This is a genomic window from Acinetobacter calcoaceticus ANC 3811, from assembly GCF_000399665.1.
Lineage (GTDB): Bacteria > Pseudomonadota > Gammaproteobacteria > Pseudomonadales > Moraxellaceae > Acinetobacter > Acinetobacter calcoaceticus_B.
Genome location: NZ_KB976986.1, coordinates 288,358 through 519,043 on the forward strand (window position 1 = coordinate 288,358; position 230,686 = coordinate 519,043).

Below are 230,686 nucleotides of genomic sequence, written 5' to 3' on the forward strand. Positions count from 1 at the left end.
AATATCATGAAAGGTACTGTTAAGTGGTTTAACGAAGCTAAAGGTTTCGGTTTTATCCAACCAGAATCAGGACCAGACGTTTTTGCTCATTTTAGCGAAATCACTAGCTCAGGTTTCAAAACTCTTGCTGAAGGTCAACGTGTTGAATTCAGTGTTGCACAAGGCCAAAAAGGCCCAAATGCTGTAAATATTGTTGCTCTATAAATAATTATAAGCACTAATAAATAAAAGCACTAATGGGTGCTTTTATTTTGGTTTTAAAATAATTTTAAAGTTTTTTTAAGATTATAAGTAAATTTTAATTTAGGATATAAATTGTTAAAAATAAATGACTTAATTGCAAAATCTAAAAATGGTACAGAAATTCTAGTGTCTTTAATTCCTCTAAATAGAATACAAAATACACGTGATGGTTTTAAAACTGTTGAAGTTGGAAAAAGAGTTCTCCTTTCATCAGGAGTTGAAGTTGATTTAAATTTAGATGGGCGTACCTTTTATGCCTCTATAAATCAACTATTTAAATTAAATGATAGAGTTTGTTAAAAAACTCAACTTGTTATTGGATATTTAGGTAGATCCATTATTTCTGCCATAATTTTATAAGGATATCGTAATGCTTAAACAAAATATCAGTGTTAAAGACCAGTTTGGAAGTAAATACTTCATTCAGGCAACAGTAGATAGTAATTTCGCTAATACTCAATGTTTTTCTAATTTAAAATACATTACAGTTGAAGGCGAAGATATACGACCAAGTTTTGAAATGTTTTTTCAAAGCACCTTAAGTGGTAAAATTTTTAAAATTGATAAAATAAATTAATTTATCAAGGTAATACATTTAACGCGGTAGGATAGATTCTTTTCAAAAATAGAAAATCCTCATCGCGCTAGGGCACGTTGCAAACACTTAGTTAAACAATAACTTTAATAATAAAGCGTAGGTGGTGAAAGCCACACTAGCGTATTCCTACTTCACAAAACCCACATGTCTCTAAAATTCCAACCTTTATAAACCCCTCTTAAACAATCACTTATTGATTATTTAACCTTGCTTTTTAATGATCTAATTTAAAGCAAATGTCATTTTGTGTGCTTGACTGCAACAAATGCGAAGCTTATCCTTTGCCTGCTGGCTTACATTGCCAGCCGGCTTTGACAGGCTGAATATTATCTCCCGCATCAGAGCCTTTCCTTCTGAGGAATAGCCTTGTGTGGTGTACCACTCGTTCCCTCCCGTAGCGGTAGGACGGGAGAGGGACACCTTCGGGTGTGCTAGTTTGAGATAATACTAGTCTGTCAACCTTCTTCCGTTCTGCCACCATAATTCTAAATGTCTGGCAGAACTCCCAATAAAAAGGAGTTGGCTTTGCACATTCTTAATTTCTTGGCAGCCTTTGCCAAAAGCTATAACGACACAACTTAAATTTTTAAAGCAGTTTGATCATCTAAAGATTTTCAGGCTTTAAATCATTTCGTCTAAAAACTTAGTTCAACAATAAAACTTGAGATGTGCCACGCACAGTCTTTACGGCTTTGCTATGCCTTTTTTTCTCCCAAAAAGCATCTCACTTAGAAACAACAAGAATTTATAACGGTAAAACGATGCCAAATTTAGTTCTCGCAACGCGTGCTATAGAAGTTGTTAATACATCCATTTATTTGTTTCACCATCACGGATTTCATACCGTTGGAATCGACCGAATTGTGAAAGAGTCAAAAATTCCAAAAGCGACTTTTTATAACTACTTCCACTCTAAAGAGCGGTTTATTGAAATCTGTTTGATTGTGCAAAAAGAGCGTTTAAAAGAAAAAGTGATTTCAATTGCTAACGAAGCGAACCGCACCAACGTAACTGATCAATTAAAGAAACTTTATTTCTTACATACTGATTTAGAAGGGCCGTACTATTTATTATTTAAAGCAATTTTTGAAACGAAACTGACCTATCCGAAAGCCTATCAAGTCGCAGTGAGATATAGAACATGGCTAATTAATGAAATTTATAGCCAGCTTAGAACACTCAAAAACGATGTGACTTTTCAAGATGCTAAACTATTTTTATATATGATTGAGGGCGCAATTATTCAGTTTTTAAGCTCGGATGTGGCAATCGAGCGGGAAAGGGTATTGGACTGTTTCTTGAAAGGAGGGATTTAACGTTCATAAAACAATTTAATATTTTATCGTTCCGCTAATGTTTAAATGTTCAGTGATAAAACGAATTTAGTTCAGTTAAATCTGATAGTCACATAAAAAATTATAACTATCAGATTTAAACGAAAACACACAAGAAATGAAATCTATGCAGGCAATTCTTTTTTGCTATGAATTTATTAAACAATCGTAAGAACGTCTGTTACAGGCTTACGTATTTTTTGTGCCCAATTATTGATTGTTGAATAACCCACAGCAACAATCATGACAGGCAATTCATTCGCAGTAAGTTCAAAGTCTTGAGATACTTGTTTTGCATCAAATCCACCCATTGCACAAGTTCCTAAACCCATTTCTTGTGCAGCGAGTATTAAGGTCATGGCTGCTAAAGATGCAGAACGAATGGCTTCATCGCGTTGTAATATAGCGTTATCTTGATAAGCATTAGTCGCTTGTTTTACCCAGCTATCAATAACGTTATGTCCCATAATATTATTTTCTAGGGATGGCTGAAGTGCGTTATGCAGTTGATGATGTGCATCAAATGTCCCGCAGATTATGAAATTTACAGAAGCATCAGTAATTTTATCTTGTCCAAAAGCTGCTGCTTTCAATAATTGTTTTGATGCTTCAGAGCGTACCGCTATAAAACGCCAATTTTGTAAATTATAAGCCGAGGGAGCCTTGGTTGCTAATTCGACTAATAACTTGATGGTATCTTCATCTAACGAGCGATTTGGCTGAAAGTTATTAATTGATGTGCGAGTTTCAATAGCGTGTTGTATAGAGATATTCATATAAGCCTCAGAAAAGAAAAATAATTTTAAAGTTAATCATTAATTACGGCGTGCACTTGTCCATTGCACTACGAACACACTAATAAGCACGATAACTAATCCTAAAAGGGCAGTTCCTGAAATTGACTGTGATAATAAAGTCCAACCCAGTACCACCGCAGTAAGAGGACTAAGTAGCCCAAGAGATGCAACTGCCACACTTGGCAGACGAATTATGCCTCTAAACCAAAGTACATAAGCCACTAAAGCACCCGCTAAGCTCAAGTAAGCGTAAGAAATATATTGCACAGGTTTTAAAGTAGGGAGAGGCGCGTCTACCATCCAAGCAATAGGGAGAAGAATTAACCCCCCAATCACAAGCTGCCAGCCAGTAAGAGCAAGTAACGGCATATCTAATTTCCAGCGAGATGTGAGCCATACACCACACGCCATGCATATAGCACCTAATAAGGCAGTTAAGATTCCAATCGGTTCAAAAACGGTGTTAGGCGATAACAGCAAGAGTGCCATTCCAAACATCCCGATCACAGCTGACCAGAGTGTAGCTCTAAGTGGTGACCGACCATCTATTACCCAAGCTAATACCATTACCAATAAAGGCTGGATGGCACCAAGTACAGCAGCTAATCCACCTGGTAAACGATAGGCAGCGACAAATAAAAAAGCTTGAAAAAGCCCGATGTTGAGCACCCCCAATATGATTAAACGCCACCAATCATTTTTAGCAGGCATGCGGCGAGTAAATAACAATAAAAGTAAACCTGCTGGTAATACTCGTATCAGTGCTGAGGTAAAAGGGCGGTCTGATGGTAAAAGTTCTGATGTCACAATATAGGTGGAACCCCAAATAATAGGAGCTAATGCAGTGAGTACAATATCGAACCCACGTGAAGCTGGAATAGTCGTTGACATATATTTGCCATTTATCTTCAATTCAAGATATTATTATGTTGTCATGCCAATTAGCTTGAAGTCAAGATAAATGAAAAAACAGAACGATAGTCTGCAAAAAGATGAAGTTGATAAAATTTTAGAACAATGGGCGAAAGAGCGACCGGATCTTGATGCCAGTCCTATGGGGCCTATTGGTCGCATTAAACGATGCGCTACTCTCATAGAACGGCTGTTGGAATCTAACTTTTCAACCTTTGACCTGAGTCTTTGGGAGTTCGATATGTTGGCTACGCTTAGACGTTCGGGATCCCCATATAGACTAAGTCCAACTGAATTGTTTTCAGCATTAATGATTACTTCGGGAACAATGACACATCGTTTAAAGAAACTGGAGCAGAGGAACCTTATTGAACGTATAGATAACGAAGAAGATGCCCGCAGTATGCTTGTGCAACTTACAAGCCATGGATTGGAGTTAATCAATAAGGCAGTGGAAGCACATGTAGAGAATGAACGTCTTATACTTTCAGTACTGTCTAGTAATGAAATAGATAATATCAATGCCTCTTTGTCAGTACTGCTCCAATCTTTAGAAGCATCTACAAAAAAGGGTAGGTAAAATATTAAGAAAGAGATGCTTTTAATTTAACTGCATCAGCCTAACTGATGCAGTTAAATTAAAAAAAATTAAGAAATTTCTAAAATTTTTTGAGCGATATATAAATCTTGGATCGATAGCCCTGAACTATCATAAATTGTGATTTGTTCCAGAGACTGCCTACCTTGAGCGTTTGCTAAGAGCACATCACCTATATTTATTAAAGTTACAGACTCAGGAGCATGTTGAAATTCACCAATGAGTTTAGACTGAACATCAAGATCACAAAATAAACCACTATGTGAAAATAACTTTGGCGGAAGTTCTTGTTTGCCTTGTTTATCTGAACCCATAGATGAAATATGAGTACCAGCTTTAACCCATTCTGCTTTGAAAAGAGGAACGTGGGAGGACGTTGCTGTCACAATAATATCGGCTTGCTCACAGGCTTCTTTTGCACTCATAATTTGAAGCTTAACACCTACGTGTTTGAGGTCTTCTGCCATTTGTTCAGCTTTACTTTGGTCGCGTCCTACTATCAAAATCTGTTCGAAATTTCTAATTCTCGCTAAAGCCTCACATTCATATTTGGCCTGATTCCCTGTACCAAATATCGCTAATACTTTTGAATCTTTTCTTGCAAGTACATGGGTAGCAACTGCATTAGAAGCGGCTGTACGGAAAGCATTTACTTTGCCTGCTTCGATAGCTGCTGCCATTTTTCCATTGGCTTGATTAAATAATAAAATGAGCGCGTTATGTCGAGGCAAACCATTTTTAGGGTTGTCTTCCCAAAAAGAACCAACTTTAAGACCAGCTAAATGCTCAGTCGCCGATGACTTAATACTAAAGGTATTTCTGCTATCGGACCCTTGACCATGGACTACAGGAAAAGTTTGAGTGTCCGGTTGAGTTGCAGCAATTAAAGCTTGGTAAATGGCGTCATAAGCCAGTTCATGATTGATGAGAGCAGAAGATTCCGACTCAGAAATAAATCTCATCACCATCTCCAAAAGTTTATTTAAATTAAGACACGAATAAGTCGAGGGGCCTGCGTATGTGATGTCTATCTATGACGTTTTAGCTGACATCATAGATAGACATTGACTTTTATTAAGCTGATAAAAACTCTACATATTTAGCAATATCGACATTGCCGCCACTAATGATGATGCCTATACGTTTGCCTTTTAACTCACGTTTTAAATTACGTGCAGCGGCAAATCCGAGACATCCAGTCGGTTCAACCACCATTTTCATTCTTTCAGCAAAGAACTTCATACAACTAATGAGTTCTTCGTCTTCTACTGTCAAAATGTCATCTACATTCTTTTGAATAATAGGAAATGTTAATTTGCCTACACTTTGAAGTTGAGCACCATCGGCAATTGTTTTAGGTATATCAATCTGAACAATTTCTCCTTTTCTAAAAGACATTTGTCCATCATTTCCTAGAGCAGGTTCAACACCATATATTTTACAGTTCGGAGAGAGCTTGCGAGCAGATAAAGAAGAACCTGCCAATAAACCACCACCACCTAAACCTACAAATAGGTAATCTAATTCGCCAACCTCTTCAAATAGCTCTTTTGCAACCGTTCCTTGACCTGCAATTACATGTGGATGGTCATAAGATGGAATGAGTGTCAGGCCATTTTTTTCCGCAATTTCTTTACCACGTTGTTCGCGACTTTCTGTATAGCGGTCATATTCAACAATATTGCCGCCGTATTCTCGCGTTGCTGCCATTTTTGCAGCAGGCGCATCTTTAGGCATGATGATGGTTGCTGGAATACCAAGAATTTTTGATGCCAGCGCAATAGATTGAGCATGATTCCCCGAAGAGAAAGCAACCACACCAGCTTTTTTTTGAGCCTCATTGAATTGCAAAAGTGCATTCATAGCACCACGAAATTTGAAAGCACCAATACGCTGAAAATTCTCACATTTAAAGAGTAATTCTGCTTCAAATTCATTGTTAACCGTACGTGAAGTTAAAACAGGGGTTTTATTTGCAAAACCTTTTATACGTTTAGCAGCGGCTGCGATATCTTCATAAGTGGGAAGGGTTAAATTTTTCATAATTAAACCTAATTCTATTCAGTGTTTTCGGATGCAAGATTTCGTATTGCTCAAGGAACGCACAATATATTGACCTTGTTTAGATAAAATATATATATTTAGATAAAATGTCTAATTTTATTTTCTAATGTGATAACAATGAGATATAAGATTTTGATTTACATTAAGTTTAAAATTAGATAAAAAGTCTAAATTGCTGCTTGCATACTTGACGCTAGGGTTTGAAGTAGCCAGTAAGTCATTTGGAGAAAATAAATTGGGAAATCGCGATAAACATTTACTCACTCAACTAGATACAATCGCAAAGGGATTAAGTGAAACGTTATCTCCTTTTTGTGAAGTTGTGGTCCATGACTTAACAAATCCTGAACATGCCATACTCTCAATACACAATAATTTATCTGGTCGAAAAATTGGAGATCCAGCAACTGAGTTAGGGCTGGCTAGAATCATGTCACCAGAATTTCCAAATCTGATTTCAAATTATGCAAACCAGTTTGCTGATGGTCGTCCCGCAAAAAGCACATCTATTGGGATTAAAGATGAAGAGGGCCAATATGTGGCTGCTTTATGTATGAATATTGATTTAACCCTATTTAGAGGAATGCAAAGTGCTTTAGAACATTTCACTAAAATTGAAACGAATAACGTTATTGAAAATTTGGAACCGAATGGTGCTGAAGCTATTCGAAAATATATTGATCAATTTGCCTCAAAACATGCCACTACACCGCGTATGTTAAAACTCAATGAGCGAAAACAATTAATATATGAGTTAAAGAATAATGGGTTATTAGAAATTAAAAAGGCTGTCGAGACAGTTGCGCAGCATTTAGGTATATCAAGAGCAAGTGCTTATTTGTATGTAAAGGAAAATTAAAAGATTTTACATAATTTATGAGATTGAACATAGTGTTTTTTGAACTTGGTATTGCGTAACCTTTGTGCTTTTTTTAAAGGTTACTCTGCCAGTTTTTCTGTTTTATAAGTTGTATCTTATTTATCAAAAAACAACTTGTTTATTAAGCATGACTCATTTAAATAAATACATAGGAACACAACACATCTCTGTTGCTTTATGAGGAGGTCGTTATTTGAAGTTATTTATAATTATATTTATTGCAATTTTTTCTAGTATTGGACTGATTTGTTTAATTGCTCTACTCAAAAATCTAAAAAACTATTCGCCATCTCGCGAGCATGATCATTCATCTTCTTCAACACATCATTTTCACGATAATAGTCCTAGTCATCATCATAGCTCTAGTTATTCAAATGATTGTTCATCATCTTCAGATTCAGGTAGCTGTGATAGCGGCGGCGGTGGAGATTAAAAAAAGCCCTTTTATGCAAAGGGCTTTTAATGATTTAAGGTAAATCGAACCAGATAAATTGACTATCTTCAGTTGCCTGAATCGTCGCTTTACCTTCAAATACGAAAGCATCGCCTGCTTTGACTTCTTGATCACCAATGTGAACTACACCTGAAATCACGTGAACATAGTTCACTTTTTTAACTGGCTCAACATTTAACTCACGTCCTTTTTCCAATACAGCCGACTTTATTTCTGTATTTTGACGAATATGCATCGGTGCATTTGCATCAGGCCCTGCAATTAAATGCCATTTATTTGGATCATTACGTGGGTCAAGATTAATTTGCTGGTAATTTGGCTCTGCATCTCTTACGTTTGGAATAATCCAGATTTGTAATAAATGTACAGGCGTATCAGTGTTGTTGATTTCACTGTGGGCAACACCTGTGCCAGCGCTCATTAACTGCCATTCACCTGCTTTAATCTGGCCTTCATTTCCCATCGTGTCGCGGTGTGAAATTGCACCATCGAGCACACAGGTTAAGATTTCCATATTGTCATGCGAGTGCGTACCGAAACCATTATGCGCATCAATTCTGTCGTCATTAATGACTCGTAAAGCACTGACACCCATATATTTAGGGTTATACCAGCTACCAAATGAAAAGCTATGATAAGACTCTAACCAACCCGCTTTTACATGACCTCGATCTTTACCACGATGTAGATAAGCATTCATGATCTAATCTCCCAAATTTTTTATTTATCTCTTGAGAAATATATTAACGTTCTATAGAAGCCAGAAAAATAGGCTAACTGCAACATGTCGTTGCATAATTGATATGGTTGTAAAGTTTTTTATTGATCAATATTTTTAGGAATAAAAAAACCTGCCATGAAGGCAGGTCTTTTAAAGAATATATTAATTACTCAAGGAATTTAACAGTTACGCCAGAACGTACTTTATTTCCTAAATCATTAGCATCCCAGTTTGTTAAACGGATACAACCGTGTGATGCAGTTTTAGAAATTAAAGATGGATTTGGAGTTCCGTGAATACCAAAAGATTTTTTACTTAAACCAATCCAGATATTACCTACAGGAGCATTTGGGCCAGGTGGTAAAGAAAGAGGTTTTAAGTTTTTACCTTGTACGAAGTTCGAAGGTGAATAGCTGTACCAAGGGTTACGTGCCACACCAACTACCTTGTAAGTACCGGCCGGAGAAGGCGTATCAGTACTGCCAATTGTTGCAGGAAATGAGGCAATCATTTGGTTCCGACTATTGAAGAGATACAATTGTTTTGCACCTTTATGGGCAATAATCAAATGAATATCTTCTGGTAAATCATTGCGCACGTTAGGAACAATGATTTTTTCACCCACTTTTTTGAATGTCGCAGTTGGGTTTAATTTCTTTAAGAAACCTTCATCAATATGAAACTTCTCACCCAACATTTCGGTCACACGTGTGTAGTACAAACCTTTCATTTTAGCTTGTAATGCGTAGTCAGAAGGAATTGACTCAGCATATGGACCTTTTAAGTCAGCATCAGAAATCGTGTATTCAATAAATGCTGGCTTGTTTTGTTTCGCAACCAATGCATCCCAAGTTTCTTTGGTCAGATCACCAGTAGCTGATAAACCATTCATTTGTTGGAATGAAGAAATTGCTTTTAATGTATTTTTACCACTCATGCCGTCAATTGCACCTGGCGATGCATGTGCATTATTGAGCATTACATGGGCACGCGCATAAACTGGAAGTTGGCCTTTACTAATATTTTCAGACCATTCTGCCGAGTTTAAGCTATCTAAAGTCCATGATGCAGCGGTTGTCGCAGGAGCCGTAGACGCAGCAGTGCTTTTAGCAACAGCTGGAGTAGACGCCGCGATGCCTGATTCAGCATTTGGGTCTTCAGTTTTTTGCAAATTTTGTAATGTTGTTGACGCTCGATTTAAGTCATTTTGTTCTTGAGCGGTAATTTGTGTCGAAGCTTGAGCTTTTACAGTTGAAGCTGCATCTACTGCTAAAGGATCAATCGGATCTTCCACAGGAGCTGATACCTTTTTAGGGTTCAGGGGTTGCTCAGTTGTTGAAGCAGCAAAAGCAACATTAGCAATAATACAACTTAAACTCATAGCGAGTAATGAGCGAACAAACATGTAATTCAACCTTAAGAATTTTCATATAAGCAATAGGGGAATTGATCTAATCTCAAAGTGCAGAAAATTACCAATAACTCATTTCTATGAGCCCAAGATTGGCAATTTAGTGATTAAAAGAATATCCAATGACCCCAATGTAACATGTTGCAAGTATTGCAGAAAACCCCACGGCTTGCAGTAGACTTTTGTGTAAATATGCATTTTTTAGTAGATTGACGAGTTTTTTGTGTGAAATTGAAATTATAAAAATGTCTCTGTTTTTGATATGATGCTGCCACATAAAGAAGATAGAGATTGGTAATGACGACTTTGAAAAATGATCGTTTCCTCCGTGCTTTGTTACGCGAACCTGTAGATACCACCCCAGTGTGGATGATGCGTCAAGCAGGGCGTTATTTGCCTGAATATCGTGAAACACGTTCAAAAGCAGGCGATTTCCTATCTTTATGTAAAAATACAGATTTTGCCTGTGAAGTGACTTTACAACCTTTGCGTCGCTACGACTTAGATGCAGCAATTTTATTTTCAGATATTTTAACTATTCCAGATGCACTGGGTTTAGGGCTTTATTTTGAAACTGGAGAAGGTCCTAAGTTTCAAAAGACTGTACGTACTGAGCAAGATGTCGCAAATTTACCAAAGTTAAATGCAAAATCAGATCTTGATTATGTAATGAATGCGGTAAGCACGATTCGTTCTGCTTTAGGTGGCCAAGTTCCACTGATTGGTTTTTCTGGCAGCCCTTGGACCCTAGCAACTTACATGGTTGAAGGCGGTTCAAGTAAAGAATTCCGTTATACCAAGCAGATGATGTACGCTCAACCAGAAGTTTTACATGCTTTGCTTGATCATTTAGCAGACTCAGTCATTGACTATTTAAATGCTCAAATTGATGCAGGTGCCCAAGCCATCCAGATCTTTGATAGCTGGGGCGGGGCATTAGCACATCGTGAATATCTCGAATTCTCTTTAAACTACATGAATAAAATCATTGCAGGTTTACAACGTGAGAAAGATGGTCGACGTATTCCTATCATTGTGTTCACTAAAGGTGGCGGACAATGGTTAGAGCCAATGATGACTACAGGTGCAGATGCTTTAGGTTTAGATTGGACGACACCATTAAATACGGCTCGAACTACAGTGGCTGGACGTGTCGCTTTACAAGGGAATCTTGATCCGGCTGTTTTATACGGTTCGGCTGCTTCAATTGAAAAAGCAGTGAAAGCAATGTTGGACGATGCCTACGCAAATGGTGAAAAGACGGGTTACATTGCTAACTTGGGCCATGGGATTACTCAATGGGTAGACCCTGCGCAACCAAAAATCTTTGTAGATACAGTGCATGAGTATAGTGCTAAATATCTAGGATAGTTTTTGTGCAATATCTAATTTTACCGTTTCAATTTATCGGCAAGGCTGTCTCGGCAGCCTTGTTTGGTATTTTGCTTTTAATTGCTTTTGCTTTAACAGCACCGATGGGAAGCCATGAATATATGGGGTTCTATCGTTATGATTATTTACTGACATATGCACTTTTAATCCAGATTTGCTTACTCTATTTAAAACTGGAGTCATGGGCAGAAGCCAAGGTCATTGCTTTATTTCACGTCATGGCAATGTTCATGGAAATATTCCTAACACATCCTGCGATTGCATCGTGGCAATATCCACAGCCCGCCGTATTTAAAATTTTAACTGTGCCTCTATTTGCTGGCTTCATGTATTCGGCCGTAGGTAGTTTTTTTGCACGCTCAATACGACTGTTTCAAGTGTCTTTTGAAAAACTTCCAAGTTTTGCAACTATGCTATTACTGGCATTTTTCTCATATATAAATTTTATGAGTAAATTTTTTGTTCCCGATATTCGCTATATTTTATTTGCGATTAGTATTTTTATTTTCTGGAAAACAAAACTTTATTTTCAGTTAAATGAACATAAATTCAAAATCCCGATGTTACCTGTGCTGTTTACACTCGCGTTTCTGATCTGGATTGCTGAAAATATAAGTACATTTTATAAAATCTGGCTTTATCCAAGTCAGGTCGATGCTTGGCATATGGTCGGTTGGGGCAAGCTAGGGTCGTGGTATTTATTATTAATTTTAAGTCTGGTGCTTGTGCTTAAAATATTAGGCAACAGAGATGATCAAGGTAACTGGAATTTAAGATAATTTTTCTTTTGCACTTTTTATCATATTGTTTATTTTTTAATTGCTAAATCACAACCTTCTCGTTATCTTTAATATCGTGTAATAAGAATTACACATAACAATACAACACATAAGAAACAATCAATAATGATTTTTGGAGATTTACATCTATGTTAAAAAAATTAGCTTTAGCTGCTTTATTAGCAGCTGGTTCAAGTGTTGCAATGGCTGACAACGATGTGGGCTGTGGTGCAGGTACACAAATATGGGCTGGTAAAAAAGGAGTAGCGCCTAAAATTCTTGCTGCAACAACAAACGGTATTTTTACTAACCAATTATTAGGGATCACTTTCGGTACTTTAGGCTGCCGTCAAGGCGGGACAGTAACAGCGCAAGTTGTAACATTCACAAATGAAAATGCAGAAGCTTTAGCACGTGATATGGCAGTAGGCCAAGGTGAAAGCCTGAATGTACTTGCTGAGTTAATGCAAATTAAACCTCAAGATAAAGACCGTTTCTTTAAAGTTTCAAAAGCAAACTTTGGTGAAATCTACTCTGCAAATAACCAAAATACCCTTCAAGTTTTAGCGTCACTACAAACTGTAATGGCTAAAGACGACGTTTTAAAAGCTTACGTATAAGTTTGAAACTGAAAACCCTGTCGTATGGCAGGGTTTTTCTTATATTTAATGATAAAAATTGATGAGCTTAATGAAGTCAGTTGTTTTAGTTTTTGCCTCTTTGGCAGTGAATACTGCATATTCAGCAGATATAAATCCATTTATTCAAAAATATTGGTCAATTGCCGAACAGAAAAACTTAGATCAAGACATTACATGGCAAAGGCTCATGTATGCCAATAAAGACCATAAAAGTGATGTTACTTATTCTGGCTATTTCATGTCGGAAAATGGGAAAAATAATTTAAAAGAAGAACTAAAAGCTGACATCTCGGCATTATTTATGCCTGCTCAAGATAATCAGTCGATTCGCTGTAAATTTCCAGCACGCAGTCAATGGCTCATACAAAAAGTAGGCATTCAAGAAAGTGAATTGCCTCAAGTGAAGTGTTCAGAATTTGAAAACTGGATTGGACAGATTAAGCCTCATAAAGCGACATTAATTTATGCGACAGATTTTATGGGCAATCCGAGCTCCATGTTTGGGCATACTTTATTGCGTTTAGACCCCAAAGATCAGCAACAATTAAATTTAGTTTCCTATGCAGTAAATTATGCAGCAACTGTGGCTGGAAACGACAACTGGTCATATGCATGGAAAGGCTTAACAGGGCAATATCCGGGTGAATATTCACTTATGCCTTATTATCGTAAGGTAAAAGAGTATGGCGATTTTGAAAGCCGTGACTTATGGGAATACGAGCTAAATTTAACACCTGAAGAAACACGGTTTTTAGTAAGCCATATTTGGGAAATGCAGCATGTGAGCTTTCCTTATTACTTTGTGAGTGATAACTGTGCCTATCGATTGTTAGGGTTGGTTGATTTAGTAAAACCTGAGTCTCACCTGCAAGAGAAATTCACTCATGCTTCTATCCCGATGGAAACCATTAAATCGATACAGCAGCAAGGGTTAACCAAAGCTCCTGTATATCGACCTGCTCTAGAAACTCAGCTATTGGCCCAAGCTCATCAGCATGGCGCATCTTTGGCGAAGGTAGCTCATCAAATTGCGATGATGCCCACTCAACAGTCTTCTCAGATTTTAAAATCATTTAGTGAGCAAGATCAGGCTAAGATTTTAGAGATGGCTTATGATGATTTATATCTTCAATTTACGAGCCGTAAAATAGAAGAAAGCATTGCTCAGCTGCAGTTGCGTCAACTTTTAGCGCTAAGAAGTCAGATTGATTTAGACAAACAGCGTCAAGAACCTAAAAGACCAGCAAAAGAGCCGACTCAAGGTCACAATGCCCGTAATATTTCAGTCAAAGCAGGCGAGGTTCAAGGAGACAAGTTTATCGAACTTGGTCATCGTCAAGCCTATCATGACTTGATAGATCCTCAAGGAGGATACCGCGCAGGCACTCAATTACTCTTTTTAAATGGTAATGCACAGTGGCGAGATGACCATTTAAAGCTAGAACGTCTTGATCTGCTAGAAGTAAATTCTTATAACCCGATTCAACCTTTTAAAACACCGCTGAGTTGGGGATTTGATTTGGGTTGGCGTCAGGAAGCGATTCATGATGGTACTTTTAGTGAAGAAAAACAGCATGGCGTAGCGAATTTTAACGCTCAGGTCGGATATAGTTTTGCCGACTATGAGCGCAAACATATTTGCTATGGGCAACTACAAACCTACCTACAAGCAGGTTCAAATCTAGATAAAGGATGGCGCGTGGGAATGGGCCCGACTTTAGGTTGTATGAATCAGTGGTTTGAAAAATTTAACTCTGTCGTGCAAATTGAATTGCCCTATTGGGAAGACCAAAACCAATGGAATTTGAGAGTAAATACTCAGTGGCAATATGTGATTAATAGTAATAATACCGTTCGATTAAACTGGGATTATGAACAACAAAATCATCGAGACTGGATGAAATCAAGTCTAGGATATGTTTGGTTCTTTTAAATAGCATTACGAATAAAAAAAGGGAAAAATGAATGAAATCATTTCTCCCTTTTTTGTTTTAGCAAAAGATTATTTCTTTATTGCATTCAATACTGCATACGCTGCTTTAATGCGTTCTTCATTGGGAATACGTTTATTGGTTAACATGACTAAACCAATATTTTCTTTAGGAATAAAGACAACATATGTTCCAAAGCCGTTAGTTGAACCAGTTTTGTGGTAAATCTTGACTGAAGGTTCTTTTGAAAGGGCAGTCACTTTATTAGGCTTCATCACGATTTGTTCTGAATTACTGTCTAATAAAGTTTGTAAAGGTGCTGGATAAGAGAATTCTTCCCAACCCAATGCTTGATACATAGTACCTACTTGATAGAAACCTTTATGTGTTTCATTAATCGCGTGTTGAATATCTGCCGGATATTTTTGTGGATTTAGATTGGCCTTAACGAAACTCAGCATATCAGGTAAGGTCGATTTAACACCGTACGCAGGTGCATCTAGCGGGCCGGGGTTAACTCGAATCGGCTGATTTTCTTGGTTATAGCCAAAAGCATAGTTTTGCATTTGAGTTTTAGGCACATTTACATAGCTATGTTTTAAGCCAAGATCTGGAAAAATAGTTTTTTCTAAGACTTGGTCGAAAGGTTTATTCATAGACAAAGCAACAACTTTTCCAAATAAACCAATGCTTGGATTTGAATATTGTCGATATTCACCGATTGAGTTTTTAGGCTTCCAGTCTTTGAAAAAAGTTAAAACTTGCTGATCTGTTTGGACTTCATCTGGAAACTGTAAGCCAAGGTTGCCACTTGTATAAGTAGCAAGTTGAAGTAAATTAATTTGGTCAATCGGTGTGTTTTTTAATTCTTTCCAATATTTTCCAGGTGTGTCTTTAAAAGAAATTGTTCCTTTTGTTTTGGCATATCCACCTGCTGTAGCGGTAAATAATTTACTAACAGAACCTAGCTCAAAAATGGTACTGCTATTTACGGCTTTTTTATCTTGAACGGATTGTAGACCATAATACATTTCATAGTTTTTATTATTTTGAATGACGCCAACAGCCATTCCGGGCACATCATATTTTTCTAATAATGGTTTAAAGTTTTGATCAACCAGTTTTTTAATTTCTTGCTCTTTTGGTGAATTACCCGCATAAATTGAGGTATTAAAAATAAAAAGAGGGGGTAAAAGTAAGCAGGAAATTTTGTTAAATCGCATTATTCACTCATACATCATTTAAAATTAAAGATGCGTACTCTTATAACAAAAATCACATAATTTGATTGTTATGTTTTATAGAATAAAAGCGGTATATAGGTATAAAAAAAGCCCAACTGAGTCAGGCTTTTTTGCAGTAGCAACCAGATTAGTAGCTTTCTGGTACTGCACTTAAAAATTCACGGCGTGCTTCTTTGTCAGTTTTAAAATCTCCGACAAATGAAACTGTACGTGTGGTTGATTCTTGCTTACCTACACCACGCATCATCATACACATATGTGCTGAATCGATAACGACAGCGACACCACGTGCGCCAGTGACTTCAGCCACAGCTTCTGCGATTTGCTGAGTTAGGTTTTCCTGAATTTGCAAACGACGAGCAAACATCTCGGTAATACGCGCAAATTTAGATAAACCAAGAACTTTGCCTTCTGGTAAATAGGCAACATGAACACGGCCGTAGAATGGGAGGAGATGATGTTCGCAAAGCGAATAAAATTCAATATTCTTCACCAATACCATTTCATGGTTATCTGATGGGAAAACCGCATTATTGGTGACTTCTTCTAAAGTTTTACTATAGCCAGAAGTTAAATATGAAAAAGCTTTAGCCGCACGCACAGGCGTATCTTTAAGGCCGGGACGATCAAGATCTTCACCGACGGCAGTCAGAATATTTGCGTACGATTGCTGCATAGACATAAGAATGTTCACTTACACTGGTTGAACAAAACGGCATTCTATCAGAAAACTATAAAAAGTCTGAATTCTGTAGAAAATGCCGCTTTATTGTTGGTACTTGGGATTTTTTTCTGCGCGTTTAAGCAGTACGAGAACGGCGCCTGTGCCACCTTGGTTTTCTGGTGCACTTACAAAAGCTAAAACATCGCGGTGCTGACGTAACCATCCATTGACATAGGTTTTTAAGACCGCTTCAGGGCCTTTACCATGTACAATTTTGATCACATTTTGATTTTCATCTTTTGCCATCTGGATAATGTGTAAAACTGCGTCACGTGCTTGCTCAATCGTACAACCGTGTAAATCTACCGCTTCAAACCAACGTATTTTTCCAGCTTTTAAGTCTTCAAAAACTTTATGCTGAAGGGTAGCAATGCGATAGCTTAATGTGGCTTGGCTTGCGACAGGATTTAAAGCAGCTTGAGTATCAGATAGCTCGGCATGCTCAGTGTCACGACCACCTTCGGCAGCTGCACGTTTAGCTAATGTTTGAGCATCAACTTTTTTTGCACGCGGAGTTCTTATATCAGCAATATTACTATTGTTGATGGGTTTAACACCTGCTACAGCGCTTTGAAACAGATTTGCATTTTCCAATTCTTCAGACTCAGCCTGAGGTGGTTTGACCTCAGGCTGACTTGCGATTTTGCTTGAATGAGGATTGGAGATTTGCTTTTTAAATTGCTTCAATAACTTTTGTTGCTCTTTAGAAAGCGATGAATCTTTATTACTCATATATCTTCTATTAAACCGTTTGGGGTTGTCCAAAAAGGGCGTTAAAGGCTTGATCTGGTCTTGGTTGTTTCATAAAACTTTCACCAACCAAGAAAGTGTGAATATCATGTTCTTGCATCATACGAACATCTTCTGGAGTGGCAATGCCACTTTCAGTCACGAGTAAACGAGATGCAGGAAGCAAATTTTTCAAACGGATTGATGTCTTTAAATCAACATCAAAGGTTTTTAAATTGCGGTTATTTACACCTAACAAACATTGCTCAGACAACTTTAAAGCACGTTCCAGTTCTTCTTCGTCATGAACTTCAACTAATACATCAAGTTGATGTTCAAAAGCAGTTTTAGACATTTCTTCAAGTTGTTGATTTGATAAAGATGCAACAATCAATAAAATACAGTCAGCATGTAAAGCACGTGCTTCGACTACATTATATGGATCGATCAGAAAGTCTTTACGTAAAGCAGGTAATGCACAGTGGCTTCGTGCGATTGCAATATTTTCATCTGCACCCTGAAAAAAATCAACATCAGTCAAAACAGATAAACATGCTGCTCCAGCTTGTTCATATTGCTCGGCAATTTCAGCAGGATTAAAATCTGCACGAATAATGCCTTTTGATGGAGATGCTTTTTTAATTTCAGCAATCACGGCAGGGCGCTTATGCTGTAAAGCTTTTGCGAATCCTCGTACAGGAGTCGCAGCTTTCGCTAGTTCTTCAACATCTTGCAAATTACGTTGTTTTAAACGTGCAGCAAGTTCCTCATGTTTACGGTCAACAATTTTACCTAAAATGGTATTTTGAATATTAATCATGAGAAATCCTTAATCTGCCTGACATTGTTTTAATGTTTTAGTAAATTCAGCCAAAACACTCATTTTCTCTAAAGCTTGTCCGCCATAGATAATATCTTGCGCGAATGTAACAGCCTGAGCATAAGTCTTGGTAATGCCTGCTACATAGATGCCTGCGCCAGCATTAAGCGCAATCATATTTGCTGCTTTTTCGCCAATATCGGATTTATTTTTACCTAATGCATCTTTAATCAGCTTTAAGCTTGCCGCTGCATCTGAAACCACTAAGCCATTTAGGGTTTGTGATTCAATGCCGACATCTTCAGGGGTAAGTGTCCATTCAGTAATTTCGCCGTCTTTCAACTCTGCAATAGTAGTAGGAGCAGCAAGGCTGATTTCATCGAGTCCATCTCTTGAATGAACAACCATGACATGTTCAGCACCAAGTTGCTTCATTACCTCTGCGATAGGACCACAAAGCTCATCTGAAAATACGCCAATGACAAAGCGTTTTACACCAGCCGGATTCGTAAGCGGACCGAGTAAATTGAAAATGCTGCGAACACCAAGCTCACGACGTGGGCCTACAGCATATTTCATTGCTTTGTGGTGGTTTGGAGCGAATAAAAACCCTACACCCATCTCACGAATACAGCGCTCAGTTTGTTGCATGTCTAAATCAAGGTTAATACCGGCTTGTTCAAGTAGGTCAGATGAACCCGATTTACTTGAAACACCTCGGTTACCATGTTTTGCAATGGTCGCACCAGCTGCCGCAATCACAAAGCTTGAAGCAGTAGAGACATTAAATAAGTTTTGTCCATCACCACCAGTACCGACAATATCAACTAAATATTTGATATCACTGACATCAATTTTAATCGCGAATTCACGCATGACACGTGCGGCAGCAGTAATTTCATCAATACTTTCACCTTTCATGCGAAGGCCCATCATTAAAGCACCAATTTGTGCTTCGGTTGCCTCACCTTGCATGATGCTACGCATAATGTCTTCCATTTGCGGCTGAGTCAGGTGAATATTTTTTGTAATATGGTTAAGTGCTTGTTGAATATTCATAGTGATCACTTATGCATAAATATCTAAAAAGTTTTTAAAGATTTGATGGCCATGTTGACTCAAGATTGATTCTGGATGGAACTGCACACCTTCGACAGGTAATGTCTTATGTTTAACACCCATGATTTCTTCCATTGAGCCATCTGCTTCATTGGTCCAGCACGTTACTTCAAGGCAATCAGGCAGTGTTTGCTGATCAATCACCAAAGAGTGATAACGAGTTGCCGAGAATGGGCTAGGGAGGTTACTGAAAATACCTTTATTACTGTGGTACATATCAGATAAACGTCCGTGCATAACCGTTTTGGCTCTTACAATGTTTCCGCCAAAAGCTTGCCCAATACTTTGATGCCCTAAACACACGCCAAGCAAAGGAATTTTTCCGGCAAAGTGGTTAATTGCAGGAATTGAAATACCAGCTTCACTTGGAGAGCAAGGGCCAGGACCAATAACTAGATATTTAGGTTGCCATCGTTCAATATCCTCTAATGTGACTTGATCATTGCGAACAACTTTTACTTCCTGATCCAACTCGCCAAAATACTGGACGATGTTGTAGGTAAAAGAGTCGTAATTGTCGATCATTAGAAGCATGATGAACTTAACCTCATAATAATTAATATATATTTAATAAGTGACTAGAATAGTTACTCACATTAATACTCACTTTTTAGAAAGAACTTCTTGATTAAAAAAATAAAAAGCCACTTTCTAAGCGGCTAATATAACAAAAAATGAAGTGAGCAGTTTAACTATTTCATTCGTTAGAAATTTGCAGAAAAAATGACTTTGAGAAGTTAGCCTTTTTGAGATGATAGATAACTACAACTCAGGCAAAATAAACTTTTCATTAGAAATAGAAAATGATTCTGCCTGAGTTAAAAAAGAAGATTAAATCGCACGAGTGTTGTAAATCAACCAGCCTAAAACTTCTCCAGACAAAAGTTCAGCTAGTCTTTCTTGAACAGTTTGATGGTAACGATTTAACCAGTCTTTCTCTTCATTGGTTAGCATATCATTAACGATACAATCTAAATGAATCGGGCAAAGGGTCAGTGTTTCAAACTCCAAAAATTCACCGTAAGTTTTTTCAAATCCAGAGTGAAGTTTGTTAGCAACCAGATTTTCAATGCGAACTCCGTATTGTCCCTCATGGTATAAGCCCGGCTCGTTAGAAATAATCATTCCTTCACGCAACTTACTATAGGCATGTATAGGCGCGTAATAAGAAAGAACTTGCGGACCTTCATGAACGTTAAGCGCAAAGCCTACGCCGTGGCCTGTTCCATGTCGATAATCTAAACCATGTTGCCATAAAGTATTACGACAAATTGAATCGAGTAGCGGTGCAGCTAAACCTTCTGGATAAATCGTTTTTGCCAAAGCAATATGGCATTTTAAAACCAGAGTATAGTCACGTTTTTGTGGCCCTGTTGGCGTGCCTACAGGAACAACACGAGTAATATCCGTTGTTCCATCTACATATTGCCCACCTGAGTCAATCAGCAATAGACCATCGCCTTCGATAAATGAATAGTGTTCTTCAGTTGCACGGTAGTGGGGTAAAGCACCATTAGCATTAAAGCCTGCAATCGTTGAAAAACTTGGCCCTATAAATCCATCTTGCTGAGCACGGAAAGCTGTAATCTTTTCATCAATGGTTAGTTCTGAAATGCTTTCACCATGATGAAGTTCTTTCTCTAACCAGTGGAAAAAGTGGCAAAGCGCAACTCCATCTTTAACCATTGCATGACGGATATGAGCAATTTCGCTTTCATGTTTACGCGATTTAAAAAGCGTACTCGGGTTGATGTCATATACAACCCGAATATCTTTTGCGATAGCTTGTTCATGAAAAATCGACACTTTCGCTGGATCTAAAAGTACTGAGGCATCAGAAATATTCGCTAAAAACTTAGCTGTATCTTCGTAGTTACGAATTTCAATACCATCGGCTGCCAAAGCTTGCTGAATGCTTACATCAACTTTTTCAGCATCAATAAAAAGAATCGTTTGTTTTGCACTGACATATAAATGTGAAAGGAACACGGGGTTATATTCTACATCTTGCCCACGTGCATTTAAGATCCATGCAATATCGTCTAAAGATGAAATGAAATGACCCGCAATATTCTTGCTATGTAAAGTTTCACGAATAGCCTGAATTTTTTCTTTACGAGATAAGGCATTTAGCCCTTCAGGCATGAAATGAATTTTCTTTGATGGAAGTTCTGGGCGGTTTAACCAAATCTCTCCAACTAAATCTTGTTGGGTTTCGAGTTTATAATTATTAACTCGTGCAGTATGTTCAAGCGCCTTAAATTGCTGAATTGATAAAGTATGCCCATTTACTACAATGACTGATTCTGGTTGTAGATTTTTTTCAATCCAAGCGAGATGTGCTGAAGATTCATCACTTGTTAATTTTTGAAGTTCAAAGCCAGTTCCAACAAGTTGTTGCTCGGCTTGTACCCAATAGCGACCATCTGCCCAGAGGCCAGCAAAGTTTTGGGTCACGACGAGTGTACCAACCGAACCACTAAAACCACTGAGCCATTCTCTTGCTTTCCAGTAGTCCGGTAAATATTCTGACATGTGAGGATCGGCACTCATCACAATTAAAGCATCAACATGCTGATTGCGCATGAGTTCACGAAGTTTCTCAAGTTTTTCTGGAACAGTTAAAACGCTCATATAGTTTCCAACTCAGGTTGAACTTTACTGGTACTTTTGTTCATTAATCTATTGATAGGTTTCTTTAATAAAAATAACACGATTGCACCAATTACTAACGCCAAAACACATCGCATAAATAGGGTAGGTAAATGATTAATACCATCTGCTGATACGTGCCCGCCAATTAAACCAGCGATAAGGTTACCTAAAGCTGAACCCGTGAACCATAGACCCATAATTTGACCACGTATGACATCAGGTGCAAGTTTAGTCATGGTAGATAGACCAATCGGGCTTAAGCAAAGCTCTCCGATAGTAAGTAAAAATAAAGTAGCTACTAACCAAAATGGTGAAACTAAGCCACCATCAATTGCAAAACGGCTTGCAAATGACATAACTAGAAAGCCACCTGCTGCAAGTAAAAGCGCAATAATAAATTTACTGATATAACTTGGGTCTTTATTTGACTTACCAAGTTTAGCCCAAAGCCATGCTGCAATTGGGGCAAAAATAATAATAAAAAGCGCATTAATTGATTGAAACCATACTGCTGGAATCTCAAATCCGAAAACATTACGGTCTGTGTAATCTTGCGCAAATAAATTAAAAGACGTTGGTTTTTGCTCAAAGGCAGACCAAAAAAGAGCGGAGGTTGCTAATAAGACAAAGCAGATAATAATTTTAAATTTTTCATGTTTTTCTAAACCAAGGAAAAATAATAAATAGATAAAATAAGCGATAATTCCAATGCCTATTCCGACTGTTAAGTAAGTTGCGACCGCGACCGGATTGATATGAATAACGCCAAAGAAGGTAATAGTAGTAACGACTGCAACACTGAATAAAAATGAGAAAGCAATTTTTGGTGCATTTTTATTTTCTACGACAGGTTTATTCCAGTTGTCAGTTTGCTGACGCAGTTGATTGAAGGACTGTAGTTGAGGAATGGCTAATGCTCGGAAAATGAGTAATGCAACTAACATTCCAAGGCCGCCAATCCCAAAACCTAGATGCCAGCCATGATCGCGAGCTAATATACCTGTAATAAGCGGGGCGATAAACGACCCCATATTGATGCCCATATAAAAAATGGAGAAACCAGCATCACGTCTATTATCTTGTGCTTTATATAGGGTTCCGACAATCACTGAAATACAGGTTTTAAATAATCCTGAACCAATAACGATAAGGACTAGGCCGAAATAAAAAAAGAATTGATCAAAGATAGGCGTAAGCGCAATTGATAAATGACCTAATGCAATAATGAGGGAGCCATACCAGACGGATCGTGCTTGGCCTAACCAATTGTCGGCAATCCAACCACCTAAAACGGTCATTAAATACATAGAGCCTGCAAATAACCCAACAATTGCGGCGGCAGTAGGACGGTCAAGACCTAGACCCCCATCATTGACCATCGCAACCATATAAAGAACGAGTAAGGGACGAATTCCATAGTAAGAAAAGCGTTCCCACAGTTCTGTAAAAAATAAAGTTTTTAAGGGTTTTGGATGGCCGAAAAAAGCTGTGTCACATTGTTCGAGTTCATGCTTCATTTCAAATCCTTTGAACATATTTGTAGTTTAATAAGCCAAACTTTTAGTTTGTTTAGTTATAAAAAAAAGTTATGTTTTATTTTTTAGATTTTTTTAAATCGAAAAGCAAGTTGGTCATGTATAAAAAAGGTATATAACAAATGGTAAAAAACTTCCCTTTAGTTTCTTAACCTGCTACCGCACCAAAGCTGATCAAAACTTGATTCAAGGTAGGGAGAAATAAGTTGTTTTTAATTGGTGTAAAAATAGAAGGCGTTGTAAAAAGAAAAATAATTTCATCAATCTTCTGCATTTTAATAAGTGAAGGAGATGAGCCGATACCTAATTTTCTAATTTTTTAGAGGGCTATTCTTCAAAGCAATATTTGCATGAGAACCTTTTTGGTAAAGGCATGAGTAGATATAGCAGGCTCAGCTAAAGGTTACATTTTATAAGTCATCTTTTATTATTTTCATTTATTGCAATAAGAATGTCAGCTTTCTATATGAGAAAGTATTATGATCATGAATTACTGTTAGATATTGATGCGATGGTTCATATTGGCGCAACAATTTTGCACTAAATTAGGGCGATTGCGGGCTATTCTTGTATGCCATAATTTGAAAATGTCTGAATATGGTGCATTTAACGATGCAAACAGTATAATGGGTTCAAGACAAGGGACCTAAATCATAGATAGTTATAAGCAATTCAATGTTTTAGGTAAGTCTTATAAAGTTGGTATGAGAATTGCTATATACATACCAGCAATTAACACGCACTTAACAAGTGCAACAAAATTTCATTGGAGCAAAATGAGCATGGCGAACAAGGTCCTTCAACTCATACAAGAAAGTGGCGCAAAATGGGTCGATTTTCGCTTTACTGATACTAAGGGTAAAGAACAGCACGTAACTTACCCAGCTGATTCTATTGATGAAGATACTTTTGAAGACGGTAAAATGTTTGATGGTTCTTCAATCGCTGGTTGGAAAGGCATTGAAGCATCTGATATGATTTTACGTCCAGATGCAGAAACTGGTTTTGTTGACCCGTTCTTTGCTGAACCAACTGTAGTTGTGACTTGTGACGTTATTGAACCTTCAACTGGTCAAGGTTATGAGCGTGACCCACGTTCGATTGCTCGCCGTGCAGAAGAATACTTAAAATCTACAGGTATCGGTGATACTGCATTCTTTGGTCCAGAACCAGAATTCTTTGTATTTGACGAAGTGAAGTGGGACATCGATATGTCTGGCGCTCGTCATACATTGATCGCTGAAGAAGCTGCTTGGTCTACTGGTAAAGATTACGAGTCTGGTAACTCTGGTCACCGTCCACGTGTTAAAGGCGGTTACTTCCCAGTTCCTCCAGTTGATTCTTCACAAGATATGCGTGCAGAAATGTGTGCAAAAATTGAAGACATCATGGGCCCAGGTCGTGTAGAAGTACATCACCACGAAGTTGCTTCTTGCCAGTTAGAAATTGGTGTGAGCTTCAATACACTTGTACGTAAAGCTGACGAAGTTCAACAGTTCAAATATGCTGTTTGGAACGTTGCTCACCAATATGCAAAAACTGCAACCTTTATGCCTAAACCAATGGTAGGTGATAACGGTTCTGGTATGCACGTTCACATGTCTATCTCTAAAGATGGCAAGAACTTGTTTGCTGGTGATGAATATGCAGGTCTTTCAGAAATGGCATTGTATTTCATCGGTGGTGTAATCAAGCATGCTCGTGCATTGAACGCAATCACAAACCCATCTACAAACTCATACAAGCGTTTGGTTCCTCACTTCGAAGCGCCAATCATGCTTGCTTACTCAGCACGTAACCGTTCTGCGTCTATCCGTATTCCATACGTTTCTAGCCCTAAAGGTAAGCGTATCGAAGCTCGTTTCCCAGACCCAATGATGAACCCGTACTTAGGTTTCGCTGCATTGTTAATGGCTGGTATCGACGGTATTCAAAACAAGATCCATCCGGGCGAAGCTGCTGATAAGAACTTGTACGATCTTCCTCCTGAAGAAGAAGCAAAAATCCCAACAGTTGCTCATAGCTTAGATATGGCTCTTGAAGCACTTCAAGCAGATCACGAATTCTTGTTAAAAGGCGGCGTGTTCACTAAAGAAATGCTTGATGCATACATCGAACTTAAAACTGAAGATGTACGTCGTCTTAACACGACTACTCACCCAGTTGAATTCGATATGTACTACAGCTTGTAATACATATTTTCGTAAAAAAGCCTGCTTATGCAGGCTTTTTTATTGCTTGGAATGTTGATTGAATTCTCTACGTTTTTTATCAAAAAATTGGGGTAAACTAGGTGCGAGTTTTCATGTGAGCAGATTATGCGTAAACGACAACCAGTACTTAAACAGGAAAAGACTTTAAATCCTGAGTTGAAAACATGGTTGTATGCGTCTGGTTCTCTGACTCAACAATTGACTGAACTTGGTGGTGGCCAGTTTAGTGTGAAGCCTTTTCAAGAACATTTTCAGCGTTTAACTTTTGCAGATAGTCAGTGGATGAAGATGTCTCATGCTCACACTTCGTGGGTAAGGGAAACTTATTTATATGGCTGTGAAGCAGAGCCATGGGTGAAAGCAAAAAGTATTTTCCCAATTCAAAGTTTACAAAAAAAAGCCCGTATATTTCAGCACATTGGTTCTAAGCCAATTGGCTTTTTTCTATTTCAAAGAACAACTCCGCTTTGTGACCGCCGTGTCATTCGTTTGCCAGAAGGTTGGACAAGACAAAGTTGCTATACTTGGCATGGGTGTAAATTTATTGTTCAAGAAACCTTCTTACCGGCTTTTGAAGCTTTTTTAAATCAGCAGCACGACAAGGATTACTATGACGACTGCAACAAGCACAACATGGCGTCAGCGCTTAGAAGCTTATTATTATCTATGTCGATTTGATAAGCCAATTGGTACTGAACTGGTTTTTTGGCCAACCATGTGGGCGCTTTGGGTTGCATCAAAAGGAATACCTGATTTAGGTATTTTATTTGTCATGATTTTAGGCGTGATTTTTATGCGCGCTGCGGGATGTGCGATTAATGACTTTGCAGACCGTAAAGTAGATGCTCATGTTGAGCGTACTAAAACGCGTCCGCTCGCAACTGGAATTATTCGTGCAAGAGAAGCAGTATATGTGTTCTTGGTGCTAGTGTTAGCAAGTGCATGTCTATTGTTCTTTTTACCCATTGAAACCTTTTACTGGTCATTTGGTGCATTATTTTTAGCGTTCATTTATCCATTTATGAAGCGCTATACCAACTTACCTCAAGTCTTTTTAGGTGCGGCATTTTCATGGTCGATTCCAATGGCCTTTACTGCGGTAGGTAAAACCCCAGATTTGATCTGCTGGCTTCTCTACTTTGGTAATTTGGCTTGGACAGTGGCTTATGACACTCAATATGCAATTACAGACCGTGAATATGATTTAAAGATTGGCGTGAAATCTACAGCTATTCTTTTTGGTCGATATGACATCCAGATTATTGCACTTTTACAGGCAACCAGCCTTGTTTTGATTGGTGCCGCACTATATTTAGAAAATATCTTATTTCCATGGGCGATCATTGCTTTAATTATTGTTGCATTCGATTTTATATATCAAACAATTAAAACCAAAGACCGCAACCCTCAAGTATGTTTTTGGGCATTCCGTCACAATCGCTGGGTTGGATTAATTATTTTTCTAGGAATATTTTTAAATTTCATATAGTAAAAGTGACCGTAAGGTTGAAAAGTGTTCTATGCAGAGCACTTTTTTTATGTCTTAATATTCGTGCATAAAAAATATGCGGAATAAATAATACATAAAAAAGGATATTCTATGAAACGGTCAAAAATTGCTTTAGCTATAACATTATCGGTTTCAACATTATTTCTTGCAGCATGTAATGACAATGATGATGACTTTATTGGCATAAATCCTGATAAAACTTATGTTTCTGAAAAAGCCTATTCTAAGGATAGCTTAAGCGGTGCTTCATCTATAAAAGTCATGACTTATAACATGGTCAATGTACAAGGAAAAACAGCTGAAGCAACGGCGTTAGTGATGTTTCCTAAAGCAAGTCAGCCTAAAGATGGTTATCGCGTAGTGGTATGGGAGCATGGTACTGTAGGCGTAGGAGATAGTTGTGCTCCAAGCAATAATACGATTAATCCACGTTTCAAAATTCTAGCGGATACATTATTAGCAGCTGGCTATGTTGTGATTGCTCCAGACTATGAAGGTTTGGGTACTAGAGGGATGCATCCATACCTTAATTTAGGAAGTGAGGCTAAATCTGCAATTGCAGCAGTTAAAGCTGCGAAGGATCATTACGGTAGTCAGTTAAATAGTTCATGGATGTCAATTGGGCAGTCTCAAGGAGGCCATGCTTCATTAGGAACAGCTGAATTTGCTAATAACGACAGTAACTACAAAGGAGCGGTTGCAACAGCACCAGCTTCTAGCCTTGGCGATATTATTTCTAAAGTTGCTCCGCAAGCAATTAAAGGCATTCTTGAGAAAGAGCAGGCTGGTACTGCACCTGTTGGTACGGCTGTAGAAGTGTATGCTGAGCTACTCGCATATGCTGCATATACCACAGTGGGTATTACGGCTTATGAACCTAAATTTAATTATCGTGAAATTTTCCAACAACGTTCTCAGAGTGTAGCTGAGTTCGCAGAAGGGACTACTGGTGAAAATGGCGTATGTTTAACTGATTTGCATAATAAATTTGCAGATGACATTCGTGATTTTCTTGTGACTAATACTGGTAAAACAGTTTTAGATTATCCTGGTTTAGCTGGTAACTTCCAAGAAAATCCAACTGTGAAAAAGTTCTTAGACCATAATCAGCCAGCTACTAAAAAAATTAATTCACCGGTCATGATTGTTCAAGGTACTGCTGATATGGCTGTACCATATCCTATTACTAATGCCTTGCAAGAGGGGCTTAAAAAAATGGGAACTGATGTGACATTTGTGCCTGTTTTCGGGGCTGCCCATACTCAAGCGATTGTATGTAGAAATGCTGAAATTTATCAATTTGTACAATCTAAAATGCCAGCTAAAACAAATATCGTGCTTGATCCATCAGTAATAGATGCAAGTAAGAATGTTGAATGTACAGGAATAGCTCAATAATTTTTGTATTTAAAATATTCAAATTAAAAGGGTCCTAAAGAGGGCCCTTTTTGTTATATTGTTACGCATATTAAAATTGACACCATTTGAGTTTGAAGTAGTCATGAGCCAGCAACCAGTTGAAAAGAAATCTGTTCCTTGGTTATTAATGGGATTAGGCTTGTTTATTCCTTTTTTTATTATTGGAATACTTTTCTTGGCTGCAAAGAGTGATGCTAAGACTAAAAAACAATATGAACAGCAACGTTTAGAGATGGAAAAAAGAATAGCTGAAAAAGAAGCGGCAACTTCTGAAGTGAAATAACAGCAGTGCTTTTAATAAATATCCTTTTGTAGCTGACGTACACTTGGGATGTTTGTATAACGTCTTACTATATAACCTGCTTCGGTGAGCATTTGATCACGAACACGATCTTCTTCCGCTTTTTCAAGATGGGAAGGGTCATCTAGCTCAATAATGGCAATTACTTCCATCTTGTCATTAAGCACAACAAAGTCAGTAACTTTTCGGTTGAACTGACTACGAATTTTATAGTCCTTACTTGTAATTAAAGCGCTAAAAGCCACTTGTGCTAAAACATGATAACTTGGAAAACTTTGTTTTAAGCGGATAAACATTTGAGTTTCAAAGTTAGTAATAACAGGGCGAGCAAAGAATTTTTGTTTTGGAAATAAATAAGGGCGTAAACAAACAGCAAGAAAAATGCAGGTGCTTAAACAACCTAAAACAATAAAAAATAAGTGACTCGATTCGAACATGTGAAGGCATCATACAAATAAAAACCCACTCATGATGAGTGGGTTTTTAAGAATCTTGGCTCTCCAACCTGGGCTCGAACCAGGGACCTGCGGATTAACAGTCCGTCGCTCTACCGACTGAGCTATTGGAGAATCTGGAAAAGGATTTTAGGGAGGAAAGAGGGCTGGGTCAAGTCTTAATAACGGAATTAGTCAGAATATCTAATCGTTTGGTTTAAAAATATTCGAAACATTGATTTTATTAAAAATAATAGAAAATTATTAAATGATTGGATAAGAAAAAGCCCACAATAGATGCGGGCTTTTAGAATCTTGGCTCTCCCACCTGGGCTCGAACCAGGGACCTGCGGATTAACAGTCCGTCGCTCTACCGACTGAGCTATGGGAGATTAGTAGATGGCTCTCCAACCTGGGCTCGAACCAGGGACCTGCGGATTAACAGTCCGTCGCTCTACCGACTGAGCTATTGGAGAATCTGATGCGCATTTTATGGATGAAATCTAAAAGCGTCAATAAGAATATTAAAGAAAATGAATCGTTTGCTTGATTAATATGCTTTTGCGGTACTAAAAATAAAAAAACCACCCAAAAAAGGGTGGTTTTTTAGAAAGAAATAAAATTATTTCTCTACACCAGCTGGTTGACCTGCAAGTTTTGCATTTGCATAGTCCCAGTTCACTAGGCTTTCTAAGAAAGTTGCGATGTATTTAGGACGTAAGTTACGGAAATCGATGTAGTAAGCATGTTCCCATACGTCAATTGTTAATACAGCAATTTGACCATGTGCAAGTGGAGTGTCTGCATTAGAAGTTTTAGTGATAGATAATTTACCGTTTACTTCGTCAGCAACTAACCAAGCCCAACCTGAACCGAATTGAGTTGTTGCAGCAGCAGCAAATTCTTCTGCAAATTTTTCGTAGCTACCGAAAGCTTCTTCAATTTTAGCAGCGATTGCGCCAGTAGGCTTACCACCACCATTTGGCTTCATAGAATTCCAGTAGAATGTATGGTTCCAAACTTGAGCAGCGTTGTTGAAAATACCAGCTTTAGATGCATCACCAGCAGTTGCTTTGATGATTTCTTCTAAAGTTTTACCTTCAAGGTCAGTCCCTTTGATTAAGTTGTTTAAGTTAACAACATAGGTATTGTGGTGTTTATCGTGATGGTATTCTAAAGTTTCTTTACTGATATGTGGCGCTAAATCATCATAGCCATATGGAAGTGCAGGTAAAGTAATGGTTGTCATGTTCCTATTCCTTGCATTTGCTGGGTTATACAATATTAAGTGGCTCTATTGTAAATGATTCTGTTCACAATAGTGCATCGTTTTAAAGAACTATACACAATAAAGATCTAATTAATACGCATAACACAGATTGAAAAAAAGACTTAATTAAATCGGATTATTCAATTCAAAATATTCACTTTCAATTGCAAACTGCTTTGAAATTGCTTGTGCTAAACGTTGAACTCCATAACGTTCAGTTGCATGATGACCACACGCAAAATAGTGAACGCCTAATTCTTTTGCTTCATAGAAAGTTCGTTCACTGACTTCACCTGAAATATAAGCATCGCAGTTTTGCAAAGCCGCTTTAGCAATAAAATCTTGAGCACCACCCGTACAAAAGCCTACTTTTTGAATGCTTTGTTTTCCTGCTGGTAAATGAATTACCTTAAAATCAAAACTGTTTTGTAGTTTTGCTTTAAATTCGTCCACAGAAAGTGCTTGCTCTAAATAACCAATATTTCCAATTGGATGTTTCTCGGTTAAATCAAGTGGTTCTAAATTCTGTAAATTTAATTTCTCTGCAATGGCTACATTGTTGCCCAAAGTTGGGTGGGCATCTAAAGGCAGATGGTAAGCGACTAATGAAATATTATTTTGAATGAGTTTTTTAATGCGGTTGCCGCGCATTCCTGTAATTGGGTAGGGTTCGCCTTTCCAAAAATAACCATGATGTACAAGTAATAGATCCGCATTTTGAGCAATTGCTGCATCAATCGCATCTTCGGAAGCAGTAACCGCACAAACGATACGTTTTACTTCAGTTGAACCTTCAATTTGCAGGCCATTGGGTGCGTAATCTTTAAATTCTGCTGCTTTTAAGGTTTGGTCGCACCACTGAATAATTTCATGCAAATTCGCCATGATATTTCCTGAATTGAGTAGTAAATAATTGCTAAAGCTATAGAAACATATTTTGTTGTGTAACTAAAGCTAGACAAATCTTTTTTGAGTTTTTTATGTATATCGACATATTTAATTTAAAATGCTTAACTGAAAACTCTTTTTGTTCAATATATTAATTTAATTAAAAACTTTTTTGCGTAGAGGATATGAACGTGCGCCGCACCTTTACATGGTTACCTTGGGTGTTACTTATTATTGTAATTGCCAGTTTTATTGCATGGCAAAAATACCATCAGCCGAAACCAACTGTTGCAGTTGATGGGGTACAAATGCCTGCCGAGAAAGTTGAGCCACTGGTTGATACTTCACGAGCAGGCGGGGTGGTGTCTTATAGTGCTGCGGTAAAAGTTGCAGCGCCGGCAGTTGTTAATATTTTTACGACCCAGAAAGTTAAACAGAATCATCCATTGTTAAGTGATCCAGTATTCCGTGAATTTTTTGGAAATCAGGTTCCTGAACAGCAACAGCAAAATGAAAATAGTCTAGGCTCTGGGGTTATTGTACGTGCTGATGGCTATATTCTTACCAATAATCATGTGATTGCTCAGGCTGACCAAATTGTAGTGGCATTGCGTGACGGACGTCGTGCAGAAGCAACGATTGTTGGAACAGACCCTGACACAGATTTAGCAGTCATTAAAATCGATTTAGATAAATTACCTGTATTGCCATTTAAGTTAAGTGGTAATGAAGTAGGTGATGTTGTCTTGGCGATTGGTAACCCATTTGGTGTAGGGCAAACGGTCACTCAAGGTATTATTTCTGCCACTGAGCGCTCCGATTTAGGCATCAATACCTATGAAGACTTTATTCAAACAGATGCTGCAATTAACCCAGGTAACTCAGGTGGTGCATTAATTGATGTTGCTGGTAACTTAATTGGGGTGAACACTGCTATTTTCTCTCAGTCGGGTGGTTCTTTAGGTATTGGCTTCGCAATTCCAGCTAAAATTTGCCAACAAGTATTAAACTCGATTTTGAAAGATGGCCGCGTTGTACGTGGATGGTTAGGCATTAGTTTAGTACCGCCTACACAAGACGATGTATTGGCACCAAAACAACAAATTGGTGTCGTTGTTGCTGATGTTTTGAAAAGCGGGCCAGCGGCTTCAGCAGGTATAAAAGTTGGCGATAAGATTGTTCAAGTAAATAATGAACCAATCACTTCAGCATCTCATTTAATTAATTACGTTGCATTACAAGCGCCTAATAGCGAAATTAATGTAGTGGTTGAGCGAGCTGGGAAGCAAGAAAACTTTGTGGTAACAGTTGGCGAAAGAAAAAACCAAAATAGTCAATCTCAATATATACCGTTACCTAAACAGTAAAATAAAAAAAGCCTCGTAATGAGGCTTTTTTATTGGCTTAAATTAAGAATGTGTTGGTGTCTGATGTTGATGTTTGAACTCAGTTAAAGCATCAATGCGATATTGAATTAACATTTCGCCAATTTCAGCACCTTTAATGTTCTCTGGTAAATCCTGAACTTTAACAGAGCGAACCACTTGCATTGCATCTAACATGTACTGAGCTTGAGGATATGGGCGATCTTCTAGGCCTAATCTTCCTCTAGCATCGCACTCACATGCCTGTACAAAAGCTTCTACTCTCTCAGGACGGCGTAAAACATCAAGGCGTTGTAATAAACGCCATAAAGTGCCGGGTTTTAACGACATGATCTGATGACATTTTAGATGTTCTTTACACACCGATAATGCCAACTGCCGAGTTTGAGTCGGAACTTTTAAACGTTCACATAATTCAGTAACGGGTTTCACGCCACGCTCTTCATGCATGATATGGCGAGGAAGTTCGTTAACTGGCGTTAATGCTTTACCCAAATCATGTACTAAAACAGCAAACCGAACATCAAGCGAGTAGTTTGACTTACACGCTTGTTGTAAAGACATTAGGGTATGTATGCCACAGTCTACTTCAGGATGATATTCAGGACGTTGTGGTACACCAAACAATGCGTCAATTTCAGGGAAAAGATGTTTTAACGCACCGCAATCGCGTAATGTCTGAAAATAGATATCTGCATGATCTTCTAAAAGCGCACGCGAAGTTTCTTTCCATACACGTTCTGGCGTTAATGCATCAAGTTCACCTGATTCAGCCATCGTTTGCATGAGTTGTAAGGTTTCAGGTGCAATATGAAAACCATATGCAGAATATCGAGCTGCAAAGCGTGCGACACGTAAAACTCGTAAAGGATCTTCAGCAAAAGCTTCTGAAACATGTCGTAAGGTTTTATTTTCTAAATCAGTCTGACCGCCATAGGGGTCATATAATTTACCATCTTGATCCATAGCTATGGCATTGATGGTTAAATCACGGCGAATTAAATCTTCTTCTAAACTTACTGTGGTATCAGTAAAAAACTGAAAACCGTGATAGCCCTTACCGGACTTTCGCTCAGTACGTGCAAGTGCATATTCTTCTTTCGTTTCAGGATGAAGAAACACAGGAAAATCTTTGCCTACAGGTTGAAAACCTTGGGCGAGCATATGTTCAGGTGTTGCTCCGACCACAACATAGTCTTTTTCTTGATAGGGATGCCCAAGTAGAAAATCTCGGACGGCACCGCCTACTAAATACACTTGCATGAAAAAACCTCTATTCTTCAAGCAATCATGCTACAGAATAGAGGTTTTCTCAAGTCATTAGACAGGCTTTTCGTAAAAAGCTCTTTCTAAATTATTTTTCTAATTGCTGGATTTCAGCAACAGTTAAAGCAGTCATATTGATAAGACGACGAGTGGTTGCTGTCGGTGTCAAAATATGAACAGGTTTTGCTGCGCCAAGCAAAATTGGACCAATAGTAACGTTGTTACCAGAAGTTGCTTTTAACAAGTTAAATGAAATATTTGCTGCATCGAGGTTTGGCATAATGAGCAAGTTTGCAGAACCTTTAAAACGTGAACCAGGGAATGCAAATTGACGAATATTTTCGTCTAATGCCGCATCACCATGCATTTCACCTTCAACTTCAAGCTCAGGAGCTTGCTCAGATAAAATACGATAAACTTCACGCATTTTTTGAGCACTTGAATCAGTCTGGTCGCTACCAAAACTTGAATGAGAAAGTAGTGCTACACGTGGAGTAATACCAAAACGACGTACTTCTTCAGCTGCTAAAATAGTCATTTCAGCAAGTTGTTCAGCAGTCGGGTTAGTGTTTACGTATGTATCTGCAATAAACAAGTTACGATCTTCAAGCATTAATGCATTTAATGTGAAGAAGTTATTCATGCCTTCTTTAAGACCGATAACATTACGTACAAAGTCGAGGTGAATGTTATAGCTACTATAAGTACCACATAACATACCATCTGCTTTGCCAAACTTAACGAGAAGAGCAGCGATTAAAGTCGAACGACGACGAGCTTCACGTTTAGCATATTCAACCGTGATGCCTTTACGTTGCATTGTCTGATGGTAGTCTTTCCAGAACTCTTCATACAATGGATTTTGTTCTTGATCAACAATCTCAATATTTACGCCATGTTGTAAACGTAGGCCTAATTTTTTGATATTTGCTTCAATTACAGCAGTACGACCTACTAAAATTGGTTTAGCTAAATCTTCATCAACTGCAATTTGTACTGCACGTAATACGCGTTCGTCTTCACCTTCCGCATATGCAATACGCTTTGGATCAGCTTTTGCTTGAGCAAAAATTGGTTTCATCAAGAATGCAGAGTTATATACAAACTCAGACAATTTTTGACGATATACAGCGAAATCTTCGATAGGACGAGTTGCTACACCTGAGTCCATTGCAGCTTTAGCAACCGCTGGTGCGATTTCTAAAATTAAGCGTTGATCAAGTGGGCGTGGAATTAAATAGTCACGACCAAATGAAGCAGATTTTTCACCATATGTAGCTGCATCAGCTTCGATATGAGCCATACGCGCAATTGCATGTACACATGCAATTTTCATGTCTTCATTAATTGTAGTTGCACCAACGTCAAGTGCACCACGGAAAATGTATGGGAAACATAATGCGTTGTTTACTTGGTTTGGATAGTCAGAACGACCAGTTGCCATAATAACGTCAGAGCGTACTTCATGTGCATGTTCAGGTAAAATTTCTGGATCTGGGTTTGCCAAAGCAAAAATAATAGGGTTCTCAGCCATGTGTTTCACCATTTCTTTGGTGAGAATACCAGCAGCAGAAAGACCCAAGAACATATCTGCACCAGCCATTACTTCATGAAGCTGAGATGCTGTAATATCTTGAACATAACGTTTTTTAGATTCGTCTAAGCCTTCACGTGAAGTCGTTAATAGACCACGAGAATCGGCAACAATAATATTTTCTTTTTTAGCACCAAGCGCACAAAGCAAGTCTAAACATGAAAGTGCTGCTGCACCTGCACCTGAAGCTACGATTTTGATTTCATCAATTTTCTTATTTACAAGTTGCAATGCATTGAGCAAAGCTGAACCTACAATAATACTTGTACCGTGTTGATCGTCATGGAATACAGGAATTTTCATGCGTTCACGAAGTTTCTTTTCAATATAGAAACATTCTGGCGCTTTAATATCTTCGAGGTTGATACCACCGAAAGTTGGCTCAAGAGAGGCAACAATATCTACGATCTTATCTGGATCGTTTTCTGCAATTTCGATGTCAAATACGTCAACACCAGCAAACTTTTTGAAGAGAACGCCTTTACCTTCCATTACAGGTTTAGAAGCCAATGGGCCAATATTACCTAAACCAAGAACAGCGGTACCGTTAGTTACTACAGCAACCAAGTTTCCGCGTGCGGTATATTTAGCAGCAGTTGAAGGGTCACGTTCAATCTCTAAACATGGCGCAGCAACTCCGGGTGAGTAGGCTAAAGCCAAATCTCGTTGGTTGACAAGTTGCTTACTTGGGGTAACGCTGATTTTCCCTGGGTTTGGATATTCATGGTAATTTAAAGCGGCCTGTTTTAAAGATTGATCGTCCATCTGAGTCTCTATTTGATACAAAAAAGCAAACTAGTCAAATCACTCATTCAGGGGGAAGGCAATTCAGTTCTTTTACTATGCTTTAATTTTTATCAATTAAGAGAATAGTAGACGAATTGCCAATAGCCCTGTAGTGAGCTAAATGCTAAAGAATATAACACTACTTCTTTATTTCTCACAGTCAAAAACGCTCATTTTTGGAAAAAGCAGCGTATCTAAAAATCGAAGGTTTAAACAACTAAGAAATATGCGAATTTGTTTGTAGATAAGGAATAATCTGCTCAGCAGGGATAGGACGACTAAAGAAATAGCCTTGTAAAAAATCACATTGCTGTTTTTGTAGATAGGCTACTTGTTCTTCTGTTTCTACACCTTCGGCAACCAGTTTAAGCCCCATACTTTTACCCATTGCAATCATGGCATTTACAATAGCTTCTTGTTTGTGATCACCAATTTTAGAAATGAAAGCGCGGTCAATTTTTAGTACATCAATTGGATATTCTGTCAGGTACGCCAAAGAGGAATAACCCGTACCAAAGTCATCTAGAGCAATTGAAATATCTCGTTGTTTTATCGCATGTAATAGCGTTTTGACGTTATCAGTATTATCTAATAGAGCAGACTCAGTAATTTCAAGTTCAAGATCCGCACCTTGTATATTATATTTTTGCAAAACCTCATCTAGATCATTAAGTAATAAGCCACGATGTATTTGTTGAGCAACAATATTTACAGAGACTTGAATGTTTGCATAGCCTGCGTTTTTCCATTCTTGTAATTGTTTTCCAACTTTATCTAAAACGACTTTGCCAATATCTGAAATTAGGCTACTACGCTCAGCAAAAGGTATAAACATATTTGGCATGACTAATCCTTTTTCAGGATGTTGCCAACGAATTAATGCTTCAAAACCTATAATGGATTGATCATGTAGATTAATTTTGGGCTGGTAATAAATGACAAATTCATTATTTTGAATGGCTTTACGTAACTCTTGTTCTAAATCAGCAGTTTTATATGGATGCTCTGCTTTATTGCAATAGTAAGAAATGGTATTGCCTCCTAAGCGTTTTGCTTCTGAAAGTGCTTGTTCTGCATGGTTGTTAAGATGATCAATTTGTCGGCCATGCTCAGGAAAGCATGCAACACCGATAGATGCTGTAATAAAATATTCGTGATTATCAATATAAAAAGGTGCGTTGAGCGCTTGCAAGATGTTTTGGCAATATTGCTCAATATTTGGATGAATTGGAGAAATTTCATAAATAATTGCAAAATCGTCACTATTTAAATAGGCAACCAAAATTGCATTAATATTAATTAGGCGTAAGCGTTGTGCGAACTGTTTAAGAAGTTCATCACCACTATCATTATTTAAAAACTCATTAAAAGCGCGGAAACGGTCAATGTTTACTCGTATCAGTGCTAAATTTTTAATGTTATATGAAGGGTTTACCAGATATTGATGTAATTGATTGTAATAGTAAAGACGGTTCGGTAGGTGGGTGAGACTATCGTAATTTTTTAAATAAGATAGATGTTGTTCCTGACGTTTTTGCTCAGAGAGGTCACGTGCAAATCCAATATAATTGGTGATTTGATTGAACTCATCTTTGACTACATTGATGTGTAACCACAAATAGACACTTTTGCCAGAACTAAACTTTTCATCAAATTGGCCCATGTATTCTCCAGTTTCGAGGAGCTGTTGGGTAATTGATATGTGAAATTGTTGTTGTAGTTCTTTTTGATTAATTGCAATGCTAAATAATTCTTTATTGAGAAGTTCTGATTTAGAAAATCCAGTTAATTTTTCGTAGTAAGGGTTAATATCAATATAGTTCAGATGTTCATCTAAAATGAATATGCCTTCGGCTGCTTGTTCAAGCACAATTGCCGATAGTCTTAAGTGTTCTTGATCTTTTTTCTCTTGATGTATATCTCGGGTCATTCCTACCATACGAAGCGCTTTTTGTGTTTTTGGGTCTCTTGTAATGACACGACCTACATCATGAATCCATCGCCATGAACCATCTCGACGTAATATCCTGAAATTGATATTAAAATGATCTGTAGTTCCTTCCAGATGTTGCTTTAAGCGCTCGTTAAACAGTTTTTTATCACTTGGATGTAAACGATCTAAAATAGTATTGAGATGGATAACGGTCGTTTGTGTCTGCTTTTGTTGATCGAAAAACGTAATTTCTAATTTTTGATTTTCTATATCCCAATCCCAAGGTCGGATGCCTGCCGTTTCATGTGCAAAAGCTAAATTGTAGTGATGACTTTCGAGTTGCTCATTCATTTTTGTGAGATCGTAAGTGCGCTCTCGTACTTTTTGTTCAAGTAAATGATTATTAAATTGGAGCTGGGCTTCAATATCTTTCGATTTATTCACTTCTTGTTGAAGTTGTACGCATAACTCTTCAGCCCACTGAGTATGTTGTTCTGAAATTTGAATGAGCTGTTTATTTCTGAATAATAGTTGAGAAATCTTTTTATAGTTACGTTGAGTTGCGTATGCGCAGAGTATGGTAGCTACGAACGCGATGTTATAGGCGAAATAAAAAGGCAGCTGGGTAATGGGTGTATGTGTAAATTGAGCGATTAATAGGGGTAATGTACTTGGAATAAATAAGAGATAAAAGTATCGAGGCTGTTGGGTTAAAAAAGTCAGCCCAATGATATGGGCAGAGGTGATAAATAAAGCAATTAAAATATGAGCATCTGGTAGTGCAACTAACTCTTGAGGAAGATAAAAATGAATAACCGTAACGGTTGCCCCTAATAAAATTCCTGAAATAAAACAAATACTTTGTAAGATAAGATCAGCTTTTTTAATAAAATTAATAGTACGGTAGTGCGTTAAAATATTCGGAACAAATAATAGACAGGTAAGGGATGCAATGGTAAGGCCCATAGACCAGTTAAATATTGTTATTGAAGATGAAAAATAATAAGAAAATATAGCGTATGAGATCAGACATAGCAGTATTAAGCTAACCAAATACCAGCGTATATATTGAATTGAAAGTTTTAGCTGCTCAATTTTTGTTTGATGCTGTAAATATTCTTCCTGAAGCCCAGACATAAGATTTTTCTATCCTATTTTTTTACATATATACAGAAAGAATCTGATTTATCAGTGATAAAGAATTTAAAATTTTATTCATACAATAAAACTAAATTAACTTTAAATAGCGATTTAATCAATGTTCAATGAACTTAAGTGGATAAAAACCGATAATTTAAAATAGATAAGGCAACGACAGGCGCAGTTTCTGTACGTAAAACACGGTCACCAATACACCAGTTCATAAAACCAGCTTGATTGGCTTGAGTAATTTCATTTTCGCTTAAACCACCTTCTGGACCAATTAACAAGGCAAGTTCAGGTTGTATGCCCGCTAATACATCTTTTTGTTCTTTTTCTGGCGCTAAAACGAATTTTGAAGCGGGAAGTTCAGTAGAGCTTAACCATTCATTAAGAGAAATAGGCGCTAAAACTTCTGGAACTAGGTTTAATCCACATTGTTCACATGCTGCAATTGCAACAGCTTGCCAGTGATCTAATTTTTTTTGATCTCGGTCATACTTTAAGCGCATTTCACAACGGTCACTTGTAAGCAACTGAATTTGACTTACTCCAAGTTCAGTTGCTTTCTGAATGGCATAATCCATTCGGTCACCTTTACTCATGACCTGACCAAGAATGGCTTTAAATGGGGCGCTACGATTACTCGGGTTAAAATTTTCAATCGTGATAAATGCATTTTTTTTATTAATTTCGGTCAATGTCGCCAAATATTCGCCACCTTGACCATTAAAGAGAGTCGCTTGTTCTTGTAATTGTGCACGTAAAACACGCACCCAATGATGAAATACTGATTCAGTTAGTTGAATAGTTGAACCAACTGTAAGTTCAGTTTCGATAAAAAAACGATTCATTGGGTACGCCTTACAAAATTAATTTAAACCAAGATCAACGACGAGTTGACGAGTTGGTTCGACTTGATTCATTGAATAGAAATGTAAGCTTGGTGCACCACCTGCAATCAGGCGTTCACATAGTTTCACAATAACTTCATGACCAAAAGCTTTAATACTCTCACTGTCATCGCCATAGGCTTGTAATTGTTTACGGATCCAGCGAGGAATTTCTGCGCCAGTACCATCAGCAAAGCGAATTAAGTTGCTGGCATTGGTAATCGGCATGATGCCAGGAGCCACCGGAATATTAACTCCAGTTTTTTCGAGACGCTCAATAAAATAAAAGTATGCGTCTGGATTAAAGAAGAATTGGGTAATTCCAGCATTAGCACCAGCTTGTACTTTTTCAATAAAACGTTGGATATCTGAATCAAGGTTTTCAGCTTGAGGGTGCATTTCTGGATAAGCTGCAACTTCAATATGAAAATGATCACCTGAGTGCTCACGAATAAAACGTACTAAATCTTGAGCATACGGAAGCTCGCCAAGTCCGACTTGACCAGAAGGTAAGTCACCGCGTAAAGCAACAATACGGTTAATGCCTTGAGCTTTATATAAATCTAGTAACTCAGCAATACGCGCTTTATCATCACCAATACAAGAAAGGTGAGGTGCAACTGGTGTACCTTTACCATTGAAATCGTCAATAGCAGCAAGAGTACGTTCGCGAGTAGAACCACCAGCACCATAAGTAATCGAGAAGAAATCTGGATTTAATAGTTGTAATTCTTGATGAACAATACGAAGTTTTTCAGCACCGGCATCAGTTTTCGGTGGGAAAAACTCAAAAGAAATGGGTATACGTTTAGTCATGTCAAATCCTTGTAAACAGCGAAACAATATTTTTAGAAAAAAGGGCAGTCGGTTCACCGTCTGCCCTTAAGTTCTTAGTATTTGTAAGCGTCAGACTTGAATGGTCCCTCAACAGCAACACCTAAATAGCCAGCTTGCTCTTGAGTTAATTGAGTAAGTACACCACCAAAACCTGCAACCATTGCCGCAGCAACTTCTTCATCAAGTTTCTTAGGAAGAACTTCTACACGAATTTGTGCAGCTTTTTCGTTTGCAGGAAGGTCAGCAAATTTCTCTTGGAATAAGTGAATTTGACCTAACACTTGGTTAGCAAAAGAACCGTCCATCACGCGTGATGGGTGACCAGTTGCATTGCCTAGGTTTACAAGGCGACCTTCAGAAAGAAGAATGAGGTAGTTGTTTTCGTCTTCTGAACGGTAAACTTGGTGAACTTGTGGCTTAACTTCAACCCACTTGTAACCACGTAAATAGGCTGTGTCGATTTCTGTGTCAAAGTGACCGATGTTACATACAACTGCACCAGCTTTTAAGCTATCTAACATTGCAGCATCACATACGTGGTAGTTACCAGTAGTGGTTACAACAAGGTCAGTATTACCAAGTAAGTCTTGGTTAATATCTTCTTTTTTGCCTGTTTGTACGCCGTTTTTGTATGGAGATACAACTTCATAGCCGTCCATACATGCTTGCATTGCACAAATTGGGTCAACTTCAGTTACACGAACAATCATGCCTTCTTGACGTAAAGATTGAGCAGAACCTTTACCAACGTCACCATAACCGATCACAAGCGCACGACGGCCAGACAAAAGCATGTCAGTTGCACGTTTGATTGCGTCATTTAGTGAGTGACGGCAACCATATTTGTTGTCGTTTTTAGATTTAGTAACTGAGTCATTTACGTTAATCGCAGGTACTTTCAAAGAACCGTCTTTCCACATTTCGATAAGACGTTGAACACCTGTTGTCGTTTCTTCAGTAATACCGTGAATGCGTTCTAAAAGAGCTGGGTATTTGTCATGAACAAGAGCAGTTAAGTCACCGCCATCATCCAAGATCATGTTGGCATCCCAAGGCTGACCATTAACATTAACTTGTTGTTCAAGGCACCATACATATTCTTCTTCAGTTTCGCCTTTCCAAGCAAAAACAGGAATACCGCGAGCAGCAATTGCAGCAGCAGCATGGTCTTGAGTCGAAAAAATGTTACATGAAGTCCAACGAACTTCAGCACCTAATTCAATAAGCGTTTCAATAAGAACCGCTGTTTGAATGGTCATATGAATACAACCAAGGATTTTTGCACCAGCAAGTGGTTTAGATGCTGCATAACGTTTACGTAAACCAATTAAAGCTGGCATTTCTGCTTCAGCAAGTTTGATTTCTTTACGACCGTAGTCAGCAAGTGAGATGTCAGCAACTTTATAATCTGTAAATGAAGCATTAACCGCGTTCATCAGGATCTCCTAGGGAAAAAATAGTATGGATCGTTCTGTTCGCGGATGCCGTTGTTGGCTAAAACGAGTGTTTAACCGATTGTCGAGCCTGGCAAATTGATCTTTAGTGCCGATCATTTGTCGCAGCATCCCTCGACTAGCGCAACATTGTACTTCGAAAAGCTTTTAGTGCCAATCCAGTTTTGTTTATTATCTGCCTAATTATCTTTATAGATTCAAATTATGGCAGTCAATATTCCCCAAGCTCTAGCAAACCTCGAAGCAAACTGTGGTGTTTTTGCGGTTTGGATGGTGCTTCAACATCATGGAGTACAAATTAATATTAACGAGCTGATTCAAGTTTGCCGACACGATGACGGGGGTACCTATACTATTGCCTTAGCCGTTGCTTTAAAGAAACTAGGATTTGAAGTGTCATTTCATTCAGATGAAGATCCTAATATTAGCCCAAGCGAACGAATAAGCTATAAAGAAGCAAAGCTATTAAAAATACCGACAGGGCCTGCGTTGAGCTATCAAGATATTCAAGCTGAAATTCAAAACGGGAAAATGGTGATTGTCTATTACGATACTTTAGCTGGAGTGGGGAACCAGTCACTGGTGTATTCAATAGATGAAAAAAATATCCGTTTCTTTGATAGCTTTGAACCGATGTCAGCAGCAGTTTTTGAAAAGCAACGTCAAGTAGAAGGGATTTGTCGTCAGGCCATTGTGATTGATGACCGTAATTTTCAGATTCATTCGACTAAATTGAATTAGATTAAAAAGAGCCAGTAGGATGCTGGCTCATATTGAAATTATTTTTGTTGATATTCTTGAATCACTTCTAAAGCAGCGCGAAAAGCTTCTTGAGTAGCAGGCGCGCCACAATATGGCAGACTGTGCAATAAAGTTTCTTGAATTTCTTCAACTGTACAGCCATTGTTTAGCGCACCACGAACATGGCCTTTGAGTTCGGTCGGTGATTTGAGCGCAGTTAACATTGCCAAAGTAATTAATGAACGATATTTACGTGGTAGCACGCCTTCACGTTGCCAAGTCGATCCCCATGCATGTTCATTAATCCATTCTTGTAAAGGCTGGGTAAAGGGTACTGTGTTTTCTTGGGCGCGTTTTACAAAAGCCTCTCCCATCACTTCTGTGCGAACTTTTAATCCATTTTCGTAATCTTGCTTAGACATTAATTTCTCCTAAAAATAAAAGCGTCGATTGACGCTTTTATGGCTGTTTATTAATTAATGCGAATCAAGTGTGATTGCAATAGTGAATTAGTGGAGGCATCAGTCACTAAATTTGATGAGGGTTCGATAAAGGAAGATCCTTATTTAAATCTTCATCAAATACATCTGTGAGCATGCTATCGAATCGAATAGCGTTGTATTGCAATAATTGTTGAGCTTCACTTTCAGTAATAAAACCTTCTTTTATCGCTTGTTCAATATTCTCTTCGAAAGTCAGTCCTGTAAATTTGCCTTTAGATTCAGCTTTTTTAAACTTATCCCAAAGCGGTTCAAGGGTTCGTAAAATTTGAAATGCATGTTCCAAACGTCCAGTCACATCATCGGCTTTAGTTGAATAAAATACGTGATGTTTAAGCTGCTCTCTGAAAGGATGCTCTTGCATCATAAGTTCAGCGACTTGCTGTTTTAACTCATCGTCTGGTTTTGAAATGACACGACCAAAAGGGAAACAGATCCATTTTACAAAGGCTGCTGGAAGTTTGGCTGGAAAGTTATCAAATAGACCCCAAAATGCTTCCTGAATATTCAAGAAAGCTTTTTGTAGAGCTAATTTAGCATGAAGTTGTTCAGCTTCAGTTTTTTGGCCAGCTTCATAAAATTTTAAAATCGCAGTAGAAATAAAGAGGTTCGCGTGAATATCTGCCAAGCGTCCTGACAACATTTCTTTGCGTTTTAAGTCTCCTGCGAGTAAACCAAGTGACATATCCGAAACAAGCGCGAAGTTGGCGCTAAAACGGTTAATTGTCTTATAGTAACTGGCAGTAAATTGATCTACTGATTGAGGAGCATCGCTTGAGCCACCTGTCCAACCATAAGCAAATGATTTTGCCCCACGGTTAAAGGTATAGGCTAAATGTTTAAATAATAAATCATCGAATTTTTTAACTGAAGTGCTTTTATCTTCAGATTGAAGAAGTTGTAATTCTTCAAAAAGATAAGGGTGACAACGCATTGAACCTTGACCAAAAATCATCAATGAACGGGTCAAAATATTTGCGCCTTCTACCGTAATAGCAATTGGAATCGCTTGATAGGTAAGGGCAAGGAAATTACGTGGTCCAAGTTGAATTGCACGTCCTCCAGCAATATCCATTCCGTGATTGACGACTTTACGCATCGTTTCAGTTGCATAATATTTTGCCATGGCTGTCATCACGGCAGGTGTTCCACCTTGATTTAGGCCACATGTCACTAAATAACGGAATGCCTCAAGCATATAGGCATCGCTGGCAATTTCACTGATTGCCTCTTGTACGCCTTCAAATTTACCTACTGAAATATTGAACTGTTGACGAATTTTCGCAAAAGCACCAACGGTTAAATAGCTCATTTCACCTGCGGCTGTTGCTAAAGCAGGAAGGGAAATACCACGGCCAACGCCTAAGCACTCCATCAGCATTCGCCAACCTTTACCGGCATTTTCTTGTCCACCAATAATCCAGTCAATAGGAATGAAAACATCTTCTCCTTCTACGGTTCCGTTCATAAATGGAGAACCTGGAAAATGACGCGCTCCTATTTTTACGCCTGCATGACTGGCAGGAATGAGTGCACAGGTAATACCGTACTCAGTTTTACTTTTATCACCAAGTAACCCTTCAGGGTCATATAGTTTAAATGCAAGACCTACGACTGTGGCAATTGGCGCAAGGGTAATCCAGCGTTTAGAGAAATTCATGCGTAGACCAAGAACTTGAGCACCTTCATATTCCCCGTAGCAAACAACACCTGAATCTGGAATGGCGCCAGCGTCTGAACCTGCTTCTGGGCTCGTTAAACCAAAGCATGGAATTTCTTCACCTTTAGCAAGGCCCGGTAAATATTGTTGCTTTTGAGCATCGGTACCGTAGTGCATGAGTAGCTCACCTGGTCCCAACGAGTTTGGAACCATACAACTCACAGCAGTGGTAAGTGAACGTGAAGCAATTTTGCTCATAATTCGGCTTTGCGCAAATGAGCTAAATTCTTTGCCGCCAAAGGATTTTGGAATAATAAGGCCTAAAAAACCTTTGTCTTTAATAAATTGCCAAACTTCAGGTGGCAGATCTTTTAAATGATGATGAATTTCCCACTCATTGAGCATGCTACAAAGTAGCTCAACTTCATTATCAATGAAACTTTGTTCTTCTTCTGACAACGTTGGGTAGGGATACTTTTCAAATTGAGACCAATCAGGTGCTCCCATAAATAACTCTTTTTCCCACCAACTGGTACCGGCTTCTAAAGCCTCTTGTTCTGTGGTACTGATGCTCGGCATTGAGTTTGCTAAAGTCTTATAGGCTGGCTTGGTAATTAGGTTAAATCGTAATGGCTCAACTAAAATAATGATGCTAAGCGCAATAATTGGAATACCTAAAAGCAGTGACCATGGTGTTAGCAAGAATGCCGAAAGTAGGGCAACAATAATTGCCACACCGCTACCAAGAACTTTATTTAAGTTAAAATAGAAAATTGCCCATACTGCAATAAGCTGAATAATAATACTTAATATAAAGAGTAGGAAAATCATACTTGCTCCTTACTAGCTAAGCCCTCAGGTGGATGAAGTTACAAAAGAGAGGAGATATTTAAGGCTTAACTAGCTGTTTAGTTGCTGTTTAAATTTGAGTTTTTATGTCGCAAATATTGATGTATATGCTAGAGCAGGGATATATCGTACTTTTAGGTATAAGATATTTTTGAGTGAAAGTGTAATGGGTTGTTTTATCGATTTGTCAAGAAATGTTATTGATTTTCTTATACAAATAAAAAGCCCTCTGTGTTAGAGGGCTTTTTATAGATATTTAATTTATTAAGCTTCGACGGTTTGAACAGCGATTTTTTTTGCTGGATCTACTTTACGACGAACTTCTGGTACTGGTTCACCATGGTATTGACGATCAGCGAAGTAACTTGAACGAACCATTGGTGCAGACCAAATATTTCTAAAGCCAAGTTTGCGGCCATGCTCTGCATAACGTTCAAACTCTTCTGGCGTTACAAAGCGGTCAATTGGCGCATGTTGTTTAGAAGGCTGTAAATATTGACCAATAGTCACGTAGTCAACATCGTGAGCACGTAAGTCATCAAGTAATGCAATGACTTCTTCTTCAGTTTCACCAATACCCACCATCAAACCACATTTTGTTGGGATATCTGGGCAGTATTCTTTAAACATTTTTAATAAGGTTAAAGAATGTTGATAGTCTGAACCTGGACGCATTGCTTTATATAAGCGAGGCACAGTCTCAATGTTATGGTTAAATACGTCTGGCGGACATTCAGTCATAATGCGTAAAGCAATATCCATACGTCCACGGAAGTCAGGTACTAAAATCTCAAGCAATGTCGTCGGGCTAAGCGCGCGAGCTTCTTTAATACAGTCCACAAAGTGTTGTGCACCGCCGTCAAGCAAGTCATCACGGTCAACAGAAGTAATTACTGCGTACTTGAGTTTCAGATTAGAAATGGTTTCTGCCATGTGACGAGGTTCGTCAGCATCAAGTGCATTTGGACGACCATGTGCTACATCACAGAAAGGACAACGGCGTGTACAAATATCGCCCATAATCATGAATGTTGCCGTACCGCCACCAAAACATTCTGGTAGGTTAGGACAGGCAGCTTCTTCACAAACGGTATGGAGTTTTTGAGCACGTAAAGTCGTTTTAATACGCTGAACTTCTTCTGGTGCCGTCATCTTGACACGAATCCAGTCAGGTTTACGCGGCACTTCAACCGTAGGTACAACTTTTACAGGAATTCTTGCGACTTTTTCTGCGCCACGAAGTTTTACACCCTGTTCAGGTTTACGGTGTTCTGACATATCTAACTTTTCCACTCGTTTATAGAGACATTGACATTGTATTATAGCGAAGTTCTTCAGTTAATAGCGGAAAATAACTATTCATATAATAAATGTGGCTATTCAGAAATATAGGGTTGAGAAATACATAAATTCACCGCATATTAGTCATAATCTATTATAAAATATGGTCATTCAAGAGAGGAAGGAGCTTTCAATGCCACGTAAAAAAGAGGTCGTTAGTGGGAATTTCGTTAAATACGATGCGGTAGTTCTCGGTTCTGGACCTGCGGGTGAAGGCGCGGCAATGAAGCTTTCAAAAGCTGGTAAGCGTGTTGCAATTGTAGATGTGCGTGATCAACTTGGTGGTAACTGTGCACACGTAGGAACGATTCCAAGTAAAGCATTGCGTCAAACAGTTTCTAGTATTATTCGTTATCAGCGTGATCCAATGTTTCAAAAAGTAGGTGAGTGGAAACAGTTCACCATGAAACAGGTTTTGCGTAATGCACACAAAGTGATTCAACAACAGGTTGATACACATACACGTTTTTATGATCGTAACAAGATTGGTGTCTTCCACGGTCGTGCATATATTCAAGATAAAAATACAGTCTTAGTTTTTAGCCATGAAGGCATTAAAGAAACAATTATCTGTAAACAAGTTGTGATTGCGACAGGTAGCCGTCCTTATCATCCGCAAGGTCTCGACTTTGATCATCCTCGCGTATTCGATTCAGATAAGATTCTTGATCTTGATTACTCAATTCAAAAAATCATTATTTACGGCGCGGGCGTTATTGGCTGTGAATATGCTTCAATCTTTATTGGCCTAGACCATAAAGTTGACTTGATCAATACTCAGCAAAAACTTTTAAGTTATCTAGATGATGAAATTGCTGATGCTTTGTCTTATCACTTACGTGAACAAGGTGTATTGATTCGTCACAACGAACAAATGGATCATCTTGAAACGTTTGATGACCATGTTGTTTTACACTTACAAAGTGGTAAAAAGATTAAAGCTGATGCCATACTTTGGTGTAATGGTCGCTCAGGTAACACAGAAGGCTTAGGTCTTGAGAACGTTGGACTAGTTCCAAACAACCGCGGTCAGCTTTCAGTAAATGATCAATATCAAACTGAAGTTGAAAACATCTATGCTGCTGGTGATGTAATTGGTTGGCCATCACTTGCTTCTGCTGCTTATGACCAAGGGCGCTGTGCTGGCGCAAATATGAGTGGTGAAGATGCGAAGCCAGTACGTGACATTCCAACTGGTATCTATACCATTCCGGAAATCTCATCAATTGGTAAAAATGAACAGGAATTAACGGAAGAAAAAATTCCGTATGAAGTAGGTCAAGCTTCTTTCCGTCATTTAGCTCGTGCACAAATTACTGGTGATACAGTGGGTGAGTTAAAAATTCTTTTCCACCGTGACACTATGGAAATTTTAGGTATTCACTGTTTTGGTAATAACGCTGCCGAAATTATCCACATTGGGCAAGCAGTTATGCACAGCCCAAATAATACCTTGAAATATTTCGTTGAAACGACATTTAACTATCCAACAATGGCTGAAGCATATCGTGTAGCTGCACTTAATGGTATGAATCGTTTGTTTTGATTTTAAATAAGTTTTCAATAAAAAAGCCTGCAAATTTGCGGGCTTTTTTATTTTCATTAGAACATAGGTTTTTTATATTTTTATGACAGTCCAAAGTATGATTTTAGCTTTTCATCATACTAGTGTGGACAAAATGCTTGGTTGAAATATTCAAATAAATCCGGTGTTTGTTTCCATAAAATTATAGAAAGCACCAAAAGCGTGACTATGATAAAAGTCATAATTGTTTTCAAAAGTAAGGCATTATGCGTCATGAATAACAGCCTCCTCATTCACAAAGAAGTGTACGATCACTCCTACTATACTTAACGCTATAGAACATAGCCAAATTGCATTGTAATTACCTGTTAAGTCATGGTTAACACCACCAAGCCAACCGCCAAAGAAAGAACCGACTTGATGGGTGAAAAACACAATGCCACTCAGCATTGAAAGGTATTTAACACCAAACATATTTGCCACAATGCCGTTTGTGAGCGGAACAGTAGAGAGCCATAAAAGGCCCATAATGACTCCAAAAGCATATACCGTATAAGTGCTTAAAGGTAATAACAAAAAGGCAATGATCGCGATGCCACGGCTGCCGTAAAGCGCCATTAATAATTTAGGTTTTGAGAAGCGATCTCCTAACCAGCCAGCACCATAAGTCCCAACAATGTTAAATAGTCCTACGAGTGCCAGAAACACAGTACCTGTAGCTGCATCAAAGCCATGGTCGATTAAATAGCCGGGTAAATGTACACCTAAGAAAACAACTTGGAATCCACATACTAAAAAACCTAAAGCTAACCACCAAAAAGGTTTATGTTTTCTGGCAATATTCAGTACTTGTTTAAATGTGAGTTGAGGTTGTGCAATTGCTTTTGGAGTTTGATTGCTTGGTCCTTTTAACATCCATGCAAGGGGAATAATAAGAGCAATTAACAGCGCACTGACCATTAGGGCTGCTGACCATCCAACATTTTTGAGTAAGAGAAGGGTAGATGGCAACATAATAAACTGACCGAAAGAACCTGCTGCGCTTGCAATCCCCATTGCCATACTTCTTTTTTCTGGTGGAGCAGCTCGACCTACCGCACTAAGTAAAACTGTAAAAGAGGTCGCTGACAAAGCTAAGCCGATAATCAATCCTAAGCTTAAATTCAAAATGAGTACACTTGAACTAAAAGCCATTAACAGTAAGCCAAGGGCGTAAAGTAATCCGCCAACAGCAACCACAATTTTACTGCCATATTTGTCTGCAATTGCACCAGTAAAAGGTTGAACGACTCCCCAGATCAGGTTTTGCATGGCTATAGCGAGACTAAAAACATGTTGGCCCCAACCGAACTCATGGCTTATAGGTACAAGATAGAGACCGAACCCATGCCTAACACCTAAGGAAAGTGCCAAAATAAGAGCACTACCAATCAACATGTAAATGAGAGGCTGGGAAAAGTGATTGCCAGTTTTAGTCATGATTAATGGAAAATTATAATAATGTGATCATTTATTGTAGAGGATATATCGGGTAATGACGATATACTTGCAGAGAATATTTAAGAAGAATTAAAAAGTTCGTATTTTATGATAAGAAAATTGAAGAAGCAGAAATCATTTTGATCTCTGCTTCTTATAAAAATTAAGCTGCGGAATTGCGTTCAAGCAATGCTTGTTCAAACAGAACTTGTTCTTTTTCTTTATGTTCAGTTGTGAAGCGAATCAAAATTACACTACAGCCTGCGACCATAACCAAACCCCCTAAAATAAACAGGCAAGTTTGAACATCAAGTAAACCTTTAAGTAAGAAACCTGCTGCAACAGCACCAACATTACCGCCTGCACCAATAATCCCTGCAACACCACCTAATGCATTACGATCGATAAATGGTACGAGTGCATAAGTTGCTCCACATGCCATATGTGTAAATAGTGCAAAAATAGTCATTGAAATAATTGCGAGCGCAACAGCATTCATTTGTGAGAAGACTATTAAGAATAAACCTTCACCCAAAATCATCAGTACAAGTACTTTTGTGCGACCATCTAATCCTTTCTTGAGTGCAACCTTATCGGAAATGATACCGCCCAGCGCACGAGCAAATAATGCCAGCAGACCAAAGATTCCAGCAGTTAGCCCAGCCGTTTTTAAATCCATTTTGAACTGATCAACATAGTACATTGCTGCAACGTTATGGATAAAAATCTCAATACCGAAACTTGCGCCATACGCTAAAAATAAAATCCAGACACGATAGTTGCGAGCGGCTTGCATTAAAATGGCAGTACCACCTTTTTTACCACTCCCGACTTCAATACCTTGTGCGCGAACGTCTTTAAAGTTCCCTTGAGGGCAATCTTGAGTTAATTTCCAATAAAGAATGCCAACAATAACCATCATTATGCCGGGTACGATTAATGCCACGCGCCATCCCATGGTTTGTTCAACACCAAACATGACAATTGCACCGAGCAATAAAGGCATTAAAGCTTGTGTTGCGCCACCACCAGCATTTCCCCAACCAGCCGATGCTGCGTTTGCTGTCCCAACTATATTAGGAGCAAACATGACACTTGTATGGTATTGAGTAATAACGAAGCTTGCACCAATCGCACCAATAAGTAAGCGAAAGAACAGAAAAGATTCATAACTATTGGCAGCAGCTACACCAAAGACTGGAATACTGCCAACTAATAGGAGAGTGGTGTACGTAATACGTGGGCCATATTTGTCGCAGAGTGGTCCGACAATAAGCCGAACTAAAATAGTAATGGCGACAGCAGCAATATTAATATTGGCAATTTGGTCTTTTGTTAAGCCAAACTCACCTTTAATCACAGGCATTAATGGTGCACATGCAAACCATGCAAAGAAACATACAAAGAAAGCGAGCCATGTCATGTGGAAGGCACGCATTGCTGGAGTTGAAAAACTGAATAATTTAATCTCAGTTGCTTTTTTTGCATCTAACTGGATATTTGAAGACATACGCCGTCCCCCTGAACTGAACGAAATTTAATTTGCATGGCAATGTATTGCCTATATGCAGACCGATCAGAGCGGACATCGTTGGCCGTCTTGGTGTATTCATTGAATCATCATTGACTCATCATGCAATGAATAAAGCAAAGGGCGTGCCAAAAAAAGAATTTTACTAAAAAGGAAAAATTACTTTCTAATTTTATTGGATTAGTTTGTGAGGATGAATGTAAGAAAAACGATCACGAAAATGGTTGAGTAGTAATAAGAGAATAAGAAGGTCTTTATATTTGTAGTTTTTATTAAAAATGCTCATTTTTTTAGCATTTTGATTTTAAAAGAAGCAATTTTTAGGCGAACGAAATGGATTGAAAGAAAGCTATAAAAACTTATACAAGTCTTTATAGCTTTCATGGCGCAGAAGTTAGAAGCGGTAACCAATACCGGCATAACCTAAAATAGGGTTAATTTCAATATCTGCTTTTGCATTGATTAATTCACCATACTTGGCATCGCTCACTGTAATGGTCGTATCTGTTTTCAAATGGGCATAGGAAACAGAGCCAACGGCATACCATTTGTCATTAAAGTCGTAAGTAAAGCCTGCGGTCGCAACAGGTGCAATTGCATCAGACGCTTCCAGTTCTACTTTAGGGTCACCAGTGCTATTTTTTCTTTCTAAAGCAGCCCCAGCTTTACCATCTTTAATATTTACGATCATATGACCAGCATTGACTAAATCTTTTTCAATCGCTGGGTTCATTTCTAATTCGCTGAAATAGGCATACATCACACCTAGACCAACATAAGGTCTAAATTTATTTACGCCAGTTTTGCCAAAGTGATATTGAAATTCAAATGCTGGTGTCCAAGCACGTGCTGAAGCGGCGCTACCATGTCCTTCAAGATCTGTAATGAAAAGATTGTTTTTAAGTTCCATAGAGCCAGCAATACCTCCCGCTGGTGTAGCAGTAGCTGAAAAAGGTGCATAAATTTTACCTTTTCCTTGCAAGTCAACTTTAGGGGGAATACCAGCTTTTAATTCCAATGAAAAATTATCTGTAAAAAAGTAATTACTCATTAAACCTAAGGTCGTGACATCATCTGCTTCTAAGCCAGTATTCTCGGCATCCCATTGACTCAAACCTCGAACTTCAGCTGTTCCGCTTAACCAAGATGGAATTTCATCGGCACCTAATCCACCAAGAGTGTCAATAAGTTTTTCAAGCACAATATTACTATTATCATCTGAAATATTGTCCTGAATGGTTTTGATTTTAATATCTCCAACCTTGGATTTCTCATTCTCTTTAACAGAAGTATTAATTCTGAAAGGTTGAGCTTTTCCTGTAGGCTTGACATATAAGGGACCAGCAGAGACTGAAAAACGTTTGAAGCCATCACCATCCTTTAAACTAAAATATGGAGAGGCGGCGTTAGTGATTGTTGGCAGGGCAAAAAAGGCAGCTGTCATACAAAATAATGACTTTTTCATCATAAAAGGACTCCATGTCCGACATTTGTTTACTGATTTTTATTGAGCCAACCATACCGCGTTTTATTAAAATGATTGTTTATTAAAAATTAATAATTGTAATTTTTTTGAAATAATTGTTTATATTTGGCAATATTTGTTAATTTTAAGTACACAATAAATAATAAAAGGCTACATAAAGTAGCCTTTTATTAAATGTAATTAAACTATTAATTGAAGCGAGATAAGTCTTCTTCAGGGCGTGCAGTTAAAACTTCAATGCCCGTTTGAGTCACTAAAATAGTATGTTCATATTGAGCTGAAAGTTTATGGTCTTTCGTTACAACCGTCCATTTGTCGCCCAACAATTTAGTTTGCCATACGCCTGCATTTACCATAGGTTCAATGGTAAAAGTCATACCAGCTTCCAGACGCATACCTGTTCCAGCTTGACCATAATGTAATACTTGAGGTTCATCATGGAAAACAGTACCAATACCGTGACCACAATATTCACGTACTACACTAAAACGCTCTGATTCAACATATTTTTGGATTGCATGGCCAATATCACCTAAATAAGAACCATCTCTCACAGTTGCCATGCCTCGATACATCGCTTCTTGAGCAACCTTGCATAGACGGTTAGCTAAAATAGAAGTCTCTCCGCCAACGACATACATCATATTTGTATCGCCGTGATAACCGTCTTTAATCACAGTTACATCAATATTAAGAATATCGCCGTTTTTTAATGTTTTATTTTCAGAAGGAATACCATGGCAGACAACATGGTTAACCGAAGTACAAATAGAGTGCTGAAAAGCAGGGCGTCCAGGAGCGCCACCATAGCCGACACAGGCAGGAATAGCATGCTGTACATTTTCAATGTGATTACGGCAAATGGTATCAAGTTCAAGTGTACTTACACCTGCCTTAATATAAGGCTTGATCATCTCTAGAACTTCAGCCGCCAGTCGTCCTGCAATGCGCATTTTTTCAATTTCATCTGGAGTTTTGATTAATCGACGTGGAGCTGTATAAGTACTGTTCATGATCTCTAAAAACTTTTGGTAATTTACAAGTGTCTATGGTATAAATAGCCGCCCATTTTATCAAATGCTTTTCGTGAATATCTTTTACGAACAATTTTGATAAATGGAGTAAAAAATCCGCACATATATCGTCACATTACTCTGGGTGCCTGTAAAAGGGTGGAGAATGCGGATATATGGAGGCCTAACCCAAAATTTAAGGTAAAGAAAATGGCAGATTACAACGTAAGCATGCGCGACCTTCTTCAAGCAGGCGCACACTTTGGTCACCAAACTCGTTTCTGGAACCCAAAAATGCGTCAATACATTTTTGGCGCGCGCAACAAAATTCACATCATCAACCTTGAGCACACTGTTCCTGCGTTAAATGATGCTTTGAACTTCGCTAACCAATTAGCAAGCAAAAAGAACAAGGTTTTGTTCGTTGGTACAAAACGTGCTGCTTCTAACATCATCCGTGAACAAGCGCAACGTGCGGGTCAACCATATGTTGATCACCGTTGGTTAGGTGGTATGTTGACGAACTGGAAAACTCTTCGTCAATCGATTAACCGTTTAAAAGACCTTCAAACTCAAGCTCAAGATGGTACTTTTGCTAAGCTTACTAAACGTGAAGCTTTAGAGCGTACTCGTGAGATGGAAAAACTTGAACGTGCTTTAGGCGGCGTTAAAAACATGGGTGGTTTACCTGACGCATTATTTGTAATTGACGTGGATCACGAATCAATTGCGATTAAAGAAGCTAAAAACCTTGGTATTCCAGTAATCGGTATCGTTGATACAAACTCTAACCCAGACAACGTAGACTACGTTATTCCTGGTAATGACGATGCAATCCGTGCGGTTACACTTTATGCTTCTGCTATGGCTGATGCGATTCTTGCTGGTAAAGAATACGCTCAAACTCAAGCAAATGCACAAGCTAAAGGCGAAGAAGCTGCTAAAGAAGCTCCAGAGGCTTAATGCGTTTTGATGCAAAATTGTCATTTTTGCGACATGTAATGGTGGCAAATTAAGCGTCAATAAAGCGGAACGGTCCAGAGAACACTTTGGGCCGTTTTTGTTGAACAGATTCATTTTTCTACCGTATTTAGGAGAACAACATGACTGCAGTTACTGCGAGCATGGTAAAAGAATTACGTGACCGTACTGGTCTTGCAATGATGGAATGCAAAAAAGCATTAACAGAATCTAATGGTGATGTTGAATTAGCGATTGATAACCTTCGTAAATCAGGTCAAGCAAAAGCTGCTAAAAAAGCAGGCAACATTGCTGCTGATGGTGCGATCACTATCGTTCAAGAAGGTAACAAAGCGATTCTTTTAGAAGTAAACTGTCAAACTGACTTCGTTGCTAAAGACGAAAACTTTGCTGGTTTCTCTGCTAAAGTTGCTGCTGCTGCACTTGCTGCAAATGAAACTGATGCGACTAAAATTGCTGAATTGAAACTTGAAGATGGTGCTACTGTTGAAGAAGCACGTATTGCTCTTGTTCAAAAAATCGGTGAAAACATCCAAGTTCGTCGCGCGAAAATCGTTGAAGGCGAAAACTTGGCTATCTACAAACACGGTTTAAAAATTGGTGTTGTAGTTTCTTATACAGGTGATGCTGATACTGGTAAAGGTATTGCAATGCACGTTGCTGCGTTCAATCCAGTTGCTGTAAATGCTGAAGCTGTTCCTGCTGACCTTATCGCTAAAGAAAAAGAAATTGCTGAAGCGAAAGCGTTAGAATCTGGTAAACCAGCTAATATCGTTGAAAAAATGGTAACTGGTTCTGTTGATAAATATTTGAACGAAGTTGCTCTTGATCGTCAAATGTATGTAATCGACAATGACAAAAAAGTTGCTGATGTATTAAAAGCAACTGGTACTACTGTTGTTAGCTTCGTACGTTTCGAAGTTGGTGAAGGTATTGAGAAGAAAGTAGAACTTAGCTTCGCTGAAGAAGTTGCTGCTGCTCAAGCTGCTGCGAAGTAATTCGTATCACGATAAAAAAAGCCCCTTTGGGGCTTTTTTTATCTCAACTAAAATGAGTGTATAAGATGATAAATAAAAAAAATCTTAGTATTGGCGGTGTCATCGTTTTATTGATTGCTGCATATTTTGGTCTAGATTTATCTGGGCATAAGCAAAATCAATCGTCATCATCAGCAATACCTGAAGCTAAGCATACTGAAACTACACTTTCAAATAATGGGGTGGATACTATAAAAGCTGCTTACGAGCAGAGACAAAGTAATGTTCAAGTGCAGGGAAGTGGTCGAGTAAAAGCAATTTTAAGAGATGATAATGATGGGTCGAGACATCAGAAATTTATCCTTGTATTAAAAAATGGCCTTTCAATTTTAGTCGCACATAATATTGATTTAGCCCCTAAAATTTCTAATTTGAAAAAAGGTGACATGGTCGAGTTTTATGGCGAATATGAATATAACCCCAAAGGTGGTGTATTGCACTGGACGCATCGTGATCCACAAAGTCGTCATGAAAGCGGCTGGCTTAAACATGATGGACAAATCTATCAATAAAGAGATTGTTTTTATAGAGCAATTTTATTCTATTCAGTTTCTTAAAACATGCTATGGTTTTTTTATTAAATAGATGAGACGTATTTATGCAGCGGGAGCAAGCCGATTATCTGCATGTGCGAGAGCTGGGCGGTTTAGAGTTACTAAAAGCACATTATCACCAAACGCAATTTTCGAAGCATACCCATGAAGGTTATTGTATCGGTGTGATTGAAGAGGGAGCACAGTCTTTTTTTAGAACGGGCCAGCTGCATGTAGCTCCAAAAGGCGATATTATTTTAGTAAATGCTGACGAAATTCATACGGGTTCATCTGCTGTTGAGTCGGGGTGGCGATATCGAGCGATTTACCCCACACCTGAAATGTTGGCAGAAGTTAGTCAAGATTTTTTTGAAAATTCACGTGGGGCACCGTGGTTTCCTCAGGCTGTCATTCGTGACTTGGGTTTGGCTCAACAACTTTGTTTACTCTTTGATTTATTAGAACAAAAAGATAATTTTCTACTTAAAGAAACAATGTATTTATCGACTTTAGCCTGTTTAATGAAGCGACATAGTAAATCAAATCATACTTTTTGTGAGTTGCCAGAAGCATATTCAAAAATATTAAGAGTTAAAGAATTATTAATAGAAATGCCTGAAACGAATTTTTCTTTGCAAGATCTGGCTGATATGGTGGGTCTAAGCGCATGGCATTTCTTAAGACAATTTAAAAAATATGTGGGTTTGCCACCACATGCTTGGCTTGTTCAAGCACGCCTACAGAAAGCAAGACAATTATTAAAACAGGGTAACCAAATTGCGATGGTGGCACAGCAATGTGGCTTTTCTGATCAAAGCCATTTCAATCGTCACTTTAAAAAAGCCATGGGAGTGACGCCCACTCAATATGTAGCTAGTCTAAATAACTAAATTATTAAAAATTTATTTACAGCAATTTTATTCAATATAAATCATCTCTCATTGAGCATTTTATAAAGAGGTCTCTTATATTGGGTTTGTATATATGAATATTCAGCTTCATCAGTTGGTGGGGTTTTCAAAAAATAAGCCATCCTATCTTTTTTTACGCGGTGCAATGGATATTTTGCCCTTGTCAATTTCTGTGATTCCATGGGCAATTTTAGCAGGCTCGATGGCAATTCAGGCAGGTTTATCTTTTTATAAAGCCCTTGCAATGTCAGGAATTATTTTTGCTGGAGCAGCTCAATTAGTTAGTTTGAGTATGGTGATGGAAGGTGCATCCACTTTTACAATTTATGTGACGATTTTCTTTTTAACGGCTCAGCATTTTATTTATGCATTAACTTTAAGAAATAATATTTCTATTTTGCCTCTTTCAAGGCGCTTAAGTTTAGGCTTTTTATTAACAGATGAATTATTTGCGGTGTGTGCATCTGGTGACAAAAGGCAGCCAGAATATTTGTTGGGTGCAGGCCTGTCTTTTTATTTATTCTGGATAGTTTTTAGCTTGGTCGGAATACTTTTGGCAACAGTGATTCCTGATTTATTAAATTATCATTTAGACTTTTCGATTGTGGCTATTTTTATTGCCATGATAGTGCCGCTATGTAAAGGGTTGCCTGTAGTTACTGGTGTGTTAATGACTTGTTTCAGCGGATTTTTCTTTAAATTTTATCAAGTTGAAGGAGCAATTTTACTTTCAGGATTAATAGGAATGTTGGCTGCTGTGTTAACTGAGAAAATAGGTAAGGAGCAATAGGATGTCTTGGTTCATGATTTTAGGATTGGCCGCAATCGTCTTTTTTAATCGTTATTATTTTTTAGAACCCACTGTTAAAATTAAATTACCGCTTATTATGAATAAGATGCTTAATTACTCTGCGCCTTGTTTATTAACGGCAATTTGTATTCCAATAGTTTTTTTTGATGGCGATAATTTAAAAGGAATTTTAGATAATCCTTATATTTATGCAGCAATCTTTTGTATTGTGATTGCCATTTATCTCAAAAGAGTACTTTTAAGTGTTATTGCCAGTTTGGCTTTTTTCTATTTTATAAATTTTCTAATAAATTGGTAAAATGTAAAAAGCTGAATCGAGATGATTCAGCTTTCATTTAACAATTAGGAAATAGCATGTTTCTGTCTGCTTTTCCATTTAGGTAAGATTTTTCCTAGATAGGCATCCATGCACCAGACTGGGCCAATGAGTAGGAACTGTAAATCTTTAAAGAAAGATGGTTTTTTGCCCTCAATTTTATGACCATAAAATTGTCCGACCCAAGCAATCACAAAAATAGCGATATAAAATCCTACTCCTACAGGTAGGGTATAAATGAGCCATGCCATAACAACAAGTAAAGCAGCCATTGCAACAGCAAGTACAAGATCTAAACGCGTATAAAATACTAAAGTGAGCACAAGTAATAGAGCAGTGAGCAACGCGCTGAAATGGGCGATAATTCCAATTATAGAAAATAAAATGGCAGGAACGCATAGCCAGTGAATTTTTTTATTGGTTGGGTTCTGATGGCTCTCGCTATATTCATCAAACCATTCTGTAATGGATTTCATTAATGGCACACTCCTTGTTTTAGCTTTGATTTATTTTTTCTGAGTGTATTTTAGCCTGTTCTGAAGTAATTCGACAAGAAACCGATAATATTCAACTATAGGAACCTCGCAATAGGTATTTAAAAAAAGCATGAGAAAAACATAATGCTTCGGTTATTGAAAAAGTACTCAATTTGGTCTTGCGAATGATGTAATTTTTCAGAATATTTTTTATAGGTTACTAGATGATGAAATCATCAAAAAAAGTGTAATTTTGAGATGAGTGGGAAAATTGTATGAAAAAGCTCTACTCATCTACTCTAAAAACGCCATAAATAGCCCTGATTTTATAAAAATGGTACTAGGGTAGCGCAAATTTATTAAAGTTGCTCTAAGCGCAATTTAGGGGTGAAATAAGCTTGGAGAAAATAAACATATTTTTTTGTGTGAAAAATATGCAAATTTGATGTTGGAGAAGGGGTAAAAAAGAGGATTTTTTTAAGCCTAAGTTAGGAATTATTTTTATAGATTAAAACATAAAAAAGCCGCATAAAAAAATGCGGCTTTTTACATGAACTCTAGAGGCTATAACTTATGAAGTTGGGCCATCAACACGTTCAATATTTACTTTTGCAGTTCCAGCATTGGTAATGCCAAGACGTTTAGCTGCACCGTATGATAGATCAAGTACACGATTGCCATGGAAAGGACCACGGTCATTTACTTTTACAACCACACTTTTGCCATTGTCTTTATTCGTTACTCGGATGTAACAGTTCAATGGTAGGCTACGGTGAGCAGCAGTGAGAGCATTCATATCGAATGTTTCACCATTTGCTGTTTTACGACCATGGAATTGGCGGCCATACCATGAAGCCATGCCAGTTTGGCTAAACTTACGAACAGTGTTTGAAGCTACTGTGTTAAGTTTTTCAATCACTGAAGGCTCATCTTCAGGGATTTCAATTTTTGCTGCGATAGCTTGACGACGGATTTGGTCGCCAGAACGTTCAGTGATTGAAAGACTGTTAATGTTAGAAAAACGAGAATTAAAATTTTGAGTATCTTTACTCAATACACGAGCTGCTAAATTAGAGCCATCTAAATCATTATTCAATGATGAAGATTGCACCATTTCAGCGTGCAATGGGGCCATACTTAAACTAGCCGTCAGTGCAAGAACGTATTTCAGCGATAACTGCATTTGTATAAACTCCTGAGAACATGTACTTTTTTCTTTCAGCGATTGACTGAAATTTAAAGTGAACATGTCTTATTATTCACTTTTGCAATTGCTACATTGGGGTGGATAATATTCATCGCTTACGGAGAGTGTCTAGTCTTTAACGAGAAATCGTTACAAAAAGGGCAAAAACTTACAGTTCTGGGTTAAAAAATATCCAAAAGTGTAACAAGATATTAAATTTGTGTGCATTGTGATCTATTTAACAAAAATATTTATTGACTTTTACACAACTCATAAAAAAGCTAGCCTATCGGCTAGCCACTTCAGTGCCTAATAACCATACAGCAGTAGCATACATACGGCTCTTATTATAAGTCGTAATCACTTGAAAATTCGGGTAAGTTAAATAGTAAATTGGACCGTTATAGTCTTGTAATTGAATAACATTCACCATATCCAGATCATCAACTTTAACTAAAGGATTTAATGGTGAAACCCCTAGTGTCTTTAATGCGCCATATGGGAAAGGTTGAGTTAAATCTTTAGCAATAACACTTTCCGGAGTTGACCCTGTGTAACGTGCCATAAATCCGATAGGTTGATCGCGTTGCCATCCTTGTTTTGCTAAGTAGTTTGCGATTGAACCGATTGCATCTTCTGCAGAGTTTCTTAAATCGATATGTCCATTACCGTCATAATCGACCCCATATTTACTAATATTACTTGGCATAAATTGTGGATAGCCAATTGCACCTGCGTAGGAACCTACAATACTACTTGTTGGGTAGCCTTCTTTATAAGTCCATGCAATAAGAGCTGCGAGTTCGTCACCAAAATATTCAGCACGGCGAGGGTAGCCAAAAGCAAGTGTGGCTAATGCATCACGTGTAATAAAAGAACCTTTATTTGCGCCATAACCTGTCTCAACACCCAAGATTCCCAAAATGACAGCTTGAGATACACCATATTGTTGTTCAGCGCGGTTTAAAGCATCTGCATATTGGTTTTTAAAACGGACACCACGTTGAATTGTCCCTTCCACCAAAAACATAGAACGATAGTCATACCAAGGTTTGCTTTCACCTGGACGAGTCATAATATTTAGAATGTTTGGTAAATTTTTTGCACCATTCATGGCTGCATCAACTTGATCGCCACTTAACCCATAAGCGCTCATGGTTTTTTGTTTAAAATTTACATAATCAGGATGCGTGGCAAAATCGTTGGCCTGAGCGAAGTGACTTGTACTGATTAAACCAGTACACAAAGCGAGCATTTTTAAAGTTTTATTTAAGTGTTGAGACAACATATCGTTTTAAAATTCCAGATTATCGATGTGTGTGAATGGACATGACTAAACCAAAGGTGGCCATTAAAGTAATAATAGCTGTTCCACCATAACTCATAAAAGGTAAAGGAACACCTACTACAGGTAAAATACCACTGACCATTCCCGCATTTACAAATACATAAACAAAAAAAGACAAACCAAAGGCGCCAGCAACTAAACGTCCATAGTTATGGAAGCTTTGTAAGCCGATTTGGAATGTTCTAAAAATAATAGCAAAATAAAGAATAACTAAAATAAGTACACCGATGAGCCCAAATTCTTCGGAATAGGCTGCAATAATAAAGTCGGTATGACCTTCGGGTAAAAAGTGCAAATGTGATTGAGTCCCTTCAAGAAATCCTTTACCCGAAAAACCACCAGAACCAATCGCAGTTTTAGACTGAATAATATTCCAACCTGTACCGAGCGCATCAGCCTCTGGGTCAAGCAACGTTAAAACCCGTTGACGTTGATAGTCGTGTAAAAGAAATTCCCAAGCAATTGGAATAATGACTGCAGCACAGGCTCCTGCGGCACCGATCATACGCCATGATAGTCCGCTTAGAAATAAAACAAATATACCACTTGCCAGCACTAACACTGAGGTCCCTAAATCTGGTTGTTCTGCAATCAGTAAAAAAGGAATACCAATTAACATTAAGGATAAAACAACTTGTGAAAAGCTAGGGGGAAGGGGTTTTCTTGCTAAGAACCATGCAACCATCATGGGCATACCGATTTTCATGAACTCACTGGGTTGGACACTTCCTAAACCGGGAACATCAATCCAGCGTTGAGCACCCATTCGGACTTCACCAAACACCATGACTGCCAAAAGTGAAAATAAGCCGAATAAATAAAAATAGGGTGAAAAAGCTTGATAGACCTTGGGCGGAATTTGGGCTAGACCAAACATCACTAAAAAGCCAATACCAAAACTCATGGCTTGTTTACTCACTAACCCCACATCCTGTGCAGAAGCACTATATAGTACGGTTAAACCTAATAAAGCATTTAAGAGCAGAAATAGGCATAACCAAGGGTCAACATGGAGTTGTTGCCACTTTGATGGTTGCATAGCGGTGCTAAGACCATCTCGAGGAGCTTGGCGTAAAAATTTATATTGTGGGCTAGGAGACATGCGGCGTTAACTAAGGTCAATCAGTGCTTGGCGCATGCTAACATAAACGTGGTTAATGGCAATGTATATCAATATTTTGCAATAAAAAAACCTAGCTCGCGCTAGGTTTCCGATAGTCTATTTTTTATTAGTTAAAGAATAAACCATCATGATATTCAGCCATCGCTTTTAGTTCAGTGCGATTTAAGCTTGGAATCAGTTTATCGATTGCAATGTGAACAGCTTTTGTTACGGCTGCCGCACCAATATCGGCTGCTTTACGCTTAATCATGCCAAGATCTAATGTTTTATTAAAATCAGACATGAAGTGTTTAATCATGGCATCGCCGAATTGTTTGTATAATTCAGCTAAAGCAGCTTTATTAATGTCATTGCCTGCTTCAAGCTCAGTAAAGTTATGCTTAAGGTTAGTCACTAAACCTGCATCTAAATTTACGCCTACTTTATATTGACCTTGTGGGTCTTTAAATAAGCTTTTTTCAGAAAACTCTATTGACTGTTTAACCACATCATTTGGTGCTTTGCTTAACAATTGCTTTAAAAGAACAGCAACAGTTGATTTGACATAACCTGCTAGTTTTTCGGCAGTATCGCGCTTTTCACTTGCAGGAAAATGCTGAACTAACTGAATTAAGACATTATCAATAATCTCTACATTAAGTTGTAAAGCAACCTTATCGCGAAGTGGATATAAAGGTTCGCTAGAATTTTTATTCGCAATTCCAGTTTGTATATCGTTCAATAAGCCTTCAGAAGGGGTAAAACCAAAAAACGGCATGGTGTATCCTCAAATTATTCGTTTTATTGTCGTGCCAATCGAATCGGTTTTGGCATCCATGAAAGATCCGATACTCGGCAAGGGTTAATATCAAGTCCGCCGCGACGAGTATAAGTTGCATAAACCATCAGCTTTTCAGGCTCTAGATTTTGCCAAATATCGGCAAATATCTGCTCGACACACTGTTCGTGAAAGCCGTTATGCTGACGGTACGAGATAATATAAGCTAATACACTACGATAACAAGGTTTTTTGCCTTTAAAACGGATAAAAACTGTACCCCAATCAGGCTGTCCAGTGACTGGGCAGTTACTTCTCAAAAGATGAGAATACAGCTCAATTTCAACTTCTTCACCAGACTCATCTGCTTTTAAAAGAGTTGCATCCGGATGTTGCTCTAAACGTTCGGGAGTAAGGTCATCAATACAAATGCCTTGAGGTTTAGAAATATCTAAATCATCAACCTGAAATAAGGCCAATTCAACTTTTGCACCAGCTGCTGCCGAGAGGTCTTTTTCAACAGTTTCAATGAAAGACTCTTTCGAATCAAATTGAGTGAAATTAAGACTATTGAAGTAAAGTTTTAATGACTTTGACTCAATTAAATTTGGCGAAGAAGCGGGCAGTGTAATTCTGCCAATTGCAACTTGTGGGATAGCATGAGCATTTAACCATGAGATTTCAAAAACATGCCACCAATCTTTACCTTGAGTAATGCCTTCAATATGCGAGTAGCTTTCACGAGACTGAGCACGGGCAATTGGAAATAAAACATCAGGTTGATAATTAGTTGGATATTGGGTTTCTTTTCCCAACAAAGACTGTTCGACACTCATTCACGCATTCCTGAACCACGAGCAAGTAAATAGTAAGCAATTCCGTAAAGTACAACACAGCATGATGTCACAATGATTAAAGAGAATGAAACATTCACATCGCTATGACCTAAAATGCCGAAACGGAAAGCATTAACCATATAAACAATAGGGTTAATTAAAGAAAGTTTTTGCCAAAAAGGACCAAGGGAACTAATGGCATAAAACACACCACCTAAATAAGTTAAGGGTGTAAGAACAAAGGTTGGAATAATAGAAATATCATCAAATGATTTTGCATAGACTGCATTAATAAAACCACCTAATGAGAAAAGAACCGAAGTAATTAAGACTGTATATATAGTTACGAACCAGTTGTGTATGAAAAGGTCAGTAAAGAACATGCTCATTGCAGTTACAATTGTGCCAACTAATACACCACGGCAAATACCACCAATCACATAGCCCCACAAAATAATATGTAGTGGCACAGGACTCATGATGAGTTCTTCAATGCTTTTTTGGAATTTTACGCTAAAGAAACTGGAAGACACGTTGGCATAACTATTAGTAATGACCGCCATCATAATTAAGCCAGGCACAATAAATTGCATATAGCTCACGCCACCCATTTGTCCAATGCGTGAACCAACCAAATTACCAAAAATGACAAAGTACAAACTCATTGTAATTGCTGGTGGTAATAAGGTTTGTGGCCAAATGCGTAGAAAACGGCGTACTTCTTTACGAACGATGGTCCAGAGAGCAATTTGCAGTTGGCTAAAATTCATTTTGCCTCTCCTTCAAGATTTTTCTCGACCATTTTGACAAATAACTCTTCTAAACGGTTCGATTTATTACGCATGCTGTGAACACGAATACCTTGAGATTCTAATAACTGGAATAGGTCATTCAATGTATGCGCTCTATCCATCGTTACTTCTAAAGTATTGCTATCAATTAAGTTGAACTTGACACCAATAATGTTTAACTGGAGCGGCCCAATCGGTTCGGCTAAATCGAAGATAAATGATTCTTCATTGAGCTGATTAAGGAAGCTCTTCATGCTGGTATCTTCTTTAATTACACCGCGGTCAATGATCGCAATGCGACGACACAACATTTCTGCTTCTTCTAAATAGTGGGTCGTTAAAATAATAGAAGTACCGCTTTCGTTCATTTCGGTTAGAAAATCCCACATAGAACGGCGTAATTCAATATCTACACCCGCAGTAGGTTCATCTAAAATCAGCAGTTTAGGCTCATGCATCATGGCACGGGCAATCATCAGACGGCGTTTCATACCGCCAGACAGCATGCGTGCTTGTATATTACGTTTTTCCCACAAACCGAGTTTTTCTAAATAATGTTCGGCACGTTTTTCTGCAATCTTTTTATGGATACCGTAGTAGCCAGCTTGAGTGACTAAAATATCGAATGTTTTTTCAAACTGCCCGAAGTTAAATTCTTGAGGAACGACACCAAGCTGCTGTTTTGCCAGAGATGGATGGGTATCGAGGTTGTGCCCAAAAATCTCAACTGTTCCTGAGGTTTTTTTTGTGAGGGAGCTGATAATACCAATGGTTGTTGATTTGCCGGCACCATTTGGGCCTAACAACGCATAGAATTCACCTTCAGGCACAGTGAGGTTAATACCTTTTAACGCCTGAAAACCATTACGATATGTTTTGGACAAATCTCTTAAAACCAAAGCATCAGTCATGAAATTCTCACATTATGAAAGAGGGGTATATTTTGAGCGATAATGATTAATAAACCAAGTAAAATAGTCGGAATTTTATAAAATTGAGATAAATTTATGAAGTTATTATATAAAAGCTGGTGCGCCCGGCGGGGATCGAACCCACGACCCCAGGTTTCGGAAACCTGTACTCTATCCAACTGAGCTACGAGCGCATGTGTGGGGCACATCATAGGAAAAAAACACTTGCAGGTAAAGCACGAAATACGTGCCAAGTGATTTTAATGCTTAATTAAACAGCAAGTTGTTCAATATTTTATATGCTTTGTGAAAGAAGCTGAATTGAATAGTTAATTGTACGTAAAGATCTTGCAAGTTCTTGAGGGGGAATGCGTGATTCTTGCAAACTTGTAATCCATTGTACCTGACATAATTTAAGCTCTTGTATTGTTGTAGCTTTCTCTATTTTTTGAACAAGTGGTTTAGTCATTAGTCCGCAATAGCTGTTAAGTGTTTTTATCATTAACTGTTGTATTTCTTCGAAAGAAAGAGCCTCAGAAGATATTACTGGTTGAAAATATGTAGTATTGGACTGATCTAAAGTTTTTTGCTCAGAAAGCTGGATTTCTCCAACAAGATGAGCAGAATGCGGTATAGAGCTAACAACAGATTCTTTTTGATTTTCTTCTACTTTATTTATGGCTGATGTTTTTAAAATAATTTCTTCATTAGTAGATGTTTCGGTAGAGGCAATTGGGGCAATAAGTTCTAAGTCGATAAGCTGTTGAATCAGCTCTGGAGAAGCAATACGTTTTTTAAATTCACCATTTAAGTTCTGAAAATCTTCATGGTCTATTAAGAGTAATAAACGTCTTTGTTTCGCATTTAAAACAATATTGCGTTGTTGAAGCGCAACTCTTCCCAAATTGGTTCTATAAAAACCAGCCATTGCTTTTCCCCAATATAAAAAATAAATCAGACTGTCCAATCTTCTGAGTTGAACAGTACTGTTTTTAATAAAATATAAATGGGGTTAATAATAAAACTTAAAAATGACAATATGATGAATAATCTATAAATATCATTTGGTTAAAATCTTAAAAGGCACTTTCTAATGCTTTGCGAAGATAGATATCAAGCTCATCTTGGCGTAATAGCCATTGAATATAGTCTTTAGGAAGTTCAGCAATTGCTGTGCCTTTATGCTTACCAAAGTTAACAGTCGTGGGGATACGTGCTTCTTCAGAAACTCGGTAGAGCTCTTCAATATCTTGAATATTTAAATGATAGACAATATGCATCAAGATATTAGCAGTCAAAATAATATCAGCATCGGCACGGTGAGCACCTTTAAGCATTTCCCTAGCTTTACTGCTGCCTTGAGAAATCATATAGATCAGTGCTGAGATATTATGAGCCTCTGCATCTGCCCAAACTTTACGAGCTAAAGCCAAAGTACAAATCGGTTTAATATTCGATACATCAACACCACAGCGAGCAATCGCGGCAATATCGTAATCAATATTGTGGCCAATAATATAAGTTGTAGTCTCTGGCAATTTAAAGGTTTTATAGTGAGGCTGGTTTTCTAAATCTGTTTCTAATATGTGGTGTACTGCCATCGCAGCATAAGAGATAGGTGCACCCACTTGATATAACTGATCAAACAATTTGCTTTTATCTAAGGTGAGTTTACCTTCATTAAGTTCGATCGGAGCATACGCAATTTCAATAGGCAAACCATTTAGTGTATGAGTTTCTGTATCTAAAATAATGGCTTGCATATCTGGCCCTTTAAATAATTACGAGTAGCTATGAATGGTAACAGTTGGCTATTCACTTTAAAACATGAAGTGCAACTAGAAAGTAGTTATAACGACAATTTCTATTAAAAAATGAGAGTATTTCAGAGATTCGTTTCATCAAATAGAACTTGCGAAAAATAAAGATTAGGCGTAATTATTTTAAGGCATTGGAAAATGTTGATTAAAAAACTAAAGCACAACAAAAATGGAATTTAAGGGATATACCAATGAAAATAAAACTATTAATGACCAGCGTTCTCAGCACGAGTTTATTTTTAGTCGCCTGTGGAGGAGGGAGTAGTGATGATGACTCACCGATTGTTGATCCATCCGGTACTCCTGCCAACAACATACAAAATCCAGTTGTTAAAGTTGATGCTTACACCAGTACCAACTTAGGATCAGTTGCTGCAGAAAGTAGTATTTTGACTTATAAAATGTTGGGCCAAAGTGGGCAAGAGGTGCAGGCAACCAGTTTGGTATTCACACCAAATACACCGCCACCAGCAGGCGGTTGGCCAATTGTAGTTTGGGCACATGGAACCACAGGTGTTGCAGATACTTGTGCACCAAGTAAAGCAGCTTTAGCAGACAGTACAAAAGATTTAATTAGTAAGTTACTTACAGCGGGTTATGTTGTCGTTGCACCTGACTATGAGGGCTTGGGCACACCAGGAATACATCCATTTTTAAATGTTAAAAGTGAGGCCTTCTCAATTACGGATGCGGTAGTTGCAACACGTAACTATTTATCACAGCGTAATTTATTAACTTCAAAAAAATGGCTTACAGTCGGGCATTCCCAAGGTGGGCATGCTGCGTTGAGCGCTGCACAATATGCGAGTCGTGCGCAGCTAGACTATAAAGGTACGGTAGCGGTAGCACCAGCTTCCAATTTAGGTTTTATTTTAGTAGCAGGGGAGCAATCTGTTGTGAATGCAACTTTGGATAAAAAGATTCCGATGTATGCACAGCTTGATACATATACCGCTCTAGTTACGGCGGGTATGCGTAACACACAGCCGAACTTTGATTATTCACAAGTATTTACTTCGCAAATCTCAGGTATTGCCGCACAAGCAGAAACTCTTTGCTCTGGACCATTGGGCCAAGCCTTTGGTGCAGGCATGACTAAGTATGCTACAGACCATAATGGAACACTGGATGGCTATACGCGCACACAACCTAACTTTATGGCAGTGGCGTTGGTTAAAACCTTTTTAGATAAAGATTCGCAGCCGCTACAAGCAAAAGTCACTACACCGATTATTATTTATCAAGGGGTAGTCGATTCGACAGTACCTAAGGTAGCAACGGATATCTTGATATCTAATGCCACTGTCGTAGGCACTAAAATTAATAGTTATGTGACTGGTAACTGGGACCATAATACAGCGATGAGTAGTAATGTGGACAACATTGTTGGAAATGTTCAGACTTTGCTAGCAGCGCAATAGAGTTATTGATATTTAAAGTATTTTTGACATTATTTTAATCTAGGGTTAACGATGAAAAAATTTAAAATATAAGCTTTAAACCAGCTTTTTTATTGATTTATAAACAATGGCTCATTTTTTATAAAACTTGAGCCATTTTTATTTAAAACTGAGCTAACTTCATTCTGTTTAATTATAAAGTTCATGCTACAATATGTCGCAATCTTAGCACGGCTTAAAAGCCCTAATTTTATAGGACCCCCGCTAATGTTTGCCAATATTTCCATTTCTGAATTTGATCCAGAATTAGCTCAAGCAATTGCTTCTGAAGGTGAGCGTCAAGAAGCACATATCGAGTTAATTGCTTCTGAAAACTATTGCTCTCCTGCTGTGATGGAAGCGCAAGGATCAAAACTTACGAATAAATATGCAGAAGGTTATCCAGGTAAACGCTATTATGGCGGTTGCGAATATGTGGATATCATTGAGCAAATGGCGATTGATCGTGCTAAAGAACTTTTTGGTGCAGATTACGCAAACGTTCAACCACACGCTGGCTCACAAGCTAACTCTGCTGTTTATCTAGCGCTTCTTAACCCAGGCGATACTGTTTTAGGTATGAGCTTGGCTCACGGTGGTCACTTGACTCACGGTGCAAAAGTAAGCTTCTCTGGTAAAACTTATAACGCGGTTCAGTATGGTCTAAACTCTGAAACTGGTGAGATCGATTACGAAGAAGTTGAACGTTTAGCATTAGAGCACAAGCCACGTATGATCGTTGCTGGTTTCTCTGCTTACAGCCGTGTTGTAGATTGGCAACGTTTCCGTGACATCGCGGACAAAGTTGGCGCTTACCTTTTTGTTGATATGGCTCACGTTGCAGGTCTTGTTGCTGCTGGCGTATATCCAAACCCAGTTCAAATTGCTGACGTAACTACAACTACGACTCACAAAACACTTCGTGGTCCACGTTCTGGTTTAATCCTTGCGAAAGCGAATGAAGAAATCGAGAAGAAACTTCAATCAGCTGTATTCCCTGGTAACCAAGGTGGTCCATTGATGCATGCGATTGCTGCTAAAGCAATCTGCTTCAAAGAAGCAATGTCTGATGACTTCAAAGTTTACCAACAACAAGTTGTGAAAAATGCTCAAGCTATGGCGGAAGTATTAATCGCTCGTGGTTATGACGTTGTTTCTGGTGGTACAGAAAACCACTTGTTCTTGTTATCTTTAATCAAGCAAGACGTAACTGGTAAAGAAGCAGATGCTTGGTTAGGCGCTGCTCACATTACTGTTAACAAAAACTCAGTTCCAAATGACCCACGTTCTCCATTTGTGACTTCTGGTATCCGTATCGGTACTCCAGCAGTAACAACTCGTGGTTTTGGTGAAGCTGAAGTTCGTGAACTTGCTGGTTGGATCGCTGACGTGATCGACAGCAAAGGTGACGAAAAAGTTATTGCTGACGTAAAAGCGAAAGTTGAAACTGTTTGTGCAAAGTTCCCTGTATACGCACAATAAGTTGTAGATATAAAAAAAGCGCCGTATGGCGCTTTTTTTATATCAATTTAATTAGATAAGAATTAACTTTTAGATTTTACCGATGACTCGGCACTATGCCATCCACCCCCTAAAGCACGGATTAAATCTACACTAGCCATCATTCTACTGCCGTTAAGCTGTGCGGAAAGTTGCTCTTGTTGCAAAATAGTCCGGTCAGAGTCAATCACATCAAGATAGCTAATTGCACCTTCTCTATAGCGTAGATGAGACAGTTGATTTGCATGACGAGAAGAAGAAAGTGCTTGGTTTTGAGCCTGAATTTGCTGATCGAGAATACGTTGATCAGATAAACCATTTTCAACTTCGCGAAATGCATTCAGCACGGTTTGGCGATAATTCGCAACGCTTTCTTCATAGGCTGCTCGCGCTTGGGCGACTCCAGCTTTACGTTGCCCACCGTCAAATAATGGCAAAGATAAAATAGTGCCTGCGACTGGACCAAGTAAAAATGTACGGCTCGACCATTTACCTAAATCACCTAAAGTTGATGATTCATAACCGAGTGCACCTGTCAGGTCTAGTTTTGGGAAGAAAGCAGCGCGTGCAATTCCAATACGCGCATTATCTGCTGCCATCGCACGTTCAGCCGCAGCAATGTCAGGTCGTCTTTCAAGTAACGCCGATGGTAAACCTGCTGGAAGACGGAGACTGTTTTCAGTTAAGGGTTGAATTGTTAAGCTAAAGTCAGCTGGGGTTTTACCTAACAATACTGCAAGCGCATGTTCTGCATTGGCTCGATTACGGGCAATGTTCAGTGCATTGGTTTGGGCTGTAGCAAGTTCAGTCTGTGCACGGAAAACATCAAGCTCGCTGACTAAACCATTTCGAAAACGTGTTTGAGCTAAGTCTCGTGTCTCGCCAAGCAGTTTAATTGTGCGATTATAAATTGCTTGTTCAGCATCAAGCTGACGAATGAGAAAGTAGCCTTGAGCAACATCTGCTTGTAACGCTAAAAGTGCCGACTGATATAAAGCTTCTTGTTGCTGTACATTAGCTGTTGCAGCATTGACACTACTGGCGATACGACCAAATAAATCGAGCTCATATGAAACATTCGCTTGAGCACGCCATAAGGTTTGTGCAGATGTATGGGCATTTTCATCTAAACCCAATGACGCGGGAGAGGATTTTTGACGAGTTGGGCCAAAGCCAGCACCAATACTTGGCAAACGTTCAGCTTGTGCTGCGGAACGTAATGCACGTGAAGCCTGAATATTAGCCGCTGCCGCTTTAAGACTCTGGTTTCCAGAAATGGCTTGTTGTTCAAGCTCATTCAATTTAGCATCATTAAAAACACGCCACCATTCACCTCGAACTTGCTGATCGGCAGGTTGGGCAATTTTCCAGTTATTGTCTTCAAGTTTAGGGTCAGACTCTTTAAATTTGACTGGAACTATCACCTTTGCAGGTTGATATTCAGGAGCCAAAGAGCAGCCTGCAAGCAGCAGGCTTCCCATGAGTGAGGACAATAATAAGCTTTGTTTTGCTGTAGCCATTAAATCTCCTCCTTAATGATCATGTGGGTTACATAAAGGCGCTTCATGGACTGCCGCTGAATGCAATTTATGTTTACTGTTCAGTGTACGAATCAGGACATAAAAGGCAGGGGTCAGGAACAAACCAAACAGCGTTACACCAATCATGCCGAAGAACACCGCAATACCCATGGCATGACGCATTTCAGAACCTGCACCAGTTGAGGTAACCAGTGGGACTACACCCATAATGAATGCAATAGAAGTCATTAAAATCGGACGTAAACGTAGACGACTTGCTTCAACTGCTGCATTAAATGCAGTTGCACCTTGCATTTCGAGTTCCCGTGCGAACTCGACAATTAAGATGGCATTTTTACAGGCCAGCCCGACCAGTACCATCAGACCGATTTGGGTAAAGATGTTGTTATCTCCACCTGTCAGCCAAACACCCGTCAGAGCGGCCAAAATTCCCATTGGTACAATTAAAATTACAGCTAAAGGCAAAGTTAGACTTTCATATTGAGCGGCTAAAACTAAGAACACCAGTAAGACGCTAATTGGGAATACCCAGAGTCCTGCATTACCAGCCAAGATTTTTTGGTAAGTTAAATCTGTCCATTCAAACTTGATACCACGTGGTAGAGTTTGAGCAGCAATACGTTCAACCGCAGCTTCTGCTTGGCTAGATGAATAACCCGGTGCAGGCCCACCGTTAATATCGGCTGATGTGTAGCCGTTGTAACGCACTACCATTTCAGGACCATAAGTTTGAGTTACATTCACCAATGAAGATAACGGCACCATTTGCCCCGCACTGTTACGGGTTTTAAGCTGCAAAATATCTTCAGGGTTAGCACGGAAAGGGGCATCGGCCTGTGCTCGAACCTGATAAACACGTCCAAAGCGGTTAAAGTCGTTAACGTACTGAGAACCTAAATAAATCTGCATGGTGTTGAAAACATCTGTCACAGCAACACCTTGCTGCTTGGCTTTTACACGGTCCAGATCTACGTTCAGTTGAGGTACGTTAATTTGATAACTTGAGAACATTGGACCAAGCTCTGGGGCTGATTGTGCTGCTTTCATAAAGTTTTGTGATGCATCATTCAAGGCTGAATAGCCTAAGGCACCTCGGTCTTCAAGTTGGAGTTTAAAGCCGCCCATAGTCCCTAAGCCCATCACAGGTGGTGGTGGGAAAACTGCAATATAGGCATCTTGAATGGCTGAATATTTCTGGTTGAGAGCACCAGCAATTGCATTGGCAGATAAGTCTTTAGCCTTACGTTCATCGAATGGCTTTAAGGTCACAAAGACAATACCTGCGCTTGAACTGTTGGTGAAACCGTTAATTGAGAGACCAGGGAAGGCAACTGCACTTTCTACACCAGGTTGTTTAAGTGCAGTGTCACTCATTTTGCGAATGACAGCTTCGGTACGATCTAAAGACGCGCCGTTTGGTAATTGAGCAAAGCTAATCAAATATTGTTTGTCTTGAGCGGGAACAAAGCCACCCGGAACAATATAAGAAATACCAACGGTTAAGCCCAGAAGTGCAGCATATACACCCATTGCCGATGCTTTATGAGAGATAACACGACTTACGCCTTTACCATAGTTATCTGACGCACGAGTAAATACGCGGTTAAACAGCGCAAAGAAACGTCCGAATATACGGTTCATAAGGCGTGTTAATGCATCAGGTTTAGCGTCATGTTCTTTTAGTAGCATGGCTGCCAAAGCAGGAGATAGAGTAAGGGAGTTAAATGCCGAAATGACTGTTGAAATGGCAATGGTCATGGCAAATTGTTTATAAAATTGCCCTGTTAAGCCTGTCATAAAGGCAAGTGGAACGAACACGGCAACCAGCGTTAAAGCAATGGCAACAATCGGTCCGCTCACTTCTCGCATGGCGCGATAAGTTGCATCTCTTGGACTCAAGCCTGCCTCAATATTCCTCTCGACATTTTCGACGACGACAATCGCGTCATCGACCACAATCCCGATGGCAAGTACCATCCCGAACAGTGAAAGCGCATTGATTGAGTAACCGAAAGCAAGCATGAGTGCGAATGTACCAATAATTGAAACTGGTACTGCAAGCAATGGAATGATTGAGGCACGCCATGTTTGTAAGAATAAAATAACAACCACAACAACCAGTGCAATCGCTTCAAGCAAAGTATGAACGACCGCTTTAATACTGGCACGTACGAATTGAGTCGGATCGTAAACAATGTCGTATTTAATTGAAGTTGGAAAATCTTTTGAAAGTTCTTTCATCGTGCTACGCACTTGATCGGAAACTTGCAAAGCATTAGCGCCAGGCGCTTGGAAAATTGGAATGGCAACAGCTTGTTTATTATCGAGTAATGAACGCAAGCCATATTGTGAAGCTGCAAGTTCAACACGAGCAACATCACCTAAGCGAGTGACAGCGCCATCTGGTGCTGTTTTTAAAATGATATCTGAGAATTCTTGCTCAGTCGTTAAACGGCCTTGAGCATTCACTGAAAGTTGTACAGGAGAATTAGTGGGTGATGCACCAATGGTACCTGCGGCAACCTGAATGTTTTGTTCACGGATTGCACTCACAATTTCAGTTGCTGTGAGATTACGTTGCGCAACTTTTTGTGGGTCGAGCCACACACGCATCGCGTAGTCACCAGAACCAAATAAACCGACTTCACCTACACCTTGTAAGCGCGCCAAACGATCTTTTACGTTAAGCACTGCGTAGTTACGTAAGTAGGTCATGTCATAGCGATTATCTGGTGAAGTCAGATGCACAACCATGGTTAAAGTTGGTGAGCTTTTTAAAGTGGTGACACCTAAACGTTGTACGTCTTCAGGCAAACGAGGCAATGCTTGCGACACACGGTTTTGAACCAATTGCTGAGCTTTGTCTGGATCAATACCGAGCTTAAAGTTTACCGTAATGGTTAAGTTACCGTCACTGTTTGCCTGAGATTGCATATACAGCATGTCTTCTACGCCGTTGATTGATTCTTCAAGCGGAGAGGCAACAGTTTCAGCAATCACTTTTGGGTTCGCACCCGGATATTGAGCACGTACCACCACAGATGGTGGAACAACTTCTGGATATTCAGAAATCGGTAATTTAAATACCGACAGTAAACCGGCAAGTAAAATCAATACTGATAACACACCAGCAAAGATCGGCCGATCAATAAAGAATTTAGAAATATTCATATGTGATTAACCTTTTGCCGGAGTTGATGTTTTTTCTGTTGGCTTAGGTTGAGGAGTGGTGCTGCTAGCAGTGATTTGTGCATTTGGCATCGGAACGAGGTGCGGGGTAACAGGGTCACCCGGACGAATCCGTTGTAAACCATTTACAACAATACGGTCACCCGCTTGTAATCCACTATTCACGATTTGCAAGCCATCTTGTTGTGTGCCAAGTTTTACTTCACGGTAAGCGGTCTGGTTTTTAGCATCGACTACAACAACAAAACGTTTATCTTGATCGACCCCGACTGCGGTTGGACTAATCAGAATGGCTGAACGAGGTTGACCACCACCCAGACGGATTCGAGCATATAAACCCGGTAATAAAACTCCGTTTGGATTGTCGAAAGTCGCGCGGACACGAATCGTACCTGAGGTCGTATCTAGGTTATTGTCGATAGAGTTGATGACTCCTTCACGAGAAAAACCTGTTTCATTGGCAAGTCCCATATAAACAGGAACTTGTGCAGAATTACGCTGGTTACTGATGTATTTGAGGTAAGTTTGTTCATCAACATCGAAAGATGCATAGAGACGAGAGACAGAGACTAAACTTGTTAAAACCTGTGCTCCGTTGCCCGCAGAAACCACGTTGCCCACAGTCACTTCGGCACGAGAAATTCGACCACTGACTGGTGCAGTGATACGAGTGTATTCAAGATTTAAACGTGCAGATTGGACGGCTGCTCTAGCGGCTTGTAGGTTAGCACTGGCTGAGCGCGCATCATTTTCAGCAAGATCTAATTCTTGGCGTGATACAGCATTACTTTGAATTAAGCGTTGAATACGAGAAAGATTAGAACCCGTATAAGTGACTTGTGCTTCAGCTGAAGCGAGTTGAGCTTGGGCACGATTGAGTTCTGCTTCGAAAGGACGTGGGTCAATGGTAAAAAGTAACTCGCCTTTTCTAACCAGACTGCCATCTTTGAAGTGTACTGAAATGAGTTTACCTGAAACCTGTGGCCGAATATCGACTTGATCAATGGCTTCTAAGCGACCGGAATATTCTTGCCAATCGGTAATGGTTTTGCTGATGACATTAGAAATATCAACAGTGGCAGCTTGTTGGGCTGTTGTCGGTGCAGCTTTTGCATCGGCATTTTCATGTAAAAACATAAAACTGCCACCCGTTGCCAAAATGGCGACAAAGATGGCAGACAGCGCGAACTGTTTGCGTGAAAATGACATGAGGTGCTCCTAATCATCTGGATACCTGTTTTCAGACTTTTAATTATGGTCCGTATGGGAGAAACAGGGTTTATGGGATGGACGGAGCATAAAAGTTTGTCAATCACGAATAAATATATTAAATTCGATAACACTATTCGTATTTTTATAACAATTGATGTGTTTGAATGAAAGTATGCATTAATTGATAGGAGTGTGCGTGTGGATCTATTTCATGCGATGAAAGTATTTAACAAAGTTGTCGAAACAAATAGTTTCAGTTTAGCGGCCGACAGTTTAGGTCTACCGCGCGCTTCAGTGACTACAACCATTCAGGGTTTAGAGAAACATTTACAGGTTCGTTTATTGAATCGGACCACTCGGAAACTCAGTTTGACACCAGATGGCGCAGTTTATTATGAACGTACTTCACGAATTTTAGCTGATGTCGAAGACGTTGAATCGAATTTTCATGACTCGGAACGGGGACCACGAGGTCGACTACGCATTGATGTCAAAGCTTCAATCGGACGACTCATTCTGATTCCAATGCTTTGTGATTTTCATGCCAAGTATCCCGATATTGATCTGGTGATTGGAATGAGTGATCGACCGGTCGATTTAGTTCAAGATGCGGTGGACTGTGTTATTCGTATTGGTCAGTTGAAAGATTCAAGTTTGGTGGCACGTCGTATTGGAACAATTCAGTGTGTGACGGTTGCTGCACCGCGTTACTTGGCGGAACATGGCGAACCAGAAACCATTGATGACTTAAAAAAACATCAGGTCGTGCATTATTTTAATAGTCGTACCGGACGCAATATTGACTGGGATTTTATGGTTGATGGCGAGATTCATAGCGTTGGTGTGAAAGGGCGTGTTTCTGTCAACGATGGCGATTCATATGTTGATTTGGCTGTACAGGGTTTTGGCTTAATTCAATGCCCATATTATATGGTGGCGAAACATCTGGAAGATGGCACACTCAAGGAAGTGCTGACTGAATGGTTGCCAGCACCCATGCCAATATCAGTCGTATATCTACAAAACCGTCATTTATCGCCTAAAGTTCGTGTGTTTGTTGATTGGGTGGCCGAATTATTTGCAGGTTGTCCGTTGTTGAGTGGTTGCTCAATGTTATGGGATCAGAAATGTGAATTTGCCAGTGCCAAAGAACATAACCATGAATATACCATTCGGACATTGGTCGAAAATGAAAATATGGCAGAAGCCTATACACTCAAAAATTAGCTTTACAGTTTGAATGATTTTTCAACATTTAATCAGGTAATACAATCTGCTGTTTTGACATCTTCATAAATCCTTAATTTATGGTATAGAAATTGCAATTATTTCGACAGAAGAGTAATTTAGAAATACTCAAATTTTTATCACCTTATTTGGATTTTAAGGAGAAGCTTCAAGATGGCAAGCTTTATGAAAAAAATGTTCGTTTCAACAACTTTAGTTTTGGCTGCTGTTGCGACGAATGTACAAGCAAAGGATTGGAAGGTGATTCGTTTTGGTACTGAATCCTCTTATGCGCCGTTTGAATATAAAACACCAGATGGCAAGTTAACTGGTTTTGACGTTGATTTGGGTAATGCCGTTTGTGCAAAACTCAAAGCCAAATGTGTTTGGGTTGAAAACTCTTTTGACGGGATGATTCCAGCACTTAAAGCGAAAAAGTTTGATGGCATTCTTTCATCAATGACGGTCACTGATGAGCGTGCAAAACAAATTTTGTTTACTAGCAAAATCTACAATACGCCAACGCGTATGGTTGCAAAAAAAGGCTCACCGTTATTACCAACAGCTGCATCATTGAAAGGTAAGCGTGTAGGGGTACAACAGGGCACAATTCAAGAAACTTATGCTAAAACCTATTGGGCAACCAAAGGTGTAACCGTTGTACCTTATCCAGTCCAAGATTTGATTTATCAAGACATGATGTCTGGTCGTTTAGATGCAACTTTACAAGATGCAATCATGGTTGATGGTGCTTTCTTAAAACAACCAAAAGGCAAAAACTTTGCATTTGTCGGTGGCAATGTGGTTGATGCAAAAACACTGGGTGTAGGCGCAGCGATTGGTTTACGCAAAGAAGATGCAGATTTGAAAGCGAATATTGATAAAGCGCTCGCAGCAATCATTGCGGACGGTACATACAAGAAACTCGAGAAAAAATATTTCTCCTTTAATATTTACTAATGATGTGAAAAATGTCGGCTTAGTGCCGACATTTTAAAATCTATTCTCATCTCATCAATATTAGATATTGTTTTTAAGGAGAAGATGAGTCATGTTTTTATCTGGCTATGGGCCACTCCTTCTCAGTGGAACATGGATGACCATACAGCTTGCGCTGTTGTCACTTTTGCTTTCTGTCATTATTGGCTTAATTGGTGCGAGTTCAAAACTCTCTAATATTAAAGCTTTACGTTATATTGCGACCGCCTATACCACACTCATTCGTAGTGTGCCTGATTTGGTGATTATGCTGCTATTATTTTATAGCTTGCAGTTGGGTTTAAACCAAATTACTGAAGCACTGCAAATGGACCAGATTGATATCAACCCATTCGTGGCTGGTGTGATTACTTTAGCGTTCATTTATGGTGCATATTTTACCGAGACCTTTCGTGGTGCATTTCAATCCGTTCCAACGGGTCAAATTGAAGCAGCAATGGCCTATGGTATGACCCCTTGGCAGGTTTTTCGACGTGTTTTATTCCCTCAAATGATGCGTTTTGCATTGCCGGGTATTGGTAATAATTGGCAGGTTTTGATTAAGGCAACTGCACTGGTTTCAATTATTGGCCTGACTGATATTGTAAAAATTACGCAAGATGCGGGTAGAAGTACCATGCAACTGTTCTTTTTTAGCATCGTGGCTGCCGCGATTTATTTGGCAATTACCACCGTATCAAACCTCATTTTAATGTGGCTTGAACGTCGTTATTCTGCTGGTGTGAGGAAGGGACAACTATGATTGAAATCCTTCAACAATATTGGCAGGCATACCTTTGGACAGATGGCCTACAAATGACCGGTGTCGCGATGACTGCTTGGTTATTGGTGCTTTCTATTGGTATTGGCTTTGTGCTTGCTGTGCCTTTATCACTTGCACGAGTATCAGAAAATCTTTGGTTGCGTGGTCCAGTTTGGTTGTTTACCTACGTTTTTCGTGGCACACCACTGTATATCCAATTGCTGATTATTTATTCAGGCATTTATAGCTTTGATTACATCCATGAACATCAGACGCTCGATGCATTTTTTCGAGAGGGCATAAATTGCACCATTTTGGCATTCGCGCTCAATACTGGTGCATATACGACTGAAATCTTCGCTGGAGCAATTCGTTCTATTCCACATGGCGAGATTGAAGCCGCCCAAGCTTTTGGAATGTCAAAATGGAAACTCTACACACGTATTATCATTCCGTCGATGTTACGCCGTGCTTTGCCATTTTACGGTAACGAAGTCATTTTGATGTTGCACGCGACAACCATTGCATTTACAGCAACTGTTCCAGATATTTTAAAAATTGCGCGTGATGTAAATGCGGCAACCTATGACACTTTCAATGCTTTTGGAATTGCCGCGGTGTTATATGCAGTGTTGGCATTTATTTTGATTTGGATATTTCGTAAGTTGGAAAAACGTTGGTTGGCATTTTTAAAGCCATCGAATCATTAGGAGACATAAATGGAACACGTTGCAAAACTAGTGATTCGTGATTTACACAAAACATTTGGTGATCATGAAGTACTGAAAGGGATATCACTTGATGCAAATGCTGGCGATGTAATTAGTATTATTGGCTCATCTGGTTCAGGTAAAAGTACTTTGCTGCGTTGTATCAACTTTTTGGAACAACCGAGCAATGGCACCATTAAGCTCAACGGCGAAAAACTACGCACAGTCTTTGATAAAAAAGGCAATTTAAAAGTGGTTGACCCAAAGCAACTACAAAAAATGCGTACCCAACTGATGATGGTGTTTCAGCACTTTAATTTATGGTCTCACATGACGGTACTGGAAAATGTCATTGAAGGGCCAATTCATGTGCTTGGGGTGAAGCGTGCTGAAGCAGAAGAGCGTGCAAGGAAATATCTACGCAAAGTTGGATTGCCTGAAAGTGTTGAAAATAAATATCCAGCATTTTTATCTGGTGGCCAGCAGCAACGTGTAGCGATTGCTCGTGCTTTGGCAATGGAACCGGAAGTGATGCTATTTGATGAACCAACCAGTGCACTTGATCCAGAGTTGGTGGGTGAAGTACTAAAGGTTATGCAGGGTTTGGCTGAAGAAGGGCGTACTATGATTGTGGTCACACATGAAATGGGCTTTGCACGTCATGTGTCTAATCAGGTGATTTTCTTGCATCAAGGGAAAATTGAGGAACAGGGTTATCCTGATGAAGTACTCAACAATCCGAAAAGTGAGCGTTTAAAGCAATTTTTAACGGGAAGTTTAAAATAAGCTGTTTATACCGAGTAAGGTGAAATTTTTATAAAAAGATTCTCATCTTATTCGGTTGCTTTCTAATTATAATTTATAGATGGGTATTTTTAGAAAACACATTAATAATGATAATGCCTGCAATCATCAAAGTAAGACCAATACAGGCCGCCAAGTCTAAATGCTGTTTGTAAAATATCCAGCCAATTGCAGAAATTAAAATAATACCCGCGCCTGACCAAATGGCATATGCAATTCCAATCGGAATCGTTTTTAATGTCAGGGACAATAAATAAAAAGCAATTGCATAGCCCACAACAGTAATGATGGATGGAATGGGAATAGTAAAACCTTGAGATGCTTTTAAAGCTGAAGTTGCAATGACTTCACAAACAATGGCAATTGCTAAATAAAGATAAGACATGGGAAGCCGGGCCAGAATGAGTTTTAATCAATCTATATGAAATGTTGAAATGGTTTAGCAGTTTTAACGATTGTTTAATTTTTGGTACAAAAATACCAGTAAATCAAACTGAACTGATAAATTAATTTTATCACTAGCAAAGCAGTCTCAGCTATTTATTCATTTATTTAATATTGGGTTTGCATGGTTATTTAAGAGGATCAGCAACTTTAGCCTGATCCTCTATAGACTTTTTTAAAGGTAGGTTAGCCGAGCATATTTAAATCTTTAAATTTCTCTAGCAGTTGCTCTTCATTTTCAATATGTGCAGGGTCTTGTTTAATACAATCGATTGGACAGACCGCCTTACACGTAGGCGTATCGTAAAAGCCTACGCACTCCGTACAACGAAGTGGATCAATTTCATAAACTTTGCTGCCTTCAAAAATAGCAATGTTGGGACATTCAGGTAAGCACATATCGCAATTGATACAGTCACTCGTAATCAAAAGTGCCATGTTTAACTCGCTGAATAAGCTAATGTAGAGGCAGTAATACTTTCTTTCGCATGCGGCAAGTTACGTATGAGTAGGGCATAACTAACATCAACATTTTGTGAGAGTGGAATTTCAACAAAATGCCCCGAACCTTTAGCATCCATAATTGAATTACCTTTTAAATCACGCATTTCGGTTAAGGTAAAAGTGATATTGCCTTGAGGTGTCATGAGCTCAAGTGAGTCTCCAACCACAAAACGGTTTTTCACTTCGATACGAATATAATCGCCGTGGCGTTCTAATACTTCGCCGCAAAATTGTTGATAGTCAAAATGTGATGAACCATCAGCATAGTTTTGATATTCACTGTGCACATGACGTCTTAAAAAGCCTTCGGTGTAACCACGGTTCGCCAAACCTTCAAGTTGGGTCATTAAGCTTGAGTCAAATGGTTTACCTGCTAACGCATCATCAATAGCTTTTCGATAAATTTGAGCAGTACGGGCACAATAAAAATAGGATTTAGTACGGCCTTCAATTTTAAGTGAGGCAATGCCCATTTTGGTTAAACGATCTACATGTTGTACAGCACGTAAATCTTTAGAGTTCATAAAATAAGTACCGTGTTCATCTTCTTCGGCAGCAAACATTTCTTCATCATTACGTTGTACGAGCAAAGTTTGAGATGAAGTTGTCTCTGTTTGTGCTGATGAGCAGCAAGACTTCTCTGACATGTTGAGCTGAGTGACTGGAATTACATCGCCGTTTGCATCCTCTCCAGTCTCATGCAACTTATAGTCCCAACGGCAAGCATTAGTACAAGCACCTTGGTTGGCATCACGTTTGTTCATATATCCAGAAAGTAGACAACGACCTGAGTAAGCCATGCATAGTGCGCCATGTACAAAAACTTCGAGTTCAATATCTGGCACATGTTGCTGGATTTCTTCTATTTCTTCTAAAGACAACTCACGTGACAAAATGACACGGCTTAGACCATAATCTTTCCAAAATTTAACAGTGGCCCAGTTAATGGCATTGGCTTGAACAGATAGATGAATTTGTACTTCTGGGAAATACTCACGCACCATCATAATTAAGCCTGGGTCAGACATAATAAGAGCGTCTGGCTGCATCGCTACAATTGGCTCAAGATCACGAATAAAGTTTTTTAATTTGCTGTTATGGGGCTGAATATTCACCACAACATAAAACTTTTTACCCAAAGCATGCGCTTCATCAATTCCGATTTTTAAATTGTCATGATCAAAAGCATTATTACGCACACGTAAACTGTAACGTGGTTGGCCTGCATATACGGCATCTGCACCATAGGCAAATGCATAGCGCATGTTTTTAAGTGAACCTGCGGGAGAGAGGAGTTCAGTCTTCATAAAATAAAAGGCATAAAAAATATATGGTTTTATTTTATTAACTCTATATTTTGGATTCAACCCACTGAATTAGTAGGGATTTGACCTATATCTTTTTGTGCTGGTAGCATATTTTTTGCTAACTCTCCTAAGCGCATCAAAGCATTTAACATTTTAGGATTTAATTCGAAACACGCCGCTATACGTAAACAATGACTAAAACGTTTATCAGCCGAACATAAAATTCCCGGCATACATAAGATTTTTTCATCCATTGCCTGATGAAACAGTTCTAATGTGTCGATAGATTCGGGTAGCTCTAACCATAAAATAAATCCTGCTTGCGGTCGACTGACTCGAGTACCGAGCGGGAAATAACGACAGATATAAGATTTGATGGTATCAATTTGTTGTTGATAGCGTTTTTTAAGATGCCGTAAATGCAGATCATAACCGCCATTTTCTAAGAAAAGTCCTAAAGTTTCTGTGAGTAAAGCTGGCTCGGCAACAGTTGTTGTAAATTTAAGTTGCTGCACAATATTACGAAAGCGCCCAGCTTCTAGCCAACCAATCCGATAGTCAGGTGCTACAGTCTTTGTATAGCTACCACACACCAATACCCATCCATTTTGGTCAAACGCTTTGATGTTGGTCAAGAGGGGCTCAGTGAGTTGCAGTTCGGCGTACATTGCATCTTCAATGACAGGAACTTGAAACTGATTAGCAAGCTCTGCTAAACGACGGCGACTGCTTTCTGGCATGCTAAAACCGAGAGGATTGTGTCCTGTTGGAATGGTTAATATGGCTTGTACACTTTGTGTTTTTAAGAGTTCTTGAAGGGTATCTAGGCACATACCTGTATGTGGCGATGTCGGCACTTCTACAATTTTTCGACCTAAATTATGAAGGAGTGGGTACAGATTGTGAAAAGTAGGGATCTCAAGTGCAATGCTGTCACCCGCTTGAGTTGTTGCCATAATCGCGAGACTTAATGCTTCCATCGTGCCATGAGTCAGCACAATATCATCTGCTGAAAGAAACATACCGAGTTGTAAGCCTCGCCTAGCAATTTGTGTACGTAAACGTGTAGAGCCGGGCGGTAAAGTATAGCTTTTAAAAATATCTGGTTGTGTTCGTAAAACTTGAGCAGTTAAGCGTTTTATTCGCTCAATTGGATAGAAATTTTCCCCAGAAGGACAAGCTAAAGCCAAATTGACATAGGCTGGGTCCATTTGCTTTTTAACGATTTGAGCGAGTAAGCAACTAATACCTGAAAGAGGCACTTTTTCTTCACTCACATAACGCTCTTCGGGTTCTAGCAGGTTTGAAGGTGCATGACAAACATAGTAGCCAGACTGAGGGCGAACAGAAATTAAACCTTGGTCTTCAAGCTGACGATAAGCTTCTTTGACAGTATTAATGCTGACCTGATAATGATTTGCGCAGTCGCGAATTGATGGTAAGCGTGAACCAATCGGCTGCCTACCATTCTGAATTTGAAGGGTTAGGTCATCACTCACTTTTTTATATTTGTACATGTCAATTCATTAAAAAGCCAAAGTAATGGATACACTTTATCGTGATCTTTTATTTAACTCAAATATTGTGATGGCTTTTGATTTATTCATTTAACACAAATCTAAACTTAAAAACTGTGTCTATTATTTTTCATATTAACTGATACTGTGACCATTAAAAATAAATCAGTAATATCAGACCTATGGTAAGGATTTAAAACCATAATTTTTAATTACAAAATCAGTAGGAGTGGTCTATGTCTGTTGTTGCATTTAAACAAGTTGATGTTTTTACTTCACAAGCATTTAAAGGGAATCCTGTTGCGGTGATTATGGACGCCAGTACTTTAACGTCTGAGCAGATGCAGGAAATTGCCAATTGGACTAATCTTTCTGAAACCACGTTTGTGCTCGCTGCGACCGATTCACAAGCTGACTATCAGGTTCGAATTTTTACTCCGCAAAGTGAATTACCATTTGCAGGACATCCTACAATTGGTACTGCCTATGCTTTGCTTGAAGCTGGTCTAATTACTGCTAAAGAAGGTAAGCTGGTACAGCAATGTGCTGCGGGTTTAGTTGCTCTTACTGTGAGTGGCTCAAGTCATATTTCATTTGAACTACCTAAGCCTAAAATTACTCCACTTGATGCAATGCATACTGAGAAATTAGCAGAAATTTTAAAATGTGAAATTAGTACTCAATGGAATGCCACATTGGTTGATGTAGGCGCACGCTGGGTTGTCTTGCAAGCTGTAAACGCGCAAGCTGTTTTAGATAGCCAACCAGACTTTGCTGCTCTAAAAGAACATGATTTAGAAATGAAAGTTGGTGGAGCGACGGTTTATGGTTTTTATGAAAATAATGATGAGCAAAAACATATAGAAGTTCGCTCATTTGCTCCTTCAATTGGAATAAATGAAGATCCAGTTTGTGGGAGTGGTAATGGCAGCGTAGCATCTTTCATTCGTTACCATGGTATTTTGCCAGCACAAAATGACGTCGTTCTTTCTTCACAGGGGCAGGCTTTAGGTCGTGACGGACAGCTTCAACTTGAATTGCATCAGGATAAAATTTTAGTGGGTGGAACAGCTGTTACCTGTATCGATGGCACAATCAAGTTATAAAACAAATATAAAAAAACCGAGGACTGTGCCTCGGTTTTTTAATTAGAAAAATCTTATTTTTCTACGAAAGCACGTTCAATCACGTAGTCGCCCATTACACCCATACGAGGTGATTCAACTAAACCGTGTTGGTCAAGTAATGCAGCAACATCTTTCAAGAAAGCAGGGCTACCGCAAAGCATTGCGCGGTCAGTTTCACGGTTGAAGCGTGGTAAACCAACTTTTTCGAATAAAGCGCCAGTTTCAATTGCAGTTGTTACACGGCCTTGAGTGTGGAAAGGTTCACGAGTTACAGTAGGGTAGTAAACAAGTTTGTCTTTAATACCTAACTCTTCAAAGAATTCATGGTTTGGTAATTCGTTCAAGATAAGGTCTTGATAAGCTAATTCAGAAATATAGCGTGTACCATGAACAACAATTACTTTTTCAAAACGTTCGTAAGTTTCTGGGTCACGAATAATTGATAAGAATGGTGCAAGGCCAGTACCAGAAGATAAAAGGTACAAGTTTTTACCCGGTAAAAGGTCATCATGAACCAATGTACCTGTCGGTTTTTTAGAAATTAAAATTTCATCGCCAACTTGTACTTTTTGCAAAATCGAAGTTAAAGGACCTTCTTGTACTTTAATTGAGAAAAATTCTAACTCTTCTTCGTAGTTTGCACTTGCAATCGAATACGCACGCATTAACGGTTTGCCATTCACTTCAAGTCCGATCATTACGAACTGACCATTTTTAAAACGTAAGCTAGTGTCGCGTGTAGTTTTAAAACTGAAAAGGGTGTCATTCCAGTGGTGAACATGAGTAATGCGTTCGACGTTAAAAGCAGCCATTAAAGGTCTCGATCACGATTAAAAGAAAACAGATAGCTATTCTAATCTAATTTCATTCCCGATAAACTGAATATATTTAATTGTGTTTATAAGAAAAAGTGATGAACAACTCTGTCACCTTCCCCGTAATCGGCCACATGTGTTCGCCTTATCGTGAAAAATTTGGTATTCCACGTCAGCCTAATTTGGTAAATATTGAGTCTTATATCGAAATGGCAGAACCGTATAACGACTTGTTGGCATTTGAGGGAATTGAGCAGTTCAGTCATCTCTGGCTAGTTTGGCAGTTTCATGACAATAAAAATCAGGGGAGTGCCGATAAATTTCGTCCACAGGTTCGTCCGCCACGTTTAGGCGGTAATGAAAAAATTGGTGTATTCGCTACACGTAGCATGTATCGACCATCTCCAATTGGGCTTTCAGTTGTAAAACTGAATAAAGTGGAAAAACTAGGTAAGTCTGTTCGTGTTTACGTCACTGGAAGTGATTTATTAAATGGCACTCCAATTTTAGATATCAAACCCTATATTCAATATTCTGATGCAATTGTTGATGCACAAAGTGGTTATGCACATGCTGAACCCGAACGGAAGTCAGTCGTTTGGTCAGAAGCTGCGTTAGCAGCTCAAAAATATTTTCTGCAAAATAATGAAATCAATTCACAGTACATTGATGAGCTTGAGCAAGTTTTAGCTTTAGATCCAAGACCTGCCTATCAAGAAGACGCTGAGCGGATCTATAAAATGAAATTTTCAGACTTTGATATTCATTTTAAAGTCGATCAATTTTTAGTTACTGTCATTGATGTGGTGAAGACTTCTTCGCTTGCACAATAGAAATCTTTAAAACCAATGGATGTTGAGCCAAAGTAAACTAATAAATATAGCCATATGAATGAGTTGGGCGGGCACGAAAGCAAGGGCATAGGACAGCCCGCCTGAAATTGCAGAGTTCACACTTTTGGCAAGCGCATGAACTGCAAAGCCTCCTAAAAATGCAATTAATAAAGGTGTCATATGGGTGCTATCAGGTTCACCTTGCACAATGACAGCCGCAATAGCTGCATGTATTTCAAATAAAGATGCGAGCAGAGTACCTGCGATTAATCCGGCATCGCCTAAAGATATACTTAAACCATAAACACCTGCCTGAATGAGCGTGAGTGTGCCTGCAATAATCATGGCTTCTTTTAAGCTGAACATTCTTGAGTCGAGTTCGGGCGAAGTTGTACTGGGCTCTGCTTTACGCAATAAAATAAAAGCCCAGATTGCTAAAACTGCTAATGCAATAAGGGTAGGAAATATAATCAGCTTAAACCAAGCAAAGCTAATCCCAATCACAATAATTAAAGTTTGAATGAGTGTTGAAACACACGACATTAATGCAGCGCCTGCATTTGTAGTTGCATTGGCTCTGCCAGAGCGTACTTCTAAACCTAAACTGGCAATGGTCGCTGTACTGGAAACAAATCCCGAAGCTAAAGAAGAGAGTAATAAAGCGTTTTTAGATGAGAGTAACCGTTTCGCAATATGGGCAAGTGCTTGTACAAATAAGATCAAAGTGAGTAATTTTAAAATCACATGCGGATTTAAAACTGGACCCCAGAAAGGTTTATTGGGAACTAAAGGCAACGCAATTAAAAGTAAGGCGAGTAGGAAAATACCATCACGCAATTCCGATTCAGTAATCCACCGACTGGCAATGCCATGCATAGATTGTTTAGCCAATAAAATAATGGTCATGATCACGGCGAGTCCAGCAGCTAGCGAAATATTCCAAATGCAAAGTGCCCCAATAAAGTAAGTCATAATAAAGGCAAGTTCGGTAGTCACACCGGGGTCATTGGGCTGATTTTTGAGAGATACAATGCTAATTGCCCCAATGAGAAGGGCTCCTACAATTCCAATTTCAGTGCCGAATAAAAAACAGATGGCGCCTAATAGTGAACTAATTGCAAAAGAGCGAAATCCGGCAAACGTTTTGTATTCATGTTTAAGCTTACTTCGCTCACGTTCTAAACCAATTAATAAGCCACAACCGAGCGCCGCAGCAATGACGGTAATGAATTCTTCAAATGAAGTTGTTTGTAATGACATTGTCATTGGAAGTTCCATATTACTTCCTCTTTGGTTTATTGTTATAAGTAGATTTGAATCATTTTAAAAATCATATATTCACGTTCAGTTTATGCTTTTTATTATAGTGAGCATAGTGTCTTTTTTAGACAAAGCAACATACACAGTATTTTTATAAATATGAACTATGACGCAAAAAAATATTAAGTTGAGATTTGGTTTAATTATTTGAAGTTAAAGAATATTTAAAAGTTGGGTTTAGCAAATTTGTGATGAGCTAAATCAAAAATATCTCTGCTATATTATAAAAATATATTGGGGATAACGCATGAATGCACATGTACAAATAGATACGTATTGGTGTCTAGAACAATTATTACAAGAAGGTCGGATTACGGAACGAGATAAATTACTTGTACAGTCAAGCCACCGCCAAAAAGACCAATTAAAGTGGCATCCTTTACAGTGGATTGCACATTTTAATTTAAAAGACCAGCAGCACACACATGCTCATTTAAGTTTAAACCGCTTATGTTTATGGTTTGCAGATCGGGTTCAAATTCCTTTATTTGTGATAGATCCTTTAAAAGCAGATGTCAGTGCTTTAACGCAGGTAATGTCACAAGAGTTTGCCATTCGCAATCATATTTTAGCTGTCGAAATTCATGCCGATCGTATTGTGATTGGAACAGATCAACCATTTCAGACAGATTGGCTAAACAATCTAGAGCGAAGTCTAGCACCTAAAAAAATTGAGCGGGTCTTACTTAATCCTGAACAGTTACAGCGTTATTTGCGCGAATATTATCAGGTCAGTCGGGCGGTAAACTCAGCTCAAAAAGATGCAGCTCATGACCGAGACACTAAAAACGTTGAAGCGCTTTTGCAACTTGGCGATAGTCAAAACCCAGATGCGAATGATCAGCATATTGTGAAGTTGGTTGACTGGATTTTACAGTTTGCATTTGAGCAGAGTGCTAGTGATATTCACATGGAACCGCGTAAAGACAACGGTAAAGTTCGGTTCCGTATTGATGGTGTGTTGCATACTATTTATAACATGCCATCAAATACGCTGACCGCCGTGATTTCCCGAATTAAAATTTTAGGGCGTTTAAATGTAGCGGAAAAGCGTAAACCGCAAGATGGTCGATTAAAAACTCGGACGCCAAAGGGACAAGAAACAGAACTCCGTTTATCAACCTTACCAACAGCATTTGGTGAGAAACTGGTCATGCGTATTTTTGATCCCGATGTGTTGGTACGTTCTTTTCATCAGCTTGGTTTTGAAGAGACTCTATTACAACACTGGCAGCAATTAACAAAAAATAGCCATGGGATTATTTTGGTCACTGGCCCCACAGGTTCAGGTAAAACCACAACGTTATATTCATCTTTGAAGCAGCTCGCAACAGATCAGGTTAATGTCTGTACCATTGAAGATCCAATTGAAATGTTAGAACCTAGTTTTAACCAAATGCAGGTCAACAATGCAATTGATCTAGGCTTTGCAGATGGTGTTCGTGCACTTATGCGACAAGACCCAGACATTATTATGATTGGGGAAATTCGTGATCAAGATACAGCGAATATGGCCATTCAGGCGGCACTCACAGGTCACTTGGTGTTATCAACTTTACACACCAATGATGCGCCATCCAGTTTGACTCGCTTGCATGATTTAGGTGTGCAGCCATTTTTAACGGCAGCAACTATTTTAGGTGTATTGGCTCAGCGTTTAGTACGACAACTTTGTCCGCACTGCAAGCAACAAACTTATATTAATGAGGATGAGTGGCAACATTTAACCTTCGACTACATTATGGAAATGCCAGAAAAAGTTTATCAAGCAATCGGGTGTGAACAATGTCGTCATACAGGCTATAAAGGGCGAGTCGGTATTTATGAATTTATGCCAGTCAGTCTTGAGCTTAAGCATCTTATTAGTAGCCATATGACCTTAAACGATTTGAGAACGCAAACTAAAAAAGAAGGTATAGAACCCTTAAGAATTGCGGGTGCTCGTAAAGTGATTGATGGTCTTACAACACTAGAAGAGGTATTAAGGGTTGTACCATTAAATTAACTTTTTCTTAAGATTCACCTCATCTATGCCTGTTGTACTTACGCTATTCCAAGATGTGATTAAAAAGGTGATCTTATGAAAATGCTTAAAGCAATACTAATGACTACAGGCCTAACTGTTACTGGCGTAGCTATGGCAAATACACCTGTGAATCAGGCAGCAATTGCTCCAGCAACGCTAACAACTGTTAAGCATGCATTAACGGCAAAAGATAATACACCAGTCAAATTACATGGTCAGGTAGTAAAATCTTTAGGCGATGAAAAATATCAATTTCGTGACAAGACAGGTAGCATTACAGTTGATGTAGACGATGAGCTTTGGCAGGGGCGTCCTATTTCACCAAATACAAATGTGACTTTAATTGGTGAAGTAGACATCGACTATAAGCCTTTAAAACGCGTAGAAATTGAGGTGGATCAAGTTCAGTTCTAATTCATTGATCTCTAGATCTTCTACTTTTAGCCGCATTTAAATGATGCGGCTTTGCTTTTTTTATAAAGGCTTGGCAAGATTAAAACAGCATACAACAGGAAAAATAGATGAGAATTTTGCTTGCAGAAGATGATCGCTCTCAAGCTGAAAGTATTCAATCATGGTTAGAGTTAGATGGTTATCAGGTCGATTGGGTCGAAAGAGGTGATTATGCGCTTACGGCAATCGAACAGCATGACTATGACTGTATTTTACTTGATCGGGGACTGCCGCAATTAGCGGGTGAAAAAGTTCTAACAACGATCCGTTATAAACAAAAAAATGTTCCTGTTATTTTTATTACCGCACGTGACAGTATTCATGATCGAGTAGAAGGACTAGATTTAGGCGCAAATGATTATTTGGTTAAGCCTTTTAGTTTAGAAGAGTTATCTGCCCGAATTCGCGCTCAATTACGCAAACAAACTTTGAGTCAGCAATCGATTTTAACGTGGGGGGATTTGCAACTCGACACACAAGCGAAAGTTGTATTAAACGCTGGCAAGTCTATTGATTTAACGGCAAAAGAATTTCAAATATTGCGTAAGCTGATGGTTCATCCTGAACATATTATTACTCGTGATCAATTAGAAGAAGCGCTCTATGCATGGGGTGAAGAAATTGAAAGTAATGCGATCGAAGTATTTATTTATCAGCTTCGAAAAAAAATCGGAAGTAGCTGCATTAAAACCATACGGGGGCTAGGCTACCGTATGGGAGATTTAAAATGAAATCGAATCGCTCATCTTTGCAGTCGCAACTGGTTAAAACCACCATGTGGAGTAGTGTGGTGGTGGGCTTGCTGGCTTTAAGCTTACTCACCATATTTTCTGTTTATCACAACATGTCAGTGCAAGACGAAATCATGGATGAAATTTCAGATACTTTGCTGGTTTCTGATCTTTCTCAACACTCCATGAAACAGTTTGATGAGCTCAGTGACGAATTTGATATTCAATATGAATTATTAAGCTCAGGCCAATTACTTACCCATTCTCATAGCTATCAACATGAGCTTTTTGAACAAGGAAATTTATCGGACGGTTTTTCATATTTTTGGTTTGATGGCCAATTATGGCGTAGTCTGGCTGCACAACAAGAAGACTCTCAACTTCACGTTGAAGTCTTTCAGCCAATGAGTACACGTATTGAAGAAGTACTCAAAGCACTTGCTGGCTATAGTGGTCTTATGGTGTTGTTCTGGTTGCTGCAATGGGTCATTGTCAGTTGGCGAACAGAGCATCAACTGGCTGCGCTAAATTTACTCTCTAGACGTATTGCCCAAAAAACAGCATCAAATTTAGAACCAATCCAAGACCCAGATGTCATTACTGAAATTCAACCTGTGATTGATGCTCTAAACCAATTACTTGCCAGATTGCAAAGGGCATTAGTCGCTGAGCAGCGTTTTACCGCAGATGCTTCCCATGAGCTACGTTCTCCTTTGTCTGCCATACAAATGCGCCTTCAGGTTTTGCAGCGTAAATATCAACACGTTCCAGAACTTCATCAGGATTTTGAGCGCATACAAGAAGACGTTTCTAGAAGTACAAAAGTACTTGAAAACTTACTGCTTCTAGCTCGCTTGGAACCCAATGAAGCAGAGCAGCCAGAACTCCCTAAAACAGTTATCGATTTAAATTATTTATTGGCTAGAGTTATTGAAACTGTAACTTTAGATGCGCAAGCTAAACAAATGTTGATAGAGACAAATACCTTGTCGACAGAAACTAAAACCTTTGCGAATGAAGAATTACTGTTTATTGCGTTTAGAAATTTATTTGATAATGCCATTCGTTATAGCCCGACTTTAGGTTCAATTCATGTCGAGATGAGTCAGGATGAACAGCAAATTAAGGTTGCTATAGAAGACACAGGAAATGGTGTAGATGATGAGGTATTACAACGTCTAGGACAGCGTTTTTTTCGAGTATTAGGCACTCAGCAGCAAGGTTCTGGGTTGGGAATTTCAATTACTCGAAAAATTATTGAATTGCATAATGGTGAATTGCGTTTTATGCATGCTGAACAGGGTGGCTTAAGGGTAGAGGTTAAGCTTCCATTATAAAAAATAGCATGGTTACCCATGCTATCCATTTTTTGTTTTCCCACGAATATTATTGAAACGCGAGTGTATTTTTTATTTAGTTAAAATTAGACGATTATTGCGAGTGAGGCGTAAACGATATTCCTCGCCAGCATGCATAATGCGGATTTCACGGCCTAATGCAAAGAGGTTGTTAGAATGTAACATTGGTAAGGCATGAGCTGTTTCATTGTTACGAGTAAATAAGCTAAAAGGTGCGTTCATTTGTTGTGCTCCGTGGTATGTTCTTGAACGATTTAAATGATAATCATTATCGAATAGATCTGTCAATGAGATTTTAAAAAATTTATAAAATGATAAAATTTGCTTACACTTGAGAAAAGTTTTAGAGAGTATAAAAATGCCCAAACCAATCGTCGATGTCGCGATAGCAATCTTGATCCATCGCGGAAAAATATTAGTTGGATGGCGCGAAGAGCAGCAACATCAAGGTGGAAAGCATGAGTTTCCTGGAGGAAAGGTTGAGCAAGGTGAAACACCTGAAGAAGCTTGTCGCCGTGAAATCTATGAAGAAGTGGGTATTGGTTTAAAAGATTGGCATCAATTTGATTATATTCATCATGAATATGACGACATTATTGTCAATTTACATTTATTCCATAGCTATGTGCCTGATGAACTATTAAATCTTATTCATCAACCATGGGCATGGTACACAAGTGAACAGTTACTTCACTTAAACTTTCCAAAAGCGAATAAAGACATCATAAAAAGATTGTATTGGCCTCATCTCATCAAAATTAGCAATACGTTTACACCTGTCGATAACAGTGATGCTTTATTGTATTGGCGTATAGAAGATGAATCTGACCAGCAATATGTAGAGCAATTAAGCGCATTAGATGAAAATCAGTTATCAAACTTAATTATTAATATCGATATTTGGCAGCAGTTGAGCCCAGAGTTAAAAAAACAGATTAGGACCGTTCATTTAAAACAATCTCAGCTCATGAATTTGCATAAAGGCGACTTAACAGTGGGTGTGCGTTATATTGCCGCTTGTCATGATGCAGTTTCTTTAAAGCAAGCTGAGCAGATTGGTTGTGATGCTGTTTTTATTAGTCCCGTAAAGCCAACAACAACTCATCCAGAAGCTGTGGCATTAGGTTGGGAACGCTTTGCCGACCTAGCTCAAAATAGCCAGATTCCAGCTTTTGCATTAGGAGGAGTGCATCCTGATGATTTAGCCACTGCACAGCAGCATGGTGCATATGGTTTAGCAGGCATTCGTAATTTCTAATAAAAAATAAACAAGCATTAAAAGCTAGAGAGCTTTTAATGCTTGTTGCGCTTCTTGAATAGTTTTTTGATTATTACGTTGTTGTCCAGCTTTTAAAATGGTCAACCAAAGCTGCTTTTTCATGGCCTGACTTTGGGCAAAACTCAAACCACGTCGGGCTAAAGACTCAGCATTAGAATATTGCTGTTTATGATTTGCAGTAAGAGCAAGAAATAAATAAGTCTCAGCCGCTTGGGGCGCTAAGCGCTGTGCTTGAAGCGCATAGCTTTCAGCTTCAGACCATTGCTGGTTTTTGTAAGCCTGTTGAGTTTTTTGCATTAAGACTCTAAATGCAGGTAATTGACTTCCATCATCATTAAAGCGTTGGGGTTTCTTTTGCTGCGGAACAATTACCTGTAAATTTTTGCGTTGAATTTCAGGATGTTCATAAGGTGTAATTTTTACACCCGATGGAGTTTCCGTATTTTTCTTCACTGGTGGAGTAGGTGTTTTCCCTTTGGAGTCCGAATGATCAGGCAAAGTTGTACAGCCGACCATAAGAACAGCACCAATATAAAAAACACCTTTCTTCAACATATCCTAATTTCCTGTTTACGCTTAGTTGTTATAACTACCAGTTGAAATTACACGTGAGTTATTTGACAGATCTTGTTGCATCTGACTTTCACTATCACGAATATAGCTATCGGTATTATCCGGTTGAGAAGCTGGCGTTGTGTTATCACTTTGTGGCGTATATGTTGGGTCAACTTGATAATAAGGCGCTCCACATGGCGTAGCACGATGCGGAATCGTGTGCGTTAGCATTGGAATATACATAGCACCATCACAAGCCTGTGCAGACAAATCACCTGATGCACGATCAATCCATTGCCACTGTACAGTGTCTGGCTGACGTATATTCACAGGAGTTTGGCGTAACTGTTTCATCACATTAGTCCATACTGGCAATGCACCAGATGAACCTGTCAAACCAGTTACTTTATTGTCATCTAAACCTAACCATACTACAGCTACATGGTTACCCGAATAACCTGCAAACCATGAGTCACGTGTATCGTTAGTCGTACCTGATTTACCCGCCAATTTTAAAGCTGGAGATAAGCTGCTATAGGCTGAACGACCAGTGCCCGAAGACATGACCTGTTGTAAACCATAATTCATGATATAGCCAACAGCTGGGTCAATCGTTTGTTGAACGTTCAGGCCATAACGATCAAGTAAACGACCATTCGCATCTACCACAGATCGAATTGCACGAGTTGGATATTTAAAACCACCTGTAGCGAAGTTTTCATAGATTCCGAGCACTTCCATTGGTGACATATTGACTGCCCCAAGGAAAATAGAAGGGTAGGCAGGAATCGTTGACTCAACACCAAACTTTCTTAGATTATTGGTAAATGTTGATAAACCAAATTCTTGACCCAAACGTACAGCAGAAAGGTTGTATGAGTTTGCTAATGCTTCACTCAGACTTACTACGCCATGTCCACCACCACTATAGTTTTTAGGTGTCCAGCTTTTACCGCCATCTACAGGAACACTGATTGGTGCATCTTCAATTTGGCTTGCCCAGTTATAACGTCCAGATTCAATCGCACTTAAATAAATTACAGGTTTCAATAAAGAACCGACTTGACGTTTTGCATCTAAAGCACGGTTAAAACCAGTAAAGTCTTGTGTAGAGCCAACTGCTGCAACGAGTTCACCATTTTCAGGATGGGCAATCAGTACAGCACCTTGTAGGTTTTTCAAACGTGCTGGGTTGCTGTTTGCTAAGCGGTCTACTGAAGCTTTAAACGCGTTTTGAACTTGAGTTTGAGTAATTGGGTCTAAGGTCGTAAAAATACGTAAGCCCTGATTGGTTAAATCACTTTCTTGATATTCTGTACGCAATTGACGACGCACAATATCTAAAAAGTCTGGGAACTTTGCAGGCCCTAAACTTGGTTTGCTCAATACATTTAACGGACGTGCAATTTCATCTTCATATTCGGCTTGAGTTAAATAACCCATCACACGCATGTTATTTAACACAGTGTCGCGGCGTTTTTTTGCACCTTCAGGGTTTTTCCAGGGATTATATAAAGAAGGGCCTTGAACCAAACCTACTAAATAAGCTTGTTGTGCAACGCTAAGCTCACGTAATGGTAAACCAAAATAAAATTGTGAAGCCAAACCATAGCCATTAATTGAATAGCTACCATTTTGGCCCAGATTCACTTCATTTAAATAGGCTTCTAAAATTTCATCTTTGCTGTAATGCAGCTCGATGAGTAAAGCCATTAATGCTTCATTGACTTTCCGTTTTAATGTGCGTTCAGGAGTGAGGTAGAAGTTTTTAACTAATTGTTGAGTCAGGGTTGAGCCACCTTGACGCTTCCCACCTGTAACATTACTAACTAATGCACGAGCTGTACCACGAATTGAAATACCATGATGATGATAAAAATTGCGGTCTTCTGTAGAAATTAAAGCTTCAATGAGCGGTTTAGGGACATTATTCAGTTTAATCAGTACACGGTCTTCATTGTGTTGAGGATAAATTCCTCCAATGAGTAACGGTTCTAAGCGAGCAACTCCAGTTGAAGAAGGTTTGGTACTTCGAACTTCAACAACTTGATCATTTGCAAAACTTAACTCTAAAACTTGTTCAGGTTCAACACTGTCGCCGTAGTCAAAACCACGTGTGTGGATATACATGTTGCTGCCTTGAGCAACATAACTTCCAGACTTGTCATAATTACTTGAAGTTTTGTAACCCAATAGCTTTAATTCTTGAGTGAAATTTGCTTGAGAAATAGGCGCGTTGTTATAAATTTCCAAAGGGCGTGCAAACACTTTGGCAGGAATATCCCACCGCTGACCTTCAAATTTTTCACGAATAATATTATCTAAACGAATCAGATAGATACTAAGAGCAATAAAAGCACCAATGATCAAAATGGAAAAGATTAGTGCAAAGAAACCGATACCACGTTCAAACTTCATAAAAATGAGATAAAACCCTAACAATGCCTGTAATGATGCGATAGCTTGTCATCAATTTGCAATGATAAAACTGTGAATAATTGGAAAAGTTAGATTGAATTTTACAGCATCTTGTAGTTATGTTTTTTTAAATTAATCGGGTTAATGTTATTATAGGCGAGTATCGCAGCGGAGCTTACTCATTCGTGCAAATTTCACATAAGTCCTTCAGAAACGTCGGGTTAATCGGTCGACCAGATAAATCATCAGTTGTAGAAACACTCTGTTTAATTCATGATCATTTATTGAACTTAGGTTTGAACCCCATTTTTGATCAGGAAACAGCCGAATTAGTGCCTTATGATCATGCACAGATAGTAAGCCGTCATTTATTAGGTGAAGTTGCTGATTTAGTTATTGTGGTTGGAGGCGATGGTTCTTTACTCCATGCTGCAAGGGCTTTGGTTCGTTATAATACCCCTGTAATTGGTATCAACCGTGGGCGATTAGGTTTTTTAACTGATATCAAACCGTCAGAAGCTATTTTTAAACTGGATCAAGTGCTTCAAGGGCATTTTCAACTTGATCGCCGTTTCTTACTTGAAATGGAAGTAAGAACAAATGGCGAAGTCATTTATGATGCAATTGCTTTAAATGATGTCGTTTTGCATTCGGGTAAGTCGGTTCACATGATTGACTTTGAACTTAACATTGATGGTCAATACGTTTATCGCCAACATAGTGATGGTTTAATTGTTTCGACGCCAACTGGATCAACTGCCTATGCTTTGTCAGGCGGTGGCCCAATTTTACATCCAAGTATGGATGCGATTGCATTAGTTCCAATGCACCCTCATACCTTATCATCACGTCCTATCGTCGTCGGTGGACAAAGCGAAATTAAAATTGTTATTCGCGAAAATCGGGTGTTACCAATGGTGAGTGCAGATGGGCAACATAGTATATCGCTCAATGTTGGAGATAGTTTACACATCCGCAAACATCCATTTAAACTAAGTTTATTGCATCCACCAGGTTATGATTTTTATATGGCCTGCCGTACCAAACTTGGTTGGAACCAAGATTTTGAATCTTTCCAAAGAGATGAATCATGAATATTGAACAGATGCTATCTATTTTAAACCCTGAGATTGTAGAGCGTTTAAAAACAGCAGTAGAAATTGGTAAGTGGCCAAATGGCGTTGTTTTAACAAAAGAGCAGCGTGAAACTTGTATGCAAGCTGTAATTGCTTGGGAGTTAAAGAACTTACCAGAAGAGCAGCGTAGTGGTTATATTGACCGCGGTACAAAAGAAGAGGGTGAGGTTTGTGAAGATGATCACCACAAACATGAGCCAGAATTTAAACCAATTCGTTTTGTTTAATTTAAGAAGCTCAGTGATTACTGGGCTTTTTTTATGTTTATCAAAATATAATAAAGAATCCTATGAAACGTTTAAAACCTGTTTGCGTACTATTATTTCTCATATTGTTTAGTGGTGCTGCATTAGCCAAACAGCCGATTGAATGTTTACTCAACGTGAAGGTTGTTGCGAGTCGGAAATACACTTCACCTCAAGCTAAATATACAAGTATAAAAAACGACGGTTATCCCATGTTATTGATTGGGATTCAGGTACTGGAGTCGCAAACAATACGAAGCTCTCAAAAGATCAAAGCACATCAATTATATTGTAAGACACTGATTGGTCAACAACGAGATGCTTATCTTTCGGGTTCCTACGATTCTAATAAGATTACAATCAAAATAGGTGATCACTTGAAACTAAGAAATATTCATTCTTCAGGTCAGGAATATCCATTTTGGCCAGATTTTTATTATGTTGAACCTTAAAACCAAGGCTATCCGATATAACCTTGGTCATTCATATATTAGAAACGACTATTCCATAACACTTTTGCTTTCTGCATCGCCTCTTCAAAACTAGCAACAACGCCCATGGTATATAGTGCAATTCCCATTGTTTCAGTTACTGCCATTTCTCCATATTCATGGTGCTGTTGACCTAACCATACTGCTTTAAAAGTTGCTAAATCTAACTCTTCTTCAATTGGACTACGTTCAGGCGTAAGTTTTGGCAACTCATGTTCATAAAGTTCGCCATTTTTAATACCACAAATGAGCGTTTTTGCATCTGGATTTCGCTCAAACTCACCACCTTCACCTTTAATGACAGCACTATTTTGATAGCCTAAGCGCAGTGCACTATGTTGATGTGAAGTTCTATAAGCTGGATGGAAGATAGCTTGTAAGGTAGCTTTAGCATTAAAAGGATTGATTAAGCGGGCTAAAGTATGAATTGGCGAGCGTAATCCCATCACATTTCTTAAAGAAATTAGTTCACTTAAAACTGGTGAAATCACATCTAAAGGTAAGTATGCGAAATTTTGCTCTGCTAGTTGTGTACGCACTTCTTGTTCAGAGTGACAAATTTGATAACCCAGATATTCTAAAACTTGCTCAGTATAGACGCGATTAAGCGTGTGACCTGATGCACCATGCATAACAATTTTATGGCCATGCTGTGCAAGTGTGAGGGCTGCTAACAAAAACCAAGGGTAATGTTTACGTTTACCCGCATAAGATGACCAGTCTAAATCGACTTCTAAGGGCTGAAAATTGAGTTGATCTCTAGTGGCTTGAACAAAACCAGCGAGTTCATCAATGGATTCTTCTTTAACACGAAGTAGCATTAAAAAAGCGCCTAACTGCACATCAAGCACTTCACCTTTTAAAATCATGCTAAATGCTTGATAAGCTTCTTCATAGCTTAAAGAGCGTGAACCACTTTTTCCCTTACCTAAAATACGGACATATTGAGCGAATGGGTGTTCAGCATCTTTATAGATATTACGTTTAGTATTCATCGTAGTTCAAAAACAATAAAAATGATGGGATGCAGGCAGCTCAAAATGAAATGTCCACAAGTGTTTAATCAATATGACATAAAAAAGTGTCGAAAAAATATCAAAAGTGTTTCTTATACTAAAGTCTTAGGGCTGCATGAGTGTTTTTTGCGCGTATTAGCTAAAAATTTAACCGAATCATTATTTAATTCGAGTACACTTTCTCGTGCTTTTTTGAGCACTCATATCATAATTTTCTGTGATTCTCCTATATCTTCAGCTTTTTATTGAAAAAGTAAGAGGTTATTTCTAACTACTCAAAGTGGTTAGAAACTTCAGGTATTCTCCTGTTTTAGAAAACAGCTTTTTTTGTTTTCATTGAGGTAGTAGGAAGGTTTTTTGTTTACAAAGAACCGTTTCCCTTTTGCGGTGTTCATGTGAAAGGTTAGGGCTGTGTATTCGTAAAGAATAGACGTTTCATTTTGGTATTTCCAACGGACTTGGAAATATAGATTGAAGTAAAGTTATGGCTAAAAAACCGATTTATAAATCACTTTATTTTCAGGTGATTATTGCGATTATTGCGGGTGTTTTGGTAGGACATTTTTCCCCAAGCACAACGCAAATTGTCAATGGTGTTGAACAGCATATCCCAGGTTTAGGTGAGAAACTCAAGCCATTAGGTGATGCCTTTATTCGTTTGATCAAGATGATCATCGCACCCGTTATTTTCTGTACAGTGGTGAGCGGTATCGCTGGCATGGAAAGCATGAAGTCAGTCGGAAAAACTGGCGGCGTCGCGTTGTTATATTTTGAAGTTGTTTCAACAATTGCACTTCTGATTGGCCTTGTTGTAATTAACATTGCTAAACCGGGTGTAGGGATGAATATTGACCCTACAACTCTAGATACCTCGGGCATTCAAAAGTACGTCAGTTCTGGTGAGTCACAATCTACCATTGATTTCTTAATGCACATCATTCCAGATACGGTTGTTGGCGCATTTGCAAATGGTGAAATCTTACAAGTCCTTCTTTTTGCAATTCTCTTTGGTTTTGCTTTACATAAGTTAGGTGATGCAGGACGTCCAGTTTTAAAATTTATTGACCAAGTTGCACATGTGTTCTTTAACATTGTGAACATGGTCATGAAACTGGCTCCGATTGGTGCATTTGGTGCAATGGCATTCACCATTGGTAAATATGGCGTTGGTTCACTCGTACAATTAGGGCAACTCATTCTCTGCTTCTATATTACGTGTCTACTCTTTATCTTCTTGATCTTGGGTACAATCAGCCGTGTTAGTGGATTCAGTATCCTCAAAATGATCCGCCTGATTCGTGAAGAGTTATTAATTGTACTTGGTACATCTTCTTCTGAATCTGTTTTGCCTCGTATGTTACGTAAACTCGAAATTGCAGGTTGTGAAAAGTCTGTAGTTGGTTTGGTTATTCCAACAGGTTATTCATTTAACCTAGATGGAACGTCAATTTATTTGACTATGGCAGCAATCTTTATTGCTCAGGCAACGAATACTCAGCTTGATATTCAACATCAGATCACTTTGTTATTAGTACTCTTAATCTCATCTAAAGGTGCGGCGGGTGTAACTGGCTCTGGCTTTATTGTTATGGCAGCAACTTTATCTGCTGTAGGACATATCCCAGTTGCAGGTTTGGCATTGATTTTAGGTATTGACCGTTTCATGTCAGAAGCACGTGCTTTAACTAACCTTGTTGGTAACTCTTTAGCGACGATTGTTGTTGCTAAATGGGTCGGTGCTTTAGATAAAGATAAGCTCAATGATGCTTTAAATAATCCAGATGAAGTCGACAGAAAAATGATGGAACCAAAAAGTCCTCAAGTCGCTGAAGGTCTAGATTAATTCAAATAAACCTATATAAAAAAGGAAGCTAAAGCTTCCTTTTTTATTGGCTGACTGAAAAGTACAGTTTTAATGAGCGAGTATGCCATGACAGTTGCTAAAAAAATGATTAGCATGCACAGCAATGAGATTCGATAAAACAATAAAGCTGAAGGAAAATATTATGTTGGCATACGATGCAGATTTAGAATTATTCCGTGATAATTTTAAACGTTTTATGAGTGAGCATATTGCGCCTCACTACGACCAATGGGAACGTGAAGGAATTATGCCTCGTTCAGTTTGGAATCAACTGGGCGAAAATGGCTATTTATGTGTGGATATTCCAGAAGAATATGGTGGTTATGGAGTTCCAACTTACTATTCATTAATGCTGGTTGAAGAGTCTGCACGTGCTGGTTTTTGTGCATTATCAACAGCGATTTCTTGTCACTCTGAAATTGCTGCACCATATATTTTACATATCGGGACAGAAGAGCAAAAACAATATTGGTTACCGAAAATGGTAACAGGTGAAGTTGTTGGTGCAATTGGTATGACTGAACCTGGAGCAGGCTCGGATTTACAATCAATGCGTACCAGTGCCATTTTGCAAGATGACCACTATTTATTAAATGGTTCAAAAACCTTTATTTCAAATGGACAACATGCTGATCTTGTTGTACTTGCAGTAAAAACTGATCCCCAAGCACGTGCAAAAGGTGTGTCATTATTATTAGCAGATACACATCTGGAAGGCTTTAAAAAAGGTACAAATCTCGACAAAATCGGCCTACATTCTCAAGATACATCTGAGTTGTTTTTTGACAATGTGAAAGTACCTAAAAACCAGTTACTTGGTCAAGCTGGGCAAGGTTTTGCTTATTTAATGCAAGAGTTACCTCGTGAACGTACTGCAATTGCATCTACTGCAATTGGAGCTATTCGCGGTGCGATTGATTTGGCAACAGCTTATGTAAAAGAGCGCCAAGCATTTGGTCAACCCATTTCACAGTTCCAAAATACTCGTTTTGTTTTAGCGCAAGCAAAAATTGATGAGCTTGCTACAGCGGCTTTTTATGAAAGAAACGTTGCCTTATATCAAGAAGGCAAACTAGATGTAGAAACAGCTGCGGCATTGAAAAGTTTCAGTAGTGATATGCAAATGAAGGTTGCAGACAACTTACTGCAACTTTTTGGTGGTTATGGTTATATGACTGAATATCCAATTTCACGTTTCTTTGTAGATGCCCGTATCCAACGTATTTACGGTGGTACAAATGAAATTATGAAAGAAATCGTAGCGCGTGGATTAATTGGCAAAGCCTAATTAAGCAGAGAAAAAACAGCCTGTCTTAGAACAGGCTGTTTTGTTTTTAACTATTTAGTCTTCTGTTGAATGACAGGATAGTCTTGTTGTTTCGGTAATTGCTGTAATGCATGATTTATCTTTCTTAAAAATTCATCTGCTTCATCTTGATGAAATGAATCTTCGGTGTATGCACTACGTTCTTGGATATTGATACTACAACCTCTTATTTTCATATTTTTAGGATTAAATGACCAGTCATTTGGATCCTTTAAAGTAATGTCTAAATCACTTTCACAGCTTTTCCATAGACGTAAAAAATCATTTGATAATTCTGCTTTAAATCCTCGTGCTGGATAGACCGAGAAGCCCTTCATTTCGGGATTAGAAAACTGTATAAACATGTCTACTGGCATACCGCCCCAAATGATTGCTGTATCTTCTGGTAAAGCGATGCCTGATAAATTTTTCTCTTTTAAAGCATGTGATTGCTCATATTTCTGTCTGAAATTTTGGGACTGATAGGTGAGCTTGGTTTGGGATGGGATTGGAATACCACGAACTTGATTACTGACAGTCGTTATATAGTACGGAGAATTATCAGTACCATTGCATCCTGCGATTAAGGGGCAACCGCCACAAGCCGTTAAACTAAAACTTGTAAGACCCAGTAAGCCTAAAACAATAATTTTATTCATTCTATTTTACTGTTGTTATGACATATTGGGTCAGTATAACCAATCTATGCATTAAGAGGTCTATCTTTAAGAACAACGAAATAATCATCTTTAAATGTAATTTTTTACTTGGCTGGCTGCTGTAATGGCCCATCAAATAAAGATTTACAGCTTTCTAGGTCTTTGCACGAAGCAAACATAAGGGCTTTAGGTAGACTCGCATACAAATTTGTAATGTGTTGCTCAGCAGGGTTATAAAAATGCCAATAAGTAAATTGATCTGAACGTTTATTTTCCAGAGCTTTGAAGAAATCTGTTTCGTTAAATTTATTATCAAGTTGAGTACGAGACCCGCCTTGCTCATGTGTACCGACCGTGGTTAAAAGCATCGGAGAGTTGCTTTGTTTTTGACTTTGCCAATGATTTAACTGTTGAAATAACATGCCTTGATCAAACCAAAGAGAAGGGCTTGCAGCAAAGTAACGCTGGAATGCATCTGGCTTTTGAAAAAAATGATAAAGAACCAACAAGCCTCCAAAAGAATGTCCATATAGACTCTGTTGTTGACTATTAACGGGAAACTGTTTTGCAATTTCTGGTTTGAGTTCATCATTTAAAAAATTGATGAATTTGTCAGCACCACCATATTTATATTTACCTTGGGCCTGAAATTCAGCGGAAGGTTTTGGTGTGTAATCATAAGCGCGTTTTTGCACATCAAAAGTTTTTTGCTGCGGATAGCCAACCGCTACAATCATGAGCGGGTCTAGGCCTAATTTTGCTGAACCTGCACCAATTGACTGGGCAATATTGGCAGCACTTGGGAATGTTGCATTGCCATCTAATATATAAAGTACTGGATAACCCTGTTGGGATGGGGCAACGGGTGGTTTATAAATTTGAATAAGATAATCATGGCCTGTATTTTTAGATTTAATTTGAAATTGTGCCTGATTATTTTGAAAAACGATTTTTGATTGATTTTGTGTAGAAGTTTGAGCCAAAACAGAGCCGCTTATTAATGAGCTTAAAAGAAAACAGCAAGGTAAAAAGAAAAATGATTTATGCATAATGGGGAATAATAAAATTTATTACACAAATGATAAATGAAAATCATTATCAAATAAAGCAATTCAAGGAATGTGCGTAAAAAGGTTAATGAAAAAAGCTCTTACAGCCATATTGCCTAACAAATCAAAGCAGACTATTGTTATACTCTCGTTTAAAAGATGATTTTACTGAGGCTGCATTCTAATGATCAACGATGATCAAAACAAAACGACTTCTCTTAGTTTAGAACAAATTCGCGAAGATATTGATAGCGTGGATCAACAGATTCAAGAATTATTAAATCGACGCGCAAGCCTTGCTGAAGCTGTTGCGAAAGCTAAATTTGCTTCCGAAGAGAATCCTTTGTTTTATCGTCCTGAACGTGAAGCGCAGGTGTTACGTAAAGTTATGGAGCGTAACCAAGGTCCTTTGTCTGATGTAACCATGGCGCGTTTGTTCCGTGAAATTATGTCTGCTTGCCTTGCTTTAGAGGCGCCGCAAAGTATTGCATTTTTAGGGCCTGAAGGTACTTTTACTCAATCTGCTGTGCTTAAGCATTTTGGTAAAGATGCAGTTGTACGCCCACTTCCAACGATTGATGAAGTCTTCCGTGAAGTGGAAGCAGGTAGTGCACATTACGGTGTAGTTCCAGTTGAGAACTCATCTGAAGGTGTTGTAAACCATACCTTAGATTGCTTTAAAACATCGAATTTAAATGTGATTGGTGAAGTTGAATTACGTATTCATCATCAATTTCTTGTTTCTGAAAATACACGTAAAGACAGTATTAAGCAGATTTATGCTCATCAGCAAACTTTGGCACAATGTCGCCAGTGGTTAGATGCACATTATCCTGGTGTTGAACGTGTTGCTTTAAACTCAAATGCAGAAGCTGCGCGCCGTATTCGCAACGAATGGCATTCTGCAGCGATCGCATCTGATATTGCAGCAGGCATGTATAACCTTGAAATCTTACATAGCAATATTGAAGATAATCCGGAAAACACCACTCGTTTCTTAGTGATTGGACGTGAAAAAATTCCACAAAGCGGTAATGATAAAACATCGTTATTGATTTCAGCACATGACCGTGCGGGCGCTTTATTAGAAATTTTAGCACCATTTGCAAAACATAATATTAGCTTAACAAGTATTGAGACTCGTCCAGCATTACCTGAAAAGTGGGCATACGTATTCTTTATCGATTTAGAAGGTCATATCGAACAAGAGAATGTTGCTGCTGCGATTAATGATATTCGCCCAATGGTGAAAGAGATTCGTATTTTAGGTTCTTATCCTGCCGCTGTTCTGTAATCACTTATGTTGGAATAATGACATGCATAAAGATAAGCATGTCATTATGCTTAAAAACAAATTGCTCAATGGTTTAAATAACTTTGAGCAAAAGCAAAGTTGAAGTTATGTCACAACCCCTATTTAAAAAAGTTGCATTTATTGGTTTAGGACTCATCGGGTCGAGTTTAGCTCGTGTTATTGTTGCAGAAAAGTTGGCGACAACTGTTGTTGCATCTACACGTTCACAGAAAACTTTAGAAGATGCAAAATCACTTGGCTTAATACAAGAGGGATTTTCTGATCCTGTTGAAGCCGTGAAAGGGGCAGATTTAGTCGTTTTAGCCTTGCCAGTACGTGCTACGCAAAAAGTGCTTGAGCAGATTAAACCTTATTTGTCAGAAACCACAATTGTAACTGATGTGGGAAGTACAAAAGGTAATGTCGTTGATGCAGCAAAAGCTGTATTTGGTGAAGATTTACCAGCAGGTTTTGTACCAGGGCATCCTATCGCGGGTAGCGAACACACTGGTGTTCATGCGGGTAAGATTGACCTATTTGCAAATCACAAAGTAATTTTAACGCCGTTACCGACAAGTGCAGAATGGGCAGTTGATAAACTGATTCAACTTTGGTCAGCTGCTAAAGCTGAAGTTATTTGTATGGATGTTGCTAAGCATGATGAAGTGCTGGCGCATACGAGTCATTTACCACATTTAATGGCATTTAATCTGGTCGAGCAACTTGCAAACCGTGAAGATAATTTTGATATTTTCCGTTATGCAGCGGGTGGTTTTCGTGATTTTTCGCGGATTGCGGCCAGTGATCCTCAAATGTGGCATGACATTTTCTTTGCCAATAAAACAGCGATATTAAATGCTGTAGATGGCTTCGAAAAGCAGCTTACTGTACTTAGAAAATTGATTGAAAACGAAGATTCTCATGCATTAATGGGTTTACTCGGCCATGCTCAAGCAGCACGTCAACATTTCAATCATATGTTAGCCAAAAAACCTTTAATGGAGAAAAATAAGGTGACACAGCAATTCAGTATCTTACCGGGAAATAAGACTTTTAAAGGTAAATTTACCGTACCGGGTGACAAATCTGTGTCACATCGCTCCATTATGTTTGGTGCTATTGCCGAAGGCACTACCCATGTCACTGGCTTCCTTGAAGGTGAAGATGCTTTGGCAACTTTGCAAGCTTTCCGTGATATGGGTGTAAGCATTGAAGGCCCTAAAAATGGTGAAGTCACCATTCACGGTGTAGGCATGCATGGTTTAAAAGCGCCAGCAAGTGCATTGTATATGGGTAACTCTGGTACAAGCATGCGTTTACTTTCAGGCATGTTATCAGCGCAAAAATTTGATTCTGTCATGACAGGTGACGCGTCACTTTCTAAACGTCCAATGGAGCGTATTGCTAAACCATTACGTTTAATGGGTGCGCAAATTCAGACCACGGGTGAGAAAGGTACACCACCTGTAAGCATTGCGGGTAGCCAGCAATTAAAAGGCATTCAATACGATTTACCTATGGCATCTGCTCAAGTGAAGTCTGGTATTTTACTTGCGGGCTTATGGGCTGAAGGTGAAATCTCTGTTACAGAACCAGAGCCAACTCGTGACCATACAGAGCGCATGCTTCGTGCATTTGGTTATGATGTTAAAACCGAAGGCAACAAGATTTCACTCGTTGGTGGTGGAAAATTAGTGGGGACTGACATTCAGGTTCCATCAGATATTTCATCAGCTGCTTTCTTTATGGTGGGTGCTGCAATTACTGAGGGTTCCGATGTTGTTCTGGAAGCTGTAGGTATTAACCCAACACGTACTGGCGTAATTGAAATTTTAAAACAGATGGGTGCTGATCTGACTGTTGAAAATGAACGTATTGCGGGTGGCGAACCTATTGCTGATATTCATATTAAAGGTTCGCACACACTTAAAGGCATTCATATGCCAGAAGACCAAGTGCCTTTGGCAATTGATGAATTCCCAGCTTTATTTATTGCAGCAGCTTGTGCCGAAGGCCAAACAGTACTGACTGGTGCGGCAGAACTTCGTGTGAAAGAGTCTGATCGCATTCAGGTCATGGCAGATGGCTTAAAAATTATGGGCATTGACTGCACGCCAACTGATGATGGCATCATTATCGAAGGTAAGGGTAAGGCTGGTGACTGGTCACCAATTTTTACAGGTGGTGAAGTTGAATCACACCATGACCACCGCATTGCCATGAGCTTTAGTATGGCAGGCCTTCGTAATTCTGGTCCGATTACGATTCAGGGTACTGAAACTGTGGCGACAAGTTTCCCAACTTTCACTGAGTTGGCGAATCGTGCAGGCTTAACGATCGAAGTTAGCCAATAACTTTTCACCTAACACATTTTATAATTGCTAACACAATAGCAACGGCAGCAGCGGGCTAAAGGCTTGGCTGCTGTTTGTTTATTGCTTATGCTAAGCGCAGATAATGATAAAAGTGTTAGGACAAAGGATGAAAAAATTACAATTTATTGCCAGTTGCCCAGAACATGGGGTGCTCGATCATCCGCCAAATGAATGCCATATCACTCAAGAATATGTAGCGGCTTTATTATTTAAACAATTGGGACATTATGGCTTTGATGCACAGCACATTGTGCATGAACATGAAAAAGTAGAAGTGAGTATTGATAATCATCTTTTACCCTTGTCGATTACTTGTCAGAAAACAGACCATGATGGGCATTTAATGTGTGAAATCTCTGCCAATCCTGATGAAGAGCAAGATTGGTTTGAGAAAATTGAAACACAAAGCATCATTCGTCAGCTTGCACAGGCAGTTGAAAATAGTTTGAAAGCCGATCAGAGTTTCTCAGCATTTGAGTGGAAAAACTAAAAAATACGCCTGTTAAGACTTATTTATGAAGTACGACTTTTTAGAAAAGTCGTACTGTCTCTTTAGATTAAAGATAAAAATACAAAATCTTTCCTGAAATTTCTACCTATCTTTAATGCATTGTGTATATTGAAATTATTAAGATATTTACATAATTAGAGTGTGGTTTTCATGACACAAGTTGATATTGCAGCGTTATCTCCTCAAGTTGTTTGGCAGCATTTTCAAACACTTTGTACTATTCCTCGTCCATCAAAGCATGAACAGCAACTTCGTGAGTTTTTACAAAACTGGGCGCAAAGTCGAAATCTAGAAACTTACGTAGATCAAGTTGGGAATTTAATTATCCGTAAGAATGCGACTGCGGGTAAAGAACATGTATCTGGCGTTATTCTTCAAGGCCATTTAGATATGGTCACACAAGCCAACACTGGCACAGTACATGACTTCTTTAAAGACCCAATTCGTCCAATTCTTGAAGATGGTTGGTTGATTGCCAAAGATACCACTTTAGGCGCTGATAATGGCATTGGGGTAGCCTTAGCTTTGGCAGTATTAGATTCAAATGATATTGCTCATGGGCCAATTGAAGTTCTTTTAACAGTTGATGAAGAAGCAGGGATGAGTGGTGCACGGCTTTTACAGGCAGGTGTGCTAAAAGGGAAATGGTTATTTAATATTGATACAGAAGAGTGGGGTGAGCTATATCTCGGATGTGCGGGCAGTATTGATATTGAAGTCGAGCAACCACTCACGTATGAACCAATTCCTGAAAATTTGACGGTTGTGAATATTCAGATTTCGGGCCTTAAAGGCGGTCATTCTGGTGTAGATATTCATTTAGGACGTGGCAATGCCAACGTTATTTTAGCTCGGTTTTTAAATCAGCATTTAGCAAAGCTTGGTGGACACCTTGTTGAATTTACAGGTGGTACAGCTCGTAATGCACTACCTCGAGAAGCCGTGGCAACCATTGCAATTTCGTCTAACCAATTACCCAAATTAGAAAAATTACTCTCTGAATATCAGGCAGAGTGGAAGCAACAGCTACAAGGTATTGATAACAATCTGCAATTAACTATTCAACCGAATAGCACTGAAGTAACCGAAGTCATTACTCAACAACAGCAAAAGGAATGGTTACAAGCTTTGGCAACAAGTCCGTATGGTGTTGCAAGTATGAGTCAAGCTTTACCAGACGTAGTTGAAACTTCAAATAACATTGGAGTGGTAAAACTAAATCGAGAGGGTGGAAAAGCTGTTTTAATGGTTCGCTCAATGGTAAATCAAAAAGCTCAAGATTTTGCAGAAAAAATTCAGGCACATTTTAGCCAATTTAATATCGTTTCTGCACTCACACCCTTAGTTTCGGGTTGGACACCAAATCCTGATTCCGCTGCTTTAAAGTGCTTACAACAAGCCTATCAAAAGGCATTTAACATTGAGCCAAGTCTTAAAGTGATTCATGCAGGCTTGGAGTGTGGGATTATTGCCGAGCATTATCCTGATTTACAGATGGTTTCGTTTGGCCCAGATATTCAAGGGGCTCATGCACCAGGCGAGCGAGTCAAAGTAGATACCGTAGAGAAATGCTGGAAGCTGTTGGTAACGGCTTTGGCATCTGTAGAGTAGTTTTTACAAATAAGAAGCTCAACCATGAGCTTCTTGAACTTTAACCTTTACATGAAAATGATTTGGATTTAACTCGACAAATTCGATTTCACAATCAATAAATTTTTCAATCATGGCTGCTTGAGTACGAGTGTGTTCGCTAATACATTGTGCGGTGAATTCACCACCTTGACCTAAAGCTAAAGGTAGAAGCAATTGATCTGCCAAATACTCATTTACAACAGCCTGCGAAGATAAATATAGATTTACATCTTTTGCTAAATGATCAGCTATTTGCTCTGCACTTTTGCGCATCTCACCTAAAGCTGTAAACAGTTGAATGTGATATTGATGGGTAACTTTCACATAGACTGTATTGCCTTGGCTAATTCCATTTAAATGAAATTGCTGCTGAGAGCTTAAGTTTAGCTTTTTACTTAACGTGGTTAATTCACGTTGAGCAATTTGTGCTTCCTCTGAAAGGTTTAGAGTGGCTGCAAAAGCCTCCGTAGATTGCAAAGCGCCACGAGCTAATAAACTTAGTTTGTTGCGATATTGCCATGGCTGAATGATAACTTGAATTTCACCTGCACCAATTGGAAAAAAGCCTGCTTTATTTAATCTAAAATCGACGTTAATTCCAATCTTCGCTAGAGCAGGTAAAAAGCAGTGTTCAATAAAATCTGCTGTTGGTGCAAGTGGGTTATGTGTACCCCCTGAAATGGTGAGTTCACTAGCTTCATTTTGTAATAACAAAACAGGTAGAAGCGTTTGTAAAACCAGTGTTGTACTACCCGCTGAACCGATTTGAAATTGATATTTACCACTTTGAACATGCTGAGGTGCGAAATATAAACGTTGGCTATGTAATTCAGCACCCTCTACATAAGCTTGGCTAATTTGTTGAGATGCTTGTACACAAACCAAATGTTGACGCATTAAACCCGGTTTTTTACGTCCTGCACGTATATTAATTAATTCAAATGGCTGACCTGTAATCATTGAAAGGGCAATGGCAGTTCTTAAAATCTGTCCACCACCTTCACCTTGTGAACCATCAATTTGGATGGTTTTGGGCATATTTGCCAAAGCTTTATTCACTTCTGTTTTCCTTATTCTCTAATTTAATGAACATACTGTCAGTACATGGTAATGCGAAGTAACGTGTGACTTTGCTTTCGACAAAGGTTTGTTAGGTGCATAGTGCTGAGCCTGATAAGTGAATATCGATGCACGACTCACATGCTGCCATAGCCGCCTGAATTATTTTCAATCCCTCAGATCGGAGTAACGCAGGATCTTGTACTCGCCCAGTATGTCCAAACTTTGATTGTGAAAATGATTTCACAAAATCTATTGTTTAATCGATTAGATCAATTTGCCAATTAGCAGCCTGAATTTTAACGTTTAAGTCACGGAGTTTCGCACTGATATCATCCGCCTGCTTTTGTAAGCTAGAAACAGGAATGACTTTCTTCCACTTAATTTCACGTGAGCTATAACGATCAGGTTCTCGATGTGTATTGGCAATCGCATCTATTAAAATCTTATGCTGTTCAGCATAACTATCGCGCAAACTTAATAGAGACAACAATACTTTGCCATCTTCCAGTTTTGCTTGTGCATTGGTCAAATGAATACGACAAATCAATTGATTGCTTTCCTGAGTTAAAGCGAATACTTGTTTGATGAGTTCATTTGGATCTTCACTAGGTTCATCACCTTCTTGTACCAATACATTGGCATTAATTCGTTGTTTTAACGAAGCAAGCTTTTTTTGTTGATCGCTTCGAAATAAAAGTGCTTCTGCGAGTTTCATTCTTCTATCTCTATTTCATTCCAGTCAAAATTATCGGGTAGGAAATCTGAATAATGGGTTTGAGTATGCTGCATAAATTTAATAAATAAATTACTCATATAATCAGGTTTCAAATGAATTAAGGCTGTTGCAGCAATAATGATTCGACTGATTGCGGCCTCTGTAAACTCTTGCTCACTTAGCTCAGTAAATGATTGATGGCAACTTCCATGCTTTAACCAATTTCTGACTTTATTAATTTCTTTAGAAACTAGTTTTACTTGTAAGTTGTTTTTAATGGCAATATTTTCACTGACTTGATGAAATATATAACCACTTTTAATTTCACCAAAAATACCTTCCGCAGCACCAGCTAAAGTAATAGCTGGCACGAATGCGTTTTCATATAAATAGAGTTTTATTGCCCATTCAAATTGCACAATTCCAGTTTCAATTTGGTTCATTAGATCACCCTTTAACACATACCACTTGTCTTAATGTATAAACCACTTCAACCAAATCTTTTTGAGCTTCCATTACATCTTCAATCGGTTTATATGCCGATGGAATTTCATCAATAACTGCTGCATCTTTACGGCATTCTACACCTTCAGTTTGCGCAATCTGATCTTCAACAGTAAAGCGTCGTTTTGCTTCAGTACGGCTCATAACACGACCTGCACCATGCGAACATGAACAGAAAGATTCCTGATTTCCAAGCCCACGTACAATAAATGACTTCGCACCCATTGAACCTGGAATAATTCCATATTCACCTAAGCGTGCACGGACTGCACCTTTGCGGGTGACCATCACTTCTTCACCGTAGTGTTCTTCCTTTTCCACATAGTTATGGTGACAGTTCACTGCTTCCAAACGTGCTTGAAAAGGCTTTGGTACAATAGTAGCCAAGGCTTTAATCGCAGATTGCATCATGATTTCTCGGTTCTTCATCGCAAAGCGTTGAGCCCAACCTACAGCAAACCAATAATCATCAAAGTGTTCAGTGCCTTCAACCAAGTATGCTAAATCTTTATTTGGTAAGTTAATAAAATGCTTCTGCATGTCTTTACGGGCAAGTTCAATAAAATGATTACCGATAGCATTTCCTACACCACGAGAACCTGAGTGCAACATAATCCAAACATGATCATGCTCATCTAGACAGATTTCGACAAAGTGGTTTCCAGTACCTAAAGTTCCCAAATGCTTGCGGTTGTTGGTGTTTTTCAAACGTGGATGTTTTGCGCAAATGTATTCAAAATCTGCAACCAGATCGGTCCAAGCTTGATCTACCATTTCTGGTGGAGTTTCCCATGATCCGCGATCACGTCCGCGCTTAGTCATTCCATGTGGAATTAATCGTTCTAGTTCAGTACGTAGAGCATGTAAGTTATCTGGTAAATCTGAAGCAGTTAAGCTTGTACGTGTTGCCATCATTCCGCAACCAATATCTACACCCACAGCAGCAGGAATAATTGCCCCTTTAGTTGGAATCACGCTACCAATAGTTGCTCCTAAACCGAAGTGTACATCTGGCATTACAGCCATCCATTTATAAATAAAAGGCATTTGAGCAGTTTGCAATAATTGTTGTTTTGAGTTGTCATCAACAAGCACGCCTTTAGTCCACATTTTGACTGGCATACTTTTTTCATTTTGCAGAACTTGATAAGAAAGTTGTTGCTGCTTTTGTTCAAACTGAGCTTGTTGGTTAATTTCTTCAATGACAGACATTTTCTTTTCCTTTCAAAGCCTGCCTGCCAAGCGTTTGCAGGCAGGTGTTATTCATAACATCCCAATGATGTTGTGTGCTTTGTACTATTGCACTGAGTGTGCCAACTTTTTAAAAAACACTTAATTAAAATATAAGTTATTGAAAATAATATATAAAAATAATTAGGTCATCTGTTGGGCTAATCTTTATTGGAGATTTTAATGTTTTTAATATATCTCAAAATATATTTAAGTATCTTTTGAGATATATAAATTCAATCGGCTTTGTTGTTCTTATCAACTTTCAAAAGCTGTCCAGCTTCATTTAAAGTAAACTCATCAAAATCATTTGCTAAATAAAAATGACCTTTATAAAACTGGCGAACTTCTTCGGCAATAGCTTGCTGACCAGCTTTATCCTGATGTCTAGGGCTAAAATGAGTCAGAATTAAATTACCCAAAGATTGCTGCTCTGCAAATTCAGCCACCATTTTTGCTGAGCTATGCATTGGACCTTTGCCTACTTTATCTAAAACCGTTTGCAAGTAAGTTGATTCGTGAATAAGGAGTTGAGCATCTTTGCAAGCATCTGCTAATAGTTCAGGTTGGTCGTTATCACCACCTATAATTGCATGAACTTGTTGATGTTGCATTTTGATAAAGTCTTGAGCTTTTAAAGTTTGGCCCTCAAACTCAACATCATAGCCACGTTTTAAATGGCCCCAAATATCGCCTTGAGGTACGCCAAGCTGAGTTAGAGCTTGGATATCTAACTTCTTTTGAATAGATTTGATATAAATACTAAATGCAAAACTTGGAACACGATGGCTTAGTGGATGTGCTTGAGCAATGAATTCATCGGTGATTTGATATGGCTGCATTGCTTCATTCACATCAATAAATTGCAGTGAATAGGGTAAGTGTAAGTCTGTAAGTTGGGCGGTGATTTCAAACCATTGCTGAATTTCTTTCGGTGCAATCACGATTAAGGGTTTGCTACGAGCATTCATGCCTGCACTTGCTAGTAAACCAACTAGACCATAACAATGGTCGCCGTGAACGTGTGTAATACAAATGGCAACTAAGTTCTGTAGAGAAAGTCTGGCTTGCTGAATGCGGTGCTGTGTTCCTTCGCCCGCATCAATTAAAATCCAGTCTTTATTCTTGTTATTACGAACTGCTAATCCTGAAACATTACGTGTCAGAGTGGGTACACCTGAAGATGTGCCTAAAAAAGTAAAATGAAGCATATTCTTGGAATTTTTTGGTCAAATGCGTATTGTATATTATAGACACTTATAAAATTTTATAGAAATTATGGCGGATGCAAAGAAAACAGTCGTTATTGGCTTTGTCGGTTCTACGCTTGATCAGGGGAGAAAGCCCGATCGATGGCAACGTTGGCGTCCTACAATTAGTCTGTTAATGCATGAAGATTTACTTATAGATGAATTGGTGTTGTTACATGACAGGCAACATCATAATTTAGTGAAATCTATAGCATTAGATGCAAAAGAAATTTCTCCGCAAACACAGGTTTCTGGGCATAAGGTGAGTATTAGAGACCCATGGGATTTTGCTGAAGTTTATGGTGCACTTTATGACTTTGTAAAAACCTATCAGTTTGATGTTGAAAAAAATAACTATTTATTGCATATCACAACCGGGACACATGTTGCTCAAATTTGCTGGTATTTATTGGTCGATGCCCATTATTTACCAGCTCAATTGATTCAAAGTTCACCTAATCAGCAAAAGACCTCAGAAGGTGAGTATAGAGTTATTGATCTGGACTTGTCTCGATACGATGCTTTAAAACAACGATTCGATGATGAGCAAAAGCAAAATTGGCAACAGCTTAAGGCAAATATTTCTACTCATAATAAAGCGTTTAATCAGCTTATTGAGGAGGTTGAGTTAGTTGCAACCCGCTCTAGTGCGCCTATTTTGATTATGGGGGCAACAGGTGTTGGAAAGTCTCATTTGGCAAAACAGATTTTTCAGTTAAAGAAAGATAAATTCCAGTTAAGTGGTCGCTTTATCGATGTTAACTGTGCGACCTTACGCGGCGATAGTGCTATGTCGACCTTATTTGGTCATATAAAAGGTGCATTTACAGGAGCCGCAGCTTCTCGTGCTGGTTTATTAAAAAGTGCTGACCAAGGTATTTTGTTTTTAGATGAAATTGGTGAGTTAGGGCTTGATGAACAAGCAATGCTGCTAAAAGCACTAGAGGATAAAAGCTTTTTTCCTGTTGGGAGTGATAAGGAAATTCAGGCCGATTTTCAGCTAATTGCTGGTACTAATCGTGATTTGCGTAATGAGATTCAAGCTGGCCGTTTTCGTGAAGATTTATGGGCTCGTTTGAATACGTGGACATTCTTTTTACCCAATTTAAAAGACCGTGTAGAAGATATTGCGCCCAACATTCAGTTTGAGCTACAGCGCTTTGCAGCAATTCATCAGAGACAATTACGTTTTCAACGCGATGCTTTAGAAATGTATTTGAAATTTGCTAAATCAGCAGATGCAACTTGGCAAGGTAATTTCAGAGATTTGGCAGCAAGCGTAACTCGTTTGGCAACTTTGTCTCAAGGTGAATTAATTCGAAGTGAAACAGTAGAAAGAGAAGTTGAACGCTTAAAACAACTTTGGCTCATTCAGACAGCATCTTACAAAGAGGGAAATGTAGATATTCTACTTAATTATCTGAGTTCTGAGCAGTTAGAACAAATAGATGAGTTTGATCAGATTCAATTACGTGGCGTGCTTAAAGTTTGTGAAAACTCAAAATCAATGGCAGAGGCAGGAAGGCAGCTCTTTTCAGTGTCTCGTCAACAACGTAATACAACGAACGATAGCGATCGAGTGAAAAAATATTTGGCCCGTTTTGGATTAAGCTGGAGTGATTTTTAGGAGTTATAGTGCTCATAATATGATGGACATAGACTCAATCTATGCCCATCAAATTACAGTTTATTTCATGATAATAAAGCGTGTAATGATTTGACGAAGCTGTTTTAAATAGCCTGTAAAGAAGTGATTGGCGCCTGGTAAAATCGTAATTGGATGCTTCTGTGGTTTTGCCCATGCAATTGCATCTGAGAGTAAGGTAATGTCATCTTGCTCACCATGAATGAGTAGAATATCACCTTGAATTTCAGGAGTTTTATAATGGCGCAAGCCCACTACAGTAGCCGTTGGTAAACCACATAAAATTAACTGTACAGGTCGTAATTCAGGATTAAGCTGTGCAAAGCATTTTGCCATAACATGTGAACCGAAACTAAAGCCACCTGCATAGAACGGTAGACCTTCGTGAAGCTTACGAACATGTTCAATTACAGCTAAAATATCTTCAGTCTCACCATGGCCTTCATCATGAATACCTTCACTGCCGCCTAACCCACGGAAGCTAGGACGGTAAACAATGCAACCATATTCATTAAAGATTTGGGTTAACAGGACAGGGACTTTATGTTGAGGGGTTCCACCTTGCAATGGATGCGGATGACAAACTACCGCAAAGCCTTTGATTTCACCTTCAGGGCGGTCAACGAAAAGTTCAATTTTACCTACTGGACCCTGGATGAAAGTTTGCTCAGACATATAAGAACCGCTAAATAACAATACGTGATGCTATTTTACCGATAGTCGTCATTGAAAACACGAGTTAGCATTAAAAAATATCTACTGTTATAGTTGGTATTAAGAATAATTTTTTCAGGTTGTCTATGCTTGCTTTAATTTCTCCTGCAAAAACTTTGGATTATGAAACAGCGTTACCTACAGATGAGTTTACTCAACCTCGCTTGTTAGAACACTCAGCACAATTAATTGATGTTAGCCGTAAACTTTCTGCTTCGGAAATTGCGAGCTTAATGAGTGTCAGTGAAAAAATTGCCACACTAAATGTAGACCGATTTAGAGATTGGAAGCCCGAATTTGATTTTTCAAATGCTCGTCAGGCAATTTATGCATTTAAAGGTGACGTATATACGGGTTTAGATGCTTATCATTTAAAAGACAAAGATATTGATTTTGCACAGCAGCATTTACGTATGCTATCTGGCTTATATGGTTTATTGCGTCCTTTAGATTTAATGATGCCTTATCGTCTTGAGATGGGTACTAAATTAAAAAATTTACGTGGCCATAATTTGTATGAGTTCTGGGGTGAAATTATCACGAACCAGATCAATGAAGACTTGGCAGCAATTAAAGCTGAATTACTTGTAAACCTAGCTTCAGATGAGTATTACAAATCGGTCAATGAGAAAAAAATTAAGGCTGAAATTGTTAAGCCTGTTTTTCTTGATCAGAAAAATGGCAAATATAAAGTCATTAGTTTCTATGCGAAAAAAGCGCGTGGTTTAATGGCTCGTTTTGTGATTGAAAACCAATTGAATAAAGCTGAGGATATTAAAGCGTTTAATACCGATGGATACTACTTTGATGCTGAGAATTCATCAGCAAAAGAGTTGGTATTTAAACGCGATGAGCAATAATCCTAAGCGCGGTTAAGATATGATGATGCAGCTTTATTTATCAAAATTGGAACATGTTTGGTTTGAGCTGCATCAGCATTATCGCTTTTCTGAGCCGCAAAATTTTTTAAATATACTCATCGCTGCTTATAGTGAAAAGCAGCGGGCTTATCATACCGTTCAACATATATATGAATGCTTAAATCTGCTTGAGTCAATTCGATCAGAATTAAATGATCCTTATGCCGTGGCATTGGCACTTTGGTTTCATGATGTTATCTATGACCCACAAGCTAAAGACAATGAGTTGAAAAGTGCTGAGTTATTTGAACAATGTATGGCTCAAGATTTACCAGTAAATACAGTTCAGAAAATAAAGCGTTGGATTCTTGCTACTCAAAAGCATATATCAACCGATGAAACGGATTTACAGTTTTTATTGGACATAGATTTAGCTATTTTGGCAGCGGCCCCAGAGCGTTTTATGCAATATGAACAGCAGATTCAGCAGGAATATGCGTGGGTTAATCCAGAAGTATATTTAATTAAAAGAAAAGAAGTTTTAGCGCATTTTTATCAGTCTGAGCCACTTTATCAAACTACATATTTCCAAAAGAATTTTGAGCTAAATGCCAAGCAAAATTTAAAGAGCACATTAGGTTTAGCCTAAGCTAAATATAACAATTTAGATCTGTCGATTAAAATAAAGTGATATAGATTTCTAGTCTTTTTTGAAAAGTGAAATGGTTACATGAGAGAAGAGAGGAACCACTGAAAAAGCAGTGATTCCTTAGAAATAAATTATTTAAAGAAATAACCTGTTTCTGGTGAGCTTGCATTTGCCATACGCTTACGTGGCATGCGACCCGCTAAAAATGCTTCACGTCCAGCTTCAACAGCTTTTTTCATTGCAGAAGCCATCAAAATAGGGTTTTGAGCAGCTGCAATTGCTGTATTCATCAGCACGCCGTCACAACCAAGCTCCATAGCAATAGCTGCATCACTTGCTGTACCAACGCCTGCATCTACCAAAACGGGTACTTTTGCATTTTCTTTAATAATTGAAATAGTGTGCGGGTTTAAGATACCTAAACCTGAACCAATTAGACTACCTAAAGGCATGATGGCTACACAGCCCATACTTTCAAGTTCTTGCGCAATGATCGGGTCATCAGATGTGTAGACCATAATCTCAAAACCGTCATCAATTAAAGTACGAGCCGCTTTTAAAGTCTCAGTTACATTTGGATATAAGGTTTTTTCGTCGCCCAAAACTTCAAGTTTTACCAAGTTATGACCGTCTAGAAGTTCACGTGCTAACATGCAAGTACGCACTGCGCTGTCAGCATCAAAACAACCTGCGGTATTTGGCAAAATTGTATATTTTTCTGGTGGAATAACTGAGAGTAAATTCGGTTGACCTGGATTTTGTCCAATATTCACACGGCGGATTGCGACAGTTACGATTTCTGCACCACTCGCTTGAATGGCTAAATCTGTTTCATTTAAGTCTTTATATTTGCCAGTTCCTACCAATAAACGAGATTGAAAAGAACGTGAACCAATAATGAGAGGGGTGTCTTGCATGGATAACTCCGACTTAGCCGCCGCCAACAGCGTGAATAATTTCGATACGGTCATGTTGAGCAATAGTGATTTGCTCTAATTTGCTTTTAGAAACAATTTGCTGATTGTGTTCGACAGCAAATCGTTTTCCTTCAAGTGCCATTTCCTGAATGAGTTGCAACAGGTTTTGACAAGGCGTGTCCGTTAATTCGCCATTTAAATAAATTTGCATGATCACATTCCAATTATTTTGCGTATTTGAGGGCATTCCAAGCCAAAACGAGCCATCCAGCTATCATGAATGCTCCACCAATTGGGGTAATTGCCCCTAAAATTCGCGGTAATCCAAGCGCCATGATATAGAGTGAACCACAGAAGAATAAAATACCGATCTGAATCAATATGAATGGCAATTTAATGGGGAACGTAATGATGACTTTGCTTAAAATACCAAGTGCTAGAAGACCTAAAGCATGGTAGAAAAAATAGTCGGTTGCAGTATGCCACCAAACAAGTTGCTCAGGACTCGCATGAGCTTTAAGACCATGTGCTCCAAAAGCACCCAACATGACTGCAAAGGCAAGATTAAGGGCTGAAATGGCAATCCACATAACAAAAAACGCAAATGAATAATGAAGGGCAACGTTATCATAGATTGGGTTGGCTAAACATAGCCAGATAAAACAAAAGGGCTAATCGCCCTTTTATTTTTAAACTTATTTTAGCTTGCAGACATGGCAATTTTAATTTTTTCCATTGCATTCTTTTCAAGCTGGCGAATACGTTCTGCTGATACATTATATTCGGCTGCTAACTCGTGGAGAGTAGACTTATCATCATCTAACCAACGACGTTGTAAAATATTACGCGAACGGTCATCTAACTGATCCATTGCATCATGTAAAGCAGATGTAGTTTGCTCTTCCCAGTCTTCATTTTCAACTAAACGAGCTGGATCATAGCGGTTATCTTCAAGAAACAATGCAGGTGCAGTATGTGGGGTGTCATCATCGTCATCGCCTTGAGCATCGAAAGCAGCATCATAAGCGGTTAAACGACCTTCCATCTCCAGAACTTGTTCTGCAGTAACATTTAAGTCATTCGCAATCGATTGAGCTTCTTCGAGCGTTAATTTTTTACTCGATTTTTTTAAACTACGTAAATTGAAAAATAATTTACGCTGTGCTTTGGTCGTTGCAATTTTGACAATACGCCAGTTACGAATAACGTATTCGTGAATTTCTGCCTTAATCCAGTGGACGGCAAAAGATACAAGACGCACGCCCATATTTGGGTCGAAACGCTTCACGGCTTTCATTAAGCCTAAATTACCTTCTTGAATAAGGTCGCCTTGTGGTAGGCCATAACCTGCATAGCTGCGCGCAATGTGAACGACGAAACGTAAATGCGACATTACCAGCATTTTTGCGGCATCAAGATCTTGGTCATAATAATAACGTTCAGCAAGTTCTTTTTCTTGCTCGGCCGTTAAAATAGGAATCTGATTGACAGTACTGATATATGCACCAAGGTTTACACCGGGCGCAGACAATGACAGGGGCATCAATTGATTGCTGCTGTCACTCATGATTTCTCCTTGTAGGATCGGATGGGATAACCAATAAATTCATCTTAATTTGAATCAGCTTCATAATTAAGGAAAATTGGGTAGAGAAATGTAAAATTTTATGCAATTTCTAATCTTTTAGTTTATCAAAGAATCATTGAGTTTCAATTAAATAGTGAAATTCTCTTTCGGATATCTGTGTTGTCTGACACATAAAATGATGTAAACCACAGTAACGAGTTACATCTATTTCACTATGTGGGTCAGAAGATTTTAATAAAAATAGCTGTTTACCCGATACTTTTTTGAGTTCGCGTTTTAGCATTAATAAAGGCATTGGACACGGTTGGCCCAAGGCATTAATTTCAATAAGTGCTGTAGTAGAAGAAATGTTGGTCATTCATCATCAAAACAACTAAAAAGATTATTCTAACAAATTTTTTTATAAACGCTGCACATTTTATAAAAGAAGAAACAAGCAATTACCTATAAGAAATATTGTAATAAGCTGTTTAAAAAAAGGACTAAAAATAGGGAGAATAATTGAAAAAAATTCTATTAATTGTCATAAACCCATGGTAAGCTCGAACCGTTTTAGGATTTACCGCACACTTAAATTGGTTTAAAAATCTTATAACAAATGGATGTAACCGGAAATTGTTGATAGTTTTACAGAATGATTACAAGCTTTAAGATTATAAATATTTTAAACACTTGTTTGCTCTGCTGTTTGCAACACCGGAAGGTCCTTTTTTCAACATCTGAGGATTGACTTATGACAGCTCGCGAACAAGGCGTAGTAAAGTGGTTTAACGACACTAAAGGTTTTGGCTTTATTCAACGTAACGGCGGTGATGACGTATTCGTTCATTTCCGTGCAATCGCTGGTGACGGCCACCGTTCTTTACGTGACGGCCAACGCGTAGAATTTAGTGTAGTACAAGGTCAAAAAGGTTTTCAAGCTGAAAACGTTCAGCCTTTAGACTAATTCATCATTTTTTGATGAATCATGGACGCTCCAATTTTTGAATTGGGGCGTTTTTGTTTATAATGATCTTCTCACTAGAGAGATTGTTTGTTAGAGCACGTATTTATGACATCTGGTTTTGAAACCTTGAATTTACATCCGCAACTTAAAAAGGCGATTGATGCTTTAGGGTTTAAGCAAATGACCCCGATTCAGCAAAAGGTTTTAAAATATACGTTGGGCGGGCATGATGCAATTGGTAGAGCACAAACAGGAACAGGTAAAACTGCTGCTTTCCTGATTAGTGTGATGAATGACTTATTACATAACCCGATTCAAGAGCAGCGTTTTCGTGGTGAGCCACGTGCCCTGATTTTGGCGCCTACTCGTGAATTGGCATTGCAAATTGAAAGCGATGCGAAGTTACTCACAAAATTTTCAGATTTACACATCGTGACACTCTTAGGTGGCGTAGATTTTGATAAGCAAAAGAAACAGCTAGATGCTAATTTTGTTGATATCATAGTTGCCACTCCTGGGCGTCTAATTGATTTTGTAGAACAAAAAGAAGTTTGGCTCGATCAAATTGAATTCCTAGTCATTGATGAAGCTGACCGCTTATTGGACATGGGTTTTATTCCTTCTGTAAAACGTATTGTGCGTTATTCCCCGCGTAAGGAAGAACGTCAGACCCTCATGTTCTCGGCTACTTTTAGTTATGATGTGCTTAATTTGGCGAGACAATGGTTGTTTGAGCCAATCACTGTTGAAATTGAACCTGAGCAAAAAACCAATAACGATGTTGAGCAACGCGTTTATGTCGTGGCTAAACAAGATAAATATCGTTTGCTACAAGATATTTTGCGTGAAGAACCAATCGATAAAGTCATGATTTTTGCTAATCGACGAGATCAAGTACGCCGTCTTTATGATCATTTAAAGAGAGATGGGTATCGGGTCGGGATGCTTTCAGGTGAAATTGCCCAAGATAAGCGTTTAAAAATGTTAGACCAGTTTAAGCAGGGTAAAAATAATATCATGATCGCAACTGATGTTGCAGGCCGTGGTATTCATGTTGATGGCGTATCTCATGTGATCAACTATACTTTACCTGAGCAATCAGACGATTATGTTCACCGCATTGGTCGTACAGGTCGTGCTGGGTCACAAGGTATAAGTATTAGTTTTCTTTCAGAAGATGATGCTTTTTACTTGCCAGAAATTGAAAAAGCAATTGGTAAGAAATTGCCATTAACCCGATTAGATGGTTATTGCTAATAAAAAAATCCCAATCATTTGATTGGGATTTTTTTGATTAATTAATTTTACAATAGAAAGTAAGTGTTGTTTGATAATCATCGTCTTTTGCTAGAGATGCATTTTTACCAGTCAAGGTACCAATCACACCAGCAGCAGCTTCAACCATTTGACCTGTTTTCTCGCTTACTACATCTTTTAATACGCCGTTGTAAGTTGTTTTTTCATCTACAACAACGGGTGTAGTATTTTTTGAACAAGTTTTTTGAGCGGCAGTAATCGCATTATTTTTTGCAATTAGATTTGTTTTACCAATGCCTGTAACTTCAAATTGATTATTTTCTTTTTGAACAGCCAATGTGTTTTTAGGGGTGGTGGCACAAGCACCTAGTAATAAAACAACACTACTTAATGCGCTCGCTAAAATTATTTTTTTCATATTTCACCTAATATCGTTAATCGTCAAAAGATCTCACTATTTGAACACAAGTTTTCTAATTGATTTTGAAGACGTTGTATAAGTTTTGATGTTTTGTCTTAGAAAAATGTCAAAGCGTGAACTCGTTATTTTTATGTTCTAGATACAATGGTGGATTATCTGTAGATTATGCTAATCTATTTTGAATTTTTTGAGTTAGATCAATATTAATGACGGATTCAGCAACACAGATAATTCATCAAAATATTCACCAACGTCAATCTATTGGTCAATTGATTGAGCCTGCACCAAATGCAGATCAATTAGAGTTGGCTTTTCAAGCTGCTTTAACTGCTCCTGACCATCATAGACTTAAACCAACACGTTTTGTCGTTATCGAAGCTGAAAAACGTGCTGCATTTGGTGAGGTTTTAGCAAAAGCATTGGCCGATTTGGGTGAAACTGACTCAGCACAACTTGAGCGGGTTAAGCAACATCCTTTCCGTGCACCTTTACTCATTTTAGCGCTTACGCAATTGCAAGATCATCCTAAGGTTCCGCATTTTGAACAGATTTTAAGTACTGGGGCTGCCGTACAAAATCTTTTATTGTCTTTGCAAGTTCAAGGTTTTTCGACGATGTGGCGTAGTGGTGCTGTTGTCGAGTCAAATTGGTTAAAACAGCATTTAGGATTGCAACCACATGATTTAATTTCAGGTATTATTTATGTGGGCACGGCAGCTAAAGCAATTGCACCACGTGCAGATATTGAAAGTAAAGAATTCGTAAAAGTTTGGCAGGCATAAAAGTCTGTAGAAGTAAGAAATAGGATAATAAAGCATGACTGAATTTAAGTTTACAGATTTAGTGGAACCTGTTGCGGTCGATAAAAAAACGGCATTACGTATTACTGTTTTAGGTGGAGGCAGTTTTGGTACAGCTATGGCGAATTTAGCTGCACGTAATGGTTGTGACACCATGATCTGGATTCGTGATGCTGATACAGCAGAAGAAATCAATAAAACGCATATTAATAAACGTTATTTGCCAGACTTTGTTTTAGAGCCATCATTACGCGCTGTGTGTGATCTAGAACAAGCAGTGTGTGATCGAGATATTATTTTGGTGGCTATTCCTAGTCATTCATTTCGTGATGTATTAAAACAAATCGCTCCTTATATTACTGCACAGGCGGTTGTTTCTTTAACGAAGGGTGTCGAGGCTAAAACTTTTAGCTTCATGAGCGATATTATTCGTGAAGAATTGCCAGAAGTTCCTTATGGAGTGTTATCTGGCCCAAATCTCGCTAAGGAGATTATGGCGGGTATGCCATCTGGTACTGTTATTGCCAGTGATTCTGAACTCGTTCGTTATGCTGTACAGCATGCTCTGCATAGTGCTTTATTCCGAGTTTTTGGTAGTGATGATGTGCATGGTGTTGAACTGGGTGGGGCACTTAAAAATATTTACGCCGTTGCAATGGGAATTGGAGCTGCTTACAAGATTGGTGAAAACACCAAGAGTATGATTTTAACGCGTGCTTTGGCTGAAATGAGCCGTTTTGCAGTCAAACAAGGTGCAAACCCATTAACGTTCTTAGGTTTATCTGGTGTTGGTGATTTATTTGCAACCTGTAATAGCCCTTTAAGCCGTAATTATCAAATTGGTTATGCTTTGGGTTCAGGTAAAACACTTGACCAAGCGAGTAAAGAATTGGGGCAAACCGCGGAAGGAATTAATACGATTGTTCAGGTGCGTGGTAAAGCAGAAGAACTAGACGTATATATGCCTATTACCAATGCTTTATATGAAGTTATCTTTGAGGGGGCACCTCCTTTAAATATTGCCTTATCTCTGATGAAAAATGGACACCGTAGTGATGTTGAGTTTGTTTTACCTCATCATGAAGTCTGAAGAATAAATGTCATAAATTACGGTTATAATGCAAGAATTATTGACAAGGAATATTTATGCAACTGACATTAGTTCGTCATGGGGAAGCCGCTCCACCAGTGAATGGTAATGACACTAAACGTCCACTGACCGCTCGTGGACATGCTCAAGCTGAGCAGACAGCAACATTTTTAAAAGATATTGTTAAGCCTGATATTTTTGTAGTTAGTCCTTTATTACGTGCTCAAGAGACATTGGCGCATATTCAAGCTTATTTTAAAGATGTTCCAGTGCTGTTATGCGATAAAATCAAACCAGATGATAATGCAAAAGAAGCAGTGGAGTGGTTGTCTCAAGTTCCTTATGAGTCAATTGTAGTCGTGTGTCATATGAATGTAGTAGGGTATATTGCTGAACTACTGACACATGAAAACTTTAATCCATTTGCACTTGCCGAAGCTCGAATTTATGATCAGGCTGTTATTGCAACTGGTTTATCAACACAAAAAAATAGTTTTATACCACAATATAATTAAAAAGGTCATTTAGCCCATTATGCTGTATTTATGGATGCCTGAAACCAATGGAATATGGCATTGGTCTAACGGAGAAAATTGGTTGCAGGCAGCAAGTCTTGATCAATTAATACAAGACCTGCAATTACATCAAGGAAAAGAAGCTGTCATCTTTTTCCCTAGTCGCCATGCTCAGGTACTCCAGCAGCACATGGCAAAGTCTCATTACAAGCAACTAGGCGCAGATGGTGTTAAATATTTGCTTGAAGAGTTTGTGACTTTGCCTATTGATCATATGAAAGTCGTTCATCATTTTCATGCTGATCAATTAACCGTATTAGGGGTGGCAAAAACAACAGTAGAAACATGGCAGCATGCAATGGCTTTGCTGCCTATTAAAATCGTTGCGTTATTGCCAGACTTTCTAATTTTACCGGAACCTCAAGAGCAGCAAGTGGTCTTATGTAATATTGACCAGAAATTACTTGTGCGTGAAAGTAAATGGGTGGGTAATTCACTAGATGATCTAGGATTATTTTTAGAGTTCCAGCCAGTTGAAACACACTATCAATATAGTGGTTTGATAACAGAGCAGCTAGAAAGCTTGATTGCAGCTTCAAGTGCCGAGCAGCGTTCAGAATTTATTTATCAATTTCAGGGTTTAGATAAACCTAAACAGCATCCTTTTAATGTTCTACCTAAAGCTAAAGGCCAAGAGCAAGCTGTTTCGGGGTATTGGAAAGCGTGTGCTGCTGTGGTTTTAGCAATTATAGTGGTTCAGTTTAGCTATGATTTATTGCGCTGGGTAAAGTTAAAAAGTGTGGCTAATCAAACCTCTGAGCAGACGATTGAGCAATATAAATATTGGTTTGGTTCCTCTAGTCGTGTAAATGAGCAAAACATAAAAAGCCAATTTGAAAGTCATTTACGCATGAGCAAGCAAGGTGATACACAAGCACTTTCTTTATTGAGCCGTGTTGGTCCTATTTTAATGCAAAGACAAATTTTAGCTCAGCAGTTAAATTATGATGCTTCAACACTAACTATGGCATTAAAAGCAAAGTCGGCAGACGATTTGCAAGCTTTAACTCAGCAACTTAACCAGCAGGGTTTTAAAGCGGAGCTCGGTAATGTTCAAGCCGATGGTGGTGGGGCAATTGGGGTGGTGAAAATACAATAATGAAAATGATAACTCAATTGCAAAACCGCTTTGATCAGTGGGTTGAACAAATCGTTCAATATTTAGATCGTTTAACTCTGCGTGAACGTATTATGGTGGTCTTTACTACAATCTTTGTAGTCGTGGCTATTGTTGGAGCTTCACTCTGGAAAATGCATTCTTTGGCAGAGCAGCAACAACAACGCTTAAATGATTTAAAAGATTTGATGGTATGGATGCAGAGTAATGCCGTTACCATGAAGCCAGCGAATGAACTCGAATTAGGCCAATCGGAAAAAATACAACGAGTAGCTCAGCAACAAGGTTTAACGGTCACTTCTCAACAAAATGGTGAGCAGTTACAAATTATTGTTACTCATCAGAATTATGCAATTTTAGCTAACTTTTTAACCCAACTTGCACAAATGGGCTTAAGTATTCAAAAGATGGAAATGGTTTCAAGTGATGGACAGATTAAATTAACAGCGACGGTTCAATAACATATTAAAATATGGTGTTCTTAAGCATGGTGTTTTGTGCTACCTGTGCCTATAATATGCCTACCTAAAATCAGTAGACTGTGATTGGTATGTTATATTCACTTGCTCGCCCGATGTTGTTTAGTTTAGCACCAGAGCGTGCCCATGAATTAACATTATCTATGCTTGATAAAGCACATAAGTTCGGCTTGCTACGCCAGAGCGTAGAATCAAAACCAACAACCTGTATGGGAATTGAATTTCCAAATCCGGTAGGTTTAGCGGCTGGACTTGATAAGAATGGCGCACATATTGATTCTTTAGCTGGACTGGGTTTCGGTTTTATTGAAATTGGAACAATTACACCTCGTCCTCAGTCGGGTAATCCACAACCACGATTGTTCCGTATTCCTGAAGCGAAAGCCATTATTAACCGTATGGGGTTTAATAATGATGGTGTTGATAAGCTTGTTGAGAATGTCAAAGCTTCAAAATTTAAAGGAATTCTAGGTATCAATATTGGTAAGAATGCAGATACGCCTGTAGAAAAGGCTGTTGATGATTACCTGATTTGCCTTGAGAAAGTTTATAACTACGCTTCTTATATTACCGTTAATATCTCATCTCCAAATACCAAGAACTTAAGAAGTTTACAAAGTGGTGATGCATTAACTGAATTATTGCAAACATTAAAAGAAAGACAACTTGAGCTTGCCGAGCAATATAACCATTATGTTCCTTTAGTTTTAAAAGTTGCACCTGATTTAACAGCAGAAGATGTTGAATTTATTGCAGCACAATTATTGCAATTTAAAATTGATGGTTTAATCGTTACCAATACGACTTTATCTAGAGAAGGTGTAGAAAATCTTCCTTCTGGTAATGAGTCGGGCGGCTTGTCAGGTGCGCCTGTTTTTGAAAAAAGTACAGAATGCTTACGTTTATTTGCCCAAACGTTAAAAGGACAAATCCCGTTAATTGGCGTGGGTGGGATTTTGTCGGGTGAACAAGCAGCAGTCAAACAGCAAGCTGGAGCAACACTAGTACAGATCTATAGTGGATTGATTTACACCGGTCCTATATTAGTAAAGCAATGTGTTGCAGCCATGACTTAAGTGAATATGAACACAATTGATATCATTATTCTGATACTTTTGCTCATTGGGGGGCTAAACGGTTTGCGACAAGGATTTATCAAAGCCTTTGCGAACTTGGTAGGATGGATCATTGCATTAATTATGGGTGCAAAATATGCTGTCCTCCTTGCGCCGTCCATGTCGGGTTTAAGTCATGATCCGGTTGTTCAAAAAATTGCAGCTTTCGCATTTATAGCACTTTTGATCATTGTTTTAACATGGATCGTCACTGCATTTTTAAATGGCCTCTTGAAAAGTCTGAAATTGGGGCCATTAAATCGTTTAGCAGGTGGTGCTTTTGGTTCCTTAAAAGGCTTGTTGGTTGTGTTGATTACAATGCAGGGCGTAGGGCCTTGGGTTGAAAGTTCACCAAACTGGAAACAGTCCATACTTATACAATTTTTACTGCCTTATGCCCCTTTAGCGACTGAGTTGTCTAAAGATGCAGCGAGTGAGGCATTTCATCAAATAACATCTGGAGGTAGTGCATCAAGCACTCCTTCAAAAACAATGGACGAATCGGAAGATTTAGAAAACCGATCCGACCATTCGACAAAGAATCCTTTTTATTAATTCCTAGCTTGTCTGCGAGGTTGCTATGTGTGGAGTTGTTGGTATAGCCGGTAAATCGCCAGTGAACCAAATGTTGTTTGATGCTTTAACGATGTTGCAACATCGTGGGCAAGATGCAGCTGGAATAGTAACCTGCCATGAAGGCCGTCTTTTCCTTCGTAAGGATAACGGTATGGTGCGTGATGTTTTTCATACTCGTCATATGAGAGCATTACTTGGTAATTATGGTATTGGCCATGTACGTTACCCAACTGCTGGTTCTGCTAGCAGTGCTGAAGCACAACCATTTTATGTGAACTCACCTTACGGTATTACGCTTGCGCATAATGGTAATTTAACCAATGCCGAAGATATTCATGATGACCTGTTTAAAACAGATTTACGTCATATGAATACTGATTCTGACTCAGAAGTTCTTTTGAACGTATTCGCGCATGAGTTGCAGAAGAACGGTACTTTAAACCCTACACCAGATGATATTTTCCACACAGTTACTCGTGTACACGAGCGCTGTCTAGGTGCATATGGCGTAGTGGCGATGATTACTGGTCATGGTTTAGTTGGTTTCCGCGATCCAAATGGTATTCGCCCACTAATCTATGGTTCACGTATGACTGAACAAGGCGAGATGGAATACATCATCGCTTCTGAATCAGTTGCTATTACAGCTCTTGGTTTCAAAATTGAGCGTGACATTGAACCAGGTGAAGCAATTTTTATCACTGCTGATGGTGAATTATATTCAAGACAATGTGCAGCTAATCCAAAATACCGTCCATGTATTTTTGAATATGTTTATTTTGCGCGTCCTGATGCCATTATTGACGGAATTTCAGTTTATAAAGCCCGTTTAAAAATGGGTGAAAAGCTTGCTCATAAAATCTTACGTGATTGGGGTGAGGACCATGATATTGATGTGGTTATTCCAATTCCAGATACGAGCCGTACTTCAGCATTAGAACTTGCAAATATTCTAGGTGTGAAGTTCCGTGAAGGTTTTATGAAAAACCGTTACATCGGTCGTACCTTCATTATGCCAGGTCAGCAACAGCGAAAAAAATCAGTACGCCAGAAATTAAACCCTGTTGAACTAGAGTTTAAGGGTAAGAATGTTTTACTGGTTGATGACTCAATTGTTCGTGGTACAACCTGTAACGAAATCATCCAGATGGCACGTGATTCTGGTGCGAAAAAAGTATACTTTGCATCAGCTGCACCTCAGGTTATGTATCCAAACGTTTACGGTATTGATATGCCTGCTAAAACTGAGCTAATTGCTTCAGAGCGCAGTGTAGAAGAGATCCAAGAAATTATTGGTGCTGACCGTTTGGTTTTCCAAGACTTGGAAGACTTGAAAAATGCAGTACGTACTAGCAAAGTACCTGATCTAACTGAGTTTGATTGCTCTGTATTTGATGGGATCTATGTCACAGGCGATATTGATGGTGCTTATCTAAATAATTTGGAGCAGAAGCGTAATGATTCTGCGAAAAAGAAAAAAGATGGTTACATTGATGTCAATGTTGACGCAGCTTCTGTCGATTTAACTGGCATTAAAGAAGAATAGAAATAGCTGAAAAAAGCGGGTGTTTCCCGCTTTTTTCTTTTATGATGAAAACTAACAATGTAATTGGGAATATTTACATTGAAAGAAGTAAGCCACTATCTAATCGAAAATAAGAATATGGCATGGTCCATCACTATGTGTTTGGTTGCTGTGCTGCTTACCATTTTTATCTTAAATTTAATTTTAGGTTTACTCGTCCATTTTTTTGATTATAGTCAGCCCATTTGGTGGCACACTTTAAGTCCGTATTTTGTAGCACTATTACTTTTTATTATGGTTTGGTCAGTAGTTACTGAACTTTATATCTTGCGTAAAGGTGGACATTCTTTAGCAAAACAACTTAAAGCACGTCGTTTAGTAAAAGAAGAAAGTACACCAGAAGAGCTTGAAGCATTAAAAATTACTGAATATTTGGCGCAAAATTTTTCACTTAAAGTTCCAACCTTATATGTTTTACCTGATGAAGTCGGTGTAAATGCACTTACAGCAGGTTTTCACCCTAAAGATATTGTGATTATTTTGACGTGGGGAGCTCTGCAAAATCTAGATAAACTTGAACTATATGGTTTGTTGGGCCATGAGTTTAATCAGATTTTATCGGGTGAGGCTGTTGAGAATACTAAATTAAAGATTTTATATAGTGGATTAACAACGTTTAGCCAGTGGGGCAGTAAATTAGCAAAACAGGGTTTTAAGCGCTATAGCCCTGGTTATAAACATAAATTTGAAACCGTGTTTGTTGCGGTGGGTGGTGTTATTTGGCTGGCTGGAAGCCTAGGCGTACTGATTACTCGATTTATTAAATATTTAACCTTAAGTGGTCGTACATTTCGTAATGACCAAAAAACGGTACGATTATTAAAAAATAGTGCCAATACTCAGACTTTATTACGTATTTATGTTCACCATTCTGGTTCACAAATTCATAGTGCTTATTCTGAGTCAATCGCGCATATGTGTTTTGCGAACTCACTTAGTCCGCAAAGCTGGATGAATATTCACCCAAGTATTCGTGTACGGATTTATGAGTTAAATCCGACTTTGCTACAAGATTTACAATTAGAAAATTTAAAAAAACTCCGTAATCGCCCGTTATTTAGTTTATTTCATTTTTTAGAGGAATCTGAAAAAGAAATTTATGTTCCGTGGTCATCTCCACAACCTTTGCCTTTACTGCGGTTGTCACCAATTAGTTTTGCATTAAATGATGCCATTAAGCCTCTTAGTAGTGATGTACGTCGAAATAAAAAGCGTCCTGAACTCATTCAGCGTGCACTTCAAACTGCTACGGGTTCACGTGAGGTAATGGTCGCTATTTTGATGATTCGCCAATATCGAGAATTTATTCCTAAAGATGCGCCAGTGAGTCATGCGATTATTGATGCCTTATTAAATCTTGATGGACGTATTCATATTCAGATATTTCATGATGCCTGTAAAAACATTGGACATATGCCAGCAAGCATTGCGCGGCAATTTCTAACAAAACTAGCGCTCATTATTCAAGAAGATGGCGAAATTGGTTTGTTAGATGCACTTTTGTTGGAGCGGGTTAAATATGAATTAAATTTGATGCCGTTACATTTGCCAACAGCACTTGAAGAAGTGAAACCTCAAATTGTTCGTTTGATTGATGCTTTACTTCATGTTCAGCAAATTAATAGTCCAAATCAGTTAGAAGTGCGTGAGCGTATTTTACGTTCGCTGCTCAATCCAGATGAAATGTATGTCTATGATGAGATTTCAGATGAGCCGTTGGATTTGGCCGAAATTTTAAATGATATTGCGGGATTATTATTGCGTGACCGTCTTAGTATTCTGGCGATTGCAGAAATGTGCTTATGGAGCGATCGCATTATCACGCAAGACGAACTAGATGTACTTGAATTGCTTTATTGGCGTTTTGGCTTTGAGACAGAAGAAATTGTTGAGCAAATGCAAAAAAGAAATAGTGTTATGATTATTTAAAAGACATCTACGATTATAAAAACAACTGAACGAAATAAAACACTGAAAAAAAAACTGAAGCCCGTTAGAATGTAGCTTGAGTAAAGGTATTGATTCACACATGATTGGGCAGCAAAGAAATATATTGGCAACTTTAGGAATAGATTTGTGGATTCCTAAGACACAGGCATGCCAAAAAAATAATGCTCAAAGTCTTTGGCGAGATCATGTGGTTGAAGAACCTGAACCGATTATATTGCCTTCTGTAGAGCCTATAGTTGTTGAGCAGCCCACAAAGCCACAAATTAAGGATATTCCAAAAGTTGAACCTGAAATTGTGGCGCCAGTGTCAATGCCGGTTCAACCTGTTATAGAACCTCGCAATGAAGTGCAAGCACCTGTCATTAAGATTGCTTCATTTGAGTTGCAGGCTTTTTCTCTTGAAAAATGTGTTATTTTTTTAGATGTTACCAATTTAAATGAAGAAGAAAAACAGCTCTGGATTAACATACAAAAAGCAAAAATAGGGCAGTATGCTGAATTAAAGTGGCCTTTTCCTTTAGCTACTTATCAAGATCAGCGGGGTGCTGGTTCATATATACAAGGCTTCTTAGATGCTGTCGCAGCAGAGAAGAAGATATTGTGTCTTGGTGACTGTTCTTATATTCAACACGCTAATATTATTCATTTGGCAAGTTTAAAAGAAATGCTGGAGAAACCACTCCTTAAAAAAAGGTTATGGAAATTAATGCAAGATAACAACGAGTAGTAGGGATTTACATGAAAAAAGTTGTAGTTTTTAGTCAAATTGATGAAGAAATTTTGTCTCGATTACAACAGGATTATCATGTTGTAGTTCTTAACCCTAAATTGGGTGATATTAATGAACAAATACGACAGCACGTTGTAGATGCTGACGGGATGATTGGTGCAGGACGGTTACTTAATGAGAATAACCTTGCGCCAGCTCAAAAACTAAAAATTATTTCATCTGTAACGGTGGGCTATGACAATTATGATCTGGCTTATTTAAATCAAAGAAAAATCTGGTTATCAAATACCCCTCATGTTTTAACAGAAACAACAGCTGATCTTGCTTTTACATTATTACTAAGCGCTGCTAGAAAAGTTCCTTTTCTTGATCATTGGACCAAACAAGGTGAATGGAAAAGAACGGTGGGACCTCAGCAATTTGGTTTAGATGTTTTTGGAAAGACATTGGGAATTATTGGACTTGGCAATATTGGAGCTGCAATTGCACGTCGTGGTTTCTATGGATTTAACATGAATATTGTTTACCATAATCGTCGTGAAAAGCCTGAATTAGCTGAACCATTAAATGCACAATATCTTGGTTTGGATCAATTACTACAGCAGTCTGATTTTGTGGTCACCGCAGTTGATTTAAATAATGAATCGAAAGCCTTAATGGGTAAAGCTCAGTTTGAGCTTATGCAAAAACATGCTATTTTTATTAATATTGCGCGTGGTTCAGTCGTTGATGAGCAAGCTTTAATTGAAGCTTTAAAGCAAAATCAGATCTTTGCTGCTGGCTTAGATGTGTATGAAAAAGAACCTTTACAAGATTCAGAACTTTTTAAATTACCCAACGTAGTCACGTTACCTCATGTGGGTTCAGCTACTGCTGAAACCCGTAAAAAAATGGTGAATCTTGCCTATAAAAATTTGGTTGAAGCTTTAGAAGACAAAACACCTAGATATCTGGTAAACCAAAATTTTATATAAGTGATGAATAACACTTCATTGCAAAACTAGTCGATTTCGAGTGATATAGTAAAAGTCTATTGATTGAAAATCTTTTTTAGGGTTTACATCAGTAGACTTTTTTATGGTTTGATTTTAATAGAGAAAAACTTTTGAGATTTTTGCCAGTTATTTTAAGTGCGGCTTTTATAGCAAATGCTTCGTATGCACAGTCTTTCGACCCTCAGCCATCTGCGAGTCAAGTGGAAATTCCGAATATTGGAAGTGGAATAGGCTTGCTTGATCAACAAAAAGAAAAATTTATTGGCGAAAAAGTTTTCCGTGAAGTTCATAAACAAATGCCAGTTATCCAAGATATCTGGCTCGAAGACCAATTTTTTCAAGTATTTTCAAGTATTTTGAGTGAGACTCAACTGGGTCAACCTATTGGTCTAGTTGTTATTAAAGACCCACAAATTAATGCATTTGCTGTTCCGGGTGGTCTATTTGCCCTCAATACAGGACTTATCGCTTCAGCTCGTAATATTGATGAAATTGCTGGTGTTATGGCCCATGAAGTTGCACACGTATCACAAAGACATTTTAGCCGTTCAGAGGAAGCCTTTAAGGGGCAAACTTTATTAAGTTTAGCTGGGCTTTTGGCAGGCGTGGCCATAGCGGCACAGGGTGGTGGAGATGCAGGAGCGGCAGTGATGTTGGGGACGCAGGCTGCCCTAATGGATAGCCAGTTAACATATAGTCGAAATCAGGAACGTGAAGCAGACCGTATTGGCATGCAATATATGTATGCAGCGGGTTATAACCCTCAAAGTATGGCAGATTATTTTGAAACAATGCATCGCGCGACTAGTCGGGTAAGTTTTTTACCAGATTTCTGGCTGACCCATCCGCTAACGACTGAACGCATGAGTGAAGCTCGACTTCGTGCGAACCAAATGCCTAAAGTTAAAAATCGTATATATGATGTCGATTTTGAAATTTTAAAATGGTACACAATGGTAGTTTCAAATCAGGCTACTGAAAACCAGCTACAGAGTTTAGCTTCACAAAAAAATATTGCTGGTCTTATTGCTTTAGCAGCTTTTTATGTAAAACAAGGTGATTATGTGCAGGCGCAGTCCACTTTAGATCAAGTGAAATCTAGTGGAAAACCTCTCGTTACACTCTTGCAGACTGATATTTATCTGGGGCAAAACAAGTTGGATCAAGCCTATACTTCAATTGCTTCAACACAAATGACTATGCCTGAAAATAGAGCTTTTAGTTATAAGTTGGCTGAAGTGCTATTGCGTCAAGGAAAATTTGCACAAGTTCAAACTCTCGTTCAGCGATTTATTAATAAAAACCCAAGAGATATACAAGGTTGGCAATTTTTACAGCAAGCTGCTAATTTGGACAAGGCGGGATCGTTAAGGGCAATCAACGTTTTACGCTATAGAGCGGAAGCTGAATATTGGTCGGGGAGTGAAGAAAATGCAATTAAATCGATGTTGCATGCTCAACGATTAGCAAAAGACAATCAAGCAATGTCGGCTAGAATAGACAGCAGATTAAAGCAAATGCAAGATGAGCGAAGAATGAAAATTTGAAAATAGGTCTTTCAAAATTTTCAGATATACAAATATTCGCAAACTAAAAGGAATTTTGGTTTGAAGGAATATAAAATTTAAGAGAAGAAATTAAGCTAATTTAGCTTTAATTTTTGCTGAAACTATAGAAGGATCGGCACGCCCGGCTATGATCGGACGTAGAGAATTCATCACCTTACCCATATCTTTCATGCTAGTTGCTTCTTGAGCAGAAATCGTTTGCTCAATGAGAGAATCAAGCTCTTCCTCAGTCATAGCTTCTGGTAGAAACTGGGATAAAATCTCAGCTTCGGCTTGTTCTTTACTAGCTAAATCATCACGACCAGCACCTTCAAAGGCTTTGATCGATTCTTTACGTTGTTTAATTTGCTTTTCAATGACCGCAAGAACCTGAGCGTCGCCAAGCTCTATGCGTTCATCGACTTCGATTTGCTTAATTGCTGCTTGTAGACTACGCAAAACCGTCACTGTTGCCATATCTTTGGCACGCATAGAAGTTTTTAATGCATCAGTAATTTGGTTTTTTAAAGTAGTCATAATTCAGCAGTCAATCACAAATTAATTAGTAAAGGCGAGTAGTACGTACAGATTCGCGAGCCAATTTCTTTTGGTAGCGTTTAACTGCAGCAGCTTTTTTGCGCTTACGTTCTTGAGTTGGTTTTTCATAGAATTCGCGTTTACGGACGTCAGCTAAAACACCAGCTTTTTCGCATGAACGTTTGAAGCGACGGATAGCTACGTCAACTGGTTCGCCTTCTTTCAACTTAACTTGTGGCATGTAAAATCCTCTAGATTATGGATAAGATCAAGCACACTATTGTGCCGGATCACAAGTGAAGGTCAGTATTTTACTCATTTACAACTCATATCACAAGTCTATAATAGCGATTGCAATATTTTGACTCATATAAAAGGCAGTTTTGATGATTGTTTTAGGCTTGGAAACTTCTTGTGATGAAACAGGGTTGGCACTTTATGATAGCGAACTCGGCTTGCGGGGACAGGTTCTTTATAGCCAGATTAAACTTCATGCCGAATATGGTGGAGTAGTACCTGAACTAGCTTCTCGTGACCATGTTCGTAAATTAATTCCTTTAATGAATCAATTGCTTGAGCAAAGTGGTGTAACAAAACAAGAGATTGATGCGATTGCTTATACGCGTGGTCCAGGCTTAATGGGAGCCTTAATGACGGGGGCTTTATTTGGAAGAACATTAGCTTTTTCTTTAAATAAACCTGCAATTGGCGTTCATCATATGGAGGGGCACATGTTGGCACCTCTGCTCTCAAGTCAGCCACCAGAATTTCCATTTGTTGCTTTATTAGTTTCAGGTGGGCATACACAATTAATGGCAGCCCACGGTATTGGTCAATATGAGCTTTTAGGTGAATCTATTGATGATGCAGCTGGAGAAGCTTTTGATAAAGTTGCAAAAATGATGAGTTTGCCATACCCAGGCGGTCCTAATATTGCGAAATTGGCTTTGAGTGGTAATCCGTCAGCATTTGAATTTCCACGACCAATGCTTCACCAAGGTCTAGATTTTTCTTTTAGTGGTTTAAAAACAGCAGTTTCTGTTCAATTGAAAAAATTGAATGGTGAAAATCGAGACGCAGATATTGCAGCTTCATTCCAAGAAGCAATTGTAGATACCTTGGTAAAAAAATCAGTAAAAGCTTTAAAGCAAACTGGACTTAAGCGTCTAGTTATTGCGGGTGGAGTCAGCGCAAATTTACGATTACGTGAACAGTTGGAAACTTCATTAGCTAAAATTAAAGCACAAGTTTACTACGCTGAGCCTGCTCTCTGTACTGATAATGGGGCAATGATTGCTTTTGCAGGTTATCAGCGCTTAAAAGCAGGACAACATGATGGTTTGGCTGTAACCACAACACCACGTTGGCCAATGACTGAGTTGTCTATTCCTGAGTAAAACTATTCATCTTCAAAGGCCTGTTGGCTCTCGATATCAATGTATTCGATATACCCACGGCCTTGAACTTCATTACCGAAATAATTACCGGTAAATATATAACTACTTGCATAACCTCGCCCATGACCGTAGCGGAGTGGGCAGTCAATTTCTGCCTGAATATTTAAAATAATTTGTTTAGCTTCATTTCGAGCAATCCACGAAAAGAATTTAGGAAGTCGCATCTTTTGCCCAGTCGGTGAGATGTAATCATCTACTTGATGGGAAATAACATCAAAACTGACATCTGTATAAATTTCTGCGGGTCGATCAAGATATCTAATATGTAAAGTATAAGCAGCAGTCTTTCCTGCAATATCTGCTTTGGTAAGAAGAAGTTGAGTGGTCTCATTTAAATTGATAATTTGATAAGTAAAAAAATCAAGCGGCAGTTTATAAGCATTAGGAATAAGTTTATTTGCGATGGAGTGAGCTCCAACTGCTCGAGCATATTCGTAAGTGCAAAGTCCCTCACTTTCAATGTGCTCTGCTTGATAGCTTAAGAAGCCTTTAAACTTTGCCAATAAACTAAAATGATCATAAATCGGTGTTTTTATAAACCAAGAAACATGCGAGGTGACATCAATATCAAAGTCGAAATCAAGTCCCTCATAATGTCCATTAATATGAATTTCTGGGAATTTTCCTTGAATTGAAATTTCTTGGCCTAATTCGATTAAGCTTCCATCTTTATTAATTTTTGTATCTTCAGGAATGATATAAGCCTTAAGCAAAGCTTTCTCTACTGCGGCGGTACTTGAAAAGAAAGTAGCTGTTTTTCGAGGATTTCCATGAATTATGTCATCATGATCAAATGCAAGAGCACCGGGTGTGCCTAATAAAATCATAATATTTAAATAGCGATGCGGCTCAGGCAAAAGTGGAAAAAAGATGCCGTAATGTGTCCAGCTATAATATTTTTCATCAACTCGGGGTTGAATAATATGAGGCTGAGAAAAAGGAAGCGTTGAGTATTTTTCTGCTTTATCTATAACACTTTGCGCGAGCAATAAGCTTTGACCTAAAACTTTGCTGCCTATAGAAATTTTGGGCAATTTTTTTTTCATATATAAACCTAAATCAGGATAGGACTATCTTTGTTTTAGGTTATGAAAAACAACTGTCAAAACTAAGCGGTTTTCAGGCCAAAGCTAAGGCTTTGCGGGACATTTTATTTAATTGTTAGACAGCTCTTTTAAGCCATTTAAACCAATCCAGTGCTTAGAAAACTGATAAGCAGCACGTCCTGAACGTTGACCACGCATTTGACACCAACGTAAACTTTCAGCACGAACTTCGTCATTAAAGGCCATGTTTGCTTTATGAATATAATGCTCTACGATTTCTAAATATAAACTCTGGTCCATTGGATAAAAAGATTGCCATAAACCAAAACGATCAGACAAAGAGATCTTTTCTTCAATCGCTTCTTGTGGGTGTAATTCAGTATATTGTGGAACGTCGACTCTAGTTACAGGTGTATTCTCATGCATGAATTCTGGCAATAAATGGCGACGGTTACTGGTTGCATAAATAATAAAATTACTTGAACCAGACTGTAAGGAACCATCCAATACACTTTTTAAACTACGGTAATTTTCATCTTCAGCATTAAAAGCTAAGTCATCACAATACACGATGTATTTTTCAGGTCGGTTTTGAATAAGTTTCTGAACTTTAGGTAAATCTGCCAAATCATCACGCTCAATTTCAATTAAACGTAATCCTTGAGGAGCATACTCAGTCAATAAAGCACGAACAATTGACGACTTTCCTGTACCACGTGAGCCAGTTAAAAGCACATCATTTGCGGGTAGGCCATTTAAAAATTGCAAAGTATTTTGAATGATTTTTTCTTTTTGGCGTTCAATGCCTTTTAAGTCATCCAGATAAATATTTTTTGGTGCATAGATGGCTTTAAGTTGCTGATTTTCCCATCTAAAAGCAGGTGCATTAAAATCTGTCTCTTGTTTAGCTTCAGGTAAGACCTGCTGTAACTGATTTAATACGAGTGATAATGTTTGAACTAAATTATCTGGTAAATCAATGGTAGCCATGGTAAGTCAATCATGTTAAACAGTAATTTACTAGGATACTAACACCGAAATTAACAGACTGACAAAAAAGTTGTTGTCTCTACAGTTTATCGGTTTTGCAATTGATTGAAGTCTTCAGACCGCGCATAGTGTTGCGGTGTCTATTCAGTAAAATCATCTGTGAAGATGAGGACGAAATATGTTTGAAAAAATACGCAGTGATATGAATCCGCATCAGGCCTACCGTATCAAAAAATTACAACGTCAATTAGACATGGCTGAATCTTATGAAGAATGGAAGTCTTTTGCATTACAACTAGATGAAGAAACAGGTGTTCAAGAGTGGAAATTTGACAATAGTTCGCCTTACTTCGATGCAGAGCTTATTTCTTATAGATACACTTTACTGAAAAGATATCGTCAGCAACATCGAACGCTCGATCTTATCTATTTACTCAAGGAAGGTCTAACCTACGATATTGCAAACATTGGTCACCCTATGTTGTTTGCTGCAACACATGTGGGAACAAAAAAGTTAATTGAAGATTATATTGAAGAAGTTAGTCAAAGCTTGGCTTTTATTGCTTCAAGTGAATGTATTACTTTCCAAAGAAAAGAAAAAATTGAGTTTTTTGAAAATTGTGAAAAAGCATATGGGCAACCAGCTCTTATGTTCTCTGGCGGAGCAACTTTAGGCCTTTTTCACACTGGGGTCTGTAAAGCTTTAATTGAACAAGATTTAATGCCTAAAGTGCTCTCTGGTTCAAGTGCAGGGGCAATTATGACAGGCATGCTCGGAACTTCTGCCAGTGAAGATGTTCAAAATCTATTAAATGGAGAGCAATTTTTTAGCGATGCTTTTCATTTTCGAAAACTTCGTGAACTCATTAAAGGAAATGGTGGCATTGCCGATGTGCACTATTTGAAAAAGTTCCTTGTTGAAAATCTAGGTGATCTTACGTTTGAAGAGGCTTTTAAAAAATCAGGTTTAAACATTAATGTTGCGGTTGCGCCGTACGATGCAACAGAAAACCCGCGAATCATGAATGCCATTATGACGCCTAATGTTTTAGTGTGGAGTGCTGTGTTGGCGTCATGTGCTGTACCTGTGTTATTTCCACCCGTACGTTTAACCAGCAAACGTTATGACGGTGAACACACGCCTTATATGGCAAATACAAAATGGGTGGATGGCAGTGTAAGAAATGATTTTCCGCAAGAAAGAATGGCGCGGCTTTATAACTTGAATTACACGATTGCCAGTCAGGTGAACCCACATATTGTTCCATTTATGCAAAATGATGCAGACCGCTTTCGTAAAGACGTTTTAAGCTGGCCTGAACGGATTTTAAGACGCCAAGGTAAAGTGCTATCGATGGGACTTATGGACTTTACACGGCAAAGACTTGGTTCTATTTCTCCGATTAGAAGGTTACTCGATCATGGTTATGGTGTAATGGGGCAGCGTTATTATGGTGATGTGAATATCATTGCTAAATATGGCTTGAGTCACTATACCTATACTTTACAAAACCCGCGCCCACATTTGTTCAAACGTTTGCAACGAGAAGGGGAACGGGCGACTTGGCCAAAAATTTCTTCGATTGAGACTCATGCTCGTATTGGCAAGACGATTCAGCATTGTTTAGAAGTTTTACGTTTTGAAGAAAAGCAACAACAGCCTGAGTCTTACTATGCTGAAGCATGATTTTGCTTCGCATATACAAAACTTAAAAAGTGTGACAAAACCTGCGAGTGCCGCTTTAGGGCGGTATCTATGGACATGCAGCATTAATAACAAAGACTATTGGTTAAAATATCATTTATCTGAAACAGATGTCCAAAGTGAGCAGGATTTCATTCAAGAACAATTGTTTTACGAAGAAATTAATCAGAAGAGACCTGCGTGGCTTTTACCCCATAACTTAATCGAAGTTGATGCCATTCCTCAGATAAACCATTCTTTAGGTAAGGTTTTAATTTTACCTGATACTGATTTGTGGTTTGGTTCGTTGCCTCATGAAACTGATTTGACTGATGTATATCATACGATTTGGTTCGCGTTAGATAAGCTCACAGAACTCCATAGATTCGGTTGGATTCATGGGGATATTAAGACAGAGCATTTTCGAAAGTCTGAGCAAAATCCTTATTTGATTGATTTTGAGAAAGCCCGACTTATATCAAGCTCCGACTTAAGAATGGATGCTACACCACGCTATATGGCTCCAGAGCTGTTTAGAGGCGTGTCTAAGGGTATACAAAGCGATTTATACGCTTTTGGTATAGTTCTATATGAATGGTTAACTCAAACTCGCTTAGAAGCAGGGAGTTACTACGAGTGGGCAGTATTGCATTGCCAAAACTTAACCATTCGATTGCCCAAACAATTTATGATTTTTCATCCATTGCTTTCGGGTTTATTGCAAAAACAACAAAAAAATAGGTTTGCAAACGTGTTTGAAGCGATGAATTGTTTAAAAGCACATTCAAACTTATAAAAATCATTGATCTAGTATCTGTATACAATTTACACGGTCAGTTTTTTTTAGAAAAAAAACACTTGTCACTATTAGATCTTATCGCTAATATACACAGCCATCGGGGGCGTGGCGAAATTGGTAGACGCACTGGATTTAGGTTCCAGCGCCGCAAGGTGTAAGAGTTCGAGTCTCTTCGCCCCCACCACTTTAAGTTAAACTTAAAGTTTAATGTAGATGTTAAGTCATCTATGTTTTGGAAGAGGATTGGTGTAATGGTAGCATGACGGTCTCCAAAACCGTTCGTCAAGGTTCGAGTCCTTGATCCTCTGCCACATTTATTTTAAATAAATGTCCCAGATGGGGGCGTGGCGAAATTGGTAGACGCACTGGATTTAGGTTCCAGCGCCGCAAGGTGTAAGAGTTCGAGTCTCTTCGCCCCCACCATTAAAAGAAGCAAGACGATGTTCTTGCTTTTTTTATGATTAAATTATTAGTTGTTTAATCATAAATATAGAGGATTGGTGTAATGGTAGCATGACGGTCTCCAAAACCGTTCGTCAAGGTTCGAGTCCTTGATCCTCTGCCAATGATTTAAAAATGAAGCTCCTCTTTTAGGAGTTTTTTTATTGCCTGAATTTTTTAAAACTCAAATTATTTCGTCTCTTTGTTTATATTTTATTCTCCCATTTAATAAGTTATAACTAACTTATGCTTCTGCTCACCGATATTTTATCTAATCAGATGTAAGTTGTTGGTTAAGTAGGGAATATACTAAGTTTTTAGTTGCCTTATTAAGTTATTGTTTTTTGGTTTTTTATTATAATTTATAAAAATTTTTTCATAAAAAGCTTGAATAGAAATTTATTTCATGTATCATGCTCTTAACTAGAAAAAAGTCTTGTTAGTAAATCTTCTTTAAAGTATCGTAGTTTTAGTCATAATCCTTCGTTTTTTAAGATCTTAACTCAATTTGTTATTCTTTTTTCAAAGTTATGTTAGTGTCATTATTAAATGATGCTAAAATATTAGAAATCAGTAGGATATATCATGTCTAATACAGTAAGCGGTACAGTAAAATGGTTTAACGAAACTAAAGGTTTCGGTTTCATTCAACAAGACAACGGTCCAGATGTGTTTGCTCACTTCAAAGAGATCTCTGGTTCAGGTTTCAAAACTTTGCACGAAGGTCAACGTGTAACGTTTACTGTTACTCAAGGTCAAAAAGGACCAAATGCTGTAAATATTATTCCACAATAATATTTCAGTAAGAAAAAAAGCACTATTTAGTGCTTTTTTTTATTTTAGTCTTTAAAGAAATTCTATTTTCTTTTAAGCAATATAAAAGCCCTTATAAGAGGGCTTTTTGTTTTTATATCTAATGGTTTGTAAGTCTAACAAGTTTTCGAAATCACTCATCAGTTGTTTGTTTAAAGCATAGATTTAATGTAGGTGTGAAATATAAATTATCAGGAATAGATATGTGTTAGATTGAAAAATCTTTAGATGATGAAATTTTTATATTTCACGGAATTGTTAATGAACGTTCGACTGTGTTATGCCAGCCAACGAAATGAAAAAAATGAAGATTTATTGCAAGATTTACGTGATATCCTGACAGAAGCTAGAAATTTCAACGATTTGAATCAAATTTGTGGTGTGCTCTATTATGCTGATAATGCTTTCTTTCAATGCTTAGAAGGTGAACAAGAGTTAGTAGAGCGATTATTTGAAAAAATTAAAAATGATCAAAGGCACTATAATGTTAAATGGCTATGTACATATTCCATCGAGAATAACTCTTTTCAGCGTTGGTCAATGAAATATGTACAGCGTAATACGAATATTGAATCTTTCTTTTTAAGTATGGGAGAAACTAGTTTTAATCCCATTTGTCTTGATGAGCAAAATTTAAAAATTTTCTTAAATGAATTATTACGTGCTGAGCAAAGTAAAATTAATACAGTTAAGAAAGTCGGTATGGTTAAGCGTGGGGTGAACCCTTTTTAGCTATCACATCAATATGGATGGTCTTGAGTTTAGGAATCATTCTAGTCATCACCAGATAGACAATGACTGAACTTGCGAGCATCCATATCACTTCTAAACTTTGGCTAATCACAAACATTGCCCAGTAAAAAAAACTAAATAAGGCGAGACACAGGCCGCTACCTTTGAAATACCAAGTAATGAATATTCCAAAAAGTGCTGAAGAGAGCAGAAGGTTAGTCGTCTCATTCATTCCAAGGTAGTTAAAGAAAATAATCAGTAAGCATAAAGCTAACATTGATAGTAAATATACAAATATATTTTTTGCAATAAACATTTTCTATATCCTATCTGATGATTAAAAAAAGATCTTTCCTCTGTTTCCAAAGGAAAGATAGTACATATTAATTTTTTGAGATTCTTTTTCTATTATTAAGAATTTTTATATTAATAAAGATAACGTTACCGTTTCTCCAGATCTCTTCATTAATATTCAGCTTTCTATTTAATAGTAAAGAGTGCCTATGTACTGAAATTAATTATAGGAAAAACAATTGGTTATGTTGTAAGTTTTGGCTTACATAGTTGTGAGAAATTGCCTACAAATGTATAAAAAATAGACGAAATTTACAAAATAAGATTCAGTAAAAAATTATATTTAACAATGATTTATTTCGCTTCATTGTTAAGGTGAACTTTACATAAATAACAAAAAGTAACATGTGTTATGTGGCAGTATGTTTCTAAAAATAAAATTATTAGGTTATTAAATGAATATTCAATAAAAGTTATTTTATAAAATTATAAAAATAAGTAATTCTTAATATAAAACATTAATAATTAAAAGTTATATAAATTAAGTTTTGTACGAGAAAGCAGATGTCCTTATCCAGTTTCGATGATTAAAACGTAGATAGGATGGGCAACCATACAGAGATGAGTAGTGTTAGCGCCATTATTTTATTAAAAATGTTCATATGCTTTGGTTTTGAAAATAATCGGTTGCTTAACCTGCCAGCTAAGGCCCAGATGTAAAGACAGGGAATTGCGATAATTAAAAAAAAGAAGGATAAAATTGAGACATTTAGCCAGATATCTTGCCCTTGCTTTGTGTAAACACTAATCACTGCAAAAGCCATCATCCATGTTTTAGGATTAACTGCCTGCATAAAAAATCCGGCAAGGAAACCAATTTTCTCTTTTTCATTGTCTTGTCCGGAAGGAATAACAGGATTGTAGTTATATAATTTCCAAGCCAATGAGGTGAGCCAGATTAAACCAATCAATGTCATTATTTTTTGAATAATTGGGTAAGCCAGAAGAGTTGAACCCAGTCCAATGCCAACGATGAGTACAAGTAGGGCAGCCCCGATGCAAGAACCTAAAATGACAGGAAACGTTTTAGAAATTTTATAACGGCTGCTTAAACTCAAAATTATAAAATTGGTTGGACCAGGAGTAATTGAGGCGACAATAGCAAATAATGAAAATGCAGTGAGGTTTTCCATCTTGTTGACTTAAGTTAATAGGGGCATACAAGATGAAATAATTAAGATTTTTAATCTTGAAGATTTGTGCAGATTTTTCTATAGGCTGCGGGTGTTAAACCATAGCAACGTTTGAACCAGCGGCTTAAATGACTTTGGTCTGCAAAACATAAATCTGAAGCAACTTGTGCGGGAGCAATGCTTTTGGCGAGTAAATCACGTGCTCGCGTAAGTCTGAGTTGAATAAGATATTGATGCGGGGCTAAATGAAATGTTGCTTTAAAAATGCGATGAATATGGTAGCGGTCTAGGCCTATCATGCGAGCGATGTCTTCAAGTCCAATATCCTCAAATAGATGATCATGCAAAATATCTCGAATTTGATATGCGATTCGAGGCGTATGAGCAAAAGATGATTGGTGAGCTTTTTTTAACCATTTCCCTTGTGCAATATACTGAATAAGTAGATCTAGACTATTATCTTTCACAATATTCATTTCTTTATAGTGTAAATGTTGAAATGCTTGAGAAGTGATAATAGCGAGCTGCTCATCTGACTTTAGTGGTGCATCAATTACTAACTCGTATTGGTCAGGACTATTATGAAATAAACCTTGGATGCGTTGTTTTAACCAGTCTGGATGTAGGTACAGCATTTGATAGGTAAAGCCATCAGATGCAGGAGCATATCCATCATGAATTTCTTCGGGTTCAAGCATGAAGACTTGCCCAGCATGACTATTGATTTGTTTTTTTCGACAGTGAAATTGCTGAATGCCGGATTCTGTTACACCAATTAAATAACTTGAATGCAAGTGTGGGTCATAGGCATGGCCAGTAAAATGGGCACGGATGGTTTCAATACCTGTGTTGGTATCTTTTGAAATATCCACCCAATTACCCATAATAATTCAACCAGAAATTTTTAAGTTTAGCCCTTAGCACGGTACAAAAGAGCTAAGCACAGTTCTAGAAGATTTGTGCAAAATCTTTAAGAAGATCGAATAATCCTTTTTTAAACTGAATGCGACTTCATCTATGTATAAAATTTGCCAAGCAAGATACTAAACCAAATATCAAAGCACTGACTCCAATGATTTGAAAGAAGGTTGATAAACTTGCATTAAAATATAAGACAGAGATACTTCCAATAACAGCAGCAATGATCATTCTGATCGTACCTGCTAAGAGAGGGCCTAATAATCGTTTTGAACCTTGGCCTGCAAAATAAAGTGCCATACCAATACCTATCGCGCCATAAAAAGGCGCAACATGCTGCAAGTAATTTGTTCCAGTTTGAAGAACAGATGGATCATGACTAAAAAATCCAAGCCAAATGGAAGGAAAAATACTAAAGAAAAGCCCTATTGAACCAGTAATAAGAAACGTAATGAAAACCCCGATCCATGTTATACGGCGTGCTCTTTGAAATTGTCCAGCTCCATAATTAATACCAACCATGGTCATAATTGCTGAACCGATACCGAACATAAGTGGAACTTGTATGTAGTCTAATCGGGATGCAATACCGTACCCAGCGATTGCATCAGATCCAAATTGACCAACTAGGGTAGTTATGAGGACAACAGTTAAATTGAGTTGAATTATTCCGATAGCGGATAGTGAACCAATACCAAGAATATCTTTGAAGAACTGAAAATTAATGGGCTTGATCGATAATTTGATAATGCTATGCGTTGTTCGCATGTGTTTAATTAAGCATATGATGGCAAAAATATAATAACTTAATACAGCGAGTCCAGCTCCGGCCACGCCAAATGAAGGAATGAATCCCCAGCCAAAAATGAAAATAGGGGATAGAGGCAAAAGTAGTACGCCACCTAGAAGTGTTATGCGAGCTGGGGTTTTTGTATCACCTGCACCGCGTAAAGCTGCTGAGAGTAAGGCTACAGCCCATATGAGAGGTGAACCAATAAAAATAATATTGGAATATTTGAGAGCGGCATTCAAAGCTAAGTCCGTAACCCCCATTAAGTGGTAGATCATGGGGGCCGCGGTGAGCATAACAATACTAAAAACTCCTCCCAAAAGACCAGCAAGAATGACACCATGCCAGACAAGGGATTGGACATCTTCTGATTGACCTGCTCCAGAAGCCCGAGCAATTGCTGAGGCTAAACCTCCACCAAACCCACCATTTGCTAGCATTTGCATGAGCATAAGAATTGGGAATACAACGGCTACTCCCGCCATTACCTCAGTTCCCAAAGAACTTACAAAATATGTCTCTAGTAATCCAATTAATGTTTGTACGAGTAGAACAGCTATGGTCGGTAACGCCAGTTTCAGCATTACTTGGGTTATTGGGCCGTTTAAGATGGCATGATTTAAATCGTGTGTACTTAAAGACTGGCGTACTGATTGTTCTCGCATAACAGATTCTCGTTTTATGAATTACTTGCCTACAATTGCAATAGGGTTGTCTTAAAATTTTTGAGGTTGCCAGCCGCCACCTAGTGATTTGTAAACTGCTACAATGGCAAGGGCCGAATCAGTTTGTGCTTGAAGTTTTCTATCTGAAAATTGCAAAGCATTAGCTAATATTGGTAAGACAACGAGAGTTTTAGAGGGCATATTTGGGCAGTGTTTTGAACAATTACTGGTTGTGACTATATTAATATTTAGTCACTAAATGTCAATAAGAGATAGGCTACGTTAAACTGTCATTTTCAAAAACAGCTAAATAAAAAAATATGAATCGGGAAAAGAGTAGTTATCTTCTCCCGACGGAATGAGCTGAGGGGCGTGAGGTGCGAGATCAAATCCTGAGTGCTGCTACAGAGTAGTTCAGCGGCTAGGGTGGTGAGAAAAATACAGTTTCTAATTTTGCAAAATCTATAACTTTTCCTAAGCTGGTGTTTGTAATATTTATAATTTAATCAGTATTTTATTTTGTAGTTAGACATTTATTGAAAAATAAAAAACTATGATACGAAATGATGTGATTTTTTGATTTTAAAAGAAAGAACTACGTTTCTGAAGTAGTCAAAGTGGTTTGCCTAGTGATCAAATCTTATTTATATCCATTGTTTTTACAATAGAGAATTAATCATCAACACTAATGTACTAAGATTACCTTCTGATCTTATATTAAGAAGTTTATCGCCTTAAGGGGTTTGTGACTTATTATTAATTTGGTTATTTATTAAAAATTTTACAAGGCTGTGGTTTTAATATGCTTTAGCCCTTATTTTATTTACTGCAATATATTTAATTCCATTATTTTCGTTAAGTTGCGCTGATAATACTAAACAAGACACACATGACCCATGAGTTTTCACTAAGACGATATAAGTAGGATTGGAAAGTATTAAATACTTAAATCTAAATGTTTCTAAGATGAAGAATTAAAGCAATTAATAAATTGGAGAAAACCGTGAAAGAATAAATTTAAAAGACTGAGACCTGTACGTTACAGAACTCAGTCTTTAAAAGCCATTAGATAAAGCCAACTAACTTCGGGGGTAAATCATTCTAAATAGCTTTTTCAATATGAATAATTAGAACTTATAGCCCATTTTTAATCCATATGCGATAGCGTAGTTATCTTTAAATTCTGCAACATAGTTTGCTGTATCAAATTGTGCGCTAGTCTGTAATTTAGCATCACCTAACCAGAAATATTTTACGCCACCTGCAATGAACGTTCGTGGTGTTGGGCTGAATTGAGCCCCCAAGCCGAGATTCCAATAACCTTCTGTTGGGCCTAATGCTGTCACAAGATTACCCGCACCAGAATCCCAACCTATAGAAATGTTCCCTGTCCATTGATCATTTAACTTGCGGCCTACACCAATGTTTCCTGACCATTGGTCATCACTATAGGCGGCTAGATCAAAGCCATCTGGCTTGCCAACAGATGGCCCTGCGATTTCTGAAGCCACACCGAACGCATAAGGGCGTATTGTGAAATCTTTCCAATTTACCCAGCGCACATTTGCAAATGCAACGGTATCTGCCATGATGCCTGTTTGGAAATCTAGATTAACAGATTGAGGCGTAGTAATTTTTGTTTGCTCCAAGCCATTATTCATATTAATAAAAGTACCAATATTTTGCCCTAATGTTGCAATAGAGCTTTCATTAATTGTCATTTCATGATCAATTTCAGAGCGATATGTAACAGATGCTTTTAATGCAATTTCTGGAATTTGATATGCAACACCAACCAACCAGCCAACACCGCCAGTTTCTTTAATGTTGAGATTATATCCACCAAAGCTGTTATTACCACCAAATGCTAAGCCACGAAATTGAGCATTACCTTCAATTGTTTGGTAAACGGGACCTGCATAAAAATTAAAAGTTTCATTTGGTTGATAGCCAAGCAGCATTGAAATACTTTGGGTTTTTACTTCAACTTCTAGTGACTCTGTACCATTGTGAAATAGACCTAAGCCACCTGCAGCAGTTGATGCTGGGTCAGAGAGCGAATAAGTAACATCTGCGCCAAATGGTCGATCGTAAATTAAACCAAAAGAGAAGTGGTCTGTTGCTTGTAGTTTTAGCGCAGCGCTAGGGAAGTAATAATCATCCCCCATATCGCTAATATTTGTATTTTGTAAACCAATCGCGCTTGGTGGTGTTGCATTTGGTGAATATTCATTGCGCACTTTACCTGAAACATTTGGATCTAATACCGAAATACCTGCTTCAAAGTAATTGCCAGGTTGTAAGAATGCAGAGATAGACTGACCTGAACGATCTAGAGATGCAGCAAATGCCCCTGTCATAGGTAAAGTTACTAAAATAATTGCTGTAGTTAATGTTTTTAATTTCATTTTACATCTTTCCTTGAGGTGAAAATGTGTGTCGGACATTTTGTGTTTATATTTCATAGAGAGTTCATGCGATCGAAGGTATTACTCGTATAGGCATACATCTAATCCACCGATTGAGCCGTAGCTCCTCACCATTTTGTATGAGCACTAGCACAATAAGATGTGCAATCCCTAGCTAACTCTTGTTTAGGGTTGTGAGTTAGCCAGAGAGGTTTGGCTACAGAATCGAATGAACAGCTAGTCTGACGAGACTAAACTCCCATCACGGTTGCCATGATGGTCTGGTGTAACCAGCGCGGAGTTGCCCAAGCTAGAACAGCAATCGCTTTATTGCCAAACCCTGGCACCACGCTCATGCGGCCTGCTTGAAGTGCCTGAATTCCCGCTTGAACTACAGGCTTGGGCTGCATCATGATCATTTTTAAGGTCGGTGTTAGTTTTTGTTTGGCTCCAGCAGCAAATCCTGTATCTGACAGGCCTGGGCATAGTGCTGTAACGATGACGCCATCCTTTTTGAACTCACGATGGAGTGCGTCGGAAAACTTGAGTACATAGGCTTTAGCGGCGGAGTACACGGCAAAATTCTTAACGCCTTGATAAGAAAGCAGGCTCGCGACCATCAATATGCTTCCTTTTTTTCTGGCGCGCATGTCTTCACCGAACAGGCGTGTCATTGCTGTCAAGCTGCGGATATCCAAATCGATCATTGCTAATGAATGATCTAGAGCCTCATCCAAGAATGGACCTTGTAGTCCATGGCCTGCGTTGTTGATCAAAACGTCAACTACAATATCTCTTTCACGTAGGCGCTGATGTAATGCAGTAACTGCAGGAATAGAGGAAAGATCCACTTGTTCCACAATGACTTCGATATTGAAGTTCTGGCGTAACTCCGCAGCGATGGATTCAAGCTTAGTCAAGGTACGCGCTACTAAGATTAGCGAGCGACCTTGCTCTGCGTATTGTCTGGCGAACTCGATACCAAAACCGCTTGATGCACCAGTCACAAGGACCCAAGATTCACTTTTATCTGTCATCTCACTTACTCCGGCTTGCTATAACAATTTAAATGACTTTGCATTACTCTTCCTCATTTTGTGTTTTTCAATCTAGATGATTAATTTTTAATAATCATGAGGTTGCCATCCGCCACCTAGTGATTTGTAAACTGCTACAGCTGCAAGGGCCGAATCAGTTTGTGCTTGAAGTTTTCTATCTGAAAATTGCAAAGCGCTTGAATCTGCTTGTAATACTTCTATTCGACTGTTAATTCCTTTTTGATAGGCGATTAAAGCGATTTTCTGTGCATGCTTTAATGCATTTTCTCCATCTTGGAGAGCCATTAACTGTTCTTGTCGTTTGGACAAAGTTGATAATGAGTTTTCTACATCTTCCGCTGCATGTAAGAGGGCTAATTGGTAGGCTGCAAGCTTTTCAGCTTCTTGGCCCTTGGCTAAGCTAATTTCTGCATTAATTCGACCAAAATCAAATAAGCGCCAACGCAAGCCTAATAAGCCAGCAGCCTGATTTGCACCACTTGAAAATAAGTTTCCACTTGCTGTAGTTGCACTACCTATCAAACCGCCTAAAGATACCTTGGGGTAATATTCTGCAATCGCACTGCCAATGCGTGCATTTGAAGCTGCCAATTGTCTTTCAGCCATGATGAGATCTGGTCGTCGACGTAAAAGATCGCGAGGTGTTCCGGTTTCTGTAATCTGAGGAACAATCGGAATTGGTTTTACTTCTGCTAGTTCTGCTCGGTGAGTTCCCGGTACGGTTCCAAGCATGACGTCGAGAGCATTCATGGCAATATCTAGATTCATTCCAAGAACAGGAATAACAGCTTGAACTTGAGCGACATTCGCTTTGGCTTGTTTGACCTGAAATTCGGAAGCTAATCCTTTGCTGTATAAAAGATTAATGGTTGAAAGAAGTTGTTGTTGGGTTTGTAATTGTTGATGGGCAATGTTTAATCGAGATTGTAAGCCTCGAATATTAATATAGATATTAGCAGTTTGAGCTGCGACCATTAAACGGACGGCTGAGGCTCCTGCGTTTGAAGACTGATAATTTGCAAGAGCCGCTTCACGATCTCTGCGGAGGCCTCCAAAAATATCTAACTCCCAAGTTGCACTTAAATTTGCGTCATAAGAACTACCATGTCGGTCAAAATCTGGCATTGAATTTAAAACTTGCCCCAATGGTGTTTCAACAGATTGGTAAACTTTAGCTGCTTGTGCACCAACAGTACCTATTGGTTGTAAAGAGGCATTAGCTGCCGATAATCCAGCCTGAGCTTGAGTCACTCGAGTATATGCTTGAGTCAGATCAAGATTTTGTTTTAACGCTAATGTGACATATCGAGTAAGTTGAGGATCGTTAAAACTTTGCCACCATACGGCAATATCTGCTTTGCTATTGTCATTTGATGAGTTTAAGGGGGTGCCAAGGTATTGCTCGGGTAGAGATATATTAGGGCGTTTATAATTAGGACCTACGGTACACGCAGTAAGAGTACTTACGATGATGGGTAGGAGAACGATAGATCTAGATAACATATTTCCCCCGAGGCGAGATTTTGAACAATAGTTTAATTGTGACTATAATACAATTTGGTCACTAGTTGTCAATATCATTTCGCAAGAGTTAAACTGCCACTTTCAGATAAAGGTTTAAATTGAAAATATGAGTAAAGAAAAAAGTAGTTATCCTGTTTCGAAGCGAGGACCAGAAGATCATGACGTAAGAGATCAAATCCTGAGTGCCGCTACAGAGCATTTCAGCCGATATGGTTATGAGAAAACTACAGTTTCTGATCTTGCAAAATCTATAGGTTTTTCTAAAGCTTATATTTATAAATTTTTTGAATCTAAACAAGCGATTGGCGAAATGATATGTGCCAATTGTTTACGTGAAATTGAAGATGAAGTTAATACAGCCATTAAAGAAGCTGAGTATCCCGCAGAAAAATTAAGGGTGTTATTTAAAGTAATTGTTGAAGCAAGCCTTCGTTTATTTTCTCAAGAGCGTAAGCTTTATGAAATTGCCGTTTCTGCTGCTTCTGAGAAATGGGATGCAACAGTCGCTTATGAAAATCGAATCCTTAAAGTACTACAAAACATTATTCAAGAAGGTCGTCAATCTGGTGATTTTGAAAGAAAAACTCCAATTGATGAAGCAGTTAAGGCTATTTATTTAGTTATGAGACCTTATCTACACCCACTACTTTTACAACATAGTATTTCATATAACACAGATGCTCCAGTCTTGCTTTCTAGCCTCGTACTGAGAAGTTTATCGCCATAATAGATTTGTGACTATTGACTAAATTGGTCACTTGATTAAAAATGAGTCTCCTGATTAATTTCTTAAGGGGGGCTCAAATATGCTTTATCGTCGCCTTATTCCGTTTACAGCAATATGTATATTTCCTTTTTTCTTGCTCGGTTGTGCTGAAAATACGCAATCTGACCCCCGTACTTCGGCGCCGTTAGTACGAGTCGCAACTGTACAAGACGAAATCACTTCTGATTCAAGAGCATTCACAGGCACGATAGGGGCACGAGTAGAAAGTGATTTGGGTTTTCGTGTCTCTGGCAAAGTCATCAAACGATTTGTTGAAGCAGGCCAGACAGTAAAGCGCGGTCAGCTACTGATGCGTATTGATCCGGTTGATTTAGAACTTGCAGCCAAAGCCCAACAAGAAGCTGTGGGTGCAGCCAGAGCCCGTGCAGAACAAGCAGAGAAAGATGAAGCCCGATATCAGGATTTACGTGGAAGCGGGGCTATATCTGCTTCTGCCTATGATCAGATTAAAGCGGCAGCAGACACAGCGAGAGCGCAGCTCAGTTCGACTCAAGCTCAAGCTAGGGTGGCATTAAACGCGAGTCATTATGCCGATTTAATTGCGGATGGTGATGGCACGATTATGGAAACACTGGTCGAACCAGGTCAGGTTGTCAGTGCGGGTCAAACAGTCATTCGCTTAGCTCATTCTGGTCAAAGGGAAGCAATCATTCAGCTTCCAGAAACACTACGTCCTGCAATAGGGGCTATTGGTCAAGCCACACTATTTGGTAAAGAAAATATAAGTGTCCCAGCTAAACTTAGACAGTTATCAAATACAGCAGATCAACTCACTCGTACTTTTGAGGCACGTTTCGTCTTAGAAGGCGATTTAGCAAATGCTCCTTTAGGTTCAACGGTTACTGTACGTATTGCCAATCAAAATCAGAGTTCACAGCATTTTTTACAAGTGCCAGTCGGTTCCTTACTTGATAAGGGCAAGGGAGCTGGAGTCTGGGTAATTAATGGAAAAACTCAGAAAGTAACGTGGCGCCCCGTTGTTGTTAAACAGCTTGATGATGAATATGCCTATGTCACTGGTAATATTCAAAGTGGAGATCGAATTGTTGCTTTAGGTGCGCATTTGCTTCGCGAAGGTGAATTGGTACGTATTGCATCACAAGCGAGTCATCCTTCAGTTGGAAATGAAGGGGACCACTCATGAGTGAGAAAGGTTTTAACTTATCGGCCCTTGCTGTGCGGGAGCGCGGCATTACACTATTTCTGATTTTTTTGATTTCAGTTGCAGGCATCGTTGCTTTTTTCAAGTTAGGTCGAGCCGAAGATCCCGCTTTTACAGTGAAGGTGATGACCATAGTGACGGCTTGGCCTGGAGCAACAGCTCAAGAGATGCAAGATCAAGTTGCAGAAAAAATCGAAAAACGAATGCAGGAGTTGCGTTGGTATGATCGAACAGAAACCTATACCAGACCTGGCTTGGCTTTTACGACACTGACTTTACTTGATAGTACGCCACCATCACAGGTGCAAGATGAATTCTATCAAGCGAGGAAGAAAGCAAATGATGAGATGAGTAACTTACCTGCGGGTGTTATTGGACCACTCGTTAATGATGAATATGCAGATGTAACTTTTGCTTTATTTGCTTTAAAGGCAAAAAATGAAGCACAAAGATTATTAGTGCGTGATGCAGAAACAATTCGACAGCAGTTACTTCATGTGCCAGGCGTAAAGAAAGTCAATATTATTGGTGAGCAATCTGAACGTATCTATATTGAATTTTCGCATGAGCGTTTGGCAACATTAGGTGTAAATCCGCAAGATGTATTTGCTGCACTGAATAATCAGAATGTGCTTACTCCCGCGGGTTCAATTGAAACCAAAGGCCCTCAAGTTTTTGTCAGATTAGATGGCGCTTTTGACAAGTTACAAAAAATTCGTGACACCCCCATAACGGCTCAAGGTCGCACCTTGAAATTGTCAGATATTGCGACTGTTAAACGCGGCACTGAAGATCCTGCAACATTCATGATTCGTAATGGTGGGGAACCGACCTTACTGTTGGGCGTGGTGATGCGCGAAGGATGGAATGGATTAGATCTTGGTAAATCATTAGAGAAAGAAGTTAGTTCCATCAACGAAGATTTACCTTTGGGTATCAGTTTAAACAAAGTGACTGATCAGGCGGTCAATATTAGCTCATCGGTAGATGAGTTCATGATTAAGTTCTTTGCAGCATTGCTTGTGGTTATGTTTGTAAGCTTTATTAGCATGGGATGGCGCGTTGGCGTCGTGGTTGCTATGGCTGTACCACTCACATTGGCGATTGTTTTTGTGGTGATGTTGGCAACGGGTAAAAACTTTGACCGAATTACACTTGGCTCTCTTATTCTTGCTTTAGGGCTTTTAGTTGACGATGCCATTATTGCGATTGAAATGATGGTTGTGAAAATGGAGGAAGGCTTTAGTCGGACAGCAGCTTCCGCCTATGCATGGAGCCATACGGCAGCACCGATGCTTTCAGGAACGTTAGTCACCGCTGTAGGGTTTATGCCAAATGGTTTTGCTCGCTCTTCAGCGGGTGAATATACCAGCAATATGTTTTGGATTGTTGGTATTGCACTTATTGCTTCATGGGTTGTTGCTGTAGTTTTTACACCTTATTTGGGTGTGAAGATGTTGCCTGATTTTAAAAAAATTGAAGGTGGCCATACTGCAATTTATGACACACCACGATATAACCGTTTTCGTCAAATTCTTGAACGTGTGATTGCACGTAAATGGATTGTTGCCGGCAGTGTTATCGGGTTATTTGTTTTAGCCGTAGGCGGAATGGCATTGGTGAAAAAACAATTTTTTCCAATCTCTGACCGACCAGAAGTGCTTGTTGAAGTACAGATGCCTTATGGTACATCGATTACGCAAACAAGTGCTGCGACAGCAAAAGTTGAGGCTTGGTTATCTAAGCAACATGAAGCAAAGATTGTGACATCGTATATTGGTCAAGGTGCTCCACGTTTTTATTTTTCGATGGGGCCTGAGTTACCAGATCCAGCCTTTGCCAAGATTGTGGTACGAACGGACAATCAAGAAGAACGTGAAGCCTTAAAACACCGCTTAAGACAAGCCATTTCAAATGGACTTGCGACTGAGGCGCAGCTACGTGTAACACAACTTGTGTTTGGACCTTATTCGCCATATCCAGTGGCTTACCGAGTTTCAGGCCCAGATCCAGAAAAATTACGCGTGATTGCAGCTCAGGTTCAACAAGTTATGAATGCTAGCCCAATGATGCGAACTGTAAATACGGATTGGGGAACTCGTGTGCCAGCCCTACATTTCACATTGGAACAAGACCGTCTACAAGCAGTTGGTCTCACATCAAGTTCAGTCGCACAGCAATTACAGTTTTTGTTAACTGGTATTCCAATTACATCTGTACGTGAAGATATTCGTACAGTGCAGGTGATTGCTCGTTCAGCAGGAGATATAAGACTAGATCCTGCAAAAATTGGTGATTTCACACTAACGGGAGCAAATGGGCAACGTATTCCTTTAGCACAAATTGGCAAAATTGAAGTTCGCATGGAAGAACCTGTCATTCGTCGTCGAGATCGGGTGCCAACAATGACCGTTCGTGGAGATATTGCTGAAGGGTTACAACCACCCGATGTATCTACTGCAATTACTAAACAGCTTCAACCAGTCATTAAAGATTTACCAAAGGGTTATCAGATTGTAGAGGCAGGTTCTATTGAAGAGTCAGGTAAAGCCACTAAAGCCATGCTTCCTATTTTTCCAATCATGTTGGCAATGACACTACTCATTATCATTCTTCAAGTGAGGTCTATCGCTGCAATGATTATGGTGTTTTTAACCAGCCCGTTGGGATTAATCGGTGTGGTGCCAACACTTCTGTTATTTCAGCAGCCCTTTGGTATTAATGCATTAGTCGGGTTGATTGCATTGTCTGGAATTTTGATGCGTAACACGCTCATCTTAATTGGACAGATTCAGCAAAACAAAGAAGCTGGGCTTGATCCGTTGAATGCAGTGGTTGAGGCCACAGTACAACGTGCCAGACCTGTAATTTTGACAGCTTTAGCAGCTATTTTGGCTTTCATTCCTCTGACTCACTCAGTGTTTTGGGGAACGCTTGCTTACACACTCATTGGCGGAACGCTTGCAGGAACCATTTTGACTTTGGTTTTTCTGCCAGCAATGTATTCGATCTGGTTCAAGATCGGGGCTAAACCAGCAGTTTAATGATCAAATTTTCAAATTAAAAAGGTATTAGAGTTCATATGTCAAACTCAAAAGTGGTTGTAATTACAGGTGTTTCATCTGGCATTGGGCAAGTTACAGCAGAAAAATTTGCTAAACTCGGCCATAAAGTTTTCGGTACAGTCAGAAATAAAGTCAAAGCTCAACCTATAGAAGGCGTTGAGCTTGTCGAGATGGATGTGTCAGATGAAGACTCTGTCCAGCTCGGGATTCATTCTATTATTGATAAAGCGGGGCATATTGATATTTTGGTTAATAATGCGGGAGCAAGCTTAATTGGTGCAGTAGAGGAGACCTCGATAAAAGAAGCAGAGTTTTTGTTTAACACCAATGTATTTAGCATTCTTCGTACGACACAAGCAGTATTGCCTTATATGCGCATACAGCATTATGGAAGAATTATAAATATTAGTTCAGTATTGGGGTTCCTACCTTCACCGTATATGGGACTGTATTCCGCTACTAAACATGCAGTTGAAGGGTTGTCTGAATCTTTAGATCATGAGCTTCGCCAATTTGGTATTCGTGTATCAATTGTTCAGCCTTCATTTACTAAAACCAATTTAGATAAGAATGCACCTGTAGCAAGTTCTAAAATTCCTGAATATGACAATGAGCGTGATCTCGCTACTCAAGCCGTATTAAAGCAGATTGATCAAGCACCTAAGCCAGATAGTGTGGCTGATACAATTGTTACAGCTGCACTCAGTGATTGGCAAATGCGCCGTACACCTGCTGGACAAGCATCTTTGTTAAGCAAGTTGCGTCGATTTATGCCGAGTGGTCCAGTTGATAAAAGTATTCGAAAGACTTTTGGTTTGAAATAAACTTTAAGTTGTTTTTAAAGGATCTAAATAAATTTTTTATTTAGATCCTTTTATAAAATAACCTTAGCTAATTATTAAAAAAATAGTCACAAAAAGTAGTGAAGAAAGCAGCCTAAAACCTGAATACACAATAATTTATCTAGTTTCGAGTCCGTTTTGAACTATGTCTTTACTAGGCTGATTTTCTAATAATTCGGATAAATTATTTTCAAGCCAAGTGGTTAAATCAAAGAGTCTTTCAGAGGCTTCTCGCCCAAAATCTGTTAATTGATAATCTACACGAGGCGGTATTTCTGCATAATCCTGACGTAAGATAAAACCATCTTTCTCAAGCGTTTTTAAGGTTTGCGCCAACATCTTTTCACTAATGCCATCAATAATTTTCTTTAACTCATGAAAACGCAGACGTTTATCTCGAAGTGCAACTAAAATCAACACACTCCAGCGGCTAGTGAGTGTTAATAAAATTTTTCGAGAGGGACAATCTGCTGAAAAAACATATCCTTTCATCGCTCATAACCTTGATTACAAAAAATTACATTTGTTTCTGAGCTTACTTTTAGGTAAGTACTTACTTTTAGTAAGTTAAGGTACTACGATGATTGAAATATATCAACTAGATCAGATGGAGAACATTATGCGTATTGCAGTTACTGGTGCATCAGGCCAACTGGGCCAACTCGTTATTTCGCAATTACTCGAACGAACTGAGGCAAAAAATATTGTGGCATTGGTGCGGAATCCAGAAAAAGCATCAGAATTAAGTTCAAAAGGAATCGAAGTTCGTGCTTTTGACTATGCTCATAATGCAGATGAACTTTCAATTCAATTGGCAGGTGTCGATAAGCTTTTATTAATTTCATCGAGTGAAATTGGTCAACGAACAGCACAACATCAAAATGTGATTAATGCAGCAAAACTTGCTCACGTAAAATTTATTGCTTACACAAGTCTATTAAAAGCAGATACATCACCGCTTCTATTAGCACAAGAACATGTTGAGACTGAACAATATTTAAAAACATCGGACATCCCATATACATTATTACGTAATAACTGGTACAGCGAAAACTATGCAATGGGGTTGGCACAAGCAGTTGAACAGGGCAAAATTTTCGGGGCCACGCATCACGGTAAAATTGCTTCTGCTTCACGTTTAGATTATGCAACAGCTGCTGCTGTAGTTTTAACTCAAGAAGGACATGAGAATAAAGTCTATGAGTTGGCAGGTGATACGAGTTATACGCTTGATGATGTAGCAAGATGGACAAGTGACATCAGTAAAAAAGAGGTAACTTACAATGATTTATCGGAAGAGGAATATAAGGCGCTCTTAATACAAGTAGGTTTACCAGAAGGTTTTGCGAGTATATTAGCGAACTCAGATGACGGTGTATCCAAAGATGCTTTATATAGTGATAGCAAAGACCTGCACAAATTAATTGGTCGTGCTACTACAAGTATGCAAGAAACTATTAAAGCATTTTTATCTTAAGTTGCTGGTAGAGCGCTTATCAAAAAACAAAAAAGGCTTAAGTTTTACGATTTAGGCCTTATTTTTTTGATTTTTAAATTCTGCCCATTCAATAAGTGCTTCCATTGAAGGTCCAAGAGCCAATCCTATTTCACTAAGTTCATATTCAACTTTAGGGGGAACTTGTGGATAAACAGTACGTTTAATAATCCCATCTTGCTCTAATTGTTTAAGTTGCTGAATCAGCATTTTTTGATTAACACCTTCGATAAGCTTTTCTAAAGCAGAGAAACGTAAGGGGTGTTTTGCTGCAAAAAGTTGGCAAATGATGATTATTTTCCATTTTCCTTCAATAACTTTAAGGGCTTCAGATGTGATTTTTGCCCATACCATCCGTTGCTGAGGATCTTCACAATTCCAGTCACGAGCTGCTTTCATACTTACCTTTTAGATATATACTTACTTTTTTGTGTGTACTTCCTATTATCTCAGCTTGTCTTTAAACTTTAAAGTGTTAACTGTATTAAAGTTCTTGAAAAGGTGATTTTATGAAAATAGGTATTATTGGCGTTGGCAATATTGGAAAGACTCTTGCACGTCTTTTAAAAGAAGCAGGTCATACAATATATGTTGCAAACTCTAGAGGTGTGGAAGGCGTAAGGAAAATTGCAGATGAAATAAATGTAGTAGCAGTGGATATATATGGAGCTGTTAATTACTCAGATATCATTATTTTATCTATTCCATTACCTGCAATACTAGAGCTGCCTAAGGACTTATTTAGCTTGGCCTCACCTGAGAAAATAGTTATAGATACCAGCAATTATTATCCTGATTTCCGTGATCCACATATTCAAGAACTCGATCATGGGATGACCGAAAGTGTTTGGGTATCAAAGCAGATTAATCAGCCTGTTGTTAAAGCTTTTAATAATATTTTAGCTTATTCACTTGCAGAGTTAGGTCAAGTTGAAGGAAGTAAAAACAGATTAGCGATAGCTGTAGCTGGAGATAGTGTACCTGCAAAAAATGTTGTTATGAGTCTTGTTAATGACATAGGTTTTGACCCTGTAGATGCAGGGAATTTGGAGAATTCTTGGCGACAACAGCCATCTACTCCAGCATATTGCTGTGATTATGACCAGAACATGATGAAGAAAGGACTCGCTATTGCTCAAAAAGGAGAGGCTCAAAAAAAGCGTGATCATTTACCAGAACTCTTCTCAAGCTTAGGGGCTAATCCAACACATCAGGATATTGTACAAATGAACCGAGATTTAAATCCAATAGTCGATTAGTTTTTTAAAATTAATTTTAAAAAAGATATAGGCTTATTTTTTTCTAGTGATTAAATAAGCCTAATTATTGGGATTAATAAAAATTCTCTATTTAATGGGGCTGGTGGTAACTATCTAAGAATTAAAAACTTATTTGTAGTGAAATTTTGAATAAATAAAGATTTTTTAAGAGGGCAGATCAGCGCTTTTCGGTTCATGATTCCATAAATTAAATATACATATTCTTGCGACGAGCCAACTAGTGCAAAGAGCTGATCTTGTTGATCAATACTAATCAGTATTTCATTACTTAAATTTAACAGATCAAAGGGCGATGCATTTTTTTTTGCTTCAACTGATATATTGAAATTCTCGAAAGTTTTCTTGATATCAAGTAGTGAATAATGGAAATTTTTCTGATTTCGTTGAGCTTGCAGGTAAACAGTAATAAGGTCTAAATCTATTTGTTTATCGTATTTTGCAGTAATTGCGGACGCAATAATAAAAGCGATGTTTGAACTATTTGACTCTATTGAGCCTACTTTAAGTTTAGAGATAGAACTCTGGATATTATCAGGTATATGTTGGACTGAAGCTGAGCACATATTTATTGACCTATAGACTGTGGTAGCTTGGGTCGTATTCAGCCCTGCTAATAATGCTATAAAAACGATGAGTTTTTTTAATTTAATCATCATATAAATGTTTGTATGCCATTTTTACTTAGCAAAACTTTAAGTTCCCGTAGCAGTTTTTAATGCCTATCTGTCCAGAGTCAATAGGATTAATAATTAACTCTCGACCAACTAGCCCTCCGAGTGCTTCCCCAAGTCCTACATCAATCCGCTGTTGTGTTTCGATATCAGTGAGAATAACTTTCGGTAAGGAAAGCCACCATCCAGGTTGAGCAGCTACCGTATTTTCGAAGCTACCAGAACTTATTTTTTGCCACTGGATAGCTTGCTTTTGTAAGGATAGTGATGTGTCACTAGTAGGAATTGTTCCTGCTGCATCTTGAGCTAGTAAAATTTCATGGAAACCAGATAGCGGATAATCTTTTAATGTGGCATTACTTAGAGTTAAACCTAAAGGTAGATCTAAGATACCTAATAGTCTTAGTGGACCAGTTTTAGCGACTACATTATCCAGCGTTGCTGATGTAGAGCGGTTAAGAATAAGCTGTTTGTTATAATCATTAATATGTGCTTCTGTAGAGATCAATCCATTTTCAATCACTACATTCTTCAGAACAGTATTCGTAAGTGTTAAATTCAAATCACCAGATAAAGAGTTAATTCCTGCTGTGTCATCAGCTAATGTTGTTAAATCTGTATTTGATCCCAATCCAAGTTTGCCTAATATGCCTAATGCCCCAAGGCGAAAGCCAACAATTTCTCGAGTAGAAGCTTTGTCCGGCGATTTTATAGCAAACTCGATAAAAGGATTAGTAATAACGGCATCTGATCCTGCATAGCTACCATTTACGGGGAGGACACCTGCTAAACTAATATTTTCAATATCAATGTCACAACCCACTCCTTTAGTTCCACCGCAACCTAACTGTAAACGTTTAATATTCGCATTTAATTCTACTTGTGCTTCCATTCCGAGACGATAAAAACCTACATCTGTATTTGGATTACCATTTTGATTGGCTGCAATATTGGTTAGATTAAAGAATGCTTGACCAGTTACGCTCGCTAAACTTTTATCATTCAAGGCATTGAGTTCGGCGTTTACAAGAGGACTGACCAACATTAATGGTATTGTAAATAAGAAAGCCTGTTTTATACTTCTGAGATTATTCATATCAGTTCCTTTGCTTAAAGATGATTAGACTCAAGTTTATGAGTCCAAGCTCCTTTGCCTTACAGCCTTATTGTTTGAGTGTGACTTTTAGGTAATTGTTTTGTTTAAGCATTTTTACTGAACAAAATAGGATTTATTCTCTTTGGAGGATAAAACTACAAGCAAAAGCATAATGTGTTCAGTGCACACATTATGCTTATAGTATGTGCGCGGTGTCAACATGTCTTTAAAGCAATCAGAAAATTTAAGTCAAAAATCAAATTATCATCATGGAAATGTACGTGAAGAATTATTGAATGCAGGGTTGCTTCATTTAGAAAACAATGATGCCGAAAGTCTGAGTTTTAGAGAAATGGCAAGACAAATTGGCGTAAGTGCTAACGCGGTATATCGGCATTTCGAAAGCAAAGATAGCTTTCTAGTAGCACTGGCAGCAAAAGGATTTCAGCGTTTAGAGGAGGAACAAAGTCAAACATTACAATATGCTAATTCTCAGCCGGAGGCTTTGAAATTATCTGGTTTAGCCTATATCAACTTTGCAAAAAATAATCGAAATCTCTTTGCTTTGATGTTTAATCCTGACTTGCAAAAGAATGAAGCAATTGAGTTAAAAGAGGCTGCGGATAGTACATATACACAATTACAAAGGTTAACGGCTTCAATTTTGGGGTTGAGTGAAGATGATGCTCAAGTTGAAGTATTAGCAATGTTGAGTTGTAGCCTTGTACATGGACTATCTCATCTTTTACTGGAAGGGCGCTTAGCTGAATCAGAAGAAAAAGCAAATAATTTAGTTTTATTAATTATGAATTATGCTACAGGTTTACTTGCTGGAGCTGGCTTGGATAAACATTAGAATATTGAATCTAAATTTATTTTTGCAACCTAAAATTCCGCGGTGAGACGCCTTTCCAACGTTTAAAGGCTCTGGAAAATGCTGAAACTTCAGAATAGCCCAATTGAATGGCAACTTCTTCAACTGTTAAATTGGTTGTTTTGAGTAGGTCTTCGGCTAAGTCTTTACGAATGTCGTCAATAAGCTGTTCATAGGTAATTCCTTCAATTGCAAGATGGCGTTGCAAGGTTCTAAGGTTGACCTTGAGATGTGCTGCCATTTCATCAATTTTAGGCATTTCAGAAGGTTGTAGAAGTAAAATATTCCTAATCTTTTGGCTGTAGCTGCCTAGAGAGCTTCTTCGCATCCAAAGCTGTTGGCATTCCTCTTGATATCGTGCACGAATAAATGGGTCTGCTTGAGGTAATGGTAAATCAAGCAAACGGCTTTCAAAGATAATACAGCTACGCGGTTGATTAAATTGAATGGGATAACCCGCCAATTCGGGAAATTTATCGGCATACACAGGTGGAGGTAAAGCAACATTAATGCTCATTACAGGAAACTGGATAGGCAAGACATCTCTTTGAATTGATATAACAGTTATAAGATCTCTTTCAACTAGAAAACATGCTAAGTCGTCAGGTAATTGACTATGGTCAAAAATCAGTAACGTGTATATATCTTCCTGAATAACTTCTAAATTGCAAAAAATGGAACTAAGTTGAAAGTATCGCATAGCAAAATGTAAGGCTTCTTTCATTGTCTGACTACTAAGAATGGCAAAACCCCATGCACCAAATGTCGTTGTATGGTGCCTTAGACCTGCTTCTATACTCAAAGGAACTGTAGAGTCTAGTAATTTAAGTAAATTTCGAATAACTAAAAATTCTTGTTCTGCTTTTACCTCAAAGTTAGGTTGCGATAAATCATTCAAAGAAATAAGCGTGTTTTCTATACAACTTTCAGTTGTTAAACCATGTTGTTGACCCACCATAAGCAATATGCGAATAGCACTGATACTACGAGGAAAATCCCAATATAATTGTATGGACATGCTTTAGGTGTCATGAAATGTCAAGTTTGTTAGTATAAAGTCATTCTGCTGATGTTCAAAACTTTATATCTTTTCGGATAAGGTCAAATCCGATAGGGATATATAAAATGCTAAGTGATAAAGACGGTAAGCACGAAAGTTTAACGATGGCTTTAAAAGCTTTATATGATCAAACTAAAGCAAACGTTGGGGATGCAGACTTAGCACATATCAGAAATGTTGCTGCTTACTCTCAAGCTATTAAAGCGCGTAGTAATGAGTTGATACAACAAGGTGGAAAACCTAATGCCATAATACGTGGTGCGATATTAGGCGCATTGCATACATTACTTGAGTTTTCTGAACTTGGTCATAACATCATGCATGGTAGTTATGACCATTTGCCAAATGCAGGTTCTTTCCATTCTGAACGTTGGGTTTGGAATTTTATGGTGGATCCTTATGAATGGCGTGTGATGCACCATCAAAACCATCATCCTTTTACGAATATCGTTGGCGTAGACCATGATTTGGGTTATTCATTTTTACGTATTAAGCCAGGTCAGCCATGGTATGGACACCATACTCTGCAACTTCCGTTGCTGTGGGGCTTATTATTGACAGCGCCTAATCTTGTATTTTCCCTTTTTACTGGAGCATCAGCTGCTAAAACAGAAGGTCGTAAAGTATTTAGTCGAACAACCCTTGAACAAACTTTAAAACTGACAAAAAAATATATTGCCCAGCATTTTTGGAAAGATCCTCTTTCTGTCTCTCCTTCTCGGGTATTACCGACATTTTTTGGGAATTATTTGAGTACAGTTTTGGGATATGATTTGACGGTTGCAGTCTTATTTCTAGAACACCATTCACCCAATGTTGAATTATTCAGTGACCCGGGATTGAGTGAAACAGAAGAAGAATATTTTTGCCGTCAAATTTTAGCGACAAGTAATTTTACACCTTATGCCCAACTTGATCATTATTTTAAAACATTGTTGGAAGAGGAGGTTGAATTTGATAATCCACCTGCATTTGATGTGTTTTATGGTGGACTGGACACCCACTTAGAGCATCATTTATTCCCAGATTTACCCTGTAACCGTCAAAGAGAAATTCAGCCCTTTGTTAAAGAAATCTGTTTGCAGCATGGCTTGCCTTACAATGTGATGTCTCTTGAAGATGTTGTGCCAGAGATGATGGTCAATGTGCTCAAATTGGCGAGTCCTGTAGGTGAGCAAGAAAACGGAAATTTTTTAAAAATACTAAAAAATCCTAAGGAATTATTACGTCGAGTCGTATATGGAGCCCAATATAAATTGCCAGATAACATGACGTATTTAAATAAACCTCGTTTTTATAATGTACCGGTTAAGGTTTTAGCCGTGTTTCCGCAAGCAGAGAATCAAGCCCTGATGATACGTTTTGAAAAACCCCAAGGATGGGATAGCGTAACTTGGGAAGCTGGCGCATTTATTTCTGTACGAGTTGAAGTTGAAGATGAAAGCTTAGTTCGACAATATAGTTTGTTAAGAGACAGCCGCGAGACTGACAATTGTTTGGAAATTGCCGTCAAACGTGTAGAGGGCGGACGTGCTTCAAATTATATCAATGATCATATTAAGAAAAATTCGCATATGATTTTGGTGGGGGTGCCACAGGCCTCTCCCGATTTTATAATGAAAGAAGTACCTAAACAGATCGTTTTTCTTGCGGGTGGTGTTGGTATTACACCAATTTTGAGTATGTTACGTAAGGCGCGACGTGAAGCTCCACATAGCCAAGTTAGGTTACTTTATTTTAACCGTAATGAGAGATCTATTATTTTTGAATATGAATTACGTGAATTTGCCAAGTTATCCGGTTTTGATGTGCATTTTATATGTAATGAGATAGATCCTAATTATCCAATTTCAGGGCAGATGTATCAGGCGAAACTAAGTGCTGAGTTACTATCTAAAGTTGTTCCAGACATAACAGCACATGAAGTGTATGTTTGTGCTCCACCAGGATTTATTGCTGCCTCAAAATCTATGTTACTGGATTTAGGATTACCTGAAATCCAATTTCATACAGAGAGTTTTACCCCTCCGGTAGTAGAACACCCAACGGATGGTAAAGATCATGTCATCCGCTTTGCACGGAGTGGTATTGATATTGTGGTTGATGGAGGAACAACGTTATTAGAAGCTGCACGTTTGGCTGGAGTTAACATTCCATCGGGATGTGAAAGAGGGTTATGCCGTGCTTGTGTCTGTAATAAGCTACAAGGTGTTACTACTTTAGATCAATACAAGGCACAACCAGATTTACGTATTACCACCTGCAACAGTTTGCCTCGTTCGGATAAGTTGGTACTGGATATTTAATTTGTATTATGAGATTTGGGTTGGTTATTCTGAACGCTCAATCAGCCAATGACTAATTTCTGGCCAAACCGCAGTAGGGGCTTGGCTTCCAGAAACAACACCCATGTGGCCACCTGGAACGACTTTAAAGGTTTTGTCTTGGCTGCTAATTAAATCCATGAGGGGTTTAACAGCCTCAGCAGTCACAATAATATCTGTGCTGCCGCCGACTGCGAGTACTGAACATTCAATATCTTTTAGATAGGCTGTAAGTTCCCCGAATTTAATTACGCCATTGGATAGTTCATTATCAATCCAGAAACGCAGGATAATGTCACGCATGACACCGCCTGGATAGGCCAGCATATTATCGATAAATGAACTTGAGGTTGCATGGTCGACAATAAATTCTCGGTTATCAAGATTCTTAAAAAGTTCCCAATACGTTTTCAAATTTCCAATTGGGTCCGTTAATTTAAAACCTAGCGTGTTTTGCCAGCCGTGAATATGAAATGCTTCACTTGGCACATGGTGGCGAATACGAAATGGTGTATGTTTGCGAACCCATTCGGCAGGTTTAGTCAGACTGCCATAAAGTTTCCCCATATAACCTGCTTTATGGGTATCGATAGGGGAAGCAAGAATAATCAGATTTTTAATATCTTTATCTTTAAATAATGCGGTATAGCAGAGCGAAAGTGCGCCGCCTAAACTCCAGCCATGTAAAGAAAGCTGTTGCTGACCACTGTGCTCGCGAATTTGCTTTAACATTTCAGGCATAAAAACTTTAATGTAGGTGCCGAAATTGTATTTTGCTTGGTGGCGAGTTGGCACACCCCAGTCAATTAAATAGACATCAAACCCTTGTGCCAAAAAGAAGCGTACAAAACTGCGAGTAGGAAACAAATCATAAATGAGCATGTTTACTGCTAATGGTGGAACAATTACTAATGGTACGCGGTGTTTAGGCGCAGAAGTATGGGTCTCATTTCTATAGTGTCTTAAGCTAATAATTTCATGCTTATAGATCACGTCAAAAGGTGTTTTGCCTGACAAAGCAATCTCAGGACCTCTAAAAAATAGATCCGATGCATTGATCAGCATGTGAGGTATTTTTTGACCAGCACGTGTCTGAAGAGATTTCTTAATAGACTGTAGCTGTGGAACGTTCTGACGAACTTTAAGCAATAAACTCATTGAATATAAAACCTATAAAGATGTTGCCCAGAGCGATAAGGAGCTGGTCTTTTCAGGGATATTAAAGGGAATGAGTTCTAAGTTCAGTGACCTAAAAGACAAGGTTTTTCTATAAATGTATCAAAAAGAATTATTTTTAAATAAGTTTGAGAAGTAATTATCTTAAATTTATAAAACTGTTATATATAATTAAAAATAAGAATTTTTTAAAAATCTATTCAAATTTAATTTTTAGAAAAATTTAAAAAAATAGAAAATATGTCGCCAAATGGTAATTTTTGTCGCCAAAAGAGGTTCTTCTATTAAGAAGAATTAAATAATATTTCCTTTTCCAATAACAAAAAAAAGGAAACTCTAATGGTAACTTATGGCAATGATCAAAATGGTTTATGGCTAAAGTTCGATAATTTTACTTCAAATGATATTAGGCAAATTGAATACATAAATAGTGTTTTATACGTCACTAATTATTCAGGAACTTACTATTCACTTAACTTTAACGCTCTTGCTAAAGCCCGTATGATTTTTAGTGATGGGGTTGAAAAGCAGGTTTTATTTACAAGTGGGGTCAACGGTCTAAATATTTCTACTGCAAATAGCGAATGGATTGTAGGCACAAATTCAGCAGATTTAATTAATAGTGGGGCTGGAAGTGATCGAATATTTGGTGGAGTAGGAGACGATATTTATCAATTCAGCAAAGGGGATGGAATAGACAAGGTCACTGACTATAGTGGAAATAACACGATCCAATTCACGGCCAGTAATTTGGCAGATCTATCCATACAAGGCAGTGGAAGTAATTTACAGGTCAAATATTCGGATAGTGATGCTGTATTAATTGAAGGGAATGTAAGTAGCTTTAAATTTTTAGATGGGACGACTGCCACACTCGATCAATTACTTACCAATAAAACCATTACGCTCACTGGCACCAAAGGCAACGAAACGATTAATGGCTTTGCATCGAATGACATTATTAATGGACTTGAAGGTAACGATACCTTAAATGGAAATGCAGGGAACGATACGTTAAATGGTGGGGCTGGCGATGATAAGTTATATGGTGGAGCCGGTAATGACTTAACTGTCGGTGGAACAGGAAATGATTGGTTAGCTTCAGGAAGTGGCGATGATACCTATCAATTTAGCAAAGGTGATGGTAACGATACGATTAATGACTACTCGGGCACAAACACCATTCAAATTACCGATGTTTCTTCAAAAGACATCAGTTTTACGACCAACAATAATAATGAGTTAGTCATTAATTATTCAGCAACGGATAGCATCACTTTAAAAGCCTATATTAATAACTATATTCTTTCAGATGGTGTGGTGCAAAGCTATCAGCAGTTTTTAACGGGGAAAACTGCGACATGGAATGGTACAGATAATGCCGATAATTTTTTAGGGACTCTTCCTAATGATGTGATTACGGGCGGTAAAGGTAATGACACGTTAAATGGTCGCGAAGGTGACGATACTTATCGTTTTTCTTTAGGAGATGGAATAGACACAATTAATGGAGATTACTCGGGTAACAACACGATTGTGTTTACAGACATTAAATCTACCGATGTTCAATACAGTTTTGATAAAACCACTTTAAATATTCAATACGGCGATAGTGATGTTGTTAAGTTAACTGGCTATCTCGCTAACAACAATAAAAACTTTAATATTCAATTTGCCGATGGTGTCACGATTGATCGTGCTCAATTAGACACAACGGTTGGAGTGAATTACTGGGTGCGGGCGCTCGTTGCCACAACAAATAGTAATGCGGACTTTAAGTATATTTTCCCTTCTACTGCACCTGATTACCTACTCGATGCAAATGGTCAAGCACCTTCATGGTGGAGCCCTTTTAGTAAAGCTCAACAGGACTTTATGACTCAGGTCTACCAAAAAGCTTCTGACTTTTCAGCTTTAACTTTTACATTAACGGATAATGCATCACAGCTTAATACCATTGCTGCCTACCGTAACAGTACCGCAGCTACGGCTTATGCACAGTATCCAAGCGGAGCATTTGTTGGTTCAGATGTGGCTTTTGGACCAGGTTTTTGGTTTGACCCAGCGGGCACTTGGGTGACTGCAAGTTATCCGCATGAGTTGGGGCATGCTTTGGGTTTACGTCATACCTTTGAAGGTTCCACTATTGATAGTTTCTCAAAAGAAGAAGACACACGGGCATGGTCAGTCATGTCATATGACCGTACTGGTATGTCATATGACGGATCTTTTGCACCGTTTGATATTGCGGCTTTGCAAGCGATATATGGGGTCAATATTTCAACCCGTGCAGGTAATGATAGCTATGTGTTTGATGGTACTAAAGGCGTATTGGTATGGGATGGTGCAGGCGTCGATACAATCAATGCAAGCAACGCTGCACAAGCCGCTACCATCGATCTTAATCAGGGTGGTTGGAGCTATATTGGTGAAAAATCTCCTCATATCTCGAGTGCAAACCAACTAAGCATCAATATTGGAACCCAGATTGAAAGTGCAATTGGCGGTGCTTACGATGATATTTTAGTCGGAAACAGTTTAGCTAACCGTTTAGAAGGCGGAGCTGGAAACGATACCTTAAAAGGAAATTGGGGCGACGATGTTCTATTGGGTGGTGCCGGAAATGACATACTTGATGGTGGAAAAGGTGCGGACAGCCTGATTGGTGGAACGGGTGACGATACTTATTATGTAGACAATGTAGGCGATAGCATTGTAGAGAATATTGCTGAGGGTAACGATAAAGTAATCTCGGATATAAATTATACCTTAGGAGATAACCTAGAAAACCTTACTTTAAATGGCGCGGAGAATTTAAACGGCAACGGAAATGCGCTGAATAACGTCATCATTGGTAATGCAGGTAATAACATTTTAAATGGATATGCTGGAAATGACACATTGAATGGTGGAGCTGGAAACGACACCTTAGATGGTGGAGTCGGCAATGATAGTCTCGATGGTGGAATTGGAGTTGATACCCTGATTGGAGGCTTGGGTGATGACATCTATTATGTTGATAATGTTAGCGACGTCATTATCGAGAAGATTAATGAAGGGTTCGAAACCGTTAACTCAACCGTGAGTTATGCGTTAGATAGCGGCAATGCGCTTAACAATTTGAATCTGTTAGGGATAGATAACATTAATGGAACGGGGAATGGAAATGGCAATACGATTGTTGGGAACAGTGCTAATAACATTTTAAGCGGCGGTACCAATAATGATGTTTTAAATGGTGGTGCTGGTAATGATATTTTAAATGGTGGAAAAGATAACGATACCTTGATTGGAGGTTTAGGCTCTGACACTGCGTTATATAAACTATTAAATATAAACGATGTAATGGGTGGTAACGGAGCTGATGTTTGGAAAGACTTTAAAGTCGGCAATACTTTAACCGACAGTGAAGCTGACAAAATTGATATTAGTGAACTGCTCATCAATTATGCTAATGGCGGCACTGTAAACTCTATTTTTTCTTATCTCTCATTAGACCTCAATGGAAATAACAGTATTTTGAGTATTGACCGAGATGGTGCAGGAACTGCTTATAACAGTACCTCATTTTTAACCTTAAATAATGTCAACGCTACTTTAGGTACTTTATGGGACAACCATCAGATCCTTGTCTAAATAAAGGATGTGTAAGTGGCTAACTAACTTTAAAAAAGATGCTTAGGTGAGATGGCTTAAGCATCTTTTATAAGAGATTAAATATGAGGGTTCTTCTAGAATTTCTGTAAACCGTTTACGAATGATTTATTTCATAATTAAAATTAAAAATAAATAAATGTAATATTGTGGTAAGCTTTATTCTGATGTTCAGGATAATCACAAATTTAAAATTTTTAATCTGGAAATGGGATGACTACACAGAAAATTAATGCACGTACTTTAATTACAGATCTGTTACTGGCTTCAGAAGGTAAAATAATTTCAATTAAAGAAATGATCCTTGCCGCAAAGCTGTTTGGAATTAGTGAAAACGGAATAAGAGTTGCTGTCACTCGATTAGCCAGTGAAGGGGTCATTGTTTCTGCTGAAAGAGGATTTTATCAATTAAGTGAGCAATCTCTTGAATGGGCAGATGTAATGTTAAACCGAGGAACAGGTTTAAAAGAAACAAAAGCTTGGAATCAAAAATACTTATGTGTACTTACAGGAACATTAGGCCGTGTTGATCGCACAGCTTTAAAAAGAAGAGAAAGAGCACTTAAAAAATACGGATTTCGTGAACTTGAACCAAGTGTATATATTCGGCCTGATAACTTGGTTATGTCTTTGGAAGAAATGCTAAAACACATGAAATCTATGGGCTTGGAGTCAGGAGCCAAGATGTGCCATATCAATTCATTTGATCAAATTACGACAGGGATGATTAAAGATTTGTGGCAAACCGAAAACTTAAATAAAAATTATGAAAAATATAGCCATATTATTCAGCATTGGCTCAGTCGAGTACCTGCGTTAGGTCTTGAGGATGCTGCAAGAGAATCGTTATTGCTGGGCCGCCAAACAATTTCTTTATTAATGAATGATCCTTTACTTCCTGAATCTTTTATAAATGTTGAGGCAAGGGACCAATTTACCGCCGATGTTAAAAAGTTAGACGAAGTTGGACAAAGATTATGGAAACAGTTACATGAACTAACTTTTGGTACATCCGCAACGAGCTTATTAAATTTAGAATTACCCACCGTTGCGGATGTAACTCCTAAAATTCTTAATTAATAGAAGAGCGTGATTACAGGAGTATAGATATGTCTTTATATCAATCAGCTTTAGCAAAGGATATTTTTAAAGATCAAGTAATTATAGTAACTGGAGGTGGTTCGGGTATTGGCCGATGTACTGCTCATGAACTTGCTTCCTTAGGTGCGCAAGTCATCCTTACAGGAAGGACTGAAGAAAAACTACAACAAGTAAAACAGGAAATTATTGATGATGGAGGGAAGGCATTTTATCGAGTATGTGATAATCGTGATGAAGAGAAAGTCAAACAAACAGTTAGTTCTATTGTTGAAGAGTTCGGCCAGATTAATGGACTAGTTAATAACGCTGGTGGTCAATTTCCTGCATTTCTTGAAACTATGTCTGCTAATGCTTTTGATAGTGTAATCCGCAATAACTTGCTGGGTACTTTTCTAATGATGAGAGAAGTTTTTAATCAAAGTATGGTGAAAACGGGCGGTAGTATTGTAAATATGACAATAGATATGTGGAGTGGTTTACCGAGTATGGGGCACTCTGGAGCTGCTCGAGCTGGTATCGATAACCTTACTAAAACTTCTGCACTCGAATGGGCTAGAGCGGGGGTAAGAGTTAATGCTGTTGCACCAGGGTGGGTAATGGCCTCAGGTCTCGATTCTTATAAAGATGGCATGAAGGCCATGATCCCTACAGTGTCTTCAAAAATACCTTTGAAACGTATGGCTACAGAATCAGAAGTTTCAGCTTTAATGTGCTTTTTACTATCGCCAGCTGCTTCTTTTATAACAGGGGTGAACGTCAGAATTGATGGGGGAGCATCTTTAGTTTCACCTTTCTTTCCATTGATTGATCATGAAAAATCAATACCATTTGAAGCATTTCACAGAGATGGTATACCCAATGTTATTAAAGAAATGAATCGATCAAAATTATAAAAAATCTCTTTAATATTCTAATGAATTAGTTACTTAAGTCTGTTCAGTAAAGTTAGTTTTATTTGATTACAAATGAATAAGGATATGAAAAACATATCCTTAAGATTTCTTTTTCTTTAATTCTGATATTACAAAAAATAAATTTTATAAAAATAATAGAAATATTTCAAATTTTATAATAAAGTTTATTTTGTGAAATGAATTAAGTCTTCTCAACCCCGCTTAGGAGAAAAAAAAGATGAATACGCGTGTGAGTGTGACTGAGTTATTTAGTCGTGAAGAAATTAAAGAGCTTACTGAACCTTCCGATATACATGGTTTGTGGGCAGTAGGTTCTACGTGGGCCGTAATTGGAGCAACTTTTGCAGGTGTTGGGCTAACTTGGAGTTATTTACCTTGGTGGGGTAAATTGCTGATATGTCTAGCAGCATTGGCAGTATTGGCTGGACGCCAATTAGCCTTGGCAATACTGATGCATGATGCGTCACACAATAGTTTGTTTAAAACAAAATGGATGAATGATTATCTAGTTGATTGGTTATGTGCACGTCCAATCTGGAATGACGTACATAAATATCGGACTCACCACACACGTCATCATGCCAAAACATCAACACCAGAAGATCCTGACTTAACATTAGTCGCAGGCTTTCCAACCACAAGAACGTCTTTAACTCGTAAATTTTTACGTGATTTAGTTGGTATTACAGGTTTTAAATTTACTGTCGGCCGTATTTTGATGGATGCTGAAGTTTTGAAATGGACAGTTGCGAATGACTTAACTTGGCTACCGCGTGAAAATCGTCAATGGTATGACTATCCAAAAGCATTTCTTAAAAATAGTAGTAAGGCAATTATTGCTAATGCTTCTATCTTTGGCCTTTTATGGGCTTTTGGTCGTCCAGAATTATATTTACTTTGGCCTCTTGCTTATTTAGCGCCGTTCCCACTTTTTATTCGTATTCGATCTATGGCTGAGCATGCTGGTACTCAAATAAGCAATAGTGCTTTAACGAATACTCGTACCACAAAAGCAGGATGGTTAGCTCGGGCCTTTGTTGCTCCAATTCGGGTGAACTATCACATGGAACATCATTTAATGGCTGCGGTACCTTTCTTTAAGTTGCCAAAAATGCATCAGATGTTGCGAGAACGCGGCCATGTTCCAGAGCCACCAACTTATGCGCAAGTTATACATATGTTGTCTAGTAACCAATCTAATCAACGTGCATTAAATAGTTTGGAGCAGGGCGAGTGATGATTAAGGATAAACAAACTCGTATAAGCGACTTTCTTAGTCGAGAGGAGATTAGCCAATTTTCCCAGCGTTCAAATTTATGGGGATTATGGTGCATTTTCTCGGTATGGCTAATCATTGGCTCAGCATTTACAGTCATGGCTCTGGCAGTTGATTATTTACCTTGGTATCTCGCTGTTCCTGTTGTATGCATAGGAACAGTGGTTTTAGGTGGGCGTCATTTGGCATTGGCGATTGTAATGCACGAGGCGGCACATCATACACTCTTTAAAAGTCGCTGGATGAATGACGTATTTGCTAATTGGGCATCAGCCAAATTTATTTGGAATGATGTACATAAATTTCGTGCTCACCATATGGTGCATCATGCGAATACAACAGCAAGCTTTGATCCTGATCGCCCAATATATGAAGCATTACCTGTGACTAAAAAATCTTTAATCCGAAAATTTGGTCGTGATTTGGTTGGGGTAACAGGGATTAAGTTCTTTATTGGCCGAATTTTGATGAGTGCTGGCGTACTGAAGTGGTCTGATGCAACAGGTGAGCGAGCAGATACGCGTGGTTGGCCATGGCATCGTTATGTTACCAACTTTATCAAGGACTTCTGGCCAACTTTTGTGACTAATCTCGGGTTATATCTCATCCTTGCTGCAATGGGGCATGCTTGGTTATTTCTTATTTGGATAATAGCTTATGCCATCCCTTTTACTGCATTTGTACGTATTCGTGCAATGGCAGAGCATGCGTGTTTAGAGCTTGTACCTGACACGCTTCGTAATACTCGTACTACTTCTGCTGGTTGGATTTCCCGTATGACTGTGGCACCTATACGTGTAAATTTTCATATGGAACATCATTTGATGGCTTCCGCTCCTTATTATCGCCTTCCCCAATTGCATAAGTTGTTATATAGCCGTGGCAATGTGCCTAAACCTCCTAGCTATTTAGATGTCGTACAAATATGTAGCTCAAAACCGATAGAAAAATAAATCCATTGAATTGTATTCAATGAAAGAATGAAGGAATAAAAAATGGGAATTCTAGCTAAAGTGTTTGATCGTGGTGCTCACTTTCCGGTACGCCACATGAGTTTTAATTTTAATCAGTCTCAACCTACTTTATTTAAGGATAACCCTTGGGGAGAGTATTGGCTGGCAACCTTGTCTGCTATGTTTCCTGCGGGTGAGCGATTTTTTGTACATAGTGTAAGAAACTTACAAAATCAGGCTAAAACAGAGCGACTTCAAAAAGATATTGCAGCCTTTATTGGACAAGAGGCGATGCATGCCAAAGAACATGAACATCTGAACCAACTTATACAGTCATCTGGACTCGATACCGAGCTTGTTTCAGCTAATGTGGAATGGTTAATGGCTAGGCTGAAAAAATATTTCACACCAACCCAGCAATTAGCAATTACTTCAGCTGCTGAACATTTTACGGCCATTATTGCACGGCAGATTATGAGACGTTCCGATTTGCAGGAGCGTTTATCGAGTAATGAAACTCTAAAAAATATCTGGTTATGGCATGCGGTAGAAGAAAGCGAACATAAAAGTGTAGCTTTCGATTTATATCAAGATGCCTCAGGAAGCAATTCTATTCGTCTTGTTGTAATGCCGTTTGTGACTTTATATATGGCAGCAATAATGGCAGCAGGTACGGTGTATTTAGGTGTAACTCATTTTCCCGCATGGAAGTTATTTCACTTAAAGGAATTTAATGCGTTAATTCTTGGAAAGAATGGCTTTTTAAGTACTTTATGGAAAGATTATTTGGACTATTACAAACTAGATTTTCATCCAGAACAACACGATTCAAAAGCCTTAGAAGAAAGCACTAAAGCACAGCTTGGATTTTTATAGGTTCATATTTTAAATGTCCAATCTATTACGATTGGACATTTAAGCTTGAAAACTAATTTTAATTAGGTTCTTTCAGAATCTAGCATTTCATTATTTTTCACAACGTCTTGCGCTTTTTGATAGCTTTCGATGAGCAATTGGTATGGTGGGAAAATTGCACTATAAGCTGCTGCAAAGTCTGCTGCATCACTACGATGCCATGTTTTTTGTAGCTCAGAACAAACACCCGCCGTATCAATTGGCACCACACCAGCTTGAACGACTCGAGCTAATGTAATCTCTTGAGCCATTTTTGAATATGTCCCAGATGCGTCAATCACCGCAAAGACTTGGAAACCTTCAGCAACTGCACTGATACTTGGGAAAGCCATACATACGCTGGTAATGGTACCTGCAATAATGAGTTGTTTTTTACCTGTTGCTTTGACTGCTTCAACAAAGTCAGGGTTATCCCAAGCATTAATTTGACCTTTACGAGCAACATATTGTGCATGAGGAGCAAATTGGTGAATTTCTGGAATTAAGGGACCATTTGGACCTTGAGGAACAGAAGCAGTGGTAATCACTGGCACATTACATAGCGTTGCAACCTTAGCAAGTGTAACTACATTTGCACGCAACTCAGGAACGGTAAGATCTTTTACAGTTTGAAATAAGCCACTTTGATGATCGATTAATAGCATTGCAACATTATTTGGATCGATTACGGGTGCTTGACCGTTAAAATTTGCTGGTGTACTCATTTTATGCTCCAATTTATTTCGATAAATTTAAAGTTGGAAGGATGCTAAATAAAACAGAGGGATAACTGCTTTTGTATAGTTATTCACTTCTTGTTTAATTAAGATATAACGAAAACGTGAGCCTAGAAGCTGCCGAAATTTGATTTTAGTGTTCTATTATTTGAACAATAAGAGGTAGGAAATGCAGGATTTAAACGATCTATATTACTTTGCAAAAATTGTTGAATATGGTGGTTATTCTGCTGCTGGTAGGGCGCTCGATATTCCAAAATCTAAACTCAGTCGAAGAGTTGCACTTTTAGAAGAAAGACTCGGTGTACGTTTATTGCATCGTTCTACGAGGCAATTTAGCGTAACTGAACTCGGCCAACAATATTATCAATACTGTCACGCGATCTTGATCGATGCTGAAAATGCCCAAGAATTTATTGATTTAAACCAGTCAGAGCCGCGTGGAACGATTCGGGTATCTTGTCCACCTGCCTTATTGCATCATCATATGGGTGAGTTTCTGACTAAATTTATGCTGCAATTTCCAAAAATAAAAATCTATATTGATGTGACTAACCGAAATGTTGATGTCTTAAATGAAGGAATTGATATTGCTTTTCGTGTGCGCTATCCGCCACTCAAAGATAGTGGTTTGGTCATGAAAAAATTTGTGACCAGTGATCAGTGTTTAGTTGCACACCCTCGGGTTTTATCTAAGCAGCCGATACCTCAAACTTTAGATGAATTACATCAGTTTAGAACAATTGGGCTTGGCAATGCAGAACAACAAAGTGTGTGGGTACTTCACCATCAAGAGCATGGAACAACGCACTTCCAGCATGATCCTGATTTAATTGTGAATGACATGACTGGGGTATTACAGGCCGTTATTCATGGCTTAGGTATTGCTCCTTTACCGATCATGATGGCTCACGAATATATTTTGCGTAAAGAACTGATTGTGGTTTTACCTGAATGGAAACCTACAAGCGGTATTGTCCACGCAGCTTATGCCTCTAGAAAAGGATTATTACCTGCCATCAAAAGGTTGCTGGATTTTTTAGAAGAGCAGTTTAATCAACTCGATAAAGACTTGTTAGGTTATCGATAACTGATAAAAATAAAACAAAGCCAACTATTACATGAGCTACTGAGATATCAATTAATAGACCAAAAAATAACGAACGTTGTTTTTAGTTTCTTTAACTGGCTTGCTTCGTTGTTTGGTTTTTAATTTGTACTTATTAAAAGATCAAGACACTTCGGTATCTTGATCTTTTTTACTTAGATTGAATGGGTTTATTAAGCGACCACTTTAATTACTTTGGTTGTAGCATCGTAGTCTTTCAAGTTGACGTGATGCAGTTTATGTTTAATCACAAAACCAAACTCGGGCCAAATAATATGGTTACGACCCGCATCATCTAGATAATAGCTTTTACAAACATCGGGTCTTACTGGCATTTTGGCCAATCGTTTATCTATACGGTCATTAAAACGTTTTTGAACATCTATTTTGACCTCAACACGGTCAAAGCGTTGCTGCTGTATCAACTTCACCATTTTTGCTATATAAACGGATTGCTGTTCAGCGGTCCACATGACTGAACCCACAGTGTTTTGGGAGTTCGGTCCTAACATCATAAACATGTTGGGAAAACCGTAAATTGACATTCCCATATATGCACGTGGTTGACGCTGCCATACATCGCTTAAACTGCGCCCGTCTGCACCTTTAATAATTTTATAAATCGCAGGTTCTGCCACCGCATAGCCAGTTCCGAAAATAATGGTATCTACTTTAATTTCTTTCCCGTCTTCACCGACTACACCATTTTCAGTGATATGAGATAAGCCCTGAAAGAGGACAGTCACATTCGGTTTGGCTAGAGCGCTATACCAATTATTAGAAAACATTGGGCGCTTACAACCTAAGGTGTGCGTAGGTGTTAATGCCTTACGCATTTCTGGATTTTTAACGCCTAAGTTGATATTTAACTTTCCTAAAGCATGCAGTTTTCGCATGATGTTTTCATTCATGAAAATAGGAAGTGAAGGTTCTAGACTCCACAACGCACTTTCTCGAATAATTTTTTCTAAAATTGGTGCTTTTTTAAAGGTAACTTTTACGATGTTTGGAACCGCAAAATCTGGTTTTGGTAAAACCCATGAAGGCGTACGTTGGAAAGAATAGAGATGGCCGACTTTAGGCTGAATGGCAGGTAAAAATTGAATGGCTGAGGCACCGCTACCAATCACCGCTACTTTTTCACCTGTTAAATCATGCTCATGATTCCACTTACCTGAGTGAAACATAGTGCCTTTAAACTTTTCTTGACCCGGAAAGCTTGGCATTTTTGCTTCACCAATAAAACCTGTCGCAGGTACAAAGACTTTTGCACTGAATTTTTTGCCATCGCGTGTGCTAACGAGCCATCGATTTAACTCATTATCCCACTCGGCTTGAGTAACTTCAGTGTTGAGCTTAATCTGATTCACAATCTCAAATTTATGAGCCACATTTTCTAAATATTGTCGAATTTCGGCTTGAGGCGCATAGGTTCGCGACCAGTTTGGATTTGGAGCATACCCCAGAGAGTACATTTCACTCGGTACGTCACAAAATAGACCTGGGTAATCATTTAAAGCCCATGTGCCACCAATACGGCTAGCCATATCTAAAATGATGACGTTTTTAATTCCTTGCTCTTTTAACTTGATGCAGGTACTTAAACCTGAGGGACCGGCTCCGATAATGAGTACATCTACAAGTTGAGTCGGAGTAGAGGGTTTGACTAATTTATTCATAGAAAAATCCTGAAATAAAATATAAATGACTTGGCTGATAGAGTTGCGTGCAGCCTTAAATGGGATGTTCAGTCTTTTGAAAATGTTGAATTAAGTACTGAGCGATAGTGTGTGGTTGTTCAGCCTGTAAAAAATGACCGCAGTCGGGAACATAGACACTCTCAATTCCTTGTGGGAAATAATGTGTCTGTGCTAAAGCCTGATGTAGCCGTATATTCATACAGCCATCGTCTAAACCCGCTAAAGCCAGTGTGGGTGTGGTGACTGGGCTTAATAAGTGGCGATTTGCTCTGAGATTGTCCGAATTTAAAACTGCAAATAAATTGTGGTAATAGCGGGTTGCTGCCCAAGCAATATCTGGATTTTGAAAAGCCGCGCGGGTAGGGGAAAAATCAGACTCTGTAAATTTCCAAGTAGGCGACCATTTACGCCAAATTTTTTCTACAAAACTTGCGTTATTACGAGATAGCGCGCTTTCAGCAAATCTTGATTGCATGAGCAACATATAAGAAGACATGTAGAGCTGACGTGGGAAATTAGGTAAGGCTTTAAAAACATCCTTAAAATTTGGAATTGGGGGAACAGCTAATAAACTAATGCTATGTAAAGCTTCAGGCTGCCCACTTGCAAAGCTCATTGCAATTGCAGCTCCCCAGTCATGTCCTACGAGGTGAGCTTTATTTTTTAAGCGTCCTTTTGCTTTTAAAAGCTCTAGCCAAGCTGCTAAATCTGCTAGAGCAGAGGCGAGACCGTAATGTGCCTGCCGATTTACAGAATCTTGGGTATAACCACGCAGCCAAGGGACAAAAACTTGATAGCCTGCTTTTACGAGTAAAGGATATACGTGGTCCCAGCTATGCGGCGTGTCGGGGAAACCATGTATAAGTACCACCAAAGGGACATCAGCTTTACCATATAAAGCCCCATCCAAAGTGAGTGCATCACGGCCTAACGTTAATTGCTCGACTTGAATCATGACACTGCTCAGCTTTTCAATTTTGAAGAAAGCGCTTTGGCGTAGGCTTCTGCGGCTAACTGAGCGGCGGGCGACTGAGCTAAATAAGCTAAAGCTTTTTCGACATCACCATCATGTTCAGGGTGATAACTCAATTTGCTCCATCCTTTTAAAGCAGTCAAAATCATGCCGAGATCAGGTAAGCTTTTCTTTTTCTTTGCAGTTTTTTGAAATAGCCAGACTAAAGCCAATGGATTTTTTTTAGCAATTTTTTGAGCCTCTTTGGTTCCATCGAGATGACAAAGATAGACCGTTGAACCGAGCCAGAATCCTATCATTGCCGCAAATGCAAAACCCATGCTGAGCTGTCTGCCTAAATAGCCTTTAACGCCGTTTCCAGCTAAAGCGCGATAAGCATCATAACCAACAGTACGATGCTCAACTTCTTCGGCACCATGCCAGCGCACAATATCTAGCATGGCTGGATCTGCACCTTCTAGGCCTTCAGCATCTAAAGCCCATGTTCCAAAGAAACAGAAATAGTGCTCAAGCCCTGCAATAATGCCCATACGAAAGGCGAGCCATTGTTTTGGATAACGCTTAAACGGACCGTAAATTCCAAACGGGGTGTCGCCCATAAAACCATCTTTAAAGAACCAGTTTAAAAAATCTTTAAAGGGTGTTGGATCTATGCCATGGGTTTGAAAATAAATCTCTGCACCCTTGTGGGCATTTGCATGGGCCGCTTCTTGGGCAATAAACCCACGGATATCTGCTTTTAGGTTTTTATCTTCAACATAGGGCAACGTTTTATTTGCAAGACGACAAAACCAGTGTTCAACGGCAGGTAAAAGAACGTGCATGCTGTTCAGCACATGTGTCGTTAATACATCGTTTGGAACCCAATGCCGAGGTGTTTGAGAAAAATCAAACTGTACTTTCCGTGCAACAATATGATGATCAATAAATGTGCTCATAGTAGAATCCTGCCTACTTAAATCAGATCGAAATTGACTCAATTTTTTTGATCAAGCTACGAGATTTGATGTAGCCATTGGCTGCAAACCACTGCAATGCATCACGTACTGCAATTTCAACTGGGGTTTGAGGAAGTCCGAGTTCTTGAATGGCTTTTGTACAATTAAAAGAGGTGCCTAGCTGACCGATTTTGGCTGCCGAAGGCGTCACAAGAGGTGCTTTATGGGTAATGTGCTCTGTTACCCACAAAGCTGCATGACCTGCAAGTTGAGACGATACGCCTTCTACTACACTTGGAATGGTCATTACTGGGCGCCAGATGTCTAAGAGCTGATGAACCGTTTTCGCCATCGTTACGCCGTCAAGGTCTCTATTACCTAAAATATAAGTCTCACCACTTTTACCTTTTTGTGCGGCTAAGACATGGCCCTTGGCTACATCGCGGACATCAACCATGTTGTTAATTGCACCCGGTACAGCAAGGGCTGGCATGGTAGCAATGGTGAGTAAGAGTTTTCCTGTCGGGGTTGGGGCAATATCTTGAGGGCCAATTGGACCTGTCGGGCAAACAATCACAATGTCTAAACCGCCCGCAGCAAACTGTAAGGCAACCTGATGTGCTTCAAATTTTGTTAAAACGTATGCATCTCCAGTCGCGCCTAAAGCAAATGGACTTGTTTCGGTGGCCTGAGTGCCTTTCGGTTGTCCTGCAAAACATGCGCCTGTACTGGTGTAAACAACGCGTTTAATGCCTGCCTTTTTGGCAGCATTGAGTACGGTTCGTGTTCCTTCAACATTGACTTTACGCATAAGCTCAGGCTTCGGAAGCCATAGGGCATAAATTGCGGCAGTATGGAAAACCAAATCACAACCTGCTACGGCTTCATCCATTTTTGCTGGGTCGGTAATGTCGCCTGCAATTAATTCGACATCTAACCCTTCTAAATTGGTTAATTTTTCTTGAGGTAAATGCAGAACACGTACTTCGTAATTCTCGTTGAGTAAAGTACGTACAATGTGGGAACCAATAAAACCAGCACCACCAGTAACCAGAGCTTTCATATTTCACCAATCTTTATTAGATTTTTATCCTGTACAAAGTGGATAAAAATGCGGCAACTTAGTAAGAGCTACTATGCCGAATCTGAAATATGTGTCATAGTTCTTGAAATGACAGTTTTGACCATTTCACGACATTTTATCGAGAAAAATAAAGAGAGCGTACTGTGAATCCGTCTTTACCTGGAACCTATGTCAGCCTAATGGCAGATGTCGTCCAAAAGCTAAATATATCTCCTGAAGAACTTTTGGAAGGAAGTGAAGTATCCGTAGAGCAACTCTCGGAACCTTTTTGGTATTTAGATTTCAATATTTTTAATAATCTACTGAATAGAGCAGTTGAGCTGACCAATGAGCCTGCATTAGGGGTCTATCTAGGTCTGCAAATGACCGTGTCTTGTCATGGTTCGGTTGGTCTTGCTGCAATGGTTTCACAAAATTTGGGTGAAGCTTTAAATGTCATGGAGCAATTTATTGGACTACGTTGTCCAGCGTTAAAACCTCGTCTTGAAATCGAAAACGATTTAGCTTTTTTATATTTAGATCAACCCATGACAAACTTTAAAATGGGAATTGTGGGGATGACATTTTTAATGGTGGGCTTTGCCCAAATGTCGAATGCCATTACTGGACAAAAATTAGAAATAAAAGCCGAATTAAATTATCCAGAACCCGCTTTTTTAGAGCAAGTTCAAGAATTATTACCATGTGAAATTAACTTTAATCAGCCCTTCAACCGTTTGGTTTTTTCTGAAACTTTCTTGGCTCTGCCGTTAATTATGGCTGATCCATTAGCGGCACGTTTAGCTCGTGAACAGTGTAAACATGATTTAAATAAGTTAGTTGCTAAACGCGGTGAAAAACATCCACTGACAGCTTTAGTCCGTGAGTTACTTTTTGATGAAGTAGAAGGCTTCTTTAAAATGAAAGATGTTGCCGACAAGTTGCACTTAACTGAAAGAACATTACAACGTCAGTTAGCGAAAGAGGGAGTTACTTTTCAGGTTTTGGTAGACCAAGTTAGAGAGAGATATGCGAAGAAATTATTGAATCACCATGAATATAGTATTTCTTTTATTTCTGAAAAACTGGGCTATTCGGAAGTCACTCATTTTACAAGAGCTTTCAAACGTTGGACGAACCAAACCCCAAAACAGTATCGAAATTTAAGAGAAAACGCATTGTGATTTTTTACTAATTGCTCAAAATAATAGTATGATTTATTTGATTATTATTAAGTAAATGTGGTTTTTGTAAAGTTTGTTTGTGTTTTTTTAAAATATCAAAAAATAAAATATATTTATTTTACAATCCATTAGGAATGTAATTAGAAAGTAGTATATATGGAATTTGTTTTTAATGGTTTTTATACACTAATTTCCGCGGTCATTGTTTTATTGTTGGGCCGCTTTCTTGTTAATCGAATTGATTTTTTGAAACGTTACAATATTCCAGAACCTGTAGCAGGTGGTTTGGTGGCTGCGGTCGTCTCGCTACTTGTCCATACAGTATGGGGATATAGCATTGTTTTTAGTAGCGAATTACAAACCAGCTTTATGCTCGTATTCTTTGCTTCTATTGGTTTAAGTGCCAATTTTATGAAGCTTAAAGAAGGCGGTATGGCTTTGGTTATCTTCTTAGTCTGCGTCGCGTCCTTCATTGTTGTGCAAAATGCGGTAGGCATGAGTCTTGCGACTTTACTTGGTCTTGATCCACTCATTGGTTTAATTGCGGGTTCAATTACCTTAACAGGTGGTCATGGTACAGCCGGAGCTTGGGGTGAAATTTTAGAAACTCAGCATGGTATTCAGGGTGCTCTAGCTTTAGGTATGGCGAGTGCGACTTTTGGTTTAATTATTGGTGGTGTAATTGGTGGCCCATTAGCGAAATTGCTCATCAATCGTTATAGCCTTGCACAACCGAAAACCAACGCTGAAATCCAACATCGTGATGGTCATGTTGATCAAAATTCGGATGACTTAGCGCCGTTTGAAAACCCACATCAAGTTCGTTTAATTACCGCCGATAATGCAATTACCACACTTGGTATGTTTGCAGCGTGTTTGGCATTTGCTGAATTTATGACAGGCTTTAGTAAGGGAACTTGGTTTGAGTTACCAACTTTCGTTTGGGCGCTCGGTGGCGGTGTAATTTTAAGAAATGTTTTAGAAAGCGTGTTGAAAATTGATATTTTCGACCGTGCGATTGATGTTTTTGGTAATGCATCTTTGTCGCTTTATTTAGCAATGGCACTGCTTTCATTAAAGCTTTGGCAACTTGCAGATTTGGCTGGTCCGCTTGTGGTGATTTTAGGTGCTCAAACCATTACGATGGCGTTATATGCAGCATTTGTGACGTTCCGTGTAATGGGCAAAAACTATGATGCAGCGGTGTTGTCAGCAGGGCATTGTGGTTTTGGTATGGGGGCAACGCCAACTGCCGTGGCAAATATGCAAGCGATTACCAACATGTATGGCCCATCGCATAAGGCATTTTTAATTGTTCCGCTTTGTGGTGCATTCTTTGTCGATTTAATTAATGCAACGGTTATTCAGCTCATGTTGAAATTCGTTGTTTAATCAAAAAAGCCCGTAAGGGCTTTTTTTTATGAGTGCTGTTTTATGAATATGTAGATAAAGAGTTATTTGTTCATACATATAGGCTCAATTTTTGTTTTAGGATCATTTAAGTCATTTTGTTTTTAGGATGCTTCTTCTCAAAAGTAATAATCGCCCTTAAACATGGTTTCACATAGAATAAATTGCAGATAAATAAAATGAGAAATGTATGAGCTCAGAAGCACATTCAATTAGCTTGGTTGCCCCTGTAGTTTTATTGGCAGCGGCTGTAATCGCAGTCCCTATTTTTAAACGTATTGGCTTGGGTTCAGTATTAGGTTATTTAATTGCGGGTCTAATTATTGGCCCGTTTGGTTTTGCTTTTTTTCAAGATTCCACCGCAATTTTGCATATTGCTGAGTTAGGAATTGTGATGTACCTGTTTTTGATTGGCTTGGAAATGCAGCCATCACATTTATGGAGTCTTAGACGCGAAATTTTTGGCCTTGGCACACTTCAGATCATCATTTGCGCACTGGCTTTAACGGGCGTTGGGCTGTTATTTGGTTTTACGTGGCAAGTTGCTTTTATTGGTGCGGCAGGGTTCGTATTAACTTCAACTGCGATTGTGATGCAGTTGTTGGGCGATCGCGGTGACTTGACTCAGCCTCGTGGGCAAAAAATTGTAGCCATCTTACTTTTTGAAGATTTACTAATTGTACCTTTGCTGGCTATTGTCGCTTTTATGGCACCGAATCATGTGGTCGAAAGCACATCAGTACGTCTAGAAAATATAGGAATTGGCTTAGTCGCAATTGCGGGTCTGATTGCGGCAGGGTATTGGTTACTTAACCCATTATTTAGACTATTGGCTGCTGCTAAAGCGCGAGAAGTCATGACGGCCGCCGCATTGTTGGTTGTGCTGGGTGCCGCGTTACTCATGCAAGTCAGCGGTTTGTCCATGGCAATGGGCGCTTTCTTAGCGGGTGTGCTTTTATCTGAATCGACCTTTAGACATCAAATTGAAGCTGATATTGAACCATTCCGAGGAATCTTATTAGGCCTCTTTTTCCTTGGGGTCGGCATGTCATTGGATTTATCAGTTGTTGCTCAAAACTGGCAGCTGATTGTGAGTGGCGTAATTGCCCTAATGTTTGCCAAAGCGCTGATGATTTATATTGTCGCCCGAGTAACGAAAAGCTCTCATACTGAAGCATTGGATCGCGCTTTACTCATGGCTCAAGGTGGAGAGTTTGCCTTTGTACTTTTTTCTGCCGCGCTAAGTGCACAAGTTATTGATAATACGATTAAATCTAACTTAACCGCTATTGTTGTACTTTCAATGGTGTTGACCCCAATTGTCGGTATTCTTTTTAAACGTTTCACTCAAACTAAAGCCGATGTTTCATTAGAAAACGTCAATATTGCCGAGGGTTTAAGCGGTAGTGTTTTAATGATTGGATTCGGACGTTTTGGGCAGGTAACCAGTCAATTATTATTAGCACGAGGCGTAGATGTCACCATTATTGATAATAATACCGACATGATTCAAAACGCTGAAAAATTTGGTTTTAAAATTTATTATGGCGATGGTTGTCGCCTAGATATTTTACATGCTTCTGGTGCTGCAACAGCACAAGCAATTGTGGTGTGTGTCGACAGTAAAGAGACAACCAATAGAATTGTAGAACTCGTCACCCATGAATTTCCTTTGGCGAAATTATTAGTCCGTTCATATGACCGCGAGCACTCGCTGCATCTAGTCAAACAAAAAGTAGACTTTATGATCCGTGAAACGTTTGAATCTGCAATTAAATTTGGCGGCGTTATTTTACAAGAACTTGGCGTAGATGAAGACGAAGTAGAAAGAATTACCGAGGAAATTCGAGATTTAGATAATGAGCGTTTTGAAACTGAAATTGCAGCAGATGACGTAAATGCAGGAGTAGGTATGCAATATACACATACGCATCCACGACCAACCGCACCATTGATTCGACCAAAACGGGAAGGGCGGCTTTTAAATAAAGAAGATAACTCAGATAGTGAGTCTTGATGAGTATCAAGTTCAGTAAAAGTTCTCTTTAGAAGAACTTGAAGCGCTAAACCTGACTATAAGTGCTCTAATGCTGTGCCTTTAACTGGGTTTCTACGCCAGTAATAAGGTTGCAAAAATCTAAGAAAAAGCTTCCACGGCGTGATCCACGCGATGCGTCGGTTGGCTTTTTTGTTTTGTATAATTTGCTTCGCCAAATATGCACAAACGACTTCCGGTGAATCAATCACAAAGAAAAATAACCGCTTCATCTTTTTCCAGTTTTGGATGTTTCCATTGGTCCAAGACGAAACTAACAAATCGGTTGCCACCATGCCTGGGCTTAGGGTACCAGTTAAAATTGCTGTCGATTTGGTCTCTTTATAAAGTGCTTTACTGAAATAACTTACTGCTCGTTTGGTGGTTGCATAGGGAGTCATTCCTGCACTCCATTCTCCGTTGCTGCCCCAACCTTCCATGTTAAAGATTTGACCATAACCTTGTTTGAGCATGCCTTTTAACGCGACTTGTGAACCTAGCATCGTACCTAAAATATTGGTAGAAACGGCAGCGTTTAATTCATCAGGTTGAAGGTCAATAAAGTCTTTGGTCGGGTGGCAGCTTCCCGCATTATTAATCCAAACATTTACGTGTCCAAAATGCTCAATTGCACCATCCCATAAGGTTTGTACATCGGAAATTTGAGTCACATCGCAGCATAGACCCATAAATTTTTCTTTATCGAAATGAGTTTCTAAATGGGTGAGGGCATGATTTAAGTGCTCTAAGTTTCGTCCAGCAATTACAACTGAACATTCCAGCTTTAAAAAAGCTTCGGCGAGTGCTAAGCCAATACCTTTGGTGCTTCCTGTAATGACTACACAACAAACTTCGCTTTTAGATAAACTCATTGAAATCTCTATATAAAATTAGAATATTATTGAGCGACTCTATGCAAATGAGTAGTTTGCTCTTTTAATAAAAGAAGATAGATAATTGATAAACTTATCATCGAAATATTCATTACGATAGGGTTGTAAGGCAAGATAAGTGTAGAAGGAATTAAAACACCAATTAAAACAAGTAGCCCAAGTAAGCCTAAAATACTTAAATAATGAATATATTTATGACTAGAAAAGAGAAAGAGTAAACCAAAAATAATTTCAGCTATACCGCTCGCATGGCCTGCAAGTTTTGCATTCTCTAAAGACAATCCCACCCATTGCCACACAAAGATTTCATCAAAATTAATAAAAAGTAGTTTAGGAACCAGTCCTTGATAAATCCATAAAAAAGCGAGCACAACGTTTATAAATTTGAAGATATTAATATTTGTCATTAAAACTACTTTAAGGGTTTAAAATTTTCTTTAGACTAGGTTTAAGCTATTATCTTTAGGTTCATTTATTTGTTCAAGCTATATGGATGAAATCTGCTAACTTATGGATTTTTGATCAATCTTAATATACTGCGGAGTCAAGGAAAATAATTAACATGCAATAGGACTAAAATTTAGGGATAAAATAATGAAAAGAAAAAATACAAAGATAGGGGATGTATTTGCTGTTAAATTCGATAATGGGTGTAAAAAATACTTTCAATTAGTAGCTTTGGATTTAACTCAATTAAATAGTGATGTAATTCGAGTATTTAAAAAAGAATATTCTAAAAATACTCATCCCGATTTATTTGAAATTATTAATGATGAGGTAGATTTTTACGCGCACTGCGTAACTAGTTGGGGTACTAAATTGGGTTTCTGGGAAAAAGTGGGGAACATGCCAGAGGTTGGAAATATTGATATCTTGTTTCGTAGTAGTTGCGATAATCCAAAAACTAAAATATCTAATAATTGGTGGATTTGGAAAGTGAATGAAGAACAGCAATATGTAGGAAAATTAGAAGGAGAAAATAGAAAGGCAGAAATTGGAAGCGTAATACCAGCAGATAGTATTGTTCATAGAATCAAAACAGGAAAATACGATTTCGTATATCCTGAATTTGAATAAAAAATATAAAATTTATATGGTATTGATTCAAATTTTATTTTTATCTGGGAGGGAAAATATGACTGATTTTGAAAAGGATATTGAAGGTTGTTATTTGGGGGTAATTCCCATAAATATTTTAAAAGGACGATTAAACTTTAGAGATATTAGCGATTATCTATTCGCAAAAGAACTACTAAACATCGCAGAAAAATCAAAAAATAGCGATGCTGTACATGTTGCATTTCTTATATTTGATGAATGTGAACTACAAGAAGATGATTTCGGCCTATTGGATATCTTTTTTTCAGATTGGCATGATGCTCATGAAGATATCATTTTTACAGTTAGTAGAATTAGAAATTGTAAGCTAGTGGAGTTTTTAAAAAACGCTATTAATTTTGTTCCAAGTTATATGATGGAAGATGACTTAAGGGTACTTGCTCGGAAAGCATTTTTTGGCTTAGGTACAAATATAAAATGTCCTAGATCTCTTGAATATTTAAACCAGTATATTAACTCATCAGATACTATATAAAAAAATTTGCTGAAGAGCAGCTTGTAATATTTTATAAAAATAATGGATTTTGATTATCTAATTAAATGAAAAATAATAATTATTTAACCATTTTCTATTCAACCTTACATTGACACCCTAAATCCTGCCGATTATCCTTTGCCTGCTGGCCTACATCGCCAGCCGGCTTTGACAGGCTGTTTTTCATCTAGGGCACCAAGAAAGTAATTTTTTGGTGACGAACTCGTTCGTCCTCCCTTCGTAGCGGTAGGACGGAGGTGGGACGCCTTGTGCGTGCCGGTTCCTAGATGACTGGTCTGTCAACCCACCTTCGTTCTGCCACCATAATTATTTGACAGTAATTCGGTAGAGCTTCTATTTCATCTAGGAGTCCGCCATGCGTACTATTTCTTATTCTTTTTTAGCCTTTGCTAAGCTTTCTTTACCCATATCCCTTATTTGGTCTTTAAAACAGTTTGAATATTTGTAGATTAAACTGTACTTCGTTACGACTAAAACTCATAGCAACAATAAAGTCTGAGATACGCTAGGGCACGGTTTTATGCTGCCTTGGCATGCCTGTTTTCTCGCCTCATATTTTGGTGAAGGTATTTCTATCTCATTTACTTACAACAAAAAATATTTTAAGCGGTAAATATGAAAAATTTAGAACATTCATTTAGAGCATTAAAAGTGCTCCATGCGGCAAGAGATCTATTTAATCAACATGGTTTTCATAATGTAGGTGTCGACCGAATTATTGCTGAAGCCAGAATTTCAAAATCCACTTTTTATAATGATTTTCACTCCAAAGAAAAGCTCATTGAGATGTGTCTCACTTTTCAAAAAGATGCATTAAAAGATGAAGTGTTTTCAATTATCCATTCATATCGTGAACTCATGTTGTTCGATAAACTTAAGAAAATTTTCTATTTGCATGCAGATTTAGAAGGTTTTTACCATTTGCCATTTAAAGCAATTTTTGAAATTGAAAAGCTTTATCCAACAGCCTATAAGGTTGTCATTGACTATCGAAATTGGCTAATTGATGAAATCTATAAACTACTTTTAACACTAAAAGCTATGGCTTCAATCGAAGATGCTCACCTGTTTTTATTTGTGATTGATGGGGCTATGGTCCAACTTTTAGGTGAAAAGCAGATAGATGATCGAGATAGATTATTAAATTATTTTTTAACTATGGTTAATTAGGGTTTTACCAAATAAGAAGCTCCTTTTAAGAAAGGAGTTTCTTATATCGTTTTCTGTTATTTCTATAATTTAATAAAGTAACCCGTATAGTCGGTATTCAATTTTCTCTTGAAGAAATGAGATTAGTTTGGCACATTGCTTAGAAGTAGAATTTTATGCAAGCGCTGTAGCAAGCAGGTCCTGATACAGTAAAACTATAAATTTCAGAGTATAACTATGAAGCTTAAAGAATTAGCAGGTTGTGAGGAGTGCGATACTGTCTATCGTAGAACCCCGCTTGCTTATGGAAAAAGAGCTTATTGCTTATGCTGCGGTGCTGAACTCTATCGGCACACCAAACCTTTTTCGACTTTGTTGGCTTTGATCTTAACGGCATTAATTGTATTTGTTATTGCCAATAGCTTTCCGATTGTAAAAATTGAATTACAGGGAAATACATCTGAAACCACCTTACTTGGGGCAGTCTGGGTGATGTTTCATTACGATCGGGCTTTTGTTGGTGTACTCATCTTAATCACAACTTTTATTGTGCCGCTTTCCTATCTTCTATTACTTTCCTATGTGCTGGGTACGGTAAGTGTCTTGAAGAAAAGACCAACATTTTTGGTGATTGCCTTACGCACACTTTTCTTTATGAGAGTGTGGGGAATGGTTGAGGTGTTCTTAATCGGAATTTTGGTCACGCTTGTGAAGTTAATGGGAATGGTCTTGGTGATTCCTGAGATTGCATTATGGGCGTTTGCGATCTTAAGTGTATTGTTGGTCTATATTACTTCCATAAAGGTGAGTGATATATGGAACGAAATTGATAGGTCACTGCCATGAAAACGATAAAAAAAGTGACCCAAACAAAAAGCTCGCATAAGGGGTTGGACCTTAAGCAATATCCAAGAGCCAAAGATCTCTCATTAATTGTGTGTCACTGCTGTGGCATCGTAAATTCTGCTCAAAATGAAAAAAGACGACTAAACCAAAGCCATCAAGTTTTACGTTGTATTCGCTGTAATAGCGTATTGCATTCACGTAAGCCATCGAGTTTAAATCGAACTTTTGCTTTAGTGGTGGCTGCAACTATTCTCTATATTCCAGCCAATGTACTTCCCATGACGGTGACTGACTCACTTTTGGGAAGTCAGCAAGATACCATCATGAGTGGGGTCATTTACTTTTGGCAAAGTGGAGACTATCTGGTTTCAGTGGTTATTTTCATGGCCAGTATTTTTATTCCCATGTTGAAGCTACTGATTTTGTATTTTTTATTAGTGGCGGTATATCTTCAACAATCGGCAGGTTGGAAATTTTTACCAGAACAATGCGTTAAGTTATATCGAATTGTCGAGTTTATTGGCCGTTGGTCAATGATTGATGTATTTGTTGTGGCATTATTAACAGCACTCATTCAGATTCAATCGCTTGCTACCATTTTAGCTGGGCCGGGTTCGATTGCTTTTGGCGCGGTTGTGGTGTTAACCATGTTTGCATCGTTAAGTTTTGATCCACGTATTATTTGGGATAACTTCTATACATCTCAAAATACAAATAAACCTTCTTCTTTTGCTTCAGAAAAACCAAAGATTATTCAGGCAGAACATCCGCCACTGAATAATGATTCTATTAATCCCAGTCAATAAAAGAACAATGAGTATGTCTGAAAATGAAATAACCACTGGTAACTCAGATCATCGTGATCCAGATATTGAACTGGAAAACATGAATGATTTGCCAGAACCCCAAGAAAAGAAAAGTCGATGGAAGCCTTTATTAATCTGGCTCATTCCATTAATTGCTCTTTTAATCGCGCTTTCATTAGCGATAAAGGCGTTACTGTCTCATGGCCCTAGCATTGATGTGTCTTTTCGCACAGCTGAAGGGCTAGTTGCCGGTAAAACAACAGTTCGTTATAAGCAGGTGGATATTGGTGTAGTACGGCAGATTGATCTTTCAGATGACCGTTCACACGTGATTGCTAGAATTGATTTGCGCAAAGGTGCGAGTAACTTTGCAGCAAAAGATTCGCGATTTTGGGTGGTGCGACCGCGTATTGGGACGAGTGGAGTTTCAGGAATAGACACCTTATTGTCAGGTTCATATATTGAAGTGGATGGTGGAAAATCAGAAGAGGATAGGTTTGAATTTACGGGATTAGAAGTGCCACCAGTGATTTCTTCTGACGTTCCCGGAAAAGTATTTTTCTTAAATGCAGATGACCTTGGTTCGTTAGATATAGGCTCTCCAATTTATTATCGTCGAATTAATGTGGGGCAAATTACAGCCTATAAATTATCTAATGATGGTAAAACTGTAGAACTGCAAACTTTTATCCGCGCACCGTATGACAAGTTTGTAACCACCGATGCACGTTTTTGGCAGGCGAGCGGAATCGATGTGACCTTAAACGCTTCGGGCTTTAATTTAGATACCCAATCTCTGGCAAGTATTGTCGCAGGTGGGATTGCGTTTGGTTTCCCTCAAAGTTCGCATGCGACGATGGCAGCGAATCAGAGTCGCTTTAATCTTTGGGATTCAAAATCTGAGGCATTAAAAGAACCTGACGGGCAGCCTCGTGGCGTAATTATGTATTTTGATCATTCATTGCGTGGGTTAGCAGTCGGTGCGCCAATTGATTTCATGGGTATTGAAATTGGCAATGTTAAATCAATTAATGCCGAGTTTTATGACCACTATAAACAGATTCGTATGCGTGTTGAGGCAGTCATCTATCCTTCACGAGTTGAAAATGGTCAGGCGCTTAATCCAAACAGTGAAATTTTCAAAGATTTTGTTGAACATGGATGGCGTGCTCAAATGAGAACAGGCAACCTGCTCACGGGTCAAAACTATATTGCCCTAGATAAGTTCCCTAAAGCTAAACCAGCGACATTACAAATCTTAGGTGATAACCGTGTAGTAATTCCAACTACACCAACCGAACTGAGTGGCTTACAAGCTCAAGTTTCTCAGATTGCTGACAAGTTAACTAAATTCCCGTTAGTTGAAATTGGGCAAGATGTGCGTAAAACGCTCAACAATATGAACACTGCCATTGCGTCTACCGACAAACTGGTTAAACAGTTAGATGGAAAAGTTGCACCTGGTTTACAAGCAACTTTAGACGATGTTCGTAAAACTGTCAGATCGTCTGAGTCTATTTTGTCGAGCGATGCGCCGTTACAACAAGACGTACGTAAAGCGTTGCAACAAATGACACGTGCGGCAGCTTCACTACAGTTAATGTCAGACTATATTGAACAACATCCTGAATCAATTATTCGTGGTAAGACCCCAGAGGCCGATGATGAAAAATAAAAACACTCTATCTTTTCAACATCCTAAAGCAGCCAAATGGCTGCTTGGGAGCGGTCTGTTTTTAACGGCAGTTGCCATGACAGCATGTTCGAGTTCGCCAACGCCAAACTATTATACGATTTCCCCTAAAATCACTGCGGCTACAAAAACAACGGTGCAGGTGATTGAGGTATTACCCGTTGGGATTCCAGACCGTTTAGACCGTGCGCCTTTGGTGCTCCAAGACAGTAGTGGTAAGTCTACGGTGTTAAACAATGAACGCTGGACATCGACCATGGGCACACAATTACGCGATACCTTGTCGGCGGGTTTACAGCAAAAATTAGGCGCAATTGACAGTTATAGCAGTGGGCTTGCTGGAAACAATCAACCGTTATATCGAGTTTCTACGGACTTTTCTCATTTTGATATTGTAGATAAAAGCTATATTAATATTGCGGTGTCTTGGGTGGTGAAGCGTCAAATACCGCCTAGTCAATTAGAGTCAAATAATGCAAAAGTCATCACAAATGCAGGATCTCAGCTCAATTGTCGAATTGCTTTTAGGCAGCCGATTGATCAGAAAGCTAAAAAGATGGATGCGATTGTGAGTGCTTCAAGTGAAGCCATGACTCAAATTATTAACACGGTTTCTTCTTCAATTGTGGCGCTAGATTCAAACAAAAAATCGGTTATTAGCAATGGTGTTTGTTCGTAAAACGAATCGCTTTTAATCAACCCCTTTATTTGTGCATAACAGATAAAGGGGTTTTTTATTTTAGTTGCCCCGATAGGTTGAGTAACCGTAAGGGCTGAGTAATAAAGGAATATGGTAGTGATTTACGCTTCCATCTACTTTAAAAATTACAGGAACCTCGGCAAAAAAAGTTTGTTGTTTGTTCTTTTTAAACCAGTCTTCAGTTTTAAAAGTAACTTTATAAACCCCTGGCTCTAATTTTTTATTTTCTGGATAGAGCGCAGTGATACGACCATTTGAATCGGTCACTTGCTGGTTGAGTTTTACCCACTGGTTATTGGTGTTTTTTTCTAAAACCACTTCAACCTGAGAAGAGGGCAAACCCGTCTCTAGATTTAACACATGCACACTTAGCGGATTAGTTTGTGCAAATGTAGCCGAAGCAATAAATAACGAAGATAAAGCAATAAATGATTTAGGCATGTTGAACTCCTTATGAATTAAAAACGGTTTCAATGGCTTTGCTTGCGCATTGATTGTCATTTTGTGCGCCGCCAGCACCCGCAACCCCAATCGCGCCGATCACTTGGTTCTCAAAACGAACAGGCATGCCGCCGCCTAACAAAAGTAAATTCGCTACGGTGGTTAGATTTTTTGCATCGGGATTTTGGTTACTGTTTTGGCTTAAAACTAAGGTCGATGTTTTGGTAGATAAAGCGGTATAGGCTTTTTTTTCGGCAGCCATTAAATTATGCGGACCTACCAGCTCATGCCGTTCGGCAGTTAAAGGATTACCGCCACGATCTACCACAACGACCGCAATGTTTTGATTTAATTTTTTGCATGCCTCTTTCGCACCGTCGGCTAACAGGTGGGCAGTTTTTAGATCTAACGAATAAACTTGATTCAAAGCAGGGGGCTGTGCAAAAGTACTATTACCGAATAGTACGACTGTTAACATCAGCCAGTTCAATTTTTTCATGATGATTGCCTCTATGTCGCTTTGAAAATCTTAAACAAATTGCTTAACTTCAAGCGTGACAATCACATTACAAAGTTGTCATCTTTCAAATGAGTCTCTACAAAATGCGTATCCTTATTATTGAAGACGAGATCAAGATCGCCACTTATTTGGTCAAAGGATTAAAAGAGTCTGGATATCAAGCGGAGTGTGTTCACTTAGGGCTTCAAGGTTTGGAAATGCTAAAGAGAGATCAATATGACTTGCTTATTCTTGATGTGATGTTGCCGGACATAGACGGTTGGAGCGTATTACAAGTACTACGTCAGTTTTCAAAAATTCCAGTGATTTTCTTAACGGCAAAAGATCAGGTGATGGATAGAGTGAAAGGGTTGGAGTTGGGTGCAGATGATTACTTGGCTAAACCTTTTTCCTATATTGAACTGTTGGCACGTATTAAAAGTCTGTTAAGAAGACAGCAATATCTGCAAGAAAACGAGCTGTCTATTAGCGATTTAAAAATGGATTTGGTCGCTCATAAAGTATGGCGTAACGGAAACTTAATTGAGCTGAGCAAAACTGAATTTAATTTGTTGCGTTACATGTTGCTCAACAAAGAACAAATCGTGACGCGCAGACAAATTGGTTCCGAAGTTTGGAATATTAATTTTGACACTGATACCAACTTTATTGATGTTGCGGTACGCCGTTTACGAAGCAAAATTGATGAGGGATATGAGTTAAAACTTATTCATACCATACGTGGTTTGGGCTATAAAATTTCGGTTAGCTTATGAACTTTAAATTTCTGCGTTCTCTTGAAGTCCGTATTACATTACTGGTTACGCTTTGTTCTGCCTTAATTTTATGCTCAGTCGGCTTTATGACCTATTTAGGCATTAACCAAATTTTATTAAAGCAGCAAGATAAAGCTTTAGCAGACAGAATTAACCGTTTGGAAATTTTGCTGCAAGATAGCGAAAATGTAGAGCAAATCATTGCGCGTCCTAAGCTGTATCAAAATATGCTTGGTAACCAAGACAACTTGTTTCTGCTTATTCATAAAGACAAAACTTTAATTAATATTAATCCGCTCCATATTCAGTTACCTGAGCTTGTACAGCGCAACAGTCTTCAATTTCAAGATTTAGCCAACAACCCATATCCAACACGAATTGCATGGAAAACCATAAAAATTAATAACGAGCCTTATTTGCTGATTGCAGGTAAACAGTGGTCGGAACGCATCAATATTCTTTTACCTTTTCAAGAAAGTCTCTTGATGTATGTGGTCGGGGGCGTGTTTGCAATCTTTGTGCTTTGCATTTTAGCGTGTCATTTAGGTTTACGGTCGCTACAACAGCTTCGCAAGCAAACTCATTCTATTAACGTAAATCAGCTCCAGAAAAGATTAAACCTATCAAATTCACCTTTAGAAGTTGAGCTACTTTCTAAAGATATAAACCACATGCTTGAGCGTATCGAAAAGGGCTATACGCAGCTCAACCGTTTTTCTGAAGATATCGCTCATGAGTTCCGTACGCCTTTAAATAATCTGATTGGGCAAACCGAGATTGCTTTAACTGGCGAACGCTCGGTTGAGCAATATGAAGATTTGCTGGTGTCTCATTTAGACGATTACCACAGATTAAAACGCATGATTGATAGTATGCTTTTCTTGGCAAGAGCCGATCAGAAAATGGTTTTTGTAAACAAACAGGAAATAAATGTCCAAGACGTTATAGATAGCCTATGCCAGATTTTTGAATATCAAGCTGAAGAACAAGAGTGTCATTTTAGTTTTAACTTAGAAGCTCAAACGTTATTTGCAGATCCAGAGCTATTTCAAAGAGCCGTTTATAACCTGATTTTAAATGCGCTGGTTCACGGTGGTGACAAGCGGACTATTTATATCGCAACTAAACATAAGATGATTGAGCATAGGCAATGGGTGAACCTGACTGTGGTAACGGGAGGTATTTCAATTGCTGATCATCAACTTGAGCATCTTTTTGAAAGATTTTACCAATGCCACTCAAGCCGAAGTGATGAGAACCAGACAGGTGGATTAGGTTTGTCGATTGTCGCTTCAATTATGGATCTGCATCATGGCTTCTATCGAGTTTATAACACGGTAGAGGGTGTGTGCTTTGAGCTTAATTTTCCAGTTGCAGATGCTACAAAGAAATACAATTAAATCCTTATTAATGTTCCTTAATTTTTAAAATTCACACTTTGTTCACAGCCCTCTGACGTATGTTTAAACACATGAAATAAACAGAAGAGGGTAGTCATGAAATTATTATTTAAGTCACTTGTCATGAGCAGCAGTCTTGCAGCGGTTAGCTTAATGCTTCCTTTAAGCACTGTTGCCGACACAAACACGAAACCTGTCGCTGTTGAATCCATTGATATTAATAAATATGTAGGTAAGTGGTATGAAATTGCGCATTTACCTATGTTTTTTCAGCGTAATTGTGTAGCAAATACAACTGCAAACTATTCTATTAACGCGGACAAAACCGTTGGTGTTTTAAATAGTTGTACTAATAAAAACGGAGAAACGATCTCATCTGAAGGCGTTGCTTATTCGCAAAATGAAGGCAACAGTAAATTGAAGGTGAGCTTTTTACCTTCTGGCCTCAGATGGATTCCTTTTACAAAAGGCGATTACTGGGTTTTAAGAGTTGACCAAGATTATCAGGTCGCTTTAGTGGGCGGCCCAAGCCAGAAATATTTATGGATTCTTTCTCGTAGTCCTCAAATTGATGAAGCGACATATCAGTCTTATCTGCAAACCGCAAAAAGCTATGGCTACGACGTTTCTAAACTCGTTAAGACCACACAGTCTAAATAGCGAAGTGCTGGTTGCGTAGATGCTTATATTTATCTCGTAATCGAGTGAACTTCACATAAAATTCATTGCGCATTTTCTAAATTAGAACCAAAAGAAATGCTTTAGATCAGGAAGAATCAATGTCTAAATTTTTTCTGCGCTGGATCGATAGCTGGTCAGATTCAGAAAATGCGCAAGTGGGTACTTCTAGCGAATATGTCATTGAAAAAAAGATTCAATGGTTACGAATAGTTCCGTTTATTTTATTGCATATCACTTGTTTGGCTGCGTTTTGGGTGGGTGTATCTTGGTTCGCTGTGATCTTCATGCTCGGATTTTATTTTGTTCGCATGTTTGCAATTACTGCTTTTTTTCACCGCTATCTTTCGCATAAAACTTTTCAGACATCACGTGTTGTTCAATTCATTTTTATACTGATCGGGACGATGAGTGCACAGCGCGGACCATTATGGTGGGCAGCCCATCACCGTTATCATCATCACTTTACCGATACCGATCAGGACCCGCATTCAGCGAAAGCAGGTTTTTGGTATTCCCATGTAGGCTGGTTTTTAAATGAGCAAAATTTTGCCACTCGAAAAAAAGTCATTAAAGACTGGTTGAAATATCCTGAGCTGATTTGGCTGGACCGATTTAGTTTACCTATTGTGATTTTGACGGCTTTAGCAATTTATGGTTTCGGTTCATGGCTTGCACAACATTTTCCTGAGTTGGGTACCAATGGCTTACAGCTTTTGGTGTGGGGTTTTGTGATTTCTACAGTTCTATTAACGCATGCAACCTTATGTATTAATTCACTCGCTCATCGTTATGGCTCACGTGAGTTTAATACCCCAGATGATAGTCGTAATAACTTCCTACTTTCTTTAATTACCTTGGGCGAGGGATGGCATAACAACCATCACTTTTATGCGGGAAGTGTGCGTCAAGGTTTTTATTGGTGGCAGATTGATATCACCTTTTATGTGCTCAAACTAATGTCTTTATTTGGTTTAGTGTGGGGACTAAAGCCCGTACCAGACAAGGTTTATCAATATAAAAAGATTAAAGACTTATCGATAGAAAAAATTGAAAACGGTGAAGTGTTATGAAAATTGCCATTATTGGTTCAGGTATATCTGGACTTTACGCAGCTTGGAGATTATCAAAACAACACGAGGTCACCGTATATGAAAAAAATAACTATTTTGGTGGTCATACTGACACTCACGGGCTAGAGATAGAAGGCGCTAAAGTCGCGGTAGATAGTGGTTTTATTGTGTTTAATGACTACAACTATCCGTTATTTACCGACATGCTAAAAAAATTAGATGTAGAAACTCAAGGCAGCGATATGAGTTTTTCGGTGAATAATCTAGTTAGTGGGCTTCAATATAATCCTTCAAAAAAATGGTCGCTCTTTGCCCGTCCGCAGAACTTTTTAAACCGTAAATTTCTGCAAATGCTCTCAGATTTGCTACGTTTTTATGATGATAATAAAGATATAGATGTTACAGATATTGATCCAAATTTATCGATTGAAGAATATTTGGACCTCCATAAATATAGTCATGAGTTCCGTTATGAGCATCTTTATCCGATGTGCGGTGCCTTATGGTCGGCACCCGTTGAGCAAGTAGGCCAAATTCCATATCGATTTGTGGTGAGCTTTTTTCAGCATCACCGCATGTTACAGCTAAAAGAGCGGCCGCAATGGCAAACAGTTAAACACGGCTCAGCAAGTTATATTCGTGCTATTCAAAAGAATTGCCCATCCATTGAGTGGAAGTTTGCAGAAGTAAAAGCTGTGAGCCGTTCACCAGAAACAGTTTTGATTGAAACCGTTGAAGGGCAAGCCCAATACGACTGGGTGATTTTTGCAAGTCACGCCGACGATAGCCTAAGTTTAATTAAAGATGCGTCAGTGCTTGAACAGGAAATCTTAAGTCAATTTGATTATCAAGATAATCGAATGGTGGTTCACCGTGATCTTTCGATTATGCCTAAAAGCCGTTTGCAGTGGGCAAGCTGGCATGTCCATGTAACTCCTACATCTCAAGTCCAAAACGAAGTGTCCGACATACATTATGGTTTTACCTACTGGATGAACAATTTGCAGAATTTATCCTGCGCTACTCAGCTTTTTTCTACGTTAAATCCGAATATGAAAATTAAAGCCGAAGACATCTTGGTTGAACGCCAATATCGTCATCCTGTGTTTGATGCAAAAGCGATTCAAGCTCAATCTCGTTGGCAAGAAATTAACGGACAAAATCGGACTTCGTTTTGTGGAGCGTATTGGGGCTGGGGGTTCCATGAAGATGGTGCCCGCAGTGCAGCACGTGTTGTAGAGCAACTCTTAGCGTTATAAAAATAGGTAAGGAGCTTTCAAATGCTATTAAATAAACTTGCTATCGCTCCTGCACTTATTCGTCACAGACGCTATAGCCCGAAACCGCATCAATTCACATCGACCTTAAATTATTTATGGTTCGATCCAGATCAATTAGATGATATTACAAAAGATTGCTCACTTTGGTCGACTGATCATTGGAATGTACTAAAGCTATCTGAAAAAGATTTTTTAAATATGTATCGCGGTTCTATAAAGGATCGAGTCGAGAAAGCGATACTGCAAAATAACAACTCACATCTTCGGCCAGATTGGCAAATCCGAGTCTTGGCTTTACCTCGTTGTTTAGGTTTTAGGTTTAACTCGGTCGTATTTTATTTTGTTTTAAATAAAACTGGAAAACCGGTATTTATTATCAGTGAAATTACCAACACCCCTTGGAATGAACGAAAATTTTACATACACGACTGCTCAAAACAACAAGAAAATGTAGGGGATTATCAAAGTTTCGATTTTCATTTTGAAAAATCATTTCATGTTTCGCCGTTCATGCCCATGCAGTTGACTTATCACTGGCGGTTTAGTTTTTCAGATCAGCAAAATGTCATTCATATGCAGCTCTTTGAAGAACAGAAACAACTCTTTGATGCCACTATGCGCTTTGAACTTGTGCCCATCACATTTCCTTCACAGCAATATCGATATGCTCTTATGAACAGCCTAGCGCCTTTTAAAATGTTGTTTTCAATATATTTACAGGCATTTAAGTTGTGGCGAAAAAAAGTTCCATTTTATCGCCATCCTAAAAACATAAAGGTAGATAAGACATGATAAAAACATTTCTTTATGGTGAAGATGAGTCACTACCCTTGTTACTCAAGAGTCTTCTGAAACTACGTCATGGACAGATTACTTTTCAGGGCGCGTGGAGTGGTACGGTTGGCGAGGTTTCAGACTTACATGCTGTGATTGAGGTTCGCAATCCTTTGTTGATGGATCTGATTTTAAAAAATGGTGTTTTAGGTGCAGCTGAAGGCTATATCCGTGGGGATTGGAGCAGTGAACAACTGGTAGAGTTGGTGCAGATATTGGCACGTAATCGAGATGTATTAGACCAGTTTAACCAGAATGTTATTGCACAGGCGAGTCAGTTTTTTCTTAAGGGCTGGTATAAAAATAGAAAGAATTCTTTAAGTGGTAGCCGTAAAAATATTGCTGAGCATTACGACTTAAGCAATGACTTTTTTAAATTATTTCTAGATCCGTCTTTAATGTATTCCAGTGCATGTTTTGAAAATGAAAATATGACACTTGAAGACGCATCTGATTTTAAAAAAGAGCTGATCTGTAAAAAGTTAGATTTAAAACCAATGGATCATTTAGTCGAAATCGGAAGTGGTTGGGGCGGTTTTGCCATTTATGCAGCTCAACATTACGGCTGTAGAGTAACCACCATTACCATTTCACAAGCTCAATACGATGAAGCCATTACTCGGGTAAACGAAGCTGGCTTATCGCATCGAATTGATGTGCAACTGAAAGACTACCGCTTGCTCGAAGGCAAGTTCGATAAGCTGGTTTCAATTGAAATGGTTGAGGCCGTTGGTGCGCAATTTTTGTCGACATACTTTGACCAGTGTAAAGCGCTATTAAAACCGAAAGGTTTGGCATTTATTCAAGCCATTACCATTGAAGATTTTCGTTATAAAAAAGCATTAAATACAGTTGATTATATTAAGCGCTATATTTTTCCTGGTAGCTTCATTCCTAGCATAAGCATATTGACTCAAACTGCCTCTGAAAGTGGTTTAAGGCTAAAGCATTTAAATGACATTGGGTTAAGTTATGCACGAACGATTCATCACTGGAGAGCACGGTTTTTAACCGCACGAGAAGAAGTACTGGCTCTGGGTTTCGATGAAAACTTCATTCGGATGTGGGATTTCTATTTTTGTTATTGCGAGGGTGGATTTAAAGAGGGTGTGATCAGCAATGTTCACTTGTTGTTTGAAAGTACCAGTTACTAACTCAAACACATCAAACAAGGAGACTGCTCATGTTTTGGAATTTACTCATTCTAGATTTAATGATCATGTTGCTGAGCTGGCTACTTGCCACTCTAAATGGCCGAGCTGGAATTGTAGATGCCGCATGGTGTTTCTGTCTGGCAGTAAACATTATTGTGTCTTCTTTACTCATTTCAGTGGCTCCAGTTGAAGTACGATTTTTTATCGGTATTTTTAGCGGCTTATGGTTTCTAAGATTATTTTGGCATCTGTTAAGACGTTATCAATCCGAACAAAAAGAAGATGGCCGTTACGCGAGCATGCGTCAAGCCATGGGAAAGTTTCAGCATTTTGGCTTCTTCTTATTTTTTATTTTTCAAACACTTTTAGTGCTTTTGTTCTTCTTACCAATGTGGACGCTCCTCAATATAGAAGCAACTGAATGGAGTAGTGGATATAAAGTCACTTTAGTGATTGCGGCCGTCATTATGGCGATTGCCTTTATTGGAGAGCAGCTCGCTGATCAGCAGTTGTATCGGTTTAAATTAAATCCGGATCATCATGGCAAAACCATGGATCAGGGTTTATGGCGTTATTCACGGCACCCAAATTATTTTTTTGAATGGTTACATTGGTTTGCCTATCCAATCATTGGTTTAGCGGCAGGCCAATATTTATTGTGGATTTATCCGTTACTGATGTGGCTGTTTTTATATTACGTCACGGGTATTCCATTTAGTGAAAAACAAGCAATTAAAAGTCGCGGTCAAAATTATCGTGATTATCAGCAAAAAACATCAATGTTTATTCCGCGAAAACCCAAAAAATAGGTGCGCATATGGATTTTATTGTTCATCAGTCTTTGAAAATTGTTGAAAGTGGTGTGGTTCCAGATCATGCAATTCGAGCTGCAATTCGTGCTTTAAGCAAAAAGCGCTTAATTCAAGAAGGCCGTTATGACCCTGAACAAGGGGCACAGCGCTACATGGATGTGCTTAATATGCTAAAACGGAGTGAAATCGCGGTTGAAACGGACAAGGCAAACGAGCAGCACTATGAATTGCCGACCGAGTTTTTTAAGGCGGTGCTTGGAAAAAGACTCAAATATAGTGCATGTTATTTTCCGACTAAAACAACAACTTTAGATCAGGCAGAGGAGCTCGCACTTCAGCTTTACTGTGAACGGGCACAACTTAAAAATGGTCAACAGATTTTAGAGTTAGGCTGTGGCTGGGGTTCTTTAACTTTGTGGATGGCAGAAAACTATCCGTATTCACAGATCACAGCGGTTTCAAATTCTGCCACTCAGAAAAAGCATATTCTTCGACAAGCAGAATTAAAAGGTTTAACCAATGTTGAAGTGCTTACCTGTGATGTAAATGTACTTGAACTAGACCAAGCTCAGTTTGATCGTGTTGTATCGGTTGAAATGTTTGAACATGTCCGTAATTACCAGCGTCTATTTGAAAAAATTCAGGGATGGTTAAAAGCAGATGGTTTACTCTGGTGTCATATTTTTTGCCATCGCTTTTTACATTATCCTTTTGAAGTAAAATCAGATTATGATTGGATGTCCAAATATTTCTTTACTGGCGGGTTAATGCCGTCGACTTCCACTTTTTTGCATTTTCAAGAGCATTTAGAGTTGGCTCAACAGTGGCAATGGTCAGGTGAGCACTATATGAGAACAGCAAACGCTTGGCTTGAGAATATGGATAACCAAGAAGTCGAACTGAAACCACTGTTTAAAAAAATCTATGGAAAAGATGCCAATATTTGGTGGCAACGCTGGCGTATTTTCTTCATGGCTTGTGCTGAGCTATTCGGTTTTGAGCAAGGACAAGAATGGGTCATTGGTCACTTTTTATTTAAAAAGAGAGCATTGTAATTTCTACAGCCTATCCCGGCGATAAAGATATGATAAAAACTCGAAACGATGGCAAAGCTAGTCATCCATTAGCCCAAATGTTCAATCGATATTATTGGTTGCAGATTGGTCTGATTGCATTATCGATCGTGGTCGGGTTGGCTTGTAGTGCTTGGGTGATTAAAGGCTCTTTACTTAAAACTGCTTTAGAGCAGGAAATGGAACATTACTGGTTACGCATCGAGCGTAATCCAAATGCAGATTTACCCGATACCAAAAATTTATATGGATATCGGTGGAATACACAGGTCGCACCTCAACCTTTTAAAGACATGCGTTTAGAAAGTGGCGTACACCGAGTATTTGTTGATGGTAAAGAACGGATGACGGTCTATGGTGAGCATAACGGTCAGCATGTTCTATTGGTATTTGGCGAAAGTAATGTCAATAAGCTGATCTGGTTATTTGGACTTGCTCCACTCATGTTTAGCTTATCTGTTCTATATAGCTTTTTATGGTGGTCAAACCGAAGAGCAAGACGCTATTTTTCCCCAATTACGCGTTTAGCGAATGCCTTAGAAAATATTGATTGGGCGCATCAAGACACCCAAGCTTCTCCTTTTAAAGATATTAATACCAATGGCAATATGGAAGCAGAATATCTCAAACAAGCCTTGGAAAAATATCATCAGGTTTTAAGCGATTTTATTCGACGAGAAAGGGAATTTACTGGAGATGTAAGTCATGAGTTACGCACTCCGCTCACAATCTTAAAGGGCAATGTGCAACTTTGTCAGGCGAAATATGGAGAGGATAAAGCCCTAGTTCGACTTCATAATACAATTGAAGATATGCAGTTATTAGTCGACACCTTACTGGCAATCGCACGTAATACAGTAAAAAGCTTACCATCTGAAAAGAATTTTTTATCCAGAATTGTGAGGGATTTAGTCGAAAGTTTAGAAGGGGTCAGTGAGAGTAAGGGGATACATATTCATATTCAACCCGATCTTTCTGAACAGCCGCGCTGGTTATATCCCTCTATGACACAAATGGTGTTAAGCAATATTTTACGTAATGCGCTGAACTATTCTCAAGGCTCGCAAATCGACATCATTCAACAAAAAAACAGTTTAATTATTGCAGATAATGGAATTGGAATTTCTTTACCTAATGATGTGAAAGTACAAGAGCTCAGCGATTCACAACTCTCGTTAAAGGCTAAAGGCCATGGAATTGGTTTGCAATTGGTACAAAAGCTTTGCAAACAATTAGGATGGCGAGTTGAGTTGTTTGATCGACAATATTATTTAACCACTCATCCTGAACTCGATTTGGAACCCACCACGGGATTAATTGTTGTGGTCTATTTGAGTTAACTTGTAGAACTGTCTAAAGCAATTTTTAAACCGACGCCTGCTACTGTGTGTAATAGTTTAGGGTCAAAAGGTTTATCAACCATTTTTCTTAAGTTATAGATATGACTTCGTAACGCATCACTTTCAGGTTCTTCGTCGCCCCATAGTTCCATCATCAGTTCTTGTTTTGTCACTACTTTAGGAGACTGACGCATCAAAATTTTTAATAGTTTAAATTGAATAGGGGGTAACTCAATATTATTGCCGGCACGAATCACGGTTTGAGTTGCGCTATCAAGAACTAAGTCATGAATCTGAATTTTATGATGAGTAACTTCACCAGCTGCTCTTTTGATTAATGCACGAATCCGCATCACTAACTCATTGAAATCAAAAGGTTTTACCAAATAATCATCTGTGCCAGCAGTAAAGCCTTTAAGTTTGTCATCTAACGTATCTCTTGCTGTCAGCATAAGAACGGGAATATCAACACCTTGTTCGGTGCGTAGCCAGTTGCATAGATCATAACCAGAGCCATCGGGCAAATTTATGTCGAGCAGCAAAAGATGATAATGCTGAGATTTAAGTAAAGTCCGTGCAGCATCTAAATTACGTGCATGATCGACGACGTAACCATGTACTTCAATAAATTCGCAGACCGTTGCTGCAAGTTCAAAATGATCCTCAACCATGAGGATAAAGTGATTACCCATGAGATTTTATTAAGCCATTAATTTAATAGTTGTTGTTTTAATTTAGCATTAAACGGTTCGCTGCCAAACCAGATTTTAAAATATTGATTTGCATTCGGATTGTTTAAAGAACCGAGTAGCTTCTGGTTTAATTTTAATTCTAGTTTTTGATTTTCATGTTGATAGTAGAGACTGTAAAGATCTCCCCTCTTAATTGGTCTATATAGTTCATTAATATGATTAAGCGGAGATTTTGCATCAAAGCCGCTAACATTTTTCTTCAAAAAGTGGGTTGCTGCGCGTTTAAATGCCCACTCGGGAATATCGCGGTTATAGCTAAAGTCCATTTTAATGCTTTGGCTTTGCCAATTTTTTAGGCAATCTTCAGCAAAGTAACTGACATTTCCCACCTTTTTACTCGTCACCATTAAAGGTGCTGAACTACATTTCTTCAGTTCAGCCGCATTGGCTTGAGATACGATTAAGATTCCCAGAAATATCAAGATTCGACTTTTTTGAACGGTAATACCCATTTATATACTCCTCCAAATATTGGTAAAGAACGATAAAGGCCATTCGCCGGATCCCAATAATCTTGCTGGAAAATAATTTTTTGCTGTTCATTAATCTTAATTTGACTAATTCCATAAGAAGCCATGGTTTTTGAGCGACCTAACATTTTAAAGTCATAAGTCATGTACCAATGAATGTAGGCTGTATCTTGGTGATGAGTTGCACTAATGAGTTTTACAGTGACATTACTCACTCGAGCATTCATGCCTTCAAAATGCTTAATCAGATCTTTTTTCTGAGAGAACTGCGAGAGTGTATCGTTGATATAAAGTTGATCAGCGTAAAGATGACTCGCGTTATTCACAAAAGAACGAGTTCCAAGCGTATTGAATGCGGCAACAAAACGATTGCCAATATCTAGCGCTTGTTGGTCATTTAATTCTATTCCAGTAATTTTTTGTTCGGCTTTGCCATAGTCACCTGAGTAGCTAGGCACACTTTTACATGCTGTTAAACCTACCAATGTAATCAGCCCTAGGGCTGTAGTTATAATTTTCATGTCTATATCCGAGCCAACTTTATAAGTTTAAATTAAAGAGCTGGTCGTGAATTTTGCGTGAATTCTTGTTTTATGATTTGGGTTTAATGCATAGAGTTTTCTGTTTTTGAAAGTTCATCAATTAGGTCTATTCAACTTAGAAGTTTCTTTGGACGTCACACTGTTTAAGATTAATAAATAAGATAAGCTAGAAAAAATTTAATAAAGCAATTTTATTCTAGCTGCACTTTACTCATAAGAGATATAGATAAGTTTTGCATAAATAGAAGGATTCAATAATGAAAACAATCGGCTTATTAGGCGGAATGAGTTGGGAATCTACATCACTTTATTATCAACAAATCAATAAAATGGTTCATCGTAAATTAGGAAAATTACACTCTGCTAAGGTCATTATTAATAGTGTCGATTTTGAAGAAATAGCAGCCTTACAAGCGAAGGGTTTATGGCAAGAAGCTGGCGCATATTTAGCTGAGCAAGCACAAAATTTAGAAAAAGCAGGGGCAGATTGTATTTTGGTGTGTACTAACACCATGCATAAAATTGCTGCACAGATTGAAGATTCAATTTCGATTCCGTTTTTACACATTGCTGATGCAACGGCAAAAGAAATTTTGAGTCAAAACATTGGTAAAGTTGCACTGTTAGGGACAGCTTTTACAATGGAGCAAGATTTTTATAAGGCTCGATTGCAGGATTATGGAATTGATGTCGTTATTCCAAATGAAGCCGACCGAAAAATAGTTCATAGCATCATTTATGAAGAACTTTGTTTAGGTGTGATCAACCCAGATTCTCAGCAAAAGTACATCGCTATTGTAGAGAAACTCATAGCTGAAGGGGCCCAAGGCGTTATCTTGGGTTGTACTGAAATTTGTATGTTGATTGGTGAGCTTAAATTCTCGGTTCCTTTATTTGATACGACCGCCATTCATGCAAAAGAGGCAGTCAGTTTTAGTTTAAATGAAAATAAAAACGCTGATATCACCAATCTACATAAGTCTGCTGCAATTGCTGGGAGTATTCTTTAGCAATATTGGGAATATCCTTTGTCATTAAACGTTAAGCTTGTGTCGTGAAATGTAAAGTGACCCATATCCTAACTGTTGTAATTTTGGTTATTGCTTTTATAGGCACTCAATAAAAAACCAAAATATGGAATAGGACATGACGTTGACGAAAGCTATACGTTTCTATGGAACAGGAACGCCAGAAGTAATGCGCTATGAAGATGTAGAAGTAGGAGACCCAAAAGCAGGGGAAGTACGCCTACGTCATGTGGCAGTCGGTCTAAATTATGCCGATACATATTTTCGTAATGGAACCTATCAAATTCCAATGCCTAATGGCATGGGCGTCGAAGCTTCAGGTATCGTTGAAGCTTTAGGCGAAGGAGTCACTCAGCTTAAAGTAGGGGATCGAGTTACTTATACAGGTTTTTTAAATACGTTAGGTGCATATAGCACCCACCGTCTAATTCCAGCAAATGCTTTAATTAAATTACCCGAAGAAATTTCTTGTGAAACAGCGGCAGCCATGACCATGCGTGGGCTGACCGCTGCTTATCTGATGCGCCGCATTTATGACTTTAAAGCGGGCGACTCAATTTTATTACATGCAGCCGCTGGTGGTGTTGGGCTGATCGTTTCTCAATGGGCTAAATTACTTGGCTTGACTGTTATCGGTACCACATCTTCAGAAGAAAAAGCTGCCGTAGCGCGAGCTCATGGTTGTGATCATGTCATTAACTATAGCCATGAAAATGTTGCCGAACGTGTACGTGAGTTAACAGGCGGCGTTGGTGTAAATGTTGTTTTCGATAGTGTCGGTCAAACGACTTTCATGAGTTCATTAGACTCTCTCAAACGCCGTGGTTTGTTGGTCTGCGTAGGAACAGCGTCTGGTCCAATTCCTGCTTTTGATCCGGTATTACTCGCCGTGAAAGGTTCATTGTTTGTCACACGTCCAGCTTTGGCAGATTACATTGCAGATCCTGCCGAGAAAAAAGAACTGGCAAATGAATTATTTGATCATGTTCGACATGGACGAATCAAAATTGAAATTAATCAACGTTATGAGCTAAAGGATGCCGTTCAAGCTCATCGTGATTTGGAAGCACGAAAAACAATAGGTTCATCAATCTTTGTAATTTGAAGGGATTTCTTATGCAAATTGAACAGTTAACTTGCAATATTGGTGCAGAGCTCAGTGGCGTCAAACTTGCCGATGCGATTTATGATGATGGATTATTTGCTGAAATTCGCACACAACTACTTAAACATCGTGTGTTGTTCTTGCGAGATCAGCACTTAACCCGTCAGGATCATGTCGCATTTGCGGAAAAATTTGGACAGTTAGAAGATCATCCTGCGGTAGGTAGCCATCCTGATCATCCGGGTTTGGTGCAGATTTATAAACATCCGGAAAGTCCCGTCGATCGTTATGAAAATGCTTGGCACAGTGATGCAAGCTGGCGCAAGGTTCCACCGATGGGATGCGTGTTGCACTGTGTTGAATGCCCACCTGTAGGTGGTGACACCATGTGGACCAATATGGTCATGGCCTATGAGTCGTTACCCAACGATATTAAGGATAAGATTACAGACTTACGTGCTTATCACAGCATAGAAGCGAGTTTTGGGGCGGCTATGCCGCTTGAAAAACGCTTGGACTTAAAAGCAAAGTTTCCTGATGCTGAGCACCCTGTGGTACGTACTCATCCTGAAACGGGCGAGAAAATTTTATATGTCAACGCGTTCACAACTCACTTCAGTAATTATCACACCAAAGAGCGAGTCAGATTTGGACAAGATGCCAATCCGGGCGCCGCTGAACTACTGCGTTACTTAATTTCTCAAGCCTATATTCCAGAGTTTCAAGTGCGTTGGCGCTGGAAGCCTAACAGCATTGCCATCTGGGATAACCGCAGCACACAACATTACGCAGTCATGGATTACCCACCTTGCCACCGAAAAATGGAGCGGGCCGGCATTATTGGTGACGCAACCTATTAAATCTATAGGTTAATAATTTTATCTAATTGAAAATTCTAAAAATATATCAGGAGATGCACATGCAATTCTTTGACGACTCATTGCACCCAGAAAATATGGAAAAAGTGGTAATCACGGTTGCGCCGTATGGACCCGAATGGATGCCAGAAGACTTTCCAGAAGATATTCCAGTGACCATGGATGAGCAAATACAAAAAGCGGTTGAGTGCTATGAAGCTGGCGCGACGGTGCTGCATTTACATGTCCGTGAGCTTGATGGCAAAGGTTCTAAACGCTTGTCAAAATTTAACGAGCTTATCGCAGGTGTTCGTGAAGCTGTGCCTGACATGATTATTCAGGTGGGCGGTTCGATTTCATTTGCACCAGAAAGTGAAGGTGAGGCAGCTCTATGGTTAAGTGATGACACCCGACATATGTTGGCTGAACTCACACCAAAGCCCGATCAGGTTACCGTGGCAATTAACACGACTCAAATGAATATTATGGAATTGCTCTATCCTGAATATTTAGAAGGGACTTCATTGGCACATCCAGCGACTCAGGCAGCATATGCAGAGATGACTGTGCCAGCAGGACCTGCATGGGTTGCCGAACATATTAAACGCTTATGCAAAAACAATATTCAACCGCACTTTCAGTTAACCGGTATGCACGGACTTGAAACCCTAGAACGTATGGTGCGTAAAGGATTGTACATGGGGCCGTTAAACTTAACTTGGATTGGAATCGGCGGTGGTTTTGATGGTCCAAACCCATTTAATTTCTTTAATTTTATTCATCGCGTACCTGATGGATGTACTTTGACATCAGAATCTCTTCTCAAAAATGTATTGCCTTTTAACACCATGTCGATGGCAATGGGTTTACATGCCCGTGTGGGTAACGAAGACACGATCATTGATCATCACGGACGCCGTTTTTCATCTGTAGAGCAAATTAAGCAAACCGTTCGAATTGCCCATGAACTAGGCCGTGAAATTGCCTCAGGAAAAGAAGCCCGTGAAATTTATCGTATTGGGGTTCAATACAACAGTATTAAAGAAACCCTAATCGCAAATGGTATGGCACCCAACCGTAAAGCAGGGCAAAAGGGCGTTCCGCAGCGTAACTAATGTGACAAGGTCTAACGGAATTTAGACCTTAAATGTAGTGCAGCTTATTCGCTTTGTTTTTAAAAGTGCGTTGCTGCACTAGCTAAATAGAAATTATAAAAAATACAAGGAGGTCGTATGAATGCACATCAGTATTCAGATCAGATGAGCGATGTTGATACGTCAATCAGTATACCTCGTCGTTATGCGTGGCTTGTTTTTGCTTTGACATTTGGTTTACTCATTTCAGATTACATGTCACGGCAAGTCTTAAATGCAGTTTTTCCTTTACTTAAAAGTGAGTGGTTACTCAGTGACAGTCAACTAGGTTTGCTCAGTGGCATTGTCGCGCTAATGGTGGGTTTATTGACTCTGCCGTTGTCTTTAATGGCAGACCGTTTTGGGCGAGTGAAAAGCTTGGCCATTATGGCGGTTTTATGGAGTTTGGCGACTCTAGGATGTGCACTGGCTGAAAATTATGAGCAAATGTTTATTGCTCGTTTTATGGTTGGTGTGGGTGAAGCTGCTTATGGCAGCGTGGGAATCGCGGTGGTTGTGGCTGTTTTTCCACGAGAAATGCGTGCAACACTCGCCAGTGCTTTTATGGCGGGTGGCGTATTTGGCTCGTTTTTGGGTGTGGCTTTAGGTGGTGTACTCGCACAGCATTTCGGTTGGCGTTGGGCATTTGGAGGAATTGCTTTATTTGGTCTTATTTTGGCTTTTCTATATCCAATTTTAGTGAAAGAAAACAGAATAAACGCAGCACCTCAAAATAAAAGTCGTAGTAAAACTCAGCACATTAAAAGCCCTTTAAAAACTTTATATTCAAGTCGTTCAGTCATTGCCACTTACATTGGTAGTGGTCTGCAATTATTTGTTGGTGGCACAGTGATTGTCTGGATGCCGAGTTATCTCAATCGCTATTACGGCATGAGTACTGACAAAGCAGGTGTGATGGCAGCGGTCATTTTGCTATGTAGTGCAGTAGGCACAATTCTATGCGGGATGTTGTGTGATTATTTGGGCCGTAACTGTCCAGATCGCAAGGTCACTTTAGCGATTACATACTGCTTGCTCGGTTGTGTTCTTTTATTAATTGCTTTTGCTGTGCCTGCGGGACGTAACCAGTTACTTCTCATTTGTCTCGGAATGTTTATTGCATTAGGAACCAATGGGCCATCTAGTGCCATGGTGGCCAATCTCACACATAACTCAGTTCATGGTTCTGCATTTGCAACACTCACCTTAGCTAACAATTTTCTTGGTTTAGCGCTTGGTCCTTTAGTGGTTGGCAAAGTATCTGATGTGATTGGGTTACATAGCGCATTTCAACTCATGCCATTAGTCAGTATTGCAGCTGCAGCCGTATTTTTTTATGCCAAACGCCATTATCACAAAGATATCTCACACTTTGAGCAGCAAGGAATAACTGAGCTTAAAAATCATTCAGGCAACCAAATACAAAAATGCGGGATGAATAACAAATGATGATTCTGCAATTACACATTGATGTATTTTTTGACTTTATTTGTCCTTGGTGTTTGATCGGAAAACGTCAGTTACTGATCGCTATAAATAGATTTTATCAGCTTCACCCCAAAGTCAAAGTTGTCGTGCACTGGCGAGGTGTTCAGCTCATACCAGACTTGGCAATTGAAGGGGTACCTTTTCAAACGTTTTATTTGAAACGGTTAGGTAGCTTGACAGCAGTTCGGATGAGACAAGAACAGGTCAATAAAGTTGTATATAAAGTTGGGCTTAAGATCGATTTTGAACAGATTAAACGGATGCCAAATACGGCCAAAGCTCATCGCATATTTGATAAAGCTTTAAAAATAGGGACTCCTGAGCAGTGCAATGCATTGTTAGAACAACTCTTTGCTGCATATTTTTATGATGGGTTAGACATCGGAAATACCACTACTTTATACAAAATTGCGAAACGTTGTGGCTTCTCACCTGAGCTTATCAAAGATTTATTTATTCAAGATCATCAAGATTTTATCTCTGCAAGTACAGGAGGTAATGGCGTGCCTTACTTTATTTTTGATCGGTCTTCTGCCTTAGTGGGAGCGCAATCAGCAGATGCACTTTATCAAGCGATGCAAGAGGCCATGCTGGCACAAGGAGAGTTGATATGACCAACCGATTTGAAGTGCCTTTTGAAAAAATTCCCAATTCAGGTGAGCGGGCTTTTTTTAAGATTGGAGATAAAACTCTCGCACTATTTAACATTGCGACTCGGTTCTATGCGATTGATGACAGCTGTCCTCATCAGGGCGCATCGCTATTTAGTGGACGTCTAGAAGGACGAGTGATTCAGTGTTGTGCCCATGGTCTACGCTTTGATTTAGCAAATGGCTGTTTAGTTAATTCTTCTCAGCTCAAAGTTGCAACCTATCCCGTAGAAGTGATCGAGGACAAGGTATTTATTGTGATGGGTTGTGGGGAAAATCATGAGTAGTTTAGTTTTGAAAAATTTTTCCCAGCGTACAAGAGAATTAGCACCAGGCTTTGTGGTCAGTTCGGTCGTTGCTGCGGCTGCCTGTTTTTTATCAGAGCACTATGGTGCGCCAGTTATGCTATTTGCGCTACTGCTCGGCATGAGCGTGAATTTTTTAGCGACTGAAAGTAAATGTAAGGTAGGTATTGAGTTTACTGCACGTAGTGTGCTCAGAATGGGCATCGCGTTACTCGGCATGCGTATTACTTTAGGGCAAATTACCGCACTAGGTTGGCAACCTGTTGCGTTAGTTGTCACTTTAGTTATTGTCACAATCGCCGTTTCTGTTATTGCCGCTAAAATCTTAGGCTTCCAAAAGCTATTTGGCATGCTCACTGGTGGATCAACGGCAATCTGCGGTGCCTCAGCCGCATTGGCGCTATCCGCTGCTTTTCCAAATCATCCGCAAAAAGAAAAAGCGACTTTGTTTACCGTGATTGGCGTGTCGGCACTTTCAACATTTGCAATGATTGTCTATCCTATGATCGCGAAGTGGCTAGAGTTATCGCCACAAGCTGCTGGTGTGTTTCTTGGTGCTACGATTCACGATGTAGCGCAAGTGGTCGGCGCTGGTTATAGCATGTCTACCCAAACAGGTGATACGGCGACTGTAGTTAAACTCATGCGTGTGGCAATGCTGCTTCCAGTGATTGTTTGTGCAGCCATGATTACCCGTATGCAAGGAGCAGATTCAACTGGGGAACGACCGCCATTACTGCCTTGGTTTGCGGTTGGCTTTTTAATACTGGCTGGTATTAACAGTACAGGATGGGTGCCAACGATGGTTCAAAATGGAATTAATGACTTATCACGCTGGTTTTTAGTCATCGCAATTAGTGCTTTAGGGATGAAAACTCAGTTAAAAGAATTAGCATCTGTCGGCATTAAACCAATTCTTTTAATGATCGGCGAAAGCATCTTTTTAGTGGTATTGGTTCTTGGACTTATGCGCTTGTGGTTTTAATTTTAAAAAATTAAATTTTTAAGGAAGTTCTGGAATAGTTCTCCAGCTTCCTTATATTTTAAATGACTTCGTTTCGCTTCAAATAAAGAGAAATTAATTGAGCAGAGCTTTATTGTGACTACGCCACATATTCGGTGACATACCAAATTGGCTAATGAACCAACGCGTAAAAGAACTTGGCATTGAGTAACCTAAAATATCAGACACTTGAGCAAGTGAATAATTTAGATTTTTTAAATAACGAAATACGAGATCTTTGCGTACTTCATTCATTAAATCACTAAAACTCGTCTGAGCTTCTTCTAATCGACGCTGCAAGGTCCGAACATGAATACCATGGGTTTGAGCAACTTGATCAATTGTAGCGCGGCCCATTGGCAAAAGAAGATAAATACTTTTACGAATATCAAAAATCATGGTCGATTCATTGCTATTCTGCAAAATATCTAAATAACGTTGCGCATGGTTGGCCATCGCCAAATTTGCTTGAGGGTTTGTTGTATCAAGTTCGGCCACCGTACAAACAATACCATTAAAGTCACTACCGAACTCGAGCGCACAGCCAAAAATCCGCCGATGCAAAGTTAAATCACTAGGCGGGTTATGAGTGAAGTGTACACTTAACGGCCGCCATTTTTGCATCATGAGTGCCGCACAAAAACGATGGGTGATTCCTAATGCAAGTTCTGTGGCTTGACGGCTATACCCACAAGTTGTGGTTATAACTTCTTCTCGAATAACAACCGTATCATCAACTTCTTCAATATATATTTCAAGTGAGTTATTGAGTAAGTTTCTATAACGAACAATCGTTTGTAAGGCATCTCGTAAAGTGTGCTGATAATTTAACAAAAGGCTAATTTCACCAAAATCTGCAATTTCGCGTTGCTCTGCCATATGTAAACCGAAAACATCGCAACTACTCATTTGGGCTGAGTCTTCAAGCAAGGTAATGGCTTTATCTACAGGAATGCGTTGTTTAAGATCATTCAATTGAGTTTGGCTAAGCCCAACACGTGATAATAAATGGTAGGGGTTTAGATCTAATTGTTGAGCAACTGCCAAATAATTTTTTAAAGAGGCCGTATGCGCAAGAGGTACCATTTTATTATCTCCTTGTTCTTAATCAGCCATATTCCTTATGGCTCATCTTTACTTATAACCAAAATATACACATTACAAAAGCTTTTATTTAAGAGCTTAATTGTTAAGTACGCTTAATGTGAAACTTCTTGTTTTGACTTAGTTGTAATTACAAAAATTATTTTAATGAATTTAAAAAATTTTAAAAAGATGTGTCGTCAAATGAAAAGTCCGTGACGCCTTATGTACACCATTAACTGAAATGAGCCTTTATTGTGAGTGGAGTTTTATAAAAATTCTTATGCATCCTAGATGGCAAAGTTCACAGGCGTCAAAATGGAAAAAATACAAACCAGAGCAACAATTTTAATTATTCCGGGGTTACGCGACCACGTTCCCGAGCATTGGCAAACGATTTTAGAGACAAGGCTAGCGAAGGTTCGCTCTGTACCACCTGTACAAACCAATAAACTCAATTGTGAAAATAGAGTTGCTGCCATACAAGCACAACTCGAAAAAATAAACGGGCCTGTCATTTTGGTTGCACACAGCGCGGGTGTTCTGATGACTATACACTGGGCTGCCAAACATCAAAGACCAATTCAAGGTGCTCTACTTGTTGCTCCTCCTGATTTAAACAAAAGTTGGCCTGAAAATTATCCTAGTCCAACTGTACTTCATCAAGAAGGATGGAGTCCTTTACCAGATCAAACACTACCTTTCCCCAGCATTTTGGTTGCAAGTACCAATGACCATTTAGCTCGCTATGAAGCTGTAAGTGAAATGGCAAAAAAGTGGAGTAGCCAACTCGTAAATTTAGGTGAAGTGGGACATTTAAACCCTGCATCAGGCTTTGGCTATTGGCCTTTAGCTGAACAATTCATTCAACAGTTAGATCAGGTGGAACAACCTGCGTAGTACGAAAAAACATCTGCTTATATAAACCATTTAAAAGCCAATGGATGGCTTTGAGTAATAAGCAATAAATAAGAAAAATCATATTTATAGGGAGATAATATGATGAGGCATTACGTATATTTAAATCAAACAAACCAACATATTTTATATATTCAAAAAATAGGCATTTCATTAAGTCTGATTTTATTTATGTCTAAAGCGAATGCAGCTAGTTTTGATATTGATAAAGATTGGAAGTTCGATACAAAAACGACATTAAGCTTAGGTGCTAGTTGGAGTACACAAGATCCATCCGTTTCATTACTTTATCGGCCTGATGCAAACAAAATTGGTAAACAAGGCTCAAGCATTGATGTGAATGGTGATGATGGGCGCATGAATTTTAGTAAATATGATGCCATTTCACAGATCATTAGAGGCATAACAGAAGTTAAGCTAAATGGAAAACAGCAGGGTGCGGTCATCAGTACTAAATACTGGTATGACCATGCCTATGAGAAAGGACAAGGAAACTTTAAACCCTTTAATGATTCAGCGTGGCCAAGGCTCGCAAAGTTCAAAGGAATTGATTTATGGAATGCCTATATATGGAAAGATTTTGAACTTAACGATGGACGAACCATAAATTTAAAATTAGGCAAACAGACTTTAAATTGGGGGAAATCTCAGTTTTTCCAAAACGGTTTAAATTCGGTGAGTGCATTTGATTTTGCTGCAATTAACCGACCGGCTGCTGATGCAAAAGAAAGAATCATTCCAACCGAAATGTTTTCATTCGACACAAGCATTAATAAAAATTTGAAAATAGAAGGGTTCTATCAATTTAAATTTAGACCTTCAGTTGTTGATGGTAACGGAACTTTCTTTGAGATTTCAGACTTTGTGCCCGAAAATGCAGGTCCAGTTCTGATTGCTGGAGGTGGAGATAAATTATCTGATACGGCAGTGCGTTTAGGTAGTTATATTCCACGTGCAGAAAGTAGAAAAGCAAAGGACAATGGCCAATATGGTCTTGCTTTAAAACAGACTTTACCAAGTTTAAATAATGCTGAGTTAGGTATTTACTATGCGAATTATCATAGTCGCAATGCAAACTTTGATGGCACAGCTGTAACAGCACGGGGGCCAGAGCACTTTAATACCGCAAGTTATTTTTCTATTTATCCTGAAAATATCAAAATGTTTGGATTAAGTCTGGCTGGTAAAGTTGGCACAACAACAGTTTTTAGTGAATTAACACACAAGCCCAATCAACCTTTGCAATTAAACGGTACCGACATTGTCTATGCTCAAGTGTTATCGGAAGGCACACCATTTGCACCGCCGGGGGAAACTGTTCAATTAGGTCAATATATTCAAGGTTATGTACGCTTACCTGTAACACAATTTTCGGTCGGAGCAACTGACAGTATATTCAATATTTTGGGCGCGAATTCGCTGACATGGTCTACAGAGTTTGCCTTAAATCATATCGCAGATATTGGTAATCATAGAATAGGTCGGACAGGAGCATTTGGTCGTAGTGAGCTTTCAACAGGTGCTTATAATCCAGAGACAGGAGCATTTAAATGTACGCCGTATGGTACAGCCCATCTTACAAATGCAGAAATAGACAATTTAAATGAACGTTTTTGTAATAAAAATGGATTTTTTAATGAATGGTCATTTGGGTACCGATTACGTGGCACATTAACTTATCAAGATATTTTACCTTCTACAGTGATTACTCCAAGTCTTAGTTTTCGACATGACGTTTATGGTTTTAGTCAAAACTTTCAAGAAGGGCAAATGAGTGTAAGTGCAGCGTTATCTATGACTTATCAGCAAAAATATACAACTGAGATTGCCTATAATAACTTTTTTGGTTCTAATGAGTTTAGTACTATAGATGATCGAGATTTTATATCTTTAACATTTAAAGCTAATTTTTAGTTCAATTATTTTCTTAAAAAAATTATAGAAAGACCCGTTATAAATGAAATTTTAGAATGGAGAATAACTTTTGAAATTTAGATCAAAAATTGATTGGTGGCTTTTATTAATATTTATTGTTATCACTGCCAATATCCTTATGAAAATTTATGAAGCAAATCATCATTATTCTTTAGCTTCAAATTTTCCGCATCTCATTATTTATAGTTTAATTATTTTTGTCATTTGGCTTCCAATTTTTAACACTTATTACGTAGTAGAAAACGACACATTAATTATTAAGAGCTTGGTATTTCGATGGAAAATTAATATTAATGATATTATTCAAATAGAGCCTACTCATAATCCACTTTCATCTCCAGCGCTCTCATTAGATCGACTCAAAATTTATTATATGAAAAATGGAGAAGTCGCATCAGTGATGATTTCGCCAAAAGATAAAGAAGGTTTTTTTCAAGCCATAAACAAAAGACTCCATTAAAGTTGCTTGTTTAATTGCGAACATAAATTACGCTATTTCCATGACGACAAAAAATAAATGGAGATAAACCATGCTTACACGTTTTTTACTGCCAATTTTCGGCACTACGGTTTTAATTACATTAGCTGGATGTGCTTCATCCTCTCAATCTCCTATTACCGAGAGCTATGGGCCTGAACCAAAATTGCCTGAGCCTAAATCAAGTTTATTTCCGACCGTAAATATAGCACCAGCAGAAGGCTGGCCGAGTGGTGTTATGCCAACACCAGCAGAAGGTTTGAAGGTAAAAGCATTTGCAAAAGGGCTTGAACACCCGCGTTGGCTTTATGTGTTACCCAATGGTGATGTCTTGGTTGCTGAAACAGATGCCCCACCTAAACCCGAAGACGGTAAAGGGATTAAGGGTAAAATTATGACTTTTGTGATGAGACGTGCAGGATCATCTCATCCGAGTGCCAATCGTATTAGTTTATTACGTGATACCAATGGAGATGGCGTTGCTGACCAGAAAACGGTATTTCTTCAAAACTTAAATTCTCCATTTGGTATGGCATTGGTCGGTAATAACTTATATATCGCCAATACAGATGCACTGGTGCGTTTTCCTTATCAAGAGGGGGAAACTCAAATTACAGCCAGTGGAACCAAAATGTTGGACTTACCGGGTGGCCCTTTAAACCACCATTGGACCAAAAATGTGATTGCTAACCCAGCAGGAACAAAGTTGTACATTACCGTCGGTTCTAACAGTAATGTTGCTGAAAATGGTTTAGATCAAGAAAAAGGCCGAGCACAAATTACGGAGTTTGACATCGCAAGTGGTCAGTCACGCCCATTTGCAACGGGCCTACGTAATCCAAATGGTATGGCTTGGCAACCTCAAAGTGGAAAACTCTGGACGGTGGTTAATGAGCGCGATGAAATTGGTAGTGACCTAGTACCCGATTATATGACATCGGTTCAAGATGGAGCTTTTTATGGCTGGCCTTATAGCTACTATGGTCAACATGTTGATGTACGCGTAAAACCACAAAATCCAGCAATGGTTGCTCGTGCAATTAAACCAGACTATGCATTAGGCAACCATACGGCTTCTTTAGGCCTCACATTTTATGCAGCCGAACTCATGCCGCAATTTAGAGGTGGGGCATTAATCGGTCAGCATGGTTCTTGGAACCGTAAGCCTCATAGTGGTTATAAAGTCATTTTTGTACCATTTAGAAGTGGCCAACCTTCTGGTCCACCGCAAGATATCTTGACTGGCTTTCTTAGTGATAAAGGCAAAGCGTATGGTCGTCCTGTGGGTGTGGCAATTGATTTCTCAGGTGCTGTGTTAGTTGCAGATGATGTGGGCAATACGATTTGGCGCGTTTCACCAGTTGCAGAGACGACTTATGAAGCTCCAATGAAATATGCTATTGGAACCCCGCCAGGCACACCATAAAGTGTTTTAACTATCATTTATTAACATGGGCGGCCTTTAGGCTTTATAGAGGCTCGCCCAAATGGCTATTATTTAATTTTTCAGATTAAGGGCTTTGATTTGAGAAATTAAAGTTCTTTCCAATTTATTATTAAATTTTGATAGCATTCGCCTCATAGACAATAAGAACTGTATATGAATTATGACAGATCAATTAAGAGCAAAATTTGAGAATTTAGAACTTAACGCAGGTTTAGGAAAAATAAGTGCCTTTATTTCAATGTCACTCAGCTTACTTTGTCTGTTCGGTGCATTATGCTTTTTATTTCCCAGTGTATTAACGACCCCAGAACTCCGTCCTCTTTACGCAAAACACTATAATCTTTTTTATTATGGCCTGATCACTGGCATTGTGATTAGTGCTGGTTTTGGTGCATTTAGTGCAATTGTCCGTCAAAACCGATATGGCTTTTACGGGCTGTGTTTTTCACTTGTGGCAGCAGTTTTAGGATGCGGTGTAATTGAAGCGCCCGTATTACCAAGCGTACCGTTTTATGCAGGTATCGATTATTTTGTCCTGACTCTATTTATTTTGGCATTTGTTTTTATTCCGCTTGAAGGTTTTTTTGCTAAAAATCCTGAACAAAAAATATTAAGAGTGGGTTGGGTGACCGATATGAAGTATTTCATGGTCAGCCACGTTGGGATTCAATTATTCAGCTTTTTAACCGTCATGCCGATTCAATATTGGATTACGCATCTACCTGATAACCCAATTGTGCCTTATGTACAAGCTCAGCCGATTTGGCTGCAATTTATTGAACTATTAATTGTGGTCGATTTTACGGTGTATTGGTTGCACCGCGCTATGCATGAAGTTAACTTCTTATGGCGTTTTCATGCGATTCATCATTCGACTGAATATATGGATTGGTTAGCATCTTCTCGTTTGCATGTCATTGAAGTGCTAATGACTCGCTTTATTGCGACTTTACCGATTTTCCTGTTAGGTTTTCATACTTCAGCTGTTTTTGCTTATTTAGTTTTTATTTCATTTCACGCTATTTTTATTCACTCCAATGTCCGTTTTCGTTTTCCCTATTTACGCTGGATTATCGCAACGCCAGAATTTCACCATTGGCATCATTCTTCGGAAAAACCAGCTATTGATAAAAATTACGCTGCTTTTATTCCACTCTATGATGTCATTTTTAAAACTGTCTATATGCCTAAACATTTGGCAAGTGTGTATGGAACAGTAGGTTATAAAATCCCAAATAGTTTTGTAAAACAGTTTACGTGGCCTTTTAAAAAGTATGTAAAACGTTTTTTAAAACCTTGGCGTGATCAGTAAATCTTAAGTGTTAGCTTATAAATGGAGAATGCATAAATAACATATTTAAGCATTCCTCTTGGCATCAGCCGCTGCAAAATGAGCCATTTGGTCAGCATACGCTTTTTGAAAAGCAGGGCGTGTAGTCGCTCTCTGAACATAGGTGAGACAATGGGGAAACTTTGTTAATCCATCAAATCTATTTACCAATCGTAATACGTCAGCCATAACAATGTCAGCAATAGAAAATGACTGCGCTAGCCATTCTCGCTTAGCAAGAATTGACTCCATATGTTGGAGTCGAGAGAGAAGAAAGGCATCAAATTGTTTGTGGACGGGAGTATCTGCCTGAGCATTAGAAAATTTTAATAAAGCCCAAGGAAGGCTTGCCATTTCTACTGAATTAAGTGCCGCAAATAACCATTCTATAACTTCATTACGCTGTTTCGGATTTGTAGGTAAAAGTACATCGCTACGTTCACCCAAATAAAATAGGATAGCGCCACTTTCAAAAATTGAAATATCACCATCTGTTAACCAAGGAACTTGTCCAAAAGGTTGATGAGAAAAATGATCATCTCCTCGTTCATAAAAAGATACGCTATTTATTTGATAGGGCATTTTTGCCTCTTCTAATGCCCATCTTATCCTTAAATCTCTTACAAAACCTCGTGGTAATTCGGGAACCCAGTCAAAAGTTGTCAAAATGAAATTATTCATAATAAATTTCCTTATATTTTATAATGATAACTAAAAATCCTTTTACTTGTTTTGTATCGAAACTCATCTTGCGAATGAATTTTAATATTAAAAATAGTCTAACGAATTTCAATAGGCATCAATGTAGTAATCAGAAGCTAAATTATTTATTTAAGTATCATTTGTTTTAAATTATTTAAGTCAGCTTCATTTGAGGCTGACTTTTTTAACACATCATTATTTGCTTTTAATATTTTTAAAAATCATTAGAAGAGCAATCAGAGCAAGACCAATAATTAAACTCATATAAATATTGGCACTGTTCATTAGTCCGATTTTACTCACAAAATAGCCTGCAAGAATTGCTGGAATACTAAAAGCCAAATAGCTTTCAACAAAAAATGCAGCCATCAAACCTGCGCGTTCTTCGGGTAAAGCGAGAGGCATGACTGTCCGAATTGCACCCATAAAAGCTGTACCAAAACCCACTCCAGTAATAATAGAACCAATAAATAAAACCACGGCACTGGTAAAGTTAATCGCTAAAAATAAAATGGTTGCCCCAATAATGATGGATAAGGTACCCGTGAGCAAAATACGAAAATTAGTAGATTTTCTTAAGGTTAAAATGCCTGCTGCACCTGAAAGGGCGAGCGCCATAAACATAATGCCGTTTAGCCAAGCCGAAGATGTCTGAAAAATTTTTGCCAGTAAAGAGGGCATAAGTGATAAGAAAAACCCACTCACCATCCAAAGCGCGATGTTAATGGGGCTAATGCTTAATAGAGCACTTCTTGCTTGGTGAGGAATAGCCATGTTGGGTTTTAAAGAAGCGAGAGCACCAGATCTTTTTTGTGCAGTTTCAGGATTAAAAAAATTTAAAATGAGTTGCAATGTAAAGAGAACGAATAAAAGCTCAAAAACGAGCTGCAAAGGCTGTGATGAAAATTGCAAAATAATACAAGTCAGAAAGATGCCAGTGGCCATGCCAACCATTGGAGCAATACTATTAATTAGAGAACCTTGAAGTTTACTGAAATCTAAAATTGCGGCTCCAATTGCAGAAACGGCAAGTCCTGTCGCTATGCCTTGCAGGCCACGTGCAATAAATAACATAGAAACATCTGAGGCAAAAAGGAAAAAGCTCATTGAAATAATTTGAAGAAAAATCGCTGAAATAATGACAGGCCGACGTCCAATATAATCAGATAAAGAACCAATAATGAGTAAAGAGGCAAGTAAGGTAAATGCGTAAGTCGCAAAAATTAAAGTTAAGGTAACAGGCGAAAATTGCCATGCTTGTTGATACAGGCGATATAGAGGAGTGGGAGAGCTTGATGCGGCCATAAAGGTCATGAGAGTGATTGTGTTTAAGGTCAACGCCACTTGTGAATCTAGGCGAAAAATAGATCTAGACCGTTTTGAACTTGAATTGTTCATATAAGATGAATAACATAAAAGCGAATATTTAGCTTTTATACATTATTTTCACACTAAAGCAAATCATTAGCGTTAGTGTATTTTGTATATACAAATAATATTTTAATTGTTTTTTATTTAAGTAGAGCTGATTAATGGCAAAAGTTGTTACTGGGTTACGTCCTGGTGGTCGTAGTGAAAGAATTCAAACTGCGGTGCACCAAGCAGTAAAAGAGCTTCAAAAAAATTTGGAGCAAAGTCAAATTACCATACCCATGATTGCTGATGAAGCAGGAGTAACACCTTCAACAATTTACCGCCGTTGGGGTGATATCAATCAGTTATTTTCAGATGTAGCCTTAAATGAACTGAAACCTGATATGGAACCAAAAAATTTAGGCTCATTTCAGCTTGATATCACAGCATGGGTTGAACAATATTTCGAAGAATACTCTTCTGAAGTAGGGCAAACATTGCTACGAGATGTGCTATACGCAACTGAATCTTCAAATGCTCGAAAGTGTGAAACTTTAATTGTTCAACAACTTGATATTATTCAAGAAAGATCTAAAAATCGTCGTGAAGAGACTATAGGAAATCAAGAAATTATTGAAGCTGTGATTGCACCTATGCTATTTCGCATTTTATTCACTGATCGCACATTAAGCTTAGACTATGTCCATATTTTATTAGAGCGTTTATTTAAGGCTCATCCCAATTTTAATTAATTTATAGCGAACTATTAGCCTAAATCTTTAACAAGAAATAGGCATTTTTTCTCGTTAAAAAATTATATATCAATTTTTCTTATTATTTTTAAATTAAATTCTCATAATTTATATTTAATATGTTTGTGGTAAAGTCATTTATTTAATAAATGGTTGTCTTGAGTAAGATAAACAAGTACTTAAACTGGGATTTATTAGTGTTTTTGATGTATAACTTTAATATAAATAATGAGTTATTGATTAATTTGGCCATTTTTTTGGTTTTTAAGATCTAAAAATAAAAAGTATTCTATACAAATTAATGCATGATTTTGGTATTTGACATTTTTTAAATTTATAACACAGGGTGTTTTTTATTCTT

General features: G+C 38.5%; 218 protein-coding genes, 8 tRNA genes and 1 pseudogene (1 of these 227 cut by a window edge). 123 read left to right on the forward strand and 104 right to left on the reverse strand.

Annotated elements, in window-relative coordinates; genetic code table 11:
- The 4 genes from F935_RS02570 to F935_RS02590 form a co-directional block, all read left to right on the forward strand.
- On the forward strand, nucleotides 1-204 hold the 3' portion of the coding sequence (locus F935_RS02570) for a cold-shock protein (RefSeq protein WP_016137473.1). It extends 12 nt beyond the left edge of the window; the window shows 204 of its 216 coding nt (coding positions 13-216); its start codon lies beyond the left edge, outside the window; its stop codon occupies nucleotides 202-204.
- A 111-nt stretch (nucleotides 205-315) separates the two neighbouring features.
- Nucleotides 316-543, forward strand: a complete 228-nt coding sequence (locus F935_RS02575; protein ID WP_016137474.1) for a hypothetical protein — start codon at nucleotides 316-318, stop codon at nucleotides 541-543.
- 70 nt (nucleotides 544-613) lie between these two features.
- On the forward strand, nucleotides 614-820 hold the full coding sequence (locus F935_RS02580; protein ID WP_016137475.1) for a hypothetical protein: 207 nt from the start codon (nucleotides 614-616) through the stop codon (nucleotides 818-820).
- Between the two features lie 782 nt (nucleotides 821-1,602).
- Entirely contained in the window at nucleotides 1,603-2,157 is a 555-nt protein-coding gene (locus F935_RS02590) for a TetR/AcrR family transcriptional regulator (RefSeq protein ID WP_016137476.1), read from the forward strand.
- A gap of 176 nt (nucleotides 2,158-2,333) precedes the next feature.
- Here the strand turns inward: F935_RS02590 and F935_RS02595 are convergent, their stop codons facing one another.
- Together F935_RS02595 and F935_RS02600 are read right to left on the reverse strand one after the other, a co-directional pair.
- A complete protein-coding gene (locus F935_RS02595) occupies nucleotides 2,334-2,951 on the reverse strand; it encodes a nitroreductase family protein (protein WP_016137477.1) in 618 nt (205 codons plus the stop codon).
- 39 nt (nucleotides 2,952-2,990) lie between these two features.
- Nucleotides 2,991-3,863 carry an EamA family transporter gene (locus F935_RS02600; protein WP_016137478.1) on the reverse strand — a complete coding sequence of 291 codons (873 nt, stop codon included), beginning with the start codon at nucleotides 3,861-3,863 and terminating at the stop codon, nucleotides 2,991-2,993.
- A 70-nt stretch (nucleotides 3,864-3,933) separates the two neighbouring features.
- On the opposite strand from F935_RS02600, the gene F935_RS02605 reads away from it, so the two are divergent.
- Nucleotides 3,934-4,464: a MarR family winged helix-turn-helix transcriptional regulator gene (locus F935_RS02605; protein WP_016137479.1), complete on the forward strand. Its 531-nt coding sequence runs from the start codon at nucleotides 3,934-3,936 to the stop codon at nucleotides 4,462-4,464.
- 68 nt (nucleotides 4,465-4,532) lie between these two features.
- Here the strand turns inward: F935_RS02605 and F935_RS02610 are convergent, their stop codons facing one another.
- Nucleotides 4,533-5,444 (reverse strand): ornithine cyclodeaminase family protein, encoded by a 912-nt coding sequence (locus F935_RS02610; protein ID WP_016137480.1) that lies wholly within the window; start codon nucleotides 5,442-5,444, stop codon nucleotides 4,533-4,535.
- Between the two features lie 112 nt (nucleotides 5,445-5,556).
- Nucleotides 5,557-6,525 (reverse strand): threo-3-hydroxy-L-aspartate ammonia-lyase, encoded by a 969-nt coding sequence (locus F935_RS02615; protein WP_016137481.1) that lies wholly within the window; start codon nucleotides 6,523-6,525, stop codon nucleotides 5,557-5,559.
- 256 nt (nucleotides 6,526-6,781) lie between these two features.
- Here F935_RS02615 and F935_RS02620 point away from each other — a divergent pair, with 256 nt between their 5' ends.
- Together F935_RS02620 and F935_RS19185 are read left to right on the forward strand one after the other, a co-directional pair.
- Nucleotides 6,782-7,405 (forward strand): helix-turn-helix transcriptional regulator, encoded by a 624-nt coding sequence (locus F935_RS02620; protein ID WP_016137482.1) that lies wholly within the window; start codon nucleotides 6,782-6,784, stop codon nucleotides 7,403-7,405.
- A 214-nt stretch (nucleotides 7,406-7,619) separates the two neighbouring features.
- Nucleotides 7,620-7,859 carry a hypothetical protein gene (locus F935_RS19185; protein WP_080645515.1) on the forward strand — a complete coding sequence of 80 codons (240 nt, stop codon included), beginning with the start codon at nucleotides 7,620-7,622 and terminating at the stop codon, nucleotides 7,857-7,859.
- A gap of 34 nt (nucleotides 7,860-7,893) precedes the next feature.
- Here F935_RS19185 and F935_RS02630 read toward each other — a convergent pair whose 3' ends face one another.
- The gene (locus tag F935_RS02630; RefSeq protein ID WP_016137483.1) at nucleotides 7,894-8,580 is read right to left on the reverse strand and encodes a pirin family protein; all 687 of its coding nucleotides are present in this window, start codon (nucleotides 8,578-8,580) and stop codon (nucleotides 7,894-7,896) included.
- A gap of 187 nt (nucleotides 8,581-8,767) precedes the next feature.
- Nucleotides 8,768-10,006, reverse strand: a complete 1,239-nt coding sequence (locus F935_RS02635) for a L,D-transpeptidase family protein (RefSeq protein WP_016137484.1) — start codon at nucleotides 10,004-10,006, stop codon at nucleotides 8,768-8,770.
- A gap of 303 nt (nucleotides 10,007-10,309) precedes the next feature.
- Here F935_RS02635 and hemE point away from each other — a divergent pair, with 303 nt between their 5' ends.
- The 4 genes from hemE to F935_RS02655 all read left to right on the forward strand — a co-directional run bounded on the left by hemE (nucleotide 10,310) and on the right by F935_RS02655 (nucleotide 14,757).
- Complete coding sequence (gene hemE / locus F935_RS02640) at nucleotides 10,310-11,383, forward strand: uroporphyrinogen decarboxylase (RefSeq protein ID WP_016137485.1); 1,074 nt, start codon at nucleotides 10,310-10,312, stop codon at nucleotides 11,381-11,383.
- A 5-nt stretch (nucleotides 11,384-11,388) separates the two neighbouring features.
- A complete protein-coding gene (locus tag F935_RS02645) occupies nucleotides 11,389-12,183 on the forward strand; it encodes a DUF817 family protein (RefSeq protein WP_016137486.1) in 795 nt (264 codons plus the stop codon).
- 149 nt (nucleotides 12,184-12,332) lie between these two features.
- The gene (locus tag F935_RS02650; RefSeq protein WP_005307224.1) at nucleotides 12,333-12,803 is read left to right on the forward strand and encodes a DUF3015 family protein; all 471 of its coding nucleotides are present in this window, start codon (nucleotides 12,333-12,335) and stop codon (nucleotides 12,801-12,803) included.
- A 61-nt stretch (nucleotides 12,804-12,864) separates the two neighbouring features.
- The gene (locus F935_RS02655; protein WP_080645516.1) at nucleotides 12,865-14,757 is read left to right on the forward strand and encodes an Lnb N-terminal periplasmic domain-containing protein; all 1,893 of its coding nucleotides are present in this window, start codon (nucleotides 12,865-12,867) and stop codon (nucleotides 14,755-14,757) included.
- Nucleotides 14,758-14,826: 69 nt separating this feature from the next.
- Here F935_RS02655 and F935_RS02660 read toward each other — a convergent pair whose 3' ends face one another.
- From F935_RS02660 to F935_RS02695, 8 genes are all read right to left on the reverse strand, one after another.
- A complete protein-coding gene (locus F935_RS02660) occupies nucleotides 14,827-15,978 on the reverse strand; it encodes an extended-spectrum class C beta-lactamase ADC-136 (RefSeq protein WP_016137488.1) in 1,152 nt (383 codons plus the stop codon).
- A 148-nt stretch (nucleotides 15,979-16,126) separates the two neighbouring features.
- Nucleotides 16,127-16,675 (reverse strand): GTP cyclohydrolase I FolE, encoded by a 549-nt coding sequence (gene folE, locus F935_RS02665; RefSeq protein ID WP_002118643.1) that lies wholly within the window; start codon nucleotides 16,673-16,675, stop codon nucleotides 16,127-16,129.
- Nucleotides 16,676-16,765: 90 nt separating this feature from the next.
- Nucleotides 16,766-17,455, reverse strand: coding sequence for a Smr/MutS family protein (locus tag F935_RS02670; RefSeq protein WP_016137489.1), 690 nt, complete (start codon nucleotides 17,453-17,455; stop codon nucleotides 16,766-16,768).
- Between the two features lie 10 nt (nucleotides 17,456-17,465).
- Nucleotides 17,466-18,272, reverse strand: coding sequence for an indole-3-glycerol phosphate synthase TrpC (gene trpC / locus F935_RS02675; protein ID WP_016137490.1), 807 nt, complete (start codon nucleotides 18,270-18,272; stop codon nucleotides 17,466-17,468).
- A gap of 9 nt (nucleotides 18,273-18,281) precedes the next feature.
- Nucleotides 18,282-19,331 carry an anthranilate phosphoribosyltransferase gene (gene trpD / locus F935_RS02680; RefSeq protein WP_016137491.1) on the reverse strand — a complete coding sequence of 350 codons (1,050 nt, stop codon included), beginning with the start codon at nucleotides 19,329-19,331 and terminating at the stop codon, nucleotides 18,282-18,284.
- 9 nt (nucleotides 19,332-19,340) lie between these two features.
- A complete protein-coding gene (locus F935_RS02685; RefSeq protein ID WP_003650566.1) occupies nucleotides 19,341-19,925 on the reverse strand; it encodes an anthranilate synthase component II in 585 nt (194 codons plus the stop codon).
- A 297-nt stretch (nucleotides 19,926-20,222) separates the two neighbouring features.
- Nucleotides 20,223-22,025 (reverse strand): aminopeptidase P family protein, encoded by a 1,803-nt coding sequence (locus tag F935_RS02690; RefSeq protein ID WP_016137492.1) that lies wholly within the window; start codon nucleotides 22,023-22,025, stop codon nucleotides 20,223-20,225.
- Nucleotides 22,022-23,581, reverse strand: coding sequence for a peptide MFS transporter (locus tag F935_RS02695; RefSeq protein ID WP_080645517.1), 1,560 nt, complete (start codon nucleotides 23,579-23,581; stop codon nucleotides 22,022-22,024). Before F935_RS02695 ends, F935_RS02690 begins: the two co-directional genes overlap by 4 nt.
- 776 nt (nucleotides 23,582-24,357) lie before the next feature.
- Here F935_RS02695 and glnA point away from each other — a divergent pair.
- The 5 genes from glnA to F935_RS02720 all read left to right on the forward strand — a co-directional run bounded on the left by glnA (nucleotide 24,358) and on the right by F935_RS02720 (nucleotide 29,006).
- Nucleotides 24,358-25,773, forward strand: coding sequence for a type I glutamate--ammonia ligase (gene glnA / locus F935_RS02700; RefSeq protein WP_003650573.1), 1,416 nt, complete (start codon nucleotides 24,358-24,360; stop codon nucleotides 25,771-25,773).
- A 126-nt stretch (nucleotides 25,774-25,899) separates the two neighbouring features.
- Nucleotides 25,900-26,472, forward strand: a complete 573-nt coding sequence (locus tag F935_RS02705) for a chorismate--pyruvate lyase family protein (protein WP_016137494.1) — start codon at nucleotides 25,900-25,902, stop codon at nucleotides 26,470-26,472.
- The gene (gene ubiA / locus F935_RS02710; protein ID WP_035366025.1) at nucleotides 26,405-27,283 is read left to right on the forward strand and encodes a 4-hydroxybenzoate octaprenyltransferase; all 879 of its coding nucleotides are present in this window, start codon (nucleotides 26,405-26,407) and stop codon (nucleotides 27,281-27,283) included. Before F935_RS02705 ends, ubiA begins: the two co-directional genes overlap by 68 nt.
- Nucleotides 27,284-27,394: 111 nt before the next feature.
- Nucleotides 27,395-28,702 carry an alpha/beta hydrolase family protein gene (locus tag F935_RS02715; protein ID WP_016137496.1) on the forward strand — a complete coding sequence of 436 codons (1,308 nt, stop codon included), beginning with the start codon at nucleotides 27,395-27,397 and terminating at the stop codon, nucleotides 28,700-28,702.
- A gap of 103 nt (nucleotides 28,703-28,805) precedes the next feature.
- Nucleotides 28,806-29,006: a hypothetical protein gene (locus F935_RS02720; protein ID WP_016137497.1), complete on the forward strand. Its 201-nt coding sequence runs from the start codon at nucleotides 28,806-28,808 to the stop codon at nucleotides 29,004-29,006.
- A gap of 11 nt (nucleotides 29,007-29,017) precedes the next feature.
- Here the strand turns inward: F935_RS02720 and F935_RS02725 are convergent, their stop codons facing one another.
- From F935_RS02725 to F935_RS02750, 6 genes are all read right to left on the reverse strand, one after another.
- Entirely contained in the window at nucleotides 29,018-29,461 is a 444-nt protein-coding gene (locus F935_RS02725) for a DUF2726 domain-containing protein (protein WP_016137498.1), read from the reverse strand.
- A 56-nt stretch (nucleotides 29,462-29,517) separates the two neighbouring features.
- Nucleotides 29,518-29,593 (reverse strand) — tRNA-Asn (locus F935_RS02730).
- Nucleotides 29,594-29,774: 181 nt separating this feature from the next.
- Nucleotides 29,775-29,850 (reverse strand) — tRNA-Asn (locus F935_RS02735).
- A gap of 8 nt (nucleotides 29,851-29,858) precedes the next feature.
- A tRNA-Asn gene (locus F935_RS02740) sits at nucleotides 29,859-29,934 on the reverse strand.
- Between the two features lie 146 nt (nucleotides 29,935-30,080).
- On the reverse strand, nucleotides 30,081-30,707 hold the full coding sequence (locus tag F935_RS02745) for a superoxide dismutase (RefSeq protein WP_003650584.1): 627 nt from the start codon (nucleotides 30,705-30,707) through the stop codon (nucleotides 30,081-30,083).
- A gap of 147 nt (nucleotides 30,708-30,854) precedes the next feature.
- Nucleotides 30,855-31,613 (reverse strand): Nif3-like dinuclear metal center hexameric protein, encoded by a 759-nt coding sequence (locus F935_RS02750; protein WP_016137499.1) that lies wholly within the window; start codon nucleotides 31,611-31,613, stop codon nucleotides 30,855-30,857.
- Between the two features lie 194 nt (nucleotides 31,614-31,807).
- Between F935_RS02750 and F935_RS02755 the strand changes: the two genes are divergently transcribed.
- Nucleotides 31,808-32,983, forward strand: coding sequence for a S1C family serine protease (locus tag F935_RS02755; RefSeq protein ID WP_016137500.1), 1,176 nt, complete (start codon nucleotides 31,808-31,810; stop codon nucleotides 32,981-32,983).
- 42 nt (nucleotides 32,984-33,025) lie between these two features.
- Here the strand turns inward: F935_RS02755 and F935_RS02760 are convergent, their stop codons facing one another.
- From F935_RS02760 to ahcY, 6 genes are all read right to left on the reverse strand, one after another.
- A complete protein-coding gene (locus tag F935_RS02760; protein ID WP_016137501.1) occupies nucleotides 33,026-34,264 on the reverse strand; it encodes a multifunctional CCA addition/repair protein in 1,239 nt (412 codons plus the stop codon).
- Between the two features lie 91 nt (nucleotides 34,265-34,355).
- Entirely contained in the window at nucleotides 34,356-36,626 is a 2,271-nt protein-coding gene (locus F935_RS02765) for an NADP-dependent malic enzyme (protein WP_016137502.1), read from the reverse strand.
- A 238-nt stretch (nucleotides 36,627-36,864) separates the two neighbouring features.
- Complete coding sequence (locus tag F935_RS02770) at nucleotides 36,865-39,717, reverse strand: EAL domain-containing protein (RefSeq protein WP_016137503.1); 2,853 nt, start codon at nucleotides 39,715-39,717, stop codon at nucleotides 36,865-36,867.
- Between the two features lie 134 nt (nucleotides 39,718-39,851).
- Nucleotides 39,852-40,574: a 16S rRNA (uracil(1498)-N(3))-methyltransferase gene (locus F935_RS02775; protein WP_016137504.1), complete on the reverse strand. Its 723-nt coding sequence runs from the start codon at nucleotides 40,572-40,574 to the stop codon at nucleotides 39,852-39,854.
- Nucleotides 40,575-40,592: 18 nt separating this feature from the next.
- The gene (metF, locus tag F935_RS02780; protein ID WP_016137505.1) at nucleotides 40,593-41,429 is read right to left on the reverse strand and encodes a methylenetetrahydrofolate reductase [NAD(P)H]; all 837 of its coding nucleotides are present in this window, start codon (nucleotides 41,427-41,429) and stop codon (nucleotides 40,593-40,595) included.
- Nucleotides 41,430-41,503: 74 nt separating this feature from the next.
- Nucleotides 41,504-42,886: an adenosylhomocysteinase gene (gene ahcY, locus F935_RS02785; protein ID WP_016137506.1), complete on the reverse strand. Its 1,383-nt coding sequence runs from the start codon at nucleotides 42,884-42,886 to the stop codon at nucleotides 41,504-41,506.
- A gap of 222 nt (nucleotides 42,887-43,108) precedes the next feature.
- Between ahcY and F935_RS02790 the strand changes: the two genes are divergently transcribed.
- Nucleotides 43,109-43,645, forward strand: coding sequence for a cysteine peptidase family C39 domain-containing protein (locus tag F935_RS02790; RefSeq protein WP_016137507.1), 537 nt, complete (start codon nucleotides 43,109-43,111; stop codon nucleotides 43,643-43,645).
- Nucleotides 43,646-43,683: 38 nt separating this feature from the next.
- Here F935_RS02790 and F935_RS02795 read toward each other — a convergent pair whose 3' ends face one another.
- From F935_RS02795 to lipA, 3 genes are all read right to left on the reverse strand, one after another.
- Nucleotides 43,684-44,067: a carboxymuconolactone decarboxylase family protein gene (locus tag F935_RS02795; RefSeq protein ID WP_016137508.1), complete on the reverse strand. Its 384-nt coding sequence runs from the start codon at nucleotides 44,065-44,067 to the stop codon at nucleotides 43,684-43,686.
- A gap of 106 nt (nucleotides 44,068-44,173) precedes the next feature.
- Nucleotides 44,174-46,636 (reverse strand): acyl-CoA dehydrogenase, encoded by a 2,463-nt coding sequence (locus F935_RS02800; RefSeq protein WP_016137509.1) that lies wholly within the window; start codon nucleotides 46,634-46,636, stop codon nucleotides 44,174-44,176.
- A gap of 282 nt (nucleotides 46,637-46,918) precedes the next feature.
- The gene (gene lipA, locus F935_RS02805; RefSeq protein ID WP_004790988.1) at nucleotides 46,919-47,932 is read right to left on the reverse strand and encodes a lipoyl synthase; all 1,014 of its coding nucleotides are present in this window, start codon (nucleotides 47,930-47,932) and stop codon (nucleotides 46,919-46,921) included.
- A gap of 196 nt (nucleotides 47,933-48,128) precedes the next feature.
- On the opposite strand from lipA, the gene sthA reads away from it, so the two are divergent.
- A complete protein-coding gene (gene sthA / locus F935_RS02810; RefSeq protein WP_016137510.1) occupies nucleotides 48,129-49,541 on the forward strand; it encodes a Si-specific NAD(P)(+) transhydrogenase in 1,413 nt (470 codons plus the stop codon).
- 243 nt (nucleotides 49,542-49,784) lie between these two features.
- Here the strand turns inward: sthA and F935_RS02815 are convergent, their stop codons facing one another.
- From F935_RS02815 to map, 4 genes are all read right to left on the reverse strand, one after another.
- Nucleotides 49,785-50,999 (reverse strand): MFS transporter, encoded by a 1,215-nt coding sequence (locus F935_RS02815; protein ID WP_016137512.1) that lies wholly within the window; start codon nucleotides 50,997-50,999, stop codon nucleotides 49,785-49,787.
- A gap of 163 nt (nucleotides 51,000-51,162) precedes the next feature.
- Complete coding sequence (locus F935_RS02820) at nucleotides 51,163-52,509, reverse strand: MFS transporter (RefSeq protein ID WP_016137513.1); 1,347 nt, start codon at nucleotides 52,507-52,509, stop codon at nucleotides 51,163-51,165.
- A gap of 415 nt (nucleotides 52,510-52,924) precedes the next feature.
- On the reverse strand, nucleotides 52,925-53,998 hold the full coding sequence (locus F935_RS02825; protein ID WP_016137514.1) for an OmpW/AlkL family protein: 1,074 nt from the start codon (nucleotides 53,996-53,998) through the stop codon (nucleotides 52,925-52,927).
- A 206-nt stretch (nucleotides 53,999-54,204) separates the two neighbouring features.
- The gene (map, locus tag F935_RS02830) at nucleotides 54,205-55,029 is read right to left on the reverse strand and encodes a type I methionyl aminopeptidase (protein WP_016137515.1); all 825 of its coding nucleotides are present in this window, start codon (nucleotides 55,027-55,029) and stop codon (nucleotides 54,205-54,207) included.
- 210 nt (nucleotides 55,030-55,239) lie between these two features.
- On the opposite strand from map, the gene rpsB reads away from it, so the two are divergent.
- From rpsB to F935_RS02860, 6 genes are all read left to right on the forward strand, one after another.
- On the forward strand, nucleotides 55,240-55,992 hold the full coding sequence (gene rpsB, locus F935_RS02835) for a 30S ribosomal protein S2 (protein WP_016137516.1): 753 nt from the start codon (nucleotides 55,240-55,242) through the stop codon (nucleotides 55,990-55,992).
- A 140-nt stretch (nucleotides 55,993-56,132) separates the two neighbouring features.
- Nucleotides 56,133-57,008, forward strand: coding sequence for a translation elongation factor Ts (gene tsf, locus F935_RS02840; RefSeq protein WP_016137517.1), 876 nt, complete (start codon nucleotides 56,133-56,135; stop codon nucleotides 57,006-57,008).
- A gap of 65 nt (nucleotides 57,009-57,073) precedes the next feature.
- On the forward strand, nucleotides 57,074-57,559 hold the full coding sequence (locus F935_RS02845) for a DUF3465 domain-containing protein (protein WP_016137518.1): 486 nt from the start codon (nucleotides 57,074-57,076) through the stop codon (nucleotides 57,557-57,559).
- A gap of 86 nt (nucleotides 57,560-57,645) precedes the next feature.
- On the forward strand, nucleotides 57,646-58,470 hold the full coding sequence (locus F935_RS02850; protein WP_016137519.1) for a helix-turn-helix transcriptional regulator: 825 nt from the start codon (nucleotides 57,646-57,648) through the stop codon (nucleotides 58,468-58,470).
- 94 nt (nucleotides 58,471-58,564) lie between these two features.
- Nucleotides 58,565-59,281 carry an AzlC family ABC transporter permease gene (locus F935_RS02855; RefSeq protein WP_016137520.1) on the forward strand — a complete coding sequence of 239 codons (717 nt, stop codon included), beginning with the start codon at nucleotides 58,565-58,567 and terminating at the stop codon, nucleotides 59,279-59,281.
- Between the two features lies 1 nt (nucleotide 59,282).
- Nucleotides 59,283-59,600 (forward strand): AzlD domain-containing protein, encoded by a 318-nt coding sequence (locus F935_RS02860; RefSeq protein WP_016137521.1) that lies wholly within the window; start codon nucleotides 59,283-59,285, stop codon nucleotides 59,598-59,600.
- A gap of 44 nt (nucleotides 59,601-59,644) precedes the next feature.
- On the opposite strand, the gene F935_RS02865 is transcribed toward F935_RS02860, so the two are convergent.
- The 11 genes from F935_RS02865 to F935_RS02915 form a co-directional block, all read right to left on the reverse strand.
- Nucleotides 59,645-60,094, reverse strand: coding sequence for an Mpo1 family 2-hydroxy fatty acid dioxygenase (locus F935_RS02865; RefSeq protein WP_016137522.1), 450 nt, complete (start codon nucleotides 60,092-60,094; stop codon nucleotides 59,645-59,647).
- Nucleotides 60,095-60,665: 571 nt separating this feature from the next.
- Complete coding sequence (locus tag F935_RS02870; RefSeq protein ID WP_016137523.1) at nucleotides 60,666-61,277, reverse strand: septal ring lytic transglycosylase RlpA family protein; 612 nt, start codon at nucleotides 61,275-61,277, stop codon at nucleotides 60,666-60,668.
- Between the two features lie 289 nt (nucleotides 61,278-61,566).
- Nucleotides 61,567-62,568, reverse strand: a complete 1,002-nt coding sequence (gene mltB, locus F935_RS02875; protein WP_016137524.1) for a lytic murein transglycosylase B — start codon at nucleotides 62,566-62,568, stop codon at nucleotides 61,567-61,569.
- Nucleotides 62,569-62,587: 19 nt separating this feature from the next.
- Nucleotides 62,588-63,730, reverse strand: coding sequence for a rod shape-determining protein RodA (gene rodA, locus F935_RS02880; protein ID WP_016137525.1), 1,143 nt, complete (start codon nucleotides 63,728-63,730; stop codon nucleotides 62,588-62,590).
- A 127-nt stretch (nucleotides 63,731-63,857) separates the two neighbouring features.
- The gene (locus F935_RS02885) at nucleotides 63,858-64,508 is read right to left on the reverse strand and encodes a hypothetical protein (RefSeq protein ID WP_016137526.1); all 651 of its coding nucleotides are present in this window, start codon (nucleotides 64,506-64,508) and stop codon (nucleotides 63,858-63,860) included.
- Between the two features lie 23 nt (nucleotides 64,509-64,531).
- The gene (queF, locus tag F935_RS02890; RefSeq protein WP_016137527.1) at nucleotides 64,532-65,344 is read right to left on the reverse strand and encodes an NADPH-dependent 7-cyano-7-deazaguanine reductase QueF; all 813 of its coding nucleotides are present in this window, start codon (nucleotides 65,342-65,344) and stop codon (nucleotides 64,532-64,534) included.
- Nucleotides 65,341-66,114: an ABC transporter permease gene (locus tag F935_RS02895; RefSeq protein ID WP_016137528.1), complete on the reverse strand. Its 774-nt coding sequence runs from the start codon at nucleotides 66,112-66,114 to the stop codon at nucleotides 65,341-65,343. Before F935_RS02895 ends, queF begins: the two co-directional genes overlap by 4 nt.
- A complete protein-coding gene (locus F935_RS02900) occupies nucleotides 66,111-67,046 on the reverse strand; it encodes an ABC transporter ATP-binding protein (RefSeq protein WP_003650650.1) in 936 nt (311 codons plus the stop codon). Before F935_RS02900 ends, F935_RS02895 begins: the two co-directional genes overlap by 4 nt.
- A 117-nt stretch (nucleotides 67,047-67,163) precedes the next feature.
- A tRNA-Arg gene (locus F935_RS02905) sits at nucleotides 67,164-67,240 on the reverse strand.
- 101 nt (nucleotides 67,241-67,341) lie between these two features.
- The gene (locus tag F935_RS02910; protein ID WP_016137529.1) at nucleotides 67,342-67,974 is read right to left on the reverse strand and encodes a hypothetical protein; all 633 of its coding nucleotides are present in this window, start codon (nucleotides 67,972-67,974) and stop codon (nucleotides 67,342-67,344) included.
- A gap of 148 nt (nucleotides 67,975-68,122) precedes the next feature.
- The gene (locus F935_RS02915) at nucleotides 68,123-68,809 is read right to left on the reverse strand and encodes a 3'-5' exonuclease (RefSeq protein ID WP_016137530.1); all 687 of its coding nucleotides are present in this window, start codon (nucleotides 68,807-68,809) and stop codon (nucleotides 68,123-68,125) included.
- Nucleotides 68,810-69,057: 248 nt separating this feature from the next.
- Here F935_RS02915 and F935_RS02920 point away from each other — a divergent pair, with 248 nt between their 5' ends.
- Entirely contained in the window at nucleotides 69,058-70,287 is a 1,230-nt protein-coding gene (locus tag F935_RS02920; RefSeq protein ID WP_016137531.1) for an alpha/beta hydrolase, read from the forward strand.
- A 92-nt stretch (nucleotides 70,288-70,379) separates the two neighbouring features.
- Here the strand turns inward: F935_RS02920 and F935_RS18970 are convergent.
- Nucleotides 70,380-70,472, reverse strand: a pseudogene (locus F935_RS18970) (hypothetical protein); the annotation flags it as partial.
- Between the two features lie 61 nt (nucleotides 70,473-70,533).
- On the opposite strand from F935_RS18970, the gene glyA reads away from it, so the two are divergent.
- Nucleotides 70,534-71,787 (forward strand): serine hydroxymethyltransferase, encoded by a 1,254-nt coding sequence (gene glyA / locus F935_RS02925; RefSeq protein ID WP_016137532.1) that lies wholly within the window; start codon nucleotides 70,534-70,536, stop codon nucleotides 71,785-71,787.
- A 62-nt stretch (nucleotides 71,788-71,849) separates the two neighbouring features.
- Here the strand turns inward: glyA and F935_RS02930 are convergent, their stop codons facing one another.
- From F935_RS02930 to adeF, 3 genes are read right to left on the reverse strand one after another with little or no spacing between them, the layout of a single operon-like run.
- The gene (locus F935_RS02930) at nucleotides 71,850-73,325 is read right to left on the reverse strand and encodes an efflux transporter outer membrane subunit (RefSeq protein WP_016137533.1); all 1,476 of its coding nucleotides are present in this window, start codon (nucleotides 73,323-73,325) and stop codon (nucleotides 71,850-71,852) included.
- Between the two features lie 12 nt (nucleotides 73,326-73,337).
- Nucleotides 73,338-76,517 (reverse strand): multidrug efflux RND transporter permease subunit AdeG, encoded by a 3,180-nt coding sequence (gene adeG, locus F935_RS02935; RefSeq protein ID WP_016137534.1) that lies wholly within the window; start codon nucleotides 76,515-76,517, stop codon nucleotides 73,338-73,340.
- A gap of 6 nt (nucleotides 76,518-76,523) precedes the next feature.
- Nucleotides 76,524-77,744 (reverse strand): multidrug efflux RND transporter periplasmic adaptor subunit AdeF, encoded by a 1,221-nt coding sequence (gene adeF / locus F935_RS02940; protein ID WP_016137535.1) that lies wholly within the window; start codon nucleotides 77,742-77,744, stop codon nucleotides 76,524-76,526.
- 201 nt (nucleotides 77,745-77,945) lie between these two features.
- Between adeF and F935_RS02945 the strand changes: the two genes are divergently transcribed.
- The 5 genes from F935_RS02945 to F935_RS02965 all read left to right on the forward strand — a co-directional run bounded on the left by F935_RS02945 (nucleotide 77,946) and on the right by F935_RS02965 (nucleotide 82,211).
- Nucleotides 77,946-78,974: a LysR family transcriptional regulator gene (locus F935_RS02945; RefSeq protein ID WP_016137536.1), complete on the forward strand. Its 1,029-nt coding sequence runs from the start codon at nucleotides 77,946-77,948 to the stop codon at nucleotides 78,972-78,974.
- A gap of 174 nt (nucleotides 78,975-79,148) precedes the next feature.
- Complete coding sequence (locus tag F935_RS02950) at nucleotides 79,149-79,934, forward strand: ABC transporter substrate-binding protein (protein WP_016137537.1); 786 nt, start codon at nucleotides 79,149-79,151, stop codon at nucleotides 79,932-79,934.
- Between the two features lie 91 nt (nucleotides 79,935-80,025).
- Nucleotides 80,026-80,715, forward strand: coding sequence for an ABC transporter permease (locus F935_RS02955; protein WP_013197222.1), 690 nt, complete (start codon nucleotides 80,026-80,028; stop codon nucleotides 80,713-80,715).
- Entirely contained in the window at nucleotides 80,712-81,425 is a 714-nt protein-coding gene (locus F935_RS02960) for an ABC transporter permease (protein ID WP_016137538.1), read from the forward strand. Before F935_RS02955 ends, F935_RS02960 begins: the two co-directional genes overlap by 4 nt.
- Nucleotides 81,426-81,434: 9 nt before the next feature.
- Entirely contained in the window at nucleotides 81,435-82,211 is a 777-nt protein-coding gene (locus F935_RS02965; protein ID WP_016137539.1) for an ABC transporter ATP-binding protein, read from the forward strand.
- A gap of 73 nt (nucleotides 82,212-82,284) precedes the next feature.
- On the opposite strand, the gene abeS is transcribed toward F935_RS02965, so the two are convergent.
- The 4 genes from abeS to F935_RS02985 all read right to left on the reverse strand — a co-directional run bounded on the left by abeS (nucleotide 82,285) and on the right by F935_RS02985 (nucleotide 86,007).
- Entirely contained in the window at nucleotides 82,285-82,614 is a 330-nt protein-coding gene (gene abeS, locus F935_RS02970) for a multidrug efflux SMR transporter AbeS (protein ID WP_016137540.1), read from the reverse strand.
- A gap of 245 nt (nucleotides 82,615-82,859) precedes the next feature.
- The gene (locus F935_RS02975) at nucleotides 82,860-83,111 is read right to left on the reverse strand and encodes a YfhL family 4Fe-4S dicluster ferredoxin (protein WP_016137541.1); all 252 of its coding nucleotides are present in this window, start codon (nucleotides 83,109-83,111) and stop codon (nucleotides 82,860-82,862) included.
- Between the two features lie 2 nt (nucleotides 83,112-83,113).
- Nucleotides 83,114-84,484 (reverse strand): prephenate-dependent tRNA uridine(34) hydroxylase TrhP, encoded by a 1,371-nt coding sequence (yegQ, locus tag F935_RS02980; protein ID WP_016137542.1) that lies wholly within the window; start codon nucleotides 84,482-84,484, stop codon nucleotides 83,114-83,116.
- A gap of 56 nt (nucleotides 84,485-84,540) precedes the next feature.
- Nucleotides 84,541-86,007, reverse strand: a complete 1,467-nt coding sequence (locus F935_RS02985; protein WP_080645518.1) for an aminotransferase-like domain-containing protein — start codon at nucleotides 86,005-86,007, stop codon at nucleotides 84,541-84,543.
- Nucleotides 86,008-86,237: 230 nt separating this feature from the next.
- Between F935_RS02985 and F935_RS02990 the strand changes: the two genes are divergently transcribed.
- Entirely contained in the window at nucleotides 86,238-87,107 is an 870-nt protein-coding gene (locus tag F935_RS02990) for a PhzF family phenazine biosynthesis protein (RefSeq protein WP_016137544.1), read from the forward strand.
- 53 nt (nucleotides 87,108-87,160) lie between these two features.
- On the opposite strand, the gene F935_RS02995 is transcribed toward F935_RS02990, so the two are convergent.
- A complete protein-coding gene (locus F935_RS02995) occupies nucleotides 87,161-87,940 on the reverse strand; it encodes a ferredoxin--NADP reductase (protein WP_016137545.1) in 780 nt (259 codons plus the stop codon).
- Nucleotides 87,941-88,041: 101 nt separating this feature from the next.
- Here F935_RS02995 and tsaA point away from each other — a divergent pair, with 101 nt between their 5' ends.
- On the forward strand, nucleotides 88,042-88,776 hold the full coding sequence (gene tsaA / locus F935_RS03000) for a tRNA (N6-threonylcarbamoyladenosine(37)-N6)-methyltransferase TrmO (RefSeq protein ID WP_080645519.1): 735 nt from the start codon (nucleotides 88,042-88,044) through the stop codon (nucleotides 88,774-88,776).
- Between the two features lie 6 nt (nucleotides 88,777-88,782).
- Here the strand turns inward: tsaA and F935_RS03005 are convergent, their stop codons facing one another.
- Entirely contained in the window at nucleotides 88,783-90,054 is a 1,272-nt protein-coding gene (locus F935_RS03005) for an MgtC/SapB family protein (RefSeq protein WP_016137547.1), read from the reverse strand.
- A 289-nt stretch (nucleotides 90,055-90,343) separates the two neighbouring features.
- Between F935_RS03005 and F935_RS03010 the strand changes: the two genes are divergently transcribed.
- From F935_RS03010 to F935_RS03025, 4 genes are all read left to right on the forward strand, one after another.
- Entirely contained in the window at nucleotides 90,344-92,101 is a 1,758-nt protein-coding gene (locus F935_RS03010; RefSeq protein WP_016137548.1) for a type IV pilus assembly ATPase TfpB, read from the forward strand.
- A 75-nt stretch (nucleotides 92,102-92,176) separates the two neighbouring features.
- On the forward strand, nucleotides 92,177-92,536 hold the full coding sequence (locus F935_RS03015) for a NirD/YgiW/YdeI family stress tolerance protein (RefSeq protein WP_016137549.1): 360 nt from the start codon (nucleotides 92,177-92,179) through the stop codon (nucleotides 92,534-92,536).
- Between the two features lie 107 nt (nucleotides 92,537-92,643).
- A complete protein-coding gene (locus tag F935_RS03020; RefSeq protein ID WP_016137550.1) occupies nucleotides 92,644-93,306 on the forward strand; it encodes a response regulator transcription factor in 663 nt (220 codons plus the stop codon).
- Nucleotides 93,303-94,643, forward strand: coding sequence for a sensor histidine kinase (locus F935_RS03025; RefSeq protein ID WP_016137551.1), 1,341 nt, complete (start codon nucleotides 93,303-93,305; stop codon nucleotides 94,641-94,643). Before F935_RS03020 ends, F935_RS03025 begins: the two co-directional genes overlap by 4 nt.
- A gap of 72 nt (nucleotides 94,644-94,715) precedes the next feature.
- On the opposite strand, the gene hemP is transcribed toward F935_RS03025, so the two are convergent.
- Nucleotides 94,716-94,886: a hemin uptake protein HemP gene (gene hemP, locus F935_RS03030; protein ID WP_004643472.1), complete on the reverse strand. Its 171-nt coding sequence runs from the start codon at nucleotides 94,884-94,886 to the stop codon at nucleotides 94,716-94,718.
- A gap of 136 nt (nucleotides 94,887-95,022) precedes the next feature.
- Here hemP and F935_RS03035 point away from each other — a divergent pair, with 136 nt between their 5' ends.
- Nucleotides 95,023-95,922 carry an NUDIX domain-containing protein gene (locus F935_RS03035; protein ID WP_016137552.1) on the forward strand — a complete coding sequence of 300 codons (900 nt, stop codon included), beginning with the start codon at nucleotides 95,023-95,025 and terminating at the stop codon, nucleotides 95,920-95,922.
- A 24-nt stretch (nucleotides 95,923-95,946) separates the two neighbouring features.
- Here the strand turns inward: F935_RS03035 and F935_RS03040 are convergent, their stop codons facing one another.
- The gene (locus tag F935_RS03040) at nucleotides 95,947-96,498 is read right to left on the reverse strand and encodes a tetratricopeptide repeat protein (RefSeq protein ID WP_016137553.1); all 552 of its coding nucleotides are present in this window, start codon (nucleotides 96,496-96,498) and stop codon (nucleotides 95,947-95,949) included.
- Nucleotides 96,499-96,519: 21 nt separating this feature from the next.
- The gene (gene mrcB / locus F935_RS03045) at nucleotides 96,520-98,916 is read right to left on the reverse strand and encodes a penicillin-binding protein 1B (protein WP_016137554.1); all 2,397 of its coding nucleotides are present in this window, start codon (nucleotides 98,914-98,916) and stop codon (nucleotides 96,520-96,522) included.
- 185 nt (nucleotides 98,917-99,101) lie between these two features.
- Between mrcB and F935_RS03050 the strand changes: the two genes are divergently transcribed.
- From F935_RS03050 to F935_RS03060, 3 genes are all read left to right on the forward strand, one after another.
- Nucleotides 99,102-100,010 (forward strand): NAD(+) kinase, encoded by a 909-nt coding sequence (locus tag F935_RS03050; protein ID WP_003650688.1) that lies wholly within the window; start codon nucleotides 99,102-99,104, stop codon nucleotides 100,008-100,010.
- Complete coding sequence (locus F935_RS03055) at nucleotides 100,007-100,279, forward strand: YeaC family protein (RefSeq protein ID WP_004791223.1); 273 nt, start codon at nucleotides 100,007-100,009, stop codon at nucleotides 100,277-100,279. The genes F935_RS03050 and F935_RS03055 overlap by 4 nt, the downstream gene beginning before the upstream one ends.
- 62 nt (nucleotides 100,280-100,341) lie before the next feature.
- Nucleotides 100,342-100,749, forward strand: a complete 408-nt coding sequence (locus tag F935_RS03060; protein WP_016137555.1) for a hypothetical protein — start codon at nucleotides 100,342-100,344, stop codon at nucleotides 100,747-100,749.
- Nucleotides 100,750-100,787: 38 nt separating this feature from the next.
- Here F935_RS03060 and F935_RS03065 read toward each other — a convergent pair whose 3' ends face one another.
- Nucleotides 100,788-101,783: a glycosyl transferase family protein gene (locus F935_RS03065; protein WP_016137556.1), complete on the reverse strand. Its 996-nt coding sequence runs from the start codon at nucleotides 101,781-101,783 to the stop codon at nucleotides 100,788-100,790.
- A gap of 505 nt (nucleotides 101,784-102,288) precedes the next feature.
- Here F935_RS03065 and F935_RS03070 point away from each other — a divergent pair.
- Nucleotides 102,289-103,647 carry a dicarboxylate/amino acid:cation symporter gene (locus tag F935_RS03070; protein ID WP_016137558.1) on the forward strand — a complete coding sequence of 453 codons (1,359 nt, stop codon included), beginning with the start codon at nucleotides 102,289-102,291 and terminating at the stop codon, nucleotides 103,645-103,647.
- A gap of 163 nt (nucleotides 103,648-103,810) precedes the next feature.
- Nucleotides 103,811-104,956: an acyl-CoA dehydrogenase family protein gene (locus F935_RS03075; RefSeq protein WP_016137559.1), complete on the forward strand. Its 1,146-nt coding sequence runs from the start codon at nucleotides 103,811-103,813 to the stop codon at nucleotides 104,954-104,956.
- Nucleotides 104,957-105,006: 50 nt separating this feature from the next.
- Here the strand turns inward: F935_RS03075 and F935_RS03080 are convergent, their stop codons facing one another.
- Both F935_RS03080 and F935_RS03085 read right to left on the reverse strand, forming a co-directional pair.
- Nucleotides 105,007-105,633 carry a hypothetical protein gene (locus F935_RS03080; protein ID WP_016137560.1) on the reverse strand — a complete coding sequence of 209 codons (627 nt, stop codon included), beginning with the start codon at nucleotides 105,631-105,633 and terminating at the stop codon, nucleotides 105,007-105,009.
- Nucleotides 105,634-105,737: 104 nt separating this feature from the next.
- Complete coding sequence (locus F935_RS03085; protein WP_016137561.1) at nucleotides 105,738-106,682, reverse strand: alpha/beta hydrolase; 945 nt, start codon at nucleotides 106,680-106,682, stop codon at nucleotides 105,738-105,740.
- 184 nt (nucleotides 106,683-106,866) lie between these two features.
- On the opposite strand from F935_RS03085, the gene pheA reads away from it, so the two are divergent.
- The 4 genes from pheA (at nucleotide 106,867) to F935_RS03105 (ending at nucleotide 112,473) form a co-directional block, all read left to right on the forward strand.
- Complete coding sequence (pheA, locus tag F935_RS03090; RefSeq protein WP_003650703.1) at nucleotides 106,867-107,976, forward strand: prephenate dehydratase; 1,110 nt, start codon at nucleotides 106,867-106,869, stop codon at nucleotides 107,974-107,976.
- A gap of 107 nt (nucleotides 107,977-108,083) precedes the next feature.
- Entirely contained in the window at nucleotides 108,084-110,330 is a 2,247-nt protein-coding gene (locus F935_RS03095) for a bifunctional prephenate dehydrogenase/3-phosphoshikimate 1-carboxyvinyltransferase (protein WP_016137562.1), read from the forward strand.
- A gap of 127 nt (nucleotides 110,331-110,457) precedes the next feature.
- Complete coding sequence (locus F935_RS03100; protein ID WP_016137563.1) at nucleotides 110,458-110,841, forward strand: hypothetical protein; 384 nt, start codon at nucleotides 110,458-110,460, stop codon at nucleotides 110,839-110,841.
- Nucleotides 110,842-111,012: 171 nt separating this feature from the next.
- A complete protein-coding gene (locus F935_RS03105) occupies nucleotides 111,013-112,473 on the forward strand; it encodes an aminoacyl-histidine dipeptidase (protein ID WP_016137564.1) in 1,461 nt (486 codons plus the stop codon).
- A gap of 18 nt (nucleotides 112,474-112,491) precedes the next feature.
- On the opposite strand, the gene rtcA is transcribed toward F935_RS03105, so the two are convergent.
- From rtcA to F935_RS03130, 5 genes are all read right to left on the reverse strand, one after another.
- A complete protein-coding gene (gene rtcA / locus F935_RS03110; protein ID WP_016137565.1) occupies nucleotides 112,492-113,553 on the reverse strand; it encodes an RNA 3'-terminal phosphate cyclase in 1,062 nt (353 codons plus the stop codon).
- A 259-nt stretch (nucleotides 113,554-113,812) separates the two neighbouring features.
- Nucleotides 113,813-114,271, reverse strand: coding sequence for a DIP1984 family protein (locus tag F935_RS03115; protein ID WP_016137566.1), 459 nt, complete (start codon nucleotides 114,269-114,271; stop codon nucleotides 113,813-113,815).
- Nucleotides 114,268-114,714, reverse strand: coding sequence for a hypothetical protein (locus tag F935_RS03120; protein ID WP_016137567.1), 447 nt, complete (start codon nucleotides 114,712-114,714; stop codon nucleotides 114,268-114,270). Before F935_RS03120 ends, F935_RS03115 begins: the two co-directional genes overlap by 4 nt.
- A gap of 4 nt (nucleotides 114,715-114,718) precedes the next feature.
- A complete protein-coding gene (locus F935_RS03125; protein WP_016137568.1) occupies nucleotides 114,719-115,987 on the reverse strand; it encodes an RtcB family protein in 1,269 nt (422 codons plus the stop codon).
- 254 nt (nucleotides 115,988-116,241) lie between these two features.
- Nucleotides 116,242-117,216, reverse strand: coding sequence for a ribonuclease Z (locus F935_RS03130; RefSeq protein WP_016137569.1), 975 nt, complete (start codon nucleotides 117,214-117,216; stop codon nucleotides 116,242-116,244).
- Nucleotides 117,217-117,283: 67 nt separating this feature from the next.
- Between F935_RS03130 and rtcR the strand changes: the two genes are divergently transcribed.
- Entirely contained in the window at nucleotides 117,284-118,882 is a 1,599-nt protein-coding gene (rtcR, locus tag F935_RS03135; RefSeq protein ID WP_016137570.1) for an RNA repair transcriptional activator RtcR, read from the forward strand.
- A 60-nt stretch (nucleotides 118,883-118,942) separates the two neighbouring features.
- Here the strand turns inward: rtcR and F935_RS03140 are convergent, their stop codons facing one another.
- The gene (locus F935_RS03140; protein WP_016137571.1) at nucleotides 118,943-119,575 is read right to left on the reverse strand and encodes an alpha/beta hydrolase; all 633 of its coding nucleotides are present in this window, start codon (nucleotides 119,573-119,575) and stop codon (nucleotides 118,943-118,945) included.
- A 125-nt stretch (nucleotides 119,576-119,700) separates the two neighbouring features.
- Between F935_RS03140 and yaaA the strand changes: the two genes are divergently transcribed.
- Nucleotides 119,701-120,474, forward strand: coding sequence for a peroxide stress protein YaaA (gene yaaA, locus F935_RS03145; RefSeq protein ID WP_016137572.1), 774 nt, complete (start codon nucleotides 119,701-119,703; stop codon nucleotides 120,472-120,474).
- Nucleotides 120,475-120,493: 19 nt separating this feature from the next.
- Nucleotides 120,494-121,123, forward strand: a complete 630-nt coding sequence (locus F935_RS03150) for an HD domain-containing protein (RefSeq protein WP_016137573.1) — start codon at nucleotides 120,494-120,496, stop codon at nucleotides 121,121-121,123.
- A gap of 131 nt (nucleotides 121,124-121,254) precedes the next feature.
- On the opposite strand, the gene F935_RS03155 is transcribed toward F935_RS03150, so the two are convergent.
- From F935_RS03155 to F935_RS03175, 5 genes are all read right to left on the reverse strand, one after another.
- Nucleotides 121,255-122,040, reverse strand: coding sequence for a thiazole synthase (locus F935_RS03155; RefSeq protein WP_016137574.1), 786 nt, complete (start codon nucleotides 122,038-122,040; stop codon nucleotides 121,255-121,257).
- Between the two features lie 13 nt (nucleotides 122,041-122,053).
- The gene (gene thiS, locus F935_RS03160; RefSeq protein ID WP_004791249.1) at nucleotides 122,054-122,251 is read right to left on the reverse strand and encodes a sulfur carrier protein ThiS; all 198 of its coding nucleotides are present in this window, start codon (nucleotides 122,249-122,251) and stop codon (nucleotides 122,054-122,056) included.
- A gap of 13 nt (nucleotides 122,252-122,264) precedes the next feature.
- Entirely contained in the window at nucleotides 122,265-122,630 is a 366-nt protein-coding gene (locus tag F935_RS03165; protein WP_016137575.1) for a DUF423 domain-containing protein, read from the reverse strand.
- 110 nt (nucleotides 122,631-122,740) lie between these two features.
- Nucleotides 122,741-123,607 (reverse strand): RNA polymerase sigma factor RpoH, encoded by an 867-nt coding sequence (gene rpoH / locus F935_RS03170; RefSeq protein ID WP_016137576.1) that lies wholly within the window; start codon nucleotides 123,605-123,607, stop codon nucleotides 122,741-122,743.
- 133 nt (nucleotides 123,608-123,740) lie between these two features.
- The gene (locus tag F935_RS03175) at nucleotides 123,741-123,986 is read right to left on the reverse strand and encodes a sulfurtransferase TusA family protein (RefSeq protein WP_016137577.1); all 246 of its coding nucleotides are present in this window, start codon (nucleotides 123,984-123,986) and stop codon (nucleotides 123,741-123,743) included.
- Between the two features lie 375 nt (nucleotides 123,987-124,361).
- On the opposite strand from F935_RS03175, the gene F935_RS03180 reads away from it, so the two are divergent.
- Both F935_RS03180 and rhlB read left to right on the forward strand, forming a co-directional pair.
- Complete coding sequence (locus F935_RS03180) at nucleotides 124,362-124,574, forward strand: cold-shock protein (RefSeq protein ID WP_016137578.1); 213 nt, start codon at nucleotides 124,362-124,364, stop codon at nucleotides 124,572-124,574.
- 105 nt (nucleotides 124,575-124,679) lie between these two features.
- Nucleotides 124,680-125,831, forward strand: a complete 1,152-nt coding sequence (gene rhlB / locus F935_RS03185; RefSeq protein WP_016137579.1) for an ATP-dependent RNA helicase RhlB — start codon at nucleotides 124,680-124,682, stop codon at nucleotides 125,829-125,831.
- Nucleotides 125,832-125,868: 37 nt separating this feature from the next.
- On the opposite strand, the gene F935_RS03190 is transcribed toward rhlB, so the two are convergent.
- Nucleotides 125,869-126,249 (reverse strand): hypothetical protein, encoded by a 381-nt coding sequence (locus tag F935_RS03190; RefSeq protein WP_005046134.1) that lies wholly within the window; start codon nucleotides 126,247-126,249, stop codon nucleotides 125,869-125,871.
- A gap of 209 nt (nucleotides 126,250-126,458) precedes the next feature.
- Between F935_RS03190 and F935_RS03195 the strand changes: the two genes are divergently transcribed.
- The 12 genes from F935_RS03195 (at nucleotide 126,459) to F935_RS03250 (ending at nucleotide 138,811) form a co-directional block, all read left to right on the forward strand.
- Nucleotides 126,459-127,034 carry a nitroreductase family protein gene (locus F935_RS03195; RefSeq protein WP_016137580.1) on the forward strand — a complete coding sequence of 192 codons (576 nt, stop codon included), beginning with the start codon at nucleotides 126,459-126,461 and terminating at the stop codon, nucleotides 127,032-127,034.
- A 34-nt stretch (nucleotides 127,035-127,068) separates the two neighbouring features.
- On the forward strand, nucleotides 127,069-128,142 hold the full coding sequence (locus tag F935_RS03200) for an NAD(P)H-dependent glycerol-3-phosphate dehydrogenase (protein WP_016137581.1): 1,074 nt from the start codon (nucleotides 127,069-127,071) through the stop codon (nucleotides 128,140-128,142).
- A 56-nt stretch (nucleotides 128,143-128,198) separates the two neighbouring features.
- Nucleotides 128,199-128,657: a SixA phosphatase family protein gene (locus F935_RS03205; protein WP_016137582.1), complete on the forward strand. Its 459-nt coding sequence runs from the start codon at nucleotides 128,199-128,201 to the stop codon at nucleotides 128,655-128,657.
- A 19-nt stretch (nucleotides 128,658-128,676) separates the two neighbouring features.
- On the forward strand, nucleotides 128,677-129,816 hold the full coding sequence (gspL, locus tag F935_RS03210) for a type II secretion system protein GspL (RefSeq protein ID WP_016137583.1): 1,140 nt from the start codon (nucleotides 128,677-128,679) through the stop codon (nucleotides 129,814-129,816).
- Complete coding sequence (gene gspM, locus F935_RS03215; RefSeq protein ID WP_016137584.1) at nucleotides 129,816-130,295, forward strand: type II secretion system protein GspM; 480 nt, start codon at nucleotides 129,816-129,818, stop codon at nucleotides 130,293-130,295. The genes gspL and gspM overlap by 1 nt, the downstream gene beginning before the upstream one ends.
- An 89-nt stretch (nucleotides 130,296-130,384) precedes the next feature.
- Complete coding sequence (locus F935_RS03220; RefSeq protein ID WP_016137585.1) at nucleotides 130,385-131,389, forward strand: quinone-dependent dihydroorotate dehydrogenase; 1,005 nt, start codon at nucleotides 130,385-130,387, stop codon at nucleotides 131,387-131,389.
- 6 nt (nucleotides 131,390-131,395) lie between these two features.
- Nucleotides 131,396-131,983, forward strand: coding sequence for a CvpA family protein (locus F935_RS03225; RefSeq protein ID WP_016137586.1), 588 nt, complete (start codon nucleotides 131,396-131,398; stop codon nucleotides 131,981-131,983).
- Nucleotides 131,984-132,008: 25 nt separating this feature from the next.
- Nucleotides 132,009-133,550, forward strand: a complete 1,542-nt coding sequence (purF, locus tag F935_RS03230) for an amidophosphoribosyltransferase (RefSeq protein ID WP_016137587.1) — start codon at nucleotides 132,009-132,011, stop codon at nucleotides 133,548-133,550.
- A gap of 78 nt (nucleotides 133,551-133,628) precedes the next feature.
- Nucleotides 133,629-135,518, forward strand: coding sequence for a M48 family metalloprotease (locus tag F935_RS03235; protein ID WP_016137588.1), 1,890 nt, complete (start codon nucleotides 133,629-133,631; stop codon nucleotides 135,516-135,518).
- A gap of 100 nt (nucleotides 135,519-135,618) precedes the next feature.
- Nucleotides 135,619-136,266 carry a hypothetical protein gene (locus F935_RS03240; RefSeq protein WP_016137589.1) on the forward strand — a complete coding sequence of 216 codons (648 nt, stop codon included), beginning with the start codon at nucleotides 135,619-135,621 and terminating at the stop codon, nucleotides 136,264-136,266.
- A gap of 11 nt (nucleotides 136,267-136,277) precedes the next feature.
- Nucleotides 136,278-137,243, forward strand: a complete 966-nt coding sequence (locus tag F935_RS03245; RefSeq protein WP_016137590.1) for a 2-hydroxyacid dehydrogenase — start codon at nucleotides 136,278-136,280, stop codon at nucleotides 137,241-137,243.
- Nucleotides 137,244-137,383: 140 nt separating this feature from the next.
- Nucleotides 137,384-138,811 (forward strand): M48 family metalloprotease, encoded by a 1,428-nt coding sequence (locus F935_RS03250; protein WP_080645522.1) that lies wholly within the window; start codon nucleotides 137,384-137,386, stop codon nucleotides 138,809-138,811.
- A gap of 90 nt (nucleotides 138,812-138,901) precedes the next feature.
- Here F935_RS03250 and F935_RS03255 read toward each other — a convergent pair whose 3' ends face one another.
- Together F935_RS03255 and rpsU are read right to left on the reverse strand one after the other, a co-directional pair.
- Nucleotides 138,902-139,348, reverse strand: a complete 447-nt coding sequence (locus F935_RS03255; RefSeq protein ID WP_003650763.1) for a GatB/YqeY domain-containing protein — start codon at nucleotides 139,346-139,348, stop codon at nucleotides 138,902-138,904.
- Nucleotides 139,349-139,373: 25 nt separating this feature from the next.
- Nucleotides 139,374-139,589 (reverse strand): 30S ribosomal protein S21, encoded by a 216-nt coding sequence (gene rpsU, locus F935_RS03260; RefSeq protein WP_001136722.1) that lies wholly within the window; start codon nucleotides 139,587-139,589, stop codon nucleotides 139,374-139,376.
- Nucleotides 139,590-139,734: 145 nt separating this feature from the next.
- Here rpsU and tsaD point away from each other — a divergent pair, with 145 nt between their 5' ends.
- On the forward strand, nucleotides 139,735-140,745 hold the full coding sequence (gene tsaD / locus F935_RS03265; RefSeq protein WP_016137592.1) for a tRNA (adenosine(37)-N6)-threonylcarbamoyltransferase complex transferase subunit TsaD: 1,011 nt from the start codon (nucleotides 139,735-139,737) through the stop codon (nucleotides 140,743-140,745).
- A 2-nt stretch (nucleotides 140,746-140,747) separates the two neighbouring features.
- Here tsaD and F935_RS03270 read toward each other — a convergent pair whose 3' ends face one another.
- Entirely contained in the window at nucleotides 140,748-141,851 is a 1,104-nt protein-coding gene (locus tag F935_RS03270; RefSeq protein ID WP_016137593.1) for a DUF6670 family protein, read from the reverse strand.
- 108 nt (nucleotides 141,852-141,959) lie between these two features.
- Entirely contained in the window at nucleotides 141,960-142,841 is an 882-nt protein-coding gene (locus F935_RS03275; RefSeq protein ID WP_016137594.1) for an ATP-binding protein, read from the reverse strand.
- Nucleotides 142,842-143,019: 178 nt separating this feature from the next.
- Here F935_RS03275 and F935_RS03280 point away from each other — a divergent pair, with 178 nt between their 5' ends.
- From F935_RS03280 to F935_RS03315, 8 genes are all read left to right on the forward strand, one after another.
- Complete coding sequence (locus F935_RS03280) at nucleotides 143,020-144,528, forward strand: DUF3336 domain-containing protein (protein WP_016137595.1); 1,509 nt, start codon at nucleotides 143,020-143,022, stop codon at nucleotides 144,526-144,528.
- Nucleotides 144,515-145,321 carry a protein kinase domain-containing protein gene (locus F935_RS03285; protein WP_016137596.1) on the forward strand — a complete coding sequence of 269 codons (807 nt, stop codon included), beginning with the start codon at nucleotides 144,515-144,517 and terminating at the stop codon, nucleotides 145,319-145,321. Before F935_RS03280 ends, F935_RS03285 begins: the two co-directional genes overlap by 14 nt.
- 102 nt (nucleotides 145,322-145,423) lie before the next feature.
- Nucleotides 145,424-145,508 (forward strand) — tRNA-Leu (locus F935_RS03290).
- Nucleotides 145,509-145,561: 53 nt separating this feature from the next.
- Nucleotides 145,562-145,635 (forward strand) — tRNA-Trp (locus F935_RS03295).
- 27 nt (nucleotides 145,636-145,662) lie between these two features.
- Nucleotides 145,663-145,747, forward strand: a tRNA-Leu gene (locus tag F935_RS03300).
- 68 nt (nucleotides 145,748-145,815) lie between these two features.
- Nucleotides 145,816-145,889 (forward strand) — tRNA-Trp (locus tag F935_RS03305).
- A gap of 461 nt (nucleotides 145,890-146,350) precedes the next feature.
- The gene (locus tag F935_RS03310) at nucleotides 146,351-146,560 is read left to right on the forward strand and encodes a cold-shock protein (protein WP_003650775.1); all 210 of its coding nucleotides are present in this window, start codon (nucleotides 146,351-146,353) and stop codon (nucleotides 146,558-146,560) included.
- Nucleotides 146,561-146,839: 279 nt separating this feature from the next.
- On the forward strand, nucleotides 146,840-147,310 hold the full coding sequence (locus F935_RS03315; protein ID WP_016137597.1) for an AnBLUF65 family BLUF photoreceptors: 471 nt from the start codon (nucleotides 146,840-146,842) through the stop codon (nucleotides 147,308-147,310).
- Here F935_RS03315 and F935_RS18695 read toward each other — a convergent pair.
- The 7 genes from F935_RS18695 to F935_RS03350 all read right to left on the reverse strand — a co-directional run bounded on the left by F935_RS18695 (nucleotide 147,285) and on the right by F935_RS03350 (nucleotide 156,139).
- The gene (locus F935_RS18695; RefSeq protein ID WP_016137598.1) at nucleotides 147,285-147,626 is read right to left on the reverse strand and encodes a hypothetical protein; all 342 of its coding nucleotides are present in this window, start codon (nucleotides 147,624-147,626) and stop codon (nucleotides 147,285-147,287) included. The genes F935_RS03315 and F935_RS18695 overlap by 26 nt on opposite strands.
- A gap of 565 nt (nucleotides 147,627-148,191) precedes the next feature.
- On the reverse strand, nucleotides 148,192-148,797 hold the full coding sequence (locus F935_RS03325) for a LysE family translocator (protein WP_016137599.1): 606 nt from the start codon (nucleotides 148,795-148,797) through the stop codon (nucleotides 148,192-148,194).
- A 50-nt stretch (nucleotides 148,798-148,847) separates the two neighbouring features.
- Nucleotides 148,848-149,681, reverse strand: coding sequence for an AraC family transcriptional regulator (locus F935_RS03330; protein ID WP_016137600.1), 834 nt, complete (start codon nucleotides 149,679-149,681; stop codon nucleotides 148,848-148,850).
- Nucleotides 149,682-149,808: 127 nt separating this feature from the next.
- The gene (locus F935_RS03335; protein WP_016137601.1) at nucleotides 149,809-151,170 is read right to left on the reverse strand and encodes an MATE family efflux transporter; all 1,362 of its coding nucleotides are present in this window, start codon (nucleotides 151,168-151,170) and stop codon (nucleotides 149,809-149,811) included.
- 1,127 nt (nucleotides 151,171-152,297) lie between these two features.
- The gene (locus F935_RS03340; RefSeq protein ID WP_016137602.1) at nucleotides 152,298-153,578 is read right to left on the reverse strand and encodes an OmpP1/FadL family transporter; all 1,281 of its coding nucleotides are present in this window, start codon (nucleotides 153,576-153,578) and stop codon (nucleotides 152,298-152,300) included.
- Nucleotides 153,579-153,829: 251 nt separating this feature from the next.
- The gene (locus F935_RS03345) at nucleotides 153,830-154,615 is read right to left on the reverse strand and encodes an SDR family NAD(P)-dependent oxidoreductase (protein WP_016137603.1); all 786 of its coding nucleotides are present in this window, start codon (nucleotides 154,613-154,615) and stop codon (nucleotides 153,830-153,832) included.
- A gap of 87 nt (nucleotides 154,616-154,702) precedes the next feature.
- Nucleotides 154,703-156,139: an efflux transporter outer membrane subunit gene (locus F935_RS03350; protein WP_016137604.1), complete on the reverse strand. Its 1,437-nt coding sequence runs from the start codon at nucleotides 156,137-156,139 to the stop codon at nucleotides 154,703-154,705.
- A gap of 127 nt (nucleotides 156,140-156,266) precedes the next feature.
- Here F935_RS03350 and F935_RS03355 point away from each other — a divergent pair, with 127 nt between their 5' ends.
- From F935_RS03355 to F935_RS03370, 4 genes are all read left to right on the forward strand, one after another.
- Complete coding sequence (locus tag F935_RS03355) at nucleotides 156,267-156,887, forward strand: TetR/AcrR family transcriptional regulator (protein ID WP_016137605.1); 621 nt, start codon at nucleotides 156,267-156,269, stop codon at nucleotides 156,885-156,887.
- A gap of 79 nt (nucleotides 156,888-156,966) precedes the next feature.
- Nucleotides 156,967-158,091, forward strand: coding sequence for an efflux RND transporter periplasmic adaptor subunit (locus F935_RS03360; RefSeq protein WP_016137606.1), 1,125 nt, complete (start codon nucleotides 156,967-156,969; stop codon nucleotides 158,089-158,091).
- Nucleotides 158,088-161,153 carry an efflux RND transporter permease subunit gene (locus F935_RS03365; protein ID WP_016137607.1) on the forward strand — a complete coding sequence of 1,022 codons (3,066 nt, stop codon included), beginning with the start codon at nucleotides 158,088-158,090 and terminating at the stop codon, nucleotides 161,151-161,153. Before F935_RS03360 ends, F935_RS03365 begins: the two co-directional genes overlap by 4 nt.
- Before the next feature lie 38 nt (nucleotides 161,154-161,191).
- Nucleotides 161,192-161,998: an oxidoreductase gene (locus F935_RS03370; protein ID WP_016137608.1), complete on the forward strand. Its 807-nt coding sequence runs from the start codon at nucleotides 161,192-161,194 to the stop codon at nucleotides 161,996-161,998.
- 135 nt (nucleotides 161,999-162,133) lie between these two features.
- Here the strand turns inward: F935_RS03370 and F935_RS03375 are convergent, their stop codons facing one another.
- On the reverse strand, nucleotides 162,134-162,508 hold the full coding sequence (locus tag F935_RS03375) for a winged helix-turn-helix transcriptional regulator (protein WP_016137609.1): 375 nt from the start codon (nucleotides 162,506-162,508) through the stop codon (nucleotides 162,134-162,136).
- 127 nt (nucleotides 162,509-162,635) lie between these two features.
- Here F935_RS03375 and F935_RS03380 point away from each other — a divergent pair, with 127 nt between their 5' ends.
- Nucleotides 162,636-163,493 carry an SDR family oxidoreductase gene (locus tag F935_RS03380; protein ID WP_035366031.1) on the forward strand — a complete coding sequence of 286 codons (858 nt, stop codon included), beginning with the start codon at nucleotides 162,636-162,638 and terminating at the stop codon, nucleotides 163,491-163,493.
- A 51-nt stretch (nucleotides 163,494-163,544) separates the two neighbouring features.
- On the opposite strand, the gene F935_RS03385 is transcribed toward F935_RS03380, so the two are convergent.
- Nucleotides 163,545-163,910, reverse strand: a complete 366-nt coding sequence (locus F935_RS03385) for a winged helix-turn-helix transcriptional regulator (protein WP_016137611.1) — start codon at nucleotides 163,908-163,910, stop codon at nucleotides 163,545-163,547.
- A gap of 110 nt (nucleotides 163,911-164,020) precedes the next feature.
- Between F935_RS03385 and F935_RS03390 the strand changes: the two genes are divergently transcribed.
- The gene (locus F935_RS03390) at nucleotides 164,021-164,770 is read left to right on the forward strand and encodes an NADPH-dependent F420 reductase (protein WP_016137612.1); all 750 of its coding nucleotides are present in this window, start codon (nucleotides 164,021-164,023) and stop codon (nucleotides 164,768-164,770) included.
- A 110-nt stretch (nucleotides 164,771-164,880) separates the two neighbouring features.
- Here the strand turns inward: F935_RS03390 and F935_RS03395 are convergent, their stop codons facing one another.
- Both F935_RS03395 and F935_RS03400 read right to left on the reverse strand, forming a co-directional pair.
- On the reverse strand, nucleotides 164,881-165,354 hold the full coding sequence (locus F935_RS03395; protein WP_016137613.1) for a hypothetical protein: 474 nt from the start codon (nucleotides 165,352-165,354) through the stop codon (nucleotides 164,881-164,883).
- A 118-nt stretch (nucleotides 165,355-165,472) separates the two neighbouring features.
- Nucleotides 165,473-166,558 (reverse strand): hypothetical protein, encoded by a 1,086-nt coding sequence (locus tag F935_RS03400; protein ID WP_016137614.1) that lies wholly within the window; start codon nucleotides 166,556-166,558, stop codon nucleotides 165,473-165,475.
- A gap of 220 nt (nucleotides 166,559-166,778) precedes the next feature.
- On the opposite strand from F935_RS03400, the gene F935_RS03405 reads away from it, so the two are divergent.
- A complete protein-coding gene (locus tag F935_RS03405; RefSeq protein ID WP_016137615.1) occupies nucleotides 166,779-167,414 on the forward strand; it encodes a TetR/AcrR family transcriptional regulator in 636 nt (211 codons plus the stop codon).
- A gap of 16 nt (nucleotides 167,415-167,430) precedes the next feature.
- Here the strand turns inward: F935_RS03405 and F935_RS03410 are convergent, their stop codons facing one another.
- Nucleotides 167,431-168,450, reverse strand: a complete 1,020-nt coding sequence (locus tag F935_RS03410) for an AraC family transcriptional regulator (protein ID WP_016137616.1) — start codon at nucleotides 168,448-168,450, stop codon at nucleotides 167,431-167,433.
- A 107-nt stretch (nucleotides 168,451-168,557) separates the two neighbouring features.
- On the opposite strand from F935_RS03410, the gene F935_RS03415 reads away from it, so the two are divergent.
- Nucleotides 168,558-170,798 carry a fatty acid desaturase gene (locus tag F935_RS03415; RefSeq protein WP_016137617.1) on the forward strand — a complete coding sequence of 747 codons (2,241 nt, stop codon included), beginning with the start codon at nucleotides 168,558-168,560 and terminating at the stop codon, nucleotides 170,796-170,798.
- A gap of 24 nt (nucleotides 170,799-170,822) precedes the next feature.
- Here the strand turns inward: F935_RS03415 and F935_RS03420 are convergent, their stop codons facing one another.
- A complete protein-coding gene (locus F935_RS03420) occupies nucleotides 170,823-171,974 on the reverse strand; it encodes an alpha/beta fold hydrolase (protein WP_016137618.1) in 1,152 nt (383 codons plus the stop codon).
- Nucleotides 171,975-172,331: 357 nt separating this feature from the next.
- Here F935_RS03420 and F935_RS03425 point away from each other — a divergent pair, with 357 nt between their 5' ends.
- The 6 genes from F935_RS03425 to F935_RS03450 all read left to right on the forward strand — a co-directional run bounded on the left by F935_RS03425 (nucleotide 172,332) and on the right by F935_RS03450 (nucleotide 180,766).
- On the forward strand, nucleotides 172,332-175,628 hold the full coding sequence (locus F935_RS03425; RefSeq protein ID WP_016137619.1) for a M10 family metallopeptidase C-terminal domain-containing protein: 3,297 nt from the start codon (nucleotides 172,332-172,334) through the stop codon (nucleotides 175,626-175,628).
- A 231-nt stretch (nucleotides 175,629-175,859) separates the two neighbouring features.
- Nucleotides 175,860-176,726, forward strand: coding sequence for a hypothetical protein (locus F935_RS03430; protein WP_016137620.1), 867 nt, complete (start codon nucleotides 175,860-175,862; stop codon nucleotides 176,724-176,726).
- Nucleotides 176,727-176,755: 29 nt separating this feature from the next.
- Nucleotides 176,756-177,640 carry an SDR family oxidoreductase gene (locus F935_RS03435; protein WP_016137621.1) on the forward strand — a complete coding sequence of 295 codons (885 nt, stop codon included), beginning with the start codon at nucleotides 176,756-176,758 and terminating at the stop codon, nucleotides 177,638-177,640.
- 238 nt (nucleotides 177,641-177,878) lie between these two features.
- A complete protein-coding gene (locus F935_RS03440) occupies nucleotides 177,879-178,898 on the forward strand; it encodes a fatty acid desaturase family protein (RefSeq protein ID WP_016137622.1) in 1,020 nt (339 codons plus the stop codon).
- The gene (locus F935_RS03445) at nucleotides 178,898-179,890 is read left to right on the forward strand and encodes a fatty acid desaturase family protein (RefSeq protein WP_016137623.1); all 993 of its coding nucleotides are present in this window, start codon (nucleotides 178,898-178,900) and stop codon (nucleotides 179,888-179,890) included. The genes F935_RS03440 and F935_RS03445 overlap by 1 nt, the downstream gene beginning before the upstream one ends.
- A 42-nt stretch (nucleotides 179,891-179,932) precedes the next feature.
- Entirely contained in the window at nucleotides 179,933-180,766 is an 834-nt protein-coding gene (locus F935_RS03450; protein ID WP_016137624.1) for a metal-dependent hydrolase, read from the forward strand.
- Nucleotides 180,767-180,828: 62 nt separating this feature from the next.
- Here the strand turns inward: F935_RS03450 and F935_RS03455 are convergent, their stop codons facing one another.
- Nucleotides 180,829-181,509 carry a hydrolase gene (locus F935_RS03455; protein ID WP_000106451.1) on the reverse strand — a complete coding sequence of 227 codons (681 nt, stop codon included), beginning with the start codon at nucleotides 181,507-181,509 and terminating at the stop codon, nucleotides 180,829-180,831.
- 181 nt (nucleotides 181,510-181,690) lie between these two features.
- On the opposite strand from F935_RS03455, the gene F935_RS03460 reads away from it, so the two are divergent.
- Nucleotides 181,691-182,611, forward strand: a complete 921-nt coding sequence (locus F935_RS03460) for a LysR substrate-binding domain-containing protein (RefSeq protein WP_016137625.1) — start codon at nucleotides 181,691-181,693, stop codon at nucleotides 182,609-182,611.
- 191 nt (nucleotides 182,612-182,802) lie between these two features.
- Here F935_RS03460 and F935_RS03465 read toward each other — a convergent pair whose 3' ends face one another.
- Genes F935_RS03465 through F935_RS03480 form a run of 4 tightly spaced genes read right to left on the reverse strand, consistent with a single transcriptional unit; the run spans nucleotide 182,803 to nucleotide 187,303 of the window.
- Nucleotides 182,803-184,308 (reverse strand): flavin-containing monooxygenase, encoded by a 1,506-nt coding sequence (locus F935_RS03465; protein WP_016137626.1) that lies wholly within the window; start codon nucleotides 184,306-184,308, stop codon nucleotides 182,803-182,805.
- A 55-nt stretch (nucleotides 184,309-184,363) separates the two neighbouring features.
- Nucleotides 184,364-185,284, reverse strand: coding sequence for an alpha/beta fold hydrolase (locus tag F935_RS03470; RefSeq protein WP_016137627.1), 921 nt, complete (start codon nucleotides 185,282-185,284; stop codon nucleotides 184,364-184,366).
- A gap of 8 nt (nucleotides 185,285-185,292) precedes the next feature.
- Nucleotides 185,293-186,240, reverse strand: coding sequence for a metal-dependent hydrolase (locus F935_RS03475; protein ID WP_016137628.1), 948 nt, complete (start codon nucleotides 186,238-186,240; stop codon nucleotides 185,293-185,295).
- A gap of 22 nt (nucleotides 186,241-186,262) precedes the next feature.
- Nucleotides 186,263-187,303, reverse strand: coding sequence for an NAD-dependent epimerase/dehydratase family protein (locus F935_RS03480; protein WP_016137629.1), 1,041 nt, complete (start codon nucleotides 187,301-187,303; stop codon nucleotides 186,263-186,265).
- A gap of 164 nt (nucleotides 187,304-187,467) precedes the next feature.
- Here F935_RS03480 and F935_RS03485 point away from each other — a divergent pair, with 164 nt between their 5' ends.
- From F935_RS03485 to F935_RS03495, 3 genes are all read left to right on the forward strand, one after another.
- Nucleotides 187,468-188,487: an AraC family transcriptional regulator gene (locus F935_RS03485; protein ID WP_016137630.1), complete on the forward strand. Its 1,020-nt coding sequence runs from the start codon at nucleotides 187,468-187,470 to the stop codon at nucleotides 188,485-188,487.
- Between the two features lie 156 nt (nucleotides 188,488-188,643).
- Nucleotides 188,644-189,879 (forward strand): sodium/glutamate symporter, encoded by a 1,236-nt coding sequence (gene gltS, locus F935_RS03490; RefSeq protein WP_016137631.1) that lies wholly within the window; start codon nucleotides 188,644-188,646, stop codon nucleotides 189,877-189,879.
- A gap of 208 nt (nucleotides 189,880-190,087) precedes the next feature.
- Complete coding sequence (locus tag F935_RS03495; protein WP_016137632.1) at nucleotides 190,088-191,914, forward strand: monovalent cation:proton antiporter-2 (CPA2) family protein; 1,827 nt, start codon at nucleotides 190,088-190,090, stop codon at nucleotides 191,912-191,914.
- Between the two features lie 56 nt (nucleotides 191,915-191,970).
- Here the strand turns inward: F935_RS03495 and F935_RS03500 are convergent, their stop codons facing one another.
- Entirely contained in the window at nucleotides 191,971-192,804 is an 834-nt protein-coding gene (locus F935_RS03500) for an SDR family NAD(P)-dependent oxidoreductase (RefSeq protein ID WP_016137633.1), read from the reverse strand.
- Nucleotides 192,805-192,830: 26 nt separating this feature from the next.
- The gene (locus tag F935_RS03505) at nucleotides 192,831-193,232 is read right to left on the reverse strand and encodes a DoxX-like family protein (RefSeq protein WP_016137634.1); all 402 of its coding nucleotides are present in this window, start codon (nucleotides 193,230-193,232) and stop codon (nucleotides 192,831-192,833) included.
- 187 nt (nucleotides 193,233-193,419) lie between these two features.
- Between F935_RS03505 and F935_RS03510 the strand changes: the two genes are divergently transcribed.
- The 7 genes from F935_RS03510 (at nucleotide 193,420) to F935_RS03545 (ending at nucleotide 199,613) form a co-directional block, all read left to right on the forward strand.
- Nucleotides 193,420-193,902, forward strand: a complete 483-nt coding sequence (locus tag F935_RS03510) for a hypothetical protein (protein WP_016137635.1) — start codon at nucleotides 193,420-193,422, stop codon at nucleotides 193,900-193,902.
- Nucleotides 193,903-193,960: 58 nt separating this feature from the next.
- Nucleotides 193,961-194,419 carry a hypothetical protein gene (locus tag F935_RS03515; RefSeq protein ID WP_016137636.1) on the forward strand — a complete coding sequence of 153 codons (459 nt, stop codon included), beginning with the start codon at nucleotides 193,961-193,963 and terminating at the stop codon, nucleotides 194,417-194,419.
- Nucleotides 194,420-195,055: 636 nt separating this feature from the next.
- On the forward strand, nucleotides 195,056-195,610 hold the full coding sequence (locus F935_RS03525) for a TetR/AcrR family transcriptional regulator (RefSeq protein ID WP_016137638.1): 555 nt from the start codon (nucleotides 195,056-195,058) through the stop codon (nucleotides 195,608-195,610).
- A 216-nt stretch (nucleotides 195,611-195,826) separates the two neighbouring features.
- Complete coding sequence (locus tag F935_RS03530) at nucleotides 195,827-196,435, forward strand: paraquat-inducible protein A (protein WP_016137639.1); 609 nt, start codon at nucleotides 195,827-195,829, stop codon at nucleotides 196,433-196,435.
- Nucleotides 196,432-197,241, forward strand: coding sequence for a paraquat-inducible protein A (locus F935_RS03535; RefSeq protein ID WP_016137640.1), 810 nt, complete (start codon nucleotides 196,432-196,434; stop codon nucleotides 197,239-197,241). Before F935_RS03530 ends, F935_RS03535 begins: the two co-directional genes overlap by 4 nt.
- A gap of 7 nt (nucleotides 197,242-197,248) precedes the next feature.
- Nucleotides 197,249-198,916, forward strand: coding sequence for a PqiB family protein (locus F935_RS03540; protein ID WP_035366444.1), 1,668 nt, complete (start codon nucleotides 197,249-197,251; stop codon nucleotides 198,914-198,916).
- The gene (locus tag F935_RS03545; protein ID WP_016137642.1) at nucleotides 198,906-199,613 is read left to right on the forward strand and encodes a PqiC family protein; all 708 of its coding nucleotides are present in this window, start codon (nucleotides 198,906-198,908) and stop codon (nucleotides 199,611-199,613) included. Before F935_RS03540 ends, F935_RS03545 begins: the two co-directional genes overlap by 11 nt.
- A gap of 60 nt (nucleotides 199,614-199,673) precedes the next feature.
- Here the strand turns inward: F935_RS03545 and uraH are convergent, their stop codons facing one another.
- Complete coding sequence (gene uraH / locus F935_RS03550) at nucleotides 199,674-200,075, reverse strand: hydroxyisourate hydrolase (RefSeq protein ID WP_016137643.1); 402 nt, start codon at nucleotides 200,073-200,075, stop codon at nucleotides 199,674-199,676.
- Between the two features lie 10 nt (nucleotides 200,076-200,085).
- Nucleotides 200,086-200,553: a GlcG/HbpS family heme-binding protein gene (locus F935_RS03555; protein WP_080645676.1), complete on the reverse strand. Its 468-nt coding sequence runs from the start codon at nucleotides 200,551-200,553 to the stop codon at nucleotides 200,086-200,088.
- Between the two features lie 125 nt (nucleotides 200,554-200,678).
- On the opposite strand from F935_RS03555, the gene F935_RS03560 reads away from it, so the two are divergent.
- The 10 genes from F935_RS03560 (at nucleotide 200,679) to F935_RS03605 (ending at nucleotide 210,994) form a co-directional block, all read left to right on the forward strand.
- Nucleotides 200,679-201,350 (forward strand): heavy metal response regulator transcription factor, encoded by a 672-nt coding sequence (locus tag F935_RS03560; RefSeq protein WP_016137645.1) that lies wholly within the window; start codon nucleotides 200,679-200,681, stop codon nucleotides 201,348-201,350.
- The gene (locus F935_RS03565) at nucleotides 201,347-202,750 is read left to right on the forward strand and encodes a heavy metal sensor histidine kinase (RefSeq protein ID WP_016137646.1); all 1,404 of its coding nucleotides are present in this window, start codon (nucleotides 201,347-201,349) and stop codon (nucleotides 202,748-202,750) included. Before F935_RS03560 ends, F935_RS03565 begins: the two co-directional genes overlap by 4 nt.
- Before the next feature lie 96 nt (nucleotides 202,751-202,846).
- A complete protein-coding gene (locus F935_RS03570) occupies nucleotides 202,847-203,410 on the forward strand; it encodes a lipocalin family protein (RefSeq protein ID WP_016137647.1) in 564 nt (187 codons plus the stop codon).
- A gap of 119 nt (nucleotides 203,411-203,529) precedes the next feature.
- Nucleotides 203,530-204,501 carry an acyl-CoA desaturase gene (locus F935_RS03575; RefSeq protein WP_016137648.1) on the forward strand — a complete coding sequence of 324 codons (972 nt, stop codon included), beginning with the start codon at nucleotides 203,530-203,532 and terminating at the stop codon, nucleotides 204,499-204,501.
- Nucleotides 204,498-205,760, forward strand: a complete 1,263-nt coding sequence (locus F935_RS18700) for an NAD(P)/FAD-dependent oxidoreductase (protein ID WP_016137649.1) — start codon at nucleotides 204,498-204,500, stop codon at nucleotides 205,758-205,760. Before F935_RS03575 ends, F935_RS18700 begins: the two co-directional genes overlap by 4 nt.
- A gap of 21 nt (nucleotides 205,761-205,781) precedes the next feature.
- Nucleotides 205,782-206,573 (forward strand): DUF1365 domain-containing protein, encoded by a 792-nt coding sequence (locus F935_RS03585; protein WP_016137650.1) that lies wholly within the window; start codon nucleotides 205,782-205,784, stop codon nucleotides 206,571-206,573.
- Nucleotides 206,570-207,769, forward strand: a complete 1,200-nt coding sequence (locus F935_RS03590) for an SAM-dependent methyltransferase (protein WP_016137651.1) — start codon at nucleotides 206,570-206,572, stop codon at nucleotides 207,767-207,769. The genes F935_RS03585 and F935_RS03590 overlap by 4 nt, the downstream gene beginning before the upstream one ends.
- Before the next feature lie 29 nt (nucleotides 207,770-207,798).
- Nucleotides 207,799-208,578, forward strand: a complete 780-nt coding sequence (locus tag F935_RS03595; RefSeq protein WP_016137652.1) for a DUF1295 domain-containing protein — start codon at nucleotides 207,799-207,801, stop codon at nucleotides 208,576-208,578.
- Nucleotides 208,579-208,586: 8 nt separating this feature from the next.
- Complete coding sequence (locus F935_RS03600; protein WP_016137653.1) at nucleotides 208,587-209,636, forward strand: SAM-dependent methyltransferase; 1,050 nt, start codon at nucleotides 208,587-208,589, stop codon at nucleotides 209,634-209,636.
- A gap of 29 nt (nucleotides 209,637-209,665) precedes the next feature.
- A complete protein-coding gene (locus F935_RS03605) occupies nucleotides 209,666-210,994 on the forward strand; it encodes a sensor histidine kinase (RefSeq protein ID WP_016137654.1) in 1,329 nt (442 codons plus the stop codon).
- Here F935_RS03605 and F935_RS03610 read toward each other — a convergent pair.
- Genes F935_RS03610 through F935_RS03620 form a run of 3 tightly spaced genes read right to left on the reverse strand, consistent with a single transcriptional unit; the run spans nucleotide 210,991 to nucleotide 212,737 of the window.
- Nucleotides 210,991-211,686: a response regulator transcription factor gene (locus F935_RS03610; protein WP_016137655.1), complete on the reverse strand. Its 696-nt coding sequence runs from the start codon at nucleotides 211,684-211,686 to the stop codon at nucleotides 210,991-210,993. The two genes, F935_RS03605 and F935_RS03610, sit on opposite strands and share 4 nt — an antisense overlap.
- Before the next feature lie 17 nt (nucleotides 211,687-211,703).
- On the reverse strand, nucleotides 211,704-212,198 hold the full coding sequence (locus F935_RS03615) for a chalcone isomerase family protein (RefSeq protein WP_016137656.1): 495 nt from the start codon (nucleotides 212,196-212,198) through the stop codon (nucleotides 211,704-211,706).
- Complete coding sequence (locus F935_RS03620) at nucleotides 212,165-212,737, reverse strand: nuclear transport factor 2 family protein (protein WP_016137657.1); 573 nt, start codon at nucleotides 212,735-212,737, stop codon at nucleotides 212,165-212,167. Before F935_RS03620 ends, F935_RS03615 begins: the two co-directional genes overlap by 34 nt.
- Before the next feature lie 278 nt (nucleotides 212,738-213,015).
- On the opposite strand from F935_RS03620, the gene F935_RS03625 reads away from it, so the two are divergent.
- The 8 genes from F935_RS03625 (at nucleotide 213,016) to F935_RS03660 (ending at nucleotide 220,309) form a co-directional block, all read left to right on the forward strand.
- Nucleotides 213,016-213,768: an aspartate/glutamate racemase family protein gene (locus F935_RS03625; RefSeq protein ID WP_016137658.1), complete on the forward strand. Its 753-nt coding sequence runs from the start codon at nucleotides 213,016-213,018 to the stop codon at nucleotides 213,766-213,768.
- Nucleotides 213,769-213,904: 136 nt separating this feature from the next.
- Nucleotides 213,905-214,891: a quinone oxidoreductase family protein gene (locus F935_RS03630; protein ID WP_016137659.1), complete on the forward strand. Its 987-nt coding sequence runs from the start codon at nucleotides 213,905-213,907 to the stop codon at nucleotides 214,889-214,891.
- 11 nt (nucleotides 214,892-214,902) lie between these two features.
- Entirely contained in the window at nucleotides 214,903-215,751 is an 849-nt protein-coding gene (locus tag F935_RS03635; protein ID WP_016137660.1) for a TauD/TfdA dioxygenase family protein, read from the forward strand.
- 59 nt (nucleotides 215,752-215,810) lie between these two features.
- Nucleotides 215,811-216,863: a beta-keto acid cleavage family enzyme gene (locus F935_RS03640; protein WP_016137661.1), complete on the forward strand. Its 1,053-nt coding sequence runs from the start codon at nucleotides 215,811-215,813 to the stop codon at nucleotides 216,861-216,863.
- Nucleotides 216,864-216,980: 117 nt separating this feature from the next.
- Nucleotides 216,981-218,330 carry an MFS transporter gene (locus F935_RS03645; protein ID WP_016137662.1) on the forward strand — a complete coding sequence of 450 codons (1,350 nt, stop codon included), beginning with the start codon at nucleotides 216,981-216,983 and terminating at the stop codon, nucleotides 218,328-218,330.
- On the forward strand, nucleotides 218,327-218,983 hold the full coding sequence (locus F935_RS03650; RefSeq protein WP_016137663.1) for a DsbA family oxidoreductase: 657 nt from the start codon (nucleotides 218,327-218,329) through the stop codon (nucleotides 218,981-218,983). Before F935_RS03645 ends, F935_RS03650 begins: the two co-directional genes overlap by 4 nt.
- Nucleotides 218,984-218,997: 14 nt before the next feature.
- Nucleotides 218,998-219,306 carry a Rieske (2Fe-2S) protein gene (locus tag F935_RS03655; protein WP_080645678.1) on the forward strand — a complete coding sequence of 103 codons (309 nt, stop codon included), beginning with the start codon at nucleotides 218,998-219,000 and terminating at the stop codon, nucleotides 219,304-219,306.
- On the forward strand, nucleotides 219,299-220,309 hold the full coding sequence (locus tag F935_RS03660) for a YeiH family protein (RefSeq protein ID WP_016137665.1): 1,011 nt from the start codon (nucleotides 219,299-219,301) through the stop codon (nucleotides 220,307-220,309). Before F935_RS03655 ends, F935_RS03660 begins: the two co-directional genes overlap by 8 nt.
- Before the next feature lie 93 nt (nucleotides 220,310-220,402).
- Here the strand turns inward: F935_RS03660 and F935_RS03665 are convergent, their stop codons facing one another.
- Entirely contained in the window at nucleotides 220,403-221,413 is a 1,011-nt protein-coding gene (locus tag F935_RS03665; protein ID WP_016137666.1) for an AraC family transcriptional regulator, read from the reverse strand.
- Between the two features lie 291 nt (nucleotides 221,414-221,704).
- Here F935_RS03665 and F935_RS03670 point away from each other — a divergent pair, with 291 nt between their 5' ends.
- The 5 genes from F935_RS03670 (at nucleotide 221,705) to F935_RS03690 (ending at nucleotide 227,500) form a co-directional block, all read left to right on the forward strand.
- Nucleotides 221,705-222,310 (forward strand): RBBP9/YdeN family alpha/beta hydrolase, encoded by a 606-nt coding sequence (locus tag F935_RS03670; RefSeq protein ID WP_080645524.1) that lies wholly within the window; start codon nucleotides 221,705-221,707, stop codon nucleotides 222,308-222,310.
- A 102-nt stretch (nucleotides 222,311-222,412) separates the two neighbouring features.
- On the forward strand, nucleotides 222,413-224,242 hold the full coding sequence (locus tag F935_RS03675) for a DUF1302 domain-containing protein (RefSeq protein WP_080645679.1): 1,830 nt from the start codon (nucleotides 222,413-222,415) through the stop codon (nucleotides 224,240-224,242).
- A gap of 70 nt (nucleotides 224,243-224,312) precedes the next feature.
- The gene (locus F935_RS03680; protein ID WP_016137669.1) at nucleotides 224,313-224,723 is read left to right on the forward strand and encodes a PH domain-containing protein; all 411 of its coding nucleotides are present in this window, start codon (nucleotides 224,313-224,315) and stop codon (nucleotides 224,721-224,723) included.
- A 70-nt stretch (nucleotides 224,724-224,793) separates the two neighbouring features.
- Entirely contained in the window at nucleotides 224,794-226,167 is a 1,374-nt protein-coding gene (locus tag F935_RS03685) for a PQQ-dependent sugar dehydrogenase (protein ID WP_016137670.1), read from the forward strand.
- Nucleotides 226,168-226,348: 181 nt separating this feature from the next.
- On the forward strand, nucleotides 226,349-227,500 hold the full coding sequence (locus F935_RS03690; RefSeq protein ID WP_005046275.1) for a sterol desaturase family protein: 1,152 nt from the start codon (nucleotides 226,349-226,351) through the stop codon (nucleotides 227,498-227,500).
- Between the two features lie 45 nt (nucleotides 227,501-227,545).
- Here F935_RS03690 and F935_RS03695 read toward each other — a convergent pair whose 3' ends face one another.
- Entirely contained in the window at nucleotides 227,546-228,199 is a 654-nt protein-coding gene (locus F935_RS03695; protein ID WP_016137671.1) for a glutathione S-transferase family protein, read from the reverse strand.
- 216 nt (nucleotides 228,200-228,415) lie between these two features.
- The gene (locus tag F935_RS03700) at nucleotides 228,416-229,618 is read right to left on the reverse strand and encodes an MFS transporter (RefSeq protein WP_016137672.1); all 1,203 of its coding nucleotides are present in this window, start codon (nucleotides 229,616-229,618) and stop codon (nucleotides 228,416-228,418) included.
- Between the two features lie 134 nt (nucleotides 229,619-229,752).
- On the opposite strand from F935_RS03700, the gene F935_RS03705 reads away from it, so the two are divergent.
- On the forward strand, nucleotides 229,753-230,325 hold the full coding sequence (locus F935_RS03705; protein ID WP_016137673.1) for a TetR/AcrR family transcriptional regulator: 573 nt from the start codon (nucleotides 229,753-229,755) through the stop codon (nucleotides 230,323-230,325).
- Nucleotides 230,326-230,686 lie beyond the last annotated feature (361 nt).

Coding starts and splice junctions, on each gene's coding strand:
- F935_RS03175 (WP_016137577.1), bottom strand. CDS start 123,986: ATGACCAACATTTCTTCTACTACAGCACTTATTGAAATTAATGCCTTG.
- abeS (WP_016137540.1), bottom strand. CDS start 82,614: ATGTCTTATCTTTATTTAGCAATTGCCATTGTTTGTGAAGTCATTGCA.
- F935_RS02990 (WP_016137544.1), top strand. CDS start 86,238: ATGTCTGTTGTTGCATTTAAACAAGTTGATGTTTTTACTTCACAAGCA.
- F935_RS03195 (WP_016137580.1), top strand. CDS start 126,459: ATGACGGATTCAGCAACACAGATAATTCATCAAAATATTCACCAACGT.
- F935_RS03010 (WP_016137548.1), top strand. CDS start 90,344: ATGAATGCACATGTACAAATAGATACGTATTGGTGTCTAGAACAATTA.
- F935_RS03065 (WP_016137556.1), bottom strand. CDS start 101,783: ATGAATACTAAACGTAATATCTATAAAGATGCTGAACACCCATTCGCT.
- F935_RS03430 (WP_016137620.1), top strand. CDS start 175,860: ATGACTACACAGAAAATTAATGCACGTACTTTAATTACAGATCTGTTA.
- hemE (WP_016137485.1), top strand. CDS start 10,310: ATGACGACTTTGAAAAATGATCGTTTCCTCCGTGCTTTGTTACGCGAA.
- F935_RS03070 (WP_016137558.1), top strand. CDS start 102,289: ATGGCTAAAAAACCGATTTATAAATCACTTTATTTTCAGGTGATTATT.
- F935_RS02635 (WP_016137484.1), bottom strand. CDS start 10,006: ATGTTTGTTCGCTCATTACTCGCTATGAGTTTAAGTTGTATTATTGCT.
- F935_RS03075 (WP_016137559.1), top strand. CDS start 103,811: ATGTTGGCATACGATGCAGATTTAGAATTATTCCGTGATAATTTTAAA.
- gltS (WP_016137631.1), top strand. CDS start 188,644: ATGGAATTTGTTTTTAATGGTTTTTATACACTAATTTCCGCGGTCATT.
- F935_RS03310 (WP_003650775.1), top strand. CDS start 146,351: ATGTCTAATACAGTAAGCGGTACAGTAAAATGGTTTAACGAAACTAAA.
- F935_RS03115 (WP_016137566.1), bottom strand. CDS start 114,271: ATGAAACTCGCAGAAGCACTTTTATTTCGAAGCGATCAACAAAAAAAG.
- gspL (WP_016137583.1), top strand. CDS start 128,677: ATGCTGTATTTATGGATGCCTGAAACCAATGGAATATGGCATTGGTCT.
- adeG (WP_016137534.1), bottom strand. CDS start 76,517: ATGAATATTTCTAAATTCTTTATTGATCGGCCGATCTTTGCTGGTGTG.
- F935_RS03350 (WP_016137604.1), bottom strand. CDS start 156,139: ATGTTATCTAGATCTATCGTTCTCCTACCCATCATCGTAAGTACTCTT.
- F935_RS02690 (WP_016137492.1), bottom strand. CDS start 22,025: ATGAGCGTTTTAACTGTTCCAGAAAAACTTGAGAAACTTCGTGAACTC.
- F935_RS02885 (WP_016137526.1), bottom strand. CDS start 64,508: ATGCCGTTTTTTGGTTTTACCCCTTCTGAAGGCTTATTGAACGATATA.
- F935_RS03330 (WP_016137600.1), bottom strand. CDS start 149,681: ATGGGTAATTGGGTGGATATTTCAAAAGATACCAACACAGGTATTGAA.
- F935_RS03560 (WP_016137645.1), top strand. CDS start 200,679: ATGCGTATCCTTATTATTGAAGACGAGATCAAGATCGCCACTTATTTG.
- F935_RS03675 (WP_080645679.1), top strand. CDS start 222,413: ATGAGGCATTACGTATATTTAAATCAAACAAACCAACATATTTTATAT.
- F935_RS02580 (WP_016137475.1), top strand. CDS start 614: ATGCTTAAACAAAATATCAGTGTTAAAGACCAGTTTGGAAGTAAATAC.
- F935_RS03540 (WP_035366444.1), top strand. CDS start 197,249: ATGAGTATGTCTGAAAATGAAATAACCACTGGTAACTCAGATCATCGT.
- F935_RS03375 (WP_016137609.1), bottom strand. CDS start 162,508: ATGAAAGGATATGTTTTTTCAGCAGATTGTCCCTCTCGAAAAATTTTA.
- F935_RS02815 (WP_016137512.1), bottom strand. CDS start 50,999: ATGACTAAAACTGGCAATCACTTTTCCCAGCCTCTCATTTACATGTTG.
- F935_RS03415 (WP_016137617.1), top strand. CDS start 168,558: ATGCTAAGTGATAAAGACGGTAAGCACGAAAGTTTAACGATGGCTTTA.
- F935_RS03665 (WP_016137666.1), bottom strand. CDS start 221,413: ATGGTACCTCTTGCGCATACGGCCTCTTTAAAAAATTATTTGGCAGTT.
- F935_RS03180 (WP_016137578.1), top strand. CDS start 124,362: ATGACAGCTCGCGAACAAGGCGTAGTAAAGTGGTTTAACGACACTAAA.
- F935_RS02705 (WP_016137494.1), top strand. CDS start 25,900: ATGCGTAAACGACAACCAGTACTTAAACAGGAAAAGACTTTAAATCCT.
- F935_RS03620 (WP_016137657.1), bottom strand. CDS start 212,737: ATGAAAATTATAACTACAGCCCTAGGGCTGATTACATTGGTAGGTTTA.
- F935_RS03335 (WP_016137601.1), bottom strand. CDS start 151,170: ATGCGAGAACAATCAGTACGCCAGTCTTTAAGTACACACGATTTAAAT.
- trpD (WP_016137491.1), bottom strand. CDS start 19,331: ATGAATATTCAACAAGCACTTAACCATATTACAAAAAATATTCACCTG.
- F935_RS02825 (WP_016137514.1), bottom strand. CDS start 53,998: ATGATGAAAAAGTCATTATTTTGTATGACAGCTGCCTTTTTTGCCCTG.
- F935_RS03200 (WP_016137581.1), top strand. CDS start 127,069: ATGACTGAATTTAAGTTTACAGATTTAGTGGAACCTGTTGCGGTCGAT.
- F935_RS03625 (WP_016137658.1), top strand. CDS start 213,016: ATGAAAACAATCGGCTTATTAGGCGGAATGAGTTGGGAATCTACATCA.
- F935_RS02590 (WP_016137476.1), top strand. CDS start 1,603: ATGCCAAATTTAGTTCTCGCAACGCGTGCTATAGAAGTTGTTAATACA.
- F935_RS02845 (WP_016137518.1), top strand. CDS start 57,074: ATGATAAATAAAAAAAATCTTAGTATTGGCGGTGTCATCGTTTTATTG.
- F935_RS03575 (WP_016137648.1), top strand. CDS start 203,530: ATGTCTAAATTTTTTCTGCGCTGGATCGATAGCTGGTCAGATTCAGAA.
- F935_RS03095 (WP_016137562.1), top strand. CDS start 108,084: ATGTCACAACCCCTATTTAAAAAAGTTGCATTTATTGGTTTAGGACTC.
- F935_RS02930 (WP_016137533.1), bottom strand. CDS start 73,325: ATGGCTACAGCAAAACAAAGCTTATTATTGTCCTCACTCATGGGAAGC.
- F935_RS03645 (WP_016137662.1), top strand. CDS start 216,981: ATGAATGCACATCAGTATTCAGATCAGATGAGCGATGTTGATACGTCA.
- F935_RS02800 (WP_016137509.1), bottom strand. CDS start 46,636: ATGATTTTCCTACTCTTTATATTAAGTATTATTATTCAGCTTATTGCA.
- F935_RS02750 (WP_016137499.1), bottom strand. CDS start 31,613: ATGGCGAATTTGCATGAAATTATTCAGTGGTGCGACCAAACCTTAAAA.
- F935_RS03640 (WP_016137661.1), top strand. CDS start 215,811: ATGCAATTCTTTGACGACTCATTGCACCCAGAAAATATGGAAAAAGTG.
- F935_RS02775 (WP_016137504.1), bottom strand. CDS start 40,574: ATGAATCGTTTTTTTATCGAAACTGAACTTACAGTTGGTTCAACTATT.
- F935_RS03255 (WP_003650763.1), bottom strand. CDS start 139,348: ATGACTACTTTAAAAAACCAAATTACTGATGCATTAAAAACTTCTATG.
- F935_RS03315 (WP_016137597.1), top strand. CDS start 146,840: ATGAACGTTCGACTGTGTTATGCCAGCCAACGAAATGAAAAAAATGAA.
- F935_RS03130 (WP_016137569.1), bottom strand. CDS start 117,216: ATGCTTCATTTTACTTTTTTAGGCACATCTTCAGGTGTACCCACTCTG.
- purF (WP_016137587.1), top strand. CDS start 132,009: ATGTGTGGAGTTGTTGGTATAGCCGGTAAATCGCCAGTGAACCAAATG.
- F935_RS03405 (WP_016137615.1), top strand. CDS start 166,779: ATGTCTTTAAAGCAATCAGAAAATTTAAGTCAAAAATCAAATTATCAT.
- F935_RS03475 (WP_016137628.1), bottom strand. CDS start 186,240: ATGAGCACATTTATTGATCATCATATTGTTGCACGGAAAGTACAGTTT.
- thiS (WP_004791249.1), bottom strand. CDS start 122,251: ATGCAAATTTATTTAAATGGCGAATTAACGGACACGCCTTGTCAAAAC.
- F935_RS02670 (WP_016137489.1), bottom strand. CDS start 17,455: ATGAGTAATAAAGATTCATCGCTTTCTAAAGAGCAACAAAAGTTATTG.
- F935_RS03360 (WP_016137606.1), top strand. CDS start 156,967: ATGCTTTATCGTCGCCTTATTCCGTTTACAGCAATATGTATATTTCCT.
- F935_RS02860 (WP_016137521.1), top strand. CDS start 59,283: ATGTCTTGGTTCATGATTTTAGGATTGGCCGCAATCGTCTTTTTTAAT.
- F935_RS03025 (WP_016137551.1), top strand. CDS start 93,303: ATGAAATCGAATCGCTCATCTTTGCAGTCGCAACTGGTTAAAACCACC.
- lipA (WP_004790988.1), bottom strand. CDS start 47,932: ATGTCAGAACACCGTAAACCTGAACAGGGTGTAAAACTTCGTGGCGCA.
- ubiA (WP_035366025.1), top strand. CDS start 26,405: ATGACGACTGCAACAAGCACAACATGGCGTCAGCGCTTAGAAGCTTAT.
- gspM (WP_016137584.1), top strand. CDS start 129,816: ATGAAAATGATAACTCAATTGCAAAACCGCTTTGATCAGTGGGTTGAA.
- F935_RS02595 (WP_016137477.1), bottom strand. CDS start 2,951: ATGAATATCTCTATACAACACGCTATTGAAACTCGCACATCAATTAAT.
- F935_RS02855 (WP_016137520.1), top strand. CDS start 58,565: ATGAATATTCAGCTTCATCAGTTGGTGGGGTTTTCAAAAAATAAGCCA.
- tsaA (WP_080645519.1), top strand. CDS start 88,042: ATGAACAACTCTGTCACCTTCCCCGTAATCGGCCACATGTGTTCGCCT.
- F935_RS03275 (WP_016137594.1), bottom strand. CDS start 142,841: ATGGCTACCATTGATTTACCAGATAATTTAGTTCAAACATTATCACTC.
- F935_RS03565 (WP_016137646.1), top strand. CDS start 201,347: ATGAACTTTAAATTTCTGCGTTCTCTTGAAGTCCGTATTACATTACTG.
- F935_RS02910 (WP_016137529.1), bottom strand. CDS start 67,974: ATGGCTGGTTTTTATAGAACCAATTTGGGAAGAGTTGCGCTTCAACAA.
- F935_RS03535 (WP_016137640.1), top strand. CDS start 196,432: ATGAAAACGATAAAAAAAGTGACCCAAACAAAAAGCTCGCATAAGGGG.
- folE (WP_002118643.1), bottom strand. CDS start 16,675: ATGCAGCAATCGTACGCAAATATTCTGACTGCCGTCGGTGAAGATCTT.
- F935_RS03425 (WP_016137619.1), top strand. CDS start 172,332: ATGGTAACTTATGGCAATGATCAAAATGGTTTATGGCTAAAGTTCGAT.
- F935_RS03435 (WP_016137621.1), top strand. CDS start 176,756: ATGTCTTTATATCAATCAGCTTTAGCAAAGGATATTTTTAAAGATCAA.
- F935_RS03085 (WP_016137561.1), bottom strand. CDS start 106,682: ATGCATAAATCATTTTTCTTTTTACCTTGCTGTTTTCTTTTAAGCTCA.
- F935_RS03080 (WP_016137560.1), bottom strand. CDS start 105,633: ATGAATAAAATTATTGTTTTAGGCTTACTGGGTCTTACAAGTTTTAGT.
- F935_RS02725 (WP_016137498.1), bottom strand. CDS start 29,461: ATGTTCGAATCGAGTCACTTATTTTTTATTGTTTTAGGTTGTTTAAGC.
- uraH (WP_016137643.1), bottom strand. CDS start 200,075: ATGCCTAAATCATTTATTGCTTTATCTTCGTTATTTATTGCTTCGGCT.
- F935_RS02610 (WP_016137480.1), bottom strand. CDS start 5,444: ATGAGATTTATTTCTGAGTCGGAATCTTCTGCTCTCATCAATCATGAA.
- F935_RS03695 (WP_016137671.1), bottom strand. CDS start 228,199: ATGAATAATTTCATTTTGACAACTTTTGACTGGGTTCCCGAATTACCA.
- F935_RS03245 (WP_016137590.1), top strand. CDS start 136,278: ATGAAAAAAGTTGTAGTTTTTAGTCAAATTGATGAAGAAATTTTGTCT.
- F935_RS03365 (WP_016137607.1), top strand. CDS start 158,088: ATGAGTGAGAAAGGTTTTAACTTATCGGCCCTTGCTGTGCGGGAGCGC.
- F935_RS03480 (WP_016137629.1), bottom strand. CDS start 187,303: ATGAAAGCTCTGGTTACTGGTGGTGCTGGTTTTATTGGTTCCCACATT.
- F935_RS03530 (WP_016137639.1), top strand. CDS start 195,827: ATGAAGCTTAAAGAATTAGCAGGTTGTGAGGAGTGCGATACTGTCTAT.
- F935_RS03440 (WP_016137622.1), top strand. CDS start 177,879: ATGAATACGCGTGTGAGTGTGACTGAGTTATTTAGTCGTGAAGAAATT.
- F935_RS03240 (WP_016137589.1), top strand. CDS start 135,619: ATGATTGGGCAGCAAAGAAATATATTGGCAACTTTAGGAATAGATTTG.
- F935_RS03460 (WP_016137625.1), top strand. CDS start 181,691: ATGCAGGATTTAAACGATCTATATTACTTTGCAAAAATTGTTGAATAT.
- F935_RS02615 (WP_016137481.1), bottom strand. CDS start 6,525: ATGAAAAATTTAACCCTTCCCACTTATGAAGATATCGCAGCCGCTGCT.
- F935_RS03055 (WP_004791223.1), top strand. CDS start 100,007: ATGAATATTGAACAGATGCTATCTATTTTAAACCCTGAGATTGTAGAG.
- F935_RS03165 (WP_016137575.1), bottom strand. CDS start 122,630: ATGTGGATTGCCATTTCAGCCCTTAATCTTGCCTTTGCAGTCATGTTG.
- F935_RS18695 (WP_016137598.1), bottom strand. CDS start 147,626: ATGTTTATTGCAAAAAATATATTTGTATATTTACTATCAATGTTAGCT.
- F935_RS02960 (WP_016137538.1), top strand. CDS start 80,712: ATGATTGAAATCCTTCAACAATATTGGCAGGCATACCTTTGGACAGAT.
- F935_RS02955 (WP_013197222.1), top strand. CDS start 80,026: ATGTTTTTATCTGGCTATGGGCCACTCCTTCTCAGTGGAACATGGATG.
- F935_RS03500 (WP_016137633.1), bottom strand. CDS start 192,804: ATGAGTTTATCTAAAAGCGAAGTTTGTTGTGTAGTCATTACAGGAAGC.
- hemP (WP_004643472.1), bottom strand. CDS start 94,886: ATGAACGCACCTTTTAGCTTATTTACTCGTAACAATGAAACAGCTCAT.
- F935_RS02745 (WP_003650584.1), bottom strand. CDS start 30,707: ATGACAACCATTACTTTACCTGCACTTCCATATGGCTATGATGATTTA.
- F935_RS03605 (WP_016137654.1), top strand. CDS start 209,666: ATGATAAAAACTCGAAACGATGGCAAAGCTAGTCATCCATTAGCCCAA.
- rpsU (WP_001136722.1), bottom strand. CDS start 139,589: ATGCCACAAGTTAAGTTGAAAGAAGGCGAACCAGTTGACGTAGCTATC.
- F935_RS03060 (WP_016137555.1), top strand. CDS start 100,342: ATGAAACGTTTAAAACCTGTTTGCGTACTATTATTTCTCATATTGTTT.
- F935_RS03120 (WP_016137567.1), bottom strand. CDS start 114,714: ATGAACCAAATTGAAACTGGAATTGTGCAATTTGAATGGGCAATAAAA.
- mrcB (WP_016137554.1), bottom strand. CDS start 98,916: ATGAAGTTTGAACGTGGTATCGGTTTCTTTGCACTAATCTTTTCCATT.
- F935_RS02660 (WP_016137488.1), bottom strand. CDS start 15,978: ATGCGATTTAACAAAATTTCCTGCTTACTTTTACCCCCTCTTTTTATT.
- F935_RS03345 (WP_016137603.1), bottom strand. CDS start 154,615: ATGACAGATAAAAGTGAATCTTGGGTCCTTGTGACTGGTGCATCAAGC.
- F935_RS03020 (WP_016137550.1), top strand. CDS start 92,644: ATGAGAATTTTGCTTGCAGAAGATGATCGCTCTCAAGCTGAAAGTATT.
- F935_RS03635 (WP_016137660.1), top strand. CDS start 214,903: ATGCAAATTGAACAGTTAACTTGCAATATTGGTGCAGAGCTCAGTGGC.
- F935_RS02920 (WP_016137531.1), top strand. CDS start 69,058: ATGAAAATAAAACTATTAATGACCAGCGTTCTCAGCACGAGTTTATTT.
- F935_RS03355 (WP_016137605.1), top strand. CDS start 156,267: ATGAGTAAAGAAAAAAGTAGTTATCCTGTTTCGAAGCGAGGACCAGAA.
- F935_RS02770 (WP_016137503.1), bottom strand. CDS start 39,717: ATGTCTGGGCTTCAGGAAGAATATTTACAGCATCAAACAAAAATTGAG.
- F935_RS03385 (WP_016137611.1), bottom strand. CDS start 163,910: ATGAAAGCAGCTCGTGACTGGAATTGTGAAGATCCTCAGCAACGGATG.
- yegQ (WP_016137542.1), bottom strand. CDS start 84,484: ATGAAGACTGAACTCCTCTCTCCCGCAGGTTCACTTAAAAACATGCGC.
- F935_RS03270 (WP_016137593.1), bottom strand. CDS start 141,851: ATGAAAAAAAAATTGCCCAAAATTTCTATAGGCAGCAAAGTTTTAGGT.
- F935_RS03155 (WP_016137574.1), bottom strand. CDS start 122,040: ATGCAAGACACCCCTCTCATTATTGGTTCACGTTCTTTTCAATCTCGT.
- F935_RS03150 (WP_016137573.1), top strand. CDS start 120,494: ATGATGATGCAGCTTTATTTATCAAAATTGGAACATGTTTGGTTTGAG.
- F935_RS02965 (WP_016137539.1), top strand. CDS start 81,435: ATGGAACACGTTGCAAAACTAGTGATTCGTGATTTACACAAAACATTT.
- pheA (WP_003650703.1), top strand. CDS start 106,867: ATGATCAACGATGATCAAAACAAAACGACTTCTCTTAGTTTAGAACAA.
- F935_RS02865 (WP_016137522.1), bottom strand. CDS start 60,094: ATGAAATCCATTACAGAATGGTTTGATGAATATAGCGAGAGCCATCAG.
- F935_RS03670 (WP_080645524.1), top strand. CDS start 221,705: ATGGCAAAGTTCACAGGCGTCAAAATGGAAAAAATACAAACCAGAGCA.
- F935_RS03340 (WP_016137602.1), bottom strand. CDS start 153,578: ATGAAATTAAAAACATTAACTACAGCAATTATTTTAGTAACTTTACCT.
- F935_RS03510 (WP_016137635.1), top strand. CDS start 193,420: ATGAAAAGAAAAAATACAAAGATAGGGGATGTATTTGCTGTTAAATTC.
- adeF (WP_016137535.1), bottom strand. CDS start 77,744: ATGTCATTTTCACGCAAACAGTTCGCGCTGTCTGCCATCTTTGTCGCC.
- F935_RS02975 (WP_016137541.1), bottom strand. CDS start 83,111: ATGGCACTTTTGATTACGAGTGACTGTATCAATTGCGATATGTGCTTA.
- F935_RS03630 (WP_016137659.1), top strand. CDS start 213,905: ATGACGTTGACGAAAGCTATACGTTTCTATGGAACAGGAACGCCAGAA.
- F935_RS03505 (WP_016137634.1), bottom strand. CDS start 193,232: ATGACAAATATTAATATCTTCAAATTTATAAACGTTGTGCTCGCTTTT.
- F935_RS03610 (WP_016137655.1), bottom strand. CDS start 211,686: ATGGGTAATCACTTTATCCTCATGGTTGAGGATCATTTTGAACTTGCA.
- F935_RS03525 (WP_016137638.1), top strand. CDS start 195,056: ATGAAAAATTTAGAACATTCATTTAGAGCATTAAAAGTGCTCCATGCG.
- F935_RS02630 (WP_016137483.1), bottom strand. CDS start 8,580: ATGAATGCTTATCTACATCGTGGTAAAGATCGAGGTCATGTAAAAGCG.
- F935_RS03615 (WP_016137656.1), bottom strand. CDS start 212,198: ATGGGTATTACCGTTCAAAAAAGTCGAATCTTGATATTTCTGGGAATC.
- F935_RS02995 (WP_016137545.1), bottom strand. CDS start 87,940: ATGGCTGCTTTTAACGTCGAACGCATTACTCATGTTCACCACTGGAAT.
- F935_RS02850 (WP_016137519.1), top strand. CDS start 57,646: ATGCAGCGGGAGCAAGCCGATTATCTGCATGTGCGAGAGCTGGGCGGT.
- F935_RS03690 (WP_005046275.1), top strand. CDS start 226,349: ATGACAGATCAATTAAGAGCAAAATTTGAGAATTTAGAACTTAACGCA.
- F935_RS02605 (WP_016137479.1), top strand. CDS start 3,934: ATGAAAAAACAGAACGATAGTCTGCAAAAAGATGAAGTTGATAAAATT.
- F935_RS03125 (WP_016137568.1), bottom strand. CDS start 115,987: ATGTCTGTCATTGAAGAAATTAACCAACAAGCTCAGTTTGAACAAAAG.
- F935_RS03370 (WP_016137608.1), top strand. CDS start 161,192: ATGTCAAACTCAAAAGTGGTTGTAATTACAGGTGTTTCATCTGGCATT.
- F935_RS03035 (WP_016137552.1), top strand. CDS start 95,023: ATGCCCAAACCAATCGTCGATGTCGCGATAGCAATCTTGATCCATCGC.
- F935_RS18700 (WP_016137649.1), top strand. CDS start 204,498: ATGAAAATTGCCATTATTGGTTCAGGTATATCTGGACTTTACGCAGCT.
- F935_RS03470 (WP_016137627.1), bottom strand. CDS start 185,284: ATGATTCAAGTCGAGCAATTAACGTTAGGCCGTGATGCACTCACTTTG.
- F935_RS03205 (WP_016137582.1), top strand. CDS start 128,199: ATGCAACTGACATTAGTTCGTCATGGGGAAGCCGCTCCACCAGTGAAT.
- F935_RS03660 (WP_016137665.1), top strand. CDS start 219,299: ATGAGTAGTTTAGTTTTGAAAAATTTTTCCCAGCGTACAAGAGAATTA.
- F935_RS02915 (WP_016137530.1), bottom strand. CDS start 68,809: ATGCAAGCCATTATTTTAGATACAGAAACTCATACACTAAATGGTTTG.
- F935_RS02760 (WP_016137501.1), bottom strand. CDS start 34,264: ATGCAAGTGTATTTAGTAGGCGGTGCCGTCCGAGATTTTCTACTTGGG.
- F935_RS03380 (WP_035366031.1), top strand. CDS start 162,636: ATGCGTATTGCAGTTACTGGTGCATCAGGCCAACTGGGCCAACTCGTT.
- F935_RS02685 (WP_003650566.1), bottom strand. CDS start 19,925: ATGCTTCTAATGATCGACAATTACGACTCTTTTACCTACAACATCGTC.
- rodA (WP_016137525.1), bottom strand. CDS start 63,730: ATGTCTCCTAGCCCACAATATAAATTTTTACGCCAAGCTCCTCGAGAT.
- F935_RS03100 (WP_016137563.1), top strand. CDS start 110,458: ATGAAAAAATTACAATTTATTGCCAGTTGCCCAGAACATGGGGTGCTC.
- F935_RS03495 (WP_016137632.1), top strand. CDS start 190,088: ATGAGCTCAGAAGCACATTCAATTAGCTTGGTTGCCCCTGTAGTTTTA.
- F935_RS03400 (WP_016137614.1), bottom strand. CDS start 166,558: ATGAATAATCTCAGAAGTATAAAACAGGCTTTCTTATTTACAATACCA.
- mltB (WP_016137524.1), bottom strand. CDS start 62,568: ATGTTGTCTCAACACTTAAATAAAACTTTAAAAATGCTCGCTTTGTGT.
- sthA (WP_016137510.1), top strand. CDS start 48,129: ATGCCACGTAAAAAAGAGGTCGTTAGTGGGAATTTCGTTAAATACGAT.
- F935_RS03325 (WP_016137599.1), bottom strand. CDS start 148,797: ATGGAAAACCTCACTGCATTTTCATTATTTGCTATTGTCGCCTCAATT.
- F935_RS03280 (WP_016137595.1), top strand. CDS start 143,020: ATGTTTGAAAAAATACGCAGTGATATGAATCCGCATCAGGCCTACCGT.
- F935_RS03595 (WP_016137652.1), top strand. CDS start 207,799: ATGTTTTGGAATTTACTCATTCTAGATTTAATGATCATGTTGCTGAGC.
- F935_RS02870 (WP_016137523.1), bottom strand. CDS start 61,277: ATGCAGTTATCGCTGAAATACGTTCTTGCACTGACGGCTAGTTTAAGT.
- F935_RS03390 (WP_016137612.1), top strand. CDS start 164,021: ATGAAAATAGGTATTATTGGCGTTGGCAATATTGGAAAGACTCTTGCA.
- F935_RS02820 (WP_016137513.1), bottom strand. CDS start 52,509: ATGTCTTCAAATATCCAGTTAGATGCAAAAAAAGCAACTGAGATTAAA.
- F935_RS02655 (WP_080645516.1), top strand. CDS start 12,865: ATGAGCTTAATGAAGTCAGTTGTTTTAGTTTTTGCCTCTTTGGCAGTG.
- F935_RS03285 (WP_016137596.1), top strand. CDS start 144,515: ATGCTGAAGCATGATTTTGCTTCGCATATACAAAACTTAAAAAGTGTG.
- rpsB (WP_016137516.1), top strand. CDS start 55,240: ATGGCAGATTACAACGTAAGCATGCGCGACCTTCTTCAAGCAGGCGCA.
- F935_RS03650 (WP_016137663.1), top strand. CDS start 218,327: ATGATGATTCTGCAATTACACATTGATGTATTTTTTGACTTTATTTGT.
- glnA (WP_003650573.1), top strand. CDS start 24,358: ATGAGCATGGCGAACAAGGTCCTTCAACTCATACAAGAAAGTGGCGCA.
- F935_RS03190 (WP_005046134.1), bottom strand. CDS start 126,249: ATGAAAAAAATAATTTTAGCGAGCGCATTAAGTAGTGTTGTTTTATTA.
- rhlB (WP_016137579.1), top strand. CDS start 124,680: ATGACATCTGGTTTTGAAACCTTGAATTTACATCCGCAACTTAAAAAG.
- F935_RS02695 (WP_080645517.1), bottom strand. CDS start 23,581: ATGTTCAAAGGATTTGAAATGAAGCATGAACTCGAACAATGTGACACA.
- F935_RS03220 (WP_016137585.1), top strand. CDS start 130,385: ATGTTATATTCACTTGCTCGCCCGATGTTGTTTAGTTTAGCACCAGAG.
- F935_RS03700 (WP_016137672.1), bottom strand. CDS start 229,618: ATGAACAATTCAAGTTCAAAACGGTCTAGATCTATTTTTCGCCTAGAT.
- rtcR (WP_016137570.1), top strand. CDS start 117,284: ATGGCGGATGCAAAGAAAACAGTCGTTATTGGCTTTGTCGGTTCTACG.
- F935_RS03585 (WP_016137650.1), top strand. CDS start 205,782: ATGCTATTAAATAAACTTGCTATCGCTCCTGCACTTATTCGTCACAGA.
- tsf (WP_016137517.1), top strand. CDS start 56,133: ATGACTGCAGTTACTGCGAGCATGGTAAAAGAATTACGTGACCGTACT.
- F935_RS03705 (WP_016137673.1), top strand. CDS start 229,753: ATGGCAAAAGTTGTTACTGGGTTACGTCCTGGTGGTCGTAGTGAAAGA.
- F935_RS02950 (WP_016137537.1), top strand. CDS start 79,149: ATGGCAAGCTTTATGAAAAAAATGTTCGTTTCAACAACTTTAGTTTTG.
- F935_RS02600 (WP_016137478.1), bottom strand. CDS start 3,863: ATGTCAACGACTATTCCAGCTTCACGTGGGTTCGATATTGTACTCACT.
- ahcY (WP_016137506.1), bottom strand. CDS start 42,886: ATGAACGCGGTTAATGCTTCATTTACAGATTATAAAGTTGCTGACATC.
- F935_RS03570 (WP_016137647.1), top strand. CDS start 202,847: ATGAAATTATTATTTAAGTCACTTGTCATGAGCAGCAGTCTTGCAGCG.
- F935_RS03455 (WP_000106451.1), bottom strand. CDS start 181,509: ATGAGTACACCAGCAAATTTTAACGGTCAAGCACCCGTAATCGATCCA.
- F935_RS03600 (WP_016137653.1), top strand. CDS start 208,587: ATGGATTTTATTGTTCATCAGTCTTTGAAAATTGTTGAAAGTGGTGTG.
- F935_RS02790 (WP_016137507.1), top strand. CDS start 43,109: ATGGCAGTCAATATTCCCCAAGCTCTAGCAAACCTCGAAGCAAACTGT.
- F935_RS03545 (WP_016137642.1), top strand. CDS start 198,906: ATGAAAAATAAAAACACTCTATCTTTTCAACATCCTAAAGCAGCCAAA.
- F935_RS03040 (WP_016137553.1), bottom strand. CDS start 96,498: ATGTTGAAGAAAGGTGTTTTTTATATTGGTGCTGTTCTTATGGTCGGC.
- F935_RS03140 (WP_016137571.1), bottom strand. CDS start 119,575: ATGTCTGAGCAAACTTTCATCCAGGGTCCAGTAGGTAAAATTGAACTT.
- tsaD (WP_016137592.1), top strand. CDS start 139,735: ATGATTGTTTTAGGCTTGGAAACTTCTTGTGATGAAACAGGGTTGGCA.
- F935_RS03515 (WP_016137636.1), top strand. CDS start 193,961: ATGACTGATTTTGAAAAGGATATTGAAGGTTGTTATTTGGGGGTAATT.
- F935_RS03420 (WP_016137618.1), bottom strand. CDS start 171,974: ATGAGTTTATTGCTTAAAGTTCGTCAGAACGTTCCACAGCTACAGTCT.
- F935_RS02895 (WP_016137528.1), bottom strand. CDS start 66,114: ATGAATTTTAGCCAACTGCAAATTGCTCTCTGGACCATCGTTCGTAAA.
- F935_RS03410 (WP_016137616.1), bottom strand. CDS start 168,450: ATGTCCATACAATTATATTGGGATTTTCCTCGTAGTATCAGTGCTATT.
- F935_RS02900 (WP_003650650.1), bottom strand. CDS start 67,046: ATGACTGATGCTTTGGTTTTAAGAGATTTGTCCAAAACATATCGTAAT.
- F935_RS03225 (WP_016137586.1), top strand. CDS start 131,396: ATGAACACAATTGATATCATTATTCTGATACTTTTGCTCATTGGGGGG.
- rpoH (WP_016137576.1), bottom strand. CDS start 123,607: ATGAGTGACAGCAGCAATCAATTGATGCCCCTGTCATTGTCTGCGCCC.
- F935_RS02765 (WP_016137502.1), bottom strand. CDS start 36,626: ATGGACGATCAATCTTTAAAACAGGCCGCTTTAAATTACCATGAATAT.
- F935_RS03465 (WP_016137626.1), bottom strand. CDS start 184,308: ATGAATAAATTAGTCAAACCCTCTACTCCGACTCAACTTGTAGATGTA.
- F935_RS03395 (WP_016137613.1), bottom strand. CDS start 165,354: ATGTGCTCAGCTTCAGTCCAACATATACCTGATAATATCCAGAGTTCT.
- F935_RS03105 (WP_016137564.1), top strand. CDS start 111,013: ATGACACAAGTTGATATTGCAGCGTTATCTCCTCAAGTTGTTTGGCAG.
- map (WP_016137515.1), bottom strand. CDS start 55,029: ATGAACAGTACTTATACAGCTCCACGTCGATTAATCAAAACTCCAGAT.
- F935_RS02720 (WP_016137497.1), top strand. CDS start 28,806: ATGAGCCAGCAACCAGTTGAAAAGAAATCTGTTCCTTGGTTATTAATG.
- metF (WP_016137505.1), bottom strand. CDS start 41,429: ATGACTAAACGTATACCCATTTCTTTTGAGTTTTTCCCACCGAAAACT.
- F935_RS03555 (WP_080645676.1), bottom strand. CDS start 200,553: ATGTTAACAGTCGTACTATTCGGTAATAGTACTTTTGCACAGCCCCCT.
- F935_RS03590 (WP_016137651.1), top strand. CDS start 206,570: ATGATAAAAACATTTCTTTATGGTGAAGATGAGTCACTACCCTTGTTA.
- F935_RS02715 (WP_016137496.1), top strand. CDS start 27,395: ATGAAACGGTCAAAAATTGCTTTAGCTATAACATTATCGGTTTCAACA.
- F935_RS02650 (WP_005307224.1), top strand. CDS start 12,333: ATGTTAAAAAAATTAGCTTTAGCTGCTTTATTAGCAGCTGGTTCAAGT.
- F935_RS03685 (WP_016137670.1), top strand. CDS start 224,794: ATGCTTACACGTTTTTTACTGCCAATTTTCGGCACTACGGTTTTAATT.
- glyA (WP_016137532.1), top strand. CDS start 70,534: ATGTTTGCCAATATTTCCATTTCTGAATTTGATCCAGAATTAGCTCAA.
- F935_RS03005 (WP_016137547.1), bottom strand. CDS start 90,054: ATGGAACTTCCAATGACAATGTCATTACAAACAACTTCATTTGAAGAA.
- yaaA (WP_016137572.1), top strand. CDS start 119,701: ATGCTTGCTTTAATTTCTCCTGCAAAAACTTTGGATTATGAAACAGCG.
- F935_RS03450 (WP_016137624.1), top strand. CDS start 179,933: ATGGGAATTCTAGCTAAAGTGTTTGATCGTGGTGCTCACTTTCCGGTA.
- F935_RS03015 (WP_016137549.1), top strand. CDS start 92,177: ATGAAAATGCTTAAAGCAATACTAATGACTACAGGCCTAACTGTTACT.
- F935_RS02795 (WP_016137508.1), bottom strand. CDS start 44,067: ATGTCTAAGCAAGATTACGAAAATGGATTAAAAGTTCGCACAGAAGTG.
- queF (WP_016137527.1), bottom strand. CDS start 65,344: ATGAGTGTCGAACAGTCTTTGTTGGGAAAAGAAACCCAATATCCAACT.
- trpC (WP_016137490.1), bottom strand. CDS start 18,272: ATGATTAATATTCAAAATACCATTTTAGGTAAAATTGTTGACCGTAAA.
- F935_RS03445 (WP_016137623.1), top strand. CDS start 178,898: ATGATTAAGGATAAACAAACTCGTATAAGCGACTTTCTTAGTCGAGAG.